The sequence below is a fragment of the Thioclava sp. F28-4 genome (assembly GCF_002020045.1).
GTDB classification, from domain to species: Bacteria; Pseudomonadota; Alphaproteobacteria; order Rhodobacterales; family Rhodobacteraceae; genus Thioclava; species Thioclava sediminum.
In genome coordinates, this window is record NZ_MPZQ01000006.1 from 57,672 (window position 1) to 277,601 (window position 219,930).

The following is a 219,930-nucleotide window of genomic DNA, read 5'->3' on the forward strand; positions in this document are numbered from 1 at the left end:
TCGTCGAGCCACGTGCACCAATCGCTCTGGAAGGGCGGAAAGCCTGCCTTCTTCGACAAGGACGCGCCCAATGGCATGTCCGAACTGATGCACCAATTCCTTGCGGGGCAACTGACCCATGCGCGCGAGATCACCTATTTCCTCGCGCCCTACACCAACAGCTACAAGCGCTTCTGCGAGGGGCTTTTCGCGCCGACGAAAGCGGTCTGGTCGCTCGACAACCGCACCGCGGGCTTCCGCATCTGCGGCGAGGGCACGAAATCCATCCGCGTCGAATGCCGCATAGGCGGGGCGGACCTGAACCCCTATCTGGCCTGCGCGTCGCTTCTCGCGGCGGGGCTGGCCGGGATCGAGGGCGAGATGGACCCGGGCCCGGAAGCCGCGGGTGACATCTACAAGGCGGGCGAAGTGACCGAGGTGCCGAAATCCCTGACCGAGGCGCTGGGCGCTCTGGAAGGTTCGGACATGCTCAAATCCGCCTTCGGTGAGGACGTGATGGCCCATTACGTGCGCGCCGCTCGCTGGGAAATCGAAGAACAGAACCGAGTTGTGACCGACTGGGAGCGGATGCGCGGTTTCGAACGCGCCTGAGTTTTGACAGACCCGCGGGGCCCTACACCCCGCAAGGAGACATGATGACCAAGACCCTGAAATGTATCTCGCCCGTCGACGGGCAGATCTATGCCGAACGCGAGGCGCTGAGCGCCTCCGACGCGCAGGCACTGGCCGCGAGCCTGCGCGCCGCGCAGCCCGCATGGGCCGAGCGCCCGCTGCCCGAGCGTATCGCGCTCGTCGAGGCGGGCATCGCCAAGCTAAACGAGATGAAGGATCTCGTGGTCGAGGAGCTTGCGTGGCAGATGGGCCGCCCGACCCGCTATGGCGGCGAATTCGGCGGCATGAACGAGCGCGCGGGCTACATGGCCTCGATCGCTGAAGAGGCGCTGGCCCCGATGGTGGTCGAGCAGAGCGACAGCTTCCTGCGCCAGATCGCGCGCGAACCGGTCGGCGTCGTCTTCATCATCGCGCCGTGGAACTACCCCTATATGACGGTGATCAACTCGCTGGTTCCGGCGCTGATCGCGGGCAACACGGTGATGCTGAAGCATGCGACGCAGACGATGCTGGTGGGCGAGCGCATCGCCGAGGCCTTCCACGCGGCGGGCGTGCCGCAGGACGTGTTCCAGAACGTCTACCTGACGCACGAGACCTCGGAAGAGCTGATGGGCGCGAAGGCGTTCGATTTCGTCAACTTCACCGGTTCGGTCGGCGGTGGCCGCGCGGTGGAGCGCGCTCTGGCGGGCACCTTCACCGGGCTGGGCCTCGAACTGGGCGGCAAGGATCCGGGCTATGTGGCCGCGGATGCCGATCTGGATGCGGCGGTCGACGGGCTGATGGACGGCGCGCTTTTCAATGCGGGCCAGTGCTGCTGCGGGATCGAGCGGATCTACGTCCATGCCAGCCTCTACGACGCCTTCGTCGAAAAGGCCGCATCCTGGGCGAGCAAGCTGACCCTCGGCAATCCGTTCGAGCCGGAAACGACCCTCGGCCCGATGGCCAACAAGCGCTTCGCCGAAGTGGTGCGCGGCCAGATCGAGGATGCGATCACCGATGGCGCCAAGCCGCTGCTCGACCCCGAGCTGTTCCCGGCCGATGACGGCGGCGCCTATCTCGCGCCGCAGATCCTCGTCGATGTGAACCACGAGATGCGCGTGATGCGCGAGGAAAGCTTCGGTCCGGTCGTCGGCATCATGCCGGTGAAGGATGACGAGGAAGCCATCGCCGCGATGAACGATTGCGATTACGGGCTGACCTGCTCGATCTGGACCGCCGATCCCGCCCGCGCCGAGGCGATGGGCAAGCGGCTGCAGACCGGCACCGTCTTCATGAACCGCTGCGACTATCTCGACCCGGCGCTGTGCTGGACCGGCTGCAAGGAAACGGGCCGTGGCGGCTCGCTTTCGGTGCTGGGCTATCACGCGCTGACGCGTCCGAAATCCTACCATCTCAAGAAGGTGACGAAATGACTGCCCCCACCGCAAACTGGTCCTATCCGACCACGATCAAATTCGGCCCCGGCCGGATTTCGGAACTGGCCGATCACTGCAAGTCCGTGGGTATCGCGAAGCCGCTTCTGGTGACCGACAAGGCGCTGGCGGCGCTGCCGATCACCGCTGGGGCGCTCGACGTGCTGGACGCGGCGGGCCTTGGCCGCGCGGTTTTCTCCGAGGTCGATCCGAACCCGAACGAGGGCAACATGGCCGCCGGGATCGAGGTCTATAAGGCGGGCGGCCATGACGGCGTGATCTGCTTCGGCGGCGGCTCCGCGCTCGATCTGGGCAAGATGATCGCGCTGATGGCCGGGCAGGACGCTTCGCTGAGCGTCTGGGATCTGGAGGATATCGGCGATTGGTGGACGCGCGCGAATGGTGATGCCATCGCGCCGATCATCGCGGTGCCGACGACGGCCGGGACCGGCTCGGAGGTCGGGCGCGCGGGCGTTCTCACCAATTCCGAGACTCACAAGAAGAAGATCATCTTCCACCCGAAACTGATGCCTGCGATCACGATCTGCGATCCGGAGCTGACGGTCGGCATGCCGCCCTTCATCACGGCGGGTACCGGGATGGACGCGCTGGCGCATTGCCTCGAGGCGTTCTGCAGCCCGCATTACCACCCGATGAGCCAGGGGATCGCGCTCGAAGGGATGCGGCTCGTCTTCGAGAACCTTCCGCGCGCCTATACGACGCCGGACGATCTGGAGGCGCGCGCCAACATGATGTCGGCAGCGGCGATGGGCGCGGTGGCGTTCCAGAAAGGCCTCGGCGCGATCCATTCGCTGAGCCACCCGGTCGGCGCGGTCTACGGCACCCATCACGGCACCACCAATGCTTGCGTGATGCCGATGGTGCTCGACTTCAACCGCGCCACCATCGAGGAGCGGATCAACCGCGCGGCGGCTTACCTGGGCATCGCGGGCGGCTTCGAGGGCTTCAAGGCCCGGATCGAGAGCCTGCGCACCGAATTGTCCATCCCGGCGAACCTGACCGAGATGGGCGTGAAGCGCGAAGATCTCGACATGCTCGTCGAGATGGCGCTGGAAGATCCGTCCTGTGGCGGCAACCCGGTCGAGATGACGGCCGAGAATACCCGCGCGCTTTACGAGGCGTGCCTTTGACATCGGCGCGAGCGGGGGCTGCGCCCTCGCTCGTTGGCGCGGCTCACGCGTCTGTAACTAGTGTTGATGAGGAATTTTGCTTCAACATCTGTACTGCCAAAAATCTGTTACAACGCCCGCATAAAGGGTCGCCGATGCCGGAGCCAACCGGACGGCACAACCGTCGAAAGACATTAGCTCGGGGGAGACAGGACCGCATGAGGCGGCACCGCCCTCCATCAACGGGGAGAGACCTGAAAATGACCTTCAAGTTCCGTTATCTTGCAGCGGCCAGCGCCATGGCCCTTGCTGCCAGCACCGGCGTCAGCTTCGCCGACAGCATGGATGACCTCTACGCTGCTGCGAAAGAAGAAGGCAGCCTGACCACGATCGCGCTGCCGCATTCGTGGTGCAACTACGCGGGCGTGATCGACGGCTTCAAGAAGAAGTATCCCGGGATCACCGTGAACGAACTGAACCCCGATGCGGGCTCGGCTGACGAACTCGAAGCGATCCGCGCCAACAAGGACAACAAGGGTCCGCAGGCGCCCGACGTGATCGATGTCGGCCTGTCCTTTGGCCCGGCGGCCAAGGACGAGGGTCTGATCCAGCCCTACAAGGTCTCGACCTGGGACACGATCCCGGACAGCGCCAAGGATTCCGAAGGCTACTGGTACGGTGACTATTACGGCGTGCTGTCGTTTGCGGTGAACAAAGACATCGTCGACAACGTGCCGCAGGACTGGTCGGACCTGCTCAAGCCGGAATACGCGAACTCGGTGGCTCTCGCGGGCGATCCGCGCGCCTCGAACCAGGCGATCCTCGGCGTTCTGGCCGCGGGCGTCGCGGCAGGCGGCGAGCCGGGCAAAGCCTCGGGCGAAGCCGGCCTGAAGTACTTCGCCGAGATGAACAAGAACGGCAACTTCGTGCCCGTCATCGGCAAGACCGGGACGCTGGCCCAAGGCGCGACCCCGATCGTCGTCGAGTGGGACTATAACGCTCTGGCCGGTCGCGACACGCTGAACGGCAACCCGCCGGTCGACGTCGTCGTGCCGAAATCGGGCGTCGTCGCCGGTGTCTACGTTCAGGCGATCTCGGCCTATGCGCCGCACCCGAACGCAGCCAAACTCTGGATGGAATACCTCTATTCGGACGAAGGTCAGCTCGGCTGGCTCGAAGGCTATTGCCACCCGATCCGCTTCAACGACCTGTCGGCCAACGGCAAGGTTCCGCAGAAGATGCTCGACGCGATGCCGCCCGCCGAGGGCTACGCCAAGGCGGTCTTCCCGTCGCTCGACGCGCAGGCTGCGAACAAGGAAGTCGTGACCGGCGGCTGGGATAGCGTCGTCGGCGCGAACGTCCAGTAACCGAACCCGCATAAGCACACGCCCCGCGCCTGATCGCGCGGGGCGACTTTATTGAAAATTCTGCAAAGCGAGGCCCGATGCAAAGCCGCAAGCTGCCGCTGACTTGGGTGGGGATGGTTCCCTTCACGCTCTTCGCGCTTTTGTTCCTGATCGCCCCGACGATGTATATCGTGGTGGGCGCGTTTAGGACGAGCGACGGGGGCTTCACGCTGTCGAACCTCGTGAACCTGTTTCAACCGACGATCCTCGCGAGCTACTGGATCTCGATCAAGATCAGCCTCGCCACCGCGCTTGTAGGCTGCCTGATCGGCTTCGCGCTGGCCGCCGCCGTGACGCTGGGCGGCCTGCCGAACTGGCTGCGCGGTCCGGTGATGACCTTCTCGGGCGTGGCCTCCAACTTCGCAGGCGTGCCGCTGGCGTTTGCCTTCCTTGCGACGCTGGGACGTCTGGGTCTCGTGACCGTGCTGCTGAAGTCGTGGTTCGGCTTCAACATCTACACGCACGGCTTCAACCTGCTCAGCTTCTTCGGTCTGACGATCACCTATCTGTTCTTCCAGATCCCGCTGATGGTGCTGATCATCACCCCCGCGCTGGACGGTCTGAAGCGCGAATGGAAAGAGGCGGCGAGCATCCTCGGTGCGACCGGCTTCCAGTATTGGCGCATCGTCGCGCTGCCGATCCTGTGGCCCTCGCTGCTGGGCACGCTGGCGCTGCTGTTCGCCAATAGCTTCGGCGCGGTGGCGACGGCTTATGCGCTCACCGGCTCGTCGATGTCGATCGTGCCGATCATGCTTTACGCGCAAATCCGCGGCGATGTGCTGCAGGACCCGCATCTGGGCTACGCGCTGGCCTTCGGGATGATCGTCATCACTGGCCTCGCCAACCTCGCCTATGTCTGGCTCCGCGTACGCTCCGAAAGGTGGATGCGATGAAATCCAAGAAACTCTGGTCCTGGCTCGCGCTGGCTTTCGGGGCGCTCTATTTCGCGCTGCCGCTGCTCGGCACGCTGGAATTCTCGCTGCGCGCGCGGCGCGGGGTCTATTCGCTCGACGCTTACCGCTCGGTGCTGGCCGATCCGCAATTCCGCGAGACCTTCAGCTACTCCGTCGTGATGGCGATCTTCACGATCCTCGTGGGCGCGCTGATCGTGGTGCCGACCGCCTATTGGGTGCGTCTGAAGCTGCCGCATTGGCGCCCGGTGGTGGAGTTCATCACGCTCCTGCCGCTGGTGATCCCGCCGATCGTGATCGTCTTCGGCTATATCCGGCTCTATAACACATCGTCGATCCTGCCGCTGACCGGCACGACGACGGGCACCAATGTCCTGCTGATGCTGGGCTATGCCACGCTCTCGTTGCCTTACATGTATCGCGCGGTCGATACCGGGCTGCGCACGATCGATGTCGGCACGCTGACCGAAGCCGCGCAAAGCCTCGGCGCCGGGTGGAGCACGATCCTCGCCCGCGTGATCCTGCCGAACGTGCTGGTCGCGGTGCTCTCGGGCGCCTTCATCACCTTCGCCATCGTCATCGGCGAGTTCGTCCTCGCCTCGCTCCTCAACCGGCCGGCATTCGGCCCCTATATGCAGCTGACCGGCGCGAACAAGGCTTACGAGCCTGCCGCGCTTGCGGTGATCGCCTTCTCGATCACCTGGATCTGCATGGGGCTGATCCAACTCGTCACCCGGTTTTCCAAACATACGAACGCAAAGCGGTAACCCATGGCCTCTCTCGAGATCGAACATCTGGAAAAATCCTTCGGCGCGAACCGCGTTGTGAAAGATTTCAACCTTTCCATCGAAGAGGGCGAATTTATCTCGCTGCTCGGTCCGTCCGGCTGCGGCAAGACGACCGTGCTGCGGATGGTGGCAGGCTTCGAGAGCCCTTCGGGCGGCGCGATCCGCATCGGTGGGCAGGACGTCACGCATCTGGGGGCGAACCAGCGCAATATCGGCATGGTGTTCCAGGCCTACGCGCTGTTTCCCAACCTGACGGTCGCGCAGAACGTGGGCTTCGGGCTGCGCGTGGCGAAACGTCCGCGCGCCGAGATCAAGGCCCGTGTGACCGAGATGCTGGAGCTGATCGGCCTGCCCGATCTGGGCAACCGCTATCCGTTCCAGCTGTCGGGCGGGCAACAGCAGCGCGTGGCGCTGGCGCGTGCGCTCGCGATCCAGCCGCGCGTTCTGCTGCTGGACGAGCCGCTTTCCGCGCTTGATGCGAAGATCCGCGTCTCCTTGCGCGAAGAAATCCGCGACATTCAGCGCCGCCTCGGCATCACCACGATCTTCGTGACGCACGATCAGGAAGAGGCGCTGTCGATCTCGGATCGGGTGGTGGTGATGAATGGCGGTGTGGCCGAGCAGATCGGCGCGCCCTTCGAGATCTACAACCAGCCGAAGACCCGTTTCGTCGCGCAATTCGTGGGCACGCTGAACGCGCTCGAGGCCGAAGTGGCCGATCCGGCGCGTGGTGCCCTGCGCGTCGGCAATACCGAGGTTATCCTCTCCGAACCCGTCACCGCGGGCCAAGGCACTCCGGTCACGCTGGCCGCGCGGCCCGAAGTTCTGGCGCTGGGCCGCCGCGAGGGCAATGACACGGTGTTCACGGGGCGGATCGTCGAGACGCATTTCCTCGGCTCGATCCTGCGGGTGAGAATGGAAGTGGAAGGGCAGCTTATCGCGCTCGACACGTTCAACCGCCCCGGCAATCCGCCGCCCAAGGTCGGCACCGAGGCCGAGGTCAGCGTGGCGAGCCGCGATCTGCTCGTTCTGGCCGACTGACGACGCGAAAACACGCCCGCACCCCACTTTTCTCCGGGTTTTCGGACCCGGAGCCCCTTCTGCCGCGTTGCCGATGAAAGCTTACACGCGACCGTTGCAGAAGGATGAAAATGGAGTGGCTCGTCGATCATAATCAGGTGGTGAGTATCGCGGTGCAGATCGTTACCGCGCTCGTCTGGATTATCTATCTGCAACTTCTGCTGCAGAATTTCCGGCGGGAGCGTCGCTCGAAACTGCTGCTCACCCGTGTCGCGGGCGGCCATGAGCGCGGGCATCTGATGCTGGGCAATATGGGCGCCGAGCCGATTTTCGTGAAAGCCCTTCTGGCCGATCTCGTGATCGACGGGAAAACCTATCACTCGATCGCCAGCGATTCCGGGGGCTTTGCCCCGTTCGCGGATTCGGGCCCCAACGAGTCGATCAAGGGCCCGCTGAAAACCGCGGATTATCGCGATCTCGGCCGTATCTCCGATCTCGTGGACGTCGCGCTGGAATTCTCCGACCTGCCCGAAGACGCGAAACAGGTGGAATCGGTGGTTTTCACCGTTCTCGCAGAAAGCAGTCGCGACAATATCCTGACTGCGGGACGGCTGTGCTTCGACGTCTATCACGCCGGTGAGCATCAGCGCTTCTTGCCGCAGACCTCTTCAACGGTGCAGCTGCGCAGCTTCCGCAAGCGTCGTGAACTGGCGTCGCGGCTGAAGGAAATGCTGGAGCAGGAAGCACGCGCTTTCCTGACCAGCGAAGACGGCCAACGCCGCGAGCGTGGCGCAGAGCTGCAACAGCTGCGACACCGCCAGCGACAAAGCGAGAAGGATCGCCAGGCCGACGCTCCGCACGAGGCTGCCGAATGATGCATCACGAGAATTGAAGCCAATTTAACTGACCATGGCGCGCCGTTCTGGCCTCAGTCGCCAAAGGAGAAAACATGTTCAACTGGATCACAGGCGTCATCGCGTCCTTCGGCTATTTCGGCATCGCGGGCTTGATGCTGCTGGAGAACGTATTTCCGCCGATCCCGTCCGAGCTGATCATGCCACTCGCAGGCTATATGGCGGCGCAGGGGAAATTCTCGCTGGTCGGGTTGATCGTCGCGGGCACCATCGGTTCGGTGCTGGGCGCGCTCCTTTGGTACTGGATCGGCCTCAAGATCGGGATCAAGCGCCTGTGCCATCTGTCGACCCGCCATGGCCGCTGGATCGGCATCACCCCGCGCGACATTACCCGCACCAAGAAATGGTTCGACAAGCACGGCTGGGTGGGCGTGTTCTTCGGGCGGATGCTTCCCGGCGTCCGCACGCTGATCTCGGTGCCGGCGGGCATGGCGCGGATGCCGTTCGTCCCGTTCCTCGCCTACACCACGCTGGGCAGCGCGCTCTGGACCGCGCTGCTGACCGTCGCGGGCTACCTGCTTGGCAAGCAATACAGCGAGGTCGCAAGCTGGGTGAACCCGGTCTCGACCGGCGTGATCGTGGTGCTCGTCCTGCTCTACATCTATCGCGTGGTCACCTGGAAGCCGCTGAGAGATAGCGACGAACCCAGTGGCGCCACGCCCTCACACGAGAGCTGATCTGCCAAGCAAAAACGACGCCTAGGCCGGGTTTTGCCATCTCGCGTTGGCAAGAACGCGGCAAAAGGCTTATATGCCCGGCAAGACGTTAAAGAAGGACACGCCGTGGCAATCCACCTGCATCAAAACGACCTTCCCGACGGGCTCGATCTCGGTCCCGTTGTGGCCATCGACTCCGAAACGATGGGCCTCGACCCGCGCCGTGACCGGCTCTGCCTCGTGCAGCTTTCGGCGGGCGACGGCGACGCGCATCTGGTGAAGATCGCCCAAGGTCAGACCGAAGCGCCGAACCTGTGCCGCATGCTGGCCGATCCGTCGGTGGAGAAGCTGTTCCACTTCGCGCGTTTCGACGTGGCCGCGCTCTACAATGCGTTCGGGGTGGAGACGAAGCCGGTCTTCTGCACCAAGATCGCCTCGAAGATGGTGCGGACCTTCACCGATCGCCACGGGCTGAAAGTGCTGGTGCAGGAGCTTGTCGGCGTCGACATCTCCAAGCAGCAGCAAAGTTCGGACTGGGGCGCGGCGGAGCTGACCGACGCACAGATGGAATATGCGGCCTCCGACGTGCTCTACCTGCACCAGATCAAAGCCGAACTCGTGGCGCGGCTCGAGCGCGAGAACCGGCTCGGACTGGCGCAGGCCTGTTTCGATTTCCTGCCGACGCGTGCGAAGCTCGATCTGCTGGGCTGGGATGAACCCAATGACATCTTCCACCACTGATTATTCCGACATCGCCCGCCGCGTGATCGGCATCGAGGTCGCCGGGCTGGAAGCCTTGGCGGCGAGCCTTGATGGCGAGTTTTCGCGCGCGGTGGCGATGATACTCAAGACCGAGGGGCGCGTGATCGTCTCCGGCATGGGGAAATCGGGCCATATCGGGCGCAAGATCGCGGCGACGCTGGCCTCGACCGGAACGCCCGCGCATTTCGTGCATCCGGCGGAGGCGAGCCACGGCGATCTGGGTATGGTCACCCGGCACGATCTGGCGCTGGTTCTGTCGAATTCCGGGGAGACGCCGGAGCTGGCCGATCTGATCGCCCATACGCGGCGCTTTCAGATCCCGCTGATCGGTGTCGCGAGCCGCCCGGACTCGACCCTGCTGCGGCAGGCCGATCTGGCGCTGGTGCTGCCCAAGGCGGAGGAAGCCTGCGGCACGGGCGTGGTGCCCACCACCTCGACGACGATGACGCTCGCGCTGGGCGATGCGTTGGCCATCGCGCTGATGGAGCATCGCGAATTCACCGCCGAGCATTTCCGCACCTTCCATCCCGGCGGCAAGCTGGGCGCGCGCCTGTCGAAAGTCTCCGACCTGATGCATCGGGATATGCCGCTGGTGGCGGAAGACACGCCGATGCCCGATGCGCTCTTGATGATGAGCCAGAAGGGGTTCGGCGTGGTCGGCGTCACCGATGAGGCGGGCCGCCTGACCGGGATCGTCACCGACGGCGATTTGCGGCGCCATATGCAGGGGCTGCTGGAGCATAAGGTCTCGGAGGTAATGACCGCCAATCCGCGCACCATCGCGCCCGGGCAACTGGCCGAGGCCGCCGTGGCGCAGATGAACGAGCGCAAGATCACCGCGCTCTTCGTGGTCGAAGATGAGAAACCCGTGGGCTTCCTGCAGATCCACGACTGCCTGAGGGCCGGGATCGTCTGATGATGTACGACAACAGCCATACGCGACTGGTGACCTGGGCGAAGATCGTCCTGCCGCTGCTCGCGCTGGCGCTGTTGTCGACGATCTTTCTCGTCTCGCGCCGGATCGATCCGAGCGCCGCGATTCCCTATGCCAAGGTCGATGTCGAAAAACTCGCGCGGGAAAATGCGGTCACCCGGCCCGAATATTCCGGCGTGACCGATACCGGCGCGACGCTCTCGGTGACCGCAGCAATGGCGCGCACCCAGCCCTCGCAGGATCAGGGTGCGAGTGCCGATCAGGTCGCGGCGAAGCTGACCGCACCCGATGGCCATGTGACCGATCTGAGCGCGAATGAGGGTCTATTCCAGCCCAATTCGAACCGGATCGACCTGACCGGCAAGGTCGCGATGCAGACCTCGGACGGCTACCGGGTGAACTCCGACAAGGTCGAGTTGCAGACCGATAGCAGTATCCTGACCTCGCCCGGCCCGATCCATGGGACGTCCCCTTTCGGAACGCTCGATGCGGGCTATATGCAGATGGTCCCGACGGCGGATGGCAGCAGTCACGATCTTGTTTTCAAACAGGGTGTGAAGCTGGTATATCAGCCGCAACAATGAGGGTGTGGATGTTTCGAGCGCGTTTCTTCACCGCCTGTGCGATGGCGGTTTCGTTCCCGGTTCTCGTGATGGCGCAAAGCGTCGATTTCGGCGGGCTCCGCGCCGACAAGACCGCCCCGGTCGAAGTCACGGCCGACTCGCTCAACGTAAAGCAGGAAAGCGGTCAGGCAGTGTTCTCCGGCAATGTGGAGGTCACGCAGGGCGACATGCACATGAAAGCCGCCGAGCTTGAGGTGTTCTACGCCAGCGACAAGCGCTCCGAGATCACCCGGCTCCATGCGACCGGCGGCGTTACGCTGGTTTCGCCCACCGAGGCGGCAGAGGCCGACGAAGCCGTCTACGACGTGAAGGCGGGCACCGTCGTAATGACCGGCAACGTGCTGCTGACCCAAGGCGACAACGTGATGTCCGGCAACAAGCTCAACGTCGATCTGAGCACCGGCGCCGGCACGATGGACGGGCGTGTGCGCACGCTTCTGAAGCCCGCCGGGAGCAAGTGATGGCCGAGGATGCCGTCAAAAGCGACGCCGGGCTGGCCCCGGTCGCGGGCCAGGGCGGTTTGCAGGTCCGGGGTCTGCGCAAGAGCTACAAGCGCCGCCCCGTGATTCGCGACGTCTCGCTGAACCTGTCGCGCGGTGAGGTGGTGGCGCTTCTGGGGCCGAACGGTTCGGGCAAAACCACCTGTTTTTATAATATCGCGGGTCTGATCCGTCCCGATGCGGGCGAGGTTCTGATCGACGGGCGCGATGTGACGGGGCTGCCGATGTATCGCCGCGCCCGGCTCGGGATCGGTTATCTGCCGCAGGAAGCCTCGATTTTCCGCGGGCTTTCGGTCGAAGACAACATCATGGCGGTTCTGGAGGTGGCGGAATCAGATCCCCATACCCGCCGCGAGCGGCTGGAAGAACTTCTGGGCGATTTCTCGATCGGCCATCTGCGTCAGGCGCCCGCGCTGGCGCTGTCCGGGGGCGAGCGTAGACGCTGCGAAATCGCGCGCTGTCTGGCCGCCGATCCGAAATATCTGCTGCTGGACGAACCCTTTGCGGGTGTCGATCCGATCGCGGTGTCGGAGATTCGCGCGCTCGTCGCGCAACTCAAGGATCGCGGTATCGGCGTTTTGATCACCGATCACAATGTGCGCGAAACGCTCGAGATCGTGGATCGCGCCTATATTCTGCACGACGGGACGGTGCTGATGTCGGGCACCGCGGAAGAGGTTGTGCAGGACGAAAACGTCCGCCGGGTCTATCTCGGACAGCATTTCCGCATCCTCTGATCGTGATCGAAGGGACGCCGACCGCGCCTCTCTCCAGCGGCAGTTTTGCACCGCAGCGAGGGAGACCCGTTGACACCCCCCGCGATCCATCCCCAAATACATAAGAGATGCGTAATGTTCGCCCCCACTCCCCGGGCGCGCTTGCGGCCCCCGAGAGGGGTCCGGCGCGCGGAAGGTCCCCGAAAGAGGGCCCGGGCGAATTCAGACTCAACGCGACTTTCCAAGAGATTAACCGGCCCGAAACACCTCAGCCCAAAGGCTGGGGTCACTGGCCCAATGCGTGAAGGAGGAAATCCATGCGTTACCAAATCACCGGCAAACAAATCGATGTCGGAGAGGCCCTGCAATCTCACGTCAAGTCGGAGTTGGGCGAGGTCGCCGAGAAATACATGCAGCGTCCCACCGATGCGCAGATCACCTTCTCGCGCGATGCGCATGAGTTTATTTGCGAGGCGACAGTGCACCTGTCGACCGGGCTCACCGCTTCGGCCAAGGGTCATGCCACGGAAATCTATGCGGCCTTCGATGCGGCGCGCGAAAAGATGGACAAGCAACTGCGGCGTCACAAGCGCAGATTGAAAGATCATCACCGCGACCGTGCTGAACCAGTTGAATTCGAAGCTGCAGGTCTATATGTGCTCGCCTCGGAAGAGGATGACGATACCGGCGAGACGCACGAAGGTGCTCCGATGATCGTAGCCGAGATGGAAACCAAGGTTCCCACTCTCTCGGTCGGTGAAGCGGTCATGCAGATGGAGCTGTCTGATGCGTCGCTACTCGTCTTCCGCAACGAGAAACATGGCGGGGTCAACGTCGTTCATCGGCGTGAAGACGGCAATGTCGGCTGGATCGACCCGCGCAACAGCAAATGAGCGGCCCGGAACGGGCGCGGAGTAGACGAGTTCATGGACCTATCTAAACTTCTCGTGCCTGGCGCGGTCAAAGTGCTGTCGAATGTCACGAGCAAGAAACGCCTGTTTCAGGATCTCGGTGACATCGCGGCGGCGTGCTACAAGATCGACGCCGCGGAGACTGTCGATGCGCTGCAGGAGCGTGAAAGCCTCGGGCCGACCGGTGTCGGCCACGGCGTTGCGCTTCCGCATGCGCGGCTCGACGGGCTGAGCGAAGTCGTGGGTGTTTTCCTGCGTCTGGAAAAGCCGCTCGATTTTGACGCGGTGGACCGGCTGCCGGTCGATCTGGTCTTCGCGCTCTTCGCGCCGAAGGATTCCGGGGTCGAGCATCTCAAGGCGCTGGCCCTCGTGTCGCGCACGATGCGCGATCCGGAAACCTGCGAGAAGCTGCGGGCGAATACCGACCCGTCGACGCTGCACGCGGTGCTGACGGAGGCGCAGAGCCGTCAGGCGGCCTGAACCGGTCTCGAATGAAAATCGAAAAAGCGCGTCGGTCCGCCCGGCGCGCTTTTTTCGTGGCGCAGGCTCAGTCGCGCCAGTTGCCGAAGCCGAACTGCATCATGTCGCGCGTATAGGTCTCGCGTGCGGCGGCTTCGAGGTCGGGCGTCCAGATATCGGCGAGCTTGATCGGCGCGGTGTCGGTCTCGCCGGGCACGAAGGCAGGGGCCTCCACCCCGGCCATGTTGGCGAGATAGGCGAAATCCTCCGCCATCCGCTCTTCGCGCACCAGAAGGTCGGGCAGGGCGAACTGGCCGATCCCCTGCAGCGCCGCGGATTGCGTCGCCCAGAGCGTATTCACCGGCAGGCTCGTCTGGTTCGCGAGATTGGATTTGAGCCAGCCCAAAAACGCGATCAGCGCCTCGGCATAGTCGCCATGCGCGATGCTTTCGCCTTCCTTCGGGATCGGCAGCTTGTAGCTTTGACGAAGGACGGCGCGGGTCTCGTCCATGTTGTCCCAGTTGAGCACCGCGTTGAACGCGAGATGCGCGCGCATCAGCGGGTGGCGCAGCACGGTGAAGCTGCGATGGCCGGGATGGCGACGTTTCCACTGACGCAGGGTCTTCTGGCTGAACCCTTCGACCAGTTCGCCGGTCGCCGCCAGCCAGTCGCGGATCGGCGCATCCATCGCGGGCCGGAGCGGCATATAAAGCAGCCCCGCCTCGCTAGCGATGAAACCGGGCACGCCGGGACCGCGCCGGGGCTCGAAATTCGGGGTCTTCGACAGGTTGAACCGGTCGAGCCGCGCCAGCGACGCCTCCATCCCTGGGAAATTCGCGACCTTCGCCTCGAGCGGCTCGGGGTTCTGCACTTTCAGGGTCTCGGGCAGCTTGTCGAGCCGCCCCGCGACGCCCAGCCAATTCGCGAGACCGTTGAGCACCTCGACCGACTGGGCATCCTCGTAATCGATATAGAAGGCCGTCTGCCCCGAGCGTTGCAGCGCGTTCAGCAAAGTCACCTGAAAATCCTGCAGCCCTTCCAGATGCGCCTCGAACTCCTCGGCGTCGAAGCGCGCCTTCGTGGCCTTGCGGTGCTTCGCATCGCCCAGCTTCCACTGGCCGGTGGCGCGTGCGATCATCAGGCTGACATAGCTCTCGATCGGATTGCGGGTCAGCACGATCTTCGCGCATTTCGGATCGTTCACGAAGACGGCGAGCATCCGCGGGTCGTGATCGTGGAAATAGCGGCAGCCGTTCAGCCCGTCCTGCGCTTTGATCGCGCCCCAAAGTGCCAGCGGATCGTCGTCGCGCTGCGCCTTGGTGACGCCCACCAGCTCCTTGCGGTTGGGATAGCCGATCAGCGCCGGATTGAACGCCTCGCCATGGCAGGTCACGCCGTCCAGATCGTTCAGCGCAGCTTCCAGCAGATTGGAGCCGGTGCGCATCTCGGCAAAGACGACGAAACTTTCAAATTTTGGCATAGGTTATTTCACCAGATAGGGGCGACCGCGGCGGGTGGCGGCATCGCGCTGCCCGCTTTGCTCGAGCGGGAAATCCCCCATCACGAGCGGCTGCATCCCCTGGTTCTTGAGATTTTGCAGGAATTGGTTGAACCCCGACAGATCGACCATCTGCGGCGCTTCGGTCAGGCGACGGGTCGCACGGGGGCTGATCTCGTCGATGATGGTCTGCAGGGGCTCCATCGGGTTCTCGATGAAATCCGCGACGGTCCAGATTCGCACGCGCGCCTTAACATACATCGAGCGCAGAATATCCAGATGCTCCAGCTCGCGCTTTTGCAGCATCGCGGCCTCGCGCCGGATCGTCGCGAAATTCTCGTTGCGGCGCGACAGAGGCAGCGCCCAGGCGCCGGTAATGACCGAGATTTGCGCATTCGGGTCGGTCGCGGTGAACCAGTTATTCGCCTGATTGTCGCGCGGCGAGAACATGTAGCACTGACGTTCGCCGCGCGAGTTCCAGATCAGGTTCGTGAGAAAAGCACGCGGGTTGTAGTCGCGCAGCGCCGCGTCGTCGGTCAGGCAGCCGTTGAACATCCGCTCATTGCCCGCGAACTCGGCGCGCTCGGGCGCGTAGAGATGACCATGCACCCGCGCGCCCACATATTTCGCGAGCCAGCCGTCGAAATTTTCGAAGAGATCCGAGAAGCCGTGGAAGATCGAATAGGGCGCCGAGGTCTTGCCGTTCTCGTGGTCTTTCCTGGGAAAACGGCTTTGCATGTAGAGGCCCGGCCGCCCGCGCGTGCGCCGCTCGATCGACTTGGAAAACAGCCGGTCGATCTTGGCGGGGTTCGGCTCTGCCATGACCGAGCGCCCGGGGCTTTTGTCGAGGAAGGTCCTGTAAAGCTTATCCGCCTTGGGCCAGATTTTCCGCGCCACGAAACAGTCCGACCGCCGCAGAAGCTGCAGGTGATCGTCGTAGAAGATATGCGGCTTGCCCTGAAAATCGAACTTAGTCAGCGTCAGCGAGCGGCTCTCGATCGAGGTGGAATAGAGCCTTGCGAGGGTCTGGAAATAGCTCTCATCCGGGATCCAGACGCGCTTGAAATAGCGGTCGTAAAGCGCGCGATCGGGGTCTTCCAGAATGGCCGACAGGGTCTGGCGCGTCAGGCACCACCATTGGCTGCCCAGATGCGGCACCAGCCCGTCGGGGATGCGCCGCTTGAAGCCTACGCGGCGCTGGAACTCGACATAGCGGTCGAACATCCGCCGCTGCTTCTTCCATGAAAACGGGAAGCGCAGGGTGAAGCGTTCGATGTCGATCCCGCCCACGGTCCAGCCGACTTCCGTGGTGGTCACGCTTTCGATGAAATCGGTATAGGGCCGCGCGTCGAGATAGTCGGTCAGCTCGTGCAGCGGGCGCAGCGGCAGGCAGGAGCCCGACGCCAGATAGACGTGGCGCACATCGTCATGCAGCGCCAGCATCTGCTCGGCCGCGGCTTGGCTCGCCGCCACCAGCGACCACGTGCCCCAATCGCATTTGTAGCGCCGCGAGAAGGAGACATTCTCCAGATCGGCGAGCATCTTCTTGAAGCCGTTATAGTCATGCGCGGTCACGCGGGCGTCGACATGGATCACCACGGGCGATCCGCCCTCCGACCAGAACCGCGCGACCTGCGCGGCCCGGTCGAGCGCGGTGTGGCACATCATGATGAATCCGACTGTCACGCGCCTTGTTTCCTCACGCCCAATTGCCCTTCGACATCAGCCCGAGGATCTCGAGCTGGCGCCAGTTGATATATTTCTCAGACCATTTGCACCACAAATCGGGCTCTTTTGAGATCGTGCGGGCATAGGCGTGATATTCGCGCGAACCCGCGTAATGCTGCTTGCGCTCCAGCTCCTCCTCGACCTTGTCGGTCAGCGGCGAGAGGAACTTCGCATGCAGCAGGCAGCCCGAGACCATCTCGCCGCCGATCGTGTCGTAGACTTGGTTCAGGCCGCGCGGCAGCAACGCATGGGTCGACGAGATATAGACGTTCCCACGCTCCCATCTGACCAGCGGGATCTTGTTGAGCGAGGGGGCCTTCTTCGGCGCGTCGGGAAAGAAGATGCGCGCACGCGGTCCGCCTTGAATCCACAGATTGTTGGTCTCGGAATTCCGCGAGATCATGTAATTGCCGGCATCGAACCAGCTGGCGATATCGAACGGGTTCTGTCCCTCGCGATAGGGCTGCGCGTCGATCGGCCCTTTCGGATACATATCCAGCAGCATCGCCGGGAAGGACCGGATGCCATAGGTGTCGAGCCAGTCGGTCAGCGCCTGAATGGGCCGCGTGTCGCAGAACGGGTAGACGAAGAACTCGTCCGGATCGAGCGTCAGCGTCCAATGCCCGGTGCCGTATTTGCGCAGCAGCCAGTTCATCCAGTCGATGCCGAAATTCGACGCCTTGTAGGAGGCGTCCGTGTGCCAGACCGAGCAGTCCTCCTGCTGGGCGAGATACTCGGCGCTGCCATCGTCGCTGCCATTGTCGACAAACAGGAAGTGCCCGACGCCCATCTCGCGGTAGTAGCGCAGGAAATAGGGCAGGCGGATGCGTTCGTTGCGGGCGGTGACGAAGACGAGGATATCCTCGGGGCGGATGTTGCCGGTGCGATCGGAATAGAGAGAGAGTTCGCGGCTTTTGCGGAAAGCCCGAATCTGCCGAATTCTGCGTTTACGGCGCAGCCTGGCGATCTCTCTCAGTCCCAATACCCGTCCCTCTCCGACGTGGCGGTCATTTCGTGCCGCACTGGTCCCTTGCTACTCGCAGCGTAGTTCTCAAATCGTTAAAGGTCGCCCTGTTCAAATCGGCAAGTTTTCAACGGCTTATCAATATCTTCCGATACTTACCCGGTTTGCGCGCAGCTGAGAAGGCCATGCCTAACGCTTGCGTCAGCAATGTTGCCTCCAAGTCAACACGTTCACATCCAGCCGCCGCGCGACATCAGCCCCTGCGCCTCCAATTGCCGCCAGTCGCCGAGCCGCGTCGAATGCGGCGTCCAAAGCTCCGGATCGGCAGCCAGCGCGTCGTAATACTGGTCGAATTCCGCGGGCTGGCCGAAATGCTCGCCGCGCGATTTCTCCTCCTTCGACTTGTCCACGATCTCGTCGAGAAACTTGGTGTGCAGCAGCAGCCCCGAAATCGCCTCGCCGCCCTGTGTGTCGTAGGTCCGGTTCAGGTGGCGCGGCAGCAGCGCATGGGTCGAGTTCAGATAGGCCCATCGCCGGTGCCAGCGCACCAGCGGGATCTTCGACAGGGTCGGCGATTGGCGCGGACTGTCGGGGAAAAACGCCCGCGCCCGTGGCCCGCCTTGGATCCACAGCGCGTCGGTCTGCGCCTGCCGGGTGATCATGTAATTCCCGGCGTCGAACCAGCTCAGGATCTTGCACGGGTCCTGCCCCGCCTCGTAGCGCTGCGCGCCCAGCGGCCCTTTCGGGTAGAGGTCGAGCATCATGGCCGGGAAGCTGCATTGCTCCGACCGGTCGAGCCAGTCGGTCAGCGCAGGCAGGGGGCGGCTGTCGTGATAGGGGTAGATCAGCAGCTCATCCGCATCGACGGTCAGGCACCAGTGATCGTGCCCGTAGCGCAGCATCAACCACGTCACCCAATCGAGCCCAAAGCGCGAGGCACGGTAACTGTCCGACGTCTGCCACAGCGAGACATCGCGCGCCTCGGCCAAGAGCGCGGCGGTCCCATCCGTGCTGCCATTGTCGACGAACAGGAAGTGATCCACGCCGAGCTTGCGGTAATGCTTGAGAAAAAACGGCAGTCGCCGCGCCTCGTTGCGCATCACCGCGAAGGCGAGGATCGCACCGGGCTTTATCTTGCCCGTGCGGTTTGTGACGCGGTCGAGCTGGTGCCGTTTACGCAGGGCGCGCCACAGGAAATGCTTGCGCTTGAGGCGCAACCTGTAGCTCTCCCAAAGCTCACGGCGCGATGGCATTCATTCTCCTGACCCCTGCTTGGGGGTCAGTATTCATACTCTTTCGCCTGATGCCAACGCCATGCATCGGAAATCATGGTGGAAAGGTCCGACCGCTTCGGCTGCCAGCCAAGCTCCTCGGTCGCCCGTTTCGAGCCCGAGACCAGCGCCGCCGCATCGCCGGGACGGCGGTCCCCTTCGACGATCGGCACGTCGCGGTTGGTCACCGCGCGCGAGGCGTCGATCACTTCGCGTACCGAGAACCCGTTGCCCGAGCCAAGGCAGAAGACCCGCGAGGGTTTACCGTCTTCGAGCCATTTCAGGCCCAGCACATGCGCATCGACCAGATCGGAGACGTGGACGTAATCGCGGATGCAGGTGCCGTCGCGCGTCGCATAATCCGAGCCGAACACGGTCAGCGCCGGGCGTTTGCCCGCGATCGCGTCGAGCATCAGCGGAATGAGATGCGTCTCGGGGATGTGCTGCTCGCCGACCTCAGCGTCGGGATCGGCGCCCGCCACGTTGAAATAGCGGAAGATCACCGAGTTCAGCCCGTGGCTCGCGCCGAAATCGCGCAGCATGTCTTCGATGGCCCGTTTCGAGCCGCCATAGGCATTGATCGGGCGCTGTTCGGTGTCCTCGTTCAGCACCACCCCATCCTGATCGCCATAGGTCGCGCAGGTCGAGGAGAAGACGAAGTTGCGGCAGCCCGCATCGACGGCCGCTTCAATCAGGTTCAGCGCGCAATTCACGTTGGTGCGCCAGTATTTCGACGGGTTCTGCATCGACTCGCCGACAAGGCTCAGCGCCGCGAAATGCATCACCGCGATCGGCTGATATTTCGCGAAGACCTCGTCGAGGCGGGCGCGATCTGCCAGATCGCCCTCCTCGGCAGGGCCGAACTTCACCGCTTCTTTCCAGCCGGTGGAGAAATTGTCGAAACAGACCGGGACGTAACCCGCCGCGGCCAGCGCTTTGCAGGCGTGCGAGCCGATATAGCCCGCACCACCCGTTACCAACACATGTTGCTGCATCGCTTACTCAGCCGCCTGCCGCATCGCGGAAAGATCGGAGAGATATTCGCCGAACTCATCCTTCAAATCCGGGCGCTGGAGACCGAAAGCCACCGTCGCCTGCAGGAAGCCCGCCTTCGAGCCGCAATCGTAACGCTGACCGTCGAAGCGATAGCCATAGACCGAGTTGCCGCCATGGATTTCCTGCGCGATCGCGTCGGTCAGCTGAATCTCACCGCCAGCACCCGCCTTGCGCGCATCGAGGTTCCACATGATGCGCGGAGTGAGGATGTAGCGCCCGATCACCGCGAGGTTCGAGGGTGCATCCTCGGGCTTGGGCTTTTCGACCATGCCGTTGACCTGCAGGCGCGGGCCGTCGCCCGGGGCGACATCCAGAACCCCGTAGGACGCGGTCTTGTCGGCGGGGACTTCCATCGCCGCGACATAGTTCCCGCCGGTCTCGTTATAGGCTTCCATCATCTGCTGCAGACAGGGCTTGTCGGCGGCAATGACGTCGTCGGTCAGGATAACGGCGAAGGCCTCGTCATGCACCAGACGACGCGCACACCAGACTGCATGGCCCAGACCCAGCGGCTGGTTTTGGCGGACATAGGCGATCGCGCCGCTGTCCATATTGGTCTGCTGCAGCTCGTCGAGGATTTCGGTCTTGCCCTTTTGCGCCAATGCGCTTTCCAGTTCGGGGGCGTTGTCGAAATAATCCTCAAGTGCCGATTTGCCGCGCGAGGTGACGAAGATGAATTCCTCGATACCGGCCGCACGCGCCTCGTCGATGGCGTATTGGATAAGCGGGCGGTCCACCAACGTGAGGATCTCTTTCGGGATCGACTTCGTCGCGGGGAGGAAGCGGGTTCCGAGGCCGGCCACCGGGAAGATCGCCTTCGTCACCTTGCTTTTCATTCGTCACCTATAGGGTTGCTACGATTAAATCGTCAGAAGTTGGTTCATTGTGTCCCCAAAGCCGTGATCCAACAAGGGACCGGTTCTGGCGTTGAGCACTCCCGTGGGAAGAAATGCTGCAAATGCGAAAATTGTTTCGTGCAATGCCGTGAAAAACCGCATTTTTAGTGCGATAGGCGATAAATTGCGTGCGTTCAGGGAAGCTGCATCTGCAGCATCATGGATTCGATCCGGGCCACATCTGACGGATTGTTGAGTTCCCAGAACTGCCGTCCGCGCGACTCGACCTCTGTGCAGAGCACCGCGCGACCGTTCTCCAGAAAGCGCAGCTGCTCCAGACCTTCGAGCGTCTCCAGGGGCCCGATCGGCCAGCCCGCATAGGCCGCCAGCGTGTCCGGCCGGTAGGCATAGACACCCACATGGTGGAACACCGGCGTGGGGGCTTCGTCCGCGTAAGTCTCGGAGGTGAAGGGAATAACCTCTTTCGAGAAATAGAGCCCGCGATTGCCGGCTCCGAACACTGCAGTGGTGCCGCCGACGCGCCCGTTCTGGCGATCTTCCAGCAGGCTGTTGAGCGTCGCGCCTTCGCAGCGCAGCACCGGAGTCGCAAGCTCGGCCCAGTCATTCGCGCGCAGGCCTGCAACGAGGTCTTCGATGAACCACGCGGGGGTCAGCGGCGCGTCGCCCTGAAGGTTCACGACGATGTCGAAACCGCCGCCAAGGGTCGCCGCCGCTTCGGCGCAGCGCTCGGTCCCGTTGCGGCAGCTCTCGGAGGTCATCACCACCTCAGCGCCGAAGGCTTCGCAGGCCTCGCGGATGCGGTCGTCATCGGTGGCCACTACGACCTTGTCGACGCCGCCGACCTGCGTCGCCGCCTCCCAGCTGCGCTGGATCAGGGTCTTTTTCTCGCCCGTGGCGCCGGTCAGTTCGACCAGCGGCTTGCCGGGATAACGGCTCGACGCGTAGCGCGCCGGGATAACGATCAGAACCGACATTACTTCACCAGAAGGACGCCGGGGGCATAAGCGATGAAGAACGGGTTCTCGAAGCCCGGCTTGCCATAGGTGAAGGGTGCGTGATCGTCGAAGCGGATCATTTCGCCGCCCGCGCCGCGCAGAACCGCGTCACCCGCCGCCGTGTCCCATTCCATCGTGCGACCGAGGCGCGGATAGAGATCGGCCTCGCCCGTCGCGACAAGGCAGAACTTCAGCGACGACCCGGCCGAAGCCATGTCCTTCACCGCGTATTTGCCGATGTAATCGTCGGTCGCCTGATCGCGGTGCGATTTCGACGCGACGACCATCAGGCCGCGATTGTCGGGCATCGAGACGGTGATCGGATGCTGCTTGCCGGGGCGTTCCTTGTCGAAGGGGCCGTCTTCTTCGACCGCGCGGCCCTCGGCCAGCGTGTAGAACAGACGTCCCTTGGCGGGGGCGTAGACCACACCGCGCACGGGCTTGCCATTCTCGACATAGGCGATGTTCACCGTGAAATCGCCGCGGCGCTTGACGAATTCCTTCGTGCCATCGAGCGGATCGACGATCAGGAAGGTCGACACCTCCTGCGAATGGCTCGCGGCCTGCTCTTCAGTGACGAGCGGCATATCGGGGAATTCCGCGCGCAGCCCTGCGGAAATCAACGCGTCGGCGGCCTCGTCGGCCTCGGTCACCGGCGAGTTGTCCGACTTCGACTTCACCTCGAAATCGGGCGAGTCGTAGATCTCCATGATCTTGTCGCCTGCTTCGAGCGCCAGCCGCCGCATCACTCGCATCAGATGTTCGAAATCCATCGTCACGCCTCTCCCGGCCTTGTTAAGGCCCAATTGCTATGCTCCAACTCCCCCCTTATGATGCGGCGATAAGGGTTGAGCAAGCAATCCGATCTAGCTTGGGCCGCAACGACGCCCGAATCGGCAGGGACATGTTCAGACCAGAGACGAAATCGACCAAGCTCGGCACGACCTTCAGCCTGCTGGAGCTGATTTATCACGCCACCGTGCGCAATCTGCGCAAGAACCACGGGAATGCGTTGATCGGCCTGCTGCTGAACATGTTTCAGACGATGCTGCTGGTCATCTCTTTCTACATCATGTTCAGCGTACTCGGGATGCGGTCGAGCTCGGTGCGGGGCGATTTCCTGCTCTACATCATGACGGGCATCTTCCTTTACATGACCCACACCAAGACCCTTGGCGCGGTCTTCGGGTCGGAAGGGCCCACATCGGCGATGATGAAACACGCGCCGATGACCACGGCGATCTCGATCGCGTCGGCGGCGCTGAGCGCGCTGTATATCCAGGTGCTGTCGATGGTGACGGTGCTCTACATCTACCACGCGGCCTTCAAACCGATCGAGATCTACGACTGGGTCGGCGCGTTCGCGATGGTGCTGCTGGCTTGGTTCACGGGGCTCGCGGTCGGTGTCGTGCTGCTTGCGGCGAAGCCCTGGGCGCCCGAAGTGGTAAGCGTGATCCAGCAGGTCTATACCCGCGCCAACATGATCGCCTCGGGCAAGATGTTCCTCGCCAACAATCTGCCGCACAAGATGCTGATCCTGTTCAACTGGAACCCGCTGTTTCACACGATCGATCAGGCGCGGGGCTACACCTTTATCAACTACAATCCGCATTTCTCGAATTGGGAATATCCGCTCTATGTCGGGCTTGCGATCCTGATGATCGGCCTTCTGGGCGAGTTCTACACGCGGCAATACGCGTCGCTTAGCTGGGGCGCACGGCGCTAAAAGGCAGGCGGTGCTTGCGCTGCCGCCTTGGGATCAACGTTTACGGATCGTATCGCCCGGATCGAGGGTCGGTTCCAGCTCGATCACTTCGCCGCCGATCATCCCGCTTTGCGAGCGCCCCGAAATGATCTGCGCCGCCTTGCGGCCGATTTCAGCGCGGCAGGCATTCATCGTGGCGAGTCGCACCGACAGCCCGTCGAGCAGTTCCAGCCCGTTGAACCCGGCCAGACCCATCTTGTTCGGCACGTCGATGCCGTTATCGAGGCACCAGAGCAGACCGCCCGCGCCGATCATGTCGTTGGAATAATAAAGGAAATCGAGATCGGGCGAGCGCTTGAGCATCGTCTCCGTCATCTCGCGCCCTTTCGCGAGCGCCGATCCGCCCGCGTAGAACTCGGTATCGGCCAGTTCGATGCCCGCCTTGGCGAGCCCTTCCTTGAACCCTTCGAGCCGTTTGCGCGCCCGGTGATCCTCGGGCATTTTCGTGCCGAGGAACCCGATCTTGCGATAGCCCGCGGCGATGATCGCCTCGGCCATATGCAGCCCGGCGCGGCGATGCGAAATACCCACGACCGAGTCGATCCCCTCGCCGTCGACATCCATGATCTCGACCACCGGAATGCCCGCGTTCTGCAGCATCGCGCGCGAGGCGGGCGTATGCTCGACCCCCGCGATAATCACCCCCGAGGGGCGCCACGAGAGCATCTCATAGAGAACCTGCTCTTCCTTCTCGGGCGAGTAATTCGTCACGCCGACGACTGGCTGCAGCCCGGTATCCTCGAGCTCGTCGGACACGCTCGACAGCACTTTCGGGAAGACGAGGTTCGACAGCGACGGGATGATCACGGCCACGAGGTTCACCCGCTGCGAAGCCAGCGCGCCCGCGATCTTGTTGGGCACATAGCCAAGCGCTTTCGCGGCCTGCAGGACCTTTTCGCGTGTCGCATCAGAGACATCGCCGCGATTGCGCAGCACGCGGCTGACGGTCATCTCCGAGACGCCAGAGGCTTCGGAGACATCGCGCAGGGTCAAAGGACGGCGGGTTTCGATAGGGCGAGACAAGGGCGGTTCCTCAAGGTTCTCCTCTTGTTAGCGCCAAACATTTCCCTTGCGCAAGCGAATGATGCCAAGTATGTTAGCGTTAACGGTTGTAGGGTCGGAAAATCTCCGCCCGATACCTGGAACGACCCGCGCCGGTGTCGGATTCGTCACGGCGAGGGATGCGAAGGGGGCGCAGTGGGCCAATTTGCGCTCCCTTTTCTCTCCTTCCCCTGAAATCCTGAGATTTCTGCACGACCCGCATGCATAGGAATATGCGCGCGGTTTTCTGTTGCAGCGCAGCGATGGACTTGCGCCACAAGCTCTTTGGCGGCATCAAAGGCGCAGCGCGGTCCCGTGGCTCAACTGGATAGAGCAGCCCCCTCCTAAGGGGCAGGTTGCAGGTTCGAATCCTGCCGGGATCGCCAATCAGACATGAAAAAGGCCCGCGCGATGCGGGCCTTTCGTGTTTCTGGTGCGACCGCTTAAAGCTCGGTCCAGGCCTTGTCCTCGCCCTTGAGGCCACCGACCATCACGCGGGTCGGAAGGCCGATGCGGTCGAGCTGGGTGAAGAAGGGCTTGGGGTCCATCTCTTCGACGTTTTTCATCGTCTTCGCATCCCAGTCGCCTTGGGCGATCAGGATCGCGGCGGCGACCGGCGGCACGCCCGCGGTGTAGGAGATGCCCTGCGAGCCGACTTCCTCATAGGCCTCTTTGTGATCGGCGACGTTATAGACGAAATACTCCACGTCCTTGCCGTCCTTCGTGCCTTTCACCAGATCGCCGATGCAGGTCTTGCCGGTGTAGTTCGGCGCAAGGCTCGACGGGTCGGGCAGCACGGCCTTCACCACTTTCAGCGGCACGACTTCCAGACCTTCCGCGGTTTTCACCGGCTGTTCGGACAGCAGGCCGAGGTTCTTCAGCACTGTGAAGACGTTGATGTAGTGATCGCCGAAGCCCATCCAGAAGCGCACATCGGCCTGCGGATAGTTGGTCGCCAGCGAATGCACCTCGTCATGGCCCGACTGATAGGCCTGGGACGGGCCGACGACGGGCAGATCCCAGTTGTGGCCCGACGCGAACATGCTCGTCTCTTTCCACTGCTGGTCTTCCCAATAGTAAACCACGCCGGTGAATTCGCGGAAGTTGATCTCGGGATCGAAATTGGTCGCGAAATACTTGCCGTGCGAGCCTGCGTTGATGTCGACGATGTCGATCGACTTCACCTCGTCCATCTGGTCGATCGCGAAGCGCGCATAGGCATTCACCACGCCCGGATCGAAACCCGCGCCGAGGATCGCGGTCACGCCATGCTCGGTGCACAGGTCGCGCTTCTTCCACTCGTAATTGGCATACCACGGCGGGGTTTCGCAGATCTTGTCAGGCTCTTCATGGATCGCGGTGTCGATATAGGCGGCACCCGTCGCGATGCAGCCGTCGAGGACGTGCATATTCACGAAAGCGGTGCCCACATTGATGACGATCTGGGATCCAGTCTCGCGGATCAGGGCTGCGACAGCCTCGGAATCGGTCGCATCCACCTCATGCGCCTCGAACGTGCCGTCCACCTTCATCGCGCCCTTTTCACGCACGCTGTCGATGATGGCATCGCATTTCGATTTGGTGCGCGAGGCGATATGCAGATCGCCAAGGATGTCGTTATTCTGCGCGCATTTATGCGCCACGACCTGGGCGACGCCGCCCGCTCCGATGATGAGCACGTTCTTTTTCACTTCGGCTGTCTCCTTTTTCTGCGGACAGGGGAAGGGGGCTCTTGTGGGCCCTCAGGACAATGAGGCGCGATAATCCTCATAGGTGAAGTCGCGAATCCGGTCGATGTTCCCATCTTCGCGGCGGATGGCGATGGCGGGCATCGCCACGCCGTTGAACCAGTTCTTCTTGACCATCGTGTAACCGGCGGCATCCGCAATCGAGATACGGTCGCCGATTTCGAGCGGTTTGTCGAACCGCGCCTCGCCGAAGATGTCGCCCGCGAGGCAGGTCTTGCCCGCGATCTGGTACTCGAATTCGCCGTGCTGCGGCAGCTTGGCGGTCTCGCGATAGATCAGCAGGTCGAGCATATGCGCCTCGATGCTGCTGTCGACGATGGCGATCTTCTTGCCGTTATCGAGAATGTCGAGAACCGTCACCTCGAGCGAGGCGGTCTGCGTGATCGAGGCCTCACCGGGCTCTAGATAGACCTGCACGTCGAAATCCTCGGAGAATTTCTTCAGCCGGTCGGCGAGCGCGTCCAGCGGGTAATCGTCGCCGGCGAAATGGATGCCGCCGCCGAGGCTCACCCATTTCAAGCGCTTCAGGATATCGCCGAACTCGGCTTCGATGCGCGAAAGCTGATGATCGAACAGAGCGAAATCGGCGTTCTCGCAATTGTAGTGGATCATCACGCCCGAGATACGCTCCATCGCCGCCTCGAGCCGCTCCGCATCCCATTCGCCCAGACGCGAGAACGGCCGCGCCGGGTCCGCGAGATCGAAGCCAGAGGTCGAAAACCGCGGGTTCAGGCGCAGGCCACGTTCGATATGCGCGGCTTTGTCGCCGAAGCGATCCAGCTGGCTCAGCGAGTTGAAGATGATCTTGTCGGCGTAACCGATGGCCTCGTCGATCTCGTGATCGGCCCAGGCGACCGAATAGGCATGGGTTTCCTTGCCGAATTTCTCACGCCCCAGATGCAGCTCGAACAGCGAACTGGAGGTCGTGCCATCCATGTAGGGCTTCATGATGTCGAAGGCCGACCAGGTCGCAAAACATTTCAGCGCCAGCAGGGCTTTCGCGCCGGAACGCTCGCGCAGACGCTCGATCTTGCGCATGTTCTCGCGCAGGCGCGCCTCGTCGATCAGGTAGAAGGGCGTGTCGGACATGGCTCTCCCTCGGGTCAACAGACCCTGCGATATAGGGCGCATGTGACAGTGGCGCAACCGGATCAGTCGACTCGGATCGCATCCTTGGCCACGCTAAGTGCATAGCCTTTGCGGGAAATGTTGCGCACGAGAAGCTCGCTGACGAGCTGATTTCCGAGACTGTCGCGCAGGCGTTTGATCCGCGTGGCGCCCGCCGCCTCGTCGCAATCGGCCTCGTCGCGGCCCGAGATCATCGCCTCGATCTGCGCGCCGGTGAGGATGTCGTCATCCATCCGCGCCTCGGCCAGAACCGACAGCGTCTCGATCGCGGCCGGGGTCAGGGTGAAGCCCATATCGTTGAGCATCACCGCGTTTTCGCCCCGCAGGATGCGTAAGGACTGCACCTCGATCCCGGCGCGGCGAATCTCGGTCATCCGCTTGTTCAGCGCGATCAGCAGAAGCAGGAAGACGATCGTCGCGATCAGAAGGGCGGCGGCGAAGATCAGCAGGATGAAGATGATCACCCGGTAATTCGCCAGCACGTCCGAGAACGCGGTGCCCGACTGCGCCAGAACCTCCAGCAGCTTGATCTCGGCTTGTGAGGTCAGATTGTCGTTCTGCACGAAGATCTGCTCGACCCGCGCGTTGAACGCATCCGCATTCGGCAGGTTCGCGAACAACAGCACCGCGGCCACGGCAAGAATCGCGACCACGGCCACGATCCCGCCCACAACCGCGCGCGAGCCGAGTCGTAAACTATCAGTAACGGAGGAAATATTGTCCGGCACTGGCCTTCCTTTGCTCCAAGCCATCGGGGCCGAATGTGGAGAGAACCGTCAGTAAGGTCCACCCATCGGCTTTCAGCTTCGGCGCCAATTCGCGCGCCGCCGCCTGTGTCGAACAGGCCGAGTCCGAGACCTGCGCTACCCCGTATTGCAGCTGCAACGGGTTGTCGCGCTTGGCCTTGTAATCGGCATAGCACTCGGCCTGCGCGGCCGAGGCAGAGGCGAGAAACGCCAATATGAGGACTACGTGTTTCATGTGGAACACGCTGCGCTCAACGCCCGTGTTATTCAATAGCCAAAGGGGTTTGGCCCACCTGTTATCCGATAGCAGGGGGCCGTTATTGCCTGACTTTCGCCCCCCGGCCCAATCTCGGTTCATCGACGTCATGCGGCCTTCGGGCTGCCGAGTGAAAGGACCGAAGCCATGAGCCTCAAGACCAAGGCCACCGCCGCCATCACCGCCCTCGCCCTCGCGCTGGGATCCGTTGCGATCAGCGCCACGCCCGCCGCCGCGCTGGGCAAGAAAGACCGTCAGGCGCTGAGCATTCTGCTTGGGGTCGGTGCCGCCGCGCTGCTCCTCGACGGGATGAACAAGAAGGATCACAAGGCGAAGAAGGCGCAGCCGCGCTACGAGAGCTGGCAGGACCGCCAGCGTCGTCTGGAACGTGAACGCCGCGAGCGCGAGCGCCGCGAAGCCGAGGCCCGCCGCCAGCGCGCGCAGGAGCGTTACGACCGCGACCACCGTCGCTATAGCCATGATCGCGACCGCATCCGTCTGCCCGCGCAATGCGTGCAGCGCGTGAAGACCGGCCGCGGCTGGGGCGAGGTGGTTTCCGCCTCCTGCCTCGATCGCCGCACCGAGCGCCGCCTGCCCGCCAATTGCGCCTTCACGATGAAGACCGGCCGTCACGGCGTCGAGAAAGTCTATGGCAGCAACTGCCTCGAGGATCGCGGGATCCGTCTCAGCCGGCGTTAAGCCATGCGGCAGACGCCATAAGAGCGTCGTCGAGCAGTGCGGGGGCCCTCGGGTCCCCGCTTTTTCATTGAACAGACCTGCCGTTCCGGGGCATTCCGAACTCATGGCACAGAACCCCGATTTCTCTTTCGAAGAAGCCGCCTTCGCGCGCGGCCTGGCAATCGTTGCAGGCGTGGACGAGGTGGGCCGCGGCCCGCTTTGCGGTCCGGTGACGGCAGCGGCGGTCATTCTCGATCCCGCCCGCATTCCTGAAGGGCTCAACGACTCGAAGAAGCTCACCGCAAAGCGCCGCGCCGATCTGGCCGCGCAGATCATGGACTGCGCCGAGTTCTGCGTGGCCCATGCCAGCGTCGAGGAAATCGACGAGCTCAATATCTACCACGCCTCGCATCTCGCGATGTGCCGCGCGGTCGAGGGGCTGGCCCGCACAGCCGATCATGTGCTTGTCGACGGCAACCGCGTACCGCGCGACCTGAAGTTGTCCAGCGAGCCGGTCGTGAAGGGCGATGCCCGTTCTTTGTCGATCGCGGCGGCCTCGATCCTCGCGAAAGAGGCCCGCGATTTGCTCATGGTGGATTTGGCGCAACAGTATCCGGGCTACGGCTGGGAGCGGAATGCGGGCTACCCGACCAAGGACCATCTGCAGGCGCTTCTAGATTTAGGGGTCACCCCCGTTCATAGACGAAGCTTCAAGCCGGTCCACAATATCTTGTGCCAAGTGAATTATATAACCCCTTGATTCAAAAAAGAAATTGACGATGAATCGCCTTTGACTCATTTTTATAGCCATAGATCGGCACAAAGCCGGCTCCCAGATATTGGGCCCTGAGGCGGGCAGTTAAGAGGCTAAAAATGGCAAAGACGAAAGCTCCGGTGGTGCGCAATGCACTGCCCCTGAACGAAATTCTTGATGGTGATTGCATCGAGATGATGAACTCGCTGCCCGAGGACAGCGTGGACCTGATCTTCGCCGATCCGCCCTACAATCTACAGTTGCGCGGTGACCTGCACCGCCCCGATAATTCCAAGGTCGACGCGGTCGATGACGCGTGGGACCAGTTCGGCTCCTTCGCGCATTACGACAATTTCACCCGTGAATGGCTGAAGGCCGCACGCCGCATTCTCAAGCCGAATGGCGCGATGTGGGTGATCGGCTCCTATCACAACGTGTTCCGCATGGGCGCAGAGCTGCAGAACCAGGGCTTCTGGATTCTCAACGATGTCGTGTGGCGTAAGTCGAATCCGATGCCGAACTTCCGCGGCAAGCGCCTGACCAACGCGCATGAGACGCTGATCTGGGCGTCGAAATCCGAAGGCGCGAAATACACCTTCAACTACGAGGCGCTGAAATCGCTCAACGAAGGGGTGCAGATGCGCTCCGACTGGGTGATCCCGATCTGCAATGGCGGTGAGCGTCTGAAGGATTCGAACGGCGAGAAAGCCCACCCGACCCAAAAGCCCGAGGCGCTGCTGCACCGTGTCCTCGTCGGCACCACCAATCCCGGCGACGTGATCCTCGACCCGTTCTTCGGCACCGGCACGACCGGCGCCGTGGCGAAGATGCTGGGCCGCGATTTCATCGGTATCGAGCGCGAAGAAGCGTATCGCGAAGTCGCGCTCAAGCGCCTCGCCAAGATCCGCAAGTTCGACAAGGAAGCGCTGGAAGTTTCCACCTCGAAACGCGCCGAGCCGCGCGTGCCCTTCGGCCAGCTGGTCGAACGCGGCATGCTGCGCCCGGGCGAAGAGCTCTATTCGCTCAACGGCCGCCACAAGGCCAAGGTCCGCGCCGACGGCACGCTGATCGGCGACGACGTGAAAGGCTCGATCCATCAGGTCGGCGCCCATCTCGAAGGCGCGCCCAGCTGCAACGGCTGGACCTACTGGACCTTCAAGCGCGATGGCAAACAGGTCCCGATCGACCTGCTGCGCCAGCAGATCCGCGCCGAGATGAACTGAGGCTCAGCCCTCTCTCAAGAATTAGAAGTTACCGCCGGTGCCGAGGGCCGCTCCTCGGCACGCGCCTTGCCCCGCCGTGCGAAACGGCGGGGTCTTTTCGTTTGCGAGGTAAAGGGGGCTCTGCCCCCGCGCGTGCCGCGCTCCCCCGGGATATTTGAACAAGAGCGAAGAGCCGGGTTTCGGCTTGGCGGAAATATCCCGGGGTGAATGGCCGCAGGCCAGAGGGGCAGCGCCCCTGCCACGTTCAGGCCTGGCCGAGACGGGCGCGCAATTCGCGCAGCACCGGCAGGGTGGCGCGGACCTTCTCGGGGCCGAGATCGCGCACGATCCCCCCGATGATCGGCATAAGAGAGGCCAGCGCCGCATCGCGCGCCCGCCTGCCGGAGGGCGAGAGCGACACCCATTTGCGCCGCGCATCGTCCCAGTCGGGCCGGATATGCACATGCCCCGCCCATTCCAGCTTGGCGAGCGTGTTGGTCATCGCACCGCGGGTCACATGCAGCGCCTCGGCCAGTTGGGCGGGCGTGCGCTCTTCGTTGATATGGGCCAGCAGGTTGAGCACCGAGAAATGCGAGATTTCCATGCCCTTCGGCAGGGCGCGGCTCACCACGTTGCGCGCCAGTTGATCGGCCATGAAGACCTCGGCGAACAGCGTCGCGGCGAGCGGATCGTTCTCGGGCGGGGTGCTCACGGTCCGTCGAAGCTCCGGTCATGGAACAGGGACCGCAGGCGCGAGCGCACCGCGTCCACCTGATCGAGATCGAGATCGACGAGGGTCACGCCGGGCTCGGTGCCGCCATCGGCCAGCACCTTGCCCCACGGATCGACCGCCAGCGAATGGCCCCAGGTCCGGCGCGGCCGACCGCCATGCGCGGCATGGGTGCCGCATTGCGCGGGCGCCAGCACGAAGCAGGTATTCTCGATCGCGCGGGCACGCACCAGAACCTCCCAATGGGCGGCCCCGGTCGTGTCGTTGAACGCCGCCGGGATCGTCAGCACCTGCGCCCCGGCCTGCGCCAGCGTCCGATAGAGATGCGGGAAGCGCAGGTCGTAGCAGACCGACAGGCCCAGCTGAGCGTATTTCGTGGCGCCCAGAACCGCCTCGCGCCCGGGGCGGTAGGCTTCGGACTCGCGGTAGCGTTCGGTCTCGGACACGTCCACGTCGAACATGTGGATCTTGTCGTAGCGGGCTTTGATATTGCCCTTGCGCCCGATCAGGAAGGAGCGATTGGCGAAGCGCGCATCGTCTCCGGATTTCAGGCAGAGCGAGCCGATCAGGATATAGACGCCGAGGCGCTCTGCCTCGTTGCAAAGCGCCTCCAGCGTCGGGTCGTGATGTTCATGCTGCAGGACCGCGTTCTGATGGGCGCGATCCGACGAGATCAGATTGGTGCATTCCGGCGTCGCGATCAGCTGCGCACCTTTCGACGCGGCATCGCGGATGAAGTCGAGCGTGACCGGCAGGTTCTGTGCCGGATCATCCGTTACCGAAAGCTGAACGAGCGCCGCCTTCATCGCGTCAGCTCGCCAGCATCTGATCGAGCTTGCCCGAATGTTCGAGCGCATGCAGCTCATCGCAGCCGCCGATCGGCTCGTCGCCGATGAAGATCTGCGGGACGGTCCGGCGGCCATTCGCGCGCTGGGTCATCGCGGCGCGCAGTTGCGGTTCGCGGCCGACGTCGGTTTCCTCGTAGGAGATGCCCTTCTTGTCCAGCAGGCGCTTGGCCATGATGCAGAAGGGGCAGGTGCTGGTGACGTAGATTTCGACGCGTTTCATTCTCAATTCCCTTTGGTCTGCGAGACTATAGGGATTTAGGGTGCCTTCGCAACGCGTGCCAGTGTCACAGTGCAGATCGGCTCTGCACCTGCGCTCAACGCCGCCTCCGTCGCGGCGGAAAGCGTCGCCCCCGAGGTCATCACGTCATCAACGATCAGGAGCGGACGCCCCTGCAGCAGTGCGGCGCGGCGCGGCGTGACGGTGATCGCGCCGTCGAGATTGGCGTGTCGTTCATCGCGAGTTTTGCCCTTCTGGCTCGACGTCGGGCGGGCGCGGGTGAAGAGATCGGCGCAATAGGCGTGGCCGGTGCGCCGGGCCAGTGCGCGGGCCAGCTCCGCCGCCTGATTGTAGCGCCGTCGCAGCAGCCGCAATCGATGCAGCGGGATCGGTGCGATCAGCGTGTCGGGCGTCAGCAGCGGTCCGGCAGCACGCGCCATCCAGTCGGCCAGCGGCGGCACCAGATCGAGCCGGTCGCCATGTTTCAGCGCCAGCACCAGATCGCGCCCGGTGCCCGAATAATGCATCACCGTACCCCCCCGTGCCCAGGGTCTCGGATGGGTGAGGCAGTCGTCGCAAAGGATGGCCGTGTCGCTTTCGCCCGGAAGGGGCGTGCCGCAGGCGTCGCAGACCGTTCCGCGCGCGAAAGTTGCCTCGGACCAGCACGCACCGCAGAGCCCGAAATCCGTGCCGACCGCGTCGCCGCAGGCGATGCAGCGCGGCGGGAAGAGCGCGCGCAATCCCAGACGTCCCGCCGCTAGCATCCGGCTGCGAACCTCGTTAAGGGTTTCTGCCATGGATACGCCGCCCCTTTTGACCGACCGCGCCGCGCTCGAGCGCCACAGACTTCGCGCCGCCCGTGCGCCCGAACTGTTTCTGCATGAGGACGCGGCGGCTGAACTTGAGGAAAGGCTGCAAGAGGTTAACAGAACCTTTACGGAGCCGGCGCTGATCGCCGCTTTTCCCGAGCCGTGGCGCGAAATTCTTCCCGAGGCGAAGATCGTGGCCGATACGGATGTGCTCGATCTGGAGGAAGGCGCGCATGATCTGGTGGTCCACGCGCTCTGTCTGCATTGGGCGAATGACCCGGTCGGGCAGCTGGTGCAGGCGTCGCGTGCGCTGAAACCCGATGGGCTGTTCATCGGCGTGATGTTCGGCGGTCAGACGCTCAATGAACTGCGCGCCGCACTGGCGCAGGCCGAGGCTGCGATCACCGGAGGCTTGAGCCCGCGGATCGTGCCGATGGGCGAAATTCGCGATCTCGGCGCGCTGATCCAGCGGGCGGGGCTGGCGCTGCCGGTGGCCGATGCGGTGACGCGCAAGGTGACCTACGAGACGCCGCTGCGGCTGTTGTCGGACCTGCGCGCGATGGGCGAGACCAATGCGCTTGCCGCCCGCGATCGTCGCTTCCTGCGCCGCGATGTGCTGACCGAGGCGCTGCGGCTGTATATCGAGACCTATCAGGAGCCCGATGGCCGGGTGCGCGCGACCTTCGACATGGTCTGGCTCACCGGCTGGAAGCCGCATCCCGATCAGCAAAAACCGTTGCGTCCCGGATCGGCTGCGCAGCGGCTCGCCGATGCGCTGGGCACCACCGAGCACCCGAGCGGCGACAAGCCCGGCTCAGCCTAGCGCGTCGAGGAAAGACTTCGACCACCAATGCACGTCATAGGTGGTCAGCCCCGTCATCAGCGACCGATAGCGTTCCCGCCGTTCGCCGCGCGACATCATCAGCGCGGTCAGCATCGAGGTGGCCACCTGTTCGGGATCGTGCGGGTTCACCATCAGCGCCGCATCCATCTGTTCGGCCGCGCCCGCGAATTGCGACAGCATCAGAACGCCGGGATCGTCGGGGTTCTGCGCCGCGATGAACTCCTTCGCCACGAGGTTCATCCCGTCCATCAGCGGCGTCACCAGCGCGACATGCGAGGCGCGATAGAGCCCCGCCAGCACTTCGCGCGGCACCGCGCGATTGATGAAGCGGATCGGAACCCACTGGATGTCGGCGAATTGCCCGTTGATGCGGCCCGAGAGATGCTCGGTTTCTTCGCGGATATCGTCATAGGCCTGCACGCCCTCGCGGGTCGGCGGCGAAATTTGCAAGAGCGAGACGTAGCGGTGCCAATCCTCGTGCCGCTCGAGGAATTCGCCGAAGGCGCGGAAGCGGTGCGGCACGCCTTTGGAATAATCCAGCCGGTCGACGCCGATCATCAGCCGGCGGTGATCCTTCACGATCCCGGCGGGCAGTTTATCGAACTCGGTCTCCGCCAGTTCCTGAAACTCTCGCGCATCGATCGAAATCGGGAACGCGGCGATCCGGCATTGACGGGGCGAGAGGTGCACGTAGCCCGCGCCCAGATTGGAGGCGTCGGCGATCTCGATCATCGAGTGGAGACAGGCGCGCACGTCGCGCTCTGCCTGAAGGCCCACGAGGTCGTAATTCGCGATCCACTGGCAGACCTCGCGCCCGTTGGGCAGGGCCTGCATCGCGGTCGGGCCGGGGAAGGGCGTGTGCAGGAAGAAGCCGATGGGATTGGTCACGCCCATCAGGCGCAGCTCGTAGGCCAGCGGCAGCAGATGGTAATCCTGCACCCAGATCCGGTCGTCGGGCTTCAGGAACGGCGCCACGAGCTTCGCGATCCGCCGGTTCACCTGTTTGTAGACGCCCAGATATTCCTGATGGATATCCATCAGATCGGCGCGACCGTGGAACAGCGGCCAGAGCACCGAATTCGAATAGCCCGCGTAATAGTTGTCCTGCTCTTCCTGAGTCAGATCGAAGCAGTAACGTCTGAACGGCCCACCCTCGATCTCGCGCAACTCTGCGGCAGGCGTGTCGGCGATCTCGCCCGAGGTGCCGATCCAGATGCCGCCGGTTTCCTCCAGCACATCGCCAAGCGCCACGACCAGCCCGCCGGAGGGATTGGCCCCGGTGGGAATGCGGTTGGAGATGCAGATCAGGCGGCCCATTCGACGTTCCTCATTCAGCGTGCTACGGCAGCGGCGAGCCAGGCGCGTACATCCATCGGCTCGTCAAGGTGATAGCGCGCGACGCTCTCTCCGTCACCGACCTTGATGCCGAAACCGCCATGCGCCTCTGCCCAAGCCAATGCGGGCTCGTCGGTCGTGTCGTCGCCCGCATAGACCGGATTGCGACCGCCGAACTGCACGAGGTCGGACAGGATCGCCAAGGCGCCATCCTTCGAGAACCCCTCGGGGCGAATTTCGACCGCCATTTTTGCGGGCTGGATCGTGAAGCCGTCATAGCGCGCGGTCAGCTCTTCGGTGAAGGCTTCCACTTTGCCTTGCTTGGCGGGGTTGGAGCGGAAGTGGATCGCGGCGCCGTGGCTCTTGTCTTCAAAAATGAGATCGTGGTCCTGCGCGAACCCGGCCAGATCCTCTTTGACCGCGCCCAGATGTTGTGGGGTCTCGGCCATCGGCGGCTCCATTCCGCGCGCTTCCGAGCCGTGGGAGCCGACCATCAAACCGTCGAACCCGTCGAGGAAACGTTCCAGCTCGTGCAGGGATCGCCCCGAGACAACCGCGAGCGCCCCGTTGAGCGCCTCCGAGAGTTGTTCGAGCAAACGCGGCAGATTTTGCGGCACGATCACCGCATCCGGGCGGGGCGCTATGTCCACCAGACATCCGTCGAAATCTAGGAACAACGCGTCTCGCGACGGGTCGAGAGCGGGCGGGGCCGGTTTTTTCCCGGTCATGTCATCCATTGCCATGTGAAGACCGTAAGTGATCCTGTCCCGGTTGAATAGGCCGCATTGGCACAGATCGGGAAACCCGTTAAGTCGGGTGGAAGTTCCGCGATAAATGACGACAGGACAGTGACACGATGACCAACGCCGCAAATCCGCGCCTTGCCCATGCCCCCGCCGATCACCCGCCCGTCAAGGAAGCGAAGATCGGTCTGCTCGTCGCCAATCTCGGAACCCCGGACAACACCGATTACTGGTCGATGCGTCGCTATCTGAACGAGTTCCTCTCGGACCGGCGCGTGATCGATTACCCGGCATGGAAATGGCAGCCGTTGCTGCAGCTCATCATCCTGTCGAAGCGGCCTTTCACCTCGGGTGCGAACTACAAGACGATCTGGAACAACGAGGCGGGCGAAAGCCCCCTGATGACGATCACCAAGCAGCAGGTCGCGAAGCTGCGCGATGCGGTCTCGGCGCGCTACGGTCAGGAGGTTGTCGTCGATTACTGCATGCGCTACGGCAATCCCTCGACCCAGTCCGTCGTCGACCGGATGGTCGAGCAGGGCTGCGAGAAGATCCTGTTCCTGCCGCTTTATCCGCAATATGCGGGCGCCACCTCGGCCACCGCGAACGATCAGTTCTTCCGCGCGCTGATGAAGCAAAAGCGCCAGCCCGCCGCGCGCGTCGCGCCGGAATATTTCGACAAGCCCTCTTATATCGATGCGCTCGCGCAATCGGTGGAGCGGGTCTATGCCACGCTCGACGAGAAGCCCGATGTGCTGGTCGCCTCCTATCACGGGATGCCAAAGCGCTATCTGATGGAAGGCGACCCCTACCACTGCCAGTGCCAGAAGACCTCGCGCCTGCTGCGCGAACGGCTCGGCTGGGACAAGGACGGGATCGACACGACTTTCCAGTCGGTCTTCGGCACCGAGGAATGGCTCAAGCCCTACACTGTCGAGCATGTCGCGGAGCTGGCGAAGCAGGGCAAGAAGAACATCGCGGTGATCTCGCCCGCCTTCAGCGCGGATTGCATCGAGACGCTCGAAGAGATCAACGGCGAAATCCGCGAGGCTTTCGAGCACGCGGGCGGTGAGAAATTCACCTACGTTCCGTGCCTCAACGACGACGATCTGCACATCAAGGCGCTGATGGAGGTGGTCGGAGAAAACCTCGCCGGTTGGATCGACTGATAAAACTGTCGCGATCTGCGACGTCCTGCCTCACAGATTCGTGAGTGTCTTTTCTTATAAGTTCTGACGCGGGGGCAAGGGATCGCCGTGAAGGCGTACCCTGCGGACCGGCAACGACCGGGACGCTCAGAGCAGAAAGGAAAGAGAATGCTCAAGACTATGGGACTGGTCGCCTTGGCGGCTCTCTATGCTGGCGCTTCCTGGGCCGGGCACGCAAATCCGTGGGCGACCGAGGATGACGTGATTTACAACCAAGAGCACGAGGATAACCTCGTGAAATCCATCGATACGCCCGGCGAGGATGAGATGCTCGGCGTCATGGTACGAAGCGCCCATGGCAAGCTCGACGGCTTGGCGGGCGGTTCGGGTTCGGGCGGCGGCACTGGCGGCGGTTCGGGTTCGGGCAGCGGCGCTGGTGGTTCGGGCGGCGGCAAGGGCGGCGGGTCCGGCCATGGCGGCGGCAAAGGTGGTAACCACTGATCGCTGTCCCATGAATTGAAAACCCCCGGGACTGCGTAGTCCCGGGGGTTTTACTTTGTCCGATGGGTGGCGTGGCTCAGATCAGCAGCACCTGCGTGCCGATCTTCGCGAAGCCGAACAGCTCCTGGATATGTTCGTTGTAAAGACCAATGCAGCCGTTCGAGCTTTTGCGGCCGATCTTGCGCGTGTCATGCGTGCCGTGGATGCGGTAATAGCGCCACGACAGATAGAGCGCATGGGTCCCCAGCGGGTTATCGGGGCCCGGCGGCACGTAATCGGGCCATTCCGGATTGCGCTTCTTCATCGAGGGGGTCGGCGCCCAGCTCGGCCCTTCGACCTTGCGGATCACCGAGGTCCGGCCGCGCCGCGTCAGCTCTTCCGAGACCGGCACCGAAGTCGGATAGAGACGGTAGATCGACTGATCCGCCGACCAGTAATGCAAAGCCCGCGAATGGGTATCCACGAGGATCGCCCCACCGCGGAGGTTCGAGAAGTAGGGTTGCCAGTCGCGGTTCTGGAAGCTCGAAATATTGCGGCGCTGGTTGGTAAAGGCATTCGTTTCGAACTGCTCCTGACCGTAATCGGGCGTTTGCGCGCGGGCGGGCAGCGCGAGCCCCGCACCAAGGCAGGCGGCGGCGCCAAGGAAGGCGCGGCGATCGAAGGGCTTGCGCGTATGGGACATCTCAGGCTCCGGGTTCGCGACGGGGTCAATTACGATAAATATAATGTGATCGCGCGGCTGCGGCAAATCAAACTGGCGGGGATGTGCCCGCAAAGCGACAGAGGGGTTTGCGCGGCTGGGGACAAGCGTGTAATGCAGATTGACGTTTTAACGAGGGACGGACCAAAGATGTTGCGCGCTTCTGTATTTGCGGTCTCCGCGATTGTGGCTCTGGCGGCTTGCCAGCCGACCGACACGCAGCCCAAGCTCGGGCCCGATGGCCTGCCGCTGCCGAAAGTCTACAACATCACCGCGAGCGATCGCTCCGTGATCCCGCAGCGCGTGCTGGAATCCGTGAACAGCCTGCGTTCGGCGCGCGGTGCCGCACCGCTGGTGCTGAACGACGCGCTCACCACGGCGGCGCTGGCCCATTCCAAGGACATGGCCGTGCAGAACCGTCCGTGGCACTGGGGCTCCGACGGCTCCTCGCCGCTGAGCCGGGCGCAGCGCGCCGGCTATCCGGGGCAGGTTCTGGGCGAGAATATCTCCGAGACCTACGAGACCGAGATGGAAACCCTCTCGGCCTGGATGAAGGTCGCCGATACGCGCGACGTGATCCTGAACCCTGCGGCGACGCAGATGGGCTTCTCGTGGTATCAGGAGCCGTCCGGCAAGATCTGGTGGACGATGGTCACCGGCAACTGAGCCGAAGACCCGCCGCAAGCAAAAAGGGCCCCACGCGGGGCCCTTTGTCATTTCCGGGGGATGCTGCGATCAGGGGAAGATGAAGATCGGCGTGCCGTCGCGGACCATCGCGTAGATGTCGCGGATTTCCTTGTCCTTCACAGCAATGCAGCCCGCGGTCCAGTCGCGACCCTTGCCTTTGTTCTTTCCGTCGCGGCCATGGATGAAGATGTCGCCGCCCGCCTTCTTGCCCTGCGATTCTGCGAAGGCCACCTGCTGCGGATTCGGATAGCTGATGCCGATCGACAAGTAATAGGCCGAGTTCGGATTGCGCCGATTGATGTAATAGAGCCCTTCCGGGGTCTTGCCGTCGCCCTCGAACCGCTTCGGCCCGACCGGATCGCCGCCAAGGCCGATCTTGTACTTCTCCAGCACCTCGTCGCCATGCAGCAGATACATCATCCGCTGCGATTTGAAGATCTGGATCTGGGTCACGGCGGGGCCGTTATAGGATTTGAATTTGCTGGAATCGCCACAGGCGGCCAGCGTTGCGAGGGCGCATCCGCCCAAGAGGAGGGTTCGACGGTTCATGTTCGGCCTGTATTCGGAGACTGCTGTTTTACAGTCTTTCTACCCGATTTTCGCCGTCGCATCTAGCGGGTGAAAAGGGCCGCAAGCTCCACATGAGCGGAAAACCGGAATTGATCCACGACCAGCAGCTTGTCGAGCGTGAAGCCCGCCGCGATCAGCGTCTCGGCGTCGCGCGCGAAGGTGACCGGGTTGCAGGAGACATGGATCAGCCGCTTGAGTTTCGATGCCGCGATCTCGGCGATCTGGGCCTGCGCGCCAGCCCGCGGCGGGTCGATCACCACCGCGTCGAACTTCGCCAGCTCGTCGGGCAGAAGCGGACGGCGGAACAGGTCGCGCGCCTCGGTGGAGACCCGGTGCAGGCCCTGCGACTGACGCCAGCCCTGATCGAGCGCCTCGGTCATCGCCGCGACCCCTTCGACCGCGTGGACCTCGGCTAGTTCGGCCAGCGGCAGCGAGAAGGTGCCGCAACCTGCGAAGAGATCCGCCACCTTTTTCGCGTTGCCAATCGCCGCTTTCGCGAAGGCGGTCAGCACCGCTTCGCCGTGATGGGTCGCTTGCAGAAACGCGCCCGGCGGCGGCACGACCTTGGCCTTGCCGAATTGCTGGATCGCCGGTCGCCGCCCCGCGACGACCTGTCCGTTCCAGCTGAGCCGGGCGAGATCGTGGCTGCGCGCCAGAGCCGACAAAGCCTCGAATTGGGCCGTATCAGGGTCTTTTCCGCCCTGTGCAGCCAGTTCCAGCCCGGCCTCCGACAGGGTCAGGGTGAAGGCGATCTCGCCTTTGCGCGAGCCTGCAATCGCGGTCGCCTCGTGCAGCATCGGGATCGCGGCCAGCAGTTCGGGCCTCAGGATCAGGCAGTTCGGAATCTCGACGACCGTGTCTGAGGCGCGGGCGTGAAATCCGACCAGAGTGCCCTTCTTCGTGCGCCGTCCTGAAAGCGTCGCCCGCCTGCGCGAATTGAGCGGCGAGGTCGCGATGGTCATCTCCGGCACGGGCAGGTTCCGCGCGGCCAGCGCCTGACGCACCACGTCCATCTTCCACTCGGCGGTGAACGCCTCGGATGCGTGCTGCATCGAACATGCGCCGCAGGAGCGGTAATGCGGGCAGGGCGCTTTGACGCGGTCGGGCGACGGCGTCACGATCTTCGGCTGCGCGATGCGGCCGTCGATCACCTCGCCCTCGACCACCTCACCGGGAAGCGCCATGGCGACATGCACGGTCCCCTCGGGGCCATGGGTCACGCCGTCGGCATGCAGGGACAGTCGCTCGATTTCGTAGGTCATGCGCCTTCTCTAGCTGCGCGGCCCGGGTCAGAAAAGACCCTATTCCGCCGCATCCTCCGCGTCGTCGCAGGTCAGGAAGCCGCCGGACTGACGTGCCCAGTAGCGTGCGTAGAGCCCGTTCATCGCCAGCAACTCGTCATGGCTGCCCTGCTCGACGATCCGGCCCTCCTCCAGCACGACGATCCGGTCCATCTCGGCAATGGTGCTGAGGCGGTGGGCAATCGCCAGCACGGTCTTGCCCGCCATCACCCGGTGCAGCGCGCTTTGAATCTGAGCCTCCACCTCGGAATCGAGCGCCGAGGTCGCCTCGTCCAGCACAAGGATCGGCGCGTTCTTCAGAAAGGCGCGGGCAAGGGCGATCCGCTGGCGCTGGCCGCCCGACAGCTTCACCCCACGCTCGCCCAGCTTGGCGTCATAGCCGCGATTGCCCTCGTGATCGGCGAGGCCGCGGATGAAGTGGTCCGCTTCGGCTTGCTTCGCGGCGGCGATCATCTCCTCCTCGGTGGCGTCGGGCTTGCCGTAGAGGATGTTCTCCCGTGCCGAACGATTGAACATCGCCGTTTCCTGCGTGACCATCGCGATGTTGCGGCGCAGGCTCTCCTGCGTGACCTCGCGAATATTCTGCCCGTCGATCAGAATAGACCCTTTTTCGGGGTCATAGAGCCTAAGAAGCAGCGCCACGAGCGTCGATTTCCCCGCGCCCGAGGCCCCGACGATCCCGATCCGCTCGCCATCCGCGATGGTCAGATTGATATCCGCGATCCCGCCGCTGCGGCGCCCATAGGCGAAATCGACATTGTCGAACTGAATCTCACCTTCCACGTGGCGCAGCGTGCGAGCATCGGGCGCGTCGGTCAGGTCGTGCATATGCGCGAGCGTCCGCATCCCGTCCTCGGCCTCGCCGATATGGGTCCACACGGACATGAGTGCTTGGCTCACCCAGCCCGACATCTGCGACAGCCGGATCGCGATGGCGCCTGAGGTCGCGATGGCCCCGGCGGTGGCCTCGCCCTGCGACCAGAGCCAGATCGCGCCGCCCACCAGCATCACCGGAACGATCCCGGCATAGGCCATCTGCACCACGCGATAGAGGCTTTGGACCATGCCGAAGGAATAGGTTTTCTGGCGGAACTTCTGCATCGCCTCCAGCGCCGCGCGATCCTCGTGCTCGGCATGGGCGAACAGCTTCACCGTCTTGATGTTGGTGACCGTGTCGACGACCTGCCCCGTCACCATCGCCCGCGCCGAAGCCCGCTCGCGCGAGCGTCCGCGGATATGGGGCAGGAAAAGGCGGATAATCAGGTAGAGCCCGAAGGTCCAGAACACGAGGCCCACGGCCCCCCAGCGGTCGATCTGCGCCAGAACGATCAGAGAGCCGACGATCGAGGCCAGCGCGAAGAGCCCGGTATTGATGATCTCGGTGACCGTGTCGGTGACGGCGCGCGCAGTCTGCATCTGCTTCTGCGCGATCCGCCCGGCGAAGTCGTTGTCGAAGAAGGTGACCGATTGGCCCATCGTCCAGCGATGCAGGCGCGAAAGCACGAGCGGCATCACATTGGGGCTGATCAGCAGGTTGTTGGTGGCGGAGCTGATGCCGAAGGTCAGGGGGCGGATCAGCAGGAAGAACGCGACGAACAGGACGAGAAGCCCGACGTTGGCCCCGATCACTGCGGCCCGTTCGCTGTTCAGCGCCGCGTCGATCACCTGTCCCAGAAGCCAGGCCGAGACGACCTCCATCACGCCGGCGATGGTCGTCCCAAAGCTGGCCACGGCAATCGCGCCCCAGCTGCCCTTGAGGCACCAGCGGAAGAAAGCGCCAAGCTGGCGCGGCGGGGCGCCTTCGGCGGGGGAGAAGGGATCGAACATGAGTCTCTCTTTCCCCTCCCGATATAGGCGATTGCGGCGCGGATCAAAGCGCGGCGAGCAGATCCTCGCGCGTCAGCGTGAATCCGGAGGCGATCCAGCGCGCCTCGAGCGTCTTCAGCGTATCTCCCAATGCCTTGCCTTCATAGCGGGGCATCAGGTCGCGCGATTGTACCGGAAATTGTTGTTTTGCGCCGAAATAGACCCTGTTTTGCCAGCCTTCCGGCATTTCCTGCCCCATCAGCGCATGCCGCAGAAGAAGCGCATCGGCCCCGACCTCTGCCCCGAGCCGATAGCCAAGGACCGTCGGGTCGTCACCGTCGGACAGCGAGGCGCGCAGAGCCTCGAGTTGTCTTGTGTCCTTTTTCGACAGGCGCAGCCGCTCGGCCACGTCTTCGCCGCCAATCGCCGCCAGCCTGCGGATCGGATCGGCGGGGCGATCTTCGAGATGGACGAGCGGCCCGAGCGCGGTCGCATCGGCGCCGGGCAGCACGGCCGTGAGAACCCCGCATTGCGCCATCGCCGCCACTGCGTGAACCGGATCGGGCGCGGCCAGCAATTTGCGCATCTCGCCGCCGAGGCGTTCGCGCGAAAGCGTCTCTATTCCGGCGATATTCTCGGCACAGGCGGCCAGCCCTTCAGGGTCGAGATCGTGGCCATACCACGCGGTAAAGCGGAAGAAGCGCAGGATACGCAGGTAGTCCTCGCGGATACGTTCCTCCGCCTCGCCGACGAAGCGGACATGATGCGCCGCCAGATCCTCCAGCCCGGTGCCGAGCGGGTCGAGAATCGTGCCGTCCGAGCGGGCATAGAGCGCGTTCATCGTGAAATCACGCCGCGCCGCGTCCTCGGCGATATCGTCGGAAAACGCGACGGTCGCATGCCGCCCATGCGTCTCCACATCGCGGCGAAAGGTGGTGACCTCATGCGGATGACCCTCCGCAACCACCGTGACCGTGCCATGATCGACGCCGGTCGGCACCGGCTTCAGCCCGGCCGCCTTCGCAAGTTCGATCACCCGCTCGGGGCGCGCATCGCTGGCGATGTCGATATCGTTGACCGGCGCGCCGAGGGCGCTGTTGCGCACGCAGCCGCCCACCAGAAGCGCCTGATGCCCGCCCTCTTCGAGCATCTTCAGCACGCGTTGGGTCGCCTCTGCCTCGATCCAGTCTCCGGTCAGTCTCATTCCGCCATCCGGTCCGCCAATGAGCGCAATATACGCGCGGTGGCGCCCCAGATGTAATAGGGCCCGTAAGGCGCCACGAAATAGCTACGCCGCGAGCCGCGCCAGCGCCGCGACTCGACGCGGAAATTCCCGGGCGTGATATGCGAGAGCGGCACGGTGAACGCCTCGGCCACTTCGCCCGCTTCGGGGATCACCTCGAACGGCGTGTGGATGCGCGCCAGCACCGGCGTCACCAGAAAGGACGTCACGGTCTCATGCGGATCGAGCGTGCCCAGCACCTCGACATGGGCATGGGGCAGGCCGATCTCTTCCTGCGCCTCGCGCAGCGCCGCGCCGACCGGACCTTCGTCATCGGGGTCGACCTTGCCGCCGGGAAAGGCGATCTGGCCGGGGTGATGGCGCAGATGCGAGCTGCGCTTCGTCAGATGCAGGCGCGGCTCCGGCCCGAACGTATCGAAGGCGACGAGAACGCCCGCGGGTCGCAGTTTGCGGTCCTCGGGCAGGATCACTTCCGGGTTCAGATCGTAATCCGAAGAGGGCCGCCCCGGTCGCGCCAAGGCGTTCAGAACCGGGGCGAGCGGATCACTCATTCGTTCCCTCGTCTCCCGCTTCGCGCAGCGACCCGTCGGGGTTCTTCTGCGCTTCGAAGCCGAGCGTCAGCGGATCGAAAATGTAATGCGCGCCGCAGAACTGGCAGTCCGCGGTGACCGTGCCCTCATCGGTGGTCATATGCGCGATGTCGCGCGCCGAGTAGATCGAGAGCGACTGACGCACGCGATCGGCCGAGCAGGTGCAGCCGAACTCCATCCGCTGCGGATCGAAGACGCGCGGCCGCTCTTCGTGGAAGAGGCGCACCAGCAGCTCGGTCGGCTGCACAGTCGGGCCGATCAGTTCCATATCCTCGACCGTGTCGAGCAGGATATTGGCGCGCGCCCAGTTCTCGCCTTCCTCGCCGTCGAGAATGTCATCGGCGGTCAGCAGCCCCTGATCGCCCGAGCCCTCCTGGGCGGCGAAGGGCGAGGCCGGCGGCATATGCTGCAGCATCACGCCGCCTGCGCGCCAGCTTTCGCCCTGACCGGGCAGGATCGAGCGCCCGAAGGACAGCGAGAACCGCGTGGGCAGCTGTTCGGACTGCGCAAAATAGGCCTCGGCGCAGGCGCGCAGCGAGCCTTCGGACAGTGGCGTGATGCCCTGATAGGGGGTCGTGCCTTTGCCCTGGTCGATCAGGATCGCAAAGTAACCCTGCCCGATCTGTTCGAATGGGTCGGCCTTGGGATCGAGCTTCTCTTCATCGAAGCTCGCCCAGGCGCGAATGCGGGCGGGCGCGCCCTCCTTCTCGGGGGCGTAGTAATCGGTGGCGATGATGCGGATCGGACCGTTGCCGCGGATTTGCAGCGACAGCTTCCAGCGCAGCTTGACGGTCTGGCCGATCAGCGCGGTCAGAAGGGCGGCTTCGGCCACCAGCATTTCGACCGCGCGGGGGTAATCATGTTGCGACAGGACGGTGTCGAGCACGCCGTCGAGGCGGGCAACCCGGCCGCGGATGTCAGAGCGGTCGAGCTGAAACGGCAGAACTGTATCGTCCCATGCGATTTGGGATAGCTTGGACATGGTGCTCCTGAGGGGCTCAGAGGGGTTTTCGGGCAGCGCGGAGCCTGCCATACAGCCCCAATATAGGCGCGGCAACCGCAGACCCAAGGGAGAGCACATGATCGCGAGGTTCGGAGAGCGGGTGAAATCCGGTCAGCAGTATCGTTTGCGCCCCGGTGCCTACGCGATTCTGATCCGCGACGGGCGGGTGCTGCTGACCCATCAGGCGCACCCCATAGCGGAGTTTCAATTGCCCGGCGGCGGGATCGATCCGGGCGAGGGGCCGATCGAGGCGCTGCACCGCGAGGTCTTCGAGGAAACCGGCTGGGCGATTACGGGGCTGCGCCGTCTCGGGGCCTATCGGCGTTTCACCTATATGCCCGAGTACGAGTTCTGGGCGGAAAAGCTCTGCTCCGTCTGGCTCGCGCGCCCGGTGTTGAAGCGCGGTCTGCCGCCAGAGCCGCATCACACGGCGCATTGGGCCGATCCCGAGGAAGCGCTCGAACTGCTCGCGAATGAAGGCGAGCGCGCGTTTTTCCAACGGTTCGTCCGTCGCTGAAAAGGCGCGGGCGTTTCGTTCGCCTCAGATGTAGCTGAGCTGGTGCGTTCTCCTCTCAAGTCTCCCCCGGGGGATGGTCTCTGCAGTCTGACACAAGCTCCGAACGTCGCTCGCTGCTGCCGGGGCCGTGAAATTCCAAAACGCCAGCCGAGACATCGTCCCCGATCTCACCCTCCGCGAATTCCTCGGTGGCCCAATAGAGCGCATCCAGAAGCCCGGGCCCCGGCATCTGGGAAAACTTGCGGAGCATCCGGGCCAGCCGGGTCTGATCGATCATCTCGCCGCTGCGGTCGCTGGCTTCGGTAATCCCGTCCGAGACCAGCACCAGCCGATCGCCCGGGGTCAGTTGAACCGTAAGCGTTTCGTATTCGGCGCCTTCGATCAGCCCGATCGGCAGCCCGCCCTCGCCGAAAAACTCGACCGTGCCGTTGCGCCGTTGCAGGACCGGGTAGGGGTGGCCGGCCTGAACCAATTCCGCCTTGCCGGTGCGCAGGTCGACATCGGCGTAGATAAGGGTGAAGTAGCTCTCGGTGCTCATTTCACTCAGCACGAGATCGTTGAGGCGCTGCGCGAGCTCCGCCGGGCGTCGTCCGCGCAATTCGCCTTTTGCGTTGCGGTAAATCGCGAGGTTCTGGCTGGGGGTGGTGCCGGAGAAGTAGCCCGCGATCCGCGCCATCATCAGGGCCGAGGTGATCCCATGCCCCGACACGTCGATGCCGTATAGGCCCACCCGGCGTTCATTGATTGGAAAGAACCCGACGAGGTCGCCGCCGACATGGCCTGCGGGCCGCAAGAGTAGCGAGACATCCGCTGCCTCGAACCGGGCGTGTCGTGTCCGCACGAGGCTTTGCTGTAGTTTGCGTGCCTCTTGCAGGTCGCGGTCGATCACCTCCTGTGCCTCGCGCAACAGGCGGTTCTTTTCGCTCAACTCCTCTTGCATGGTCAGGATGCGAGCGCCCGCGCTGAGCCGCGCCCGAAGCTCCGCTCCGTTGACCGGTTTCGACAGGAAATCATCGGCGCCGCTTTCCAATCCACGTGTAACGTCCGTCTTCTCGGCCTTGGAGGTCAGAAGAATGAAATAGCCGTAGCTTCGCCGCGGTAAGCCTCGAAAAACGCGGCAGAATTCAGGGCCGCTCATCCCCGCCATCATCCAGTCCGAGATCACGATATCGGGCTCGCATTGGGCGCAGATCGCGATCGCCTCTTCTGCGCTTTCAGCTTCGCTCACCTGGTAACCGGAGCGGGACAACTGGGCCGAGAGGATACGGCGCTGCATGCGGCTGTCGTCCACGACGAGAACGTGCCGTGCAGCGCCCGCCAACGGTCGTCGGCCCGCATCTGCGGGGACCTCTTGTCTTTGCACCATCTGCATCATCCGAAACCTCTGCCCTCACGAAACCGCAAACTCCCTAAGATTCGGTGAAAACCAGCCCGGATCAGACGTTAAGAAAATCGAAAGGGTGCGGCGCTACGGTCAGTCTCGGGTGGAGTCGGATCGAGTGGCCTGGAGGGCGTGATGATTGATTGGGAACGGGTACAGGAATTGCGTTCTGAAATTGGCGCCGATGGGTTTGCGGAGGTCGTGGAGCTTTTTCTCGACGAGGTCGAGGCCGTGGTGATGGGGCTTGGCGGACGTCCCGACCGGGTCGAAGAGGATTTGCACTTCTTGAAAGGGTCTGCCTGGAATCTCGGGTTCCGCGATTTCGGCGGCGCCTGTCAGCAGGGAGAACGAATGGCCGCCGCCGGACGCGCCGTGGAGGTCGATCTGGGCGCGATCCGCGAGACCTATCGTCTGTCCAAGACGCAGTTCATGGGGCGGCTATCGGAGTTCACGCCGGCAGCATAGTGCGAGGTGCTGAGCAGATTGAGCTGCGCCGAGCGCAGTTTGCACGCAGTCGCACCCATTGGGCACGGGTGCGGCCAAACTTTGGTTAACTCGCGTGCCTACTGCGGGCCGTGAGCGCAGGAGTTGGAAGGTGTAGAAAGGCCTCCACAGTGTAAACCGGTGAAGGGCCAGAGTGTTTCGTCCGTCAGGCGGCCGCTCTATCGAATTGAAGGCCTCAGATAAGAAACTCGGCCAAGGTTTCGTCTTCGGTGATGTCGCGCCAGACGAAGCCCTCGGCGTCGAGCTTCGCGAAGAGCTCTGTGAAGTTCTCGGCGCGTTTCGTTTCGATCCCGATCAGGACCGAGCCGAAGTTCCGCGCCGATTTCTTCAGATACTCGAAGCGTGCGATGTCGTCGTCAGGGCCAAGCATCTGGAGGAAATCCTTCAGGGCGCCGGGGCGTTGCGGTAGGCGGAGGATGAAGTACTTCTTCAGACCCGAATAGCGCTGGGCACGTTCGCGCACCTCTGGCAGACGTTCGAAGTCGAAATTGCCGCCCGAAGTCACGCAGACCACGCGCTTGCCGCGGATCGTCTCGGCCAGTTCGGGCAGGATGTCGACAGACATCGCGCCGGCGGGTTCCAGCACGACGCCCTCGACGTTCAGCATCTCAAGCATCGTGATGCAGATGCGATCTTCCGGTGCGAGATGAACTTGCTCGGGCGTGACCCAGCCCAACTCCGCGAAGGGGCGCGCGCCGATCCGGGCCACAGCGGCTCCATCGACGAAACTGTTCACCTGCGAGATCGTCACGGGCTCATGCGCCTTGACCGCAGCGGTGAGGCTCGCGCCGCCCAAAGGCTCGACGAAGCGAAATTCCGTGTCGGGGGCGGTCGCGCGCAGATAGCCGGTCACGCCCGCGGCCAAACCGCCGCCGCCCACGGGCAGGATTACCATATCCGGTGCGCCGCCCAACTGGTCGAGGATCTCCACCCCGACCGACGCCTGCCCCTCGATCACATCCGGATCGTCGAAAGGCGCGAGGAAATGCGCCCCGGCCTCACGGCAAAACTCCTGCGCCGAAGCCAGCGTGTCGTCGAAATAATCGCCCGTGAGAACGATCTCGACCGCATCTCCGCCAAAGGTCTTGGTCTTGTCGATCTTCTGCTGCGGCGTCGTCACCGGCATGAAGATCGTGCCTTTCACCCCGAAATGCCGACAGGCGAAGGCCACGCCCTGAGCGTGGTTCCCGGCGCTCGCGCAGACGAAATGTGCCGCCGACGGATCGCGCTCGCGCAATTTGCGCATCGCAGTGAAGGCGCCGCGGATTTTGTAGGAGCGCACCGGCGTCAGGTCATCGCGCTTGAGCCAGACCTCGGCGTCGAAACGTTTCGACAGATGGGCATTGAGTTGCAGCGGCGTGGGCTCGAAGAGCGCACGCAGCGCGCGGGTGGCGGCTTGGGCGGAAAGGGCGAACTCACTCATACCGCCAGATGTGACGCGCGCCGCCCGCTTTGGCAAGCTCAGACGAGGGCGCGTTGCTCGACAAAATGACCGTAGAGCGTCGTTAGGATCGACAGCAGCAGCATCACGGTGGGCACGGCGAAAAGCAACTTGAGCGCGACCACGACCATATCATCCGCGAGATCATGTGGCGCCTGTATCGAAAGCATGCTTACCGCAACGAAAGGGAGTACCACGAGAAATGCCAGCAGAGTGAGCAAAGCGAAGCCACGCCAGTGGCCGCGAGTCGCGCGCCAACTGTCGCGGATCGTGGCGCCGCCGATCGCGGCCCCGGGCAGGGATACTCCGAGACGGAGCATGAAGGCATACAGGGCAATGAAGAATGCCAGCCCCACCACGGCAAGTAGAACGGCTTCAGCGGTCTGGTTCGGAATGATTTCCTGCGCCGCGAGGGCGAAAAGAAAAACAATCGCGGCGCCCAGAACCATGATCGCCATGGCACAGAGCGTGATCACTATGCCACGCCAGAAATAGCTCACGTCGCGGCGCAGATGAATCCGCGGCAGCCAGCCGACGCGCTCGCCGAGCAGGATGAACCTGTGCCAGTTCACCGCCGCGATGATCATCGGGATCGGCAGGATGAACGTGTTGAAAACCAAAATGAACAGTGATTTTTCGAAACTCTGGTGTTGCGATGCTCCGGCCTGCATCACGCTCTCGATAAGCCACTGCTGCCCGATGATCATGATCAAGAGAAGAAGCGCCGAGATCCGAAGGGTCTGCCGCCAATTTCCAAAGACCTGCCGGAACGAGTGTCCGAAAACCCCCAATACATTCATCACTTTGCCCCCAAAGAATGTCATTTAACAATTCACCGTTGGGGCTCGATCTCACCGCAGTCAAAGCACGTTCGGCGCGCCTTGGTTGAATTCTCCGTGTGATCGAGGTGGAAAAGAGCGAGTCACCGCCGGCTCACCTTCGCTTTGAGCGAAGCCTTGCGCATTTTGCAAAGGCTGCCGCTTTTTTGCCCACTTTCGGCGCTAATCGTGCTGAAACTGTGTTGCGAGCAACAAAAGAGGAGGGCCGCATGCGCCTGAGAAAAACTTCGATTGTCGCCCTTGTCGCGGCGAGCTTCGTCGTCGCCCCGGTGGCGACCAGCCATTTCACCGGTGCGGATGCCGCCTTTGCCAAGAACGGCAACGGTGGCGGTAATGGCGGTGGCAACGGCGGTGGAAACGGTGGCGGCAACGGCGGCGGAAATAGTGGCGGCAATGGCGGAGGCAAAAGCAACGCAGGCGGTAATTCCGGCGCGACGGGCAAATCCGCATCGGCCGGGCGCGCGACGAGCCCCGGAAATTCCGGCAAGGCTGCTGCGCATGGCGGCGGCCCCGCGAAATTCCTCGACGATCTGTTCTCGGGTAAGCGGCAGGCGAAATCGCAGCATACGACCCGCTCCAGTGTGAAAACGGCGTCGCGCGGCACCACCGCGACGAAGACGCGCTCGACCACCCCAACCAAATATGCGGTCAACGAGTCGCCGCGCCCGAACGGCAAGCCGAGCCTGAGCGAGGATGAGCTGCGCAATCACGGCGCACTGGCCTCCGAGCTGAAGGGTCTGAACGCGGCCCATGCAAGCGCGACCGCGCTCGCCAACGCCTCGCCGAACAGTCAGGTGGGCCGGATCGCGACCTATCGCGACTCTGTCGTCGGGGCGGCGCAAGCAGAAGAAGATCTCGCGACCGCGCAGCAGACCCTCTCGGATCTCGAGGCGCAGGATGTTCCCGCGCCGGAAGAAGTTCAGGCTCAAATCGACGATCTCGATCCCGAGGCAGAGGACTACCAGAGCCGGCTCGACACGCTCGAAGCCCAAAAGCAGGCGGCGGAGACCTATCAGACGGATCTCGCGACGGCTCAGGATCAGGTCACCGAGCTTGAGAAACAGGTCGCGGAAGCCGATCAGATGCAGGCGGACGCGCTTCTTGCCGCATCCAACGGGCGCGATCTTTCGCCCGAGGCCAAAGCCTACCTGCACGAACTGCTCGACCTGCCGCCGCCGGAAACCGCAACGGCAGAGGCACTTGTGGATGGCGATGTGGCGACCGGCGACGGCACGACGGGCGACGGGACCACGGTCGATGGCGATCTCGCCTCGAGCGGGGACACCACGACCGATCCGCTCGTGGACCCGTCCACCGAGAGCTGATCTCGCGCAGAGCACTTGCGAAAGGGCCGTCCTTCGGGGCGGCCCTTGTTCATTGGAAAAAAAGCTTCTATTCCGTCGCGGAACAAGAAAACCGGGAGATGCCGCATGTCCGCGCCCAAGAAAGTCGTGCTTGCCTATTCGGGCGGCCTCGATACCTCGATCATCCTGAAATGGCTGCAGACCGAATATGGCTGCGAGGTCATCACCTACACCGCCGATCTCGGCCAAGGCGAGGAGCTCGAGCCGGCGCGCAAGAAGGCCGAAATGCTCGGCATCAAGCCGGAGAATATCCATATTCTCGACGCGCGCGAGGAATTCGTCCGCGATTTCGTCTTCCCGATGTTCCGCGCCAATGCGGTCTATGAGGGGCTCTATCTGCTGGGCACGTCGATCGCGCGGCCGCTGATCTCGAAGCACCTCGTCGAGATCGCGCATAAGCATGGCGCCGATGCGGTGGCGCATGGTGCGACCGGCAAGGGCAACGATCAGGTCCGCTTCGAATTGTCGGCCTATGCGCTCGACCCGTCGATCAAGGTGATCGCGCCGTGGCGGGAATGGGACCTGTCCTCGCGCACCAAGCTGCTGGAATTCGCCGAGGCGAACCAGATCCCGATCGCCAAGGACAAGCGCGGCGAAGCGCCGTTCTCGGTCGATGCGAACCTTCTGCACACCTCGTCCGAGGGCAAGGTTCTGGAAGACCCGGCCGACATGGCGCCCGATTACGTCTACCAGCGCACCGACGATCCGATCACACAGGCTCCGAACGAGCCGGAATTCATCGAGATCGGCTTCGAGAAGGGCGACGCGGTGTCGATCAACGGCGAGGCGATGAGCCCGGCGACGATCCTCACCAAGCTCAACGAATACGGCAAAAAGCACGGCATCGGCCGTCTCGACTTCGTCGAGAACCGCTTCGTGGGCATGAAGTCGCGCGGCGTCTACGAGACCCCCGGCGGCACCATCCTGCTGGAAGCGCACCGTGGCATCGAGCAGATCACGCTCGATAGCGGCGCGGGCCACCTGAAGGATTCGATCATGCCGCGCTATGCCGAGCTGATCTATAACGGCTTCTGGTTCTCGCCCGAGCGCGAGGCGCTGCAGGCGCTGATCGACAAGACGCAGGAATACGTCACCGGCACGGTGAAGCTGATGCTCTTCAAGGGCGCGGCCCGCACCGTCGCGCGCTGGTCGGAGTATTCGCTCTATTCCGAGGCCCATGTGACCTTCGAGGAAGACGCAGGCGCCTACGATCAGAAAGACGCGGCGGGCTTCATCCAGCTCAACGCGCTGCGCCTGAAGCTGATCGCAACCCGCAACGCGCGAGTGAAGAAATGAGCTTTTCGCAGCCCAAGGCCGCCATCGTCACCGTCTCCGATCGTGCGTCGCGCGGCGAATACGAGGACAAGGGCGGTCCGGGCTGCGAAGACTACCTCCGCGGCGTGGTCACCTCGCCGCTGGAGATCGAGCGCCACATCATCCCCGACGGGCGCGAGTCGGTCGCGACGAAACTCCGCGAACTGGTCGAGGCCGAGGCCGATCTGATCCTGATCACCGGTGGCACCGGCCCCGCGCCGCGCGACGAGACGCCCGAGGGCTGCTTCGACGTGATCGAAAAGGAGCTTGCGGGCTTCGGCGAAGAAATGCGCCGCGCGAGCCTGCTCGAAGTGCCCACCGCCATCCTGTCGCGCCAGTCGGCGGGCATCGCGGGCAAATCGCTGATCATCATGGTGCCGGGCAAACCGTCGGCCATCGCGACCTGCCTCGACGCGGTCTTCGCCGCCGTGCCCTATTGTCTCGACCTGATCAGCGCGGGCTATATCGAGACCGATCCGGCCCGGATCGAAGCATTCCGTCCGAAGAAAAAGTAAGAGGGGGCGCCGCCCCCGTCTCTTTCAGAGACTCCCCCGGAATATTTTACCCAAGGCGAAAATCGCCTCTCTTCGTGTTGGCTGAAATATCCCGGGGTGAATTCGCGCATGCGAAGAGGGGCAGCGCCCCTTACCGCTTCACCGCCGCGATGGCATAATTCACCGAAAGATCGCGCGCCGAGAGCGACCAGGTCCAGCTGAGCGGATTGAACACCATGCCGCGGCGGTCGACCGGGTCGAGGCCGGCCTTGCGCGACAGCTCGTAAAGCTCGTCGGGCGTGACGAATTTCGACCATTCATGCGTGCCCACGGGCAGCCAGCGCATCACCCGCTCGGCACCGATGATCGCGACCATGTAGCTTTTCGGATTGCGGTTCAGCGTCGAGCAGATCATCAGCCCGCCCGGTTTCATCAGGCTCTGGATCGTGTTCACGAAGCCCTGCGGGTCGGCGACATGTTCGATGATCTCCAGCGCGAGGACGACATCGAATTGCTCGCCGTTCGTGGCCAGATCTTCCGCCGCGCAATGGCGGTAGTCGATCTCGAGCCCCGACTGTTCGGCATGCAGCCGCGCCACGGGGATATTCCCTTCCGCCGCATCAGCGCCCACGACAGTGGCGCCGAGCCGCGCCATCGGTTCGGACAGAAGCCCGCCGCCGCAGCCGATATCCAGCAGGCGCAGCCCCTCGAACGGGCGCGGCGCTTTCAGGTCGCGGCCGAACTGCGTGGCGATCTGCGTGGTGATGTAGTCGAGCCGGCAGGGGTTGAGCATATGCAGCGGTTTGAACTTGCCGTTCGGGTCCCACCATTCGGCGGCCATCGCCTCGAATTTGGCGACTTCGGACGGGTCGATGCTGTTTACCGGATCTGCCATTGCTCTCCTCGCATTGATTTTAGGGCAGCCCATGGCGGGCGCGCCTTTTGCTCTATATAGTCCAGACATGGACAGAACTGCAGGGCAAAAGCGCGCATCGGGCGCCCATCTTTATCCGCCGATCGAGCCCTTCGATCAGCGCCGGATCGACGTGGGCGATGGCCATGTCCTTTACGTCGAACAATCGGGTCATCCCGAGGGGCAGCCGGTCGTCGTTTGTCATGGCGGGCCGGGAGGCGGCTGCTCGCCGACGATGCGGCGATTCTTCGATCCGCAGCATTACCGGGTCATCCTGTTCGATCAGCGCGGCTGCGGTCTGTCGCGCCCGCATGCCAGCGTCGCGGATAACACGACCTGGCATCTGATCGCGGATATGGAGCAGATCCGCCGGACGCTCGGTATCGATAGCTGGATGGTCTTCGGCGGTAGCTGGGGGGCGACGCTGGCGCTGCTTTACGCGCAGGCGCATCCCGACCGGGCGACGAATCTGATTCTGCGCGGCGTCTTCCTTGCGACGCAGGTCGAGCTCAACTGGTTCTACGGCGGCGGCGCGGGGAATTTCTATCCAGACCTCTGGGCGAATTTCCGGCGTCCGATTCCGGAAGACGAGCAGCACGATCTGATCGGCGCTTATCACAAGCGGCTGTTCTCGGGCGACTACATGGCCGAAGCGCGCTATGCGCGGCACTGGGCGATGTGGGAAAACGCGCTGGCTTCGGTGCGCTATGACGGCCCGCCCGGCGAAGCCTCGCCCGATTACGCGCGTGCCTTCGCGCGGCTCGAGAACCACTATTTCCAGAATGCGGCCTTCCTCGAAGAGGATGGCCAGATCCTGCGTGATCGTCACAAGATCGAGCATATCCCGACGACCATCGTGCAGGGGCGGCTCGATATGATCTGCCCGCCGACCTCGGCCTATCGGCTGGCGCAGGGCTGGGCGATGGCGAAGCTGCAACTGGTGCCGATGGCGGGGCATGCGCTTTCCGAACCGGGGATCACCGCCGGGCTTGTCCGCGCGATGGATGAGCTTAGATCCTGATCTAGCGAAAGATTTCGATCGAGGCCGCCATGACGCTTACCTATTTCCTGCTGTTTCTCGTGGCCTCCGCGGCCGCCGCTGCGACGGGCATCATCTTCAAGCCGGGCGAATGGTATGTCGGGTTGAAGAAGCCCGGTTTCACGCCGCCCAACTGGGTCTTCCCGGTCGCCTGGACCTATCTCTACGTCTCGGTCGCCTATGCTGCGTCGCGCATCGCCCCCGAGGCGGGCAGCCAGATCGCGCTCGCCCTCTTCGCGGTGCAGATCGCGCTGAACACGCTCTGGACGCCGGTCTTCTTCGGGGCGCATCGGCTGTGGCTCGGGCTGCTTGTCCTGATCTGTCTGTGGGTCGCCGTCGCGGCGATGATGCTGGCCTTCCTGCAGCTCGATATGCTGGCCGGATTGCTGGTCTTCCCCTATCTCGTTTGGCTGACATTGGCGGGCGCGCTGAACTTCCGGGTCTGGCGTGACAACCCCGGGGCGGGGGGCCAAACCTGATTCCACTTGCGGAATCTGCGATACAGGACTATATCGCCATCAACAGCGGCGCGCCGGGGTCCAAACCTGACGCCCACCGGAAACGTGTGACGGGCCGCAACGGCCCGTTTTTTGTTTTTGTAGGATCGGAAAGAGAGACATGACCGACCTGATCGCCAAGACCGCCATCGACCGGCGTCTGGCCGAGATCGTGACCCCCGTGATCGAGGGGCTGGGCTTCGAGCTCGTGCGGCTGCGGCTGCAGGGCGGCAAGACGGCCACGCTTCAGATCATGGCAGACCGCCCCAATGGCGGGATCATCGTGGACGATTGCGCCGCGATCTCGACCGCCGTGTCCGCGGCTCTCGATGTGGAAGACCCGATCGAGGACAAATATACGCTGGAAGTGTCGTCGCCCGGGATCGATCGGCCGCTGACGCGCTTCAAGGATTTCGACATCTGGGAAGGCTACGAGGCGAAGATCGAGACCTCCGAGCAGATCGACGGACGCAAGCGCTTCAAGGGTATCCTGCGCGGCACCGAAGGCTCGGAAATCCTGATCGAGCTGGACGAGAACGGCGAAGACGTCGTGATCGGCCTCCAGTTCGACTGGCTCGCGGATGCGAAGCTGGTGCTGACCGATGAGCTGATCGACGAGATGCTGCGCCAGAAGAAGGCGACCGAAAGCGTCGACGAAGCTGAATTTGACGAGATTGACGATTCCCCCGAGGAGGAGAACTGAGATGGCCATCACGGCAGCCAACCAGCTTGAGCTTCTGCAGACCGCCGAGGCGGTGGCGCGCGAAAAGATGATCGACCCGGATCTGGTGATCCAGGCGATGGAGGAGAGCCTCGCGCGTGCGGCGAAGTCGCGTTACGGCGCGGAGATGGACATCCGCGTCTCGATCGATCGCAAGACCGGCAAGGCGACCTTCACCCGCGTCCGCACCGTCGTCGAAGACGAGGAGCTGGAGAACTATCAGGCCGAGCTGACCGTCGAGCAGGCGAAGCAGTATCTCGACAACCCCTCGGTCGGCGATCAGATCGTCGACGAGGTGCCGCCGGTCGATCTGGGCCGCATCGCCGCGCAATCGGCCAAGCAGGTCATCCTGCAGAAGGTCCGCGAAGCCGAGCGTGATCGCCAGTACGAAGAGTTCAAGGACCGCGTGGGCACGATCATCAACGGCATCGTCAAGCGCGAGGAATACGGCAACATCATCGTCGATGTGGGCCGTGGCGAAGCGATCCTGCGCCGCAACGAGAAGATCGGCCGCGAGAGCTATCGCCCGAACGACCGCATCCGCGCCTACGTGAAAGACGTGCGCCGCGAGACCCGTGGTCCGCAGATCTTCCTCAGCCGCACCGCGCCGGAATTCATGGCCGAGCTGTTCAAGATGGAAGTGCCGGAAATCTACGACGGCATCATCGAGATCAAGGCCGTGGCCCGCGATCCCGGTTCGCGCGCGAAGATCGGCGTCATCTCCTATGACAACTCGATCGACCCGGTCGGCGCCTGTGTCGGTATGCGCGGTTCGCGCGTGCAGGCCGTCGTCGGCGAGCTTCAGGGCGAGAAGATCGACATCATTCCGTGGAACGAAGATCAGGCGACCTTCCTCGTGAACGCGCTGCAGCCGGCCGAAGTGTCGAAAGTGGTGATCGACGAGGAAGCGCAGAAGATCGAAGTCGTGGTCCCGGACGAGCAACTGTCGCTCGCGATCGGCCGTCGCGGTCAGAACGTGCGTCTGGCCTCGCAGCTGACCGGTCTCGACATCGACATCCTGACCGAAGCCGAGGAATCGGCGCGCCGTCAGGCCGAGTTCGCCGAGCGCACCAAGCTGTTCGTCGACGCGCTGGACCTCGACGAGTTCTTCGCGCAGCTGCTCGTGGCCGAGGGCTTTACCTCGCTCGAGGAAGTGGCCTATGTCGACATGGACGAGCTGCTGTCGATCGAAGGCGTGGACGAGGACACCGCAGGCGAACTGCAGGCCCGTGCCCGCGACGTGATCGAAGAGCAGAACCGCAAGGCGCTCGAAGCGGCGAAGGAAATGGGCGTCGAGCAGTCGCTGTTCGACTTCGAAGGCCTGACCCCGCAGATGATCGAGGCGCTCGCGAAAGACGACGTCAAGACGCTGGAAGATTTCGCGACCTGCGCCGACTGGGAACTGGCCGGTGGCTGGACCACGGTCGACGGTCAGCGAGTGAAGGATGACGGTCTGCTCGAGAAATTCGATGTGAGCCTCGAAGAGGCGCAGAACCTGATCATGACCGCGCGTATTCAGCTGGGCTGGGTCGACCCGTCCGAGCTGGAAAGCGACGCGGAAGACGAAGGCGAAGAGGAAACCGAGGAGGAGGCCGAGGCGTAAGCCTCGGTCCCGACCGGAGAGGAGCTTAGATGAGTCGCGGCGGAAAGCCGAAAACCAACGACGATCCCGAACGGCGCTGCATCGTCACCGGCGATGTTCAGCCGAAGGCGGGGCTTGTCCGCTTCGTGCTCGGACCCGATGGGATGATCTATCCGGACGTGGCAGGCAAGCTGCCCGGCCGCGGCATCTGGGTCACCTCCGAACGCAGCGTCATCGAGACGGCGATGAAAAAGGGATTGTTTGCTCGCGCAGCGAAGCAGGCGGCCAAAACCCCAGAAAATCTGGTGGAATTGGTGGAACTGGCCCTTGCCTCTCGCGTTGTGGAGCTTATTTCTCTGGAGCGGAAGGCCGGCAAAGCGGTTGTCGGCTTCGAAAAGGTCAAGGGCTGGCTGGCCGAGGGGCGCGCGAAAGTGCTGCTACAGGCAAGCGACGGCTCGGACAGGGGCAAGGGCAAGCTGTGGACGCCCGAAGGCGGGCGCTGGTTCGGCTGCCTCACCTCTCAGGAATTGGGTTTGGCATTCGGCCGCGATCGTGCGATACACGGCGCGCTTGCAGCCGGTGGCCTCACCCGGCGCGTAATTGAAGACGCATCGAGGCTTGCGGGCGTACGCAAGCAGGACGGCGGCAAGACCGCCATGAAGGATACGAAGACGGCATGAGCGATACGGACGGCAAAAAGACTCTCGGACTGGGCGGCGGGCGCTCCGGGCAGGTGAAGCAAAGCTTCTCGCACGGGCGTACCAAGAACGTCGTGGTCGAGACGAAAGGCAAGAAGCGGGTGCTGAACAAACCGGCGGCAGGCGCTGGTAAGGGAGGGGGTAACAAAACTTCCCTTGGCGATCCGTCGAAGCGCCCCGCCGGGATTTCCGACGCCGAGATGGAGCGTCGCCTGAAGGCGCTTCAGGCCGCGAAGGCGCGTGAGGTCGAAGAGGCCGCCGCCCGCGAGGCCGAGGAAAAAGCCCGCGAAGAAGAACGTGAGCGTCGTCGCGCCGAGGCTGAGGCCAAGGAGCGCGAGGAGCGTGAACGCGAAGCGGCCCTCAAGGCGAAGGCTGAAGAGGACGAGCGCAAGAAGCGCGAGGCCGAACTTCGCGACAAGAAGAAAGAAGAGATCCGCAAGGGCGGACCGAAGAAAGACACTCCGGTCGATCAGGCTGCCGTGGAGGTTGCTGCCGCCCGCGCCGAGACCAAGGGTGTTTCCGCTTCGGGTCCGCGCAAGACGGATCGTGAGCGTGACACGCGCAACGATCGCAACAACAAGGGCAATGACCGCGGCAACCGCCGTTCGGGCAAGCTCTCGCTGAGCGATGCGCTCTCGGGTGGCGAAGGTCGCCAGCGTTCGCTTGCTGCGATGAAGCGCAAGCAGGAGAAGGCCCGTCAGAAGGCGATGGGCGGCTCGCAGCGTGCTGAAAAGCAATCGCGCGAAGTGCAGCTTCCCGAGACGATCATCGTGTCGGAACTCGCCAACCGTATGGCGGAGCGCGCGGCCGACGTGGTCAAAACGCTCATGAAGATGGGCATGATGGTCACCGCGAACCAGACGCTCGACGCCGATACGGCGGAACTCGTAATCGAGGAATTCGGTCACCGGTCCGTGCGTGTTTCGGATGCGGATGTCGAACAGGTCATCGATCAGGTCGACGACAAGGCAGAAGATCTGCAGCCGCGCCCGCCGATCGTCACGATCATGGGCCACGTCGACCACGGCAAGACCTCGCTGCTCGACGCGATCCGCAAGGCGAACGTCGTCTCCGGCGAGGCTGGCGGGATCACGCAGCATATCGGCGCCTATCAGGTGCAGACCGAGAGCGGGGCGACCCTGTCGTTCCTCGACACGCCCGGCCACGCGGCCTTTACCTCGATGCGCGCACGCGGTGCCAATGTCACCGATATCGTGGTGCTCGTCGTGGCGGCCGACGACTCGGTGATGCCGCAGACCATCGAAGCGATCAATCACTCGAAGGCCGCTGGCGTTCCGATGATCGTCGCGATCAACAAGTGCGACAAGCCCGAGGCGAATGCCCAGAAGGTCCGCACCGAGCTTCTGCAGCACGAAGTCGTCGTCGAAGAGATGTCGGGTGACGTGCAGGACGTGGAAGTGTCGGCCAAGACCGGCAAGGGTCTCGATCAGCTGCTCGAAGCCATCGCGCTTCAGGCCGAACTGCTCGAACTCAAGGCGAACCCCGACCGCGCCGCGCAAGGTGCGGTGATCGAAGCCAAGCTCGACGTGGGCCGTGGCCCGGTCGCGACGGTTCTGGTGCAGAACGGCACGCTGCGCAAAGGCGACATCTTCGTCGTCGGCGAGCAGTGGGGTAAGGTCCGCGCGCTGATCAACGACAAGGGCGACCGCGTCGATGAGGCCGGTCCGTCGGTTCCGGTCGAGGTGCTTGGCATCAACGGCACGCCCGAGGCGGGCGACGTTCTCAACGTCGTCGAGACCGAGGCGCAGGCCCGCGAGATCGCCGAATACCGCGAGCAGGCCGCGAAGGACAAACGCGCCGCTGCCGGTGCCGCGACGACGCTGGAACAGCTGATGGCGAAAGCCAAGGCCGATGAAAGCGTCACCGAACTGCCCGTGCTGGTGAAGGCCGACGTGCAGGGCTCGGCGGAAGCGATCGTCCAGGCGCTCGAGAAGGTCGGCAACGACGAGGTGCGTGTGCGCGTCCTGCATTCGGGCGTGGGTGCGATCACCGAATCCGACATCACGCTGGCCGAGGCGTCCAACGCACCGGTCATCGGCTTCAACGTTCGTGCCAATGCGCCTGCGCGCAACGCTGCGAACCAGAAGGGCGTCGAGATCCGCTACTACTCGATCATCTATGATCTGGTGGACGACATCAAAGCCGCCGCTTCGGGCCTCCTGTCGGCCGAGATCCGCGAGCACTTCATCGGCTACGCCGAGATCCTCGAAGTGTTCAAGGTCACCGGCGTCGGCAAAGTTGCCGGTTGCCGGGTTACCGAGGGTGTCGCCCGTCGTTCGGCTGGCGTCCGCCTGCTGCGCGACAACGTGGTGATCCACGAAGGCACGCTGAAGACGCTCAAGCGCTTCAAGGACGAGGTCAAGGAAGTGCCCTCCGGTCAGGAATGCGGCATGGCCTTCGAGAGATACGACGATATCCGCCCCGGCGATGTCATCGAGATCTTCGAGCGCGAAGAGGTCGAGCGGACGCTCTGATCCTTCGGGACCGAGTTACGAATATAGAAACGGGGGCCTTCGGGCCCCCGTTTTGCATCTGTGGCTGTCGTCCGGCTGCGTCAGCGATTGACGGGATGCCCGGCAAATAGCGCATCGCCGACACGCACGAGAATGCGCCCGCAATCCAGCGTCCGTTCGTAAACTCCCTGAATGAAGACGCTGCTGCCGATCTGAATGGTTCTGAGCATGAGGTTCCTCCCTTGAGCGCTCATTAGAAGCGCAAGGCGTTAAGGAACGGCAAATGTAAACGGGGATCCCTCCGCGTTAGTGGCGAGAGCTGGGAGAAAAGGTCACGAAGGTTAATCGCGCGGTAACCCCCGGTCAGAGACTAACCCCAGTCAGAGCCAATCGCGCAGGATCGGGATCAGGGGGATATCCGCCGGCGGCATCTCGTAGTCGCGCAGGTCGCGCGCCCGCGCCCAGGCGAGGGTCTGCCCCTCTTGCGGGCTGACGATCCCCTCCCACTTACGGCAGGCGAACAGCGGCATCAGTAGGTGGAAGTCGTCATAGGCGTGACTGGCGAAGGTCAGAGGTGCGAGGCAGCTCTGATGGGTCTGGATGCCCAGCTCCTCGTCCAGCTCGCGGATCAGCGCGGCTTCGGGCGTCTCGCCCGCTTCGACCTTGCCGCCGGGAAACTCCCACAGACCTGCCATCGACTTGCCTTCGGGGCGCTGTGCCAGAAGCACGCGCCCGTCAGCGTCGATCAGGGCGACGGCGGATACCAGAACCATCTTCACGAACGATAATCCGCGTTAATGTCGATGTAGCGGTGGGTAAGATCGCAGGTCCAGACCGATTTCGAGGCGCGACCAAGGCCGAGATCGACGCCGATCACGAGTTCATCGTTCTTCATATAGGCGCTCGCGGCCTCTTCGGAGTAATCCGGCACGCGCCAGCCTTTCTCGGCCACGACCATGTCCCCGAAGGAAATCTTGAGCTTGTCGCGATCGGCCTCGGCTCCGGATTTACCGACAGCCGCGACCACGCGGCCCCAATTCGCGTCCTCGCCCGCAATCGCGGTCTTCACCAGCGGCGAATTCGCAATCGACATCGCGATCTTATGCGCGTCCTCGTTCGAGCGCGCCCGCGTCACGCGGATCTCAACGAATTTGGTGGCCCCTTCGCCGTCTTTGACGACCTGATGGGCCAGATCCATCATCACTTCGCGCAGCCCGGCCTCAAACGCCTTCGCAGGCTCCGAGCGCAGATCGGCGATCTCGGCGGCGTCGGATTTGCCCGTCGCCGCGACGATCAGCGCATCCGAGGTCGAGGTGTCGCTGTCCACGGTGATCGCGTTGAACGTGTCGCCGACCTGACGCGACAGCATCTTCTGCAGCCGCGCAGGCGTGATTTTCGCGTCGGTGAAGATATAGACCAGCATCGTCGCCATATTCGGCGCGATCATCCCCGAGCCCTTCGCGATCCCGGCGATCTTGATCGTGCCACCCTCACCCTGAACCTCGGCAAAGGCGCCTTTGGGATAGGTGTCGGTCGTCATGATCGCGCGCGCGGCATCCTCGATCCCGGCAGGGGAGAGGCGCTGCGTCAGGCCGTCGATCACCGCGACGATCTTGTCATGCGGAAGCGGCTCGCCAATGACACCGGTGGAGGACGAAAACACCCGGCTGATCGGCATATCGAGCGCCTGAGCCACCGCGCCGGTCACCTTGTCGACGCTCTCCTGACCGCTTTTCCCAGTGAAGGCGTTGGCGTTGCCGGAGTTGACGATGATCGCGGCGCCCGTCTCGGCAGGCGCGCGCATCGCGAGCTTTTCCTGACAGTCGAGAACGCAGGCCGCGCGGGTGGAGGAGGTCGTGAACACGCCCGCGATCGACGATCCCGGCGCGACCCGCGCCAGCATCACATCGGTGCGGCCAGCATATTTGACCCCCGCCGCGGCGGAGGCGAACTCGACCCCCGCGATTTCCGGAAGATCGGGAAATTTCGCGGGGGCGAGCGGCGAAATCGTCACCGATTTCGCCTTTGTTTGCGCCGCAGAAGCGGCAGGGGCGGGCGCGGCGGAAAGGTCGGACTTCAGCGCCTTAACCTTGGCGCGGAGCTTCTTGACCTTGGCCTTCAGCTCCTTGGTGTCCTTCGACTTTTTCTTCGCCATCGCGCCCGCCTTTTGATCGATCAGTTGCTACCCAAGATGGACTGATCTTTCAGAACGCTCGGATCAATCCCGTCGGTCATCTTGTCGATTTTGGCTTCGCCCACAACAGCCTTTACGCGTTTTTGGACAGCCTCTTGGCGAATATCGCCTTCGAGCTTCTTGCGCACATCGGCCAGTTTCGGCGCGTCGACCATCTTCGTGCCGAGCAGTTTCACGACATGCCAGCCGTACTGGGTCTGGATCGGACCGGCGACTTCGCCGTCCTTCATGCCTGCAACCTTATCCGCGAAGGGCTTGACCATCGCGTCGAGCTTGAACCAGCCCAGATCGCCGCCATTCGCCGCCGCACCATCGGTCGAGTTCTTCTTCGCCAGTTCTGCGAAGTCGCCGCCGTTATCGATCTCTTTCTTGATCTTTTCGGCCTCTTCCTTGGTTTTCACGATGATATGGGCCGCGTGATATTCCTTGGTCGGCTCGGCCTTGGCGTATTTCGCGTCATAGGCTTTCTGCACGGCGTCGTCGGTCACGGCCTTGTCAGCGGTGTAGTTCAGCATCGCACCCGAGAGATACGCGCGCTTCTGCACTTCGAGAGCGATCTTGTCGCGCTGGGTGATGCGCTTCTCCTCGAGCTGGGCGAGCGCGGTCTGCTGAATCAGTTGCTCCAGGACGCCTTGGAACAGCTTGTCATCGGGCAGTTGCTGGTATTGCGCGGGCAGGCCGTCGCGTACCGTTTGCATCATGCCCAGCGTGATATCCTGACCGTTCACGGTGGCAACCACGGTGTCGGCGCTCAGGTCGGTGCGCGGCTTGGCGGCGGTTTCCGATTTCGCGGCATCCGCAGCGGCGGCAGGCGCTTTCGCGTCATCGGCCTGTGCGATCCCGGCAGTCATTGCGCAGATCGCGACGCTCGCGAACAGTTTCGTCAGATTCGGCATCCTTGCCACTTCCTTTCTGCCGCGTCTTTAGGCGGCGTTGACAGTCTGGCAGCCGCCCCTTACATCGCCTAGGGCCTGTAAGAGCCTTTTCGGCCTTGTTTCGCTAGCTCTTCTAGGCAAGCAAACCCTATGCGACAAGGCACAGGGAATAACGATCTGGTCAGCTACCCTCGGAGATTACATGCTCGGCATCGGAACACTCGCGAAGAAGGTCTTCGGCACGTCGAATGATCGTAAGGTGAAATCGGTGCGCCCGCTGGTGGCCAAGATCAACGCGCTGGAGGAGGAGTTCGCAGCCCTCTCCGACGAACAGATCATCGAGAAGACGCGCGACTTCCAGCGCCGCGTGCAGGAAGACGGCGAAAGCCTCGACAAGATTCTGCCCGAAGCCTTCGCCAACTGTCGCGAAGCCGCGAAACGTGCACTCGGCCTGCGGGCCTTTGACGTGCAGCTCGTCGGCGGCATCTTCCTGCATCAGGGCAATATCGCCGAGATGAAGACGGGCGAAGGGAAAACCCTCGTCGCGACCTTCCCGGCCTACCTGAACGCGCTCGCCGGCAAGGGCGTGCATGTCGTGACCGTGAACGACTACCTCGCGCGGCGTGACGCGGAGTGGATGAGCAAGGTCTATGGCGCGCTGGGTCTGACCACCGGCGTCGTCGTGCCCTTCCAGGCCGAGCCCGAGAAGAAGCAGGCCTACGCCGCCGACATCACCTATTCGACGAATAACGAGCTTGGCTTCGATTATCTGCGCGACAACATGAAGACCTCGGTCGACCAGATGATGCAGCGCGGCCATTTCTACGCGATCATCGACGAGGTCGACTCGATTCTGATCGACGAGGCGCGCACGCCGCTGATCATTTCGGGCCCGTCCGACGACCGCTCGGAGCTGTATATCACGCTCGACAAGTTCATCCCGAGCCTGAGCGAAGAGCATTACACGATCGACGAGAAGGCCCGCACCGCGACCTTCACCGAAGAGGGCAACGACTTCCTCGAGAACCTCCTGCTGGAGGCCGGTGTTCTGCCCGAGGGCCAGTCGCTCTACGATCCAGAAAGCACGACCATCGTGCACCACGTGAACCAGGCCCTGCGCGCCCACAAGCTGTTCTTCAAGGATCAGAACTATGTCGTGCAGTCGGGCGAGGTCGTGCTGATCGACGAATTTACCGGCCGTATGATGAAGGGCCGCCGCCTCTCGGAAGGTCTGCATCAGGCCATCGAAGCCAAGGAAGGCGTCGAGATCCAGCCCGAGAACGTGACGCTGGCCTCTGTCACCTTCCAGAACTACTTCCGCCTCTACGACAAGCTCGGCGGCATGACCGGCACCGCGGCCACCGAGGCCGAGGAATTCGCCGAGATCTACTCGCTCGGTGTGGTCGAGATCCCGACCAACCGCCCGATCGCGCGGAAAGACGAACACGACCGCGTCTACCGCACCGCGCAGGAGAAATACGACGCCGTCGTCGAGGCGATCAAGAAGGCCAACGAGAAGGGCCAGCCGATGCTCGTCGGCACCACCTCGATCGAGAAGTCCGAGATGCTCTCGGACATGCTCAAGAAGGCCGGCATCAAGCACAACGTCCTGAACGCCCGCCAGCACGAGCAGGAAGCGACCATCGTCGCCGAGGCCGGCCGTCTGGGCGCGGTGACCATCGCGACCAACATGGCAGGCCGCGGGACCGACATTCAGCTCGGCGGCAATGTCGAGATGCGCGTGCAGGACGAACTCGCGGCGAATCCCGATGCGGATCCCGAAGAGGTCCGCAAGCGGATCGACGCGGCGACCGCCGAGGAAAAGGCGAAGGTTCTGGAGGCGGGCGGTCTGTTTGTTCTCGCGACCGAGCGCCACGAAAGCCGCCGCATCGACAACCAGCTGCGCGGTCGTTCGGGCCGTCAGGGCGACCCGGGCCGCTCGCTGTTCTTCCTCTCGCTGGAAGACGACCTGATGCGGATCTTCGGCTCCGACAAGCTCGATTCGGTGCTCTCCAAGCTGGGCATGAAAGAGGGCGAGGCGATCGTCCACCCGTGGGTGAACAAGTCGCTCGAGCGCGCGCAGGCGAAAGTCGAGGGCCGCAACTTCGACATCCGTAAGCAGCTTCTGAAATTCGATGACGTGATGAACGACCAGCGGAAAGCAGTCTTCTCGCAGCGTCGCGAAATCATGGAAACCGAAGAGGTTGGCGAGATCACCCGCGACATGCGCGTGCAGGTGATCGAGGACCTCGTGGACCGCTTCATGCCGCCGAAATCCTATGCCGATCAATGGGATGTCGAAGGCATGCACCAAGAGGTGATCGAACAGCTCAACCTCGACGTGCCGCTTGCGGAATGGGCCGAGGAAGAGGGTGTCGATCAGGAAGTCGTCGCCGAGCGTCTCGAGGAAGCGACCGATACGCTTATGGCCGAGAAGGCCGAAGCGTTCGGTGCCGACACGATGCAGATGATCGAAAAGCAGGTTCTGCTGCAGATCATCGACGCGAAATGGCGCGAGCATCTGGTCACGCTCGATCAGCTGCGCCAGACCATCGGTTTCCGCGGCTATGCGCAGCGCGATCCGCTGTCGGAATTCAAGACCGAGGGCTTCCAGCTGTTCGAGATCATGCTCGACAGCCTGCGCTCGGACGTGACGCAGCAGCTGGCCCGCATCCGTCCGCTCACCGAAGAAGAGCAGGCGCAGATGATGCAGGCGCAACAGCAGCAGCCCGCACCGACTGAAGCGTCGGCGGAAGCCCCGACCGAGGCGGTGCCCGAGGTCGAGGTGGTGGGCGAACCGCTGCCGGGATTCGACGAGACGAATCCGGCAACTTGGGGCGAGCCGTCGCGCAACGATCCTTGCCCCTGCGGGTCGGGCAAGAAGTTCAAGCATTGCCACGGGCAATTGGTTTGACACAACTCTGACGCGAATGTGGCAAAGGTGAGGCGGCTTCGGCCGCCTTTTCCATATCTTGTTGGAGTCATTGACTCTCTTGGCAGGTCCACCCCCCAGGCCAGCCGCGTGAAAGGCGCGATTTCCCAATTCGCGCCGCAGCTTCGCCGCTTTCGGTCATTAGAAAATTATTAAGCAGTTTTCTAAGACAGACCCCAGTTCGAGGCGGCGATGCGCACCATTCGCAAGATATCCATGATCGGAGCGACGTTCCTGCTCGCCGCCGCGACCGGTCATGTGATGCAAAGCGTGGGTCCGCGTCCGCAGCTTGGCGCGTCTTTGGTGGCGAGCTCGGTCGCTCGCGACAGTTGGGGAAACCGGGTCGAGCCGCGCGAAGAACCGCGGGTTCAGCTCATTTCGAAAACCGTTCTTCGCAATCCGCCGGTCTATCATTTCGCGACGGATTCCGGCGTCGGCATCGTGCCTGCGACGGTGCGCACATCCGGCGACCAGTTCACCTCTTCGCTTCCGCAACCGATGCCGTTGAAAACCGGCGCTGCCGATTGCGGGCATGCCGTCCTGTCGGTGACCCCCGCTGGTGATGGGCTGACCCAGCTGGAGCTGAGCGCGCCGTGCCACCCGGATATGAAACTGGCGATCCGCGATGCGTCGCTCTCGATCGCCGGGCAAACCGATAAGTCGGGGGCTTTCTCGGCTATCCTGCCGTTGCTTGCGCCTATGACCTCGCTGGAAGTCACCACCGATGGATCGACGATCGCGCAGGTGGAGGCCGCGGCGTCGGGGCTCGATAAGATCAACCGCGCGATCTGGGTGACCGATGCACAAAGCCCGTTGCATCTGAACGCCTATGAGAACGGTGCGCAGTTCGACGATGCGGGCCATCTCGACGTGACTAAGCCGCGCACGCCGGACACCTCGCTGGGCGGCTATATGCAAAGCTTCACCTCCGCAGATGGCAAACGCATCGAAATCTATACCGCCCCCAAGACGCTCACCGCGCTCAAGCTGCAACTCGAGGCGACGCTGTCCTCCAACGATTGCGGCAAGTCGGTCGGCGGGCGGCTGATGCGGATGCATGGCACTGGGACCGCAGCGATGCCGATCACCCTCGATCTGCCCGCCTGTCCGTCCGATGGCGGCGCGGTGGTTCTGCCGCTGGATGGGTTCGAGTCCCAGGGCCTGACCGCTCAGAAGTAACCCTCCGACCGCAGGCTGATCTCGCAGTCCTTACCGAGGATCAGGTGATCGTGCAGCACGATGCCGAAGAGCTTCGCTGCCTCGTCGATCTGCCGTGTGAGGGCGATATCCGCCTCTGACGGGGTCGGATCTCCGGAGGGGTGATTATGCACCAGAATCAGCGCCGAGGCATTGGCCTCCAGCGCGCGCTTCATCACCTCGCGCGGATAGACGGGAACATGGTCCACCGTGCCGCGGCCCTGTTCCTCATCCGCAATCAGCGCGTTCTTCCGGTCCAGTAGCAGCAGACGAAACTGCTCCGTCTCGGCGTGGGACATCGCCATGTGACAGTAATCGACGAGCGCCTGCCACGAGCTGAGCACCGGGCGATGCATCACCTTCGAGCGTGCGAGCCTTTGCGCCGAGGCCTCCACCAGCTTCAGCTCGATCACCACGGCTTCGCCCACGCCGGTCACTTGGCGCAGGCGGTGAGGCGGGGCAGAGACCACCCGCCCGAAATCGCCGAAGGTTTCGATCAGGCGACGGGCGAGGGGTTTGACGTCCTGCCGGGGGATCGCGCGAAACAGCACCAGTTCGAGCAGTTCGTAATCGGGCAGGGCCTGCGCGCCGCCTTCCATAAACCGCGTGCGCAGCCGTTGCCGATGGTCGAACAGATAGGACGGCTTGGACGCGCCCGGCGGTGGACGGATCGCGGTGCCGCCGTTGAACAACGGCAGCGGAGGCTCCTGCATATGACGGGGTATCTGGTCCATGAAACAGACCATGAACGATTCGGGTTGAAGAAAGCCTTAATCGCCCTCGGTCAGCCTAAGAAAAAAGGCGCCCGAAGGCGCCTTTTCCAAATGATCACTGGGTCATGCCATCCCAGAAGCTTTTGACTTTCTTGAAGAAACTCGCGCCTTCCGGGTTGTTCTCGGCTTCAATCCCCTGAAACTCCTTGAGGATTTCCTTCTGCCGTGCGGTCAGGTTCACCGGGGTTTCGACGGCCAGTTCGATGAACATGTCGCCGGCCCCACCGCCACGCAGCGCGGGCATCCCTTTTCCACGCAAGCGCATCTGCCGACCCGATTGGCTGCCGGCCGGGATTTTCACACGGCTGCGGCCGCCATCTATTGTCGGCACTTCGACCTCGCCACCAAGGGCTGCGGTCGCCATGCTGACGGGCACGCGGCAATGCAGATCGGTGCCTTCGCGCTCGAAGATCGCGTGCGGCTGGACCTCGATGAAGATGTAGAGATCGCCCGACGGACCACCGCGCAGCCCCGCCTCGCCTTCGCCGGCGTGACGGATGCGGGTGCCGGTCTCGACCCCCGGAGGGATGTTGACCTGAAGCTGGCGATCGACCTCCACGCGGCCTGCACCATGGCAGACCTTGCAGGGGTTCTTCACCACCTGACCCTGGCCACCACAGGTCGGGCAGGTCCGCTCGACCGTGAAGAAGCCGTTCTGCGCGCGCACCTTGCCCAGGCCCGAACAGGTCGGACAGGTCTGCGGCTCGGAGCCGCCTTCCGCACCGGAGCCGTTACACTCGGTACAGGCGGCCGAGCTTGGCACGTTGATCGTCTTGTGGGTGCCGCGATACGCCTCTTCGAGCGTGACGCGCATGTTGTAGCGCAGATCGGAGCCCCGCTGCGCGCGCGAACGCCCACCGCCGGGACCGGCTCTGCCGCCGCCCATGAAATCACCGAACAGGTCTTCGAAGACGTCGGAGAAGGCCGAGGCGAAGTCGCCCTGACCGCCCGCGCCGCCGTAGCCGCCGCCCGGACGCCCACCGCCCATGCCGCCTTCGAAGGCTGCGTGACCGAACCGGTCGTAGGCTGCCTTTTTCTCGGCGTCCTTGAGGACGTCGTAAGCCTCGTTCACTTCCTTGAACTGAGCTTCGGCCTCGGGGTTGTCGGAATTGCGATCGGGATGAAGCTCTTTCGCCTTCTTGCGATAGGCTTTCTTGATCTCTTCGGCCGAGGCGCCTTTGGCAGTTCCCAGAACGTCGTAATAGTCGCGTTTTGCCATTGGTTACCCCCTTGGCGGAACGCAGGCGGGCCCGCCCTTGGAAAAAGGCAGGCCCGCCCGACATTCCATGCGCAATTACTTGCGCTCGTCCTCGCCCAGATCTTCGAAGTCAGCGTCGACGATATCTTCATCGACATCGCGCGGGCTGTCTTCGTCGTTGGAGCTCTCGCCCTGACCGGCTTTCTCCTGCTCGGCCTTGTAGATGGCCTCGCCGAGTTTCATCGCCGCATCCGTCAGGTTCTGGATCGCGCCTTTGATCTTGCCAGCGTCTTCGGTCTTGAGGGCTTCCTCAAGCGCGTTGGCCGCCAGTTCGATCGCTTCGACGGTCGAGGCATCGACCTTGTCGCCGTGTTCTTCAAGCGACTTGCGGGTCGAGTGCAGGAGCGATTCGCCCTGGTTCTTGGTTTCGACCAGTTCCTTGCGGGACTTGTCCGCGTCGGCATTCGCCTCGGCGTCCTGAACCATTTTCTCGATCTCGTCGTCGGACAGACCGCCGGACGCCTGGATCGTGATCTTCTGCTCCTTGCCGGTGCCCTTGTCCTTCGCCGAAACGGACACGATGCCGTTGGCGTCGATGTCGAAGGTCACTTCGATCTGCGGCATGCCGCGCGGGGCCGGCGGGATGTCCTCGAGGTTGAACATGCCGAGCATCTTGTTGTCGGCAGCCATCTCGCGCTCACCCTGGAAGACCCGGATGGTCACCGCGTTCTGGTTGTCTTCCGCGGTGGAGAACACCTGGCTCTTCTTCGTCGGGATCGTCGTGTTGCGATCGATCAGGCGGGTGAACACGCCACCCAGCGTCTCGATGCCGAGCGACAGCGGGGTCACGTCGAGCAGGACGACGTCTTTCACGTCACCTTGCAGAACGCCGGCCTGAATGGCCGCACCGAGCGCCACGACCTCATCCGGGTTCACACCCTTATGCGGCTCTTTGCCGAAGAAGCCGGTCACTTCTTCCACGACTTTCGGCATACGGGTCATACCGCCGACGAGCACGACTTCGTCGATTTCGTCCTTGGAGACGCCCGCATCCTTGAGCGCAGCCTGACAGGGCTTCAGCGAGGCCTTGATGAGATCGCTCACGAGGCTTTCCAGCTTCGCACGGGTCAGTTTCATGACCATGTGCAGCGGCGTGCCGTCCTTGCCCATCGAGATGAAGGGCTGGTTGATCTCGGTCTGGCTCGAGCTCGACAGCTCGATCTTCGCTTTCTCGGCAGCTTCCTTCAGACGCTGCAGCGCCATCTTGTCCTTGGTCAGGTCGACGCCATGCTCTTTTTTGAACTCGTCAGCGAGGTAGTTGACGATGCGCATGTCGAAGTCTTCACCGCCGAGGAACGTGTCGCCGTTGGTCGATTTCACTTCGAAGAGACCGTCGTCGATCTCGAGGATGGTGATGTCGAAGGTACCGCCGCCGAGGTCATAGACCGCGATGGTTTTCGATTCTTTCTTGTCGAGGCCATAGGCTAGCGCAGCCGCGGTCGGCTCGTTGATGATGCGCAGCACCTCGAGACCGGCGATCTTGCCGGCGTCTTTCGTGGCCTGACGCTGAGCGTCGTTGAAGTAGGCGGGCACGGTAATGACGGCCTGCGTGACTTCCTCGCCCAGATAGCTTTCGGCGGTTTCCTTCATCTTCTGAAGAATCACGGCCGAAACCTGTGCGGGGGAGTACTTGTCGCCCTTCACTTCGACCCATGCGTCGCCATTGCCGCCGTCGACAATGTTGTAGGGGACGAGTTTCTTGTCCTTCTCGACTTCCGCATCGGTGGTGCGGCGACCGATCAGACGCTTAACAGCGAAAACGGTGTTCGAGGGGTTGGTGACCGCCTGACGTTTCGCCGGCTGGCCGACCAGACGTTCGTCGTCCGTATAGGCGACGATCGAGGGGGTGGTGCGCGCCCCTTCGGAGTTTTCAATCACTCGGGGCTGTGCGCCATCCATGATGGCGACGCAGGAGTTCGTGGTCCCGAGGTCGATACCAATGACTTTACCCATGATGTTACCTCTCTTGGCGATATGACGGGGAACGGGTCCATTCAGGCCCCCGGCCCCTATCCCTTGGGTTTCGGTTTCATGTTCTGCTATCTGGCGGTGTGAGCCGCCTTCGGCTTCGAAGCGTATATAAGGAGGGGAAAATCGGGCTGCAAGAAGGCTCCCCCGAGGAAGAGGGTGAGAAAATGACAGAAAATCCGAAACACGCAATATCTCGGCCCGATCCGCAGGAGATTCGCGGCTTCCGCCATTATCCCGGCTGGCTGGACCTCGACGAGCAGAAGGCGCTGATCGAGACGCTGCGCGGTGTCGTGGCGCAGGCGCCGCTATTCTCGCCGATGACACCCTACGGCAAGCCGATGTCGGTGCGCATGACGTCGGCCGGGCGGTTCGGCTGGATCTCCGACCGGCGCGGCTACCGCTATTCCGAGACCCATCCCGACGGTCAGCCCTGGCCCGCAATTCCGCAGCCGATCCTCGATATCTGGGAGGCGGTCGCGGGGACGCCGCGGGCCCCCGAATGCTGTCTCATCAACTTCTACGGCGAAGGCGCGAAGATGGGCATGCATCAGGACCGCGACGAGCAGGATTTCGATCAGCCCGTGGTCTCGGTCTCGCTGGGCGATGACGGGCTGTTCCGCATCGGGAACAAGACGCGCGGTGGCAAGACCGAAAGCATCTGGCTGCACTCGGGCGACGTGATGGTGATGGGGGGCGAGGCGCGGCTGCTTTATCATGGCATCGACCGCGTGAAGCCCGGCACCTCGCCGCTGATGCCGAAGGGCGGGCGGATCAACCTGACGATGCGCGTCGTGACCTGAGGCCTGTGCAGGCTGCGCCGGCTGGAGCCTCCGGCGGGGATATTTTTGCCAAGAGGAAGGGGCTGGTCAGAAAGAGCCGCGCGGCAGCGGCGTCGTGCCCTTGTTATAGGGCGTCCAGTCCTCGACGTCCGGGTAGTATTTCCGCCGCCACGCCCGCACGCGCGGGTTCATCCGGCGTCGCCAGAGCGGCGGGATCATCGCCAGCGCCGTCATTCCGGGATAACCGAAGGGCAGCTGCGGGGCTTCCTCGGCATCGTAGGTCTGCAGGAGCGGGAAGCGGCGGTCGGGTTTGTAATGGTGATCCGAATGGCGCTGCAAATTGATCAGCAGCCAGTTCGAGGCCATGTGATCGGCGTTCCAGCTATGGCGCGGCAGGACATGCTCATAACGCCCCTCGCCCTTGTATTGCCGGGTCAGGCCGTAATGCTCGACATAGTTGGTCAGTTCCAGCTGCCAGATCGCGAAGAGCGCCTGCAGCAGAAACAGACCGAGCCCCATCCAGCCACCCAATAGCGCCGCCACGATCAGCGCCAGCGCCTGCAATGCGGCGTAGCGCCAGAACGGGTTGGAGCGGTGCCAGACCGGACGGTCCGCGCGGCTGAGTTTCAGTTTCTCCGCCTTCCATGCGGAGCGGGGGCACTCAAAAATCACCCGCCAGAAGAAGCGGTGAAACCCCTCGTTATAGCGCGCCGAGACCGCATCGCGGGGCGTGCCGACCCAGAGGTGATGGACCAGGAGATGCTCGGTCCGGAAATGGGAGTAAAGGACGCTCGCCAACAGTAGATCGCCCAGCCAGCGCTCCAGCTGGCTTTTCTGATGCAGCAGCTCGTGGGCATAGACGATGCCGATCGTGCCCGAGATCACGCCCACGCCGAACATCAGGGCGACGATCTCGAAGCCGTTCAGATGGGTCGTATGCGTCACCCACCAGATCGTGCCGAAGATCACGGTCGCCTGAATCGGGAACCAGATCAGCGTGATCGCGCGATACCAGAACAACTCGGCCTCGGGCGTCTCGGTGTCGGGCTGATCCTCGTTGCGCCCCAGCAGTTGGTCGAGCACGGTCGTCAGCCACCACGCATAGGCGGGCAGCAGGATCAGGGTCCAACCGCCGAACCACGCCTCGATCCCCGCCAGCGGCACGGTGCCGAGCGACAACCAGAAGGGCAGGGCGTGAGAGGGGCGGCGGATTTCGTCGCGGCTGGACATCGGGGCCTCGTGAGCGATGCGGGCGCGGTCATACTAGCCGAACGCTAACCCGATACAATCACTCGGGTTGCGGCCATTCGGCGCTTTGGGCGGCATCCCAGACCTTGCGCATCAGCGTGGGCAAATCGCCGGGCCGGAAATCGGCGCGCGGGGTCATGGCATGGGCCTCCGTGCGGGTGACGTGGACCTGCAGGATCAGGTGGAAATGCGTGAAGGTGTGGCGCACCTCGACCGGGGAGGTCGTCCAGTCGGCCTGCATCGGCGGGGCGGGTGTCGGCGCCTCGGACCAGTCGGAGCCGGGAAAACCCAGCGTACCGCCCAGAAGCCCCTTGTCGGGGCGGCGCTCCAGCAGCACGTCGCCCTGGCCGTTCATCACGACATAGGCGAAGCCACGGCGGGTGGGCTTTTCCTTCTTCGGGGCCTTGCGTGGGAGCGTCTCGGCGATCCCGGCAGCGCGGGCGGTGCAGGCATCAATGAGCGGGCAAATGCCACAGGCCGGATTGCGCGGCGTGCAGATGGTCGCGCCCAGATCCATCATCGCCTGCGCGAAATCTCCGGGTCGGTCCTCGGGCGTGATCTGCGCCGTCAATTCGGTCAGCTCCGTTTTCGCGCCGGGCAGCGGCGTGTCGACCGAGAAGAGGCGCGAGACGACGCGCTCGACGTTGCCGTCGACCACGGCGACCGGCTCGTCATAGGCGATGGCGGCGATCGCGGCGGAGGTGTAGGGGCCGATGCCGGGCAGCTTTTGCAGTTCTGCTGCCGTTTCGGGGAAGCGCCCGTCCAATTCACCGGCCACGACACGCGCGCATTTCAGCAGGTTGCGGGCGCGGGCGTAATAGCCGAGCCCGGCCCATTCGGCCATCACATCGCCATCCTCGGCCGCTGCCAATGCACCGACATCGGGCCAGCGCTCGGTGAAGCGGCGGAAATAATCGCGTACGGCGGCGACCGTGGTCTGCTGCAGCATCACCTCGGACAGCCAGACGCGATAGGGATCGGGCCGTTCGCCCTCTGCACGATCCGCAGGCGATACGCGCCACGGCATGACGCGGGCATTTGCGTCATACCAGTTGAGCAGGGTTTCGCCGATTGCCCCTTTACCGTCACGCAATGTTTATGCTCCCCTCTTGCCGACCGGTTGGCCCGGCCCGATGTGCTTCCTAGAATGGGATGGATCAAGAGGAACCGCCCACGAATGAAAAAAAGCGACCCGCAAAAGACGCCTTCGCGGCGAATGCGTGGCTTTGAAGCCGCGGGCGGGCTGCTGCGCAACCGTATCCGCGCCGCGGGTGAAGCGCGCGGTTTTGCGGTCTCGCGCCTGCTGACCCATTGGGCGGAAGTGGTGGGCCCTGAGACGGCCGCGCAATGCCGCCCGGTGAAGATCGGCTACACCAAAGGCGGCTTCGGCGCGACCCTTACCCTCCTGACGACCGGTGCGGCGGCGCCGATGCTGCAGATGCAGTTGCCGCAAATCCGCGACAAGGTGAATGCCTGCTACGGCTATAACGCGATCTCGCGCATTTCGCTGACGCAGACCGCGCCGACCGGCTTTGCCGAAGGTCAGGCGCAATTTGCACCGAAACCCAAACCCGAACCCCGCAAACCGGACCCCCGCGTCGCCGAAGCGGCGAAGGCGCAGGTGGCCGATTGTGGCGATGCCGATCTCAAATCGGCGCTGGAAGAACTGGCAAGAAACGTTCTATCGAAGTCCGCAGAGCGGGCTGCACACAAGAAAGGCAGATAGATGAGCAAAACTCTTTCGATCCTCGGCGGCGCGGCTGTCATGGGGCTTCTCGCGACGGGCGGCTGGTATGCCAGCCAACACAGCGAGGCGAGCCTGATCACTGCGGCCCAAGCGCAGGAAGCCACGGCGAACAAAGATGTCGAGACTCTGCCCGACGTGGTTCTGGGTCAGGAAGACGCGCCGGTCACCGTGATCGAGTACGCCTCCTATACCTGCCCGCACTGTGCCGAATGGCACAAGGTCGAGTATCCGCAGCTGAAGAAGAACTACATCGACACCGGCAAGGTGAAGTTCATCCAGCGCGAAGTCTATTTCGACAAGTTCGGTGTCTGGGCCGGTCTGATCGCGCAATGCGGTGGCGATCCGAAATATTACGCGATCTCGGACATGATCTATAACAAGCAGAAGGACTGGATCGGCGACGGCAAGCCGCAGACCATCGCGGACAACCTGCGCAAGATCGGCCTGCAGGCCGGGCTGAGCAACGATCAGGTCACCGCCTGCATGAACGATGAGAAGCGCGCCGAGCGGATGGTCGCGACCTTCCAGAAGAACGCGGGCGACGACAAGATCGACGCGACGCCGACCTTCATCATCGACGGCGAGAAGCATTCCAACATGGCTTGGGACGACTTCAAGAAAATCCTCGACGACGAGCTGGCGAAGCAAGCCAACTGATCTCGGCGACAGATCTTACGAAGGCCGGTCCTGCGGGGCCGGCCTTTTTCATATCCCGAGCCGGTCGAGCGCTGCGTCGAGTGCTGTAGGGTCGTCGATCTCGAGCCGCACCGGCAGGGCGAGCACCTTCGGGCGGAAGCTTTCCGGCAGGCGCACCGCGTCTTTCTCGGTCGTCACCATCTGCGCGCTAAGCATGTCGGCCTCCGCCTCAATGCGCTGCAACAGGCGGGTCGTGAAAGGCTGGTGATCTTCCAGCGCCTCGCCGCGCAGTAGCTCCGCTCCGAGACCGCTCAGGGTTGCGAAGAACTTCTCGGGATGGCCGATGCCTGCGAAGGCGAGGACGGGAAGGCCCTCCCAATCCATGCCCGTCTGCAGCGGGGCGAGCTGTCCCGTCAGATGCGGTTTCGAAATTCTGGAACTCCAGAAATTAGCGAATTCACCCTGTGCAGCCTCCGGCCCGATTGACAGCAGAAAGTCTGCGCGGGCCATTCCGGCCTCGATCGGTTCGCGCAGCGGCCCGGCAGGCAGGCAGCGCCCGTTGCCGAAGCCCTTATGCGCGTCGACCACCACGATAGAGAGGTCTTTGTGCAATGCGGGGTTCTGATGGGCGTCGTCGAGCACGATCGCCTGCGCTCCGGCCGCGACCGCCGCCTGCGCCCCGGCGGCCCGGTCGCGCGCGACCCAGACCGGCGCGAAGGCCGAGAGCAGCAGCGGCTCGTCCCCGGTCTCCTCCGCGCGGTGACTGCGCTCGTCGACCTGCACCGGCCCTTCGAGCGATCCGCCATAGCCGCGCGTGACCACATGGGCAGTCACACCGCGTGCGGCCAGCCGTTGCACCAGCCAGATCACCGTCGGCGTCTTGCCGGTCCCGCCCGCGTTGATGTTCCCGACCGAGATCACCGGCACGCCCAGCCGCAGCCCCGGCTGTGCCACACGCCGCTTCGTCATCGCTGCGTAAATCGCGCCGAGCGGCGACAGAAGCCGCGCGCGAAGGCCCGGCGCGGCGGGGGCGTTGAACCAGAAGCCGGGCGCGCCCATCACGCCACCCGTGCAGGCTGTGTGCCCGAGAGAATCTCGGCCAGATCGCGGGCGATGGTCTCCACCGCGCCCGCGCCGCCGGAGGTCACCGCCCAGGCGTTATGGGCCAGCTGCGCGGAGCGTTCCGGCGCGATCAGGTCCGCGACCACTTCGGGCAGATCCTCAGGCACCACGACGCCGCGGCAGGCTTTCGCAGCCTCGAGACGCAGGTAATCTTCGCGGAACGGGACGAGCTTGGGACCATGCAGGATCGCCGAACCAAGCGCCGCCGCCTCGACCGGGGAGCGTGGCGCCCGCGCCGTTCCCGACAAGGTGCCGCCCATATAGCTCAGCGCGGCCAGCCGATACCAAAGCCCGTATTCCATCGCGTCGTCGGCGATGAAAATCTCGGTCGTCAGTTCCGGTTCGCCCTCGAGCGACCGGCGCGCGACCGACCAGCCCTCGGCGGTCAGCTGCGCGGCGAGGGCCTCGCCCTGGGATTCGTCATCCGGCGCAAGCAGAAGCAGCAGCCGATGCGCATGGCGCTGGGCGTAGCGATGCGCGGCCGTCACCGGGCCGATTTCGGCCTCGGGCACGGCGGCGGCGAGCCAGACCGGGCGCGCGCCCATCGACTCGGCCATCGAGGCGCGCTCTGCCTCGGAGCCGTAAAGCGGCCGCGGCGGCTCGCCGAGCGCACCGTCATTGACCACGATGACCGGCCCATTCAGTTTGTCGCCCACCCGTTCGAGGCTCGCCTCGTCGCGCAGGTAGATGCGGTCGATCCGGCCCAGCAGCGTCAGCGAGACGTCATCGAGTCGCAGCCCATCCTGACCGCCGAGTTTCGCATCGGCCAGAACGCTGGCAATGCCGCGTTTCTGCGTCTCCGCGATCAGGGCGGCGGGCAGCGTGTCGTCCATGATGAGCACGAGATCGGGGCGCCATGCATCCAAGACCAGACGGACGGACGCGGGACGATCCTCGGGGGTGGGCCGGAAATAGACCTCTTCGGGCAGACCGTCGGGCGGGTCTTCCGCGCCGCGCACCGTCATCGCGATGCGGATGTCGGGCATCCGCGCGGCCACCCTGCGCGCGACCAGCCCGGCGGCTTCCGCGCATTTCCCCGCAGCCCAGATCCACAGCAGCGGGGCGTCGGCGCGGTCCTCCCCCTGACCGGCCTCGACCGCGGCTTTCGCCTTGGGTCCCGCAGGACGCAAGGCAGAGAGTTGCAGCCTGAGCCAGAGAGGAAGAGAGCGCGCCATGCCAGCCTTAGTTGCCGAGCTCTTCGGTGGTCGACACTTCGAGTTCTTCGTCGCGCAGGCGATGCAGGTGCGCGATGAAGTAACGGGTATGGGCGTCGTCGACGGTGCGCTGCGCCTCGGCCTTCCACGCGGCATAGGCGGAGGCGTAGTTCGGGTACATCCCGACGATATGGATATCGTCGACATTCTTGAATTCGGTGCGGCTCGGGGTCACCAGCTCGCCGCCGAAGACGAGGTGAAGACGTTGCGGGGTCGGTTTGGCCATAAGAACTCCTGTCGGCTTTTCTGCGGCGCAGAGATTACGCTTTGCCCCCACGCTTCACAAGGAGAGGGCCGGGGCCGCACGTAGCCGTTACCGCGCCAGTCCCAGAGACTCCAGATATTCCGCGCCTTGTCGCACGCCAATCTCGTCGTTCACTTCCAAAATCAGCCGTGGCATCTTCGGCAGCTTGCCAAGCGCCTTGAACACCGAGTGCCACGCGATCGTGCCCTCGCCCGGATGCCAATGCCGGTCGCCATAGCCGTCGATATCCTGCAGGTGGACATGCTCCAGCGCCGCGCCTGCCGCATGGACGAACACATCGACCGGCGGCGCGCCGCAGCGGCGATGCATGAACTGCGCATGGCCCGTATCGAGCGAGACCTTCACCGCTTCGCTCTTCATCTTCGCCGCGAGTTCGACACGCAGGCTCGGTGTGATGTCTTCGCAGTTTTCGATCACCAGCGTCACGCCCAGCTCCTCCGCGCGTTCGATCACCGGGGTCAGGACGTAGCGCACGCGCTCGACCTGAATGAACCCGTTGGCGGGGTTCTGCTCCAGATCGGATTCCTTCCAGAGCGTGTAGGGCGAGTGGATCACCATCTGATCGCCGCCCAGTTCCGCCGTGATCTCCAGCACCCGCAGCATCCGGGCGCGGATGACCTCGATGATCTCGGAATCCGCGCAGTCGATACTGAATGAGGTGAAGGGCCCGTGCAGCCCGAGCCGCCCAGTATAGCCGTCGAGCAATTCCTTCGTCCGCGTGACCATCTTGCGCAGGTCCGCATCCGTGGCGTTCGGCCAGCAGAAGCTCTGCAATTCCAGATCGCGCTGGTCGTTCAGAATCCAGTCGCGATGATGCGCGAGCATATCGAGGCTCAGCGCAGCGCCGAGCAGCGGTAATTCCTTGGCCATGGGGTCCTCCTCCGGATCGAATGCTCGCGCAAGCCGCGGGGCTTTTCAATCCCGTGAGCGCGCTATATCGGAACGTCATGAAACGCAGTCTGCCCGAGTTTTACGAGTCCATGGTGGAGAACGGGGACCTCAACCCCGATCCCGCCCAACGCGCCATTCTGCCCGAACTGGAGCGCGTACGCCGCGCGCTGGAAGAGGCGCCTGCGCCCGAGCCGGTGAAACGCGGCTTCTTCAAGCGCAAGATCAAGCCGGTCGACGGCGTGCGCGGCCTCTATATCTGGGGCGGTGTCGGGCGCGGGAAATCCATGCTGATGGACCTGTTCTTCGGCCAGACCGACGTGCCGAAGCGCCGGGTGCATTTCCATGCCTTCATGCAGGAAGTCCAAGGCAAGCTCGACGATGCGCGCCGCGCCAACACGGTCGATGCGATGCGCCCCGTGGCCGAAGAGGTGGCGGGCTCGCTGCGGCTGCTGTGCTTCGACGAGATGCAGATCACGGACATTGCCGATGCGATGATCGTGGGTCGTCTGTTCGAGGCCCTGTTCGAGCGGGGCGTGACCATCGTCACGACCTCGAACCGGGTGCCCGAAGACCTCTACAAGAACGGGCTCAACCGCCAGCTTTTCCTGCCCTTCATCGGGCTGATCCGCGAAAAGCTCGACATCTACGAGCTGGCCTCCGAAAACGATTACCGGCAGAACCGTCTGGCAGGCCAACAGGTCTATTTCACGCCTGCGGGCCGCGAGGCGCGCGCGAAGATGGATGCGCTTTGGGATGAGCTGACCGGGGGCGATCATCACGGCAAGCTCGATATCCCGGTGAAGGGCCGTGTGGTCGAAATCCCGCATTTCCACAATGGGGTCGGCCGGGCGAGCTTCTGGGATCTATGCGCGCAGCCGCTGGGTCCGGCGGATTACCTCGCCATCGCGGATGCGGTGAAGGTGCTGCTGCTCGACGATATTCCGCTGCTCTCGGCCTCGAACTTCAACGAGGCGAAGCGCTTCGTCACGCTGATCGACTCGCTCTACGAGGGCAAGGTCCGGCTGATCTGCTCGGCTGCGGACGAGCCCGAGCGGCTTTATGTCGAAGGCGAAGGCACGTTCGAATTCGAGCGCACCGCCAGCCGCCTGCGCGAGATGCAGGCAGACGGCTGGGCGGCAGAGGCTTAAGCCAGCATCTCCGCCAGAAGCGGGCGCACCTTGGTGCCATAAAGCTCGATCGTCTTGCGCAGATGCGCGGGGTTCTGCGGCCCGCCGCTATATTTCAGCGTGAACCGCGACAGGCCCAGAGCCGTCACCGTCCGCGCGATCTTGCGCGCTACGGTTTCCGGGCTGCCGACATAGAGCGAGCCATGCTCGATCTCCGACAGGTAGGCCTCGCGCCGGAACGGCGGCCAGCCGCGCGAGCGCCCGATCATGTCATGCATCCGCGCATAGCCTTCGTAGAATTCTTCCTGCGCGATCTCGTCGGTCTCGGCGATATGGCCGGGCGAATGGACGCCGATCTTGCCAGGCTTGGTGCCCATCTGGTCATGCGCGCGGTGATAGAGGTCGACATGCGGTTTGAACCGGGTCGAATCCCCGCCGATGATCGCCAGCATCAGATCCATCTGCATCGCGGCGGTCTCGACCACCGATTGCGGCGACCCGCCGACCCCGCGCCAGATCTGCAGCGGCGCCTCGGGGCGCGGATAGACGGTGACGTTCTTCAGCGGCGGGCGCATCTGGGCGTCGAAGCTGACCTTCTCCTGCGTCGCGAGCAGATGCAGGATTTGCGACTTCTCGGTGAACAGCGCCTCGTAATCGTTCAGATCAAGCCCGAACAGCGGGAAGCTCTCGGTAAAGGAGCCGCGCCCGATGGTGATCTCGGCCCGTCCCGGCGCCAGCGCGTTCAGCGTCGCGAAACGCTGGAAAACGCGGATCGGATCGTCCGAGGACAGCACCGTGACCGAGGTGCCCGCCTTGATCTTCTCGGTGCGCGCAAGGATCGCCGAGAGGATCGGCTCGGTCGAGGAGATAGCGAAATCGGGCCGGTGATGCTCCCCCAGACCGATGTAATCGAGCCCGACCTGATCGGCGAGCTCGCCTTCGGCCAACGTGTCGCGGATCACCTCGGCATGGCTGCGCAGCAGGCCGTCCTCCCCGCGCGTCACATCGCCGAACGTGTCGATCCCAAGCTCAAGCTGCATGGTGGTCTCCTTTCCTGTTCACGCGAAGATAGGGGCGCGGGCGCAGGTCAGCCACCGGTATCCCCGCACAGAGCTCGTGCGAGACCGCAGCCTCAGCCGTTGTCGCGCAACACCCGGCCCGCGAGGTAGAGCGAGCCGCAGATCAGGATGCGGGCATGGGGATGGATCGCGACGATCCCCGCGATGGCCGAGCCGACCGAGGCCGCAGGGCGGGCCTCTATGCCGACCACGCGCGCGGCCGCGGCGGTGTCTTCGGCGGGCAGCGTGTTCGCCTCGCCGGGGATCGAGACGGCCAGCAGGCTCGCCGCGTGATCCGCCAGCGGACGCAGATAGCCGGTCACGTCCTTGGTGTTGAGCATGCCGCAGATCAGATGGGTCGGGCGTTTCGGAAGCGCGCCGAGCGTCTTGGCGATCATGTCGCCCGCCGCCGGGTTATGCCCGCCATCGAGCCAGACCTCGGCCTCGGGCGCGCCGTCCACCAGCGGGCCGTGACGCAGCCGTTGCATCCGCGCGGGCCATTCGGCTTTCGTCACCGCCGCCTCGCAGGCGGCCTCGTCAAAGGCCAGATGCCGCAACGCCGCGAGCGCCGCCCCGGCATTGGCGATCTGATGCGGGCCGGGCAGGTTCGGCAGCGGCAGATCGAGAAGTCCGTTCTCGTCCTGGAAGATCAGGCGGTCGCGCTCCTTCCAGACCTGCCAATGCTGGCCGTGCACCAGAAGCGGCGCGCCAAGCTTTTCCGCCCGCGCCTCGATCACCTCGAGCGCGGCCTCCTGCTGGGGGCCGACCACGCAGGCCACGCCGCGCTTGATGATCCCGGCCTTTTCGCCTGCGATCTCGGCCAGCGTCTCACCGAGGAATTGCTGATGGTCGATCGAGACCGGCGTGATGATGCTCAGCGCGGGCGTGTCGACCACATTGGTCGCGTCGAGCCGCCCCCCGAGCCCCACCTCGAGAAGGGTGTAATCCGCAGAGGTCCGCGCGAAGGCCAGAAGCGCCGCCGCCGTCGTCACCTCGAAGAAGGTGATCGGCTTGCCGCCATTCGCCGCCTCGACCTCATCGAGCAGCGCGGCCAGATCGCCCTCGGAAATGAGCGAACCGGCGATCCGGATACGTTCGTGGAAGCGTGCCAGGTGCGGCGAGGTATAGGCGTGGACGCGCTTGCCCGCAGCCTCCAGCCCGGCCCGGATCATCGCCTGGGTCGAGCCCTTGCCATTGGTGCCCGCGATGTGGATCACCGGCGGCAGGTCGCGCTCGGGATGGTCGAGATCCCCCAGCAGCCGCTCCATCCGGTCGAGCGACAGGTCGATGACCTTGGGATGCAGCGCCATCAGGCGGTCGAGAATATCATCGGAGCTTTGCGTCATTGGCCCCTCCGGCCTTAGATGGCGGACCGGGGAGGGGGCGCTGCCCCCGCGGCTGTTGCCGCCCCCCGGGATATTTCAGCCAATACGAAGATCAGGTCTTGGGCTTCGCCTCGGCCTCGGGAGCCGCCTCGGCGACCGCTTCCTCGGGCGCCTTCTCCGGCGCGGGCAGATCGCCCTTCACCGCCGGCGGCAGGTTCATCAGCATGCGCAGGATGGTGATCAGCTCGTCGCGCATCTTCATGCGATGCGTCACGCGGTCGAGCATCCCGTGATCGAGCAGATATTCGGCGCGCTGGAAGCCCTCGGGCAGCTTCTCGCGGATCGTCTGTTCGATCACGCGCGGGCCCGCAAAGCAGATCAGCGCGTTGGGCTCTGCGATATGCACGTCACCCAGCATCGCGTAGGAGGCGGTCACGCCGCCCGTCGTCGGATGGGTCAGCACGACGATATAGGGAAGGCCCGCTTCCTTGAGCATCTGCACGGCGACGGTGGTGCGGGGCATCTGCATCAGCGACAGGATACCTTCCTGCATCCGTGCGCCGCCAGCCGCCGAGAACAGCACGAGCGGACGCTTGAGCTTCACCGCGCGTTCGGCCGCCGCGATGATCGCGTTGCCGACATACATGCCCATCGAGCCGCCCATGAAGGTGAAGTCCTGCGCGGCCGCGACGATCGGCGTGCGCCCGATCTCGCCCTCGGCCACCAGCATCGCCTCTTTCTCGCCCGTCGATTTCTGCGCCGCCTTCATCCGGTCCGGATAGCGTTTCTGGTCCTTGAAATGCAGCGGATCGGTGATCGGTTCGGGCACTTTCACTTCGGAGAAGATGCCGCCGTCGAACAGCGCCTCGAAGCGCACGCGGGGCGTGATCGCGAGGTGGTGGTCGCAATTGGTGCAGACGTTGAGATTGTCCGACAGCTCCCGGTGGAACAGCATCGTCCCGCATTCGGGACATTTCGTCCAAAGGTTCTCGGGCACTTCGCGGCGCGAAAACAGCGAGTTAATCCGAGGACGGACGTAATTGGTGATCCAGTTCATCGTATGAGCCTCTCGCTGGGGCGGGTCGGTTTGGCTTGAAATACGCCGCCCCTGCACGAATTGCAATCAGACGCGGAGGGTGAGGCGGATCAACAACCACGCGATCAGCAGGTGCAGCATGTCCAGCAGAAGCCACGGCAAGAGGTCCCACAGGTCGCGTGTGTTGATTACGATCGTGTAGAGCGCCAGCCCGTCGAGCTGGCCGTAGAAGCCGACGAGGAAAAGCGAGCCGAAGTTATTGGCGAAATGCAGCGCAAGGGCTGCGCCGAGATTGCCGGTCCGCGCCGTCAGGTCGCTCGCGAGGCAGCCGAAGCCGAAAGCCCAGAGCGCGGGCCAGAGCGCGTTGCTGCCATACGCGCCGGGCGAATAATGCAGCGCCCCGAAGAGTGCCGAGGGCAGAACCATCCAGATCAGGGGGCTGCGCCAGCGCGCCGCGAGCTGCTGCAGGAGATAGCCGCGAAACAGCACTTCTTCGGTCGCGATCTGCACGAACAGAAGCGGCAGCGCGATCGGCGCCCAGCTCAGCACATGCAGCAGCGGGTTGGAGCGCGCCGCGGCGTCGCTGAGCTGGGTCAGCCCGAAGGCGAAAAGAGCGAAGAGCAGCAGAACCGGCAGCACCTTCGTGAAGGTGGCGAGGCTCCGCCGTCCGAACAGCGTCGCGGGCGCGCGGTGATGCAGGTGGCGGCTGACGACGAAAGTCGCGATCAGAAGCGGTGCGAAACTCGCCAGCAGAATGGCGAGGCCGCGCGGCGTCGAGCCATGGGCGATTTCCTGAAACAGCCGAAGCATCGAGAAATCGTCGAGCATCGAGGAGAAGAACAGGATCATCGCCCAGCCGCTGAGCAGGTAGAAGGCGACGATCACGCCCAGACCCAGCATCCCGCGCCAGATCTGCGCATAGGGCTTCGCAGGGACCGCGAACGCCTCGAGAGGCGCATATCGGTTCGTGCGCGCGATCACCGGGCGGGGCTCGCAAGAAGCGGGGCGGCTGCAAGGGGCGATTGGGTCATCTGGGTCTTCCGCAAGGCTGAGCTTCGGTGATAGCGGCTGCGGCCCCGGTGAGGCAACGGCTTTACTTTTCGCGGCGCGGGCAGGACAAGAGGCGGCTGTCTTCTGACCGGGGTGCAAATGTTTGAACTTCCTCTCGATCTGGTGGTGATGCTGATTGGCGCGGCCTTCGCGGCGGGCGTGGTCGATTCCATCGCGGGCGGCGGCGGGCTGATCACGGTGCCGGCGCTTTTGCTGGCGGGCGTGCCGCCGGTGCAGTCGCTCGCGACGAACAAGATTCAGGGCACGTTCGGCGCGGCGACGGCGGCGATTTCCTATGCGGCCTCGGGCCATGTGGTGCTACGAAAACAGCTACTGGCCGCCGTGATCGGGTTTCTTGGCGGGCTGGCGGGGGCGCTTCTCGTGTCGCGCATCCCGACCGACAAGATCGAGATCGCCCTGCCGTTCATCCTCGTCGCGATCGCCGCGTTTTTCGCCTTGCGGCCCGGTTTGGACGACACGGATCGGGTGCAGCGTATTCGGCCCGGCCTGTTCACCGCCGCCTTCGTGCCGGTTATCGGTTTTTACGACGGGCTGATCGGGCCGGGGACGGGGTCGTTCTTCATGATCGGTTTCGTGACGCTGGCGGGTTACGGCGTGCTCAAGGCGACGGCGCATACGAAACTGCTGAACTTCTCGTCGAATATCGGGGGGCTGACGGGGTTCCTGCTGGTCGGCTCGCCGCTCTGGGTGCTGGGCATCGCGATGGGACTGGCGCAGATCGCCGGGGCGCGGCTGGGCTCGCGGCTTGCGATGCGGGTGGGCGCACGGCTGATCAAACCGCTGCTGGTGACGACCTCGACGCTGCTGGCCGCGAAGCTGCTCTGGGATCTGATGTAGACCCTAGCCCGGCGCCTGCGACAGGATTGTGCGCAGCCGCGCGAAACTGCCCGCGATGCCGTCGGGGGCGGGTTCGGCAATGAAGGCATCCAGCTCGGGCCAGACCTTGATCGCCGCGTCGATGCGCGGGTCCGAGCCTTCCGCATAGAGCCCCGCCTGAATCATCATCTCGGCCCGGTCATAGGCGCCAAGCAGGCTGCGCGCCTTGCCAATCAGCCGGTTTTCCTCGGGATCCGCCGCGTCGGGCAGCGAGCGCGAGACCGAACGCAGCATATTGATCGCCGGGAAGCGCCCACGCTCCGCGATCTCGCGCTCCAGCACCACATGCCCGTCGAGCACGCCGCGCAGGATATCGGCGATCGGCTCGTCCATATCGGACCCGGCCACCAGAACCGAGAACACGCCGGTGATGTCGCCCTGCCCCTCGGCGCCGGGGCCCGCGCGCTCGCCCAAGGCCATGATCTGATAGGAGGTCGAGGGCGGATAGCCGCGCAGCGAGGCAGGTTCGCCCCCGGCCAAAGCGACCTCACGATGGGCTTCGGCAAAGCGCGTGATCGAGTCGGCGAGGAACAGCACATGCTGGCCCGCATCGCGGAAATGCTCGGCCACGGCCATCGCGGCCCAGGCGCAGCGACGGCGCACCAGCGGCGACTGATCCGAGGTTGCGGCGACGATCACCGCGCGGGCCATCCCCTCCGGGCCAAGCGTTTTTTCGACGAATTCCCGCAACTCCCGGCCGCGTTCGCCGATCAGCGCGATGACGACGATATCGGCAGAGACCCCGCGCGCGAAACTCGCCAATAGCGAGGATTTCCCGACGCCCGATCCCGCGAAAAGGCCGACCCTTTGGCCTTGGACCAAAGGTAGCATCGTATCGAAGGCGGCGAGTGAAGTCTCCAACCTGCCGCCCAACCGCTTGCGCTGGGCGGCAGGCGGAGGGCTTGCGCGCAATTCGCGCTCGCGCGCGCCGTGGATCAGCGGTTGCCCGTCGAGCGGTTTTCCGAACGGGTCGATGATCCGTCCGACCCAGCTGTCATGCGGGGCGATCCCGCCCTGACCGAGCAGCTCCACCTCGTCGTCGATCGCCACGCCATCGGCGGCGCCGTCGGGCAGCACCGTGACCGCCCCGCGCGTCAGCGACAGAACTTCCGCGCCGATCTCGCGCCCGCTTTGACAGCGAATCGTCGCGCGGTCGCCGAGGGCCGCCGAACGGGCCAGACCGCTGACCTCGATCATCCCGCGCCGCACCTCGCGCACGCGCCCGACCGCATGGGCGCTGGCGATACCGCGCATTTCGGCGCGCAACAGGTCGAATCCCGCAAATGCCATTCTGGCCTCCGATGTTCTCGAAACGTTTTCTAAACGATTCGCTCTTAAAGCTTGGTTGATAGCTCGGAGGAGAAGCCCCGATGTTCGAGAAGATTGAGATCATGAAAATGGCCAGTGCGATGGCCACCCACGCCGCAGCCCGCCAGAACGCGGTTGCGGAGAATATCGCCAACGCGGACACGCCCGGCTATGCGGCGCGTGACCTGCCGGCTTTCGAAGACCTCTATCGCAGCGAGGGTGGCGGTGCTCTGAGGGCGACGCGGTCCGGTCACATCGACGCCTCGGCAACGATCACCACCGCGCCCGAGGTGATCGCCTCCCCCGGTGTCACTTCGCCCGACGGCAATTCGGTCTCGCTGGAAGAAGAGATGGTCCGCTCGGTCGAGGTGAAACGCGAGCATGACCTGTCGCTCGCGATCTACCGCTCTTCGCTCAACATCCTGCGCAGTTCGCTCGGGAGGGGCTGAAGATGAGCGATTTCACCCAATCCATGGCGCTGTCCGCCTCGGGCATGAAGGCGCAGGCGATGCGGCTTCGGCAAAGCTCCGAGAACATCGCGAATGCCGATACGCCCGGATATCACCGCAAGATCGCGCCTTTCGAGAAGGTCGTCTCAGATGGCGCCCCGACCGGAGAGGTCACGGAAGCGGGCGGTTCCGGGCCGGGCTCCCTTTTCGAACAGGCGGCGAACTCATTCGTCGATGCGGTCAAGGCGGGCGAAGACACTGCCAAAGCCGCGATGGCGGGACAGGCTGATCCGCATGCGCTGGTGCAGGCGCTCGCCCAGACGGAACTCGCGATCGAGGCGGCGGTGACGGTCCGCAACAAGGTCGTCGAGGCCTATCAGGAAATTCTCAGGATGCCGGTCTGATGCAGGACGCGATTTTCTTCGACACGCTCCGGCAGGGCTTGTGGATCGCCGTGCTGATCGCGGCGCCGCTCCTGTCGGTCGCGCTGGTCGCGGGGGTCACGATCGGCCTCTTTCAGGCACTGACCTCGGTGCAGGAAATGACGCTGACCTTCGTGCCTAAAGTGGGCGCGATGCTCGTCGTGTTCTGGGTGTCGATGAGTTTCATGTCGGAAAAGCTGGTGGAGTTCTTCACCCGCACCATCCTGCCGATCGTCGCCGGGGGCTAAGATGGATAACGCGATCTATACCACCCTCACGCGGCAATCCGGCCTGATGCACGAAATGCGGACTGTCGCGAACAATATCGCGAATGTCTCGACCACCGGCTTTCGGCGCGAGGGCGTGATCTTCTCCGAATATCTCTCGGGGTTGGAGGGCAACGAACCTTCGCTTTCGATGGCGCGGGCGCATGGTCGTCTGATCGATCGAAGCCAAGGCGGGCTGACCCAGACAGGCGGCACCTTTGATTTCGCGATCGAAGGCGAGGGGTTCTTCATGATCGAGACCCCGCAGGGCAATCAGCTTACGCGGGCTGGCAGTTTTGTCCCCTCGGCTGAAGGCGAGTTGCTCACGCCCGACGGGTACCGGCTGCTCGATTCCGGTGGCACCCCGGTCGCGATCCCCTCGGGGGCGACTTCGGTCGCGCTCGCCGCCGATGGCACACTTTCGAACAACGGCCAGCCGATCGCGCAGGTCGGCGTCTACCTTCCCACCGATCCCAATGAATTGCGCCATGTCGGCGGCACCCGCTTCACCGCGGAGGCCGGGGCCGAACCGGTGGAGGGCGCGGTTCTGATGCAGGGGTTTCTCGAAGACAGTAACGTCGATCCGATCACCGAGATTGCGCGCATGATCGAGGTCCAGCGCGCCTATGAGATGGGCCAGGCCTTTCTCGAACGCGAAGACGAACGAATGCGCGGCGTCATCCAGACGCTCGCCCGCTAACAGGAGGCCCATGACATGAGAGCTCTTCAGATCGCAGCCACCGGCATGAGCGCGCAGCAGATGCGCGTCGAGGTGATTTCCAACAACCTCGCGAACATGTCGACCACTGGCTACAACGCGCGCCGCGCCGAGTTCGCCGATCTGCATTACCAGCAGATGACCCGCCCCGGCACGATCAACGCGACCGATGGCACGACCATCCCCGCCGGGGTGCAGCTTGGCCTCGGCGTGCGCCCGACTGCCGTGACGGTCAACATCGCGCAAGGCTCGCTCAGCGCGACGGGCGGCGATCTGGACCTCGCGATCGACGGCAATGGCTATCTCGAGGTGACGCTGCCCTCTGGCATCTCCGCCTACACGCGCGACGGTGGGCTCAAGCGCAATGGGACTGGCCAGATCGTGACCTCTGACGGCTACCCGGTCGTGCCCGATATGACCATTCCGAACGACGCGCGCGCCGTTGCAATCAACGCGGAGGGCGAGGTCTATGCCTATTTCGCCGATCAGGTCGCGCCGCAGCTTCTGGGGCAGTTCACCTTGGCGAATTTCTCGAACCAGAAGGGGCTGGAGGCGATCGGGTCGAACCTGTTTCTGGAAACCGGGGCATCGGGGCCGCCCAATGTGAATACGCCCGGCGCGGATGAGTTGGGCACGCTGCGGCAGGGCTATCTGGAGGAGAGCTCGGTCGATCCGGTGCGCGAGATCACCGAGCTGATCAAGGCGCAGCGCGGCTACGAGCTGAACGCGAAGGTCATTTCCGCCGCCGATCAGATGCTTGGCGCGACGACGCAGGTGCGCTGATGCTGGGACGGGCGATCCTGATTGCGGGATCCGGTCTTTTGCCGGGCCACGCCTTGGCGGACACGCTCGTCGCGCTGCACACCATGCGCGCCCGGACGATCGTCGCCCCCGCAGATGTCGGGCTGCAACCGGGCGAGATGGCCGGGGCGTTGACCGGGCCGGAGGACGCGATCGGCCTCGAGACGCGTGGGGTGATCTATGCCGGTCGCCCAATTCGAGCCCGCGATCTGGGGCAGCCCGCCATTGTCGAGCGCAATCAGATCATCCCGCTCCTGTTCAGCCGCGGCTCGTTGGAGATTCGAACCGAAGGCCGCGCGCTCGATCGCGCCGGCATCGGAGAGACGATCCGCGTGATGAACGCCGCTTCGAAAACCGTGGTCTCCGCGACGCTTGGCGCTGACGGAACTGCCCATGTTGCCCCATGAGGAATTCGCGATGAAATCTCCTGCCCTGTTGCTGTTGTCGATCACGCTCATCGCCTGCGGGCGGCTCGAGCAGGTCGGTAAGGCGCCCGGATTTACGCCGGTCGAAGGCGGCAACGAGTTCTACGCCATGGCCTCCTCGCCGCTGTCCGTCACGACAGAGGCGCGCAGCCCCGAACAAGAAGCCTCTCTTTGGTCCGGTGCGCGCAACTCGCTTTTGGGCGACCCACGCGCCGCCAAACGCGGCGATATCCTCACCGTCGTGATTGAGATTAACGATAAGGCCGAAATCTCGAATTCGACGGGTCGCTCGCGCAGCGGGTCCGACACGATGGGGGTGACCTCGATGCTCGGCATTCCGCAGCGGATCGACAAGCGCCTGCCCGCCGGGGCGAGCATGGCCGACGCTGTCTCGACCAATTCGAATTCGACCTATTCCGGCGACGGGCAGGTGTCGCGCAACGAGAAACTGACCCTGCGCGTGGCCGCAACGATCATCGAGACGCTCCCGAATGGTGTGTTGCGCATTCAGGGCAGCCAGGAGGTGCGCGTGAATTTCGAGGTGCGCGAGCTGATTGTCACCGGTTTCGTGCGCCCCGCCGATGTGAGCCGCCAGAACGAGATCACCTATGACAAGATCGCTGGCGCGCGGATTTCCTATGGCGGGCGCGGGCAGATCACCGATGTGCAGCAACCGCGCTACGGCCAGCAGATCGCCGATATTCTCCTGCCCTTCTGAGGTTCCGAAATGCTTGGTAAACTTCTCCCGCTTCTCCTCGGTCTGATCGGCCTCGCCGGTGGCGGTGCGACCGGGTATTTCCTGCGCCCAGCTCCTCCGCCCGCAGAACATCCCACCGACCCGGTCGCTGCGGAGGGGGCAGCGGAAGGAGATCACGGCGCCGCACCAGAGGCTCATGGGAACCCGGCCGCCGCCGACCATGGAGACGAGGGCGATGTCACCTCCGAATTCGTCAAGCTCAACAACCAGTTCATCGTGCCGCTGGTAACCGAGTCGCGCATCTCCGGCATGGTGATCCTGTCGCTCAGCCTCGAGGTGAAGGTCGGTGAGACCGAGGCCGTCTACCGCGCCGAGCCGAAACTGCGCGATGCGTTCCTGCAGGTGCTGTTCGATCACGCGAATACGGGGGGATTTCAGGGCCTGTTCACGGATTCCGCGAACATGTCGCGCTTGCGCCGGGCCCTGACCGAGACCGCGCGCAGCATTCTAGGTCCCGGTGTCCTTGCGGTGCTGGTCTCCGATATCGTGCGTCAGGACAGCTAGGCCCGGTCCGTGAGCTCTGCGAGAGACTAGAAGTCGCGTGCCTCAGCGCGGCGCGCCTCGTTTCGGGTGACCAAGTTTCGTGACAACGTCATGGCGGCCCACCGCGCGCGCGGTTGCGCCATGCTGCGCAGCAAGCGCGGGGTCGAGCTCCTTCCGCGCGGCGCGTAGCCGCGTGTCTTCCAGCGACAGGTAGCGCAGATAGGCGAGAGTGTGTTGCCCGGAGGCGGGGTCCTGCGCGAGCGTCTCCCGGGTCGACCGCTCCTCTGCCTGTAGGCTGGCAATTCGCGCATCGAGCGCACGCGCCCGGGCGTTCAGCCGTGCGAGCTCTGCAAGCTCCGCCTCCCGCTGCATACGGGTCAATCGGGCGAGTGCCGCCAGCCGCTTTACCTGCAATTTGCTCATTTGCGCCATGCTGCACCTCCGCGGGCCGCCTTGCGCATCTTCTCCGCAAAGCGGATTGCGGCGGCGACGGGTTTGTAATGCTCCGGTCGGATTTCCTCGCCGATCTCGATCGCCGCGAACAGCGCCCGCGCGGTCGGCGGGTCCGAATGCACGGGCACCGCATTTTCCGCCGCGATCTCGCGGATCCGCGCCGCGATCGCATCGACCCCTTTCGACAGGCAGACCGGTGCACGACCCGAGGCGCGATCCCACTTCAGCGCGACCGCGTAATGGGTCGGGTTGACGATCACGACATCGGCCTTGGCGGTGTCGGGAACCGATTGCCGCATCGCAAGCTCCATCCCCTTCTGACGTCTCTGTGCCTTCAGATGAGGATCGCCTTCGGATTGTTTCATTTCGTCGGTCAATTCCTTGCGCGTCATCCGGTTGCGGCGCAGGAATTCGGACCGCTGCCAAAGATAGTCGATCGCGCCCATCGTGGCGGCGAGGGCAGTGACGATCATCAGAAACTCGGCGATCATCCGAAACAGCAGCCCCACGATCTGCACCGTTTCGAGGCGCTGCGTGAGCAAAATCAGATCGGCGCGCGCCCTGAGGTAAATGAAAAGAATCGTCGCGATCACCGCGAGTTTCGTCGCGCTCTTGGCGAATTCGAACAGCCCGCTGCGTCCGAATTTCTGCGCAGCATTCTTCAGCGGATTGATTCGGCTGAGCTTTGGCTGGATCTTGTCGGGCGCGACCACGATCGCGCGTTGTGCCCAGTAGGCGACGAGCGCGGCGATCATCGGCACCACGAAAAACGGCGCGAGCGGCAGGAGCAGCGTGCCGATAATCCGTCCGCCCAGGGCCGTCCCGCCACCAAGAAACTGCGCGGCCATCTCATCGGCGCGATCCAGCATCGCCATCGCCCCACTGCCGAACCGCGTCACGCTGTAGATACCCAGGCCGAGCAGTGTCGCGAGAAAACTGCCATAGACGGCGGCCACGGAAATCTCGGTCGAGCGCACCAGATCGCCCTTGCGCCGTGCTTCCTCCAACTTCTGCGGGGTTGGATCGAATTCCTTTTCGCCGGCTTCGTCTTCGCTCATCGCACGGCTCCGAACGGGTTGCCGAGGAAGGCCATGACCGCCTCGCGCCAGATCGCAATGGCGGTGGGCGCACATAGTGCAAGCAGGATCAGCCCGCCTGCCGTGAGTGCCGGGGCGCCGACGAACGCCACCATCAGCTGCGGCATGGCTCGGTTAATCGCGCCAAGCGCGACGTTGTAGATCAGCCCGGTGACCGCGAAGGGGGCGGCGAGCTTGAAGGCGAGCGAAAACGCATGCGCGACACCCGAGACGCCCCAGCGCCGCAGCGCATCCGGATCGGGCCATTCGCCCACCGGTAACACCTGATAGGTGCCGATCAGAAACTCGATGAGCTGGACGTGAAACCCGAGGCTCATCAGCACCGCGATACCGGCGATCAGCAGCAGGTTCCCGATCGCGGGTTGCGGCTCTCCGCCCATTCCGCCGAGCAGCTGCGAGAGCGAACTCGACTGCGCCGCCATTGTGCCCGCGATTTGCAGAGCGAAGACAAAGGCGCGCAATCCGAAGCCAAGAAAGAGGCCGATCGCGATTTCCGAGGCGAGCCAGAGCGGCAAAGCCATCCCCTGGTCGAAACTGGAGAGCGTCGGCGCGAGTGCCGGAACCGTCACCAAGGTTATCGCGAGGGCGACCCCCGTCTTGATCCGCGCCGGCAGGCTCGTCTCGCCAAAGCCCGGGGCCATGGCGACAATCCCGCCTACCCGCAGCAAGACAATGAAGCCTAAGAACAAAAAGCTTCGTGCTTGTTGCAGGATCTCGCTGAGCAGATCGAGAAGCGACGGGCTCATGCGGGGACCTGTCCGACCATCGCGGGCCGCGCCTCGAGGCCGATTTCTTCGTAGCTCAGGACCGGCGCGTTCAGCCCTTTCGCGTTGATGACCGTACGCAAAAACCGCCGCCTGCGCCCTGAAGAGACCAGTGCCGGGAACGTCCCCGCTTGGGCCGCCCCGGCGAGTTTCTCTGCGATATTCGCCGCCAGCTTGTTGAACAGATCAGGTGGCAAGGCGACATCACTGCCCGCCTCGCCCCCGATCGTGTATTTTCCGAAGCGTTCCTCCCAATCGGGGGCCAGTTGGATCAGGGGGATCGTGCCGTCCTCGCGACGCAGATCGGCAACGAGCTGGAAGCCGAGGCGTTGCCGTACATGTTCGCAGATCTGCTCGGGGCTTTGCAGGTGGCGCGCCTCCGAGATGGCCTCGACGATCAGCAAAAGGTTGCGGATCGAGACCCGTTCATCGAGCAGTAGCCTTAACACCGAAAGCAGAAGATCGATTGGCACCTTGTCGGGAATGAGCTCGTCGAGAACGCGTCGATTGGCTTGTGCGCGCGTCGGATCGGAGAGGTTCGCGACTTCGTCGAGCAGCCGCCTCAGCGCCCGCAACGTCATCAGCCGCGAGAAATTCGCCTTGATCACTTCGAGAAGATGCGTCGCGAGCACCTCCGTCGGCCCGACCACCGTCGAGCCGGCGAGCGCCGCGTCTTCCTGCTGATGGGCGGGCACCCAAAGCGCGGGCGCGTGGAACACCGGTTCGCGCACTTCTTCGCCGTCTGGAAGGAATTCGCGATTGTCCGCGATCAGCGCAAGAACATGCTCCGGCATCAGCCGATCGCGCGCCTGCTCCACCCCCTGAACGCGGATGCGGTAATGACCGGGCGGCAAAGTGGCGTCGTCGGTCAGCCGAATTTCAGGGAGGATCAATCCGAAATTCGCCGCGACGTGATTGCGCATGTTGGATATGCGCGCGTCCAGACCCGTCGCCGGATCGAGCGCCATCTTGACCAGATTCGGGGCGAACTCGACATGGATATCGTCGATGTCGAGTACGTCACCCATCGATTTCTGCTTCGGTCCGGTCTCCGGCGCGGGCATTTTCATCGCTTCGCGCCGGGCGCGCGCCCGTTCGGCGCGCCGCAGCATATAGGCCGCCGTGCCGAGGATGGCGGCCCCTGCGGTGAAAGGCACGAAGGGGAGGCCCGGCACGAGACCGAAAAGCGCCATCAAGACCGCAACGGTGGTCAGGGCGGCCGGATATTTACCAAGCTGGCGGAAAAACTCCAGATCGGTGGAGCCTTTCGCCCCGCCGCGCGATAGCAAAATGGCCGCTGCGATCGAGATGATGACCGCCGGTATCTGGCTGACGAGGCCGTCGCCGACCGTAAGAATCGCATAGGTCTCGAGCGCGCGATCGAGCGGCATTCCATGCACGACGGTGCCGATAAGCAGACCGACCACGAGGTTGAGCATCGTGATTAACAGCCCGGCAACCGCGTCTCCTTTGACGAATTTGGATGCCCCGTCGAGCGAGCCGAAAAAGGTGGTTTCCGCCTGCTCGCGTTCGCGCCGCTCTCGCGCTTCGGCATGGTCGATCGCGCCCGCGTTCATGTCGCTGTCGATCGCAAGCTGCTTACCCGGCATCGCGTCGAGCGCGAAGCGCGCGCCGACCTCGGCCATGCGCCCCGCACCTTTGGTGATCACGATGAAATTCACGATCAGGATCACGCAGAACACGACCAGCCCGATCAGGACCGAGCCGCTCATGATGAAATTCGCGAACCCTTCGATGACGCCGCCCGCCGCACCCGTACCCGTATGCCCGTTTCCGATAATGAGTTTCGTCGAGGTGACGTTGAGCGATAGCCGCAGCATGAGCGTTGCAAGGAGAATGGTCGGAAAGGCGGAAAAATCGAGCGGACGTTCGATGAAAAGGGTGACGGTGAAGATCAGGATCGCGAGGGCGAAAGAGGTGGCGAGACCGATGTCGAGGATCCAGGAGGGCACCGGAAGGATCATCATCGCGATGACCGCCATCAGCGCGAGCGCCAGCAGGATCGTTGGCTGAAACGCGCGTTGCACGAGCGGGGTCGCCATCACATCCCTCGCGCTTTCCGCCCGGCACGCGCGAACAGGGAGGCGCCGGGGGCACCGCCCGGCCGGGGCGGCTCTGCGTCTTTCGACCTGAGCAGAAGCGGGTAGCCGTTTTCTCGGCGTTGTGCTTGGGACCCGCTTTGTGCCAGCACGATGTCGGGAATATCAGGCAATGGACTGGCCGCGGCAGCGGAAGTGGTCATCACGTCTTTCGGGCCGCTTCTGCCTTCGAGTTTCGCGTAAAATCGGGCAAAGCGTGTCGAATAGCTGTTCGCGTGCTCGAGCGTTCGCGAGTGATAGGCGCCCGCCGCCGTCTTCCAGTCACCGCTTTCCGCGTAGAGCGATTTCAGAAATTGCGCCGCATATCGGGCGTTTTCCAACGGGTCGAACATGTCTTCGATCGATGAAAAATGCTGCCCGTGCCATTTGAAATTGATCTGGAAACATCCGACGTCGAAGCTTCGCGCGCCGCGTTTGAATTCCTTGAAAACGTAAGCGAGCGCCAAGTCCCGGTTGTCGAACCAATGCCCAGCGCCTTCCATATTCACGGTCCATGGCCACGGCTCGAAGCCACCCGCGCCTTTTCGTCCGGTCTCATTTAGCGAGATCGCCATGAGCACCGCATAAGGAACGCCGCTTTCGCGCGAGGCTTGCTTCGCGGCGGCCTCGCATAGCTGGGGTTGCCCCGCCGCGGATAACGGAACGAGGGTTAGACAGAGAACATACAGAGCCCGCCGAAACCAAGGCATGGGATCTTCCCTTTGCAGTGCAATTCTTGCAAATCCAGACCTAGCGGCCAAAGATTTAGAAACCGTTTGCGCCGTTTCGGCGCGTCATTCCTGTGCGGACGGCAAGGCAAGACGGTCGAGCATTTTCGACAACGTTTCTCGCTCGGCTTGGCTTCGCTCCAAGAGGCTGCGCGCCTGAGTGATCGGGCCGCCTTGGACCTCCGTCCCAGGCGAAGGCGCCGCACCGAAGGTTTCCAAAAACTGCTTCTCCACCGCATCGGTCGAGGTCTCCAGGTATGACCAGTCGCCCTTATGCCAGGATTGTGCGCGCGCATCTTCTGGATTGCCCGCGCGAAGGTAGGCGGCGCGCGCGTCGTCGTGTCGACCAAGCCGGGATAAAACCTCCGCCCGGAGTCGCTCGACTTGCTGGCCGCCGAGGTCTTTCAGATGGGCGAGGGCAGCTGCAGGGTCCATTTCAAGAAGCGCAGCCCGAGCGAGCAGCGTTTTGTCGTGCTCCGTTAATGGCGCGGCCTTGCCGAGGAGGCGCACGGCGACGGCCGGCATTCCCAGAGAGATTGCGCGTCCGGCCAATTCTTGTCGCAGGTCCGGTATCTGCGCGACTTCCTCGGCAAGCGGTAATTCGTCATAGAGGGTTCGAAGGAAGACAGCGTCGCTGGCTTGACCAACCAACCGTGTGAATATTGCCGCGAGCGTGCCGTTTGGGTCCGCGATCGTGGTCGCATCGGCATAAATCTCAAAGGCTTTAGGGAATTCGGAATTCGCGGCGTGTCCGATCGCAGCGATGCGGCGCAGCTCCGGTGCCTCTGGCGCTTTGGCGAGTTCGAAGGCGAGCGCCTCAGCATTGGCGAGAGCTGCCGGATCGACCTCTCCTCCCGCATCGATCTGGCCGTTGAGCCACAAGATTAACGCGCGCAACCCTTGCTCTGAATTCGTCTTCGAAAGCGCCTCAAGGTTACCCAAAGCTTGTGGATCCGCTTCTTTCGCTTGGATTTCCGCCTCCACTGTATCAAGCGCAGTTCGATCCTCCGTGGTTATTCGGCTGACCGCAGGTTCGAGAGACCGCGCCACATCCGCTGCCCCAATCTGCGTGAGCCGAGCCACAAGGTTTGGTGCCAGAGACCGTCGCAGATCCGCCGGAAGTGCTTCGAAATTTCGGCGGAGCGCGGCGAATTCGACATCTCGTTTTTCGGGCGGCGGGTCTGATGCAAGGAAAGCCCATAGCGCGACCGCACCATCGCAATCTGTGAGCCGCGCGAGCGGCGATGCGGCGGCGGCAGGGTCCTGATCGAGAACCGATCCGACAAAGAGCAGAGCATCTTTGCTAGGACCATCGTTGCCCATGTCGCGCAAAAGCGCGCGGGACTCCGTCCCGAAGCCGAAGGCGATGTATAGCCTTGCCAAAGCCATCACCTTACGCGGGTTGGGGACGTCGAATTCACCCAAAAGATCACGGCGTGCATCGCTGATCTGCGCGAAGGCCGGGCGCTCGTCGATCCAGCTCGCGAGGTCGAAATATCGATCGGGAGGGCATTCGGATACCTCCAGTTGCGTCTGGGGTGGCGTGACGAGATGATCTCGATCGATCACGGTCATCGAATCGACGGCGAGATGCGGCGGCAGTGTCGGCGCGGGTGGACCCATCGGATCGTCGGCGCTCTCCGTGGGCGTCTCGCTTGCCGGAGAGTTTACTTGTTGCCCGCTCCTAGAGGGCTGGGACTTCGAAGGCTTCACCTGAGCCGAGACGAGCCCCTGCGATGCCGCCCGCGAAATCTGGCGTAAGAGGCTCTCTTCAATGCCATCAAGTCGCGGATCCGGTTTCGGCGGGATTTGCGGTTTAGGCGCGCTATCCAAAATCGTCACCGGCGCAGCGGTGGTTTCGCGCATATGCGGCGGCTGCCAGAAGAGGTCGAGATAGTCCCGTCCAATCGCGACGGGCTGAACGGTTCTAAGCCGGGGCGGGGAGGATGGCCGCGGCGCATTCGTTGGCGAAGATTTGGCCCGATCGCGCACTGCCGCAGCTGACGCCAGCGCGGCTTGAGCTGGGGGGGCATCCTTGAGGTCGATGACGAATGCACCGCTTTCGAGAGTAAAGGTTTCGGGAACGATTCCGGGTGCGAGTTTCAGAATCAGCGTGCCATCGGGCTCAGCCATGAGCGCTTTCAACCTGTCACGCGGGATCAACTCGAACACGTTCTTAAGCGCATATTGCGGATCTGGTGCGTCGGTCGCGAGGCGAAAACCTCCATCTACGGGAGCAAGAGCCCGACTGGCCGATGCGGGTAGATAGACCACGAGGCGGGAAAAGCCGTCATGCTCGCCCGATTTAACCGGAATTGGCGTGGCATAAGCCGGAGTGAAGGGCAGCAGCAAAAGAAGCGCGATCCAGAACCTCATGCCGCCTCCGATTTCACCGACTTCAAGGCCTCCTCGAGGTCGGAGAAGCTTGGGCGAATGTGGTGGGGCGTGTTCTGGCGACCGACCTCGATGCAGATATTGGTTGCGTGATTGTGCAGGTTGGCGATCAACACCTCGCGGATCAGTTTGTAGAAGTGGCTGTCTTCGTCGATCACCCCCTTCATCCGGCTCGCAAAGGGGGCGATGAACCCGTAGGCGAGGAACACGCCGAGAAAGGTCCCGACAAGCGCGCCCCCGATCATCTTGCCGAGAATTTCGGGGGGCTGGTCGATCGACCCCATGGTCTTGATGACCCCGAGCACCGCCGCGACGATCCCGAGCGCGGGCATCGCGTCGGCAACGGACTGCATCGCGTGGCTCGAATGCATGGCGTGGTGGTAATTCGCCTCGAGCTGCTTATCGAGCACCTCTTCCACTTGCATGGGGTCGTCGTAATTCATCGAGGCCGATCGCATCGTATCGCAGATGATGTCGATCGCCTCGTGATCGTGCAGGATTTTCGGATACTTCCCGAAAATCGAAGAACTCTCCGGGTCTTCGATATGCTCTTCGATCGCGACGGGGTTCTGACGGGCAAGCCGGATCAGTTCGAACAACAGGCAAAGAAGATCGCGGTAGTCGTCGGGCTTCCATTTCGGTCCTTTGAAAACCTTTCCGACATCCTTCAGCGTGTGCTTGATCGAGGCCATGTCGTTCGACAGAACGAAGGCGCCGACGGCGGCGCCGCCGATCATGATCATCTCGAAGGGTAGGGATTTCAGGATGATCCCCATCTTTCCGCCCGCCGCGACATAGCCGCCGAAAACCATCGCGAAGATGATCACGATGCCGATGATGCCGATCATGGAAAGCCCCTTCCGTTTCTCTTGGGCGACTTTGAATGATTCGGTTTAAGAAATGCCCAAGACCCTTAACGTCCCGCTCAGTCGCGGGGCGCGCCTGCGTTGCGACCCGCCATCAGGACGCTGATCGCGTAGGCCGTTTTCGGCTCGAGGCTTTCCATAACCGCGGCTGCAGCAGCGGGGCGCATCCGTGCGAGAAAACCTGCGGCGAAATTCGGGTCCATTTCGGCGAAAAGCGGGGCGGCCTGTTTCGGCTTCATGTTCTCGTAAAGGGCGACGAGCTTTCCGACATCTTTCTCGGCCGCGCCATCTGCCACGGCCACGGTCTTGGACAGTGCCTCTTCCGCCGCAACGAGATCATTCAGCCGCGCTTCCAACCGGGTTTCCGCGAGAGCGAGCGCATTGCGGCGGTCGCTGAGCAGCCCCTCCTGTTCGACGAGTTTCGCCTCTCGCACCTTGAGATCTGCAAGCATTGCCATGAACCCCGCGTCGTCGATGCAATCGTCTTCCGGTTTCGCCGCTTCGGTTTCATGCGCGGGGCCGGTCGCCTCGCGCGCCCAGGCTCCGAATTGCGCAAGCTGCAATCCACCGGACAGGACGAAAAGCGCTGCGATGATCCAGAGCGCACCGCGGCCCGGGCGGGATTTTCGACGGCCGGGTTTGCGCTTGGGCAGACGGCTCATTGCGCCGCCTCCATATCCGTTTCCCGATGCCGTCGGCGCAGCACACGGCGGCGCGGTTCGCCGTCTTCGGGCAGATCGTGCAGCGAGGCCAGAAGCAGTTCGAGCTTCTCTGCGCCTGCTTCCGCGCGTTCCGTCAGGGCGCGCAATTGCCGCTCGGATGTGCCCGCGGTCGCCTGCGCCCGCTCGAGCGCGCGTGTCATGTCATCGACCTGTGCGGACAGCACGGCGATCGCCCCGCCCATCCCGGTCTCCAGCTGATTGAACCGCTTGAGCCTGCGCGCGAGCACGAAGCAATAAATCGCGGCCGCCATGGCCGCGAGTCCGGATGTGATTTCGGCAAGGAATTGCATTGCTCTCTCCCTTAGTTCAGCACGAATTCGATGACCAGAAGGTCGCGCACGCGTCCGTCTCCGGTGACCAGTTGCACCCGCCGCAACATCTGCGCGCGCAGGCGCATCATCGCGCTTGGATCCTCCAGAAGGCTGACATCGACCGCGCGCAAATACCCGTTCAGCACGTCCATCACGCGCGGCTTCAAAAGCTCCACGTCATGTTGATAGGCGCTGGGTACCTCAAGCTCGGCCGCGAACCGGAGGTGGCGCGCGGATGCCCCGCTCAGCGTGATCGCGAGCGGTTCGAGTGCGACATAGGCGATATCGGGAAGCGCCTCGGGTGTGTGCGTCTCCGGCCCGGCGGCGCCGTGCGCCGTGTCCGGAGGCGCGAGAATCAGCCCCGAATAGACCGCATAGAAGCCCCCGCCGCCCAGAAGAAGCATGAGCACGAGACCGATCACGAGCATCAGCTTGGACTTTTTCTTGGGTGGCTCTTCGGCCTCTGCAGTGGCGTCCGTCATGGGGGCCTCGCTGTTGCGGTTCGAGACTTGGAATACCCGAGTCGGACTAACCGATTGTTAATCGCATTAAGGGAAGGTGCCTGCGACGCTCGGGTAGAACGCCCGCTCTCTGGAGGTTCGTCTTGCAGCAACTCATCGACACTTGGGCCGGCTTGGATATGCGCAGGAAACTCGCCGCAGTTTTTGGGGTGATCGCCATGATCGCCACGGTTTTCGCCATCGGGTCGATCGCGTCGAAGCCGACGTTTGCGTTGCTTTACGCGGGGCTTGGCAGTGCGGAATCGGGGGAGGTGATCTCGGCGCTCGAACAGCGCGGTGTGGCCTATGAGGTGCGTGGCGATTCGATTTTCGTCGCGGCGCCGCAGCGCGACGAATTGCGTATGACGCTTGCCTCGCAAGGTCTGCCCGCAAGCGGCGGGGCGGGCTATGAACTGCTCGATTCGCTGTCGGGTTTCGGCACGACCTCGCAGATGTTCGACGCGGCCTATTGGCGCGCGAAAGAGGGGGAATTGGCGCGAACGATCGCCGCCGTGCCGTCGATCCGATCGGCACGGGTGCATATCGCGCATCCGACGAATATGCCGTTTCGCGGGACGCCCGAGCCGACCGCGTCGGTGACGATCACGCCGACGCTCGGGGGCTTGAGTGGCGCGCAGGCGAAGGCGGTGCGCTATCTGGTGGCCTCGGCGGTGACCGGTATGACGCCCGAAGATGTCTCGGTGATCGACTCGGCGCGGGGGCTCATCCCCTTTAACGACAATCCCGCGCTGCCCGGCAGCGGGGAAGATCGCGCGCAAGCGTTGAAGCAGAATGTCGAACGGCTGCTCGAGGCGCGTGTGGGGGCCGGAAACGTCGTTGTCGAAGTGGCGCTCGACACCGCGACAGAGCGCGAGGCGATCACCGAAAGGCGCTTCGATCCGGAGGGGCGCGTGGCGATTTCCACCGATACGTCGGAGACCTCGAAGACCTCCGACTCGACCACGCCACCGGCAACGACCGTGGCCTCGAATCTGCCCGATAACGGCACCGGCGAGACCGGAAAATCGCAAAGCCGTACGAGCGAGACCCGCGCGCGCACCAATTTCGAGGTGTCGGAGACGCGCCGCGAATTGCTGCGCGCGCCCGGCGCACTCAAGCGGCTCAGCGTGGCCGTGCTCGTCGATGGGGTGCGCGGGACCAACCCGGATGGAACGCCAAGCTGGGAACCACGCAGCGATGCCGAACTGGCCGATCTGCGCGAACTCGTCGCCTCGGCGGTCGGGTTCGACGAGGCGCGTGGCGACGTGATCACCCTGCGGTCGATGCAGTTCGAGGCGCTGCCAGACGCGGGAACCGTCGCAGGGCCCGGCTTCATCGACAGCATGGCGCTCGATCTGACGCAGATCATCCAGATCGCGGTCCTTGCGATCGTCGCGCTCGTGCTTGGTCTTTTCGTCGCGCGCCCGATCCTGCTGCAGAAATCACGTGCAGGCGCGGCGGAGTTGCCCGCGCCCAGCGCCTCGGAGGAGGGCGCCACGGCGTCGACGGCGCTCACCGGTGAGATCGACGACGGAGACATGCCGGACATGAACATGCAGCTGGTGTCCGATTTCGACCTCGGTGACCTGCCGATGGCGACACAGGCGGATTTCGACCTCGACCGACCCGCCGATCCCGTCGACCGATTGAAGAAGATGATTGAGGAGCGGCAGGCGGAAACCGTCGAAATCCTGCGTAGCTGGATGGAAGAGCCGTCGGAGAAAACATGATGGGGCAAAGGCTGAAACTGGAATCCTTTGAGCCGAACTCGGCAGAGGCGGGTGAAATCGCGCTCGCGCCGGCCGAGTTGGAAGAGGCCAAGCTGGCCTCTTTCGAGACCGGATATCAGGCCGGGTGGGACGATGCCGTTGCCGCGCAAAATGCCGAAACCGCGCGGCTTCACGCCGATCTGGGGCGCAACCTGCAGGCGCTGGGCTTCACCTATCACGAAGCGCGCCAGCACATGCTCGACGCGCTCGAGCCGCTTCTGGTCGAGATCTGCGGCAAGCTGTTGCCCGAGCTTGCGCGTGCGTCGCTTGGCCCCGTCGTGGCCGAGCAATTGATACCGATCGCCGAGGATCTCTGCGCGACGCCGATCACGGTGGTCGGCAACCCGACCGCATTGCCGCAGATTCAAGAGGCGCTCGCGCAACGTGCAGACTTGCCGCTCGTTTTCGCGGCAGAGCCCAGCCTTGGCGAAGGCCAAGTCTATCTGCGCTTCGCCGATACCGAGACCCGCGTCGATCTCGACGCCGTCATCGCCGCCATTTCGCGCGCGGTCACGACCTATTTCACCGCCACCGCGAAGGACAAGCCCGATGAATGAGACCGCGCCGGACGCTTCGACCGCCAATCCCTTCACGCAGGTTCCGATCGAGATCACCATCTCGGTCGGCAAGGCCCGCCCGTTGGTGCGCGATTTGCTGCGCCTGAAGCGCGACGCCGTGCTGCCGCTCGACCGGAAAGTGGAGGATCCGGTGGAGCTGTATGTCGGGGATAAGCTGATCGCGCGCGGCGAACTGACCGAGATCGACGGCAGCGACGGACAGCTTGCGGTGCGGCTTACCGAGGTGGCCGATCTGCAAAACGGATTGTGAGATGCGCCCCCGCCCGATCTCTCCCGGCGCCGCCAAGATGTGCCTGCCAGCGCTTTGGCTCGTCCTGCTCGGGGCATTAACCTTAACGCTTGCGGCGCTGCCCGCGCAGGCTCAGGACATTACGCTCTCGGCCGGGGAGGGCGACAGCCTCGCGGGCCGCTCCTTGCTGATCATTGCGGCGATCACACTGCTCAGCCTCGCGCCCGGGCTCGCGATCATGGTCACGGCCTTTCCGTTCATCGTCACGGTGCTGTCGATTCTGCGCCAAGCCCTCGGGTTGCAGCAGTCACCGCCGAATATGCTGATCATCAGCCTCGCACTGTTCCTGACATGGTTCATCATGGAGCCGGTCTTCCTTGAGAGTTGGCGCGTCGCGGGCCAGCCCCTGATCGACGGCGCGATCGACTGGCACGAGGCTTTCGCCAAGGGGATCGAGCCTTTCCGCACCTTCATGGCCGGACGCACGAATCCCGACACGTTCGCGGCTTTGGCCGAGCTGCGCAGCGGCACGCCCGCACCGGAAAGTCTGGAAGGCGCGCCGCTCTCGACCCTCGTGCCGTCCTTCATGCTGTCCGAAGTCACCCGCGCCTTCCAGATCGGCTTCCTCGTTTACCTGCCGTTTCTGATCATCGACCTCGTCGTCTCGGCGGTCCTGATGTCGATGGGGATGATGATGGTGCCGCCCGCGGTCGTGGCGCTTCCCTTCAAGCTCGCCTTTTTCGTGGTAGCCGACGGCTGGGTGCTGCTCTCGGGGGCCTTGGTACGCAGTTATTTCTGACGCCGGAGGTTGGCCCGCATAACCGCGGGCCCAGAAACGCAAAAACCCGGGCTGAAGCCCGGGTTTCTGAGGGTGATGGTGAGCCGTGCAGGATTCGAACCTGCGACCCACTGATTAAAAGTCAGTTGCTCTACCAACTGAGCTAACGGCCCATCACAGGGCGCGTCTCTACAAACCCCCGCCGGGGGGGTCAAGGCATAAAATTCACAAAAATTGCACATCTGGAAAAAACCTTGGCGCGGGCGTATATCGCGCGCCATGAATACAAAGCGCACACAGAGCGGACTGCCCTTCATGAAGATGCATGGGCTCGGCAATGACTTCGTCATGATCGACGCCCGCGAGGGCGACGATCCGGTTACGCCTGCGCTCGCGCGTGCGCTCGGAGATCGGCACCGCGGTGTGGGATTTGACCAGCTTGCCGTGATCCGCCCGGCGCAAGGGGCTGATTTCACGCTCGAATTCTGGAATTCCGACGGTACGCGGGCCGGCGCTTGCGGGAATGCGACTCGCTGCGTGAGCGATTACATGATGCGTCAGCTCGACCGGACCGATGTCACGCTCCTGACCGAACGGGGCCAGCTTGCCGCGGTGCGGCGCGATGACGGGATGGTCTCGGTCAATATGGGCGCGCCGATTCTCGAAGCGGCGCAAATTCCGATTCTGCCCGGGATCGATCCGGCGCATCTGCCGCTTGGCGGCGACCCGATCGCGGTCGGCATGGGCAACCCGCATTGCGTCTTCTTCGTGGACGATGCCGAGGCGGTCGAGGTGGATCGCCAAGGCCCGGTGATCGAGCATGATCCCCTGTTCCCCGAGCGCACCAATGTCGAATTCGCAAGCGTGATCGGCCCCGACCATCTGCGGATGCGCGTCTGGGAGCGCGGCACCGGCATCACGCTGGCCTGCGGCTCGGGCACCTGTGCCACCGCCGTCGCCGCGCATCTGCGGGGGCTCACCGGCAAGCGCGTCCGCGTCGATGTCGATGGCGGCCAGCTGGAGATCGACTGGCGCGACGACGGCGTCTGGATGACCGGCCCCACCGCGCATGTCTTCGATGCGACCCTCACCCAAGATTTTCTGGACGCGATATGAAACCGCCCGTTTTCTCGACTCTCGGCTGCCGTCTCAATGCCTATGAGACGGAGGCGATGAAGGAATTGGCTGCAGGCGCCGGGCTCGAAGGGGCCGTGGTCGTCAATACCTGCGCCGTGACCGCCGAGGCCGTGCGCAAGGCCAAGCAGGAAATCCGCCGTCTTGCGCGCGAGAATCCGGATGTGCCGGTGATCGTGACCGGTTGCGCCGCGCAGACCGAGCCCGAGACTTTCGCGGCGATGCCCGAGGTCACCAAGATCATCGGCAATCACGAGAAGATGCAGGCCGACACCTGGGCGCAGCTCGCCCCGCAAGGCCCCGATTTCATCGGCGAGACGGAGCGCGTGATGGTCGACGACATCATGTCGGTGAAGGAGACCGCCGGTCACCTGATCGACGGGTTCGGCCGCCATCGCGCCTATGTGCAGGTGCAAAACGGCTGCGATCACCGCTGCACTTTCTGCATCATCCCCTTCGGGCGCGGCAATTCGCGCTCGGTGCCGGCGGGCGTCGTGGTCGAGCAGATCAAGCGCCTCGTGGATCGCGGCTTCAACGAGGTCGTCCTCACCGGGGTCGATCTGACCTCCTGGGGCGCGGACCTGCCGGGCGAGCCCCGTCTGGGCGATCTGGTGATGCGGATCCTGCGCCTCGTGCCGGACCTGCCGCGCCTGCGCATCTCGTCCATCGACTCGATCGAGGCCGACGAGAACCTGATGCTGGCGATCGCCACCGAGCCGCGCCTGATGCCGCATCTGCATCTCAGCCTTCAGGCGGGCGACGACATGATCCTCAAGCGGATGAAGCGCCGTCACCTGCGCGACGACGCCATCGCCTTCACCGAGGAAGCGCGCAAGCTGCGCCCCGGGATCGTCTTCGGCGCGGACATCATCGCGGGCTTCCCGACCGAGACCGAGGAGATGTTCGAGAACTCCCTGCGGCTCGTCGATGATTGCGGGCTGACCTTCCTGCATGTCTTCCCCTATTCCGCGCGCAAGGGCACGCCCGCCGCGCGGATGCCCGCCGTGAAAGGCCCGATCGTCAAGGAGCGCGCGGCCCGGCTGCGCGCGAAGGGCGAGGCCGCGCTGGCCGCCCATCTCGACGCGCAGGTCGGCACCGAACAGCTCGTGCTGACCGAAACCCCGCGCGTCGCGCGCACCGAAGGCTTTGCCGAGGTGGCATTCGAGAGCGACCAGCCCGAAGGCACGCTGATGACCGTGCGCATCACCGGCCATGACGGGTCGCGGTTGCTGGCGGGGTAAAGGGGGCGCTGCCCCCCCGTCGCCGGAGGGCGACAATCTACAGAGAAAGAGGGGGCGCCGCCCCCTCGGCGCGTTGCGCCTCACCCCCGGGGATATTTGGACCAAGCCGAAGGGGGCTTTCGTTTTTCGCAGCGTGAGCTAGCTTGTGGCCCATGCTGCGGATCAACGATCAGATAACCATCGAGGATTGGGAAATCACCGAAACCTTCACCCGGGCGCAAGGTCCGGGGGGGCAGAATGTGAACAAGGTCTCGACTGCGGTGGAACTGCGCTTCGAGGCCGAACGCTCGCCGCACCTGCCGCAACCGGTGAAGAACCGCCTGCGCCGGATCGCGGGGCGCAGATGGACCAGCGATGGCGCACTTTTGCTGCTGGTGCAGGACACGCGCAGTCAGGCGCGCAACCGCGAGATCGCGCGCGACCGCCTCGCCGAGATGATCCGCAAGGCCTGCGAAAAGCCCAAGAAACGCATCCCGACCCGGCCCACGCTCGGCTCGAAGAAGCGGCGTCTGAAGGCGAAGGCGATCCACGGCGAGAAGAAAGCGCTGCGCGGGAAGGTCTCGGATGGGGAATGATCTTTTGGCGCGGCGCGAGCGGCTTCTGGGGCCGAACGTGCCGACCTTCTACGACCGCCCGGTGGAGATCGTTCGGGGGCAGGGCAGCTCGCTTTTCGACGCCGACGGCCAGCGTTACCTCGACGCCTATAACAACGTTGCCCATTGCGGCCATTGCCATCCGCGCATCGTGAAGGCGATCTGCGAGCAGGCGGCGACGCTCAACACCCACACCCGCTATTTGCATGAGGGCATCCTCGACTATGCCGAGGCGCTGCTGGGCAAGTTCGGCTTTGACGGCCAGCTTCTGATGGCCTGCACGGGGTCCGAGGCCAACGATGTCGCGCTGCGCATGGCGCAGGCGGTGACCGGCAAGCGCGGCTTCATCGCGACCGACAACACCTATCACGGCAACACCACCGCAGTGGCGCATCTCTCGACTCGCCGCCCGCCGATCGGAGGCTGGCCGGACCATATCCGCCGGGTGCCCGCGCCCGACAGTCTTGCGCCTTTGGGCGGATCGCTTGAGGCGCAGCCCGAGGCCTTTGCGGCGAATGTGGCCCAAGCAATTGCCGAGCTGGAAGAGAGCGGCCACGGCTTCGCGGGGTTCATGCTCTGCCCGATCTTCGCCAATGAAGGGATGCCCGGCATCGCGCCCGGTTTCCTCGACCCGACGGTCGAGGTGATCCGCCGCGCGGGCGGGCTGATCCTGTGCGACGAGGTGCAGCCTGGTTTCGGCCGGATCGGTTCGCATTTCTGGGGCCACGAATGGCTGGGCTTCACGCCCGACGTGGTCACGATGGGCAAGCCGATGGGCAATGGTCATCCGGTCGCGGGCTTGGTGGCGAAGCCCGATGTGATGGCCGCCTTCCGCGAGGCCTTCGGCTATTTCAACACGTTCGGCGGCAATCCCGTCTCGGTCGCCGCAGCGATGGAGACCTTGCGGGTGATCGAAGACGAGGGCTTGCAGGAGAACGCGGCGCAGGTCGGCGACTACCTTCTGCAAGGGCTGCGCGCATTGTCCCATCCGCTGATTTCTGAGGCGCGCTGCTTGGGGTTTTTCCTCGGGATCGAACTTGCGCAAGACGGCGAACCCGCCAGCGAAGCCGCGGGCCGGATCGTCGAGGCGATGCGCGAGCGCCATGTCTTGATGGGCCGGGTGGGCCGGGCACAACACATTCTCAAGATCCGCCCGCCGATGGTCTTCAATCGGGCCGATGCCGATGAAATGCTGGAGAAACTTGCGCAAAGTTTCGAGGAGCTTCCGGCATGATTTCGGACGAGACCGCACAGGCGATGGCGGACTCCGCCCTCTATTCCTGGGGGCAGGCGAGCGCGCCGCCGCGTCTGGTGAAGAACCGCGAGAATATCGTCTTCGAGGCGCATCTGAAGGATGGCCGCCATGTCGCGCTGCGGCTGCACCGTCCCGGCTATCAGGGCCGCGAAGGGATCGAGGCCGAGTTGCGCTGGTGCGAAAGCCTCGCCGATCAGGGGATGCCGGTGCCGCGCCCGGTGCGTGCGCTGAACGGGGCGCTGACGGGCAGCGTGCGCAACCGCGTCACCTCCTGCGTGGAGTGGCTGGATGGCGCGCCGATCGGCGCGGGCGATCAGCCGCTGTCCGGCTCGCCCGAGGCGGTGCGCGCCGAGGCTCATGCGCTGGGCCGCCTTATCGCGCAACTGCACATCAGCAGCGATGCCGCCCCGCCCGACGGGTTCGACCGGAACCCGTGGGATGGCGAGGGGTTTCTGGGGGAGCGTCCGCTTTGGGGACGTTTCTGGGAACATCCTCAGCTTTCGGAAGTTGAGGCCGCAACGCTGTCTTCGGGCCGCGATCTTGCGCGTGCGCTGTTGGCGCAGGCACAGGATTACGGTCCGATCCACGCCGATTGCCTGCGTGAGAACGTGCTATCGACCCCGGACGGGCTCGCCCTGATCGACTTCGACGATTGCGGGCCGGGCTATCGGCTTTACGACCTTGCGACGGCGCTGGTGCAGGGCTGGGGCGACCCGCTTTGGGGCGAACAGGCGGCAGGGCTCGTCGAGGGCTATCGCAGCCTGCGTCCGCTTCCGCCCGATCAGGAGGCACTTCTGCCGCTTTTCGTGGCGCTGAGAGCCTTCGCGTCTGCTGGCTGGATTGTGACCCGGGCACCGGGTTCCGATCCGCGCCAAAGACTATATTTAGAGCGTGCGCTTGAACTCGCACAGCATTTGGAGAACCGTACGCCGCCATGGGGGACCAGTCGATGAAATGGGCGAAATCCGTCGCGAAGGGCTTGCTGGGGTATCGCCCCGCCTCTTTGCAGGTGGGGGCGCTCTGTCTGCGAATCCGAGACGGCAAGACCCAGGTTCTTCTGATCACCTCGCGCGACACCGGGCGCTGGGTCATCCCGAAAGGCTGGCCGATGCGGGGCCGCTCGCTGTCCGGCGCGGCCAAGCAGGAGGCATGGGAAGAGGCCGGGGCGGTCGGGAAGATCGAAAAGGAGCCCGCCGGGGCGTTCCGCTACGACAAGGTTCTCGATAGCGGCTTGGCCACGCCCACCGATGTCGTCGTCTTCCCGATGCGGGTCGAGACCCTGATGAAGTCCTTTCCCGAAGAGCATCAGCGCAAGCGCAAATGGTTCGCGCCCAAGCAGGCCGCGAAGCTGGTCAACGAAGAGGGCCTGCAGAAGCTTTTGCGCAAGCTCTGAGCCCCGAAAGCCGTCGAACGGCTTGTCACAACGGGTCAAACCCGCTAGGCCCGCGCGGACTTCTGACAATTAGATGACAGGTTCGTGACGGTGGCCAATCAAGACAACGAGTCCCGCGTCAATCAGTGGAAAACGCTCGATAAGGATCTCAAGCGGATCGGACGCGTCGAAAACGCTGCGCAATTCGTGGCGCGCGGCATGGTCGCGCCGGGGATCGCGCTGGCCTTCATCGTGCTCGTCGGTCTGGTGGCCGCGGTGTTGGTGGGCGGTCAGCCCGGCCAGCTGGTGGTGATCGCCGCCGCTGCGATCGGGGCCTATATGGCGCTCAATATCGGCGCGAATGACGTCGCCAACAACATGGGCCCCGCCGTGGGCTCGCGCGCGATGACGCTGATCGGGGCGCTGATCGTCGCCGCCATCTTCGAAAGCCTGGGCGCGCTGGTCGCGGGCGGCGATGTCGTCAAAACCGTCGCGAAAGGCATCATCGATCCGACCGCCTTGCCCGATTCCGGGCATTTCGTCTGGGCGATGATGGCGGCCCTGCTGGCCGCGGCTCTGTGGCTGAACCTCGCGACATGGCTCGGCGCGCCGGTCTCGACCACCCATTCCATCGTCGGCGGCGTCGTGGGTGCGGGCATCGTGGCCGCGGGCTTCGGGGCTGTCGATTGGGTCTCGATGGCGAAGATCGCGGCAAGCTGGGTGATCTCGCCGGTCATGGGCGGCGTGATCGCGGCGGCCTTCCTCGCGCTGATCAAGACGAAGGTGATCTATGTCGATGACAAGATCGCCGCCGCGCGCCGCTGGGTGCCGATCCTGATCGGGATCATGTCGGGGGCCTTCGCCGCCTATCTCGCGCTCAAGGGCCTCAAGCACCTGTTCAAGATCACGATTGTCGAAGCGGTCCTGATCGGCCTCGTCGTCGGTGTCATTGGCTGGCTCGTCACGATCCCGATGATCCGCCGCCAATCCGAGGGGATGGAGAACCGCAAGAAATCGCTCAAGACGCTGTTCGGCCTGCCGCTCGTCGTCTCTGCCGCGCTGCTGAGCTTCGCCCATGGTGCGAACGACGTCGCCAATGCGGTCGGCCCGCTCGCGGCCATCGTGCACACGGTCGAGCAGGGCGATATCGCGGCGCAGGTCGGCATCCCGTTCTGGGTGATGGCCGTGGGCGCGCTGGGGATTTCCGTCGGCCTGCTGCTGTTCGGACCCAAGCTGATCCGCCTCGTCGGCAACGAGATCACCAAGCTCAACCCGATGCGCGCCTATTGCGTGGCGCTCTCGGCGGCGATCACGGTGATCGTGGCGTCGTGGCTGGGCCTGCCGGTCTCCTCGACCCATATCGCGGTCGGCGGCATCTTCGGCGTCGGCTTCTACCGCGAATGGCATGCCGAGAAACGCGCCCGCGAGCTGGGCATCCGCAAGGGCAAGCCCGTCCCGCCGGAAGAGCGCAAGCGCCGCCTGCTGGTGCGCCGCTCGCATATGATGACGGTGGCCACGGCGTGGATCGTCACGGTGCCGGCCTCGGCCGCGCTCTCGGCGGTGGTCTACCTGATCCTCAACGCGATCACCTGACCGCTCAGACCATGACCTTCATCGCCTGCTGCTGGCCGACCTCGAAGACGCGCTTGTAGCGGGCGATCTCGTCCTCCGAGCCCATCGCCTTCGCGGGATTGTCCGACAGCTTCACCGTCGGGCGCCCATCGGCCTCGACCGCTTTGCACACAAGGCTGAACGGCGCGAGCGCGTCATTCGGCACCAGCCCGCGGAAGTCGTTCGTCAGCAGCGTGCCCCAGCCGAAGCTGACCTTCACCCGACCGGCGAACTGCGCGTGCAACTCGCGGATCTTGTCGACGGTCAGGCCGTCCGAGAAGATCACCAGCTTCTGGCGCGGGTCTTCGCCGCGCGCTTTCCACCAGTCGATCGCGATCTCCGCACCCGTCGCCGGGTCGCCCGAATCGATGCGGATGCCGGTCCAGCCCGCCAGCCAATCCGGCGCGTGGTCGAGGAAACCCTTCGTGCCATAGGTGTCGGGCAGGATGATGCGCAGGTTGCCGTCATGCTCTTCATGCCAATCGGCCAGCACCTTGTAAGGCGCCTTCGCCAGTTCCGCATCGCTATTGGTCAGCGCCGCATAGACCATCGGCATCTCATGCGCGTTGGTGCCCACGGCCTCGATATCGCGGCGCATCGCGATCAGGCAGTTCGAGGTCCCGGTGAACGCGCCGCCTTCGGATACATCGCCCAACCCTTCGAGCATCGCCTGCACGCACCAGTCCTGCCACAGGAAGCTGTGTCGCCGCCGGGTGCCGAAATCCGCGATCCGCAGGTTGTCCAGCTCGCGCAGCGCCTCGATCTTCTCCCAGACCTTCGTCATCGCGCGCGCATAGAGCACCTGCAGCTCAAAACGCCCCATCGTGTTCAGCACCGCACGGCCACGCAATTCCATCAGGATCGCGAGCGCCGGAATCTCCCAGAGCATGACCTCGTGCCATTTGCCCTCGAAGGTCAGCTCATATTGCCCGTCGCGCTTCTCCAAGTGATAGGGCGGCAGTTGATAGCCCTCGAACCACTCCATGAAATCCGAGCGGAACATCTGCCGCTTGCCATAGAACGTGTTGCCGCGCAGCCAGGTGCTTTCCCCGCGCGACAGTTTCAGCGAGCGCGCATAATCCAGCTGCTCGCGCAGTTCCGCCTCGTCGATCAACTCCGCCAGCCGGATCGACTTGCTGCGGTTGATCAGGCTGAACTTGACCCGCGTCTCCGGCTTGTTGCGGAAAATAGACTGACACATCAAAAGCTTGTAGAAATCCGTGTCGATCAGAGACCGCACGATCGGGTCGATCTTCCACTTGTGGTTATAGACGCGGCTCGCGATGTCGACCATGGATCAGGCCTCCAGCTTCACACCGGCAGAGCGCATCTCGCTATGCGCCTCCTGCAGCGAGCCGTCGAGATCGATCGCCCGGCAGGCGCCTTCGATCACGGTCGCGCGGAAGCCCAGCTTCGCCGCATCCAGCGCCGACCACGCCACGCAGAAATCGGTGGCGAGCCCCACGAAGGTCAGATCCTCGACGCCCCGGTCGCGCAGGTAGCCCGCAAGCCCCGTCGGCGTCTTGTGGTCATTCTCGAAGAAGGCCGAATAGCTGTCGACATCGCGCCGGAACCCCTTGCGGATGATCAGCTGCGCCCGGTCCACGGCCAGATCGGGGTGGAACTCGGACCCTTTGGAACCTTGCACGCAATGATCGGGCCAGAGCGTCTGCAGCCCATATTCCATATGCACCTGCGTGAAGGGCGCGCCGCCTTCGTGCTGGCTCGCGAAAGAGGAATGGTCCGCCGGGTGCCAATCCTGCGTCAGCACCACGGTGTCGAACTCGGTCATCAGCGTATTCACGCGCGGAAGGATCTCGTCGCCCCCCGATACCGCCAGCGCGCCGCCGGGGCAGAAATCGTTTTGCACGTCGATCACGATCAGGGCTTTGGCCATTTTGTCTCTCCCGCAGGGTCTCTCCATGGGTAGGGCGCGGGCCCCACATGGTCAACGGCTCTTGCCTAACGCCCCCGCACGGCGCTAATGCGGGGCCCATGTTCACCGTTGCCGCCCTTTACCATTTCACCCGGTTCGAGTCCCCCGAGGCCCTGAAGGCCCCGCTGGCGAAGATCGCCTGCGCGCATGGCGTGAAAGGCTCGCTCCTGATCGCGCGCGAAGGGATCAATGGCACCATCGCGGGGACCCGTGAAGGGATCGACGCGGTGCTGGCGCATATCCGCGGCTTGCCGGGCTGTGCCGATCTGGAATGGAAGGAAAGCGCGGCCGAGGAGATGCCCTTCGGCAAGATGAAGGTGCGGCTCAAGCGCGAGATCGTCACGATGGGCGAGCCCGATATCGATCCGAAAGCCCGCGTCGGCCATTACGTCGAGCCGCAGGACTGGAACGCGCTGATCTCCTCGCCCGACACGGTCGTGATCGATACGCGCAACGATTACGAGATCGAGATCGGCACTTTCGAGGGCGCCATCGACCCCGGCACGAAATCCTTCCGCGAATTTCCGCAATGGTGGCGCGACAATGCGCATCGCTTCGACAACAAGCGCGTCGCGATGTTCTGCACCGGCGGCATCCGCTGCGAGAAATCGACGAATTTCCTGCTCTCGGAAGGCGTGCCCGAGGTCTATCACCTCAAGGGCGGCATCCTGAAATATCTCGAAGACATGCCTGAAGACGGCTCGCTCTGGCAGGGCGATTGCTTCGTCTTCGATCAGCGCGTGAGCCTGCGCCACGGGCTGAAACAGGGCGATTACGACAGCTGTCACGCCTGTCGCCGCCCGGTCTCCGCGGAAGACAAGCGCCATCCCGATTACGAGGAAGGCGTCTCCTGTCACCGCTGCATCGGCGAATATTCCGATGCCGATCGCGACCGCTTCCGCGAGCGCGAACGTCAGATGCGCCTCGCCGCCGAGCGGGACGAAGCGCATCTCGGACGCGATTAATTATCCGCGCAGACCTGCGTCAGATCGTTGCAGCCTTGCGTGACGGTCGGAGCCCCGGTGGTCGGGAAGTCCAGACGCGGCAGCGAGAAATCCCCGATGCCAGCCGATGCGGCGGTCGCGCCAAACACAGACAGAACAAGGGCGTAAGCGAGACGTTTCATAGCGGTTCTCCATAACTGAACTACTTGGTTCGGAATTGAATATGAACCGTTCGGTTCGGAAATCAAGCCAAAATGAACTGATCGGTTCGAAATACTGCCTTGCGCTGGACGCAACTCTTAATATTTTAGAACCGTTCTAAAAAAGAGGGCCTCCCATGCTTCCCGGTTTCGCGTCACGCCGCCGTTTCGACGATCTCACTGAACAGGAAGTGCTTGCGCTCGCGATCTCCTCTGAGGAGGACGACGCACGCATCTATCGCCAATATGCCGAACATCTGCGCGCCGAATATCCGGCCTCCGCGAAGATCTTCGACGAGATGGCGAAAGAGGAAGACGAGCATCGCCGCCTCCTGATCGCCCGGCACACCGAACGCTTCGGCGATGTGATCCCGCTGATCCGTCGTGAACATGTCGCGGGCTTCTACAACCGCAAACCGATCTGGCTGACGAAGAACCTGTCGCTCGACACGATCCGCGGCGAGGCCGAGGCGATGGAGCGCGAGGCGGGCAAGTTCTACACGCTCGCAGCCCAGCGTAGCTCCGATGCCAGCACGCGCGAGTTGCTGGGCGATCTCGCCGCTGCCGAACTCGGTCACGAGCAAAAGGCCGAAGAGCTGACCGGCACGCATCTGCCCGAGAGCGAAAAGGAAGAGGAAGACCGTCAGGCCCACCGCCAGTTCATCCTGACCTGGGTGCAGCCGGGTCTCGCCGGGTTGATGGACGGCTCGGTCTCGACCCTCGCGCCGATCTTCGCCACCGCCTTCGCGACCCAAAACCCCTGGACCACCTTCCTCGTGGGCCTCGCGGCGTCGGTCGGCGCGGGCATCTCGATGGGCTTCACCGAAGCGGCGCATGATGACGGCGTGATCTCGGGCCGCGGCTCGCCGATCAAACGCGGCATCGCCTCGGGCGTGATGACGATGCTGGGCGGCTTGGGTCACGCGCTGCCCTACCTGATCCCCGATTTCTGGACCGCGACCACCATCGCGATCATCGTCGTGTTCATCGAGCTCTGGGCCATCGCCTGGATCCAGAACCGCTTCATGGAAACGCCCTTCCTGCGCGCGGCCTTCCAGGTCGTGCTCGGCGGCGCGCTGGTCTTCGCAGCCGGTGTCTTGATCGGCGGCGGCTGACGCAGACCTTCCTCCGACCCGCGCGCCAGCGGCACATGCGGGACGCTCCGCGGGGGATATTTGAGCCAAGGCGAAGACAGGCGCTCCGCTTTCGGCTTGGCAAAAATATCCCCGCCGGAGGCTTCCCGACCCCGCCACGGGCGCGCAGACCTCATTCCATAGCTGGCACTTGCCAAAGGCGCATGCTAGCCCTTGGCCATGCTTGAGATCTTTCTGAAGACCTTGCCGTTTTTCGCCCTGATCGGGCTTGGCTGGTTCGCCGGACAGATCCGCTTTTTCACCGCCGAGGCGACCGCGTGGCTGACGAAATTCGTCTTCTACTTCGCGCTCTCGGCGATGCTGTTCAAATTCTCGGCCAATCTCGATCTGGCCGCGCTTGTCGATCCGCAGTTCATCCTCGCCTATCTCACCGGCTCGGGCGCGGTCTGGCTGATCAGTTTCGCCGTCGCCAAGGCGCGCAAGCTGCCCACCGCGCTCTCGGCGATGGAGGCGCATACCTCGATGACCGGCAATACCGGCTTCCTCGGCGTGCCGATGCTGGTGGTGCTGCTGGGACCGGCGGCGGTTGGACCGGTGCTGATGGTGCTGAGCTGCGATCTGATCGTGTTCTCCTCGATCATCACGATCTTCATCACCGCCGCGCGGCACGGGAAGGTCTCGCTCGCGCCGATCGCGCTGGGGCTGGTGAAGAACCCGATGATCGTCTCGATGGTGGCGGGGCTCGCCTGGGCCGGGCTGAAGCTGCCGATGCCGGGCCCGCTGTCGGAGTTCATGACGATCCTCGGCGCCGCCGCGACGCCGGGCGCGCTCTTCGCCATCGGCGCCTCGCTTGCGGGCAAATCGGCCGAGAAGCCCGCGCCGGCGGTCTGGCTGTCCTTCGGCAAGCTCTTCCTGCACCCGGCCGCGATCGCGATCACCTCGCTTCTGATCTTCGATGTCGACCCCTTCGCGGCAGGCGTGATGATCGCCGCCGCCGCCCTTCCCGTCGCGGGCAATGTCTATATTCTGGCGCAGCATTTCGGGGTGGCGCCGCAGCGCGTCTCGGCCGCCATCCTCGTCTCGACCGCCGTCTCGATCCTCACGGTTCCGGCGGTCATCCATTGGGTTCACGGCTAAGGAGGCTTTGATGAAAACGATCTCGGAAAACCGCTGTTTCGGAGGCGTCCAAGGCGTCTATTCGCACGCGTCGAAGGTCAATGATTGCGAAATGACCTTCGGGCTGTTCCTGCCGCGCGAAGCCGAGGACGGTCCGGTGCCGGTGCTGTGGTATCTCTCGGGGCTGACCTGCACCCATGAGAACGCGATGACCAAGGCGGGCGCGCAGGCTTTCGCGGCCGAGCACGGGATCGCGCTCGTGTTCCCCGACACCTCACCGCGCGGCGAGGGCGTGGCCAATCACGAGGATTACGATCTGGGTCAGGGCGCGGGCTTCTATGTCAACGCGACGCAGGACCCTTGGGCGCCGCATTTCCGGATGTGGGATTACATCGCCGAGGAACTGCCGAACGCCATCGACGCCGCCTTCGAGATCGACCCCGAGCGGCAGGCGATCACCGGCCATTCGATGGGCGGGCACGGTGCGCTGACGCTGGCGATGTCGCTGCCTGATCGCTTCCGTTCCGTCTCGGCCTTCGCGCCGATCGCGAACCCGACGCAAAGCGACTGGGGGCGCAAGCAGTTCAGCGCCTATCTGGGCGACAACGAGGCCGCATGGGCGGCGCATGACGCCACGCTTCTGATGCGCGAGCGTGGGTTCGACGGCGAAGTGCTGATCGACCAGGGCGGTTCGGACCAGTTCCTGGACCTGCTGAAACCCGAGGCGCTGGCCGAAGCGATGGCCGCGCGCCGTCAGCCCGGCACCTTTCGGATTCAGGAAGGTTACGATCACAGCTACTATTTCGTCTCGACCTTCATTCCCGATCACATCGAATTCCACGCCGAGGCGCTCTGGGCGTGATCTGGGTCGACGCGGATGCCTGCCCGGTGAAAGCCGAGGCCGAGAAGGTCGCGACCCGTCTCGGCGTCAAGCTGATGCTTGTCTCCAATGGCGGGCTGCGGCCCTCGCCCAATCCGCTGGTCGAGATGGTCTATGTCGATCAGGGGCCGGACGTGGCCGATATGTATATCGCCGAGCGCGCGACAGTCGGCGATGTGGTCATCACCAATGACATCCCGCTGGCGGCGAAATGCGTCGAGGCCGGCGCGCGGGTGCTGCGTCCCGATGGCGAGGCGCTGACCCCCGCCAATATTGGTAACGTCCTGGCGACACGGGATTTGATGGCGGATCTGCGTTCTGCCGATCCGTTCCGGCAGGGCGGCGGCAAGCCGTTTTCCAAGGCCGACCGGGCGCGGTTCTCGGATGCGCTCGACCGGGTCGCGCGGGCGGCAGCAAGAGAGGTTAAGAATGGTTAAGGCAGTTATCTTCGATATCGGTAACGTGCTGATCGAATGGCAGCCGGAGCGGCATTACGACCGGATCATGCCGCGCGAGACCCGCGAGCAGATGTTCGCGGAGGTCGATCTGCACGGCATGAATGACGAGATCGACCGCGGCGCGCCGTTCCGCGAGACGATCTACGCATGGGCCGAGAAATACCCGAGCTGGCGCGATGCGATCCGGCGCTGGCACGATGACTGGATCGAGATGGCCGCGCCCGAGATCCCGCATTCGCTGCGCCTGATGAAATCCTTGCAGGCCAAGGGGATGCCGGTTTTCTCCCTGACGAATTTCGGGATTCAAAGCTACGATTTCGCGGCCACGCATTACCCGTTCCTGCGCGATTTCGACCGCGATTTCATCTCGGGCCATATGGGCGTCACGAAGCCCGACCCGGAGATCTATCAGATGGTCGAGGACGCGTCGGGACTGTCCGGCTCGGATCTGATCTTCACCGATGACCGCGCCGACAATATCGCGACGGCGCATACCTTCGGCTGGAAGACGCATCTCTTCGACGGGCCGGAGGGCTGGGCGCGGCGGCTGGTCGAGGAAGGCCTGCTGGAGGAGGCGGAGGCCGCATAAGTTCAACTTATGCAGCCGACCCGGAAATAAGAAAAATTTATCTCAGGCGCGTTTCGCGACCGCGACGCCCAGAAGCTCGAGCACCTTCGCCTCGATCTGCGGCGCATCCATGCCTGCCGAGTGATACATATCCTCGGGCGAGGCGTGGTCGATGAACGTGTGGGGCAGGACCATCGAGCGGAACTTGAACCCGTGATCGAAGACGCCCTGCTCCGACAGGTATTGCGCGACATGGCTGCCGAAGCCGCCGATTGCGCCTTCCTCGATGCAGATCAGCGCTTCGTGCTCGGCCACCAGCCGGTCGATCAGATCGGTGTCGAGCGGTTTGACGAAGCGTGCATCGGCGACGGTCGGCGCAAGGCCGCGGGCCTGCAGCGCCTCGCGCGCTTTCAGCACTTCCGCCAGACGGGTGCCATAGGACAGGATCGCGACGCGCGCGCCTTCCGCGATCATCCGGCCTTTGCCGATTTCCAGCGGAACGCCTTCTTCGGGCATGTCGACGCCCATGCCTTCACCGCGCGGATAGCGGAAGGCGATGGGGCCGTCGTCATATGCTGCGGCGGTGGCGACCATATGGACCAGTTCGGCCTCGTCGGCGGCGGCCATCACGACCATGCCGGGCAGCGAGGACATGAAGCCTACGTCGAACGAGCCCGCATGGGTCGCGCCATCCGCGCCCACCAGACCGGCGCGGTCGATGGCGAAGCGCACGGGCAGGCGTTGGATCGCGACGTCATGGACGATCTGGTCGTAGCCGCGCTGCAGGAAGGTCGAATAGATCGCGCAGAACGGTTTCATCCCCGAGGCTGCGAGCCCGGCGGAGAAGGTGACGGCGTGCTGCTCGGCGATGCCCACGTCGAAACAGCGGCGCGGATAGACGCCCGCGAATTGCTTCAGCCCCGTGCCATCGGGCATGGCGGCGGTGATACCGACGATCTTCTCGTCTTTCGCCGCTTCCTTGATCAGGCTTTCGGCGAAGACCTTGGTGTAGCTCGGCGCGTTGGAGGGCGATTTCTTCTGCTCGCCGGTGCTGAGATCGAATTTCGCGGTGGCATGGCCGCCATCGGGGCGGTTCTCGGCCGGGCCGTAGCCCTTGCCCTTTTTCGTCACCGCATGGATCAGGACCGGACCGGTCGCGCGGGCCTTGAGCGTGCGCAGGAGCGGCAGCAGTTGGTCGAGATCGTGGCCGTCGACCGGGCCGACATAGGAGAAGCCCAGCTCCTCGAACAGGGTGCCGCCCATGGCGATGCCCTTGAGCATTTCCTTCGCCCGGCGCGCGCCTTCCTGGAACGGCACGGGCAGCAGGCCGACCGCGCCCTTGGCGGCGGATTTCAGGTCCTGCAGCGGGGCCTCGGAATAAAGCCGGGTGAGGTAGGACGACAGCGCGCCGACGGGCGGGGCGATCGACATCTCGTTGTCGTTGAGCACGACGAACATGCGTTTGCCCAGATGGCCCGCGTGGTTCATCGCCTCGAACGCCATGCCGCCCGACATCGCGCCGTCACCGATCACGGCAATCGCGTCGCCCGTTTCGGCGCCCAGCTCGCGGCCCATCGTGAAGCCGGTCGCAGCCGAAATCGAGGTGGAGCTATGGCCCGCGCCGAACGGGTCGTAGGGCGACTCCGAGCGCTTGGTGAAACCCGACAGCCCGCCCTTGGTGCGCAGGGTGCGGATGCGGTCGCGGCGCCCGGTCAGGATCTTGTGCGGGTAGCACTGGTGGCCCACGTCCCAGACGATCTTGTCGCGCGGCGCGTCGAACACGGCATGCAGCGCGACGGTCAGCTCGACCACGCCCAGACCCGCGCCCAGATGCCCGCCGGTTTGCGACACGGCCGAGATGGTCTCGGCGCGCAATTCGGTGGCGAGCGTTTTCAGCTCGGGATCGGAAAGGCCTTTCAGATCGGACGGCAGTCGCACCTTGTCGAGGAGCGGCGTTGCCGTTTGGTCGTTCGGGTTATCGCTCATTGGCTGCCCCCTAGGCGCGCTACATCTCGCGGGAGATAACGAAACGCGCAGCGGCCCGCAAGTTTTCCGCTTCCTCGCCGTAAGGCGAAAGCGCGTCTATGGCTTGCTCGATCAGCTCGCCCTCCCGAAGCTGCGCACCGGCGAGGCCGAGCAGCGAGACGAAGGTGGCTTTTCCGGCCTCGGCATCCTTGCCGACCCGTTTCCCGGCGGCCTTTTCGCAACCCGTCACATCTAGGATGTCATCGTGAATTTGAAAGGCCAGACCGACCGCATCGGCGAAATCGCTCAGAGGGCCCTCGTCCTCGCCTGCGAGGATCGCGCCGGTGCGCGACGCGAACGAGATCAGCGCCCCGGTCTTGCCTGCCTGCAGTGCGGTGATCTGGCTCAGCGAGAGCGGATCGGTGGCACTTTCCGCCGCGATGTCGAGCGCCTGACCGTGGCCCATGCCAGCCGCGCCGGAGGCTTTCGCGAGCGCGAGGCTGAGCGCGATGCGCCGCTCTGCTGGGCCGAGGACGGGATCGGCGCAAAGCTCGAACGCAAGCGTCTGCAGCACATCGCCGGTCAGCACGGCGGTGGCCTCGTCCCATTTCACGTGAACTGTCGGCTGGCCGCGGCGCAGATCGTCGTCATCCATGCAGGGCAGGTCGTCATGCACGAGGCTATAGGCGTGCAGCGCCTCGACCGCGGCGGCGGCGGGCATCACCTGCGCCTCCGGGATGCCGAAGATTGCGGCGCTTTCGATCGCGAGGAAGGCGCGCAGGCGTTTGCCGCCCTGCAGCGCGTAATGCATCGGAGCGCGCAGCGGCCCCTCGGGCTGGCGCGCCACGGCGGCATCGAGCGCGACCTGAACGGTCGTCTGCACCTCTTTCAAACGGGAGGTGAACATTTATAGACCTTCGGCGGGGGTCGTGCCTTTCGGAGCGCCGTCGGCATTGAGCGTGATTTTCTCCACGCGCGCCTCGGCCTCTTTCAGAAGCTTGGCGCAATGCTCTTTCAGCTTGGCGCCGCGCTCATAGAGTTTGATCGACTCGTCCAGGGGCACGTCGCCATGTTCCAGTTTGCCCACGACTTCCTCGAGAGCCTTCATCGCCTCTTCGAAGCTCAACGCGTCAATATCGCTCATCAATCTGCATTCCCGGTGATATGTCGTCCAATAAGGCTCTGACGCCCGGGTTCCTGCAAACCATATCCGGCTCGCGGAGTCGAGATCACCCCGCGAGACCGGTGCTATCGTGAACGTCTTATCGCCTATTTCTGAAGCGACTCGAGATATGTCGCGAGTGAAAGGACGCGCCCGCGCGTGGCCAGGACGTCGGTGTAATACGGCGCACCGTGTCCGCCCTGTTCCATGAAGACATCGCCGAAGACCGGCATCGGTCCGCCATGCGCCCGCACGCCCGTGCGTCCGTCGATGATGTGGATCGCCTTGAGCATCGGAAATTCGCCGTCATTGGCGGCGGCAAGGCCGGTCAGATCGGCGGGTTTCACGTTCAGATATTCGGCCATCGGCCCGGTGCCCGTGCCATCGTCGCCATGACAACTGGCGCAATACTGGCCGTAGAGAGCTTTGCCGACATCGCCGTCCTGAGCGATGGCCGGGGTCGCGGCGAGACATGCCGCAGCGATGAGGTAAGTGAAGCGCATAGTGTCCTCCCACACAAGTTGACGCATAGGAAGGTTGGGCGCGAAATGAGGCCGAGTCGATGATCGACGTCAATGACGAAGGGCGCTCCTTTTTGCTAAGGAACGCCCCACGAAAAGGGCCATCTCTGTTCGAGATGGCCCTCCGAGATCTACGGAGATGGTCCGGTTAGGGTCCGAAGGATCCAGCCGTCCCAGTCAGGGTTCTTTGCCCCAGGGTTTGCCCTCAGGCCACGGCCCCCCTCACTGTCCCGACACCTCTCTCCACTATCACTCTAGACACTGGACCACCTCCTTTCATGCGTTGCCGTTATCCACAGCGTGCCACAGATTTTGTGTGTGGCAAGAAAAATTACGCAATCCTTGGAGAAAGTTTCGTAACAAGTGCCTTGAAAGGCAGCAGTGCGATCAAAGTCAGGGCAAGTTTGACAAGCCAGTCTGCGGTGGCCAGCGACACCCAGAGCGGCACCGTCGGCCCGAAGCCCAACAGGGGCAGGGTTTCATTGGCCCAGGACACGTCATTCGACGGCTCGAGGAAGATGAGCGCGCTCGAGAAGGCGATCGAGAAGAAGATCAGCGTATCGAGCGACGCACCGATCAGGGTCGAGATCGCGGGGGCACGCCACCACACGCCGTCGCGCAGCTTGTCGAAGACGAAGATGTCGGTCATCTGCGCCACGAGGAAGGCCGCGCCCGAGCCCAGCGCGATGCGCAGCGTGACGGCGGGATAGGTGTAGCCGTCGCCCTGCAGCATGATCTGGCTGCCGATGAGCGAGCAGATCACGCCCACGACGAAACCGGCGGCGACCACGCGGCGCGCGGCGCCCGGGCCGTAGACGCGGTTCATCACGTCATTGACGAGGAAGGCGAAGGGGTAGGTGAAGGCGCCCCAGGTCAGCCAGTCGCCGACGAGGAATTGCACCAGGATGTTCGAGGCCACGACGATGATGGCCATGGCAATGATGCCAGGAATGTAGCGGGTCATGATGTTCAACCGTTTTTACATGGTAGCGGAGACATGGCCCGGAACCCTCCGGGCAAGGGCGCGCGATACGCGCTCGAACGCGTTGCGTCAATCCTTTTTGGCGGTGCGGCGCGTCTCAGGCAGCACGTATTCCACGATCTCGGTGCGCTGCAGGAACCGGAAATTATCGTCGGAAATCATCGTCAGACGGATCGCGCCGCTGTCGTCGCGCCAGACCGCGAGGCCTTCGAGATTGTCGTGACGCCCGGCGCCGGTTTCCAGAAGAACCTCGCCACCCGAGATCGAGTCGCCGTTGATGTCGAAGACCTGAACGCGCGTCCGAAAGCCCAGTAGCCCCCAGAAGTCGCGCTCCAGCAGGTAGAAGCGGCCATCGGGGCCGAAATCCGCACCGACCGGCAGCCAGTTCTCGGAGCGCGGGATGGCGAAGGGTTGATCCCATTTCCCGTCGCGATAGCGCCAGACCGGGTAGGGCCTGTCTTTCGCGCCCGAGCGTTCGGGCATCGTGTAGAGCGTGCCCTGATCGTCGATCGCCAGCGCCTCGAGCGAGGAGTTGTTCTGCATCTTCGCAAAGGCATCCGGGCGTGGCAGCAACTCGGCCGGGCCGCCATCGGTCGGAAAATGCGACACCCGCGCCAGCCCCTCGAAGGAGATATAGACCGAACCGTCCGGCGCCAGCGCCAAGCCTTCGCTGTCACCCAGATGACGGGTCAGCGCCGCGCCTTTGGAGCTGTGAAGCCAGTTCGGCCCTTGTGTGACCCTCACGTCCTTGATCTGGCCGGCTGCGTTGCGATCGAGATGCCCGCGCCAGATGGTCGTGCGGTCCGACTGGGTGACGAAATCGCCTCCGTCCGGCCCCAGCTCAAGCCCTGAAAACCCGCCGAAGACGAACACGCCCGGCATGGTCCAGTGAAAGCTTTGCAGGAATTGCGCGCGGGGATGCGGCCCGGCGGGCGCGAGCCCTCCGAGAATGGCCAGCCCCGCACCTGCAATCAGCGCGAGGTAAGAACGGCGCGACATTGGTTGGGCAGGTCCGACATGACGTAGGTTTTCGCGTTTTTCTTCGGCGGCCCTTTCGGCTTGGGCTTGGCCGCAGTCTTCGGCGGGTTGAGATAATCGGTCACCCACCAGTTCAGCGTGACGTCACAGCCATCGCCTCCCTTCGAGAGCTGCGCCACGGTCGGTTTCTGCGTCTCGCAATAGCGCGCACCGGGCGGGCATTTCAGGCGGACGTGGAAATGGCTGTTGTGGCCATACATCGGACGGATCTTCTGCAGCCATGCGCGATCGTTGCGCGGCACCGTGTTGCACATCGCGATCTTCACGGCGGCGGCCACGAAGATACGGTCGACGCGCGGATCGGCGGCGGCGTGGCGCATCAGAGCGAGATGCTGCGGCGTCCAGTTGGAATTCGTGTGGCGCTGATCGGCGGTGCGCACCGAGATCGAGGAGATTTTCTCCCGCTGGGCGCGGCTGAGATGCAGGTTCGTCGCGGGCAGCATCCAGATATCGGCATCCAGCCCGATCTGGTGGCTCGCATGGCCTCCCGTCATCGGACCGCCGCGCGGCTGAGAAATATCGCCGATATAGAGACCGTTCCAGCCCGGCAGCGACGCGGCATAGCGCGACAGATCCTGCAGGTAGGTCAGCATCGCGGGCTGACCCCAGTTGCGGTTACGCGACAGGCGCATCGCTTGCCAGGTCGGCCCGCTCTCGGGCATGCGCTGGAGGCCTGCGGCGCAGCCGCGCGAGTAGAACCCGATGGCCGAAGGCGCCTGCGCCGAAGCGCTCGCCTTGGAGCCGAAAAGTTGGCGGGCGAGCGGTTCGGCGAATGTGGGCGCAGAAATAAGGCTGAAAGAAAGAGCGGCGACGAGAAATTTCGCGATCATGATGTGGGGGGTCCTTCGGGCGCTGGGTCTCCGTGACTTCTCACGAATCCTAGCAGGACCAGCCCCAAAAGCAAAAGAACGATGATCGGAGTGATGCCCGTCGACTGATTTCCGCTTATCTGCGTCGTGATCCCGATCGCGAGCGGGGCGATGAAGGCGGTGGCTTTGCCCGAAAGCGCGTAGAGGCCGAAATGCTCGGTGATCTTTTCCGGGTCGGCCTGCCGCACCATCATCGTGCGCGAAGCCGATTGCAGCGCGCCGCCGCAGGCCCCGATCATCCCGCCCAGCACCATGAAGGCGATGTCGGGCAGTTTGCTGTCGGGGGTGACGGCCATGCCGAAGACGCTTTCGCGCGAGATCATTACGATGCCGATCACCACCAGCGTCAGCACGACCAGCGAGGTGATGATAACCGCGCGCGGCCCCCAGCGGTCATCGGCCTTGCCGCCGAGCCATGCGAAGGTCGCCCCGGTGATCGTGCCGAGGATGCCGAACAGGCCGATCAGCGTGATCGACCAGTTCAGCACGCCCGCCGCATAGAGCCCGCCGAAGGTGTAGATGCCGTTGAGCGCGTCGCGATAGAACATCGAGCTGAGCAGGAACGAGGTCAGCGAACGTCGATGCGGCAGCGCCTTCAGCGTCGCGCGCAGCTCCGGCCAAGCGCCGCGCAGCGCCGTGCCGATGGGCAGCGCGTCGGGTTTGCGCGGCTCGCGCACCCAGAGGAAGAAGGGGATCATGAAGACCGCATACCAGATCGCGGTGAGCGGCCCGACCGCGCGGGTATCCTCGCGCGTGGCGACGTCGAGGCCGAAGAGCGGCTCGATCCCCAGCATCGTTTTGCCGGTCGTCGGGCTCGCCTGCAGCAGCAGAAGCATGATGAACAGCGTGATCATCCCGCCGATATAGCCGAACGCCCAGCCCGAGCCGGAAATGCGCCCGATTTCCTCGCGAGGCCCGAGGTCAGGCAGGATCGCATTGGTGAAGGTGGTCGCGAATTCCATGCCGATCATGCCGATGGCGAAGCTGATCATGATCGCCATCAGCTTGAAATCGCCCGGCACCGCATACCAAAGGCCCCAGGCGCCCAGCACATACATCACCGAGAAGACCCAGATGAACGGCATCCGCCGTCCCGAGCGGTCCGCGACCGCGCCGAGGAAGGGCGAGCCGAGCGCGATCAGGATCCCGGCGATGCCGACGCCGTAGCCCCAGACGGTCTGCGCCGCCGTGCCCGAGCCCATGAGGTCTTTCACGAAGGGGGCGAAGATGAAGGTGACCAGCAGCGTGTTATAGGGTTGGCTCGCCCAGTCGAAGAACCACCAGCCCCAGATACGTTTCTTCGCCGTGATCATGTCGCCCTCTCCCCGCCGCGCCAGTAATTGCGGCGATCAAGCCCGAAAAGGGACGATCTGGCAAGGGTTTCGACGGGTTAGGCAAGCCGCGCTGACGGCAGTGTTACATCTGCGGCGGCCACGGGCGCATGTGGTCGGCGTCGGCCCATGCGGCCACGAATTCGGGAAGTGGCGGCGAGGTCGCGTCCTGCCCGATCTCGGCCAAAACCTGCGCGGGCGGGATCATGCCCTTTTTCGAGGTTACAGCCCCGCGGATCAGCACATGCGAGGTGCACTTGCCGTCCTTCGTGAACATCGCATGTTCGAGCCAGATCCAGCGATCGTCCCAGCCGAGGCAACGCGAGCGCATCTCGAATTTCTGGAACGCCTGCACCCGGCGGCGATACCGCGTGGTGTTCCCGGCGACCACGATGCCCCATTTGTTGCGCTTGAGCGCGCCCCAGAGCCCGGTGCGGATCGCGAGCGGAATCCGCCCCAGATCGAAAAGCGTCAGCGTGCGCCCGTTGTTGAGCTCCATCCACAGGTCGATGTCCCACGGCCAGCAGATATGCTGGCTGACATGGGTGCCCGTGATCGGCAACGCCGGGGCGTTGCGGAACTTCACGATCTCTTTGGCCATGCGGATAACGGGATACATGCGCCCAGAGGTGCTGCGCCGCAGCGGGGCGGTCAAGAGAGACGTTACGGAAAATGCGCGCCAGCCTGCGGTTGCAATGGGGCTGCGCCTCGCTTACCTGTCTTTGCGATCCAAAGCGGAGGTTTCGATGGTCACGCTCTTTCAGGCCCTGGTGCTGATCCTGAACGTCATCTGGTTCGTCATGATCGCCCATATCATCATGAGCTGGCTGATCAATTTTCAGGTGCTGAACCTGCGCCAACCCTTGGTGGCGCAAATCTGGTTCGGCCTGAATAACCTGCTGGAGCCGATCTACGGGCGTATCCGGCGCTTCCTGCCCGACACGGGCGGGCTCGATCTGGCGCCGCTGGTGGCCTTCATCATCCTGATCATCATCCGTCAGGCGCTGTTCAACAACGCGGCCTTCTTCTACGGCAACAGCTTCTGATGCCAGCGGCTGCGGCAGCCGAAGCCCCCGCAGAGCTACTGGCGCGGGTCTGGGGGTTCGACGCCTTCCGGCCCGGTCAGGAAGAGATCGTGCGCGCGGTGATCGACGGCCGGAACGTGCTGGCGATCATGCCGACGGGTGGCGGGAAATCCCTGTGTTATCAACTGCCTGCGCTGGCGCGCGAGGGCGTGACGGTGGTGATTTCACCGTTGATCGCCCTGATGCGCGATCAGGTCCGCGCGCTGCGGCAGGCGGGCGTCGAGGCGGGCGCGCTGACCTCGGGCAATACCGAGGAGGAGACCGAAGAGGTCTTCACCGCGATCGACGAAGGGCGGCTGAAGCTTCTCTACATGGCGCCGGAGCGTCTGGCCTCGGGTGGGGCGCAGCATCTGCTGAAGCGAGCTGGCGTCAGCCTGATCGCGGTGGACGAGGCGCATTGCGTCAGCCAATGGGGCCATGATTTCCGCCCCGATTACCTGCGTATCGGCGAACTGCGCCGTAGCCTCGGCGTGCCGCTCGCGGCCTTCACCGCGACCGCGGATGAAGAAACCCGCACCGAGATCGTCACGCGCCTGTTCGACGGGCAACCTCCCGAGAGCTTCCTGCGCGGCTTCGACCGGCCGAATATTCATCTGGCGTTTTCGCCCAAGGATCAGCCGCGTCAACAGATTTTGCGCTTCGCTGCCGCGCGCAAAGGGCAATCCGGCATCGTCTATTGCGGCACGCGGGCGAAGACCGAGGCTTTGGCCAAGGCGCTGAGCGAGGCCGGGCATCTGGCCTGTTACTATCACGGTGGGATGGAGGCCGATGACCGCCGCGCCGTGGAGACCCGCTTTCAGCGCGAAGACGGGCTGATCGTGGTCGCGACGGTCGCCTTCGGGATGGGCGTCGACAAGCCCGATATCCGCTGGGTCGCCCATGCCGATCTGCCGAAATCCATCGAGGCCTACTATCAGGAGATCGGTCGCGCGGGGCGTGACGGCGCCGCCGCCGAGACGTTGACGCTTTACGGGCCCGACGACATCAAGCTGCGCCGGTCCCAGATCGACGAGGGGCTCGCCCCGCCCGAGCGCAAGGAGGCCGATCACGGACGTCTGAACGCGCTGCTGGGTCTCGCCGAGGCGACCGAATGTCGTCGGGTGAAGCTGCTGCGCTATTTCGGCGAAGAGGCCGCGCCCTGCGGGCATTGCGATCTGTGCGATACGCCGCCCGAGCTGTTCGACGGTACCGAAGCCGTGCGCAAGGCGCTGTCTGCCGCGCTGCGCTCGGAAGAGCGGTTCGGCGCGGGGCATCTGATCGAGATCCTGCTGGGGTCAAAGACCGACAAGATCAAGCAATGGGGCCATGACAAGCTGCCGACCTACGGGGTCGGGCGCGATCTGAGCCGTCCGCAATGGCAGGCGGTGTTCCGGCAGATGATGGGGCATGACCTGATCCGTCCCGACGCGGCGCGGCACGGCGCGCTGGTGATGACCCAGACCGCGCATCCGATCCTGCGCGGCGAGCAGTCGATCACGCTGCGCCGCGATCTGGTGGCGAAGGCGAAGACCAAACATGTGGTCAAGACGCTGGTGAGCGACGACGACGCGCCGCTCCTGTCGGCGCTGAAGGCGAAGCGGCGCGCGCTGGCCGAGGCGCAGGGCGTGCCCGCCTATGTCGTCTTCACCGACCGCACCCTGATCGAGATCGCCGAGAAACGCCCCGGAACGCTCGACGAGATGGCGGGGATCAGCGGTGTCGGTGCGAAGAAGCTGGAAAGCTACGGCACCGAGTTTCTGGAGGTGATAGCGGGCGCGGTCGAGGAGATGCACCCGCTGCGCCGCAAGCTGGCAGGTTCGACCGAGGGTGAGATATACGACCGTCTGGCCGATGCGCAGCGAAATCTCGAACGTGGCGCGGATGGTTATGATCGCCCGCTCTCCTGTTCGGCCTCGACGATCCGCAAGATCGCCGAGACGAAGCCGCGCTCGCGCGACGACCTCGCCCGGATTTCGAACCTGCCCGAGGCGAAGCTCGACCGATTTGCCGAGGCGTTTCTGGCGGTGTTGGCCGACTACCGCTAGGCGAGTTGGTCGATCGCGGGCGGGCGCGCATCTGCGGGGCGGTCCGACAGGATGCGTTCGGTAATCTCACGCTTTTTCAGGGGCTTGGTCAGGTAGTGATCGATCCCGGCGGCGAGAATGCCCTCGCTATCGCCCTCCATCGCATGGGCGGTCAGCGCGCAGATCGGCACATGCGCGGAGCCTTCCGCGGCCCGGATTTCGCGCGCCGCCTCGCGCCCGTCCATGCCGGGCATCGAGATGTCCATGAAGATCAGATCGGGTTGGAAGCTGCGCCAGAGCGCGACCGCCTCATGGCCGTTATTGGCGAAGCGCAGATCGATATCGAGATCCTTCACCATCTTGGAAAAGACCAGCTGGTTGGTGCGGTTATCCTCGGCGGCGAGCACGCGCATCGCGCGCCGCTCGGTCAGCTCTGGCGGCGGGCCGGGCGGCGGCGGTTCGGGCCTCGCTTCGGCCGCCCGCGACAGGTCCTGCAATGCGCGGAACAGTTCTGAGCGCAGCACCGGTTTTTGCAGGCAGCCGGTGATACCCTCACCCATCGCGGCCTTCGCAGCCTCCGGGTCGGAACTGAGCAGCAGGATCGGCACGTCACCGCCATCCGCCCGCAGTCTCTGCGCGAGCGCCACCCCGTCGAGCGCGGGCATTTGGTGATCGGTCAGGATCACGTCGAAGGCGCTGCCATCCTCGATCACCTGCAACGCCTCCTCGCCGGAGCGGCAAAGCGTCACCTCCAGCCCGTAGGTCTGCAATTGCCGCTCGAGAATGACGCGATTGACCAGAAGATCGTCGACCACCAGCGCCGCGCGCAGCGTGATCGGCGGGGAGGGGGCGTCGATCGGTTCGACCGGTTCGGCTCGGGGCAGCACCAGTTTGAGGCCGAAACACGAGCCTTCGCCAAGCGCGCTGTCCACCCAGACCTCGCCGCCCATCAGCTCCACCAGTTGGCGGGTGATCGCGAGGCCGAGCCCGGTGCCTTCGAATTTGCGATTACTCTCGGCCTCGACCTGATTGAACTCGCCGAAGACGTGATCGAGCAGCTCGGGCGCGATGCCGATGCCGGTGTCTTCGACGGTGATGTGCAGCTCGTAGTGACCGGCCTCGCGTTCGACCCCCACGACGCGGGCGAGGACGTGACCGGCATCGGTGAACTTCACCGCATTGCCCAGAAGGTTGGTCAGGATCTGTCGCATCCGCCCGGGATCGGCCTCGAAGCGCGTGGGCAGGAACAGGTCGTAATCCACCAGCAGCTTCACCTCGCGATCCTTGGCGGAGGGCTGCAGCAGCACCATTACCTCGTGCAGGCATCGCTCCAGATCGAAGGGTTCGGGGTAAAGCCGCATCCGCTCCGCCTCGATCTTCGAGTAATCCAGCACGTCGTTGATGATGGTCAGAAGCGCCTCGCCCGACGACCGGATGGTCTCGGCGAACAGGCGCTGTTCCTCGGTCAGATCGGTCTCGGCCAGCAGGTCCGCCATGCCGACGACGCCGTTCATCGGGGTGCGGATCTCGTGGCTCATATTGGCGAGGAAGGCGGATTTCGCGCGGTTCGCCGCCTCCGCCCGGTCGCGGGCCTCGCGCAGTTCGACCTCGCGCGCGACGGCGCCGGTGATGTCCTGCGCGAAGGTGACGAGATCGCCCTGCGCGCCCCATGTGTCGTTGAGCCGGAACCAGCGGCCATCCTGCGTGCGCAGCTCCATCGGGGGGATGTCGGTGCGGCGGATGCGTTCGCACATCTCGAAATGCCAATCGAGCGGGTCGCGCCCCTGCAGGTCGAAGAAACCGCTTTCTGCCGCGATGCGCGTCACCTCGTCATAGGAGACGCCGGGGCCGATCGCGATTTCCCCTTCGAAGAAGGCCAGAAACAGTTCGTTGGCAGCGACGAGGCGCAGGTCGCTGTCGAACACCGCGAAACCGTCCGAGATCGAATTGACCGCATGCCAGAGCCGCGCCTGCGCGATCTGGGCGAGCGAATTGGCCCGCTCGAGATCGTCGCGCACGCGGCTGTTCTCGCCCAGCAGGGTTTCGCGTTCGCTGAGCGCACGGGCGAGGCCCTCGCGCTGCTCCACCACCTGATCGGAGAGCATGCGCGCGTGCTGGGCCAGCTTCTGGTTGGCGGCGAACAGCTCCTGACGCTTCTGCTCCAACAGCTTTTCCGCCGCGAGTCGCCCGCGGCGTTCCTGTGCCAGTTTCTCTGCGATCGCCTTGTGCATGGACGCGGCAAAGCCCCCCGTATGGTCCGGGAGGCAGAGTTGCAGTGCTGCGTGAAAGGCGGGTTAACCGCGATGAGGGGCGGGCGGGAAAATCCTTAAATTGCTATGGATTGCCCGCCCGCTCGACCCTCAAAGACCGGGTCTCAGAGACGCTCGATCGACAGCGCGATGCCTTGGCCGCCACCGATGCACATGGTGACGAGGCCGTGCTTGCCGCCGGTGCGCTCCAGCGCGTGCAGCGCCTTCACGATCAGGATCGCGCCGGTGGCGCCGACCGGGTGGCCGAGCGCGATCGCGCCGCCATCGGGGTTCACCTTCGACGTATCCAGCCCCAGCTCGCGCGAGACGGCCAGCGCCTGCGAGGCAAAGGCTTCGTTGCTCTCGATCCAGTCGAAATCGGAGGCCTGCATGCCGGTCTTTTCCAGCAGCGCGCGCACGGCGGGGATCGGCCCGAGGCCCATCACCTCGGGGCGCACGCCCGCGATGGCGTAGCCGGTGATCTTGGCGCGCGGGGTCAGACCCGCCTCTTTCGCGGCCTCTTCGCGGGCGAGGACCAGCGCCGCGGCACCGTCATTGATGCCCGAGGCGTTGCCCGCGGTGACCGAGCCGTCCTTCTGGAAGACCGGCTTGAGCGAGCCGAGCTTCTCGAGGCTCGTCTGTTTCGGGTGCTCGTCGGTGTCGAAGACGGTCGTGCCCTTGCGCGTGGTGATCTCGACGGGGGCGATCTCTTCCTTGAAGTGACCCTCGGAGATGGCTTTCGCCGCGCGCTCCTGGCTTTCCATCGCGAAGGCGTCCTGCTCTTCGCGCGAGATCGAACACTCGGCGGCCACGTTCTCGGCGGTCACGCCCATATGGCCGGTGCCGAAGGGGCACGAGAGCGCGCCGGTCATCATGTCGAGCATCTTCGCGTCGCCCATCTTCTGACCGAAGCGGGCGGCGGGCAGGATATAGGGCGATTTGCTCATCACCTCGGCGCCGCCTGCCAGCGCGAAATCGGCATCGCCCATCATCAGCATCTGCGCCGCCGAGATAACCGCCTGCACGCCGGAGCCGCAAAGACGGTTCACGTTCATCGCGGGCGTGCCGACCGGGACGCCTGCATTCACCGCCGCCACGCGGCTGAGATACATGTCGCGCGGTTCGGTGTTGATGATATGGCCGAAGACCACCTGACCGATCTTGTCCGCCGACACGCCCGCCCGCGAGATCGCCTCTTTCGAGACATGGGTGGCGAGGTCGATCGGCGCAAAGCCGGACAGCGTGCCGCCGAACGTGCCGATAGGCGTGCGGGTGCCGGAGAGAATGACGATACCGGTCATGGGTAGCCTCCAATGTTTGGGTCGGCGCGAGGGTAGCGAATGGGCTGAGCCCGCACCAGCAGGGCCACGCGCTTATGACGAGACGTCATTTGGCCGGGCGGTGGGTTGAAACTCTCGGCCAAGGGGACACATTCTAGAAAACGAATATGACTAGGAGGCCGACATGACTGCCAACCCGATCGTCAAAGGGTTCTGGGATAAACCCACCGGAAGCTGGCAATACGTCTTTCACGACCCCGATACGATGAAGGGGGCCGTGGTCGATCCGGTCTGGGATTACGACCATCAGGCGGGTGCCACGACGCTGGGCAACGCCGAGAAAATCGTCGATTACGTCAAGGCCGAGGGGATCGATGTGGAGTGGGTGCTAGATACGCATCCCCATGCCGACCACTTTTCCTCCGCCGTCTGGCTGGCCGAGAAATTGGGCGCGAAGCGCGGCATCGGCGAGCGCGTGCGCAAGGTGCAAAGCCTCTGGGCCGAGATCTACAACACGCCCGAGCTTCCGCAGGACGGGCGGCAATGGGATCACCTGTTCGCCGAGGGCGAGACGTTCAAGATCGGCAATCTCGACGTGAAGGTGATGCTCTCGACCGGGCACACGCTGGCCTCGATCACCTATGTCGTGGGCGATGCAGCCTTCGTACATGATACGCTGATGCAGCCCGAAAGCGGCACGAGCCGGGCGGATTTCCCGGGCGGCTCTGCGGCCGAGCTGTGGGATTCGATCCGGGCGATCCTCGATCTGCCCGCCGAGACGCGGCTGTTCATCGGGCACGACTATCCCGGCGAGGGCAAGGAGCCGCAGACCGGCGCGACCGTCGCGGACCATCGCAAGGGCAACAAGCACGTCAAGGACGGCATCACCCGCGAGGAGTACATCAAGACGCGTGAAGAGCGTGATGCGACCCTGCCGCTGCCGAAACTGATGCTGGCCGCGCTGCAGGTGAATATCCGCGGCGGGCGCAAGCCCGAGACCGAGGGGGACGGGCGGTCTTACCTGAAAATCCCGCTCGACTATTTCGAGCCGCGGTAAGTTTAGCCGCGCGGCAGTTCGGCCCGACCCTCGGGCGTCAGAAGCCACGCGTCGCGGCCTTCGATGACTGCGGTCGAGAGCGGGTGACCATAGCCCGCGCCGGAATCGAGATTGAGGCGGTTACCGTAATGGGTGGCCGCCTTGATGTTTGTATGGCCGTGCACGATCAGCGCCCCGTGGTCGCGTGGATCGGTCAGGAAGGGTTTGCGGATCCACAGCAGGTCATCCTCCACCTGATCCTCCATCGCCACGCCGGGGCGGATACCCGCATGGACGAAGATCGCCTCGCCGCGAGGGAAATAGGCGGGCTGTCCAGCGAGCCAGTCGCGATGGGCCTGCGGGATCGCGGATAGTTCCTTTGCGACCTCGTCAAGCGGGCGGGAGAAAGCGTCGGAGATGCCGTAGCTTTCCAGCGTCGCCTCGCCGCCGACGCGCGGATTGAGATAGGAGACCTCCGCGCTCAGGATCGGGTCTTCGGTATAGGGATCCTCGAGAAAGCCGAGGAACATCCGGTCGTGATTGCCGCGCAGCACGATCCAGTTCTCGCCGTTTTGCTGACCTTTCATCAGGTAGTCGATCACCCCGGCAGAATCCGGTCCGCGATCCACCAGATCGCCGACATGCACGATCGGGGCCTCTGTCTCGCCGCAGGCCGCGCGATCCTCCGCGATCAGCTCATGCGCATGCTTGAGCTTGTCGAGATGTCCGTGAATGTCGCCGATCGCATAGGTGCGCATGCCTGTCCCTTCCAATGAAAAGGCCCCCCGCGCGCGGCGGAGGGCCCGGATTCAACCGTTCAGCTAGATCAGCCGAGGACGAATTCCAGCGGTTTGACCTGCTTGAAGCCGCCCGAGGTTTTCAGCGCGTCGACCACGTCCTGGCCGACAGCCTCGTCGACATAGGCAATCGCGATCGCCTCGCCGCCCTGCTTGGAGCGACCCAGGGTGAAGTTCGCGAGGTTCACGCCCTTCTCGCCGAGGATCGTGCCGAGTTTACCGATGATGCCGGGCACGTCGTCATTGGTGGTGTAGAGCATGTGCTCGCCCACTTCGGCGTCGATGTTGATGCCCTTGATCTGGATGAAGCGCGGCTTGCCATCCGAGAACACGGTGCCCGCGATCGAGCGTTCCTTGCTTTCCGAGACGACGGTGACCTTGATGTAGCCCTCGAAGATACCGGTCTGGTCCTGCGAGGTGGTCGAGATCTGGATGCCACGCTCTTTCGCGATGACCGGGGCGGAGACCATGTTCACGTCCGGCTGGCTGGCTTTCAGGATGCCCGAAACCACGGCGGCGTCGAGCGCCTTGAGGTTCATCTCGGACGCCACACCGTCGAAGGTGATGTTGATCGCCTTGATCGCATCCTCGGTCATCTGACCGATGAAGCCACCGAGGTGCTGCGCGAGTTTCACCCACGGGCCCATGACTTTCGCCTCTTCGGCGGTCATCGAGGGCATGTTGAGCGCGTTCTCGACCGCACCGTCCAGCAGGTAATTCGACATCTGCTCTGCGACTTGCAGGGCGACGTTTTCCTGCGCTTCGGTGGTCGAGGCGCCTAGGTGCGGCGTGCAGACCACGTTCGGCAGGCCGAACAGGACGTTGTCGGTCGCCGGTTCCTCGGCGAAGACGTCGAAGGCCGCGCCCGCGACATGGCCCGACTTGATGAGATCGGCCAGCGCCTGCTCGTCCACCAGACCGCCACGCGCACAGTTGATGATGCGCACACCGGGCTTGGTCTTCTGCAGGTTCTCTTTCGAGAGGATGTTGCGGGTCGAATCCGTCAGCGGCACGTGCAGCGTGATGAAATCGGCGCGACGCAGCAGCTCGTCCAGCTCGACCTTCTCGACGCCCATGTTGGCCGCCTTCTCTTCGCTCAGGAAGGGGTCATAGGCCACGACCTTCATCTTCAGGCCGCGCGCGCGGTCGCAGACGATGCCGCCGATATTGCCCGCACCGATCACGCCGAGGGTCTTGGCGGTCAGCTCGACCCCCATGAATTTCGACTTCTCCCATTTGCCAGCCTGCGTCGAGGCATCGGCTTCGGGGATCTGGCGCGCGACCGCGAACATCATCGCGATGGCGTGCTCGGCGGTGGTGATCATGTTGCCGAAGGGCGTGTTCATCACGATCACGCCTTTCTTGCTCGAGGCTTCCTTGTCGACGTTGTCGGTGCCGATACCGGCGCGGCCGACGACTTTCAGGTTGGTCGCGCTTTCGAGCAGTTTCGCCGTGACCTTGGTGGCCGAGCGGATGGCGAGACCGTCATACTTGCCGATCACTTCGGCGAGCTTTTCCTTGTCCTTGCCGAGCGAGGGTTCGAAATCGACCTCGATGCCACGGTCACGGAAGATCTGGACGGCGGTTTCCGAGAGCTTGTCGGAGACGAGAACCTTGGGGGCCATTTTCTGGGCTCCTTGAATTTTCAGAATATCGGGAAAGGACGGGCCCGGAGGCCCGCCAATCTGTCACGGATCACGCTTGCGCGGCGATCTCGGCTTCGAAGGCGTATTCGACCCAAGGCATCAGCGCCTCGACATCCGCCGTCTCGACGGTCGAGCCGCACCAGATGCGCAGACCGGCCGGGGCGTCGCGATAGGCGCCGAGATCGAGGCCGACGCCTTCATTCTCGAGCCTCTTCGCGACGGCTTTGGCGAAGGCTGCGCCATCCTTGATGCGATCGTCGGTGAACTTCACGCAGACGGAGGTGGTCGACGCGGTCGCCGGATCATTGGCGAGGTTCGCGATCCACGACTTCGCGGCGCAGAAATCCCACACGACTTTCGCGTTGGCATCGGCGCGGTCGATCAGGCCCTTAAGCCCGCCCACCGATTTCGCCCAAGTAAGCGACACGAGGTAGTCTTCGACGCAGAGCATCGAGGGGGTGTTGATCGTCTCACCTTTGAAGATGCCTTCGTTCAGCTTGCCGCCCTTGGTCATGCGGAAGATCTTCGGCAGCGGCCAGGCGGGGGTGTAGTTTTCCAGACGCTCGACAGCGCGGGGGCTGAGGATCAGCACGCCGTGACCGCCTTCGCCGCCCAGCACTTTCTGCCAGGAGAAGGTGGTGACGTCGAGCTTGTCCCAGGGCAGGTCCATCGCGAAAGCGGCCGAGGTGGCGTCGCAGATGGTCAGACCTTCACGGTCCGCCGGGATCGCATCGCCATTGGGGACGCGCACGCCCGAGGTCGTGCCGTTCCACGTGAAAACGACGTCGGTGTTGAAGTCGATGGTGGAGAAATCGACGATATCGCCATAGTCGGCGGTCTTCGTCTCGGCCTCGATCTTGAGCTGCTTGACTACGTCGGTCACCCAGCCCGCGCCGAAGCTTTCCCAAGCGACCATCGTCGCCTTGCGCTCGCCCAACAGCGACCACATCGCCATTTCGACGGCGCCGGTGTCGGAGGCGGGTACGATGCCGATGCGGTAATCGGCGGGCACGCCCAGAATTTCGCGGGTGGTGTCGATCGCCTCTTTCAGCTTCGCCTTGCCGATGGCGGCGCGGTGCGAACGGCCCAGCGGCGCGTCATTGAGCATGTCGAGGGAGAAACCAGGGATCTTCGTGCAGGGGCCCGAAGAAAAACGCGGGTTAGCCGGCCGCGTAGCCGGAGCTTGAATAGCCATTGCTGGTATCCTTCCAGATATATGCCCTTCGTTGGGGAAGGGTGTCCCACCGCCGCAGATACGCTTGCGCCCGCTCTGGCGCAAGGAGAATTTTTGGTCTAATGCGCCGCATCAGGTCACGGATACGACATTTGAACCGACATTCCCCAAGGAGCGCGCATGTTTACCGCCACGCTGATCGCTGACCCGAAAGAGGCCAATCTGGATCAAGGCACGCTGGATGCGCTTTGCGGTGCATGGGGCGGTGGCGCGGCGCGCTGGCTCAACCCGAATGTCGCGGCGGAGTTCATGGTGGACCGCGTGCCGTCGAATCGTTGGGAGGCCTGGGAGGGTCTGCAGGGGCTGGGCGTCGATCTGGTCGTGCAGCCCACCGAGGGGCGGCGCAAGCAGATGCTGCTCGCGGATATGGACTCGACGATGATCCAGCAGGAATGCATCGACGAGCTGGCAGATGTGGCGGGCGTGGGCGAGCGGGTGAAAGAGATCACCGCGCGGGCGATGAATGGCGAGCTGGATTTCGAGGGCGCGCTGACCGAGCGGGTGGGGCTGCTGAAAGGTCTGCCCGAGAGCGTGATTTCCGAGGTGATCGAGAAGCGCATCAGCTTCATGCCGGGCGGGCATGATCTGGTGGCGACGATGAAGGCCAACGGCGCCTATTGCGCGCTGGTCTCGGGCGGGTTCACCGCGTTCACCGGCTTTGTGGCGGAGACGCTTGGGTTCGACGAGAACCGCGCGAACCTGCTGCTGGTCGAGGATGGCAAGCTGACGGGCGTGCCGTCGCAGCCGATCCTTGGACGTGAAGCCAAAGTTCAGGCTTTGCTGGAAATTTCGGAAAAGCTGAAACTGGATCACGCGCAGGTCATGGCCGTGGGCGATGGGGCGAACGATCTGGGGATGCTGAAGCTCGCCGGTGCGGGCGTGGCGCTGCATGCCAAACCCTCGGTCGCCGCGGAATGCGACATCCGGATCAACTTCGGCGATCTGAGCGCGCTGCTCTACATTCAGGGCTACGCGGTGGAGGATTTCGCCTGACCGCCCCGCCAGACTTCGGTCAGGCGCCAGTCGTCATCGAAATGCACCAGATCGCCGGCGAAGCCCGGCGCGATCCGGCCCACCGGCGCGCCGATTGCCTCTGCCGGGATGCGGCTTGCCATCGCGAGCGCCTGTTCCGGTGATACGCCGACTGTCTCGATCATGAAGCGCACCGCCTGCGGCAGCGACAGATCGGCCCCGGCAAGCGTGCCATCCTCCAGCCGCAGCGCCCCGTCGCGGCGCAGGATGCGGCGGCCTGCGAGATCGAACTCGGTCAGATCGGACCCGGCGCATGCCATCGCGTCGGAGACAAGGAAGACCTCGCCCTGCCTCTTCGCCGCCAGCGCCAGCCGGATCGTCTCGGGATGCACATGGATGCCATCCGCGATCAGACCGGCGGAGACCGGCTGCGACAGCGCCGCGCCGACGAGGCCCGGCTCGCGACTGCCCAGCTGGCTCATCGCGTTGAAGAGATGCGTCACCATCCGCGCGCCCGCCGCGATGGCCTCCTGAGCCTCGGCGAAGCTGCACTCGGAATGGCCGAGGCTGACGATGATCCCGGCCTCGGACAGGCGCGCGATCTGCTCGGGCGTCGCATTGGCGGGTGAGAGCGTCATGATCAGCGCGGGCAGCCCGGTCTTCGCCTCGAGCAGCGTCTCGATGTCTTCCTCGTCCAGCGGGCGGATGCAACCGGGCGGGTGGCAGCCCGGGCGTTTGGGGTCGAGATGCGGGCCTTCCAGATGCAGCCCGCCGAATCCCGGAACGCGCGTCACGGCTGCGATGCCTGCGGCGAGTACCGTCTGAGTCGCGGCGCGCGTGTCGGTGATCAGCGTCGGCAGGATCGTGGTCGCACCGAGATGGGCATGCGCGGCGCAGATGGTGGAGATCGTCTCAAGCGTCGCGTGCCCGTCGAGCATCACGCCGCCCCCGCCATTCACCTGAAGATCGACGAGACCGGGCGCGAGCGTGCCGCCCGGGAACTCGACAACCTCGCCCTCGGGCATCTCTGCGATCGGGCACAGCGCCGAAATTCGACCCTGTTCCAGCACAATCGCATGGTTTTCATGGAAGGCGGTGCCGTCGAAAACGCGCGCGCCCGTCAGGATCAGCTTGTCCAAAACGCATCCTCCATCGCCAATGCCAAAGCGCCGTCCAGCGCGTTTCCTTTCGCGGCCCGCTGCGGCCAGTCACCCAGCGCAAGACCTTGCCCAAGCCCGCCGAGCCACGTCACCGGAAGCGGTTCCTCGGGTTGCAGTAGCGCAATCGCCGCGCGGATTTCGGCCTGCGCCGCCTCGCGCACCGCCACGGCTGCAGGGTCGGTCGATTGCAGAATGCGCGGCGCAAAGCGCGCCCAATCGGCGGGGGTCGCGTCGAGGCTGAAAGCGATCAACCCGTTTCGCCCATCCATCTCCTCGAGCAGTTCGCGCAGGAGCGGCGTCACCGGGCAGAACCCGTCGAGCGCACGCCCCGCCCGCATCCCCAGCGCCCGGCCGATCCAAGCGCCCGAGCCCTCATCGCCCAGCCGTAAGCCCCAGCCGCCGATGGCATGCTGCTGCCCGTCCAGCTGCCGCGCGAAGAACGAGCCGGTGCCGATGGCCGCGACGATCCCGTCCTCGGGCCCCAGCGCACCACGCACCGAGGTCGTCACGTCCTGCACGACGCGGGCCGGAAACGGCAGATCTGCAGCCAGCGCCTCGGCGGCGGGCGCATGGTTCGCCCCCGCCAGCCCGAGCACCGCGCGAATCTCGCGCGCGTCGATAGTGCCCATCGCGGTTTCGATGGCGGTGAAGATGTGATGGCGCGCCTCGTCATAGTCCGAGGCGATATTCGCAGGGCCGGAGTCGCCACGCCCGATGACACGGCCAGAACCGTCGGCAAACACCGCCCGGCACCCGCTGCCTCCGCCATCGACTGCAATGAAATGCATCCCCGCCTCCGTTTTGTGCGTAACAGTGCCAAATAGCGGCCCCGAGAGAAAGCGCGTAACGAAATCCGCGCGCGAAACGACTTGGGGAAAGATCGCATCGCCTCTATCACTGGGGCGTGACCCACGGGAGGACCATGCGCAAACCTCTGATATTCCTCGGCCTGATCGCTTTGGCGGTGATCGCGGCTTTTCTGGTGGCCGATCCCGACCCCGAGCGGCTGCGCGCGCTGCGCGACAGCCTCGCCGCGTGGCGCGAGGCGCATCCGTTAGCGCTGCCCATCGGGTTCTTCGTCACTTACGTCGTGGTGACGGCGCTGTCGCTGCCCTTCGCGGTCTGGCTGACACTGCTGGGTGCAGCACTTTTGGGGTTCTGGCAGGGGTTGGTTCTGATCTCGTTCGCGTCCTCCATCGGGGCGCTGCTGGCTTTTCTGGTCGCGCGCTACCTGATGCGCGACTGGGTGCGCGGGCGGCTTGGCCCGCGGCTTGCGAAGATCGAGAAAGGGGCTGCGCGTGACGGGGAATTCTACCTGTTCTCGCTGCGGCTGATCCCGGTCGTGCCGTTCTTCGTGATCAACCTCGCCTTCGGGCTGACCCAGATGAAAGCGTGGAAATTCTATGCCGTCTCGCAGCTCGGCATGCTGCCCGGCACCGCCGTCTATGTCGCGGCGGGCGCGCAACTGGGTGACCTGAACAGCCTGTCGGGGATCGTCTCGCCAGGGCTGCTGGGTGCCTTCGCGGCGCTGGCGGTGTTTCCCTGGGTGGCGCGCGCGGCGCTGCGGATCTGGGCACGCAAGCGGGCCTATCGCGGCTATGAGCGCCCGGCGAAGTTCGACCGCAACCTGATCGTGATCGGCGCTGGGGCGGCGGGGCTGGTGGCCTCCTATGTCGCCGCGCAGGCGAAGGCGAAGGTGACGCTGGTGCAGGAAGGCCCGATGGGCGGCGATTGCCTGAATTTCGGCTGCGTGCCGTCGAAGGCGTTGATTGCCTCGGCACGGGCTGCGGGCGTGGCGCGCGGCTCCGAGGCGCTGGGCGTGCGCGCGGATGTCTCGGTCGATTGGCCGGTGGTGACGCAGCGGATTTCCGAGGTGATCGCGCAGATCGCGCCGAATGATTCCGTGGAGCGCTATGAGAGCTTGGGCGTCGAAGTGATCGAGGGCCATGCGCGGCTGGAAGACCCTTGGACGGTGCGTGTGGGCGATGAGCGTCTGACCGCGCGCGGGATCGTTCTGGCGACGGGGGCGGCCCCGGTGATCCCGCCGATCGAGGGGATCGGATCAGTCGAGCCGCTGACGTCGGATACGCTGTGGGAGGCGCTCGCCGCGATGCCTGCGCCGCCTGAGAGAATGGTGATCCTTGGGGGCGGTCCGATCGGCTGCGAGATCGCGCAGGCGCTGGCCCGGCTGGGCGCGGGCGTCACCGTGGTCGAGGCGGCGGAACGGCTGTTGATTCGTGAAGATACGGAGGCCTCGGATGCCATCGCGGCGGCCTTGCGCGCCGATGGGGTCGACCTGAAGCTCGGTGCGAAGGCGATCCGTTTCGGGCGTGACGATCCCGGCGCAGAAGGCGGCAAATGGCTGGAACTGGAGGACGGCTCCAAACTCGGCTTCGACACGCTGCTGGTCGCGGTCGGGCGCAAGGCGCGGCTCGAAGGCTTCGGGCTGGAGGAGCTGGGCATTCCGGCGAACAAGGTGATCGAGACGAACGACTACCTCGAAACCCTCATGCCCAATATCTACGCCGCGGGCGACGCGGCGGGACCGTTGCAGCTGACCAATGCCGCAGGCCATCAGGGCTGGATTGCGGCGGCGAATTCGCTGGCCTCGCCGTTCTGGCGCTTCAAGGCTCATTCCGCGCCGATCCCGCATGCGGTCTTCACCTCGCCCGAACTGGCACGGGTGGGGATGACGGCTGCGGAAGCCGAGGCTGACGGCGTGCATCACGAGGTCACGACCTATCCGCTTGGCGATCTGGACCGGGCGCTCGCCGAAGGGGCGGGGCAGGGCTTCGTGCGGATCGTCACCTCGAAAGGCTCCGACAAGATCCTTGGCGCGACGGTCTGCGGGGCCCATGCGGCCGAGGTGCTGGCGGAATTCGCGCTGGCGATGCGGCACGGCTTGGGCTTGGGCAAGATCCTCTCGACGCCGCATATCTACCCGAGCTGGTCCGAGGCCGCGAAGAACGCCGCCGGGCGCTGGCGGCAGGCCCATGTGAACCCGCGCACGCTGCGGATCGCCGAGCGTTTCATGACCTGGAGGCGCGGATGATCGACGCTGCTCTCCTACCGCTGCAACGTGCCATGATGCAGCCCCCCGCCGAGGCGCTGGCCGCGCGCGGTATCCGCGCCGATCAGGTGACGGTGGCGGGCTTCGCGCTGGGCCTTCTGGCGATCCCGGCGCTGACGTTTCATGCCTATTGGCTGGCGCTGGCGCTGATCTTCATCAACCGGATCGCGGACGGGCTCGATGGGGCCATCGCGCGGATCAAGGGGCCGACCGATCGCGGGGCGTTCCTCGATATTGCGCTCGATTTTCTGTTCTACGCGCTGATCCCGGTGGGCTTCGCGCTGGCCGATCCTGCGCGCAACGCGCTGGCCGCGACCATCCTGATCGCCGCCTTCGTCGGCACCGGGTCGAGCTTTCTCGCCTTCGCCTCCATCGCCGCCAAGCGCGGGATGAGCACCGATGCCTATCCGACCAAGGGCATCTACTACCTCGGCGGGTTGACCGAAGGGGCCGAGACGATCCTGTTTTTCGCAGCGATCTGCCTGTTTCCGCAGGCCTTCCCGATCCTCGCGGGCCTCTTCGCCGCCGCCTGTTTCGTGACCACCGTGACCCGCTGGCTGATGGGCTGGCGGGCGTTTTCCTGAAATTGGAGAGAGTATGAAATCCCTGTTTGTCGCCCTCGCCGTCGCGCTGCCGCTCGCATCCCCCGCCTTTGCCGATTGGGCGCAGACGCAGGCCGAGGCGAAGGGCCAGACGGTCTATTTCAATGCCTGGGGCGGCGATCCGCGCACCAATACTTTCATCGATTGGGTGTCCGACCAGATGCAGGAGAAATACGGCGTCACGGTCGAGCAGGTGAAGCTGAGTGACACCGCGGAGGCTGTCTCGCGCGTGCAGGCCGAGAAGGCGGCAGGCAAGGATGACGGCGGCGCGGTGGACCTTATCTGGATCAACGGGCCGAACTTCCTCGCGATGAAAGAGGCGGGGTTGCTGCATGGGCCGTTCGTGTCCGATCTGCCCAATGCGAAATATCTCGACCTGTCCGAAGGCTCGGCGGCCACGACCGATTTCACCGTCCCGACGGAAGGGTACGAGAGCCCGTGGCGGCTCGCGAAATTCGCCTTCGCCTATGATGCGGAGCGAGTGAGCGATCCGCCGAAGGATATGGCGGGGCTTCTGGACTGGGCCGAGGCGCATCCGGGCCGCTTCACCCATCCCAACCCGTCGAATTTCATGGGGGCGAGCTTCCTCAAGCAGGCGCTGGTCGAGATGGCGCCCGATCCAGCGGCTTTGTCTAAACCGGTGACGGACGAGGCCTATGCCAAGGAAACCGCGCCGCTCTGGGCGTGGTACGATGCGCTGCGCCCGTTGATGTGGCGCGAAGGCAAATCCTTCCCCGAAAACGAGAGCGTGCAGGCGCAATTGCTGGCCGATGGCGAGGTCGATTTCGCGATGTTCTTCGATCCGGCGGCACCGGCCGCGATGATCGAGCAGGGTGTGCTGCCGCCTTCGGTCCGCGTCTGGGTGCCCGAAGGTGGCACGATCGGGAATATCTCCTACGTCGCGATTCCCTATAACGCCGCGCATCAGGCGGGGGCGGAACTGGTCGCGAATTTCCTGCTCGACCCGGCCACGCAGGCGCATATGCAGGACATCCGCGTGCTGGGGAGTTTCTCGGTGCTCGATCCGGCGAAGCTGGATGCCGACGCGAAACAGGCTTTCGCGGACCTGCCCACCGCGCCCGCGCTGCCGACGCTGGACGATCTCGGGCCGACGCTCCCCGAGCCGCATCCGAGCTGGATGACGAAGCTCACCGAGGACTGGGCGCAGCGCTACACGAAGTGAGGGTTTGATGCGGCTCGCCGGGGCGATCCTGACGCTGGTCATCGGCGCGCCGGTGTTGCTCGGCGCGGCGCTGACGCTGGCGACCGGTTTCGGCTGGCAACCGGAGCTGGGGCGCGTCGCGCTGGGCTGGGAGGGCTTCACCGAGGCCCTGGCCGCGCCTGGTATCCTCACCTCGCTGCGGCTGACATTGGTGACCGGCCTAGGGGCGGCGATGCTGTCGCTCGCGGCCTCGATCCCGCTGGCGCGCTGGCTCGTGACGCGGCAATCGGCGTCGCGCTGGCTGACGCCGCTGCTGGCAGTGCCCCATGCGGCGCTGGCGATCGGGCTGGCCTTTCTGATCGCGCCCTCGGGCTGGGTCGCGCGGTTGATCTCGCCCTGGGCGACTGGCTGGGATCTGCCGCCGCAGTTCGTGACGTTGGGCGATCCGTGGGGGCTGTCGCTGATCCTCGGGCTGATGCTGAAAGAGGTGCCGTTCCTGACGCTGATGACGCTGGTGTCCGCGGCGCAGCGCCCGGTTGCTGAGCAGATGGCGGCGGGGCGCGCTCTTGGCTATGCGCCGGGCCGCGTCTGGGCGCGGATCGTCTGGCCGCAGCTGTACCCGGCGCTCCGGCTGCCGGTGCTGATCGTGCTGGCCTTCTCGCTGTCGGTCGTCGACATGGCGCTGATTCTCGGGCCGTCGAACCCGCCGACGCTGGCGGTGCGCATCCTGCGGCTCTACGGCGCGCCGGACCCGGCGCAAGCGGTCCCCGCCTCGGCGCTGGCGGTGATCTTGCTGGCCGTGATAGGGGTGAGTGCGGCGCTGTGGATGGTCGGCGAGCGCGCGGTGGCACGGCTGGGCAAGACGGCGATCCGCAACGGGCATCGCGGCGCTTCGCGGCGGAACTGGAGCGGCGTTGGCCTGATCGGCGCGGGCGGTTTGCTGGCGCTCGGATCGCTGGGTGCGCTGATCCTCTGGAGCCTCGCGAGCTTCTGGCGTTTTCCCGATGCGCTGCCCGCGAACCTCACCCTCAAACGCTGGGCCAGCGCCGACTGGGCGGGGCCTGCGCTGACCAGCCTGACGCTTGCGCTGATTTCGACCGCTTTGGCGCTGATCCTTGCGATGCTCTGGCTGGAAAGTGAGGATCGCTCGGGCAAGCGCCTGCCGCTCGGCGCGCTGATCGTCCTGCCGCTTCTGCTGCCGCAGATCGGGTTTCTGCAGGGGCTGACCACCGGGTTTCTCTGGCTTGGTCTGCCGCCGGGGCTGGTCGTGGTGACATGGGCCGAACTGCTCTTCGTCTTTCCCTATGTGATGATCGCGCTGGCCGGGCCGTGGCGCGCGCTCGACCCGGCGCATCTCGCCAGTGCGGCGAGCCTCGGGGCCGGGCCGACGCGCCGGCTGCTGCGGATCAAGCTGCCGATGCTGCTGGGGCCGATCTGCGCGGCGGCGGCGATCGGGGTGGCGGTGTCGGTGGCGCAATATCTCGCCGTGCTGCTGCCCGGGGCGGGGCGCGTGCAGGCGCTCGCGACCGAAGCGGTGGCGCTGGCCTCCGGGGCGGATCGGCGGCTGGCCGCGATCCTTGCGCTTATGCAGGCGGCGCTGCCATGGGTGGGTTTCGCGCTGGCGCTCGCGGTCCCGGCATGGTGGCATCGCAACCGGCGCGGCTTGCGCGGAGGAGTGGCATGAGCCTGGAACTGATCGATCTGAGCCTGACCGCGCCCGACGCCTCCGCCCCGCTCTTCGCGCCGCTGTCGCTGGTCGTGGCGCCCGGAGAGACGGTTTGCCTGATGGGGCCCTCCGGGATCGGCAAGTCGAGCCTGCTCGCCTATATCGGCGGCCATCTGCCGCGGGGGTTCACGGCTTCGGGCGATGTGCGGCTCGATGGTGAAAGTGTCACGCATCTGCCCGCCGAAAAGCGCGGCATCGGGATGATGTTCCAGCAGGCGCAGCTTTTCCCGCATCTCTCGGTCGGCGACAATCTGGCCTTCGGGTTGTCGGCGCAGGTGAAGGGCAAGGCGGCCCGGCGCGCGGCGGTGGAGGCCGCGCTGGAACAGGCCGGGCTTGCAGGCATGGCGGATCGCGACCCGGCGACGCTATCGGGCGGGCAGCGTACCCGCGCAGCGCTGATGCGCACGCTGCTGGCGCGGCCCCGTGCGGTGCTGATCGACGAACCCTTCGCCGCGCTCGATGCGGAGCTGCGGGCCGAGATCCGCAGTTTCACGCTGCAGCATCTCCAAGCCGAGCGTATCCCCTGCCTGATGGTCAGCCACGATCCGGACGATGGCGCGGCTGCGGCGCGCCGGATCGCGTTGGGCTGAACCCCGCGCAGCCGCATTGCGGCGAAACCCGGCAGACTTGCGCGATGAGGTCGCTGAGGCTATCTCCAAGCGCATGATTTTTGCTGTCGGACACCGCTCGTCACGTCTTTTGAAGCCCCTCGCCCTCGCGCTGGGGATGATCGGTTTGCTGGCCGCCTGCCAGCCGACGGCCTTCGGCACGGCGCAGGTCGCGAAGGCCCGCACCACGCTGGCCAATGGCGCGTTGACGGTGGCGGCGCCGAAAGGCTGGTGCATCGATCCGAAAAGCCTGCGCAATTCCGGCGCGGGGGGCTTCGCGCTCTTCGGCAATTGCGCGGCGATCTCGGGCAATGCCGAGGATGCCCATGCGCCCGAGCCCGCGCTGCTGAGCGTCACTGTCGGGCCGCCCGCCTTGGAGGACGGCTCCGGCAAGCTGTCGCAGGACCGGCTCAAGAAGATCGGCGATTTCTTCCATTCCGAGATCGGGCGCGCGGCGCTGTCGCGCTCGGGCGAAGCCGCTGACGTCACGATCAAGGGCACCGATATCTCGAATGGTACGTTGCTGTTGCGGGTCGAAGATCGCTCCGGCACGGGCGGACCGCCGATCGCGAAGACCTATCTGCGGGGCGTCACGGCGCTTGGCGGGCGGATCACGGCGCTGTCGGTGATGCCGCTGAAGGAAGGCGAAATGAGCTATGCCCAGCAGCGGCAATTGCTGGAGACATTCATCGCCGCGATCCGCGCCGCGAATTGACCGCCCAAGCCGACGCGCGGTTACCTTCCCGGTCAAAACCCGGAACGTGATGAGTTCGTGCGGAAATTCCCCCTTTCTCGCAACCCGATGATAAGGAATAACTGCTGTGATGCCGTAGGTGGCACCGGCAGGCGGGAAAGAAGGGCAGCACATGGCAGGACGGAACGGCGGGTCGCTGTTGCAACGGATTGCCGAGCGACGCAGCTTGCGGCGCTGGCGCGACGCGGCGTCCAAGGTCCCTGCATTGGATCCGGAGGGGCTGCGCGGTCTGCGCGCACGTGCCCGCGCCCTGCGCAACGAAGTCGACACGGTGCTGCGCGCAACTGAACAGCGGCTGACGGCCCTTCCCGGCGATAGCTCTGTGCGCAAACCGTCGGGCAGCGATTGGGCGTGGCGACCGCCGCTGTGGCGCGTGAAGGCGCATCCGCATGGCATCGCGGGGGCGCAAAGCCGCGACAAGCTTGGCGATGACCTCACCCTGTTTCACGACTGCCCCCGGTCCGAGATCACGCTGCGCCAGATCCGCAATACGACGGGCGAGACGCTCGCGCCGTTCGGGCTGCGGCTCGATGTGCTGCGGTTCGAAGGGTCGTTCCTGTCGCTGGTGCTCGATCTGCCCGACGCGGCGCTGGGCGGGCTGCAACTCAACCATCTCATCCGTCTGGAAATGCAGCTGGACTGCGAGCGGGAGCTGGAAGTGTTCTGCCGCCTCAACATCAAGCACGGCCCCAATTCGGAGCAGTTGGTGCGCGAACTGCCTCATGGCGACGGCGCGCGCTCTGTCGAATTCGATCTGGCCTATACGCGGATGAACGAACGGCGTCTGGAAAAGGCGTGGGTCGATCTGATTTTTGAAAACCCACGGATGAACGAGGTGGTGATCCGCGATCTCACCTTCGCGCGCTACCCGCGCGCCGAACTGTGACGGAGGCGAGGATGCTGGACAGCACGCGGATCAAGGCAGGGCGCTGGGAAGCGGTGAGCCATGAGAAAGAAGCGCCCGATCTGGAAGTGCGTCATCAGGGCGAGGTGCTGGAGGGGCTGTCGATCAGCGGCGCGCCCGGCGACTGGCGCCTCGCGCAGCCGATCCCGACGGAGTTGCTGAGCGAGGGGGTGCTGACCTTCCTCGTCTGCCGCAAGGCGGATGGCGAGGTGATCGACCGCTTCTCGCTGGTCGCAGGCGCGCCGCTGGCGGGTGATCTGCGCGCCGAGATCGACCTGCTGCGCGCCGAGCTGGACATGCTGTCGCGCGCCTTCCGCCAGCACTGCGCCGAGAGCGAAAGCTGAGCATTTCACGCGCGCCCCTCGCGCGCGGGCGCGGGCGCGTAGTAAATAGGCCTACGCGTCGAGCAGTTTGGCGACCGCCCGAAGCTCGAATTTCTGGATCTTGCCGGTCGAGGTTTTCGGCAGCTCCGAGAAGATCACGCGCTTGGGCGTCTTGAAGCCCGCGAGCCGCGCGCGACAGAACTTGATCAGTTCCTCCTCGGTCGCCTCCTTGCCCTCCTTCAGCTCGACAAAGGCGCAGGGCACCTCGCCCCAGGTCTCGTCCGGTTTGGCCACGACCGAGGCGAGCGACACCGCCGGATGGGCGCAGATCACGCCCTCAACCTCGACCGAGGAGACGTTCTCGCCGCCCGAAATGATGATGTCCTTCGCGCGGTCGGTGATCTTGATGTAGCCGTCGGGATGCATGAAGGCGATGTCGCCCGAATGGAACACGCCGCCCTCGAAGGCCTCGCGCGTGGCTTGCGGGTTCTTGAAATAGCCCTTCATCACCATGTTGCCGCGGAAGACGATCTCGCCCAGATGCTGCGCGTCGCGCGCGACCTCGCGGCCCTGATCGTAGACGGTGACCTTCTCGAGCATCGGCATCGAGACCCCGGTGCGCGCCTTCAGATCGGCGCGCGCCTCGCCCTCGGTCCCCTCCCAGGAGGGTTTCCAGGTGCATTCCACCGCAGGGCCATAGGTTTCGGTCAACCCGTAGACCTGCGTGACGTTGAAGCCCAGCGGCTCGATCGCGGCCAGCGTCGAGGCGGGCGGGGGCGCACCGGCGGTGAAGACCTCGACGACGTGATCGAAGGCGCGGCGATGCTCTTCCTTGGCGTTGATGATGGTGTTCAGCACGATCGGCGCGCCGCCGAAATGCGTCACGCCATGATCCGCTATCGCGTCATAGATCGCCTTCGCAGTCACGTCCCGGCAGCCGACGACCGTGCCGCCCATCATCGGCACCATCCAGCTATGGGTCCACGAGTTACAATGGAACAGCGGCACGATGGTCAGCAGAACCGGATAGAGCTGCATCCGCCAGGAGATCGCGTTGGCCTGAGTCGAGAGATAGGCGCCACGGTGATGATAGACGACGCCCTTGGGCTTGCCGGTCGTGCCGGAGGTGTAGTTGAGCGCGATGCTCTCCCATTCGTCCTCGGGCATGATCCAGTCGAACATCGGATCGCCCTCGGCCACCAGCGCCTCGTATTCGAGGTAATGCCCGGTCGGCTCGAAGCCGTGCTCGGGGTCGGCCACTTCGATGATCTGCGGCGCGGGGCCCTTCATCTTCTTCACGGCTTCTTCGGCCACCGGCAGGAAGGCCACGTCGCAAAGCACGATCTTCGCGCCGCCATGTTCGAAGATATAGGCGACGGTATCGACATCGAGCCGGGTGTTGATCGCGTTGAGGACCGCGCCACAGGCGGGCACGCCGAAATGCGCCTCGATCTGGGGCAGGGTGTTGGGCAGAAGCGTCGCTACCACGTCGCCGGGCTGCACACCGCGCGCCTTGAGGGCGGAGGCCAGCTGACTCACGCGCGCGTGGTAATCAACGTAATTATAAGAGCGGCTGCCGTAGATCACCGCAGGTCGCTCGGGGAAGACCTCCAGCGCGCGGTTGAGATGCGATAAAGGTGTAAGCGGTGCGTAATTCGCCGCGCATTTCTCCAGACCCGTCTCGTCGGCAAGCCAGCCCATGAAATCCTCCACGTAAATTGTCCGGGCATCTTCAGGCGGCATCGCGCGAAAGGAAAGAGGGTTTGCGTCATCTTTCGTCACAGCTAGTGTCGCGCGCATGATCGTTTCGCATGGCCGCCGCTACATCTTCGTTCATATCCCGAAGACGGGTGGCACGGCGCTGACGCTCGCGCTGGAGAACCGCGCGATGGCGGATGACCTGCTGATCGGCGATACGCCCAAGGCGCGGCGGCGCAAACGCAGGCTGGAGGGACGCGAGACTCGGGGGCGGCTTTGGAAGCACTCCACGCTGAGCGACGGGCTGGGTCTCTATAGCGAAGATGAGGCGCGCGCCTATTTCACCTTCACACTGGTGCGGAACCCGTGGGACCGGGTGGTCAGCTACTACCATTGGTTGCGCGAGCAGCGGATGGCGCATCCCGCCGTGGCGTTAGCAAAGTCGCTCAGCTTTTCGGACTTCCTTAACCATCCGCACACGCAGGCCTCGCTCGCGGCGGCCTCCTATGGCAGCTACATGCGGTTGCCGGACGGGGAGGAAATTTGTGACCTCTATATTCGCCTCGAAGATGTAGAGGCCGATGCCGCCCCCCTCGCGTCACATCTCGGGTTTCCCGTGACGCCCTTCGCGCGCTCCAACATTTCCACGCGGAAGCGCAACTGGCGCGGGTATTTTTCGAATACCGACGCTGAAATGGTTTCGAAACTCTGTGCCGAGGACATCGCGCGGTTCGGTTACCGATTCTAAATTTTCGCGCAATTGCAATTTGCGACGCAATTTGGGCGATTCTCACGGGTCTGTGAGCGCACCCCTATCCAAAAAGATAGGTCAAACGCGCGAACCCCTATCCAAAAAGATAGGTCAATCACGGGTCCGTGAGCAACTTACTGTCCGAAAGTATAGGTTTGCCACATTTCGGTCACCTTTCGGCCCCGGAAACTCCCCAGGAATCAATTGATCTAGGTAGGACGAAGAAATGGCCTCGCCGACTTTCAGAAGGAAGACCGACATGACCCGCAGTGCAACGACGACTTGGAACGACGATTGCGCCTTTGATTCCGCTCTGGCGGGCGCAACCTCCGGGCGAGTGCTCGATAACGGGGCTGCTTCGGGGATCGTTGCCGGAACGCGAATCGCGACCGCTATGGGCTGGCGCCCGGTGGAAGCAATTGCGGTTGGCGACATGGTCATGACCTTCGACAGTGGCCTGCGTCCCGTCGTGGACGTCAAGCGAACTCAACTCTGGCTCGGTCACGGGCGTTGCCCGGACCATCGCAAGCCGCTCGCCGTGCCGGTCGGCGCGTTGGGCAACAAAACCCCGATGCTGCTTTTGCCTGAACAGAACATGATGGTGGAAAGCGACATGGCTGAGGCAATTTACGGTGACCCCTTCGCCGTAATCCCTGCCTCTGCTCTTGAAGGCTATCGTGGGATCGATCGGATTACACCCCACCGTCCGATCGACGTGATCGTGCTGGAGTTTGAGGAGGAGGAGATCGTCTACGCAAATGGTTCTGGCATGGTCCATTGCGGTTCGATCAACAGCCACCGGCTCGAAGCACTCTTCGACGATGATGCAGGCCCGAACTATGAGACGCTGTCGCTTGAAATGGCACGCTCGATCGTTGCGGGGCTGATCGACGAAGATCTGACCGCGCACGCTTACGCGGCAGAGTGATAGCCCGGCCTGATTCCCTCCTGATCAACTGACAGGCCGAACGCCGCACCCATGACCAGGGTGCGGCGTTTTCCTTTGTCTTGGAGGCAGGTGGGAGGCGGGCGTTGAAGTGCCTCCCGGCCATAGAAAAACGCCGGGGCCTTTCGGTCCCGGCGTTCTGGTTTCTCTGGCGCTGTCGGATCAGGCGGCTTTCGCGGCCTGACCGTCGCCGTAGCGGCCGTAGAAGGTGTCACCCTTGGCTGCGATGTCGCGCAGCAGGGCCGGGGCCTCGAAGCGCGGACCGTATTGCGCGGTGAGCGCCTCGCAGATCGTGACGGCCTTGCCGGCGCCGAGAATGTCGAGCCAGCTGAACGGACCACCCGACCAGGGGGCGAAGCCCCAGCCGAGGATCGCGCCCACGTCACCCTCACGGATGTCTTCCAGCACGCCCTGCTCGAAGGCACGGACCGCTTCCAGCACCTGCGCCATCAGCAGGCGATGCTGGACGTGATGCACGTCAGGCTGCTCGTCGGCGCGCGGGAACTTGGCGTCGAGGCCTTCCCAGAGGCCCTGACGCTTGCCCTTCTCGTCATAGTCGTAGAAGCCCGCGTTCGACTTGCGGCCCATCCGGCCCTCGTCGGCCATCCAGAACAGCACGTCATCGACCGCCTCATCGGGATAGGCATCGCCCATCGCCGCCTTGGTGGCCTTGGCGATCTTCACGCCGAGGTCGATCGAGGTTTCGTCCACCAGCTGCAGTGGGCCAAGCGGCATACCGACCATCGTCGCGGCATGTTCCACCAGCGTCGGGTTCCCCCCCTCTGCCACCATGCGAATCCCCTCGTTGATGTAAGGAATGATGCAGCGGTTGGCGTAGAAGAAGCGCGCGTCGTTGACCACGATCGGCGTCTTGCGGATCTGGCGCACGAAATCGAGCGCTTTCGCCACGGCGACCGGGCCGGTCCCGGCACCCTTGATGATCTCCACCAGCATCATCTTGTCGACGGGCGAGAAGAAGTGGATGCCGATGAACTGCTCGGGGCGCGCGCTGGCCTTGGCCAGTTCGGTGATCGGCAGGGTCGAGGTGTTGGTCGCGAAGATCGCGTCCTGCGGGATCACGGCTTCGGCCTTCTTGGTGACCTCGGCTTTGACGCCCGGATCCTCGAACACCGCTTCCACGATCAGGTCGCAACCCTCAAGGGCGGCGTAATCCGTGGTCGCGTTGATCAGGCCGAGCGTCTTCGCCTTGCCTTCCTCGGTGACCTTCTTGCGCGAAATACCCTTGTCGAGGATGCCCTCGGAATAGGATTTCCCGCGATCGGCGGCCTCCTGGCTGTTGTCGATCAGCACGACCTCGATACCGGCCTTGGCCGAGACATAGGCAATACCTGCGCCCATCATGCCCGCGCCGAGGATGCCGACCTTCTTCACCTTCTGGTCCGGCACGTCGGGACGGTTCGCGCCTTTCTCCAGCGCGCCCTTGTTGATGAAGAGCGAGCGGATCATCGAGGTCGACGACGGGTTCAGCAGCACGTTGGTGAACCAGCGCGCCTCGATCTTGATCGCCTGATCGAAGGGCACGAGCGCGCCTTCATAGACCGCCGACAGAAGCGCCTTGGCCGCCGGATAGACGCCTGCGGTCTTGCCATGCACCATCGCGGAGGCACCGACGAAGGTCATGAAGCCCGCCGGGTGATAGGGCGCGCCGCCGGGCATCTTGAAGCCCTTCGCGTCCCACGGTTTCACCAGATCGGCGTCTTTCGCGTTCAGCACCCATTCCTTCGCGGCGGCCAGCGGATCCTCGACGACCTCGTCGATCAGGCCCGCCGCTTTTGCCTTCTTGGGGTCCGAGAGCTTGCCTTCCAGCAGGAAGGGCGCCGCCGCCATCGCGCCGAGCTTTCGCGAGACACGGGTGGTGCCGCCGCCGCCGGGGAAGATGCCGACCATGATCTCGGGCAGGCCGATCTTGGCCTTCGGATTGTCCGCGACGAAGGTGCGGTGCGTCGACAGCGGCAGCTCCAGACCGATGCCGAGCGCGGTGCCGGGGATCGCGGTTGCGATCGGCTTGCCGCCCTTGTTGGTCTTCGGGTCCATGCCCGCGCGCTCGATCTTGCGCAGGACATGGTGCATCTGCATCACGCCGTCGAAGATCGCCTGAGCGCCGCCTTCGCGCATCTGCGCGATGACGTTGAGGTCCATGCCGCCCGCGAAATCGGGCTTGCCGGAAGTGATGACCACGCCTTTGCATTTGTCATCCGCCAGCGCCTTGTCGATGAAGCTGTCGAGGAGCGCGAAGCCCTCCATGCTCATCACGTTCATCGACTTCTCGGGCACGTCCCAAGTGATGACGGCAACGCCGTCGCTTCCATGTTCGTATTTGAAATCAGCCATTTGTTCCTCCCTCACACGCGCTCGATGATGGTCGCGGCGCCCATGCCGGACGCAACGCAAAGCGTGGCCAGACCGGTGTTCAGGTCGCGGCGTTCCAGCTCGTCCAGCAGCGTGCCGATGATGATCGCGCCGGTGGCGCCGAGCGGGTGGCCAAGCGCGATCGCGCCGCCATTGACGTTGACCTTGTCGGCATCGACCTGGAAGGCTTGCATGAAGCGCAGCACGACCGCGGCAAACGCCTCGTTCACTTCGAACAGGTCGATATCCGAGATCGACATGCCCGAATCGGCGAGGATCTTCTCGGTCACCGGAACCGGGCCAGTCAGCATGATCGTCGGATCGGTGCCGATCTTCGCGGTGGCACGGATGCGCGCGCGGGGCTTGAGGCCATGCGCCTCACCGAATTCCTTGTTGCCGATCAGCACGGCGGCGGCACCGTCCACGATACCCGAGGAGTTGCCCGCGTGGTGAACGTGGTTGATGTGATCGAGATGCGGGTATTTCAGCATCGCGACCTTGTCGAAGCCGGGCATCACCTCGCCCATCTCCTTGAAGGAGGGCTTGAGGCCGCCGAGGCTTTCCATCGTGGTGCCCGCCCGCGGGAATTCGTCGTGGTCGAGGATGGTCAGACCGTTCTGGTCCTTCACCGGCACGATGGATTTCGCGAAACGGTTTTCCTTGATCGCCTCGGCTGCGCGGCGCTGCGATTCCACGCCGAGCGCGTCGACGTCTTCGCGGCTAAAGCCGTATTCGGTGGCGATGATATCGGCCGAGATGCCCTGCGGGACGAAGTAGGTCTTCATCGCGAGCGACGGGTCCACGGCGATTGCCGCGCCGTCCGAGCCCATCGCGACGCGGCCCATCATCTCGACGCCGCCTGCGATATAGCCCATGCCCGCGCCGCCGCGCACCTGGTTGGCGGCGAGGTTCACGGCTTCCATGCCCGATGCGCAGAAGCGGTTGATCGACAGGCCGGGGATGCGCTCGTCGAGATCCGACAGAAGCACCGCCGAGCGTGCGAGGCAGCCGCCCTGCTCCATCACCTGGGTCGCGTTGCCCCAGATCACGTCCTCGACCGCGTGGCCTTCGAGGTTGTTACGCTCCGCCACCGCGTTCAGCAGCCGCGCCGACAGCGCGACAGAGCTGACCTCGTGCAACGAGCCGTCTTTGCGACCCTTGCCCCGCGGGGTGCGGGCTGCGTCATAGATATAGGCTTCCGTCATGGTTCCTCCTCACGCCCGGTCGGAAGGATTGCCGGGCATCAAATCATAGGGGTGTTTCCAACCGGGCAGGGCGGCGATGCCATCCAGCCAACGGTCGATATTGGGGAATTCCTTGCGGTCGAACCCGAAGGGCTCGGGGTAGTAGAGGTAGCCGCAGCAGGCGAAATCGGCCAAGCTGGGTTGGTCGCCGACGACCCAGTCGCGGCCGTCCATATGCTTTTCCAGCGTCTTGATCGCGGTCAGCACGCGGCCCTTGAGCCAGCCGATCGCCTCTTGCGGACGCTTCTCTTCGGGCAGGAAGTTCATCAGGAAACGCAGGCCGCCTTGCTGGCCCGAGCCCTTTTGTGCGTCCCAGAACATCCAGCGCAGCATCTCGTTACGATCCTCGGCGAGGAATTTGCCGGTCTGCTCCGCGATATGAAGCTGGATTACGCAGGATTGCGACAGCGTCAGGTCACCCTCTTTGAAGACGGGTGCTTCGGCCATTTCGTTCAGCGACTGATACTCGGCGCTGCGCGCCTCGCCGTTGAAGAAATCGACATAGACAGGCTCCCAGTCGTAGCCCGCCAGTTCCATCGTCAGCGCCGCCTTGTAAGCGTTGCCTGACTCTCCGAAGCAATAAAGTTGTGCCGCCATTCGCTGCGGTCCTCCCTGATCACGGGGCCAATCTGACCCCTAAGTGACGCGAACGTAAGCCCCTCATGGGCGTTTCGCCGCAACGTCATTCCAGCACGACGTTGCGTTCAACGCGAGGGAGAGGGCGGCGTTCCGTCGCGAGAGGTGAACGGACGTGAACGGAAAGCGCGGAAAAAGCGAGCGGCGCGGTGCGGTTAGCGCACCGCTTCCATCGTGCCTTTGGGGAACTCGATGCCTTCGAAATCGGGATAGACCTTGCGCAAAACCGCGATCTGCGCCGGGCTGTCGATGCGCACGAGATACCATTCCTCGCCGTCTTGCAGCGCCAGAGTGGTATTGGTCGAGCGCACCTTGCCCATATCAGGCACCTCCATCACCGTCGAAGTCGGGATCTGCGCATAGGCCCGGCCCGAAGACGTCTCTCCGGTCTTCATCGCGGCGATGTTCATCTCAAAATCGTCGATCGTCACCGAGGCCATCGCGTCGTTGATCTGCTTGCGCATGATGTCTTCGAGCTGCTCTTTCGGAACACCCGTCTGATCCGCGATCGCCTGCATCATCTTCGGCGGCACCGTGTCGAAGAAGACGGAGTAGTCTTTATCGTTCACCGCCTTGGTGAAGCCCGCGACTTCCTGCGTCACCGCGTTGCGGTCGGCGGAGTCGAACGCGAGCGCAGGCAGGGTCGAGAGGGCAAGGGACGCGACAGCGAAAGCGAGAGACAGGCGGGTCATGGATGTCCTTTCGAAATCAGGCTTTGCGCTCGCCAAGCTCGGCCTTGAACAGCCGCAGGCGGTGGTTGAGATTTTCCTCGTGGGTGACGGAGTTGAAATGCTCGAACAGGAAGGTCAGTGCCTCGTCGGGCGTGATTTCCGCCTCCTGCGCGAAGCGATTGAGTCTGCGATAGGCGTCATTGGTCATGGCGACGGGAAAGCGACGGGTCAGGCGCAGGCGTTTGGGCATTCAGGCTCCGGGGCAATGTAGCGCGGGAAGGCGCGTCAGGTTGCGCGCAGCTTAGGAAGAAACCTGCGCGCTGGCCAGACCGCCGGTGCTTTGGCTCCGAGCCTCAAAGCCGCCCCTAGAGGTCGTCCCAATCGCTCAGCCCGAGCTTGTTCTTGCGGTGGATCTGCCACAGCGCCATCAGCGCACCGAAGGCGAGCGCCGAGATCACCAGCGTCACTAGATGCGGCGCGAAGGACATGCCCTCGGTCGCGCTCAGCAGGTGGTCCACCAGAAGCTGCGCGACCGCGAACCCGGCTGCGAAGATCAGCAGGTTCTGCTTCCAGTCGAGATAGGGAATCGGGCGCGGCTCGAAGCCCAGCCAATGCAGCACCCGCGCGCCCATTGGCGGTCGGGTCGAGCGGAACACACCCCGCGCCCGCAGCTCTGCGAGAGCGGCGTCGTAACGGCGGTTGGTTTCTGCATTATCGAGATACATGACGGCGGGACTCGGTGGGAATCGTCTCTGGTTGGAGACTCCGAGGGTAGACCCGCACGGGCGCAAAACAATTGCCCGGCCCTACACTTCGCCTGACATGGCGGTGATTGAAAATTGAAACGGCGGGCCGAGGCCCGCCGTTCATTTTTTCGTTGGATCCGGTCGCCTTAGAACTGGTCGTCGGCGAGCGCCATGACCGGGTCCGCGCCGGTCTCGATCCGCGCGAGGTGCATCGCGCAGGCCGGAAGCTGACGCGCCATGTAGTAGCGGCCCGTGGCGATCTTGCCTTCGTAGAACGCCGTATCCGACGCGCCGTTGTCGAGCGCGGTGAAGGCGGCTTTCGCCATCCGCGTCCACATCAGGCCAAGGCAGACATGCCCCATCAGGTGCATGAAGTCATAGCTGCCCGAGAGCGCCGCGTTCGGGTTCTTCATGCCGTTTTGCATGAAGAACATGCCCGCCGTCTGAAGCTGCTTGGAGGCATTTTTCAGCGCGTCGGTGAAGGGCTTCATCCGCTCGTCATCGTCATGCGATTTGCACTCGGCTTTGACCATCTCGAAGAAGGCCATGACGTGCTTGCCACCGTCGGCTGCCAGCTTGCGGCCCACCAGGTCGAGCGCCTGAATGCCGTTCGCACCCTCGTAGATCATCGCGATGCGCGCGTCGCGCACATGCTGCGACATCGGCCAGTCCTCGGTATAGCCGTGGCCACCGAATACCTGCTGCGCGGAGACGGCGGTCTCGAAGCCCTTGTCGGTCAGGAAGCCCTTGATGACCGGGGTCATCAGCGAGATCAGACCTTCGGCCTCGGCGTCGTTGAGCGCATGGGAGCGGTCGATCAGATGCGCACCCCAGAAGGTGAAGGCGCGCGCGCCCTCGACGAAGCTCTTCTGATCCATCAGCATCCGGCGCACGTCCGGGTGCACGATGATCGGATCGGCGGCTTTCTCGGGTGCTTTGACGCCGGTCACGTCGCGACCCTGCGTGCGGTCCTTGGCGTAAGCCACGGCTTCCTGATAGGCGGCTTCGGCCACGGCGTAGCCCTGAAGGCCCACGCCGAGACGCGCTTCGTTCATCATCGTGAACATCGCGCGCATCCCCTTGTGGAGATCGCCCAGCAGCCAGCCCTTCGCGCCGTCATAGTTCATGACGCAGGTCGCGTTGCCGTGGATGCCCATCTTCTCTTCGAGCTTGCCGACCGAGAGCGAGTTGCGCTCGCCGAGCGAGCCGTCCTCGTTGACGAGGAATTTCGGCACGATGAAGAGCGACACGCCCTTGGTGCCTTCGCCACCGCCCGGCGCTTTCGCCAGCACGAGGTGAATCACGTTATCCGACAGGTCGTGATCGCCCGCCGAGATGAAGATTTTCGTGCCGGTGATCGCGTAGGAGCCATCGTCCTGCGGCTCGGCCTTGGTGCGCATAAGACCCAGATCGGTGCCGCAATGGGGCTCCGTCAGGTTCATCGTGCCGGTCCAGTCGCAGGTGACCATCTTCGGCAGATAGGTCTGCTTCTGCTCGTCCGTGCCGTGCGTGTGGATCGCCGAATAGGCGCCGTGGGTCAGGCCCTGATACATGTTGAAGGCCATGTTTGCCGAGACGAACATCTCGCCCACCGCGCAGTTGAGCAGATAGGGCATGCCCTGACCGCCGAACTCGGGGTCGCAATCGAGCGCGGTCCAGCCGCCCTCTTTCATCGCTTCGAACGCCTTGTCGAACCCTTTGGGCGTGCGGACCACGCCGTTTTCGAGCACGCAGCCTTCCTTGTCGCCCACCTCGTTCAGAGGGGCCAGCACCTCGGACGAGACCTTCCCGGCCGCATCCAGAACGGCCTCAGTGAAGTCGCGGTCCATTTCCTCGTAACCCGGCACATCCGAATTCGAGACTTTGAGCAGCTCATGCAGCACAAACTGCATGTCCTTGGTGTTGGCGATAAAGCTCGACATGGTTCGCTCCCTTTAGTCGTCTTCGCGGATCAGGCCGCGTCGTCGTGGCGCGCCTTCTCCAGTTCCTTCTCCGCCCACTCGATCTGACCGGCCAGTTCGTCGATCGCCTGACCCAGTTCCTCGCGTTGGCGCGTCATTTCCTCCAGACGTTGCTGTGCGAGCTTGATCGTCTCGTTCAGCTGCGTCTTCTGCTTGTCGCCCATCTCGTAGAGGTCCAGCAGCTGGCGGATATCCTCCAGCGAAAACCCGAAACGTTTGCCGCGCAGGATCAGTTTCAGCCGGGCGCGATCGCGTCGCGTAAACAGCCGCTTCTGTCCCTCGCGAATGGGAAACAGCAACTCCTTGCTTTCGTAGAACCGCAGGGTGCGCGGGGTCACCTCGAAGGCGTCGCACATCTCGCGGATCGTCATTACTGTGTCGGTCATACTCTCTGCCTCGCGTTTCCTTTGCGTAATGCGACGCGGCAAATCGTCTGCCTGCGGCCACATTACAAGACTTCTTTACGTTCGCGTCACCGTAACGTGGCGTCACGAATCCAATGACGTAATGTCAGGGAATTTTTACCGTACGGTAAAGCAAGTTTCTTTCCTCGAAACTCGCCATAATCGTCAAGCTCACAAGGCGCTCTCACGACCTCGCTGACGTTAAGGAATGCATTTCAGGGTCAAGAATCAAGTGTGTCCCGAACCTGATCACGCAATTGTCGGAGGTCGTCGATAGCCGCGTCCAATTCTTCACGCTGCTGCGTCAATACGTCAAGCTGCCGATCGGCAAGTTCGACCCAGACGCGGTTCTGCTCTTCCGTGCCTTGCTGATCGTAGATCATGAGCCACTGGCGCAGTTCCTCGAGCGAGAAGCCAAATCGGCGACCGCGCAGGATCAACGTCATCCGCGCGACCTCGCGCGGACCGTAATAGCGCGAACGTCCTTCCTTCTGGGGATTGAGAAGCTCGATATACTCGTAATAGCGCAGCGTGCGCGGGGTCACGTCGAACCGCTCGCACATCTCCTTGAAGGACAATAAGTCTGACATCTATTCGGCCTCCCGATCCGGGCGAGAAGCTAGCGCGCCGGGCTGCAAGCTGCAAGCAATGCCGCCCGCGGCCCGGCGCGCTTCAGCTTAGATCTCGATAGCTTTGAGCATCTCGGGTTCGATCACATCCACGCCGGGCAAGCCGTCGATGAGCGGCTGGGCCGATTGCTCCAGCGCATCGAAGGTCTTGTAGTGGCAGGGAATGACGGTCTTGAAGTTGAAATACTTCTTCGACGCCCAGGCCGCGCGCTTCATGTCCATCGTGAAATGGCCGCCCGCTGCGAGGATGCCGATATCGGGATTATGCAGTTCGCCCATCCATTCCATGTCGGCCATGATGTCGGTGTCGCCGGTGACATAGATCGTGTGACCTTCGGCTTCGATCATGAAGCCCGCGGGCTGGCCTGCATAGACCGGATCGCCGCCCTTGTAGTCGATCGAGGCCGAATGGGTCGCGTTCACCATCGTGACCTTCGCGCCGCCTAGATCGACCGTGCCGCCCTTGCCGAAGCCGACGGTTTCGGCCCCCTCGGCGCCAAGGATGATCGACAATTCGTGAATGCAGTAGATCGGAATGCCCAGTTCCTTCGCGATCGGCACCGCATCGGAGGCGTGATCGCCATGGCCATGGGTCAACAGCAGATGCGTCGCGCCTTTGATAGCTTCGCTGCGCTTATCGTCCGGAAAGACCGGCGAGCCGGTCAGGAACGGGTCGAGCAGGATCACGGCATCGCCGGTTTCGATGCGGAAGCCGGAATGGCCGAGCCAAATGACTTTCATATGGGTTTCCTCCGTTAGGCACTTCGATTGTGACAGGGTGACGTATCAGCACTGTGCAGGTTCCAAGATTAGCGCGCAAATTCGCGTGTGACAGGGCAGGGGCCCGCTGATGCGGGGCGCGGCGCTTGAAAGCCCCAGTGGCTCGGGCTAAACCGCCTTCCAAGACAAGCGGAGAAGCACATGTCCATTGATATCGACACCGCCCGCAAAGTGGCGCATCTGGCCCGGATCCGGGTGCCCGAAGACCATCTGCCCGAGCTCGCGCAGGAGCTGTCCAGCATCCTGACCTTCATGGAGCAGCTCAACGAGGTCGACGTTGAGGGCGTCGAGCCGATGACCTCCGTGACGCCGATGCGCCTCAAGCGCCGCGTCGACGAGGTGACCGATGGCGGTTATCCCGAGAAAATCCTCAAGAACGCCCCCGATGCCCGTGAGGGCTTCTTTGCCGTGCCGAAGGTGGTCGAATGAGCCTGAACAAACTGACGATTGCCGACGCGCGCGATGCGCTGAAGAAGGGCGACGTGACCGCGGTCGAACTGACCGAGTCCTGCCTGAGCGAGATCGAGGGCGCTGGCGCGCTGAACGCTTACGTGCACAAGACCCCCGAGATCGCGCTGGAGCAGGCCAAGGCCGCCGATGCCCGCATCAAGTCGGGCAACGCGCCCGCGATGTGCGGTATCCCGCTGGGCATCAAGGATCTTTTCGCGACCAAGGGCGTGGCGACGCAGGCCGCGTCGAACATCCTCGACGGGTTCAAACCGGAATACGAATCCACCGTCACGCAGAACCTGTGGGACGCGGGCGCGGTCATGCTCGGCAAGCTGTCCATGGACGAATTCGCGATGGGCTCGTCGAACGAGACCGCCTGCTACGGTCCCGCCGTGAACCCGTGGAAGATCGACGACCGGCAACTGACGCCGGGTGGCTCCTCGGGCGGTTCGGCTGCCGCTGTCGCCGCCGACCTGTGCCTTGCCGCGACCGGCACCGATACCGGCGGCTCGATCCGCCAGCCCGCCGCCTTCACCGGCATCGTCGGCATCAAGCCGACCTATGGCCGGGTCTCGCGCTGGGGCGTGGTGGCGTTCGCCTCTTCGCTCGATCAGGCGGGCCCGATGACCAAATCGGTGCGCGACGCGGCGATCATGCTGGGCACGATGTGCTCGCACGACCCGAAGGATTCGACCTCCGCCGATATTCCGGTCCCGGATTTCGAGGCGGCGCTGACCGGCGACATTCGCGGCAAGAAGATCGGTATCCCGAAGGAATACCGCATCGAGGGCATGCCCGCCGAAATCCAGAAGCTCTGGGACGACGGCATCGCGATGATGAAAGATGCGGGCGCCGAGATCGTCGATATCTCGCTTCCGCATACGAAATACGCGCTGCCCGCCTATTACGTCGTGGCCCCGGCGGAAGCCTCGTCGAACCTCGCACGCTATGATGGCGTGCGCTACGGTCACCGCGCCAAGCTCGCGGCGGGCGAGGGCATCGTCGACATGTACGAGAAGACCCGCGCCGAGGGCTTCGGCCCCGAGGTGCAGCGTCGCGTGATGATCGGCACCTATGTGCTGTCGGCAGGCTTCTACGACGCCTATTACAACCGCGCCCGCAAGGTCCGCGCGTTGATCAAGCGCGACTTCGAGCAGGTCTTCGCACAGGGCATCGACTCGATCCTGACGCCCGCCACCCCGTCGGCCGCTTTCGGGCTGGGCGAGATGGACGGCGCCGATCCGGTCGAGATGTATATGCAGGACGTGTTCACCGTGACGGTGAACCTTGCGGGCCTTCCCGGCGTTTCGGTGCCGTGCGGGCTGGACAGCAAGGGTCTTCCGCTGGGGCTGCAACTCATCGGGCGGCCCTGGGAAGAGGGCGATCTGCTGAATCACGCCCATGTCCTCGAACAGGCGGCGGGCTTCGCGGCCAAACCGGAAAAATGGTGGTAACATGAAACAGGCACTCGCGATCCTCGGCGGCGTTCTGGCCCTCTCGGGCTGTATCTCTTCGATCCCCGACAGTGGCCCCGAGGCCCGTCGCGAGGCCGAACTGCGCGGCCAGCCCATCGTGCCGCCTTCGGCGCAGAGCGTTCTGCCGACCGACAACGGTTCGACGAACCCCGACGCGCCCGGCGCACCGCTGAATGCGACCGGCACCGCGATGCCCGGCACGACCAATGCGCTCTCCGCGCCGACGATCGATGCAGGCGGCACCATTGGCGACGACCCGTCGACCTCGGCCTCCAGCTCGAATGGTGGCGACAATAGCGGTGCCGCGATCGGGGCCGATGCGATGGCTGCGCTGCAGGAAACCGACGCGTCGAACAGCACCGCCGGGTCGAGCACCACGGCCAGCTCGCCGGGTTTCGACACCACCGCGTCGAGCAGCCTCGCCACCGCGCCGGTCGCGCAGAACACGATCAGCAATCAGGACAGCTCGGGTCCGAACCTCGCCGCCTATGCGCTGTCGGTGTCGAACCGGCCGGGTGATTCCGTCTACAAGCGGTCGGGCATCAAGCTGACCTCCGCGAGCAAGGCCTGCGCGAAATACGTCTCCGCCGATCAGGCGCAGCGCGCCTTCCTCTCGGCAGGCGGCCCGCAGAAAGACCGGCTGAACCTCGATCCCGATGGCGACGGTTTCGCCTGCGGTTGGGATCCGACACCGTTCCAGACCGCGCGTCAGTGAGCGCCGACTGGCCCTCACCCAATTACGGCCCGCGCCGCGATGGGGCGGTGCCGGAGCTTATCATCATCCACTACACCGCGATGCGGTCCTGCGAGGCCGCGCGCACCCGCCTCTGCCTGCCCGAGGCGGAGGTCTCCGCGCATTGGCTGATCGGGCGTGACGGCTCGGTCGAGCAACTCGTGCCCGAAGAGAAGCGCGCTTGGCATGCGGGTTTGGGGAGCTGGCAGGGTCTGGGCGATGTGAATTCGCGCTCCATCGGGATCGAGTTGGACAATGAAGGCGACCGTCCGTTCCCCGAGCCGCTGATGGCGTCACTGGAAGAGCTGCTGCCGCAGATCATGCGCCGCTGGGCAATCGCGCCGGAAAATGTCATCGGCCATTCGGATTTCGCGCCCGAGCGCAAGATCGACCCGGGGCCACGTTTCGACTGGCACCGCCTCGCGCGGCAGGGCCTGGCGATCTGGCCTGAGCGGAGTGCAGCTGCGCCCGCGGTGGACGCTGAGAGCTTCCTCGCGCTGGCCTCCAACCTCGGCTACCCCGAGGCGCCGCTCGCGACGATCCTGCCCGCCTTCCGCCTGCGTTTTCGTCCGCGCCATGAGGGACCGCTGGATGCGGTCGACATGGCGCTGGTCGCCGATCTGGCGATGCGTTTCGGCGCAGATGGCGGGGCGTGGCGATCAAGCTGAAAGCGAGGAGGGGGCTCTGCCCCCGCTCGCGATGCGAGTCCCCCGGGATATTTCTTCCAAGCCGAAGAGGTGATCAGAGCGCTGCGGCGAGCCGGGTGCCCTGATCGATGGCGCGTTTCGCGTCGAGTTCCGCCGCCACATCCGCGCCGCCGATCACATGCGGGCTACGGCCCGCCGCGATCAGCGCATCGGCCAGCGAGCGGTCCGAGAGTTGGCCTGCGCAGAGCACGACCGTATCGGCCTCGATCAGCGTCGGGTTTTCGCGCGCCTCTCCGAAAGTGACATGCAGCCCCTCGGCGGTGATCTTCTCGTAATTCACGCCGCCGATCATCTTCACGTCCTTCATATGCAGCGCCGCGCGGTGAACCCAGCCCGTGGTCTTGCCGAGGCGGCGGCCGAGTTTTTCCTTCTTGCGCTGCAACAGCGTCACTTCGCGGGCAGGGGCTTCGGGCTCGGGCTTGGTCAGCCCGCCAGGCGTCTGCGCCGGATCGCCGACGCCCCATTCGCGCTTCCATTCTTCCAGATCGAGGGTCGGGCTTTCGGTCACCGTCAGGAATTCGGCCACGTCGAAACCGATGCCGCCCGCGCCGATCACTGCGACGCGTTTGCCGGCGGTGACGCGGCCTTTGAGGATGTCGATATAAGTCACGACCTGCCCGCCCTCGGTCGGGATTTCCGGGTCGCGCGGCTGCACGCCGGTCGCGATGATGATCTCGTCGAAGGGCGCGAGCAATTCGGGCGTGGCGTCGGTTTCCAGCTTCACCGTCACGCCGGTCTTCTCGACCATGGTCTTGAACCAGTCGGTGAGCCCGTGGAATTCCTCCTTGCCGGGGATCGCACGCGCCATCGTCAGCTGCCCGCCGAGTTCAGAGGCGCGGTCGAACAGGGTCACCGCGTGGCCGCGCTCTGCCGCGGTGATCGCGGCAGACAGGCCCGCCGGGCCCGCGCCGACGACGGCGACGGATTTCGGCGCCTCGGTCTTGGTGATGACGATCTCGGTCTCATGGGCGGCGCGCGGATTCACGAGGCAGCTCGAGACCTTGCCCTGGAAGGTGTGGTCCAGGCAGGCCTGGTTGCAGGCGATGCAGGGCGCGATCTCGGCAGCGCGGCCCTCTTTCGCCTTCACTACGAAATCCGCATCGGCGAGGAAGGGACGCGCCATCGACACCATGTCGGCGCAGCCTTCGCCCAGCACCTCTTCTGCGACTTCAGGCGTGTTGATGCGATTGGACGTGATGACCGGGATAGAGACCTCGGGCTTGAGCCGCCCGGTCAGCCAGGTGAAAGCCGCCCGCGGCACCGACGTCACGATGGTCGGCACCCGCGCCTCGTGCCAGCCGATGCCGGTGTTGAGCATCGTGGCGCCCGCCGCCTCGACGGCTTTGGCGAGCGTGACGACCTCTTCCCAGGTCGAGCCGTCGGGGATCAGGTCGATCAGCGAGATACGGAAGATCACAATGAAATCGGGGCCGACCGCTTCGCGCACGCGCTTGACCACTTCGACGGGCAGGCGCATCCGGTTCTCGAACGAGCCGCCCCAACCGTCTTCGCGCTTGTTGGTGTGGCGCACGAGGAACTGGTTGAGGAAATAGCCCTCGGAGCCCATCACCTCGACGCCGTCATAGCCCGCCTCGCGGGCGCGCGCGGCGGCGGTGGCAATGTCGGCGATCTGCTTCTCTATCCCGGCTTCATCGAGCTCTTTCGGTGGGAAGGGGGAGATCGGAGATCTGATGGCCGACGGGGCCACGCAATCGGGGCCATAGGCGTAGCGCCCCGCGTGGAGAATTTGCATCGCGATCCGGCCACCGGCCTCATGCACGCGGTCGGTGATGATGCGGTGATGCGCGATATCCTCGGGGGTGAACAGCCCCGCCGCGCCGGAGAAGACGCCACCTTCATTATTAGGGGCCATGCCGCCCGTCACCATCAGCGCGACACCGCCGCGCGCGCGCTCGGCATAGAACTCGGCCACCGCATTCCAGTCGCCGCGCTCTTCTAGATTGGTGTGCATCGAGCCCATCAGCACGCGGTTCGGCAGCGTCACATGGCCCAGATCGAGCGGCGTGAAGATATGCGGATATTGGCTCATGTAACCCTCCCTGATTTGGCCCGCACTCTGCGGCGCGAGGCCAAGCTTGTCACGTCAAACGCGGCGTCAGAGCGAAAGCGCCACCGTTTCGCAGGGATCACCAACCTGCGGGATTCTCTCCGATTGTTACCCTCGTATTGTCGCCGCGAAGTCTAAATTGCGCCCGATTTCGTGCCGATAAGCGGGAAATAAGAAACAGAAATTACAAGCCGAAGGGTGTTTGGGATGGATCGCCTGACTGAAATGGAAGCCTTTGCCACCGTTGTGGACCAAGGGGGCTTCACCGATGCGGCCAAGAAGATGGGCATCTCCAAATCGGCTGTGTCGAAACATGTCTCGGCGTTGGAGGCGCGCCTCGGCGCACGTCTTCTGAATCGCACCACCCGTCGCGTTTCGCCGACGGAAATCGGGCTGGCCTATTACGACCGCGCGCGTCGTGTTCTCAACGATGCGGGCGAGGCCGATGCGCTGGTCACGTCGATGCAGACGGCGCCGTCTGGGCTGCTGCGCATCTCGGTCGCCACCGATTTCGGTGTGAATCTTCTCTCGCCCGTTCTGGGCGAATTCCTGCAGGAATTTCCCGAAATCACCGTGAATATGGTGCTGAACAACCGCTATGTCGAACTCATCTCCGAAGGGTTCGACATGGCGATCCGCGTCGGCGAACTGGAGGATTCGAGCCTGCGTGCGCGCAAGCTGACCGAGACCTCGCGCCGGATGATCGCCTCGCCGGATTACTTCGAGAAATTCGGTCGCCCCGAGCGGATCGACGATCTCAACGACCACAAGCTGCTGCATTATTCCAACCAGTCGGCGGGCAATGTCTGGAAGCTGACCGCGCCTTCGGGCGAGCGGCGTCAGGTCCGCTCGGCGGGCTGGCTGACGGTCAATGACGGTCAGTCGCTGCTGCATGCTGCAACTGCGGGTCTTGGGATCGCTTACCTGCCGTCCTTCCTTTACGCCGATGCGATGCGCGAAGGGTTGGTGGAAGAGGCGATGCCCGATCTGCCGATGGAGACGCTGGGCATCTATGCGATCTATCCGCCGGGCCGTTTCACGCAGCCGAAAGTGCGCGCCTTCATCGATTTCCTCGCCAAGACCTTCGCCGAGAAGGGCCCCGACAACTGGTGAGAGCGAACTCCCTCCCGCGCCGAGCCATTCAGCCGGCTGGCGCTAACTCCGGGTCGAGGTGAGAACCGCTTCGACCCGTCTGTTTTTCTCGCGTCCCTCTTTGGTCAGGTTGCTTGCGCGCGGGGCGAGGAAACCCGCCCCCTCGGCGCTGACCTGCGACGCCGCCACCCCGTAATCGCCGACCAGCTTCTGCCGTGCCGATTGCGCGCGTTTCTTCGACAGCGCGATATTGGCCGCGAGCGAGCCCACAGCATCGGTATGGCCCACCAGCATCACCTGAAAATCGGGATTGGCCTTGAGGAACTCGGCCAGCGCCTGCAGCGAAGCGAAATCGCCAGAACCGAGCGCAGAGGCGCCGGAGGGAAAGTCGAGATCGTCGAGCGCGACCGAGCCCTGCGCCTCCAGCGTCTGCGCAAGCGCGGAGGGGGCGACGGCCGGCGCATCGGCGCGCGGCAGAATCGGTGCGGTTTGCGGCGGGGCGAGCGGATCATCGGGCTGAGCAGGCGTGACGTCTTGCACCCGCATCTCGGTTACCTGAATGAAGCCCGACTCGGACGAGCGCGACACGGTAATTCCGAAATAATCGGTCCCCTTGCGCGCCGCGATATAGCGGAAGTCGCCCAGATCGACATGCATCGCGGGCTCTGACAGCAGGTCGAGCGCGTAGCGGAAATCGAACCCGCCGCAGGCCTGCGTGTCGCATTCATAGAGGATGTCGTAGCCCGCCTGTTCGAGCTGATCGCGCAGGGGCGCGAGGATTTGCAGCGTCGTGTTCTGATTGGCGCGCAGCTGATAGGCGGTGTCGGAGCGCGCGCCTTCCAGATCGCGGGTCTCGAGCTGACCCTCCTGCCACGGCCCGACCGCCAACTGGTAGCTGGTGGCGGGGCTTGTCTCCTGCGCGGATTGGGTGGCGCCTGCGGGCAGTTGCAGATCAGACGCGGCCTGCACCGCGTGGGACAGGGTGACGGCCAGCAGACCGGCCAGCAGGAGGATCGCCCGGCGGGTCATGCCACCTCCGGCGCGCGGCGATAGTGATATTGCGCGCGCACTTCCATACCGAAGCTTTCGGCGAGCGTGTTCGAGGCGTCATTGGCGAGCGTCGTGATCATCTCGAACCGCTCGGCCCCGGTCTCGGCGGCCCAGCGAGCGCCCTCATAGATCATCTCGCGCGCGAGGCTCATCCGGCGGTATTTTGGGGCGACGGCGAGCGCATGGAGCATCGCCGCCCCCTCGTAGAGACCGATATAGGCAACGCCTGCGGCCCGGTCGTCTTTGCGGCCCAGCACGCAGGTTTTCGGCACCTCGGCGCGATCCATGATCGCCTGACGCTCGGGGCCGACATCGAGCTCGGTCCACAGGTCGCGGGCGATCTGAAGCGGCGGCCAATGGGCGAAAGCGGTCACGGGCGGCACCTCGCCCTGCATCGCGGCGATCGGAGCCGACCAGATCCGCACCGGGTCATAGGATTCGTAGCCGCGCGCCTCCAGAACCGCATCCAAGGCCTCGTCGCCTGCGCGTATCATGAAGCGCGGGCGCTGGCCCAAGGCGCGATGCGCAGCTTCGGCGGCCGGAATGTCGGCCTGCTCGAGCGGCACTTCCAACGTCGCGCAGCTGACGCGCGAGCCGCCGCCTTGTCCGTCACGGATCAGAAATCCGCCCGCACGGCGATATTCGGCTGCGGGCCAGGTCGCGTCGATGATCGCGTAGGCGTCGATCATGTGCCCTCCGGGAAGGCGGTTTTCAGCTCGGCGAAGCCCGCGTCGACCTGAACGGGATCGGTGCCGCGCAGCACGAGATTGGTGCCGTAACGGCCCTCCTGCACGAAGGGATAGGAGCCGATCGAGAGGTCCGGGTAGCGACCCGCCAGCGCGCGCAGATCGTCGGCCACCGAGGCTTCCGCGCGCAGCACCTGCAGGCTGCGCGAGATCATCGGCGCGCCGCCGGTGAGTTTCGGCAAGAGCCCCTCGACCATCGCCTGAAAGATGTTCGGCACGCCCGCCATCACATGGACATTGCCCAGCGAGAAGCCCGGCGCGGCAGAGACCGGGTTCTCGATCAAAACCGCCCCGTCGGGGATACGCGCCATGCGCAGCCGCGCGGCGGTGAACTCGGTGTCGCGGGCTGCATAATGCGCGGCAAGGATCGCCTTGGCATCCTCGCGCACGTCGAGCTTGGCGCCCATCGCCTCGGCCACCGCATCGGCGGTGATGTCGTCATGGGTCGGGCCAATTCCGCCGCTCGTAAAAAGGTGATCATGGGCTGCCGAGAGCTCTCGCACCGCGGCCACGATCACTTCGTTATCGTCAGGCACCACGCGGATTTCGCGGCAGGTGATTCCGCGCTCGACCAGCTGTCCGGCCAGATAATGCGCGTTTCCCTCGCGGGTGCGCCCCGAGAGGATTTCATCGCCGATGATCAGGATCGCTGCGGTGGGATTTGGCATGTTTCTGGCTCCTTTCGACTTGGTATAGGGCGCGGAACGGGGCGCGAAAAGCCCGGGCACTGGCCAAGCCCCGCTTTTGTGACTATCTAAAGGCCGAAACCCTTAAGGAGCAGACCGTTGGACGATACTCAGGGCCGCACCACGAAGGACGGAATCCGGATCTACGATCAGAGCGATTTTGCGGGAATGCGCGCCTCCTCGCAGGTGACGGCGCAGATCCTCGACGAAGTCGCCGATCTGGTGGAACCGGGGGTCACGACCGCAGTACTCGACGCCTTCATCGAACGCCGTGTGGGCGAGCTGGGCGCCACCTCGGCGACCATCGGCTATCGCGGCTATCAGCACGCGAGCTGCATCTCGGTGAACCATGTCGTCTGCCACGGCATCCCGGGCGACAAGAAGCTGAAGGACGGCGATATCATCAATATCGACGTGACCGTGATCCTCGACGGCTGGTTCGGGGACAGCTCGCGCATGTATGTCGCGGGCAATCTGAGCCGCAAGGCCGAGCGTCTGATTCAGGTCACCCATGACTCGCTCATGGTCGGCATCGAGCAGGTGAAGCCCGGCAACACCTTTGGCGATATCGGTCATGCGATCCAGAAATTCGTCGAAAGCAACCGCATGTCGGTGGTGCGCGATTTCTGCGGCCACGGCGTGGGCAAGGTCTTCCACGCGCCGCCGAACGTGCTGCATTACGGGCGCGCGGGCACCGGCGCGATGCTCGAAGAGGGTATGATCTTCACGATCGAGCCGATGGTGAATCTGGGCCGCCCCGAGACCAAGGTTCTGGCCGACGACTGGACCGCCGTGACGCGGGACAAGTCGCTGTCGGCGCAGTTCGAGCATTCGGTGGGCGTGACCGCCGATGGTTGCGAGATCTTCACCACTTCGCCGGCGGGACGCTTCCACCCGACCTGGCGCTAAGGTTCAGTCGTTAGTGGGGGCGCTGCCCCCGCTGGCTGCGTCACAGCCCTACGCTTGCGCTTCGGGCGTTCGCCGGGGCGTCCTTCCACTGGAAGGCCGCTGATCCCGGCTCACCCCGGGATATTTCCGCCAAGCCGAAGATCAGGGATCGAGGCCGATGAGCCGCGGCACCTGAGCCATGTCGGTGAACAGTTCCGCCCCTTCCGCCGCAAGCCGCGGGTTATCGCCTTTCGGGGAATAGCCGAGGCAGCGCATGCCCGCGTTTTTCGCCGCCCGCGCGCCTGTGGCGCTATCTTCGATCACCACGCAGGCGCTCGGGTCAGCGCCCAGATGGCGCGCGGCATGGATGTAGAGATCGGGCTTCGGCTTGGGCAGTCCCATGTCCTGCCCCGAGAACAGCAGCCCTTCGAGCCGCGTGCGGATATCCGGGTGCTGCCCGAGCGTCGCCTCCATCTTCGCCTGCCGTCCGTTCGAGCCGACCGCGAAGGGAATTCCCTCAGCATCGAGCCGCGCGAGAAGGCGCGGGATGCCGGGCATCAGATCGGTCCCCTCGCGCAGCCGGGCGTAGAGCCCCTCGTAATAGCTATCGACCCAGCCCTCGGGCAGATCGGCCCCATGCGCGCGGCCCCATTGATAGACATTCTCGATGGTGGAACCGATGAAGGCGTCTTCCAGTTCGGAGATCGTCTTATGCACGCCGTAGCGGGCGAATTCTTCCTGGATCAGGTCGAAGGTCGCGGGCTCGCTGTCGACGAGCACACCGTCGCAATCGAACAGGACGGCATGGGGGATCTTCGGGTGGTGCGTCATTCAGACATCCTGGCAAGGGTTACGAGCGTGTCGCCATAACGGCGCTGGTCGAGCTGTTCGAGGGCGGCGGGCAGGATCGGCTGGGTGTTCTCTTCCCAAACGATCATCGCGCTCGGAGCGATCCATCCATTCTCGAGACAGGAGGCGAGGGCGCGTTCGCCCAGCCCCATCCCGTAGGGCGGATCGAGGAAGATCAGATCGTAGCCTGGGCCGCGATTGGGGCCCATATTGGTTGCATCGCGCCGCCAGACATCGGTGACGCCCATCGCGCGCATCGCCTCGATATTGCGGCGCAGAAGTGCGCGGGCGGCTGTGCCGTCATCGACGAAAGCCACGCGGGCCGCGCCGCGCGACAGAGCTTCCAGCCCCAGCGCGCCGGTGCCTGCGAAGAGATCGAGCACCCGCGCCTCGGGTACCGGATTGCCATGCCCGCCATTGGTCAGCAGGTTGAAGATCGACTCGCGCACGCGGTCGGTCGTGGGGCGCAGATGCGCATCCATGTCGCCCGCACCCACATCCGCCAGTTTCAGCCCGCGTTTCGCCCCTCCGATAATTCTCATTTCATCAGGGCTTTCAGCTCTGCCGTGGTCTCGACCGCCTCGGGCGTCACGGGTTTGCCCGCTTCGATCAGGCGTTTGCCGACCATATAGGCGCGCGCATCGTTGATTGCGTCTACCGCGATCAGGCGGCCTGCGCGGAAATACCAGAAGCTGCTGCCTTCGTCGCTGCGGCTGACGACCTGATCGTAGCCCGCATTGAGCCCGGCGATCTGCAGCTTCGCGTCGAACTGATCCGACCAGAACCACGGTTTTGGGGCATAGGCGCGGCCTGCGCCCAGCATGTTCTCGGCGACCAGCTCGCCCATGTCGATCGCGTTGCCGACGGATTCGAGGCGGATACGTCCCTCGGCCCCGGGGAAGGAGGCGCAATCGCCCGCCGCCCAGATATGGGGCGCGGAGGTGCGGCCCTGCGCGTCGGCGGCGATGCCGTTTTCGCAATGGATACCGGCTTCGCGGGCGACCTCTTCGTCGGGGGTGATGCCGATGCCGACGATCACGAAATCGGCAGGCAACTCGCGCCCGTCCTCGAGGATCGCGCCGGTGACGGCCTCCTCGCCGGTCAGTCGCGTCAGACCGACCCCTTCGAGGATTTCGACGCCACGCTCGCGATGCAATGCGCGGATCGCGTCTGCAGTTTCTTCGCAGGCGACGCGGCCGAGAATGCGCGGGGCGGCCTCGACCAGCGTGACCTCGAGGCCGAGCTTGCGCGCGACTGCCGCTGCTTCCAGCCCGATATAGCCGCCGCCGACCACTACGAGCCGTTTGCCTTCTGTGAAATGAGGCTGCATCCGGTCGACATCGGCGAGGTTGCGCACGGTGAAGACATTGCCCAGATCGCCACCGATCGCAGCGGGCAGACGGCGCGGCGTGGCCCCGGTGCAGAGCGCGAGTTCGGCATAATCCAGCGTCTCGCCATCTAACAGGGTGACCGTCTGCGCCTCGGCGTCGATCGCGGTGACGGAGGTGCCGAGCCGCAGCGTGATGTCGTTCTCCTGCCACCAGTCGGGGGCGCGCAGCGTCAGGCGCTCCAGCTCCATATCGCCCAGCAGATAGGCTTTCGACAGGGGTGGGCGCTGGTAGGGCTGAATGGGCTCCGAGCCGATCACGGTGATCGCCCCGTCAAATTTCAGCGCCCGCAGTTTCGCGGCCATAGAGGCTGCGGCCTGTCCCGCGCCGACGATCACTATTCCGCTCATAACTTTCTCCACTGGCCCGGCTCGCGCCTGACCCTATATCGACGGGCGGAACAAGTGCAACGCGAACAAATCGGAGCTTTCTATGACCTTAACGACCGGCGACGTACTTCCCGGCGCGACTTTCCTCGCCGTGGGCGATGAAGGGCCGCAACCCGTGAGCCTTGGCGACAAGATGAAGGGCCGCAAGATCGTGATCTTCGCCGTGCCGGGCGCCTATACCGGCGTCTGCACCACCGCCCATGTGCCCAGCTTCATCCGCACCAAGGACCAATTCGCCGAAAAGGGCGTGGACGAGATCATCTGCGTCTCGGTCAACGATCCCTTCGTCATGCAGGCCTGGGGCGAGGCAACGGGCGCGACCGATGCAGGGCTGACCATGCTGGCCGACCCGGAAGCCGCCTTCACGCAGGCGATCGAGATGGACTTCACCGCGCCGCCCGCGGGTCTCATCAACCGCTCGAAACGCTACGCGATGCTCGTCGAGGATGGTGTGGTCAAGCACCTGAATGTCGAGGAAAGCCCCGGCACCTGCGAGGCCTCGGCAGGCGAGGGCCTTCTCGCGGAACTCTGATCCGCCGCCCTGACAAAATGAAAACGCCCGGCCAAGGAGCCGGGCGTTTTTCGATTAGTCGTCGTCTTTTTCGACCGGTTCGGTCAGTCGCATCACCGGGCGTCCGATATCGCGGTCGACCTCGGCCACGCCCTCGGCCAGCGAATCCAGCGCGCCTGCCAGTTCGATATCGAGGACGCTGACGCCGCCGCAATCATGGGTGGTCAGCGTGATCTCGAGCTTGTTGTAGACATTGCGCCAGTCGGGATGGTGATCCATCTTCTCGGCGCAGAGCGCGGCTTGGCTCATGAACCCCCAAGCGGCGGAGAAATCCTTGAACAGAAGCCGCTTGATCAGGGCATCCTGCCCGTCGGCCGCGCGCCATCCGGTGTCTTCAAGCGCGCTGAGCAGCGCCTTGCGTTCCTCGGGTTCGAGCTTCGATGTCATCGCTTACTCCCTGATGCGTTAAGCTGGCCCGCAGCCTTGCAGCCCCGGGCCGCCAGTTCAAGCGGCACCGCTTTCGCGGGTCACGCTGCGGGTCTCGATTTTCGGCACCTGCACCACTTCAAGCGTACGCGTGGGGAAGGGGATGCCGATATCGTTCGCGTCGAACTCCACCTTGATCTTGCGGGTATATTCCGCCTGAAGTCCCCAGAAATCTTCCGTCTTGGCCCAGACGCGGAAGGTGAAATCGACCGAGCTGTCGCCCAGTTGCTTCACCCGGATCACGGGCGCGGGCTCCGGCAGGGCGCGCGGATCGGAGAGCGAGATATTCTCCAGCACTTCCTGCGTTTTCTTCAGGTCCGCGTCATAGGCGACGCCGATGGTGAGATCCATCATCCGTGTCGGGTTGGCGGAGAAATTGGTGATCGCGCTCGACCAGATATCGCTGTTGGGCACGATGATCTGGATGCCGTCATAGGTCGTCAGCACCGTGTAGAAGAGCTGGATCTCGGTCACCGTGCCGCTTTCCGAGCCCGCCGCGATGAAATCGCCTTGGCGGAACGGGCGGAACAGAATGATCATCACGCCCGCGGCAAGGTTCGACAGCGTGCCTTGCAGCGCGAGACCGATAGCCAGACCGGCGGCACCGACAAGGGCGGCCAGCGAGGTGGTCTGAATACCGAAGCGGTTGAGGATGAAGATCACCCCGATCGCGAGGATCAGGTATTTCACCATATTGCCGAGGAAGCCGAAGAGCGTGTCGTCCAGCCGTTTGTAGCGCTGCGACAGCGCCACGATGCGCCGTTTGGCCCAAGCCGAGATCGCCATCGCGACCAGCAGGATCACCAGCGCAGCCACCACATTCACCGCAACCATGATGGCCGCATCGATCCGATCCTGCGTCAGCCACGCGCTGACATCGGTCAGGTCATTCAAATTCATTCATCGCTCCCGCTCAAACGTCTTTGACATCGTTACTTATCACGCCTGCTCGTCGCTTCCACCCGAGGGGGCTCGGAACGGGCCCATTTCGGTGAGAACCTCGATATCTTCGTCCACGGCGGCGCGTTCGGCCTCCAGATACTCCGCGACCGCCCCGCGCAGACCTTCATGGCCGATCCAATGCGCGGAATAGGTCGGAACGGGCAGGTAGCCGCGCGCCAGCTTATGTTCGCCCTGCGCCCCGGCCTCGACCCGGCTCAGCTTGTGCGCGATCGCGTAATCGACCGCCTGATGGTAGCAAAGCTCGAAGTGCAGGAAGGGGTGATCCTCGATACAGCCCCAATAGCGCCCGAACAGCGCATCGCGCCCGATCAGGTTCAGCGCGCCCGCAATCGGGCGGTCTCCGTTCATCGCAAGCACCAGAAGCACGTCGTCGCGCATCTCGTGCAGAAGATCGAAGAAGGCGCGGCTCAGGTACGGGCGGCCCCATTTCCGCGCGCCAGTGTCCTGATAGAACTGCCAGAACGCATCCCAATGCTCGGGCCGGATATCGTCGCCGGTCAGCTGCACGATCTCACCGCCGAAGGCCTGCGCCCGCTGGCGTTCCTTGCGCAGCGTCTTGCGCTTGCGCGAGCTGAGTTCGCCAAGGAACTGGTCGAAGCTCTCGTAGCCCTCGTTGAACCAGTGAAATTGTTGCCCGATCCGCGGCAGCCAACCCGCCTCGGCGGCAAGCTCCGCCTCGTACTCGGTGCAGAAAGTCATATGAACCGACGAGACCCCGGCTCCTTCGGCGATCTGAGCCATCCCGGCCAGCAGCGCGCGGCCCCCGGCCTCTTCCAGCCCCGGCAGAACCAGCAGCCGCCGCCCGGCCACGGGGGTGAAGGGCACCGCGCATTGCAGCTTGGGGTAATAGCGCCCGCCCGCGCGCTCATACGCATCGGCCCAGCCGTGATCGAAGACATATTCGCCCTGACTGTGCGATTTCACGTAGAGCGGCGCCACGCCGATGATCCGGTCGCCCATCCGCGCCACGAGATGCCGTGCGTCCCAGCCCGTGCCCGGCCCGACCGAGCCGGAGGCCTCGAGGGCGGCAAGAAACCGATGCGTGGTAAACGGGTCGAACGCCCGCTCCCCATCCCCGATTTCGGGGCAGGCGCAGGCGTTCCAGTCTTCTTCACTTATTTCGGAAATATCCGAATAAAGCGTGATTTCAACGCTTTGATCCATTTTATCCTGGGTGGTTAGGCCATCCTTTGCCTGAATCTGTACCCTGAGCGCGCGGCGTCAAGCCGGAAGCGCCGAGAGGTAGCCCTCGAAGGTCACGTTATCGGCCACCCGACGCGCCAGCGCCTCCTCGTCGACCGAGCGGATCGTCCAGCACAGAACAGGCACGCCGAGCGATTTCAGCTCGGTCACCCGCAGCGCGTTCAGGTCCTTCGCCTCATGCGAGATGAAGGCCGCGCCGACACGCTCGAAATCGGGAATATGGCGCAGTTCGTCGCCGCGGGCCGCAGGCAGAAGCGCCCAGTCATTGGGCTGATAGGCCGAGGTCGTCAGCCCGACCGGAACACCGGGGGCCAGGTCGCCGAATGCCGCCACCGCATGGGGGTTGAAAGACATCACCGCGACCGGACCTTCATAGTCGCGCAGCAACAGCGCCGTCGCCTCTTCCAGCGGGCCGATCTGCTGGCCGAGCGCGCCGTCCTGATCCTTGATCTCGACCAGAAGCGGTACCTGACCGTCCACGATCTTCAGCACTTCGGCGAGGGTCGGAATGCCTTCCTGCGTGCCGCTCAGATGGATCGCGCCAAGCTCTGCCGACGTGCGCTGGCGCACCGGGCCGCGCTCTGCGGTCAGCCGGTCCAGCGCGTAGTCGTGAAACACCATCGGCACGCCATCGGCCGAAAGTTGCACGTCGATCTCGATCCCGTAGCCCGCCGCGATAGCCGCGCGGATTGCGCCACGGCTGTTTTCGGGGCGGCCGAGCGTGTAGTCGTGCAGCGCCCGATGCGCGATCGGAAGCCGGAGAAAATCAGGATGCAATGCCATCACGCGACCTCGAAAATCGCCTCGATTTCGACCGCGACGCCCATCGGCAGCGAGGCCGCCGAGACCGCCGAACGCGCGTGACGCCCGGCGTCGCCGAAGACCTCTACCATCAGGTCCGAACAGCCGTTCACGACCTTGGGCTGATCGGTGAAATCGGCGGTGGAGTTCACGAAACCGACCAGCTTCACCACGCGGAGCTTGTCGAGATCGCCAATCGCCGCTTTCGCCTGCGCGATCAGCGCCAGCCCGCAGAACCGCGCCGCCATCGCGCCCTCTTCGACATCCATCCCGTCGCCGAGCTTGCCGCGGATCAGCCCCTCGGGCCCGTTCGAGATCTGTCCCGAGACGAACAGTTGATTGCCGGTGCGCACGAAGGGCACGTAATTCGCCGCCGGTGCCGGGGCGTCGGGAAGGTGAATTCCCAGCTCTTCGAGACGTGCTTCGATCTTGGCCATTGCGCCCTCCATGAAATTTCGCGGCGAGGCTAGGCGCGCGCCTGTTTCCCCGCAAGCGGATTCGCGTCTCTTCTTCTTGATCGAAATATCCCGGGGGCGCGATAGCGCAGGGCAGCGCCCCTCACCATTACGCCACCAGCGCTTCGGCCTTTTTCAGATCGACCGAAACGAGCTGGCTCACGCCCTGCTCCTGCATCGTCACCCCGAACAGCCGGTCCATCCGCGCCATCGTCACCGCGTGGTGGGTGATGATCAGGAAGCGCGTATCGGTGCGACGCGTCATCTCGTCGAGCAGGTCGCAGAAGCGCGTCACGTTCGCATCATCGAGCGGTGCGTCGACCTCGTCGAGCACGCAGATCGGGGCGGGGTTGGCCATGAAGACCGCGAAGATCAGCGCCATCGCGGTCAGAGTCTGCTCACCGCCTGACAGCAGCGACAGCGTGGACAGCTTCTTGCCCGGCGGTTGGCACATGATCTCGAGACCGGCTTCCAGCGGGTCGTCGCTTTCGACCAGCTGCAGGTTCGCCGAGCCGCCGCCGAAGAGGTGGGTGAACAGCGTGCGGAAGTTCTCGTTCACCTGCTCGAACGCGGTCAGAAGACGCTCGCGCCCTTCGCGGTTGAGCCCCGAAATCCCGGCGCGCAGCTTGCGGATCGCCTCTTCGAGATCGGATTTCTCCTGCACCAGCGTGTCATGTTCTTCCTGCACCTCGCGGGCATCTTCCTCAGCGCGCAGGTTCACCGCACCAAGGCTCTCGCGCAGCCGCTTGAGCCGGTTCACTTCCGCGTCGAGCTTTTCCGCGTCGGGCATCTTCTCGGGATCGGCGTCGAGGCTCTCCAGCAGATCCTGCGGCGACTTCTCGGTCTCCTCCAGAATACGTTCGGCGGCATAGGCGACGGTTTCACGGGCCGCATCGACGCGGGCCTCGGCACGGGCGCGGGCTTCGCGCGCCTCACCAGCCAGACGCTCGGCCTCGCGCTCGGCCAGCTGCGCCTCGCGCAGGGCGCTTTCCGCACCCGACAGCTTGTCCGATGCCTCGGCCTGACGCGCTTCGGCGGTGGCGATGGCCTCCGACAGCTCGGCGCGTTTCGCGGCCAGTTCCTCGGGCGCGGCGGAGGCGTCCTTCAGCTCCGCTTCGCTCTCGATCTTGCGGGTTTCCAGCTCGGCAGAGCGTTTCTCAGCGGTCTCCAGCCGGTGCCGCCAGCCAGAGATTTCCTTGGTGATCTCCTGCCGACGCTTCAGCCGGGCCTCGCCCTCCCGACGGATTTCGTCATGGGCGGAGCGCTTGGTCATCATCGTCATTCGCGCCGCTTCGACGGTCATCTTCACCGCCTCGACGTCGCCGCGCGCGGCGTCCAGATCGGGCAGGGAGGATTGCGCATTCTCCGCTTCGCGTAGCGCCATCCGCGCGCTGCCAGCCTCTTCCTCGTGGCGGGCGACGGCGAGCTGGGCGCTTTCCAGCTTGGAACTGGCGATCGAGCGATCGGCCTCGGCCCGGCTGAGCGCGCGGCCCGCTTCGGCCAGACGGCGATCCGCGTCACGGCGCGCCTCGCGCGCGGCGGCATCGGCGCGGGTGGCCTCGGCCAGCGCGGCGGTCAACGCCTCATGGGCGGATTTTGCGCCCGAAGCGCGCGCCTCGGCCTCTTCCAGATCGCGCTTCAACTCCACCAGACGGTTGAGCTGTTGCAGGCGTAAGGCTGCGGCGGTCGGCGCATCCTCGGCGCCTGCGCGGTAGCCGTCCCAGCGCCACAGATCGCCCTCGGTCGAGACGAGGCGCTGGCCGGGGGCCAGTTGATCCTGCAGCCGCACGCCCTCGTCGTAATCCTCGACCAGACCGATCTGCGAAATCCGGCGGACCAGCACATCGGGCACATCGACATAGGCCGAGAGCGGCTCGACGCCGACGGGCAGGGGCTGCGGCGCGGGATAGTCGGGCAGGGCTTGCCAGCCGGTCGCGTCATCCTCGCCCACTTCCGGCGCGCGCAGGTCATCGGCGAGAGCGGCACCGAGCGCCGCCTCGTAGCCGCGATCCACCCGGACGCGGTCGAGAATCTGCTGGCCGTTGGAGGCTTCGCGCTCGACCAGACGCGCGAGCGCCGACACCTCGGCCCGCAAGGCCCCCGCTTCGCCCTCGGCCTCCGAGCGCGCCGCCCGGGCCGCGCTTTCGCGGCCCTGCGCCTCGGCGCGCGCGTCATCGGCTTGGCCGAGCGCTTCCTCGGCGGCTTCGGCGGCGGCCTGCGCCTGTGTCTGAGCGCCTTCGGCCGCCTCGAATTCGGTGTTCGCCTTCGCAAGCGCGGCGGCAGCGGCCTCAGCGGATTGCTTCGCCTGCGCCGCGGCGGCTTCGGATTTCTCGGCCGTTGCGCGGTTGTCGGTGACGAGGCGCTGGGACGACTGGTGGCGGGCCGCAAGCCGCGCGACATCCTCGGTCAGTTCCGAAAGTTGCGCCTCGCGCTCCTGCAAAATCTGCGCTGCCTCATGGGCTGCATCGACCGCCGCCGCCAGCTTGTCTTCATGCCCTTCGGAGGCTTTCGCGATCTGCGCCTGCTCCCATTCGAGCCGTCCGATCGTCTCGCCCGCATCGCGGTTGAGACCCGCTTCGCGCTCCATGTCGCGCACGAGCTGCTCGATCCGCGCCTTCAGCGTCTCGATCCGCGCGATCGCCTGATCTTCCTGATCCGAGAGCGCGTCGCGCTGCACGGTGAGGCGTTGTAAGATCGCGCCTGCAATGGCTTCTTCCTCGCGCAGCGGCGGCAATGCGTCTTCCTTGCCCTGCCGGGCCTTGGCGGATTCGCGGGAGGCTTTCTCGGCCTGCGCGGCCCCGGCGACCTTCTCGCGATGCGCCTCTTCGGCGGTGGTGCGGGCCAGGTCGGCCTCGCGCCAGCGGCGATACAGCAGCATCCCCTCGGCGCGGCGCAGCTCTTCGCCGATGGTGCGGTAGCGCGCGGCCTGGCGCGCCTGCCGGGCGAGGGTGGCCAGTTGCGAGGCGAGTTGCTCGATCACGTCATCGACGCGGGTCAAGTTCTGTTCGGCGCCGTTCAGCTTCAACTCCGCTTCGTGGCGGCGCTGATAGAGGCCCGAGATCCCGGCGGCTTCCTCGAGGATACGGCGGCGGTTCTTCGGTTTGGCGTTGATCAGTTCGGAAATCTGGCCCTGCCGCACGAGCGCGGGCGAATGCGCGCCGGTCGAGGCGTCGGCGAACAGCATCTGCACGTCGCGGGCGCGCACGTCCTTGGAGTTCACCTTATACGCGGAGCCCGCATCGCGGGTGATCCGGCGCACAATCTCCAGCCCGTCGCTGTCGTTGAACCCCGAGGGCGCGAGGCGCTCGGTATTGTCGATCTGCAACGCGACTTCCGCGAAATTGCGCGCGCCGCGCGACGAGGCGCCTGCGAAGATCACGTCTTCCATCCCGCCGCCGCGCATCGCCGAGGGGCGGTTCTCGCCCATCACCCAGCGCAGCGCTTCCAGGAGGTTCGACTTGCCGCAACCATTGGGCCCGACGACGCCGGTCAGCCCGTCATGGATCACGAGATCCGTGGGGTCCACGAAGCTCTTGAAACCGTTGAGACGTAGCCGAGAGAAGCGCAATTGCCGAACTTTCCGAATCTGACCGAGTTCTGAGAAGTGTCCGTAGAGCAGGCCTGCGAGTCAATGGGAAGACACCGCATCTGGCTATGATGGGGCTGTTATCCACAATATATTGGCGCATTCTTGCGCAGGTATCGGGGGTGCGAGATACCCGTCGACGCAGTCGGGTATGCACCTCCGCTGTCTTTTCCTTTTGATCGCGGAGGCTTAGCATCAGGTGCGTCCCAAGGAGCCGTCCGATGATCCCAGCCCTGTCCCTGATCCTCGCCTGCCAACTCGCTGGCGAGATCCTGTCCCGCGCCTTGCAGCTGCCGCTTCCCGGACCGGTTCTGGGGATGATCTTCCTGCTGATCGCAATGAGCGTCTCGGGCAAGGTGCAGCAGATCGTGCGCCCCACGGGCCAATTCGTGTTGCAACACCTGTCGCTTCTCTTCGTGCCTGCGGGCGTGGGGATCGTCGCGCATCTTGGTGCGTTGCGCGAGCATGGGATGGGGCTGGCGGTGGCGCTGGTGGTGTCGACGATGTTGGCGATCGTGGTGGGCGCGGCGGCCTTCGTCGCGGTGGCGAAGCTGACCCGGAGCGATGTCGATGACTGATCCGTTCAAGCTCTGGTCCTATCTTTCCTCCGAACCGCTCTTGTGGCTGTGGGCGACGCTGATCGCCTATTGGATCGGGGATACGATCTTCAGGCGCGTGAACCGCAGCCCCTTCGCCAATCCGGTGATGATCGCCGTGGTGATCCTCGGCGCGGTGCTCCTGATGACCGGCACGCCCTATCAGCGTTATTTCGACGGGGCGCAATTCGTTCACTTCATGCTGGGCCCGGCGACGGTCTGTCTTGCGGTGCCGCTGCATGCGAACCTGCCCAAGGTGAAACGCGCGCTTCTGCCGATCGCGGCGGGTCTGGCGGCGGGGTCGGTCACGGCCATCGTCTCGGTTCTGGCGATTGCAAAGGCGATGGGCGCGGGGCCTGAACTGCTCGCCTCGCTCGCGCCGAAATCGGTGACGGCCCCGGTGGCTATCGGGATTTCGCAATCGCTTGGTGGCGAGCCGTCGCTGACGGCGGCGCTGGTGATCCTCACTGGGATGATCGGGGCGATCACGGTGACGCCAATGCTCAACCTGCTGGGCTTTCGCGACTGGCGGGCGCGGGGCTTCGCGGTGGGCGTCGCGGCGCATGGGATCGGCACGGCGCGCGCCTTTCAGGTGCATGAGACTGCGGGCGCGTTTGCGTCCATCGGCATGGGGCTGAACGCGGTGCTGACCGCCTTCCTCGCGCCGGTGGTGCTGAGCTACTTCGGTTAATCGACTTCCGTCAGTATTGGCGCGGCGGGCGCGCCTTGTAGACCGGAAGCTTCCAGCCGAAACGCAGCGATCCGGCCCGCAGCGCAAAGGTCACCCCGCCGCAGATCAACAGCGCGATCAGCGTATCCGCCCCGAGGGCCGTCGCGATCACCGCGCTCATGGCCCCCGCAAACGCGCAGGAGAGATAAAGCTCGCCCTGTTTGAGCACCAGCGGCACCTCGTTGCAGACCACGTCGCGCATCAGGCCGCCGAACGTGCCGGTGGCGATGCCCATGATCAGGACGATCACCGGGCCATGCTCCAGCCGCATCGTGATCGCCACGCCCGCAGGCACCGCGACCGCCAAGGCGCAGGCGTCGAGCCACAGCAGCGCGCGGTAGCGGCTTTCCAAAAGATGCGCGGTGAAGAAGACAACCACCGCCGCACCTGCCGCGATCAGCACATAGGTCGGGTCGCCGACCCAGAAGACCGGGTCGCGGCCCAGAAGCAGATCGCGCAGGGTGCCGCCGCCGATAGCGGTCAGCGCGGCAATGAAGATGAAGCCAACGAGATCGAGTTGCTGGCGCGAGGCGACCAGCGCCCCGGTCAGCGCGAAGACCAGCACCGAGGCGTAATCCAGCGCCGCGCCCAAGGGAAACTCCCCGAGCCAGTCGGGCAGGGCGGTCATTTTTGCTTGGCCGGTTTGAAGGGCTCCATCCCGGCGCGAGCCAGCTCGTCGGCGCGCTCGTTCTCGGGGTGGCCCGCATGGCCCTTGATCCATTCCCACGTCACGTGGTGGCGGCGCTGCGCCTCGTCGAGCCGCTGCCAGAGATCGACATTCTTCACCGGCTTCTTCGCCGCGGTTTTCCAGCCGTTGCGCTTCCAGCCGTGGATCCAGCCGGTGACGCCGTTCTTCACGTAAGCGGAGTCGGTGGTGATCGTGATCGCGGTGTCGCGGGTCAGGGTCTCCAGCGCGTTGATCGCGGCCAGAAGCTCCATCCGGTTATTCGTGGTCTCGGCCTCGCCGCCCTTCAGCTCGCGCTCCTTGACGACGCTTTCACCGTCCATCGCGCGCATCAAGACACCCCAGCCGCCGGGGCCGGGATTGCCGCTGCAGGCGCCATCCGTCCATGCGTAAAGCTCAGGCATCGAGACCCACGTAGCCGTCGAGCGCTGCGATCCGGTCGAGCCAGCGGCGCAGCGCCGGGAAGGGCTCGAGATCATAACCGCCGCGGGTCTCGGCGGTATGGGTGTAGGCGTAAAGACAGATATCGGCGAGGCTCATCGTGTCGCCGGCCAGCCAATCGGCCTGCTCCAGCCGCTGCTCCATGATGCCCAGCAGGACGTGGCCGCGCACTTCCAGCGCGTCCAGCGTCTCCTGCGTGCGCTCATGGGCGCGATGCGGATAGCACAGGATCGCGGCGCGCACGGCGATGACGCCCTCGTGCTGGTTCTGCTCCCAGAACATCCACGACAGCATCTGCGCCCGGACGAAACGATCCTCAGGGATAAAGCGCGAGCCCTCGCCGAGATAGGTCAGGATCGCGTTGGACTCCGCGAGCACCCGCCCGTCGTCGAGATGCAGCGCCGGCGCCCGGCCGAAGGGCAGCGCGCCGCTTTCATGAGCTTCGGCCAAGGCGTCGGTGTCATACTCGACATCGATCTTGTCGTAGCTCTGGCCCAGCAGCGCCATCAGCAGACGCACCTTGTAGCTGTTGCCCGAGGAGGGCATCGAATAAAGCTTCATCTCGTTACGTCCTTACAAGCGCGATCAGGCAGGCGACGACGACGACGGTCAGGCCGATGCGCAGTTTGAGCCACCAGCGCGGCGTATGGCCGAATTTCTGGAACAGCCAGTCGAGCGGCAAGAGCGCGAGGAAGCCCAGGATCAGCACGAAATTCACCGGCATCCCGAGCGCCATGAAGGCGATGAAGAAGATGACCGGAGCGACGGCGAGGAAATAGCCGGTCTCCCATTCCGCGCTCGCGGCGAAGCCCCAGAGGCTGCCCGCCATGAAGCAGAAGATCATAAGGCCATAGGCGAGCACCGCCACACGCGGGTCCGCGATGAAGGCGAATTGGCCGGTCTGCACGACCAGCACGCCCCAAAGGAACGGGATCAGCCCGGCAAGGCCAAGAATCAGCGCGCCGCCGGGGATTTTCGGGCCGATTTCGCGCATCACGACGCCTTTCTCAGCACGCGGGGCACCTTGAATTCGATGTCCTCGCGGGCGGTTTCGATCTGGTCGACGGTCAGGTCGTAGCGCTGGCGGAAGGCGTCGATCACCTCGTCGATCAGCACTTCCGGCGCGCTCGCGCCCGCGGTCACGCCGACCGTCTGCACACCCTCCAGCGCACGCCAGTCGATATCCGCGGCGCGCTGCACCAGCTGCGAATAGGCGCAGCCCGAGGCTTTGCCGACCTCGACCAGACGGCGCGAGTTGGACGAGTTCGGCGCGCCGATCACCAGCAGCGCGTCGATCTGATCGGCCATCGCCTTCACCGATGCCTGACGGTTCGTGGTGGCGTAGCAGATGTCTTCTTTCGCGGGGCCGACGATCTTCGGAAAACGGTCCTGCAGCGCGGCCACTATCGCCGCCGTGTCATCGACCGACAGCGTCGTCTGGGTGATGAAGGCCAGCCGATCGGGATCGCGCGGCGTGATCTTGGCCACGTCCTCGACCGTCTCGACCAGCAGAACCTCGCCATCGGGCAGCTGCCCCATCGTGCCCAGCACTTCGGGGTGCCCCGCATGGCCGATCATGACCATCTGCAGCCCCTCGTTCGAGTGCCGCTCGGCTTCCTTGTGGACCTTGCTCACCAGCGGGCAGGTCGCGTCGACATAGATCATCTCGCGGCGCGACGCCTCGGCGGGCACCGATTTCGGCACGCCGTGGGCCGAGAAGATCACCGGTCGGTCGTCGGGGCATTCGTCGAGCTCTTCCACGAAGACCGCGCCTTGGTCGCGCAGGCTGTCGACGACGTATTTGTTATGCACGATCTCGTGGCGCACATAGACCGGTGCGCCCCATTTCTCGATCGCCATCTCGACGATCTTGATCGCCCGGTCGACGCCCGCGCAAAAGCCGCGCGGGGCTGCCAGATAAAGGGTCAGGGAGGGTTTCATCGCGCGCTCCTTTGTTCGGGTTCAGACCTAAAGCCCCGTCCGCCTCGCGTCCAGAGGCGATCAGCTTGCGAGTTTGATCGCTTCCGCCGTCAGCCAGGCCAGCACCGCGTAGCGCCCGGCTTTCGCAATGAACACCAGCGGAATGAAGAGCCAGAGCGACATGCGCAGGATGCCGGAGATCAGGCAGATCAGATCGCCGCCGGGCGCCCAGCTCAGCAACAGCAGCCCGATCCCCCAGCGCTCGAACCAGCGATGGCCGCGCGCGAGCTGTGCCTCAGTGGCGGGGAACCATTTGCGGTCTTTCCAGTGGGTGACGCCCAGTCCGATCACGTAGGTGACGAGCGAGCCGATCGTGTTTCCCACGGCGGCGATGAGGATCATCAGCCAGATATTTTGGGTGCCAAGCGTCTGCAGCGCGACGAATACGAGCTCCGACTGGAACGGGATCGGCGTCGCCGCCAGAAGCGCCGAGACGAAGAGGCCAAAGAGGGAAACGTTTTCGAGCATCAGGCCTTCCGCAATGACAAAGGGCGCGCAGGTGATCTGCACGCCCCTTCAAGCACGAATTACGGGTCGCGTCAGGCCCCGGATCAGCTGTCGTCGCCGTTCTCGTCCTCGCGCGGCTCACGCGGCGGGCGACCGATCACTTCGCGCAGCGCGTCGAGTTCGATGAAATTGTCGGCCTGACGGCGCAGCTCGTCGGCGATCATCGGCGGCTGCGAGCGGATCGTCGAGACGACCGAGACGCGGCAGCCCTGACGCTGAAGGCTTTCGATCAGCGGGCGGAAATCACCATCGCCGGAGAACAGCACGATATGATCGAGGCGCGGTGCGAGTTCCATCGCATCGACGGCCAGCTCGATATCCATGTTGCCCTTCACCTTCCGGCGACCCATGGAATCCGTGTATTCCTTGGCCGGTTTGGTGACCATCGCGAAGCCGTTGTAATTCAGCCAATCCACGAGCGGGCGGATCGGTGAATATTCTTCACTCTCCAGAAGAGCGGTGTAATAGAACGCGCGGACGAGTTTGCCGCGGCGTTCGAATTCTTGTCTCAACAGCTTGTAATCAATATCAAAACCGAGCGCCTTGGCGGCCGCATAGAGATTAGATCCGTCAATGAACAGGGCGAGCCGTTCGTCCTTGTAGAACATACAGTCCTCTTGCACAGGTAGGGTGGACCAGTTCGCGCAGGTGCCGATACGGAAAGTATAGCCGCATCTATTGTCTTGCACCGGCGGGGAGGGCCGACCAGATTTATCTACGACATATCGCATTTCGCGAGGGAAACGGAATCTGTCTTTATGGACACTAACTATTTGGTCGCTTTCGGGGCGAATTTACCAAGCCAATTCGGGTCTCCTCGCACTACGCTCTGCGCCGCGATCGAGCGGCTCGAGCAATTGGGGTTTTCCTTGGTTGCCGCCAGTCGGTTCTGGTCGACGCCTGCCGTTCCCGAAGGGTCCGGTCCCGATTTCGTGAATGCTTGTTGCAAAATGCGAAGCAGTTTGCAACCGCGCGATGCGCTCGCGCAACTTCATGGAGTCGAAGAAGAATTTGGCCGCGTGCGGGAAGGTCGTTGGAGCGCGCGTGTTGTCGATATCGACCTGATCGCCTCGGAGGATCGGGTTCTGCCGGATCGCGAGAGCTTTCTGCGCTGGAAGAACCTTCCGCCGGAGGCGCAGCAGCGCGACGCCCCGACCGACCTGATCCTGCCGCATCCGCGCTTGCAGGACAGGGCTTTCGTGCTGATTCCCTTGGCCGAAATCGCGCCGCTCTGGCGCCACCCGATCACGGGCGACAGCGTGATGGAAATGCTCGCCGCCCTTCCCGAGGCGGAAAAAAACCCGATTTCCCCTCTGTAACGTGGTCAAAACCCTGCGGACGGGCCGGATGGGCGCTTGTGTTTCTGCACTGCAAAGCCTAAGTAGGGCCCTCAATCCGAGTTCTTCTGGAGAGATTCATGGCCCGCGTGACGGTTGAAGATTGCGTTGACAAGGTTCCGAACCGCTTCGAGCTGGTAATGCTCGCTTCGCATCGTGCCCGCGAAATCGCTGCTGGCGCTCCCCTCACGGTCGAGCGTGACAACGATAAAAACCCTGTCGTCGCTCTGCGCGAAATCGCCGAGGAGACCCAATCGGCCGAGGATCTGCGTGAGCGTCTCATCGAGAGCAACCAGACCCAGATCGAGGTCGACGAGCCCGAAGAGGACTCGATGGCGATGCTCATGGGTGGCGAGAGCCCCGATCGTGCCGTTGAAGACGACATGAGCGAAGAGCGTATGCTGCGCGCGCTGATGGACGCGCAGGGGCGCGAGTAATCCACTGATTGGCTGGAACGAGCGCGAATGATCGACGTCGAAGACCTGATCGCGCTCGTCCGCAATTATAATCCCAAGACCGATGCGGATCTGATCCGGAAGGCGTATGCCTATGGAAAAGACATGCATGAAGGGCAGTTCCGGCATTCGGGCGAGCCCTATTTTTCGCATCCCGTCGCGGTGGCGGCGATCCTGACCGAGCAGCGTCTGGACGATGCGACGATCGTCACCGCCCTTCTGCACGACACGATCGAAGACACGCGCTCGACCTATGGCGAAGTGTCCGAGATGTTCGGCGAGCAGATCGCCGAGCTGGTCGATGGCGTCACCAAGCTGACAAATCTGCAACTTTCGAACGCGGCCTCGAAGCAGGCGGAGAACTTCCGCAAGCTGTTCATGGCGATGTCGAAAGACCTGCGGGTGATCCTCGTGAAGCTCGCCGACCGCCTGCACAACATGCGCACGATCCGCTCGATGCGGGCCGAGAAGCAGGCGCAAAAAGCGCGCGAGACGATGGAGATCTACGCGCCGCTGGCTGGCCGGATGGGTATGCAGTGGATGCGCGAGGAGCTTGAAGACCTCGCCTTCAAGGTGCTCAACCCCGAGGCGCGTACCTCGATCATCCGCCGCTTCGTCAGCCTGCAAAAGGAAACCGGCGATGTGATCCCGAAGATCACCGCCGACATCCGCGCGCTGCTCGAAGACGAGGATATCGACGCCGACGTCTTCGGTCGCGCGAAGCGGCCCTATTCGATCTGGCGCAAGATGGAGGAGAAGCAGCTCACCTTCTCGCGCCTGTCGGATATCTACGGTTTCCGCGTCATTACCCGCACCGAGATGGATTGCTACCGGGTGCTGGGCCTGATCCACCACCGCTGGCGCGCGGTGCCGACCCGGTTCAAGGATTACATCAGTCAGCCGAAGACCAACGGCTACCGCTCGATTCACACCACCGTTTCGGGGCGTGACGGCAAGCGCGTCGAGGTGCAGATCCGCACCCGGCAGATGCACGAAGTGGCCGAGGCCGGCGTCGCTGCGCACTGGTCCTATCGCGATGGCGAGCGGGCGCAGAACCCCTTCGCGGTCGATCCGGCGAAATGGCTCGCCTCGCTCAGCGAGCGGTTCTCGGACCCCGATGGCGATGGCGATCACGACGAGTTTCTCGAGAACGTCAAACTCGAGATGTATTCCGATCAGGTCTTCTGCTTCACCCCGAAAGGCGATGTGGTGAAGCTGCCCAAGGGCGCGACCCCGATCGATTTCGCCTATGCGATCCACACGCGGATCGGCAATAGCTGCGTCGGCGCCAAGGTCGATGGTATCCGCGTGCCGCTCTGGACGCGGCTGAAGAACGGCCAGTCGGTCGAGGTGATCACCGCCTCGGGCCAGCGTCCGCAGCTGACCTGGCTCGATATAGTGGCGACCGGGCGCGCCAAGGCCGCGATCCGCAAATCGCTGCGCGAGGAAGATCGCGACCGCTTCATCAAGCTGGGGCAGGAACTGGCGCGGGTGGCCTTCGAACATGTCGGCCGCCGCGTGACCGACAAGGCGCTGCGCACCGCCGGCAAGGCGCTGGGGATCGGCGATCAGGACGAGGTCCTCGCCCGGCTCGGCTCCGCCGAGCTCGCGGCCTCGGATGTGCTCGACGCGCTTTACCCGGAGCTCGCCCAACGCCGCGAGGGCGCCGAGATCGAGCCGACCCGCGCCGTTCTGGGCCTCGGCGCCGATCAAAGCTTCCGCCGCGCCGATTGCTGCCAGCCGCTGCCGGGCGAGCGGATCGTCGGCATCACCTATCGCGGCAAGGGTGTGGTGATCCACGCGATCGACTGCCCCGCGCTCGAAGAGTTCGAGGATCAGCCCGAACGCTGGGTCGATCTGCATTGGAAGACCGGGCAACACCCGCCCGCCTATACCGCGACCCTAAAGGTCACGATCTCGAACGATGCGGGCGTGCTGGGACATATCTGCACATTGATCGGCCAGCAGAAGGCAAATATCTCGGACCTCGACTTTGTGGAGCGCAAGCCGGACTTCTATTCGGTTCTCGTCGAGGTCGAACTGTGCGATGCAGAACATATGCATCGCCTGCTTACCGCCTTGGAGGCGGAGAGCGACGTGGCGCAGGTGGAGCGGATCAGAAACCTGTCGCGCAAACCCTGACGCACACGGCGCAGGGGGGAGAAAGGACGGCAGCGTGGTCTTCAGACGGCGCGAAAAACGGGGGGTTTGGGCCAACCTGCGCGAGGCGATCTGGCCGCGTTCGGGCTGGTCCCGGGCTTTTCAATACGTCAAGCACCGGGTCAACCGGCTTCCCGACCGCCCGCACCGGATCGCGCGTGGCGTTTGGGCCGGGGTCCTGGTCTCTTTCACGCCTCTGTTCGGGTTTCACTTCGTCAGCGCCGCGGCCGTGGCCTGGATCATGCGCGGGAATATCCTCGCCGCGATCCTCGCGACGTTCTTCGGCAACCCGGTCACCTTCCCGATCATCGCGGTCTTCTCGACGAAGCTGGGGCACAAGATCCTCGGTGACCGGCTCGATCATGGCGGGGAACCGGAAAGCCTGCTGCAGACCTTTCAGGCGGCGAGCCACGATCTGCTGCATAACTTCTGGGCGATGTTCACCCCCGAGCATGCGGAATGGAGCGGGCTGGAGCGGTTCTTCACCGATGTCTGGTTGCCCTATCTGATCGGCGGGATCGGTCCCGGCGTGATCGCGGCGACGATCTGCTACTACGTGTCGCTGCCGATCATCACCGCCTATCAGAACCGCCGCCGCAGCAAGCTGAAGGCGCGGCTGGAGAAGATGCGGGCGAAGATCAAGCGCGAGGAACGCGCGGCGGCGGGGAAAGCAGAGAACTCCGACGAGTGAGCCGAACCGGCTGGGTGGGTCAGCTTTGCGCCTCGCCTGCGCCCGCTTCGCTCAGCGCATAACCGCGTCGCTGCGCCCGGCGGCGAAACCTCTCGGCCGCATGGACGGCTTCGCGCAGGTTGGAAAACCACCGCAGACAGGACGAGCCGGTCTGGCCCTGCAGGCCTCATTCGCGCAGCACGGTATATTCTCCGAACAGGTTGTCGGAGACTTCCACGCGATAGAACCGTCGCGACGTCGGCGTGTGAAGAAGGAGATTGAGCATGGCAGTGCCCCTGTATCCCGATTTCGTGAAGTGAATCAGAGCGGGGCGGTTTTGGCCAGCGAAAAGCGGTTAACGCTTTGATGTCCGCGCTAAAGGCGGTGTCGTCAGCTCCAGCGGACCTCGCCCAGAAAGATATAGCCTGCGCCGTAGATCGTCTTGATAAGGCGCGGGTTTTTCGGATCTTCGCCCAGCTTCGTACGCAGCCGCGAGATCCGCACATCCATCGCCCGGTCGAAGCTTTCGCCTGCCGCGCCGCCCAAGGATTCCTGCATCTGCGCGCGGGTGATCAGCCGGTTCGGGCTTTCTAGAAACAGTCGCAGCACTTCGCCTTCGGCATGAGAGAACGACGTCTCGGCCCCGTCCTCCGCCACCAGCAGGTAGCGGTCGAAATGTGCGGTCCAGCCTGCGAAATGGGCGGTCTGCGCCTGCGCCGGGCCTTCGTTGCGTCCCTTGCGCAGGCGCGCGCGGATGCGGGCCACGACCTCGGCCGGATCGAAGGGTTTGATGATGTAGTCATCCGCGCCAAGCTCCAGCCCCGTCACCCGGTCCTGCACCTGCGCGCGGCCCGAGATGATGATGATCGCAGCGCCCGATTCCAGCGCCAGCCGATGCACCAGCGCCAGCCCGTCGCGATCGGGCAAGCCCAGATCGACGAGGCAGACATCGGGGGAGGAGCGCTTCAATCCGGCTTCGAACTCGGTCGCGCGGCCGTAGCAGGTTGTGCGGAACCCGGCCTCTTCGAGCGCGTCGGAAAGCATCCGGCGGATTTCGGGCTCGTCGTCTAGGATCGCGACAAGGGGATGGTCGGCACTCATCGAGGCACTCCCGCAAGCAGCGCCGCAAGCTGCGCGGCGGTAAAGGGTTTCTGAAGGACCGGGCAGGGGGCCTGCGCGCGCAGCGCATCGCCCGGCGGCAGAGAGGTCATCAGGATCATGGGAACCTGATTGCGGATTTTGCGGGCAAGATCCACCCCGCTGCGCGGTCCGGGCAGCTGGATATCCGAGAGGACCAGCGCGATATCGGGCAGGTTCAGAAGGGCCTCGGCCTCGGCGATCGTGCCCGCCTCGACCACCGTGTGATCCATCGCGCGCAGCGTGTCTCGGGTGCTGGCGCGAATGTCCTCGTCATCCTCGACCAAGAGCACCATCATCGGCTCGGCTTGCCGGGCGGCGGGTTTCAGCGGCAGGCGCATCGTGACGCGCGCGCCGTCCTCGGTATTGGTCAGCCGCAGCGTGCCGCCCGCGAGCTTGGTCTGGTCATAGACCATCGACAGGCCGAGCCCGGAGCCCTCATTGCCCTTGGTCGTGAAGAACGGATCGAGCGCATGTTCGAGCGCCTCATCCGAGAACCCGCCGCCCTGATCGGTCACTGCGATTTCGACCCATGTATCGCGCACCGCGCGGGCCTCGATCCGGATCGTGCCGCCTTCGGCGCGCATCGCGTGATTTGCGTTCAGGATCAGGTTCAGCAGGCTGTCCTGCAACGGGCCGGGATCGAGCAGGATCAGGTCTTTCAGGTCGCGATTGTCGAAATCGAGCGTCACCGGATCATGCAGGGTCGGCCCTGCCATCGCGGCGAGATCGTCGAAGAGGTCGTCCAGCACGACGGCCTGCGGGCGCAGCTCGCGCGGGCCCGAGATCGCGGCGATCCGGTCGAGAAGCGTGCCGCCGCGCCGGGCCGCGCCAAGGGTCGCCCGGATCGCGTCCTGCGCGTCGGCGGGCAGCCCCTCCATCCGTTCGAGCCGCCCCTGCAGACCGAGGATGATCGTCAGAAGATTGGCGAAGTCATGCGCGAGCCCCGAGGAAAGCTGTGCGGCCAATTCCCGCTTCGCGGATTGCGCCAGCGCGGCGCGTGCCTGCGCTTCATGCGTGACGTCGGTGGAGAGGATATAGACCCCGCTCACCTCGTTCTTGCTGGCAAGATCGGGGGTCAGTGCGACGCGGATGCGCCGGCCCGACGGGTCATGGGTGATCTCGACGACGCTCGCCTCGCCCACCAGCGCGCGCCGAAAGCCGGGTGTGATCTTGCGATAAGTCTCGGGGCCGAGCGCCTCGCTCGCGTGGTGGCCGACCGCATTGGCGAGCGATCCGGGCATCACGGTCGACAGGCGCCGGTTGGAAAAGGTGTAGATCAGGTTGCGATCGACGCGCGCGATATGAGCGGGCATCATCTCGGTCACCTGCCGCGTGCGGGCCTCGGTGATAGCCAGTTGGCGCGAGGTCTCCTCCAGCGCCATATTGGTCGCCGCAAGTTCGCGGTTCGCCGCCGTCAGCGCCTCGGCATGGTCGAGGAGCTGGTCCGACAATTCCTCTGACCGCGCGCGCAACAGCGCCTCTTGCCGCTTCACCGGCGTGATATCGGTATAAACCGTGACCCAGCCGCCTTCGGGCAGCGGCGCGCCTTCGACCGAGATCGTGCGCCCGTTCGCCCGCTGGCGCTCCATGTAATGGGCCTCGAAGGCGCGGGCGGTTTCGACCCGCTCGCGGACGGCGGCTTCGATATCGTCGACCTCGCCATATTCGCCCCGCGTGACGAGGAAGCGAATCGTATCCTCGAAGGTGGTGCCGGGCTGGGTCAGCGTGTCGGGCAGGTCGAACATCAGCTGATATTGCCGGTTCGACACGGCCAGCCGCAGATCGCTGTCGAAGATCGACAGCGCCTGTCCGATCAAGTTCAGCCCCGCCTGTGTCAGCCGCTCGCGGCTTGTTTCGCTCACCTCGCCCCTCCCGCTCCTTGGCTTTTGCTACCACCGGCGGGCGGCGCGGCAAAGCGTGTTTCGCTGCGCAGCGAAGCGGTAAGAATTCGTTACAATCACGAAAAGATCACGAAAACTTTGACATGGACTGTCGAGCCATGCCGAACTGTGCGCGGAGGAGCGCCCGGTGCGGTCGAGGGACGCCGGACATACCGGCGCGAGGGAGGAAAATTTGGCTGACGCAGTCGCGAAGGGGCAGGAGTCTGCCCAATCGATTCCTGCGCTTTTGGCGCGGAACGTGGCCCGATATGGTGGCTACCCCGCCTATCGCGAAAAGGAATTCGGGATCTGGCAGAGCTGGAGCTGGGCCGAAGCGGCCGAGGAAATCCGCGCGATGGCGCTGGGCTTCCTGAGCCTCGGCGTGGAACGGGGCGATTATATCGCCATCATCGGGCGCAACCGCCCCATGCATTACTGGTCGATGGTCGCGGCGCAGATGTGCGGCGCGATTCCGGTGCCGCTCTATCAGGACGCGGCGGCCGACGAGATGGCCTATGTGATGGAGCATTGCGGCGCGCGCTTCGTCGTCTGCGGCGACCAGGAGCAGGTCGACAAGATCGTCGAGATCGAGGACCGCATCCACGCGATCACCCATGTCACCTACACCGACAAGCGCGGCATGCGGAAATACGACCACTCGCGCATGAACGCGCTGGAGGACGTGCAGGCCGAGGGCCGAGCGGGCCATTCGCGCTACGAGGCCGAGCTGGACAAGCGCATCGCCGAGCTGACCTATGACAGCACCTGCGTGATGCTCTACACCTCGGGCACGACGGGCAAGCCGAAGGGCGTGGTCCTGTCGAACCGCAACATCATCGAGACCGCCAAGGCGTCCTCGGAATTCGATCACCTGAACCATAACGACGAGGTTCTGGCCTACCTGCCGATGGCATGGGTGGGCGATTTCATCTTCTCGATCGGGCAGGCCTATTGGTCGGGCTTCACCGTGAACTGCCCCGAAAGCCCCGAGACGATGATGATCGACCTGCGCGAGATCGGTCCGACTTATTTCTTCGCGCCGCCGCGGGTCTTCGAGAACCAGCTGACCTCGGTGATGATCCGCATGGAAGATGCGGGCAAGCTGAAGAAGAAGCTGTTTGACCACTACATGAAGGTCGCGCGCGACGTCGGTCCCGACATTCTCGACGGCAAGCCCGTCAGCTTCGGCAAGCGGATGTCCTATGCGCTGGGCAATTTCTTCGTCTATGGCCCGCTCAAGAACACGCTGGGCTTCTCGCGCATCCGCGTGGGCTACACGGCGGGCGAGGCGATCGGGCCGGAGATCTTCTCCTTCTACCGTTCGCTCGGGATCAACCTGAAGCAGCTCTACGGTCAGACCGAGGCGTCGGTCTTCATCACCCAGCAGCCCGATGGCGAAGTGCGCGCCGATACGGTGGGTGTGCCGTCCCCGGGCGTCGAGGTGAAGATCGCCGACAATGGCGAGGTTTTCTATCGCAGCCCCGGCACGTTCGTGGAGTATTACAAGAACCCCGAGAGCACCGCCTCGACCAAGGATCCGGAAGGTTGGGTCGCCACCGGCGATGCGGGCTTCTTCGAGGAAGACACCGGGCATCTGCGGATCATCGACCGCGCGAAGGACGTGGGCAAGATGGCCGACGGTCGCCTGTTCGCGCCGAAATATGTCGAGAACAAGCTGAAATTCTATCCCTCGATCCTCGAGGCGGTGGTGTTCGGTGCGGGCAAGGACCGGTGCACGGCCTTCGTCAATATCGACCTCACTGCGGTCGGCAACTGGGCCGAGCGCAACAACATCTCCTACGCCTCCTATCAGGAGCTTGCGGGCCATCCGCGCGTCTATGAGATGATCCGCGAGCATGTCGAAGAGGTGAATGAGAGCATCGCCGAAGACCCGATGCTCTCGGGCTGCCAAGTCCATCGCTTCCTGATCCTGCACAAGGAACTCGACGCCGATGACGGCGAGATGACCCGCACGCGCAAAGTGCGTCGCAACGTGATCGCCGAGAAGTTCAACGACCTGATCGAGGCGCTCTATGACGGGCGTGACGAGATCTACACCGAAACGGAAGTGACCTACGAGGACGGGCGCAAAGGCTCGATCAAGGCGACGCTGAAGATCGCCGACGCGAAGGTCGTGGCCCCGAAACAGATGGCGGAGGCGGCGGAATGAAAGACATGAACGAAGGTTACGTCACCGCCGACGGCCGCCAGATCGGCGGGGTCATCATGGAGATGAAGAACATCACGCTGCGCTTTGGCGGGGTGGTGGCGATCAAGGATATCTCCTTCGACATCCGCGAGGGCGAGATCCGCGCGATCATCGGGCCGAACGGCGCGGGGAAATCCTCGATGCTGAACGTCATCTCGGGCTTCTACATCCCGACCGAAGGCGAGGTGTTCTACAAAGGCATCAAGCGCGGGCCGATGAAACCCTATCAGGTCGCGCGCCTCGGTATCGCGCGCACCTTCCAGAACATCGCGTTGTTCGACGGCATGTCGGTGCTCGACAACATCATGACCGGCCGGCTGACCCATATGAAGAAGGGCCTCATGTCGCAGGCGGGCTGGTGGTGGACGGGTGCCGCCGCCGAGGAGCACGAGAACCGCGAGAAGGTCGAGAAGATCATCGACTTTCTCGAGATTCAGAATATCCGGAAAACGCCGGTGGGGCGTCTGCCTTACGGCCTGAAGAAGCGGGTCGAGCTGGCGCGCGCATTGGCCGCCGAGCCGAAGATCCTGCTGCTCGACGAACCGATGGCCGGGATGAACGTCGAAGAGAAAGAGGACATGAGCCGCTTCATCCTCGACGTGAACGACGAATTCGGCACCACCATCGTCCTGATCGAACACGATATGGGCGTCGTGATGGACCTCTCCGACCGGGTCGTCGTGATGGATTACGGCAAGAAGATCGGTGACGGCACGCCCGACGAGGTGCGCAGCAACCAAGACGTGATCGACGCCTATCTGGGGGTGGCCCATGACTGAGACCATCCGCATCGCAATTCAGACATCGGAGGCGCGTCATGCCTGATATCGTTCTCTATGCCGCCGAGGTGACGCTGAACGGCCTGATGGCAGGGGTGCTCTATGCGCTCGTGGCGCTGGGCTTCGTGCTGATCTTCAAAGCCTCTGGCATCTTCAACTACGCGCAGGGCGTGCTCGCGCTCTTCGCGGCGCTGACGCTGGTCGGCATCCAGAAGGGGCAAGTGCCCTTCGCCCATCTCATCAACGCGATGACGGGCAATCACTATACGAATTTCCCGTGGGAGGTTCCGGCAATCGTCGCGATCGTGCTGGCGGGGGCCGTGATGGTCGTGCTCGCGATCATCATCGAGAAAGTGGTGCTCAAGCATCTGGTCAATCAGGCGCCGATCATCCTCTTCATGGCGACAATCGGGATGGCCTATTTCCTCGAAGGTTTCGGGGACGTGATGTGGGGCTCTGACATCAAGACGCTCGATGTGGGGCTGCCGCAGGGCATCAACGAGACCATCGACACCGTCACCTACAACATGTTCGGCTACGGCTTCTTCATCGACAATCTCGATATCGTGGCCGCGATCGTCGCGGTGCTGCTAGTGTCGGCGCTCACCGTGTTCTCGCAATACTCCAAGCAGGGCCGGGCGCTGCGCGCCGTGGCCGACGATCACCAGGCCGCGCTGTCGGTCGGGATCTCGCTGCGCTTCATCTGGATCCTCGTCTGGTCCATCGCGGGCTTCGTGGCGCTGGTCGCCGGCATCATGTGGGGCTCGAAATCGGGCGTGCAGTTCTCGCTGTCGCTGATCGCGCTCAAGGCGCTGCCGGTGCTGATGCTGGGCGGCTTCACCTCGATCCCGGGCGCCATCGTCGGCGGTCTGATCATCGGTGTGGGCGAGAAGCTGTTCGAACTGCTGATCGGGGCCCCCTTCCTTGGCGGCGCGACCGAGAACTGGTTCGCCTATGTCCTCGCGCTCGTCTTCCTCGTCTTCCGGCCGCAGGGCCTGTTCGGCGAGAAGATCATCGAGAGGGTCTGACCGATGATCACGACGCTTTCACGCCACGGTGAAAAATTCCTTGATCGAGCCGCAGGGGTGCGACAAGCTGCCACATGTCGCGGCGTCAAGGGGAGGGGAGCCCAGTGTCGTCGCGCTGATGTGACGATCATTGGGAGGACCGTTACCGATGAAGACCTGCGCAACCGTGTTCACGATTGGCTGGGGAGCCGCGCTCGCATTCGGATGGATCGCGCTGGCCGCGCCGCCGGAAGAACCGACAACCTTGCAAACACTGAATATCGTGCTGGCCGCCTTGGGGGCGGGAGCCGGGCTCTGGGCCTGGCTGAGGATCCGGCGCGGCTGCTGACGGGGGACGATGCGCTCTCCCCGACGAAAGGGAGAGGCTGATGTTTTACCGCGAAGCAGGTGATTTCAAGACATCCTACCGGGAGGACAGCCAGACCTTCCCGATCAAGTTCGACCGGCTGCGCTACTACGCGGTGCTGGCGGTCGCTTTCGGGATCGTGCCACTGTTCATCAACGACTACTGGGCGAACGCGGTCGCGGTGCCCTTCCTGATCTACGCCATCGCGGCGATCGGGCTGAACATCCTCGTGGGCTACGCGGGGCAGGTCAGCCTTGGTACCGGGGGCTTCATGGCTGTGGGCGCCTATGCCGTCTACAAGCTGATGACGGCCTTCCCCGACATCAACATCTTCTTCCACGTCATCATCGCGGGGTTCATCACCGCCGCTGTGGGCGTGATCTTCGGCCTGCCGAGCCTGCGCATCAAAGGTTTCTACCTCGCGGTGGCGACGCTGGCGGCGCAGTTCTTCCTCGTCTGGCTCTTCAACAAGGTGCCGTGGTTCTACAACTACTCGGCCTCGGGTCAGATCAACGCGCCCGAGCGTACCGTGTTCGGCGTCTTCGTGACCGGCGCGCAGACCTCGGCGATGGCGAAATATATGTTCTGCCTCGTGATGCTGACGCTGGTGGCGCTGGTCGCGCGCAATCTGACGCGCGGCACGGTGGGACGCAAATGGATGGCGATCCGCGACATGGATATCGCCGCCGAGATCATCGGGGTGAACCCGCTGACGACGAAACTGTCGGCCTTCGCGGTCAGCTCCTTCTTCATCGGCATCGCCGGCGCGCTGTTCTTCGCGGTCTATCTGGGCGCGGCAGAAGTGGGCGAAGCCTTCGGCATCCAGAAATCGTTCCTGATCCTCTTCATGGTGATCATCGGCGGTCTGGGCTCGATCTTCGGATCCTTCGCGGGCGCTGCCTTCCTCGTGCTGCTGCCGGTCTTCCTGAAGAACGTGCTCGTCGGCACGCTCGGTTGGCCCACGGACCTCGCCGCGCATATCGAACTGATGATCGTCGGCGGGCTGATCGTGGCCTTCCTGATCGCGGAACCGCATGGCCTCGCGCAGCTCTGGCGCGTCGCGAAAGAGAAACTCCGGCTTTGGCCCTTCCCGCACTGAGGGCCGGGCCGCCCAACACAAAGAACCGGGACACGCCCGGCGCAACACTCGAACATTCTGGGAGGAGAACCGAATGAAGAAGACCCTAACCGCACTGGTCGCGGCGGCGATGACGCTGACCACGGCCCCGGCTTTCGCCGAACTGGTGGTGCCGAACCTCAGCTATCGCACCGGGCCCTATGCCGCAAACGGCATTCCCTATGCCGATGGCTTCAACGACTATTTCACCCTGCTCAACGAGCGTGACGGCGGCATCGGCGGCGAGATGGTTGCCACTCCCGAATGCGAAACCGCCTACAACACCGAGAAGGGCGTGGAATGCTACGAGTCGACCAAGGGCGAAGGCGCGCTGGCCTATAACCCGCTCTCGACCGGCATCACCTATCAGCTGATCCCGAAGGTCACCGCTGACGGAATCACGCTCTACACCCCGGGCTACGGCCGCACCTCGGCTGCGAACGGCAAGGTGTTCAAGTGGGTCTTCAACTTCCCGGCCAACTACTGGGACGGCGCCTCGGTCGCGATCAAACATATCATTGATCAGGAAGGCGGCGACATCAGCGGTAAGAAAATCGCACTGGTCTATCACAACTCCGCCTATGGCAAGGAGCCGATCCGCACGCTCGAAGAGCTGGCCAAGAAGCACGGTTTCGAGCTTTCGACCCTGCCCGTCGACCACCCCGGTCAGGAGCAGAAGTCGCAATGGCTGCAGATCCGTCGTGACAAGCCCGACTATGTCCTGATGTGGGGCTGGGGCGTCATGAACCAGGTCGCTATCCAGGAAGCCGTGAACATCCGCTTCCCGATGGATCACTTCATCGGCGTCTGGTGGTCGGGTTCGGAGAACGATGTGGCTCCGGCAGGCGACAAGGCCTCGGGCTACAAGGCGCTCTCGTTCCACGGCACCGGTATGGACTACCCGGTCTATGCGGACCTCAAGCAATATGTCGTCGACGCCGGCAAAGCGTCGGGCGCAGGCGATCAGGTCGGCACGATGCTCTATTCGCGCGGCATGTACGCGGCGATGATCATCTCCGAAGCGATCCGCAAGGCGCAGGAGATGGCCGGCAAGTCGAACGTCAACGCCGCTGAAGTGCGCGACGGTTTCGAGAACCTCGATCTCACCGAAGCCCGTCTGGAAGAGCTCGGCCTGCCGAACTTCGCCCAGCCGATCAAGGCGAGCTGCGAGAACCACGGGGGCCCCGGCTCCGCCAAGGTCTTCCAGTGGGATGCCGGTGCGAAGAAGTGGAACGAAGCCTCTGACTGGATCGAATCCGACAAGGACGTGCTGAACCCGCTGATCGAAGAAGATTCCGCAGCCTTCGCTTCGGAAAACAACATCACCGACCAGTGTAACTGATCGAAAACGGCCTCCGGCGCGCGCCGCCGGGGGCCACCCCAACGTCCCGGAGAGAACCATGCTCGACGCTTCGAAAACCGATAACACCCTTCTCGAGGTCAACAATATCGAGGTGATCTACAATCACGTCATCCTCGTGCTGAAAGGGGTGAGCCTGAGCGTGCCCAAGGGCGGGATCACCGCGCTTCTGGGCGGCAACGGCGCGGGCAAGACGACGACGCTCAAGGCGATCTCCAACCTGCTCAAATCCGAGCGCGGCGAGGTGACGAAAGGCTCGATCACCTATCGCGGCGAACGGGTGCAGGACGGCTCCCCCGCCGATCTGGTCCGCAAGGGCGTGATCCAGGTGATGGAGGGGCGCCATTGCTTTGAACACCTGACCGTCGAGGAAAACCTGCTGACCGGCGCCTATACCCGCAAAGATGGGCGCGCCGCGATCCAGGCCGATCTGGAGATGGTCTACGACTATTTCCCGCGCCTCAAGGAGCGCCGCAAATCGCAGGCGGGCTATACCTCGGGCGGGGAGCAGCAGATGGTCGCCATGGGTCGCGCGCTGATGAGCCGCCCCGAGACGATCCTGCTGGACGAACCCTCGATGGGTCTCGCGCCGCAGCTGGTGGAGCAGATCTTCGAGATCGTGAAATCGGTCAACGAGAACGAGGGCGTGACCTTCCTTCTGGCCGAGCAGAACACCAACGTCGCGCTGCGCTACGCCCATTACGGCTACATTCTGGAGAGCGGGCGCATCGTGATGGACGGTCCCGCCAAGGAATTGCGCGAGAACCCGGACGTGAAGGAATTCTACCTCGGCATGTCCGACGAGGGCCGCAAGAGCTTCCGCGACGTGCGCAGCTACCGCCGCCGCAAGCGCTGGCTGGCGTAACGTTAACTTACTGTTTCAATTGAATTGCTGCGCAGCGTTTTGGGCGCGGAATAGGAGCGGTTTGTCCGCTGAACGGAAAGGGTCGAGAGATGCGCGAACATTTCGACGAATTGGAAACCCGCAGCGCCGACGCGCGTGACGCCTCTCTGGCGGAGTGCCTGCCGGCTCTGATCGGCGCGGCGATGAAGGCTCCGGGGATCGCGGCGCATCTGCAAGGCGTCGACCCGAGCGCGATCACCTCGCGCGAGGCGCTCGCGAAGCTGCCGGTGCTGCGCAAGTCCGACCTCGGGGCTGCGCAGAAAGGCGCGCCGCCCTTCGGGGGGCTGGTCACGAAACCCGCCCATGCCTTCGCGCATATCTTCCAGTCGCCCGGCCCGATCTACGAGCCCGGCGATACCAGCCACAACTGGTGGCGGTTGGGGCGTTTCGTCCATGCCGCAGGCGTCGGTCCCGGCGATATCGTGCAGAACTGCTTCGGCTATCACCTTACCCCGGCGGGCATGATGTTCGAGAATGCCGCGCGCACGGTCGGCGCCGCCGTTCTGCCTGCGGGCACCGGCCAGACCGAATTGCAGGTGCGCGCCGCCGTCGATATCGGCACCACCACTTACGCGGGCACGCCTGATTACCTGCGCATCATCCTTGAGAAGGCCGAGGAGATGGGCGAGGCGCTGAAAATCACCAAGGCCACCGTATCGGGCGGCGCGCTCTTCCCGTCTCTGCGTCAGGATTATGCGGATCGCGGGATCTCCTGCCTGCAATGCTACGCCACCGCCGATCTGGGCAATATCGCCTATGAGAGTTCCGCGATGGAGGGGATGATCGTCGACGAGGGCGTGATCGTCGAGATCGTCCGCCCCGGCACCGGCGATCCGGTGGCCCCCGGCGAGGTTGGCGAAGTCGTCGTGACCACGCTCAATCCCGACTACCCGCTGATCCGCTTCGCGACCGGTGATCTCTCGGCGGTGATGGAAGGCGTCAGCCCCTGCGGGCGCACCAATATGCGCATCAAGGGCTGGATGGGGCGCGCCGATCAGACGACCAAGATCAAGGGCATGTTCGTGCGCCCGGAGCAGGTCGCCAGCTTCGTCTCGGCCCATGCAGAGGTGCAAAAAGCTCGCGTCATCGCCACGCGCGATGGCGAGATGGACGTGATGACCGTGCAGATCGAGACCGAGGCCGACGATCCCGCCCGCTTCGACGGTGGTATCCGCGAGGCGCTGAAGATGAAGGGCGTGATCGAACTGGTGTCGCCCGGCTCTTTGCCCAATGATGGGAAGGTCATCGACGACCAGCGGAAATACGACTGAGGAACCGCGCGCGCACTCAAGGGGTTTCTCCGGAAAGAGAGTGGAGGACCCCATGCGTAAACTTCTTCTGACAGGTGCCGCGATCGCGGCGCTTGGCCTTCCCGCCCATGCCGCCGATCTGGCGCTGGTGCTGGGCAATTCTGATTATCAGCGGATCGACGATCTTCGCTCGGGCACTGCCCTGACCGATAGCGAAGCAAAGCTGCAGACGGCGGGCTTCTCGGTGCTGATCGAGGATGATGCCGACGCGGCCGAGATCCGTTCCCGCTTCCGTGATTTCGTGACCCGCGCACCCGAGGCCGAGCGGCTGGTCGTGGCGCTCTCGGGCCGTTTTGTCCATTCTGACGGCGAGACATGGTATCTGCCGGTCGACGCCCGCGACACCTCGCTGCCCGAAGCGGTGAGCGAGGCGCTGCCGCTGTCGGCCGTTATGACCGTGCTCGCCGCCCATCCGGGGCGCGCATTGCTGCTGCTTGGGTCGGCGGATGATGAGGGCAACGGCCAAGGCCTGACCCAGCCGGGGATCGGGACGCTCGACATTCCGCAGGGCGTGACCGTGCTGCGCGGCAGCCCTAAGGATGTGGCCAGCCTCATGTCGGGCAACCTGACCGAGCCCGGCGCTTCGCTGATGCAATCGGCGCAGTCCGAAGACCTGCGCGCGAGCGGCTACATGCCGAGTGATTTCGTACTGGTCACCGAGCCGACGGGCAAGAAACCCGCCCCGGTGAAAACCCCCGCGGCTGACCCGTCAGCCCCCTATTGGGACATGGCGCGTTCCGAGGACACGATCACCGCCTATCAGCTCTATCTCGACCGCTATCCGAATGGCACGAATGCCGCTCAGGCGAAGCAGCGTATCCAGCAACTGCGTGACGAGCCTCAGCGGCAAGCGAAGGCTGCAGAAGAGGCGCTGAACCTCAGCCGCGATCAGCGTCGCGAGGTGCAGCAGAACCTGACGATCCTGAAATTCGATCCGAAAGGCGTCGACGGTATCTTCGGGCCGGGCTCGCGTGGGGCAATCGCGCGCTGGCAGAAAGCCAACGGCTTCGACGACACCAGCTATCTGACCCGCGCGCAGCTCACCGCGCTGTCGGCGCAGGGCGAGAAGCGCGCCGCCGAGCTGAAGGCCGAGGCCGAGGCCCGTCAGGCCAAGATCGACCAGCAGGACCGCGCCTATTGGGAGCAGACCGGCAAGGCGGGTGATGAGGCCGGGCTGCGCGCCTACCTCAAGAAATATCCCGACGGGCTGTTTGCGGAACTCGCGCAGGAGCGCCTCGACAAGATCGAAGCGGACCGCCGCGATGAAGCGCAGTCGGCCGATCGCGCCGATTGGGACGTCGCACGTAAAGCCGACACCATCGCCAGCTACCGTGACTATCTGGCAAGCCGCTCCGACCCGGCCTTCAAAGCTGAGGCCGAGGCGCGCATCGCCGAGCTGCAGCAACAGAATCAGCAAAGCGACGCGATGGACGCGGCCGCCGCGAAAGAGGCCGCCCTCAACCTGCCCGGCGTCGCGAAATCGCTGGTGGAGCAACGCCTCGCCCAAATGGGCCTGAAGCCCGGCAAGGTCGACGGCGTCTTCGACAAAGATACGCGCCGCGCGATTCGCCGCTATCAGACCGCAGGCGGGCTGGAAGCGACCGGCTATCTCGATCAGGCCACCGTTGCGCAGCTTCTGGCCGGGGCGATCGGCGCGCGTTAAGCGCCGATCCCTATCAGCCTCAGATCGCTGAACAAAGGAAAAGGCCGCGCCGGGAAATCCCTGGCGCGGCCTTTATTCGTTTCGGCTCGGCTGCCTCAGCCCTGGCGGGCTTTGAAGCGCTTCTGCGTCTTGTTGATCACGTAGACGCGGCCTTTGCGGCGCACGACCTGGCAATCGCGATGACGCTGCTTGAGCGAGCGGAGCGAGTTGCGGACCTTCATCGGCCTTCTCCTGTATCGCGGCGCGCGGTGCGCCTTGAAAAACGAATGCCCCGGGCTTGCAAGCCGGGGGCGGTGAATAGATGGTGGGCGGTACTGGGATCGAACCAGTGGCCACTACGATGTCAACGTAGTGCTCTACCGCTGAGCTAACCGCCCACACCCGTGCGATCCCGTTTGATGCCTTTGATTCGCGCTTGCGGCTAGGCCGCGAAGGGAACCGAAAGGCGCGGTGTCGCGTCGGTCTGGGGGTCTATATAAAGAGTCGAAACGGCTTTCAAGAGGGTTTTGGCGTGAAAGCGTTCCAGTGTAAGATATTAGGCGATCATAAGAGGTTTCATGTCCGACAGCCCAGCCCTTTTGCCGCCGTTCCGGCTGGTTCGCCCCAAGGCGTTGCGGACGGCTGCGGTCTTCGCCTCGCCCCATTCCGGTGCGCAATACCCGCATAGCCTGCAGGAACGGGCCGTTCTGGACATGCTGCGCCTGCGGTCTTCCGAAGATGCTTTCGTCGATGAGCTGCTGGCGGATGTGCCGCGATTCGGCGCGCCGCTTCTCTGCGCGCAGTATCCGAGGGCCTGGGTCGATCTCAACCGGGCAGAGGACGAACTTGATTCGGCGCTGATCGCCGGGCTGGACCGGGCGCATCCGGGGCCGCGTGTCGCTGCCGGGCTCGGGGTGATTCCACGTGTGGTGTCCGGTGCGCGGGCGATCTATCGCGGCAAGATCCCGATGATCGAGGCCGAGGCGCGGATCAACCATGTCTGGCGGCCCTATCACGCGCAGCTCGAGGCGCTGATGGCCGAGGCGCATGGCGCTTTCGGGCAGGCAATTCTTCTCGATATGCATTCGATGCCCTCCGAGGCGCTGGCCACGACCGGCCCGCGCCGTGCGGAGATCGTGCTTGGCGATCGCTACGGCACCAGCGCCGACCGGGAGATCGTGCGCGAGATCGAACTGATCTTCGAAGGCGAAGGGCTGAACGTGGCGCGCAACAGCCCCTTTGCCGGGGCCTATATCACCCAGCGCTACGGGCATCCGCGCGAGGGATATCACGCGATCCAGATCGAGATCGACCGCGCCCTCTACATGGATCAGCACCGCATCGCGCCGAACGAGAATTTCAATGCGTTCGCGGCGCTGATGAGCCGGGTGGCGCGTCAGATCGCCGATCTCGGGGCACATCCGCTGCGTCACGCGGCGGAGTAAGTCACTCCCCGTCCCAGCCGCGCCCGTTGCGGATCGCATCCGCCCCGAATCGGGCCCGGATCGCATCTTTCGCCCGCTCCGCTGTTGCGCGCTTGCCCGCGTAAGGGTCGAGCAGGTCGCCCGCCGGATCGCGCCCATCGGCCGCCGAGAGGTCCGAAAACCCGATCCCGATCAGACGGTAGGCTTGGCCCTTCGGCAGCTTGTCGAACAGCGTCTCGCCCGCGCGATAGAGCGTGTCGGCCAATTGGCTCGGCTCCTCCAGCCGGGTCTGCCGTGTCACGGTCGCGAAATCAGCCTTCTTGAGCTTCAGCGTCACCGTCCGCCCCGCCAGATCGCGCGCCTTCATCCGGGCCGAGACCTTCTCGGCTAGATGCCAAAGCTTGCCCATCAGCGCCTCGCGATCGGCGATGTCGGTGTTGAAGGTGGTCTCGTTCGACACCGATTTCATCGGCGAGTCTGGAGAGACCCGCCGCGCATCTTGGCCGCTGGCCAACTCAAACAGCCGCCGCCCCGACGCGCCGAAACGGTCCTCCATCCGCGACAGCCCCGCGCGGCGGATATCGGCGAGCGTGCGAATGCCCGCGCGCCCCAGGGCCGAGCGCGTCGCTGCCCCCACGCCCCAGAGGATCGACACCGGCTTGTCGCGCAGAAACTCTTCCGTATCGCCGCGCCCGATCACCGAAAACCCGCGCGGCTTGTCGAGATCCGAGGCGATCTTGGCGAGAAACTTGTTATGCGAAAGACCCACCGAGGCTGTGACCCCGATCTCCGTCTCGATCTCGCGCGCAAGCCGCGCCATCAGGAGCGCGGGCGGCGCATGATGTAGCCGCTCCGTTCCGCCCAGATCGAGAAACGCTTCGTCGAGCGAGAGCGGCTCGATCAGCGGCGTCAGCTCGACCATCTTCGCCCGGATCTCGCGCGAGACGCTGGCGTAATGCTCCATCCGCGGTTTGATGATCACCGCGTCCGGGCACAGCTTGCGGGCCTGAAACATCGGCATGGCCGAGCGCACGCCCGAGATTCGCGCGATGTAACAGCAGGTCGTCACCACCCCGCGCGTGCCGCCGCCCACGATGACCGCCTGCGAAGACAGTTCGGGATTGTCGCGCTTCTCGACCGAGGCATAGAAACTGTCGCAATCGATATGTGCGATGGGCAGGTCGAACAGCTCCGGATGCGCCACGATCCGCGCCTTGCCGCAGGCGGGGCAACGCTTCGGCGCCTCGTCAAAACTCTTCAGGCAATCGCGGCAAAGGGCAGGCATGGGGACTCGATCCGGGAAACACCCCTTAGATACCCTCTCTTCCTCTTGGCGGAAATATCCCGGGGTGAATTGGCGTAGCCAAGAGGGGCAGCGCCCCTGACGCTGACGAAAAAGGGGCGGATCGCTCCGCCCCTCTCAATCGGTTTTCAGCTAGGTTTAGTGCAGCGGCACGCCATCGGCAGGCTTCGTGCCCCCCAAAGGCGCGCTGTGGCCGCCGACGATCAGGCCGTTCGGGCCCGCGGTGACTTCGACCGTCGCACCGTCCATGATCTCGCCGCCAAGGATCGCCTCGGCCAGCGGATCCTGCAGCGAACGCTGGATCACGCGTTTCAGGGGGCGTGCGCCATAGACCGGGTCGTAGCCCGCATCGGCGAGCCACTTGTGGGCCGACTCGTCCAGCTCCAGCGTGATCTTGCGCTGTGCCAGACGTTTCTCCAGCCGCTTGAGCTGGATCTCCACGATCCCGTCCATGTTCTCGCGGTTCAGGCGATCGAAGATCACCATCTCGTCGAGACGGTTCAGGAATTCGGGGCGGAAATGCGCCCGCACCGCATCCATCACCTGACGCTTGGCTTCGCCCGCATCCGCGCCTTCCGGCAGCTGGCTGAGCGCCTGCGAGCCGAGGTTCGAGGTCAGCACGATCAACGTCTGCTTGAAGTCGACCGTGCGGCCCTGACCATCGGTCAGCACACCATCGTCGAGCACCTGCAGCAGCACGTTGAACACGTCCGGGTGCGCCTTCTCGACCTCGTCGAACAGCACGACCTGATAGGGACGCCGCCGGACCGCTTCGGTCAGAACGCCACCCTCGTCATAGCCGACATAGCCAGGAGGGGCACCGATCAGCCGCGCCACGGAGTGTTTCTCCATGAACTCGGACATGTCGATCCGCACCATCGCCTGATCGTCGTCGAACAGGTAATTCGCGACGGCCTTGGTCAGCTCGGTCTTGCCCACCCCGGTCGGGCCGAGGAAGAGGAACGAGCCCAGCGGGCGGTTCTCATCGTTCAGCCCCGCACGCGCACGGCGCACGGCGTTCGACACGGCGGTGATCGCCGCATCCTGACCGACGACGCGCTTGTGCAGCTCGTCTTCCATCTTCAGCAGCTTCTCGCGCTCGCCTTCCAGCATCTTCGAGGTCGGGATGCCGGTCCAGCGTTCGACCACTTCGGCGATCTGCTCGGGACGCACCGATTCCTCGACCATCAGCTCTTCGCCTTCGGCCTCGTCGGCTGCGGCGAGTTGCTTCTCGAGGCTCGGGATGATGCCGTAGCTCAGCTCACCGGCGCGGGCGAGATTGCCTTCGCGCTTGGCTTGGTCGAGCTCGGCCCGGGCCTTGTCGAGTTGCTCTTTGAGGTTGCGACCCGATTCCAGCTTGTCCCGCTCGGCCTGCCACTTGGCAGTCATTTCCGAAGCGCGATCCTGCAGATCGGCCAGTTCCTTCTCGAGCTTCTCGAGACGGTCCTTCGACGCGGTGTCGTCCTCTTTCTTCAGCGCTTCCGCTTCGATCTGCATCTGCAGGATCTGACGGTCGAGCGCATCGAGCTCCTCGGGCTTGCTGTCCACTTCCATGCGCAGACGCGAGGCGGCCTCGTCCACTAGGTCGATCGCCTTGTCGGGCAGGAAGCGGTCGGTGATGTAGCGATGCGAGAGCGTCGCAGCCGAGACCAGAGCCGAGTCGGAGATTTTCACCCCGTGGTGGAGTTCGTATTTCTCCTTGATACCGCGCAGGATCGAGATCGTGTCCTCGACCGTCGGCTCTTCCACCATCACGGGCTGGAAACGCCGGGCCAAAGCCGCGTCCTTCTCGACATATTTGCGGTATTCATCGAGCGTCGTGGCGCCCACGCAGTGCAGCTCACCGCGGGCCAGCGCCGGCTTGATCAGGTTGGCCGCATCCATCGCGCCATCGGATTTCCCAGCACCCACGAGCGTGTGCATCTCGTCGATGAAGAGGATGATCTCGCCAGCCGCGGCCTCGATTTCCTTGAGGATCGCCTTCAGACGCTCTTCGAATTCACCGCGATATTTCGCACCCGCGATCAGAGCGCCCATGTCGAGCGCGAGGAGCCGCTTGTCGCGCAGGCTCTCCGGCACGTCCCCGTCGATGATGCGCAGCGCGAGACCTTCCGCGATCGCGGTCTTACCCACGCCGGGTTCACCGATCAGAACCGGGTTGTTCTTGGTCCGGCGCGACAGCACCTGCATCGCGCGGCGAATTTCCTCGTCGCGGCCGATGATCGGGTCGATCTTGCCCTGCTCGGCGGCCTCGGTCAGATCGCGCGCGTATTTCTTGAGCGCCTCATAGCCCTCTTCGGCCGAGGCCGAATCCGCCGTGCGGCCCTTGCGCAGATCGTTGATCGCGGCGTTGAGCTTCTGCGCCGTCACTGCGCCCGCATCGAGCGCATCCTTGGCGCGCGTGTTCACCATGGCCAGCGCCATCAGCACACGTTCGACCGGCACGAAACTGTCGCCCGCCTTCTTGGCAAGCTTCTCGGCCTCGTCGAGCACCCGCACGAGGCTCTGCTCGACATAGACCTGCCCGTCGCCGCCCGACACTTTCGGCAGCTTGCCGACCGCCAGATCGACGGCTTCGAGCACGCGGGCAGGCTCGCCGCCGGCGCGTTTGATCAGATTGGCCGACAGCCCCTGATCGTCATCCATCAAAGCCTTCAGAAGATGCTCGGGCACCACACGTTGATGACCCTCGCGCATCGCGATCGTCTGCGCGGCCTGAAGGAAACCGCGAGACCGCTCCGTGAACTTCTCCATGTTCATCGGCATTCTCCTTTTTTAAAGCCCCCGGGATGTGTCTGGCCCTATATTAGGCGCCGTCCTGACCGGGTCTCGATATGAAAAATGGGATGTGGCGCATCCCGCTTCAAGAGCTTTATGGCGACCATTTCGCCGCAGGTGGAAACCAAAACGCAAGGTTTAGCGTTTACGCAAGGACACCCATGCAGGAGGCTCCGAGGATGCATCATGCCAGCGCCACGCATATCGCGCGCCTGATTTACAACGCCGCGCAGCGCCGTTTCGAGGCGGTCGTCGAATTCTTCACCCCCGGGATCGCGCAGCCGCTGCGGGTGCCCGTTCGGGTCGAAGCCAGCCCCAACATTTCGCATCGCCAGCTCGCCCGCGCGCTGACCCGCGAAGCGCAACGTCGTGGCATCGGCGGGCTGTGATCCCGCGAACGGCTTGACGTAGCGGCGATTGATCCGCATCAGGGGGCGATCTTGAAAAGGAGCGCCCCAGCGATGACCGACATGACCCTGCCCGCCGACGACCGTCTCATCGTCGCCCTCGACGTGCCGAGCGCCTATGAAGGCCTCGTGCTGGCGAACCAGCTGGGCGACTCGGTGTCCTTCTACAAGATCGGTCTGGGGATGCTCACCGGCGGCGGCCTCGCGCTGGCCAGCGAGTTGAAGCAGGATCAGGGCAAGCGCATCTTCCTCGACATGAAGCTGTTCGATATCGGCGCGACGGTCGAGAACGCCGTGCGCGGGCTGGCGCAGTTCGATCTCGACTTCCTGACCGTGCATGGCGACCCCTATGTGGTGAAGGCCGCCAAGGAAGGCGCGGCGGGTACCGATCTGAAAATCCTCGCCGTGACGATCCTGACCTCGCTCGACCGCGAGGACCTGAACGGGGCGCTGATCAAGGACGGCGCGATCAGCGACCTGGTGGCGGAGCGTGCAGGGCGAGCCTTCGAGGCCGGTGCGGATGGCGTGATCGCCTCGCCGCAGGAGGCCGCGATGATCCGCGCGCTGCCCGAGGCGGAGGGCCGTCTGATCGTGACGCCGGGCGTGCGTCCCACCGGGGCCGATCTCGGCGATCAGAAGCGGATCGCGACTCCGGCAGCGGCGGTGGGCGCAGGTGCTGACCATATCGTCGTCGGTCGCCCGATCCACCGCGCGCCCGATCCGCGGGCTGCGGCGGAAGCGATCCTCAAAGAATTGCAGGGCTGATTAGCATTTCTTACTGACCGTCGCCGCCTGTCGCCGGGCCGCTCGTCTTCGAGTCGGGCGCCACGTCGACCTTCGCGGCATTCGGGTCGGACATCTGCTGCTCGCTCGGCGGGTCGGTGGCGGCGTCGTCACCCCCGTCGATTGGCGTATCGGCAACGAGCCAGACCACGACACCCAGTGCCGCGACCAGCGCAACCAGGGTGAGTATCAGGCCGCCGATACTGCTCTGTCGGTTCGAATCCTTGGCCATTCTTGCTCGCCTCTTCGCTTTGATCCCTCGGTAAAGGAAACGCGAGGCTCTGACCTGCGTTCCTCCTCCCGTCATCAGATAGGCGGAGCATGGCGCAAAATGAAACGGCGCCCCGCAGGACGCCGCTTCACTTGCACGTGATCTGCGAAAGCGGGATCAGTTCGAACCGCCGCTTTGCGTGGTGGCCTCAGCCGAGGCGCCGCTCGTGTCGGTGCTGCCGCTGTCGCTGGCTGCGGCATCGCCCGAGGCGTCGGCGCTCGACGAGTCCGCCGGGGCTGCGTTGTCGTTGTTCTCGATCGTGACCGAGGTGGCGCTCGCATCGCTCTCGGTGGGCGCAGTGCTGGCGCTTTCGTCCCCGGGCGACATCATGAGCCAAAGAACGATGCCGAGGGCGACGACGACCGCGCCCAGAACGAAATAGATGCCGCCCAGACCCGAGCGTTCGTGATTATGCGTGTCAGACATGATGATCTCCTGTCGATGTTCATCTCTCTGTATTGGCGAGAGAACATCGACAGGCTGCTTCCGGTTCCCGCGATGCGCGGGAAGTCGCCGGCAGCGGTTTCGTCACAGGTCTTCAGTTCTCGTTGATATCGTCATGCCATTGCTTCACCTGACCGCGCCGCACGCCCATCAGTTTGCGCAGCGCGAGCCATGCGATGATCGACAGAACCGCGAAGGTGATCAGCGTGATCGGCACCGACTTTCCGACGATGCCGATCCAGATCAGCCCGCCGGTGATCACCGCCCCGATCGAGAAGCCGAGGAAGATGAAACCGGGGATGATCATCTCGGCCCCGCCCAGCACCAGACCGGCCAGAACCCAGACCCACGGAAGTTGCCAGAGGTCCATCACGCTTTCCTCAAAAGCTGGAAGGCGTCGGTAAAGGCCTCGAGGGCGGCGGCAGGCAGGATCACGGTCTGCTTGCCTTCGCCCTTGGCCACCTGAGTCAGCGCGTCGACCTGTTTCAGCGCGACCTGATATTGCGCGGCCTCCAAGCCGTTCTTCGCAATCGCCAGCGCGACGACTTCCGTGGCATAGGCTTCTGCATCGGCAGAGATGCGGCGCGCTTCGGCCTCTTTCTGTGCCTGGAATAGCTGCGCTTCGGCGGCGAGTTCGACCGCGCGCTTCTTGCCCTCGGCCTCGGTCACCTGCGCCCGGCGTGCGCGCTCGGCATTGAGCTGTTGCAGCATCGCGGCGCGGGTCGCCTCGTCGAGATTGACGTCGAGAATCTCGGCGCGCGTTACCTCGATCCCCCAATCGTCGACCATCACGGCGACCTGTTCGCGGACCTTCTCGATCAGGCGGGCACGGTTCGATTGCACCTCGTCGAGCTCGATCACCCCGATCTCGGAGCGCACGATCCCGGCCACCGTTGTCGCGATCGCGGCGTCGACATCGCGGATGCGGTAGACGGTCTTTTCCGGTTCGGTGATCCGGTAGAAGACCGAGGTCTCGACCTTCACGAGCACGTTGTCGGCGGTGATCGCGTCCTGCATCGCGTTGGGCAGCTGGCGCTCGAGGATCGAGATCTTGTGTGGCACCCGGTCGAGGAATGGCACGATGAAGTTGATGCCGGGGCCAAGCACCGCGCGCAGCCGCCCGAAGCGCTCCACGACGTGCTTCTCGGATTGCGGCACGATCCGCACGCCGAGGAAGACCGACAGGATCAGCAGAACCGCGACGGCGATCATCACGATATCGCTGCCGGTTAGGGAATTAGGGAAATACATCTGGGCCTCGACCTTCTGAACTCACACTTGATTACCGGGAAAGACGCGCAAGGCGAGCAGCGTCAGCACCACGAGCACGGCCCAGCCACCGGGCCGTGAGATGAGCCAGACCGCGAGCGCGAAGCCTATCCCGACGATACGACTGCTCGCCGTCGCGAGAAAGCCGAACAGCACGCCCATCAGGCGAATTCCATCAAATAGGGGGTCATCGACTGCTCCTTGTGGTTTTTCCACAAGTTTGCCGCAACTTCCGCGATTTGGGAAGGCTGTTGCGCTCAGCCTAGGCGTGCAGGCAGGCGCAGGCCACGCAACACGTCGGCGCCGGACATCGGGCGCTTGCCCGGGCGTTGCGCGGTCAGAATCTCCAGTGCGCTCGTGCCGCAGGCGATGGTAAACCCGTCGAGGATCTCGCCCGGTGCGCCGCTTCCCTCTGCCGGGGCGGCGCGCAGCAGCTTGATCCGTTCACCTGCGATCTCGGTCCAAGCGCCGGGGAAGGGCGAGAGACCGTTGATATGCCGGATCACCTCGTCGGCCGGGCGCGTCCAGTCGACCTGCGCTTCGGCCTTGTCGATCTTCGCGGCATAGGTGACGCCATCCTCGGGCTGCGGCTGCAGGATCAGCGAGTCGATCTCCGACAGCGCGTCGAGGATCAGCCGCGCGCCCATCGCGCTCAGCCGATCATGCAGCTCGCCGGTGGTCTCGGTTGCGCCGATCTCGGTCGCTTCGCGCAGCAGGACCGGCCCGGTATCGAGCCCGGCCTCCATCTGCATGATGCAGATGCCGGTCTGGCTGTCGCCCGCCATGATCGCCCGGTGGATCGGGGCCGCCCCGCGCCAGCGCGGCAAAAGTGAGGCGTGGATATTCAGGCATCCCTTCGCGGGCGCATCCAGAATGGCCTGCGGCAGGATCAGCCCGTAGGCTACCACGACCGCGATATCGGCATTCAGCGCGGCGAAGGCCTCGCGGTCCTCGGGGGCTTTGAAGTTCCGCGGGGTGCGCACCTCGATCCCCAGTTCCTCAGCCTTGGCATGGACCGGCGAGGGGCGCTCTTTCTTGCCGCGACCGGCGGGGCGGGGCGGCTGGCTATAGACGGCGACAACCTCATGCGCGCCGGCCAGCGCCTCCAGAACGGGGACGGAGAACTCCGGCGTTCCCATGAAGATGACGCGCATCGCTTAGCCTTTCGCGAGTTTCTTCGACTTCTGCACCAGCATCTTGCGGCGCAAGGGCGAGAGATGATCGACATACATCTTGCCGTTGAGGTGGTCGATCTGGTGCTGGACGCTCGTCGCCCAGAGGCCCACGAAATCGCGGTCCTCCATCTCGCCGTCTTCATTGAGGAAGCGCACCGTCACCGCGCGGGGCCGTTCTATCGGGGCGGAAATACCTGGCAGGTTCGGCGAGGCCTCTTCATGCTTGCGCATCTGCACCGACGCATGAAGCACTTCCGGGTTCGCCATCCGCACAGCCTGACCGCGCTTGTCGGATGCGTCGACCACGGCGAGGCGCATCATGATGCCGATCTGGGGGGCGGCAAGCCCAACGCCCGGCATCGCATCCATCGTCTCGACCATGTCGTCCCAGATCATCCGAACGGTCTCGGTGATCGTCTCGACCGGCTCGGCCGGGCGATGCAGGCGGCGGTCGTCATAGGGGATGAAGGCGCGCGAAGCCATCAGAGGATCGGATCCTTGGCGGCGCCCGCACGGGCGCGCTCGCGCTTGAGCTTCTCCATCTTGCGGGTGATCATCTTGCGCTTCATCGGACCGAGATAGTCGATGAACAGCTTGCCGTTGAGGTGATCGAACTCGTGCTGCGCGCAGGTCGCCCAGAGCGCGTCGAACTGCTCCTCATGGCTTTGCCCGTCGAGGCCGAGCCACTTCATCCGCACCTCGGAGGGGCGCGTCACCTCGGCATATTGATCCGGGATCGACAGGCAGCCTTCCTCGTAGACATTGGTCTCTTCCGAAGTCCAGCTGATCTCGGGATTGATCAGGACCATCGGCTCGGGGGCCGCTTCCTTGTCCTTCACGCAATCCATCACGAAGATCCGCTTCATCACGCCGACCTGCGGCCCGGCCAAGCCGATGCCGGGCGCGTCATACATGGTCGCGAGCATGTCATCGGCGAGCTTGCGGATCTCGTCGTTAACTTCGGGCACCGGCTCGCAAACCTTTTTCAGGCGCGGATCGGGATGGATCAGGATCGGTCGTAGCGTCATGGGCAGGGATTTAGGCGAAGCAATGCGTCTGTGCAATGGCAGCGGTGATTGTGCCAGTGACAAAACGCCGTTTGTAACCCGGCTTTGCTTTTGCTCAGATGCGCCCGATCCGACCAATGAGAGGCCCAGATGAGCAAACCCGACTTCGACGAAATCATCGACCGCGTAGGCACCCATTCGCAGAAATGGGACGGGATGGAAAAGTATTACGGGGTTTCGCCGGAAGACGGGATCGCGATGTGGGTCGCGGATATGGATTTCCGCCCGCCTACCTGCGTGCAGCGCGCGCTCGAGGATATGGTCGCGCAGGGTATCTACGGGTACTGGGGCGGCGAGGACGAGTATCGCGCCGCGATCCAGTGGTGGATGCGCGAGCGCCACGGCTGGGAGATCGAGCCGGACTGGATCTTCACGACCCACGGTCTGGTCAACGGCACGGCGCTCTGCGTCGATGCCTATACCGACCCGGGTGATGCGGTGGTTCTGATGACGCCGGTCTACCATGCCTTTGCGCGGGTCATCCGTGCGGCCGGGCGCGAGGTGCGCGAATGCCCGTTGAAACTGGTCGATGGCCGCTACGAGATGGATTTCGACGCTTGGGACGGGCTGATGACGGGGGCCGAGAAGATGCTCGTCCTCTGTTCGCCGCATAATCCCGGCGGCCGCGTCTGGACCCGCGCGGAGCTGGAAGCCACGGCGGCGTTCGCGAAGCGCCACGGGCTG

228 protein-coding genes, 3 tRNA genes and 1 pseudogene (2 of these 232 running past the window's edge) are annotated in these 219,930 nt (G+C 64.2%); 109 read left to right on the forward strand and 123 right to left on the reverse strand.

What is annotated here, in order from left to right; genetic code table 11:
• The 16 genes from BMI87_RS13660 to BMI87_RS13735 form a co-directional block, all read left to right on the forward strand.
• Window positions 1–591, forward strand: partial view of a glutamine synthetase family protein gene (locus BMI87_RS13660; protein WP_078522178.1) — the 3' end only. The gene continues 774 nt to the left of window position 1, outside the view; 591 of the gene's 1,365 nt are visible here — the last part of the coding sequence; the start codon falls outside the window, past its left edge; its stop codon occupies window positions 589–591.
• Window positions 592–635: 44 nt separating this feature from the next.
• Window positions 636–2,024, forward strand: a complete 1,389-nt coding sequence (locus BMI87_RS13665) for an aldehyde dehydrogenase family protein (protein ID WP_078522401.1) — start codon at window positions 636–638, stop codon at window positions 2,022–2,024.
• Entirely contained in the window at window positions 2,021–3,175 is a 1,155-nt protein-coding gene (locus BMI87_RS13670; protein ID WP_078522179.1) for an iron-containing alcohol dehydrogenase, read from the forward strand. Before BMI87_RS13665 ends, BMI87_RS13670 begins: the two co-directional genes overlap by 4 nt.
• Before the next feature lie 239 nt (window positions 3,176–3,414).
• Window positions 3,415–4,521 (forward strand): ABC transporter substrate-binding protein, encoded by a 1,107-nt coding sequence (locus BMI87_RS13675; protein WP_078522180.1) that lies wholly within the window; start codon window positions 3,415–3,417, stop codon window positions 4,519–4,521.
• Window positions 4,522–4,598: 77 nt separating this feature from the next.
• Entirely contained in the window at window positions 4,599–5,453 is an 855-nt protein-coding gene (locus BMI87_RS13680) for an ABC transporter permease subunit (RefSeq protein ID WP_078522181.1), read from the forward strand.
• Window positions 5,450–6,238, forward strand: coding sequence for an ABC transporter permease (locus BMI87_RS13685; RefSeq protein WP_078522182.1), 789 nt, complete (start codon window positions 5,450–5,452; stop codon window positions 6,236–6,238). Before BMI87_RS13680 ends, BMI87_RS13685 begins: the two co-directional genes overlap by 4 nt.
• Window positions 6,239–6,241: 3 nt before the next feature.
• Complete coding sequence (locus BMI87_RS13690; RefSeq protein WP_078522183.1) at window positions 6,242–7,300, forward strand: ABC transporter ATP-binding protein; 1,059 nt, start codon at window positions 6,242–6,244, stop codon at window positions 7,298–7,300.
• Between the two features lie 110 nt (window positions 7,301–7,410).
• On the forward strand, window positions 7,411–8,154 hold the full coding sequence (locus BMI87_RS13695) for a hypothetical protein (protein WP_146681615.1): 744 nt from the start codon (window positions 7,411–7,413) through the stop codon (window positions 8,152–8,154).
• Window positions 8,155–8,228: 74 nt separating this feature from the next.
• Complete coding sequence (locus tag BMI87_RS13700) at window positions 8,229–8,870, forward strand: DedA family protein (RefSeq protein ID WP_078522185.1); 642 nt, start codon at window positions 8,229–8,231, stop codon at window positions 8,868–8,870.
• A gap of 105 nt (window positions 8,871–8,975) precedes the next feature.
• Window positions 8,976–9,590: a ribonuclease D gene (locus BMI87_RS13705; RefSeq protein ID WP_078522186.1), complete on the forward strand. Its 615-nt coding sequence runs from the start codon at window positions 8,976–8,978 to the stop codon at window positions 9,588–9,590.
• Window positions 9,571–10,527, forward strand: a complete 957-nt coding sequence (locus BMI87_RS13710; RefSeq protein ID WP_078522187.1) for an SIS domain-containing protein — start codon at window positions 9,571–9,573, stop codon at window positions 10,525–10,527. The genes BMI87_RS13705 and BMI87_RS13710 overlap by 20 nt, the downstream gene beginning before the upstream one ends.
• Window positions 10,527–11,129, forward strand: a complete 603-nt coding sequence (gene lptC, locus BMI87_RS13715; protein ID WP_143594779.1) for an LPS export ABC transporter periplasmic protein LptC — start codon at window positions 10,527–10,529, stop codon at window positions 11,127–11,129. The genes BMI87_RS13710 and lptC overlap by 1 nt, the downstream gene beginning before the upstream one ends.
• Window positions 11,130–11,137: 8 nt before the next feature.
• Window positions 11,138–11,629 carry a lipopolysaccharide transport periplasmic protein LptA gene (gene lptA, locus BMI87_RS13720; protein WP_078522189.1) on the forward strand — a complete coding sequence of 164 codons (492 nt, stop codon included), beginning with the start codon at window positions 11,138–11,140 and terminating at the stop codon, window positions 11,627–11,629.
• Window positions 11,629–12,405, forward strand: a complete 777-nt coding sequence (lptB, locus tag BMI87_RS13725) for an LPS export ABC transporter ATP-binding protein (protein WP_078522190.1) — start codon at window positions 11,629–11,631, stop codon at window positions 12,403–12,405. The genes lptA and lptB overlap by 1 nt, the downstream gene beginning before the upstream one ends.
• A gap of 296 nt (window positions 12,406–12,701) precedes the next feature.
• Window positions 12,702–13,277 carry a ribosome hibernation-promoting factor, HPF/YfiA family gene (hpf, locus tag BMI87_RS13730; protein WP_078522191.1) on the forward strand — a complete coding sequence of 192 codons (576 nt, stop codon included), beginning with the start codon at window positions 12,702–12,704 and terminating at the stop codon, window positions 13,275–13,277.
• A 33-nt stretch (window positions 13,278–13,310) separates the two neighbouring features.
• Window positions 13,311–13,775 carry a PTS sugar transporter subunit IIA gene (locus BMI87_RS13735; RefSeq protein WP_078522192.1) on the forward strand — a complete coding sequence of 155 codons (465 nt, stop codon included), beginning with the start codon at window positions 13,311–13,313 and terminating at the stop codon, window positions 13,773–13,775.
• Window positions 13,776–13,842: 67 nt separating this feature from the next.
• Here BMI87_RS13735 and BMI87_RS13740 read toward each other — a convergent pair whose 3' ends face one another.
• The 8 genes from BMI87_RS13740 to cysQ form a co-directional block, all read right to left on the reverse strand.
• A complete protein-coding gene (locus tag BMI87_RS13740) occupies window positions 13,843–15,234 on the reverse strand; it encodes a nodulation protein NodH (RefSeq protein WP_078522193.1) in 1,392 nt (463 codons plus the stop codon).
• Between the two features lie 3 nt (window positions 15,235–15,237).
• Entirely contained in the window at window positions 15,238–16,938 is a 1,701-nt protein-coding gene (locus BMI87_RS13745; protein ID WP_078522194.1) for a beta-1,6-N-acetylglucosaminyltransferase, read from the reverse strand.
• 13 nt (window positions 16,939–16,951) lie between these two features.
• Window positions 16,952–17,962 (reverse strand): glycosyltransferase family 2 protein, encoded by a 1,011-nt coding sequence (locus tag BMI87_RS13750; protein WP_078522195.1) that lies wholly within the window; start codon window positions 17,960–17,962, stop codon window positions 16,952–16,954.
• 212 nt (window positions 17,963–18,174) lie between these two features.
• Window positions 18,175–19,197 (reverse strand): glycosyltransferase family 2 protein, encoded by a 1,023-nt coding sequence (locus BMI87_RS13755; protein WP_078522196.1) that lies wholly within the window; start codon window positions 19,195–19,197, stop codon window positions 18,175–18,177.
• 26 nt (window positions 19,198–19,223) lie between these two features.
• Window positions 19,224–20,210 (reverse strand): UDP-glucose 4-epimerase GalE, encoded by a 987-nt coding sequence (gene galE / locus BMI87_RS13760; RefSeq protein ID WP_078522197.1) that lies wholly within the window; start codon window positions 20,208–20,210, stop codon window positions 19,224–19,226.
• Window positions 20,211–20,213: 3 nt separating this feature from the next.
• Window positions 20,214–21,107, reverse strand: a complete 894-nt coding sequence (galU, locus tag BMI87_RS13765) for a UTP--glucose-1-phosphate uridylyltransferase GalU (protein ID WP_078522198.1) — start codon at window positions 21,105–21,107, stop codon at window positions 20,214–20,216.
• A gap of 194 nt (window positions 21,108–21,301) precedes the next feature.
• Window positions 21,302–22,102 carry a 3-deoxy-manno-octulosonate cytidylyltransferase gene (locus BMI87_RS13770; protein ID WP_078522199.1) on the reverse strand — a complete coding sequence of 267 codons (801 nt, stop codon included), beginning with the start codon at window positions 22,100–22,102 and terminating at the stop codon, window positions 21,302–21,304.
• Window positions 22,102–22,896 carry a 3'(2'),5'-bisphosphate nucleotidase CysQ gene (gene cysQ / locus BMI87_RS13775; RefSeq protein WP_078522200.1) on the reverse strand — a complete coding sequence of 265 codons (795 nt, stop codon included), beginning with the start codon at window positions 22,894–22,896 and terminating at the stop codon, window positions 22,102–22,104. Before cysQ ends, BMI87_RS13770 begins: the two co-directional genes overlap by 1 nt.
• 131 nt (window positions 22,897–23,027) lie before the next feature.
• Between cysQ and BMI87_RS13780 the strand changes: the two genes are divergently transcribed.
• Entirely contained in the window at window positions 23,028–23,849 is an 822-nt protein-coding gene (locus tag BMI87_RS13780; RefSeq protein WP_078522201.1) for an ABC transporter permease, read from the forward strand.
• A 33-nt stretch (window positions 23,850–23,882) separates the two neighbouring features.
• On the opposite strand, the gene BMI87_RS13785 is transcribed toward BMI87_RS13780, so the two are convergent.
• The gene (locus BMI87_RS13785) at window positions 23,883–24,911 is read right to left on the reverse strand and encodes a LacI family DNA-binding transcriptional regulator (RefSeq protein WP_256376242.1); all 1,029 of its coding nucleotides are present in this window, start codon (window positions 24,909–24,911) and stop codon (window positions 23,883–23,885) included.
• A 327-nt stretch (window positions 24,912–25,238) separates the two neighbouring features.
• Between BMI87_RS13785 and BMI87_RS13790 the strand changes: the two genes are divergently transcribed.
• Window positions 25,239–25,315 (forward strand) — tRNA-Arg (locus BMI87_RS13790).
• A 57-nt stretch (window positions 25,316–25,372) separates the two neighbouring features.
• Here the strand turns inward: BMI87_RS13790 and BMI87_RS13795 are convergent.
• From BMI87_RS13795 to BMI87_RS13810, 4 genes are all read right to left on the reverse strand, one after another.
• On the reverse strand, window positions 25,373–26,620 hold the full coding sequence (locus tag BMI87_RS13795; RefSeq protein WP_078522202.1) for a saccharopine dehydrogenase family protein: 1,248 nt from the start codon (window positions 26,618–26,620) through the stop codon (window positions 25,373–25,375).
• A gap of 51 nt (window positions 26,621–26,671) precedes the next feature.
• Complete coding sequence (gene nspC / locus BMI87_RS13800) at window positions 26,672–27,766, reverse strand: carboxynorspermidine decarboxylase (RefSeq protein WP_078522203.1); 1,095 nt, start codon at window positions 27,764–27,766, stop codon at window positions 26,672–26,674.
• Window positions 27,767–27,828: 62 nt separating this feature from the next.
• Window positions 27,829–28,533, reverse strand: coding sequence for a helix-turn-helix domain-containing protein (locus tag BMI87_RS13805; RefSeq protein WP_098409595.1), 705 nt, complete (start codon window positions 28,531–28,533; stop codon window positions 27,829–27,831).
• Window positions 28,505–28,786 (reverse strand): hypothetical protein, encoded by a 282-nt coding sequence (locus BMI87_RS13810; protein WP_078522403.1) that lies wholly within the window; start codon window positions 28,784–28,786, stop codon window positions 28,505–28,507. Before BMI87_RS13810 ends, BMI87_RS13805 begins: the two co-directional genes overlap by 29 nt.
• Before the next feature lie 168 nt (window positions 28,787–28,954).
• Here BMI87_RS13810 and BMI87_RS13815 point away from each other — a divergent pair, with 168 nt between their 5' ends.
• The 3 genes from BMI87_RS13815 (at window position 28,955) to BMI87_RS13825 (ending at window position 31,462) form a co-directional block, all read left to right on the forward strand.
• Window positions 28,955–29,506: a hypothetical protein gene (locus BMI87_RS13815; protein WP_078522204.1), complete on the forward strand. Its 552-nt coding sequence runs from the start codon at window positions 28,955–28,957 to the stop codon at window positions 29,504–29,506.
• Window positions 29,507–29,609: 103 nt separating this feature from the next.
• A complete protein-coding gene (locus tag BMI87_RS13820; protein WP_078522205.1) occupies window positions 29,610–30,245 on the forward strand; it encodes a ribonuclease HII in 636 nt (211 codons plus the stop codon).
• 113 nt (window positions 30,246–30,358) lie between these two features.
• Window positions 30,359–31,462, forward strand: coding sequence for a site-specific DNA-methyltransferase (locus tag BMI87_RS13825; protein ID WP_078522206.1), 1,104 nt, complete (start codon window positions 30,359–30,361; stop codon window positions 31,460–31,462).
• Between the two features lie 244 nt (window positions 31,463–31,706).
• Here the strand turns inward: BMI87_RS13825 and BMI87_RS13830 are convergent, their stop codons facing one another.
• Genes BMI87_RS13830 through BMI87_RS13845 form a run of 4 tightly spaced genes read right to left on the reverse strand, consistent with a single transcriptional unit; the run spans window position 31,707 to window position 34,033 of the window.
• Window positions 31,707–32,096: a MarR family winged helix-turn-helix transcriptional regulator gene (locus BMI87_RS13830; protein ID WP_075775454.1), complete on the reverse strand. Its 390-nt coding sequence runs from the start codon at window positions 32,094–32,096 to the stop codon at window positions 31,707–31,709.
• A 53-nt stretch (window positions 32,097–32,149) separates the two neighbouring features.
• Entirely contained in the window at window positions 32,150–32,977 is an 828-nt protein-coding gene (locus BMI87_RS13835; RefSeq protein ID WP_078522207.1) for a carbon-nitrogen hydrolase family protein, read from the reverse strand.
• A 4-nt stretch (window positions 32,978–32,981) separates the two neighbouring features.
• Window positions 32,982–33,239, reverse strand: a complete 258-nt coding sequence (gene grxC / locus BMI87_RS13840; protein ID WP_078522208.1) for a glutaredoxin 3 — start codon at window positions 33,237–33,239, stop codon at window positions 32,982–32,984.
• Between the two features lie 35 nt (window positions 33,240–33,274).
• Complete coding sequence (locus tag BMI87_RS13845; RefSeq protein WP_246832703.1) at window positions 33,275–34,033, reverse strand: ComF family protein; 759 nt, start codon at window positions 34,031–34,033, stop codon at window positions 33,275–33,277.
• On the opposite strand from BMI87_RS13845, the gene BMI87_RS13850 reads away from it, so the two are divergent.
• A complete protein-coding gene (locus BMI87_RS13850) occupies window positions 34,032–34,868 on the forward strand; it encodes a methyltransferase domain-containing protein (protein ID WP_078522210.1) in 837 nt (278 codons plus the stop codon). The genes BMI87_RS13845 and BMI87_RS13850 overlap by 2 nt on opposite strands.
• Here BMI87_RS13850 and BMI87_RS13855 read toward each other — a convergent pair.
• Both BMI87_RS13855 and otsB read right to left on the reverse strand, forming a co-directional pair.
• Window positions 34,860–36,206, reverse strand: a complete 1,347-nt coding sequence (locus BMI87_RS13855) for a trehalose-6-phosphate synthase (protein ID WP_078522211.1) — start codon at window positions 36,204–36,206, stop codon at window positions 34,860–34,862. The genes BMI87_RS13850 and BMI87_RS13855 overlap by 9 nt on opposite strands.
• A gap of 14 nt (window positions 36,207–36,220) precedes the next feature.
• Window positions 36,221–36,967, reverse strand: a complete 747-nt coding sequence (gene otsB / locus BMI87_RS13860) for a trehalose-phosphatase (protein ID WP_078522212.1) — start codon at window positions 36,965–36,967, stop codon at window positions 36,221–36,223.
• A 113-nt stretch (window positions 36,968–37,080) separates the two neighbouring features.
• Between otsB and hemH the strand changes: the two genes are divergently transcribed.
• Together hemH and BMI87_RS22560 are read left to right on the forward strand one after the other, a co-directional pair.
• A complete protein-coding gene (hemH, locus tag BMI87_RS13865; protein WP_078522213.1) occupies window positions 37,081–38,136 on the forward strand; it encodes a ferrochelatase in 1,056 nt (351 codons plus the stop codon).
• A gap of 147 nt (window positions 38,137–38,283) precedes the next feature.
• Window positions 38,284–38,616, forward strand: a complete 333-nt coding sequence (locus BMI87_RS22560; RefSeq protein ID WP_078522214.1) for a hypothetical protein — start codon at window positions 38,284–38,286, stop codon at window positions 38,614–38,616.
• A gap of 76 nt (window positions 38,617–38,692) precedes the next feature.
• Here BMI87_RS22560 and BMI87_RS13875 read toward each other — a convergent pair whose 3' ends face one another.
• Window positions 38,693–39,298, reverse strand: coding sequence for a L,D-transpeptidase (locus tag BMI87_RS13875; protein ID WP_078522215.1), 606 nt, complete (start codon window positions 39,296–39,298; stop codon window positions 38,693–38,695).
• Between the two features lie 168 nt (window positions 39,299–39,466).
• Here BMI87_RS13875 and BMI87_RS13880 point away from each other — a divergent pair, with 168 nt between their 5' ends.
• A complete protein-coding gene (locus tag BMI87_RS13880) occupies window positions 39,467–39,982 on the forward strand; it encodes a CAP domain-containing protein (protein WP_078522216.1) in 516 nt (171 codons plus the stop codon).
• Between the two features lie 69 nt (window positions 39,983–40,051).
• Here the strand turns inward: BMI87_RS13880 and BMI87_RS13885 are convergent, their stop codons facing one another.
• The 6 genes from BMI87_RS13885 to BMI87_RS13910 form a co-directional block, all read right to left on the reverse strand.
• A complete protein-coding gene (locus BMI87_RS13885) occupies window positions 40,052–40,552 on the reverse strand; it encodes a murein L,D-transpeptidase family protein (RefSeq protein WP_078522217.1) in 501 nt (166 codons plus the stop codon).
• 62 nt (window positions 40,553–40,614) lie between these two features.
• Window positions 40,615–41,835 (reverse strand): class I SAM-dependent RNA methyltransferase, encoded by a 1,221-nt coding sequence (locus BMI87_RS13890; RefSeq protein WP_078522218.1) that lies wholly within the window; start codon window positions 41,833–41,835, stop codon window positions 40,615–40,617.
• Between the two features lie 39 nt (window positions 41,836–41,874).
• Window positions 41,875–43,701, reverse strand: a complete 1,827-nt coding sequence (locus tag BMI87_RS13895) for an ABC transporter ATP-binding protein (RefSeq protein ID WP_078522219.1) — start codon at window positions 43,699–43,701, stop codon at window positions 41,875–41,877.
• Window positions 43,702–43,744: 43 nt separating this feature from the next.
• Window positions 43,745–44,884 carry a CCA tRNA nucleotidyltransferase gene (locus tag BMI87_RS13900; RefSeq protein WP_078522220.1) on the reverse strand — a complete coding sequence of 380 codons (1,140 nt, stop codon included), beginning with the start codon at window positions 44,882–44,884 and terminating at the stop codon, window positions 43,745–43,747.
• Complete coding sequence (locus tag BMI87_RS13905; protein ID WP_078522221.1) at window positions 44,881–45,474, reverse strand: CoA pyrophosphatase; 594 nt, start codon at window positions 45,472–45,474, stop codon at window positions 44,881–44,883. The genes BMI87_RS13900 and BMI87_RS13905 overlap by 4 nt, the downstream gene beginning before the upstream one ends.
• Window positions 45,467–46,495 (reverse strand): Hsp33 family molecular chaperone HslO, encoded by a 1,029-nt coding sequence (locus tag BMI87_RS13910; protein WP_078522222.1) that lies wholly within the window; start codon window positions 46,493–46,495, stop codon window positions 45,467–45,469. Before BMI87_RS13910 ends, BMI87_RS13905 begins: the two co-directional genes overlap by 8 nt.
• Before the next feature lie 97 nt (window positions 46,496–46,592).
• On the opposite strand from BMI87_RS13910, the gene BMI87_RS13915 reads away from it, so the two are divergent.
• Entirely contained in the window at window positions 46,593–47,033 is a 441-nt protein-coding gene (locus BMI87_RS13915) for an NUDIX domain-containing protein (RefSeq protein WP_078522223.1), read from the forward strand.
• 55 nt (window positions 47,034–47,088) lie between these two features.
• Here the strand turns inward: BMI87_RS13915 and BMI87_RS13920 are convergent, their stop codons facing one another.
• Complete coding sequence (locus BMI87_RS13920) at window positions 47,089–48,399, reverse strand: PP2C family protein-serine/threonine phosphatase (RefSeq protein ID WP_078522404.1); 1,311 nt, start codon at window positions 48,397–48,399, stop codon at window positions 47,089–47,091.
• A gap of 150 nt (window positions 48,400–48,549) precedes the next feature.
• Here BMI87_RS13920 and BMI87_RS13925 point away from each other — a divergent pair, with 150 nt between their 5' ends.
• Window positions 48,550–48,879: a histidine kinase gene (locus tag BMI87_RS13925; RefSeq protein WP_078522224.1), complete on the forward strand. Its 330-nt coding sequence runs from the start codon at window positions 48,550–48,552 to the stop codon at window positions 48,877–48,879.
• A gap of 214 nt (window positions 48,880–49,093) precedes the next feature.
• Here BMI87_RS13925 and ilvA read toward each other — a convergent pair whose 3' ends face one another.
• Together ilvA and BMI87_RS13935 are read right to left on the reverse strand one after the other, a co-directional pair.
• A complete protein-coding gene (ilvA, locus tag BMI87_RS13930; protein ID WP_078522225.1) occupies window positions 49,094–50,341 on the reverse strand; it encodes a threonine ammonia-lyase IlvA in 1,248 nt (415 codons plus the stop codon).
• 38 nt (window positions 50,342–50,379) lie between these two features.
• Window positions 50,380–51,183 carry a hypothetical protein gene (locus tag BMI87_RS13935; RefSeq protein ID WP_078522226.1) on the reverse strand — a complete coding sequence of 268 codons (804 nt, stop codon included), beginning with the start codon at window positions 51,181–51,183 and terminating at the stop codon, window positions 50,380–50,382.
• 224 nt (window positions 51,184–51,407) lie between these two features.
• Here BMI87_RS13935 and BMI87_RS13945 point away from each other — a divergent pair, with 224 nt between their 5' ends.
• From BMI87_RS13945 to mog, 3 genes are all read left to right on the forward strand, one after another.
• Window positions 51,408–52,523 carry a DUF3450 domain-containing protein gene (locus tag BMI87_RS13945; protein WP_168175217.1) on the forward strand — a complete coding sequence of 372 codons (1,116 nt, stop codon included), beginning with the start codon at window positions 51,408–51,410 and terminating at the stop codon, window positions 52,521–52,523.
• A 105-nt stretch (window positions 52,524–52,628) separates the two neighbouring features.
• Window positions 52,629–53,858 carry an argininosuccinate synthase gene (locus tag BMI87_RS13950; RefSeq protein ID WP_078522229.1) on the forward strand — a complete coding sequence of 410 codons (1,230 nt, stop codon included), beginning with the start codon at window positions 52,629–52,631 and terminating at the stop codon, window positions 53,856–53,858.
• Window positions 53,855–54,391, forward strand: a complete 537-nt coding sequence (gene mog, locus BMI87_RS13955) for a molybdopterin adenylyltransferase (RefSeq protein WP_078522230.1) — start codon at window positions 53,855–53,857, stop codon at window positions 54,389–54,391. Before BMI87_RS13950 ends, mog begins: the two co-directional genes overlap by 4 nt.
• 130 nt (window positions 54,392–54,521) lie before the next feature.
• Here mog and ubiG read toward each other — a convergent pair whose 3' ends face one another.
• Window positions 54,522–55,265, reverse strand: coding sequence for a bifunctional 2-polyprenyl-6-hydroxyphenol methylase/3-demethylubiquinol 3-O-methyltransferase UbiG (ubiG, locus tag BMI87_RS13960; RefSeq protein WP_078522231.1), 744 nt, complete (start codon window positions 55,263–55,265; stop codon window positions 54,522–54,524).
• 67 nt (window positions 55,266–55,332) lie between these two features.
• On the opposite strand from ubiG, the gene pip reads away from it, so the two are divergent.
• The 6 genes from pip (at window position 55,333) to infB (ending at window position 62,315) form a co-directional block, all read left to right on the forward strand.
• Complete coding sequence (pip, locus tag BMI87_RS13965; protein WP_078522232.1) at window positions 55,333–56,304, forward strand: prolyl aminopeptidase; 972 nt, start codon at window positions 55,333–55,335, stop codon at window positions 56,302–56,304.
• Window positions 56,305–56,333: 29 nt separating this feature from the next.
• Window positions 56,334–56,801, forward strand: coding sequence for a TspO/MBR family protein (locus BMI87_RS13970; RefSeq protein WP_078522233.1), 468 nt, complete (start codon window positions 56,334–56,336; stop codon window positions 56,799–56,801).
• 139 nt (window positions 56,802–56,940) lie between these two features.
• Window positions 56,941–57,522 carry a ribosome maturation factor RimP gene (gene rimP, locus BMI87_RS13975; protein WP_078522234.1) on the forward strand — a complete coding sequence of 194 codons (582 nt, stop codon included), beginning with the start codon at window positions 56,941–56,943 and terminating at the stop codon, window positions 57,520–57,522.
• 1 nt (window position 57,523) lies between these two features.
• Entirely contained in the window at window positions 57,524–59,143 is a 1,620-nt protein-coding gene (nusA, locus tag BMI87_RS13980; RefSeq protein WP_078522235.1) for a transcription termination factor NusA, read from the forward strand.
• A gap of 29 nt (window positions 59,144–59,172) precedes the next feature.
• Window positions 59,173–59,802 carry an RNA-binding protein gene (locus tag BMI87_RS13985; RefSeq protein WP_078522236.1) on the forward strand — a complete coding sequence of 210 codons (630 nt, stop codon included), beginning with the start codon at window positions 59,173–59,175 and terminating at the stop codon, window positions 59,800–59,802.
• Window positions 59,799–62,315, forward strand: coding sequence for a translation initiation factor IF-2 (gene infB, locus BMI87_RS13990; protein ID WP_078522237.1), 2,517 nt, complete (start codon window positions 59,799–59,801; stop codon window positions 62,313–62,315). The genes BMI87_RS13985 and infB overlap by 4 nt, the downstream gene beginning before the upstream one ends.
• Before the next feature lie 80 nt (window positions 62,316–62,395).
• Here infB and BMI87_RS22945 read toward each other — a convergent pair whose 3' ends face one another.
• The 4 genes from BMI87_RS22945 to BMI87_RS14005 all read right to left on the reverse strand — a co-directional run bounded on the left by BMI87_RS22945 (window position 62,396) and on the right by BMI87_RS14005 (window position 65,384).
• Window positions 62,396–62,524: a hypothetical protein gene (locus BMI87_RS22945; RefSeq protein ID WP_256376243.1), complete on the reverse strand. Its 129-nt coding sequence runs from the start codon at window positions 62,522–62,524 to the stop codon at window positions 62,396–62,398.
• Window positions 62,525–62,674: 150 nt separating this feature from the next.
• The gene (mutT, locus tag BMI87_RS13995) at window positions 62,675–63,073 is read right to left on the reverse strand and encodes an 8-oxo-dGTP diphosphatase MutT (protein ID WP_078522238.1); all 399 of its coding nucleotides are present in this window, start codon (window positions 63,071–63,073) and stop codon (window positions 62,675–62,677) included.
• Window positions 63,070–64,449: a bifunctional glutamate N-acetyltransferase/amino-acid acetyltransferase ArgJ gene (argJ, locus tag BMI87_RS14000; RefSeq protein WP_078522239.1), complete on the reverse strand. Its 1,380-nt coding sequence runs from the start codon at window positions 64,447–64,449 to the stop codon at window positions 63,070–63,072. The genes mutT and argJ overlap by 4 nt, the downstream gene beginning before the upstream one ends.
• Before the next feature lie 20 nt (window positions 64,450–64,469).
• Entirely contained in the window at window positions 64,470–65,384 is a 915-nt protein-coding gene (locus tag BMI87_RS14005) for a peptidylprolyl isomerase (protein WP_078522240.1), read from the reverse strand.
• Window positions 65,385–65,565: 181 nt separating this feature from the next.
• On the opposite strand from BMI87_RS14005, the gene secA reads away from it, so the two are divergent.
• Complete coding sequence (gene secA / locus BMI87_RS14010) at window positions 65,566–68,277, forward strand: preprotein translocase subunit SecA (RefSeq protein ID WP_078522241.1); 2,712 nt, start codon at window positions 65,566–65,568, stop codon at window positions 68,275–68,277.
• Between the two features lie 234 nt (window positions 68,278–68,511).
• Window positions 68,512–69,474, forward strand: a complete 963-nt coding sequence (locus BMI87_RS14015; protein ID WP_146681616.1) for a hypothetical protein — start codon at window positions 68,512–68,514, stop codon at window positions 69,472–69,474.
• On the opposite strand, the gene radC is transcribed toward BMI87_RS14015, so the two are convergent.
• From radC to dnaK, 3 genes are all read right to left on the reverse strand, one after another.
• Window positions 69,465–70,226 carry a DNA repair protein RadC gene (gene radC / locus BMI87_RS14020; protein ID WP_078522405.1) on the reverse strand — a complete coding sequence of 254 codons (762 nt, stop codon included), beginning with the start codon at window positions 70,224–70,226 and terminating at the stop codon, window positions 69,465–69,467. The genes BMI87_RS14015 and radC overlap by 10 nt on opposite strands.
• Window positions 70,227–70,320: 94 nt before the next feature.
• Complete coding sequence (dnaJ, locus tag BMI87_RS14025) at window positions 70,321–71,484, reverse strand: molecular chaperone DnaJ (protein WP_078522243.1); 1,164 nt, start codon at window positions 71,482–71,484, stop codon at window positions 70,321–70,323.
• 75 nt (window positions 71,485–71,559) lie between these two features.
• On the reverse strand, window positions 71,560–73,476 hold the full coding sequence (dnaK, locus tag BMI87_RS14030) for a molecular chaperone DnaK (protein ID WP_078522244.1): 1,917 nt from the start codon (window positions 73,474–73,476) through the stop codon (window positions 71,560–71,562).
• 182 nt (window positions 73,477–73,658) lie between these two features.
• Here dnaK and BMI87_RS14035 point away from each other — a divergent pair, with 182 nt between their 5' ends.
• The gene (locus BMI87_RS14035; protein WP_078522245.1) at window positions 73,659–74,294 is read left to right on the forward strand and encodes an alpha-ketoglutarate-dependent dioxygenase AlkB; all 636 of its coding nucleotides are present in this window, start codon (window positions 73,659–73,661) and stop codon (window positions 74,292–74,294) included.
• Window positions 74,295–74,360: 66 nt separating this feature from the next.
• On the opposite strand, the gene BMI87_RS14040 is transcribed toward BMI87_RS14035, so the two are convergent.
• Both BMI87_RS14040 and mutY read right to left on the reverse strand, forming a co-directional pair.
• A complete protein-coding gene (locus BMI87_RS14040; protein WP_078522246.1) occupies window positions 74,361–75,503 on the reverse strand; it encodes an alkane 1-monooxygenase in 1,143 nt (380 codons plus the stop codon).
• Window positions 75,504–75,561: 58 nt separating this feature from the next.
• Window positions 75,562–76,614, reverse strand: a complete 1,053-nt coding sequence (gene mutY / locus BMI87_RS14045) for an A/G-specific adenine glycosylase (protein ID WP_078522247.1) — start codon at window positions 76,612–76,614, stop codon at window positions 75,562–75,564.
• A gap of 84 nt (window positions 76,615–76,698) precedes the next feature.
• On the opposite strand from mutY, the gene BMI87_RS14050 reads away from it, so the two are divergent.
• A complete protein-coding gene (locus BMI87_RS14050) occupies window positions 76,699–77,247 on the forward strand; it encodes a DUF721 domain-containing protein (protein WP_143595172.1) in 549 nt (182 codons plus the stop codon).
• Window positions 77,248–77,925 carry a DsbA family protein gene (locus BMI87_RS14055; protein WP_078522249.1) on the forward strand — a complete coding sequence of 226 codons (678 nt, stop codon included), beginning with the start codon at window positions 77,248–77,250 and terminating at the stop codon, window positions 77,923–77,925.
• Window positions 77,926–77,973: 48 nt separating this feature from the next.
• On the opposite strand, the gene lpxK is transcribed toward BMI87_RS14055, so the two are convergent.
• The 4 genes from lpxK to BMI87_RS14075 all read right to left on the reverse strand — a co-directional run bounded on the left by lpxK (window position 77,974) and on the right by BMI87_RS14075 (window position 81,375).
• Window positions 77,974–78,963 carry a tetraacyldisaccharide 4'-kinase gene (gene lpxK, locus BMI87_RS14060; RefSeq protein ID WP_078522250.1) on the reverse strand — a complete coding sequence of 330 codons (990 nt, stop codon included), beginning with the start codon at window positions 78,961–78,963 and terminating at the stop codon, window positions 77,974–77,976.
• Complete coding sequence (locus BMI87_RS14065; protein WP_078522251.1) at window positions 78,963–80,201, reverse strand: 3-deoxy-D-manno-octulosonic acid transferase; 1,239 nt, start codon at window positions 80,199–80,201, stop codon at window positions 78,963–78,965. The genes lpxK and BMI87_RS14065 overlap by 1 nt, the downstream gene beginning before the upstream one ends.
• A 7-nt stretch (window positions 80,202–80,208) precedes the next feature.
• Window positions 80,209–80,466 (reverse strand): DUF4170 domain-containing protein, encoded by a 258-nt coding sequence (locus BMI87_RS14070; protein WP_078522252.1) that lies wholly within the window; start codon window positions 80,464–80,466, stop codon window positions 80,209–80,211.
• Between the two features lie 87 nt (window positions 80,467–80,553).
• A complete protein-coding gene (locus BMI87_RS14075) occupies window positions 80,554–81,375 on the reverse strand; it encodes a sugar phosphate isomerase/epimerase (RefSeq protein WP_078522253.1) in 822 nt (273 codons plus the stop codon).
• A 77-nt stretch (window positions 81,376–81,452) separates the two neighbouring features.
• Here BMI87_RS14075 and zapE point away from each other — a divergent pair, with 77 nt between their 5' ends.
• Window positions 81,453–82,544: a cell division protein ZapE gene (zapE, locus tag BMI87_RS14080; RefSeq protein ID WP_078522406.1), complete on the forward strand. Its 1,092-nt coding sequence runs from the start codon at window positions 81,453–81,455 to the stop codon at window positions 82,542–82,544.
• Here the strand turns inward: zapE and BMI87_RS14085 are convergent.
• From BMI87_RS14085 to BMI87_RS14100, 4 genes are all read right to left on the reverse strand, one after another.
• A complete protein-coding gene (locus tag BMI87_RS14085) occupies window positions 82,541–83,563 on the reverse strand; it encodes an LLM class flavin-dependent oxidoreductase (protein ID WP_078522254.1) in 1,023 nt (340 codons plus the stop codon). The genes zapE and BMI87_RS14085 overlap by 4 nt on opposite strands.
• Before the next feature lie 92 nt (window positions 83,564–83,655).
• The gene (locus tag BMI87_RS14090; protein ID WP_078522255.1) at window positions 83,656–84,927 is read right to left on the reverse strand and encodes a folylpolyglutamate synthase/dihydrofolate synthase family protein; all 1,272 of its coding nucleotides are present in this window, start codon (window positions 84,925–84,927) and stop codon (window positions 83,656–83,658) included.
• 91 nt (window positions 84,928–85,018) lie between these two features.
• On the reverse strand, window positions 85,019–85,963 hold the full coding sequence (gene accD, locus BMI87_RS14095) for an acetyl-CoA carboxylase, carboxyltransferase subunit beta (protein ID WP_078522256.1): 945 nt from the start codon (window positions 85,961–85,963) through the stop codon (window positions 85,019–85,021).
• Between the two features lie 66 nt (window positions 85,964–86,029).
• The gene (locus BMI87_RS14100) at window positions 86,030–86,923 is read right to left on the reverse strand and encodes a CPBP family intramembrane glutamic endopeptidase (protein ID WP_078522257.1); all 894 of its coding nucleotides are present in this window, start codon (window positions 86,921–86,923) and stop codon (window positions 86,030–86,032) included.
• Between the two features lie 168 nt (window positions 86,924–87,091).
• On the opposite strand from BMI87_RS14100, the gene BMI87_RS14105 reads away from it, so the two are divergent.
• The gene (locus tag BMI87_RS14105; RefSeq protein WP_075775250.1) at window positions 87,092–87,850 is read left to right on the forward strand and encodes a TSUP family transporter; all 759 of its coding nucleotides are present in this window, start codon (window positions 87,092–87,094) and stop codon (window positions 87,848–87,850) included.
• 3 nt (window positions 87,851–87,853) lie between these two features.
• Here the strand turns inward: BMI87_RS14105 and BMI87_RS14110 are convergent, their stop codons facing one another.
• Complete coding sequence (locus BMI87_RS14110) at window positions 87,854–89,179, reverse strand: FliI/YscN family ATPase (protein WP_078522258.1); 1,326 nt, start codon at window positions 89,177–89,179, stop codon at window positions 87,854–87,856.
• 80 nt (window positions 89,180–89,259) lie between these two features.
• On the opposite strand from BMI87_RS14110, the gene BMI87_RS14115 reads away from it, so the two are divergent.
• From BMI87_RS14115 to BMI87_RS14150, 9 genes and pseudogenes are all read left to right on the forward strand, one after another.
• The gene (locus tag BMI87_RS14115) at window positions 89,260–89,646 is read left to right on the forward strand and encodes a FlgB family protein (protein WP_078522259.1); all 387 of its coding nucleotides are present in this window, start codon (window positions 89,260–89,262) and stop codon (window positions 89,644–89,646) included.
• A 44-nt stretch (window positions 89,647–89,690) separates the two neighbouring features.
• A pseudogene (locus BMI87_RS23030) lies at window positions 89,691–89,747 on the forward strand (hypothetical protein); the annotation flags it as partial.
• Window positions 89,748–89,768: 21 nt separating this feature from the next.
• Window positions 89,769–90,050 (forward strand): flagellar hook-basal body complex protein FliE, encoded by a 282-nt coding sequence (gene fliE / locus BMI87_RS14120; RefSeq protein WP_371326889.1) that lies wholly within the window; start codon window positions 89,769–89,771, stop codon window positions 90,048–90,050.
• Window positions 90,050–90,316 (forward strand): flagellar biosynthetic protein FliQ, encoded by a 267-nt coding sequence (locus BMI87_RS14125; protein WP_078522260.1) that lies wholly within the window; start codon window positions 90,050–90,052, stop codon window positions 90,314–90,316. The genes fliE and BMI87_RS14125 overlap by 1 nt, the downstream gene beginning before the upstream one ends.
• 1 nt (window position 90,317) lies before the next feature.
• Window positions 90,318–91,034, forward strand: coding sequence for a flagellar hook-basal body complex protein (locus tag BMI87_RS14130; RefSeq protein WP_078522261.1), 717 nt, complete (start codon window positions 90,318–90,320; stop codon window positions 91,032–91,034).
• A 15-nt stretch (window positions 91,035–91,049) separates the two neighbouring features.
• On the forward strand, window positions 91,050–91,835 hold the full coding sequence (gene flgG, locus BMI87_RS14135) for a flagellar basal-body rod protein FlgG (RefSeq protein WP_078522262.1): 786 nt from the start codon (window positions 91,050–91,052) through the stop codon (window positions 91,833–91,835).
• Window positions 91,835–92,260: a flagellar basal body P-ring formation chaperone FlgA gene (gene flgA, locus BMI87_RS14140; RefSeq protein ID WP_078522263.1), complete on the forward strand. Its 426-nt coding sequence runs from the start codon at window positions 91,835–91,837 to the stop codon at window positions 92,258–92,260. The genes flgG and flgA overlap by 1 nt, the downstream gene beginning before the upstream one ends.
• Before the next feature lie 10 nt (window positions 92,261–92,270).
• Window positions 92,271–92,996, forward strand: coding sequence for a flagellar basal body L-ring protein FlgH (gene flgH / locus BMI87_RS14145; protein WP_078522408.1), 726 nt, complete (start codon window positions 92,271–92,273; stop codon window positions 92,994–92,996).
• 9 nt (window positions 92,997–93,005) lie between these two features.
• Window positions 93,006–93,539 carry a flagellar basal body-associated FliL family protein gene (locus BMI87_RS14150; RefSeq protein WP_078522264.1) on the forward strand — a complete coding sequence of 178 codons (534 nt, stop codon included), beginning with the start codon at window positions 93,006–93,008 and terminating at the stop codon, window positions 93,537–93,539.
• Between the two features lie 42 nt (window positions 93,540–93,581).
• On the opposite strand, the gene BMI87_RS14155 is transcribed toward BMI87_RS14150, so the two are convergent.
• From BMI87_RS14155 to fliL, 10 genes are all read right to left on the reverse strand, one after another.
• The gene (locus BMI87_RS14155) at window positions 93,582–93,950 is read right to left on the reverse strand and encodes a hypothetical protein (RefSeq protein WP_078522265.1); all 369 of its coding nucleotides are present in this window, start codon (window positions 93,948–93,950) and stop codon (window positions 93,582–93,584) included.
• Entirely contained in the window at window positions 93,938–95,029 is a 1,092-nt protein-coding gene (locus BMI87_RS14160) for a flagellar biosynthesis protein FlhB (RefSeq protein WP_078522266.1), read from the reverse strand. The genes BMI87_RS14155 and BMI87_RS14160 overlap by 13 nt, the downstream gene beginning before the upstream one ends.
• Window positions 95,026–95,814 (reverse strand): flagellar biosynthetic protein FliR, encoded by a 789-nt coding sequence (locus BMI87_RS14165; protein WP_078522267.1) that lies wholly within the window; start codon window positions 95,812–95,814, stop codon window positions 95,026–95,028. The genes BMI87_RS14160 and BMI87_RS14165 overlap by 4 nt, the downstream gene beginning before the upstream one ends.
• On the reverse strand, window positions 95,811–97,895 hold the full coding sequence (flhA, locus tag BMI87_RS14170) for a flagellar biosynthesis protein FlhA (RefSeq protein WP_078522268.1): 2,085 nt from the start codon (window positions 97,893–97,895) through the stop codon (window positions 95,811–95,813). The genes BMI87_RS14165 and flhA overlap by 4 nt, the downstream gene beginning before the upstream one ends.
• Complete coding sequence (locus tag BMI87_RS14175) at window positions 97,895–98,641, reverse strand: transglycosylase SLT domain-containing protein (RefSeq protein WP_078522269.1); 747 nt, start codon at window positions 98,639–98,641, stop codon at window positions 97,895–97,897. The genes flhA and BMI87_RS14175 overlap by 1 nt, the downstream gene beginning before the upstream one ends.
• Window positions 98,642–98,725: 84 nt before the next feature.
• Window positions 98,726–101,035: a hypothetical protein gene (locus BMI87_RS14180; protein ID WP_078522270.1), complete on the reverse strand. Its 2,310-nt coding sequence runs from the start codon at window positions 101,033–101,035 to the stop codon at window positions 98,726–98,728.
• On the reverse strand, window positions 101,032–101,901 hold the full coding sequence (gene motA / locus BMI87_RS14185) for a flagellar motor stator protein MotA (protein ID WP_078522271.1): 870 nt from the start codon (window positions 101,899–101,901) through the stop codon (window positions 101,032–101,034). The genes BMI87_RS14180 and motA overlap by 4 nt, the downstream gene beginning before the upstream one ends.
• 77 nt (window positions 101,902–101,978) lie before the next feature.
• Window positions 101,979–102,581, reverse strand: a complete 603-nt coding sequence (locus BMI87_RS14190) for a MotE family protein (RefSeq protein ID WP_078522272.1) — start codon at window positions 102,579–102,581, stop codon at window positions 101,979–101,981.
• A complete protein-coding gene (locus BMI87_RS14195; protein ID WP_078522273.1) occupies window positions 102,578–102,931 on the reverse strand; it encodes a hypothetical protein in 354 nt (117 codons plus the stop codon). Before BMI87_RS14195 ends, BMI87_RS14190 begins: the two co-directional genes overlap by 4 nt.
• An 11-nt stretch (window positions 102,932–102,942) precedes the next feature.
• On the reverse strand, window positions 102,943–103,434 hold the full coding sequence (gene fliL / locus BMI87_RS14200) for a flagellar basal body-associated protein FliL (protein WP_078522274.1): 492 nt from the start codon (window positions 103,432–103,434) through the stop codon (window positions 102,943–102,945).
• Between the two features lie 122 nt (window positions 103,435–103,556).
• On the opposite strand from fliL, the gene fliF reads away from it, so the two are divergent.
• From fliF to fliP, 4 genes are read left to right on the forward strand one after another with little or no spacing between them, the layout of a single operon-like run.
• Entirely contained in the window at window positions 103,557–105,182 is a 1,626-nt protein-coding gene (gene fliF, locus BMI87_RS14205) for a flagellar basal-body MS-ring/collar protein FliF (RefSeq protein ID WP_078522275.1), read from the forward strand.
• On the forward strand, window positions 105,182–105,778 hold the full coding sequence (locus tag BMI87_RS14210; RefSeq protein WP_078522276.1) for a hypothetical protein: 597 nt from the start codon (window positions 105,182–105,184) through the stop codon (window positions 105,776–105,778). Before fliF ends, BMI87_RS14210 begins: the two co-directional genes overlap by 1 nt.
• Window positions 105,771–106,049, forward strand: coding sequence for a FliM/FliN family flagellar motor C-terminal domain-containing protein (locus tag BMI87_RS14215; RefSeq protein ID WP_078522277.1), 279 nt, complete (start codon window positions 105,771–105,773; stop codon window positions 106,047–106,049). The genes BMI87_RS14210 and BMI87_RS14215 overlap by 8 nt, the downstream gene beginning before the upstream one ends.
• A gap of 1 nt (window position 106,050) precedes the next feature.
• Complete coding sequence (gene fliP / locus BMI87_RS14220; protein WP_168175218.1) at window positions 106,051–106,827, forward strand: flagellar type III secretion system pore protein FliP; 777 nt, start codon at window positions 106,051–106,053, stop codon at window positions 106,825–106,827.
• 76 nt (window positions 106,828–106,903) lie between these two features.
• Here fliP and BMI87_RS14225 read toward each other — a convergent pair.
• Window positions 106,904–106,979: transfer RNA gene (locus BMI87_RS14225), tRNA-Lys, on the reverse strand.
• Between the two features lie 106 nt (window positions 106,980–107,085).
• Here BMI87_RS14225 and dapF point away from each other — a divergent pair.
• The 7 genes from dapF to BMI87_RS14260 all read left to right on the forward strand — a co-directional run bounded on the left by dapF (window position 107,086) and on the right by BMI87_RS14260 (window position 113,994).
• The gene (gene dapF, locus BMI87_RS14230) at window positions 107,086–107,922 is read left to right on the forward strand and encodes a diaminopimelate epimerase (protein ID WP_078522278.1); all 837 of its coding nucleotides are present in this window, start codon (window positions 107,086–107,088) and stop codon (window positions 107,920–107,922) included.
• The gene (mtaB, locus tag BMI87_RS14235) at window positions 107,919–109,181 is read left to right on the forward strand and encodes a tRNA (N(6)-L-threonylcarbamoyladenosine(37)-C(2))-methylthiotransferase MtaB (RefSeq protein WP_078522279.1); all 1,263 of its coding nucleotides are present in this window, start codon (window positions 107,919–107,921) and stop codon (window positions 109,179–109,181) included. Before dapF ends, mtaB begins: the two co-directional genes overlap by 4 nt.
• Window positions 109,182–109,333: 152 nt before the next feature.
• Window positions 109,334–109,756, forward strand: a complete 423-nt coding sequence (gene arfB, locus BMI87_RS14240; RefSeq protein WP_075775325.1) for an alternative ribosome rescue aminoacyl-tRNA hydrolase ArfB — start codon at window positions 109,334–109,336, stop codon at window positions 109,754–109,756.
• Window positions 109,746–111,008: an aspartate aminotransferase family protein gene (locus BMI87_RS14245; protein WP_078522280.1), complete on the forward strand. Its 1,263-nt coding sequence runs from the start codon at window positions 109,746–109,748 to the stop codon at window positions 111,006–111,008. The genes arfB and BMI87_RS14245 overlap by 11 nt, the downstream gene beginning before the upstream one ends.
• Entirely contained in the window at window positions 111,005–111,982 is a 978-nt protein-coding gene (locus BMI87_RS14250; protein WP_078522281.1) for a phosphotransferase enzyme family protein, read from the forward strand. The genes BMI87_RS14245 and BMI87_RS14250 overlap by 4 nt, the downstream gene beginning before the upstream one ends.
• On the forward strand, window positions 111,979–112,422 hold the full coding sequence (locus BMI87_RS14255) for an NUDIX hydrolase (RefSeq protein ID WP_146681617.1): 444 nt from the start codon (window positions 111,979–111,981) through the stop codon (window positions 112,420–112,422). The genes BMI87_RS14250 and BMI87_RS14255 overlap by 4 nt, the downstream gene beginning before the upstream one ends.
• Window positions 112,423–112,512: 90 nt before the next feature.
• Window positions 112,513–113,994: an inorganic phosphate transporter gene (locus BMI87_RS14260; RefSeq protein ID WP_246832707.1), complete on the forward strand. Its 1,482-nt coding sequence runs from the start codon at window positions 112,513–112,515 to the stop codon at window positions 113,992–113,994.
• A gap of 4 nt (window positions 113,995–113,998) precedes the next feature.
• Here the strand turns inward: BMI87_RS14260 and pncB are convergent, their stop codons facing one another.
• Window positions 113,999–115,306 (reverse strand): nicotinate phosphoribosyltransferase, encoded by a 1,308-nt coding sequence (pncB, locus tag BMI87_RS14265; RefSeq protein WP_078522283.1) that lies wholly within the window; start codon window positions 115,304–115,306, stop codon window positions 113,999–114,001.
• 3 nt (window positions 115,307–115,309) lie between these two features.
• Window positions 115,310–115,909 carry a bifunctional nicotinamidase/pyrazinamidase gene (pncA, locus tag BMI87_RS14270; RefSeq protein ID WP_078522284.1) on the reverse strand — a complete coding sequence of 200 codons (600 nt, stop codon included), beginning with the start codon at window positions 115,907–115,909 and terminating at the stop codon, window positions 115,310–115,312.
• Between the two features lie 98 nt (window positions 115,910–116,007).
• Between pncA and BMI87_RS14275 the strand changes: the two genes are divergently transcribed.
• On the forward strand, window positions 116,008–116,913 hold the full coding sequence (locus BMI87_RS14275) for a rhodanese-related sulfurtransferase (RefSeq protein ID WP_078522285.1): 906 nt from the start codon (window positions 116,008–116,010) through the stop codon (window positions 116,911–116,913).
• Here BMI87_RS14275 and BMI87_RS22565 read toward each other — a convergent pair.
• The gene (locus tag BMI87_RS22565) at window positions 116,910–117,074 is read right to left on the reverse strand and encodes a hypothetical protein (RefSeq protein WP_158522192.1); all 165 of its coding nucleotides are present in this window, start codon (window positions 117,072–117,074) and stop codon (window positions 116,910–116,912) included. The genes BMI87_RS14275 and BMI87_RS22565 overlap by 4 nt on opposite strands.
• A gap of 155 nt (window positions 117,075–117,229) precedes the next feature.
• Between BMI87_RS22565 and mbfA the strand changes: the two genes are divergently transcribed.
• The 5 genes from mbfA to BMI87_RS14300 all read left to right on the forward strand — a co-directional run bounded on the left by mbfA (window position 117,230) and on the right by BMI87_RS14300 (window position 121,229).
• Window positions 117,230–118,207, forward strand: coding sequence for an iron exporter MbfA (mbfA, locus tag BMI87_RS14280; protein ID WP_078522286.1), 978 nt, complete (start codon window positions 117,230–117,232; stop codon window positions 118,205–118,207).
• 198 nt (window positions 118,208–118,405) lie between these two features.
• Complete coding sequence (locus tag BMI87_RS14285; RefSeq protein WP_078522287.1) at window positions 118,406–119,323, forward strand: AEC family transporter; 918 nt, start codon at window positions 118,406–118,408, stop codon at window positions 119,321–119,323.
• Between the two features lie 10 nt (window positions 119,324–119,333).
• Window positions 119,334–120,164, forward strand: a complete 831-nt coding sequence (gene fghA / locus BMI87_RS14290) for an S-formylglutathione hydrolase (RefSeq protein WP_078522288.1) — start codon at window positions 119,334–119,336, stop codon at window positions 120,162–120,164.
• Complete coding sequence (locus BMI87_RS14295; protein ID WP_078522289.1) at window positions 120,161–120,619, forward strand: YaiI/YqxD family protein; 459 nt, start codon at window positions 120,161–120,163, stop codon at window positions 120,617–120,619. Before fghA ends, BMI87_RS14295 begins: the two co-directional genes overlap by 4 nt.
• Window positions 120,612–121,229, forward strand: coding sequence for an HAD family phosphatase (locus BMI87_RS14300; RefSeq protein ID WP_078522290.1), 618 nt, complete (start codon window positions 120,612–120,614; stop codon window positions 121,227–121,229). Before BMI87_RS14295 ends, BMI87_RS14300 begins: the two co-directional genes overlap by 8 nt.
• Before the next feature lie 42 nt (window positions 121,230–121,271).
• Here BMI87_RS14300 and dxs read toward each other — a convergent pair whose 3' ends face one another.
• The 9 genes from dxs to BMI87_RS14345 form a co-directional block, all read right to left on the reverse strand.
• Window positions 121,272–123,194: a 1-deoxy-D-xylulose-5-phosphate synthase gene (gene dxs, locus BMI87_RS14305; RefSeq protein ID WP_078522291.1), complete on the reverse strand. Its 1,923-nt coding sequence runs from the start codon at window positions 123,192–123,194 to the stop codon at window positions 121,272–121,274.
• 19 nt (window positions 123,195–123,213) lie between these two features.
• Entirely contained in the window at window positions 123,214–124,080 is an 867-nt protein-coding gene (locus BMI87_RS14310; RefSeq protein WP_078522292.1) for a polyprenyl synthetase family protein, read from the reverse strand.
• Window positions 124,081–124,317 (reverse strand): exodeoxyribonuclease VII small subunit, encoded by a 237-nt coding sequence (locus BMI87_RS14315; protein ID WP_078522293.1) that lies wholly within the window; start codon window positions 124,315–124,317, stop codon window positions 124,081–124,083.
• A gap of 125 nt (window positions 124,318–124,442) precedes the next feature.
• Window positions 124,443–124,838, reverse strand: a complete 396-nt coding sequence (locus BMI87_RS14320) for a c-type cytochrome (RefSeq protein WP_078522294.1) — start codon at window positions 124,836–124,838, stop codon at window positions 124,443–124,445.
• Window positions 124,839–125,187: 349 nt separating this feature from the next.
• Complete coding sequence (locus BMI87_RS14325) at window positions 125,188–125,820, reverse strand: queuosine precursor transporter (protein WP_078522295.1); 633 nt, start codon at window positions 125,818–125,820, stop codon at window positions 125,188–125,190.
• 87 nt (window positions 125,821–125,907) lie between these two features.
• Entirely contained in the window at window positions 125,908–126,837 is a 930-nt protein-coding gene (locus BMI87_RS14330) for an esterase-like activity of phytase family protein (RefSeq protein WP_078522296.1), read from the reverse strand.
• Window positions 126,810–127,706 (reverse strand): penicillin-insensitive murein endopeptidase, encoded by an 897-nt coding sequence (gene mepA / locus BMI87_RS14335; protein WP_078522297.1) that lies wholly within the window; start codon window positions 127,704–127,706, stop codon window positions 126,810–126,812. Before mepA ends, BMI87_RS14330 begins: the two co-directional genes overlap by 28 nt.
• Window positions 127,703–129,058, reverse strand: a complete 1,356-nt coding sequence (locus BMI87_RS14340) for an MFS transporter (protein WP_078522298.1) — start codon at window positions 129,056–129,058, stop codon at window positions 127,703–127,705. The genes mepA and BMI87_RS14340 overlap by 4 nt, the downstream gene beginning before the upstream one ends.
• A 103-nt stretch (window positions 129,059–129,161) precedes the next feature.
• Window positions 129,162–129,695, reverse strand: a complete 534-nt coding sequence (locus BMI87_RS14345) for a thioesterase family protein (RefSeq protein WP_078522299.1) — start codon at window positions 129,693–129,695, stop codon at window positions 129,162–129,164.
• Between the two features lie 127 nt (window positions 129,696–129,822).
• Between BMI87_RS14345 and BMI87_RS14350 the strand changes: the two genes are divergently transcribed.
• Together BMI87_RS14350 and recQ are read left to right on the forward strand one after the other, a co-directional pair.
• The gene (locus BMI87_RS14350; RefSeq protein ID WP_075775346.1) at window positions 129,823–130,122 is read left to right on the forward strand and encodes a YggT family protein; all 300 of its coding nucleotides are present in this window, start codon (window positions 129,823–129,825) and stop codon (window positions 130,120–130,122) included.
• On the forward strand, window positions 130,122–132,185 hold the full coding sequence (gene recQ / locus BMI87_RS14355; protein WP_078522300.1) for a DNA helicase RecQ: 2,064 nt from the start codon (window positions 130,122–130,124) through the stop codon (window positions 132,183–132,185). Before BMI87_RS14350 ends, recQ begins: the two co-directional genes overlap by 1 nt.
• Here recQ and BMI87_RS14360 read toward each other — a convergent pair.
• Window positions 132,182–134,395, reverse strand: a complete 2,214-nt coding sequence (locus tag BMI87_RS14360; protein WP_078522301.1) for a response regulator — start codon at window positions 134,393–134,395, stop codon at window positions 132,182–132,184. The two genes, recQ and BMI87_RS14360, sit on opposite strands and share 4 nt — an antisense overlap.
• A gap of 143 nt (window positions 134,396–134,538) precedes the next feature.
• Entirely contained in the window at window positions 134,539–135,714 is a 1,176-nt protein-coding gene (locus BMI87_RS14365; protein ID WP_078522302.1) for an acetyl-CoA C-acyltransferase family protein, read from the reverse strand.
• 163 nt (window positions 135,715–135,877) lie between these two features.
• Here BMI87_RS14365 and BMI87_RS14370 point away from each other — a divergent pair, with 163 nt between their 5' ends.
• Window positions 135,878–136,750, forward strand: a complete 873-nt coding sequence (locus BMI87_RS14370) for an MBL fold metallo-hydrolase (RefSeq protein ID WP_078522303.1) — start codon at window positions 135,878–135,880, stop codon at window positions 136,748–136,750.
• Window positions 136,751–136,752: 2 nt separating this feature from the next.
• On the opposite strand, the gene BMI87_RS14375 is transcribed toward BMI87_RS14370, so the two are convergent.
• The 3 genes from BMI87_RS14375 to BMI87_RS14385 all read right to left on the reverse strand — a co-directional run bounded on the left by BMI87_RS14375 (window position 136,753) and on the right by BMI87_RS14385 (window position 140,367).
• Window positions 136,753–137,487 (reverse strand): metallophosphoesterase family protein, encoded by a 735-nt coding sequence (locus BMI87_RS14375; RefSeq protein ID WP_078522304.1) that lies wholly within the window; start codon window positions 137,485–137,487, stop codon window positions 136,753–136,755.
• A gap of 68 nt (window positions 137,488–137,555) precedes the next feature.
• Window positions 137,556–139,151 (reverse strand): phosphoglycerate dehydrogenase, encoded by a 1,596-nt coding sequence (gene serA, locus BMI87_RS14380; protein WP_078522305.1) that lies wholly within the window; start codon window positions 139,149–139,151, stop codon window positions 137,556–137,558.
• A 70-nt stretch (window positions 139,152–139,221) separates the two neighbouring features.
• Window positions 139,222–140,367, reverse strand: a complete 1,146-nt coding sequence (locus BMI87_RS14385) for a phosphoserine transaminase (RefSeq protein ID WP_078522306.1) — start codon at window positions 140,365–140,367, stop codon at window positions 139,222–139,224.
• 159 nt (window positions 140,368–140,526) lie between these two features.
• Here BMI87_RS14385 and serB point away from each other — a divergent pair, with 159 nt between their 5' ends.
• Window positions 140,527–141,399, forward strand: coding sequence for a phosphoserine phosphatase SerB (gene serB, locus BMI87_RS14390; RefSeq protein ID WP_078522307.1), 873 nt, complete (start codon window positions 140,527–140,529; stop codon window positions 141,397–141,399).
• Here serB and nagA read toward each other — a convergent pair.
• Both nagA and BMI87_RS14400 read right to left on the reverse strand, forming a co-directional pair.
• On the reverse strand, window positions 141,375–142,517 hold the full coding sequence (nagA, locus tag BMI87_RS14395; RefSeq protein ID WP_078522308.1) for an N-acetylglucosamine-6-phosphate deacetylase: 1,143 nt from the start codon (window positions 142,515–142,517) through the stop codon (window positions 141,375–141,377). The genes serB and nagA overlap by 25 nt on opposite strands.
• Window positions 142,505–143,326 carry a BadF/BadG/BcrA/BcrD ATPase family protein gene (locus BMI87_RS14400; RefSeq protein WP_078522309.1) on the reverse strand — a complete coding sequence of 274 codons (822 nt, stop codon included), beginning with the start codon at window positions 143,324–143,326 and terminating at the stop codon, window positions 142,505–142,507. The genes nagA and BMI87_RS14400 overlap by 13 nt, the downstream gene beginning before the upstream one ends.
• Before the next feature lie 134 nt (window positions 143,327–143,460).
• On the opposite strand from BMI87_RS14400, the gene BMI87_RS14405 reads away from it, so the two are divergent.
• The 8 genes from BMI87_RS14405 (at window position 143,461) to BMI87_RS14440 (ending at window position 151,708) form a co-directional block, all read left to right on the forward strand.
• Complete coding sequence (locus BMI87_RS14405) at window positions 143,461–145,590, forward strand: FAD-dependent oxidoreductase (RefSeq protein WP_078522310.1); 2,130 nt, start codon at window positions 143,461–143,463, stop codon at window positions 145,588–145,590.
• Window positions 145,587–146,192, forward strand: coding sequence for a CDP-alcohol phosphatidyltransferase family protein (locus BMI87_RS14410; protein WP_078522311.1), 606 nt, complete (start codon window positions 145,587–145,589; stop codon window positions 146,190–146,192). The genes BMI87_RS14405 and BMI87_RS14410 overlap by 4 nt, the downstream gene beginning before the upstream one ends.
• Before the next feature lie 13 nt (window positions 146,193–146,205).
• Window positions 146,206–147,393 carry an ABC transporter substrate-binding protein gene (locus tag BMI87_RS14415; RefSeq protein WP_078522312.1) on the forward strand — a complete coding sequence of 396 codons (1,188 nt, stop codon included), beginning with the start codon at window positions 146,206–146,208 and terminating at the stop codon, window positions 147,391–147,393.
• A gap of 7 nt (window positions 147,394–147,400) precedes the next feature.
• Window positions 147,401–149,056, forward strand: coding sequence for an ABC transporter permease (locus BMI87_RS14420; RefSeq protein WP_078522313.1), 1,656 nt, complete (start codon window positions 147,401–147,403; stop codon window positions 149,054–149,056).
• Window positions 149,053–149,688: an ATP-binding cassette domain-containing protein gene (locus BMI87_RS14425; RefSeq protein ID WP_078522314.1), complete on the forward strand. Its 636-nt coding sequence runs from the start codon at window positions 149,053–149,055 to the stop codon at window positions 149,686–149,688. Before BMI87_RS14420 ends, BMI87_RS14425 begins: the two co-directional genes overlap by 4 nt.
• Window positions 149,689–149,824: 136 nt before the next feature.
• Window positions 149,825–150,421: a hypothetical protein gene (locus tag BMI87_RS14430; RefSeq protein WP_146681618.1), complete on the forward strand. Its 597-nt coding sequence runs from the start codon at window positions 149,825–149,827 to the stop codon at window positions 150,419–150,421.
• A gap of 151 nt (window positions 150,422–150,572) precedes the next feature.
• Window positions 150,573–151,346, forward strand: coding sequence for a DUF6478 family protein (locus BMI87_RS14435; RefSeq protein WP_078522316.1), 774 nt, complete (start codon window positions 150,573–150,575; stop codon window positions 151,344–151,346).
• Between the two features lie 11 nt (window positions 151,347–151,357).
• Window positions 151,358–151,708: a hypothetical protein gene (locus BMI87_RS14440; protein ID WP_078522317.1), complete on the forward strand. Its 351-nt coding sequence runs from the start codon at window positions 151,358–151,360 to the stop codon at window positions 151,706–151,708.
• A 51-nt stretch (window positions 151,709–151,759) separates the two neighbouring features.
• On the opposite strand, the gene BMI87_RS14445 is transcribed toward BMI87_RS14440, so the two are convergent.
• Entirely contained in the window at window positions 151,760–153,388 is a 1,629-nt protein-coding gene (locus BMI87_RS14445; RefSeq protein ID WP_078522318.1) for an AMP-binding protein, read from the reverse strand.
• 97 nt (window positions 153,389–153,485) lie between these two features.
• Here BMI87_RS14445 and BMI87_RS14450 point away from each other — a divergent pair, with 97 nt between their 5' ends.
• Complete coding sequence (locus BMI87_RS14450; protein WP_078522319.1) at window positions 153,486–154,133, forward strand: sulfotransferase family 2 domain-containing protein; 648 nt, start codon at window positions 153,486–153,488, stop codon at window positions 154,131–154,133.
• Window positions 154,134–154,395: 262 nt separating this feature from the next.
• Entirely contained in the window at window positions 154,396–155,064 is a 669-nt protein-coding gene (locus BMI87_RS14455) for a Hint domain-containing protein (RefSeq protein ID WP_168174816.1), read from the forward strand.
• A gap of 180 nt (window positions 155,065–155,244) precedes the next feature.
• Here BMI87_RS14455 and BMI87_RS14460 read toward each other — a convergent pair whose 3' ends face one another.
• The 10 genes from BMI87_RS14460 to BMI87_RS14505 form a co-directional block, all read right to left on the reverse strand.
• Complete coding sequence (locus BMI87_RS14460; protein ID WP_078522321.1) at window positions 155,245–157,434, reverse strand: 3-hydroxyacyl-CoA dehydrogenase NAD-binding domain-containing protein; 2,190 nt, start codon at window positions 157,432–157,434, stop codon at window positions 155,245–155,247.
• 11 nt (window positions 157,435–157,445) lie between these two features.
• Window positions 157,446–158,657 (reverse strand): acetyl-CoA C-acetyltransferase, encoded by a 1,212-nt coding sequence (locus tag BMI87_RS14465; RefSeq protein WP_078522322.1) that lies wholly within the window; start codon window positions 158,655–158,657, stop codon window positions 157,446–157,448.
• Between the two features lie 9 nt (window positions 158,658–158,666).
• Window positions 158,667–159,293 (reverse strand): glutathione S-transferase family protein, encoded by a 627-nt coding sequence (locus BMI87_RS14470; protein ID WP_078522323.1) that lies wholly within the window; start codon window positions 159,291–159,293, stop codon window positions 158,667–158,669.
• Between the two features lie 194 nt (window positions 159,294–159,487).
• The gene (locus tag BMI87_RS14475) at window positions 159,488–160,024 is read right to left on the reverse strand and encodes a hypothetical protein (RefSeq protein WP_078522324.1); all 537 of its coding nucleotides are present in this window, start codon (window positions 160,022–160,024) and stop codon (window positions 159,488–159,490) included.
• A 16-nt stretch (window positions 160,025–160,040) separates the two neighbouring features.
• The gene (locus BMI87_RS14480; RefSeq protein WP_078522325.1) at window positions 160,041–160,253 is read right to left on the reverse strand and encodes a hypothetical protein; all 213 of its coding nucleotides are present in this window, start codon (window positions 160,251–160,253) and stop codon (window positions 160,041–160,043) included.
• A gap of 115 nt (window positions 160,254–160,368) precedes the next feature.
• Window positions 160,369–160,728 carry a DUF6404 family protein gene (locus BMI87_RS14485; RefSeq protein WP_078522326.1) on the reverse strand — a complete coding sequence of 120 codons (360 nt, stop codon included), beginning with the start codon at window positions 160,726–160,728 and terminating at the stop codon, window positions 160,369–160,371.
• A 167-nt stretch (window positions 160,729–160,895) separates the two neighbouring features.
• Complete coding sequence (locus BMI87_RS14490; RefSeq protein ID WP_078522327.1) at window positions 160,896–162,671, reverse strand: acyl-CoA dehydrogenase C-terminal domain-containing protein; 1,776 nt, start codon at window positions 162,669–162,671, stop codon at window positions 160,896–160,898.
• Window positions 162,672–162,700: 29 nt separating this feature from the next.
• Window positions 162,701–163,096, reverse strand: coding sequence for a MerR family DNA-binding transcriptional regulator (locus tag BMI87_RS14495; protein ID WP_078522328.1), 396 nt, complete (start codon window positions 163,094–163,096; stop codon window positions 162,701–162,703).
• Between the two features lie 239 nt (window positions 163,097–163,335).
• The gene (locus tag BMI87_RS14500; protein ID WP_078522329.1) at window positions 163,336–163,704 is read right to left on the reverse strand and encodes a MerR family DNA-binding transcriptional regulator; all 369 of its coding nucleotides are present in this window, start codon (window positions 163,702–163,704) and stop codon (window positions 163,336–163,338) included.
• A gap of 87 nt (window positions 163,705–163,791) precedes the next feature.
• Window positions 163,792–164,484, reverse strand: a complete 693-nt coding sequence (locus BMI87_RS14505) for a metal-dependent hydrolase (protein ID WP_078522330.1) — start codon at window positions 164,482–164,484, stop codon at window positions 163,792–163,794.
• Between the two features lie 180 nt (window positions 164,485–164,664).
• On the opposite strand from BMI87_RS14505, the gene gatC reads away from it, so the two are divergent.
• The 4 genes from gatC to BMI87_RS14525 are packed head-to-tail and all read left to right on the forward strand — an operon-like array spanning window position 164,665 to window position 167,849.
• Window positions 164,665–164,952 carry an Asp-tRNA(Asn)/Glu-tRNA(Gln) amidotransferase subunit GatC gene (gene gatC, locus BMI87_RS14510; RefSeq protein WP_075775378.1) on the forward strand — a complete coding sequence of 96 codons (288 nt, stop codon included), beginning with the start codon at window positions 164,665–164,667 and terminating at the stop codon, window positions 164,950–164,952.
• Complete coding sequence (gatA, locus tag BMI87_RS14515; protein ID WP_078522331.1) at window positions 164,949–166,427, forward strand: Asp-tRNA(Asn)/Glu-tRNA(Gln) amidotransferase subunit GatA; 1,479 nt, start codon at window positions 164,949–164,951, stop codon at window positions 166,425–166,427. The genes gatC and gatA overlap by 4 nt, the downstream gene beginning before the upstream one ends.
• Before the next feature lies 1 nt (window position 166,428).
• Complete coding sequence (locus BMI87_RS14520) at window positions 166,429–167,163, forward strand: hypothetical protein (protein ID WP_078522332.1); 735 nt, start codon at window positions 166,429–166,431, stop codon at window positions 167,161–167,163.
• 47 nt (window positions 167,164–167,210) lie between these two features.
• A complete protein-coding gene (locus BMI87_RS14525; RefSeq protein ID WP_246832708.1) occupies window positions 167,211–167,849 on the forward strand; it encodes an N-acetylmuramoyl-L-alanine amidase in 639 nt (212 codons plus the stop codon).
• Between the two features lie 73 nt (window positions 167,850–167,922).
• Here BMI87_RS14525 and BMI87_RS14530 read toward each other — a convergent pair whose 3' ends face one another.
• On the reverse strand, window positions 167,923–169,938 hold the full coding sequence (locus tag BMI87_RS14530; protein WP_078522333.1) for an NADPH-dependent 2,4-dienoyl-CoA reductase: 2,016 nt from the start codon (window positions 169,936–169,938) through the stop codon (window positions 167,923–167,925).
• A 225-nt stretch (window positions 169,939–170,163) separates the two neighbouring features.
• On the opposite strand from BMI87_RS14530, the gene BMI87_RS14535 reads away from it, so the two are divergent.
• Window positions 170,164–171,069 carry a LysR family transcriptional regulator gene (locus BMI87_RS14535; protein ID WP_078522334.1) on the forward strand — a complete coding sequence of 302 codons (906 nt, stop codon included), beginning with the start codon at window positions 170,164–170,166 and terminating at the stop codon, window positions 171,067–171,069.
• Window positions 171,070–171,111: 42 nt separating this feature from the next.
• Here BMI87_RS14535 and BMI87_RS14540 read toward each other — a convergent pair whose 3' ends face one another.
• Genes BMI87_RS14540 through BMI87_RS14550 form a run of 3 tightly spaced genes read right to left on the reverse strand, consistent with a single transcriptional unit; the run spans window position 171,112 to window position 173,512 of the window.
• The gene (locus tag BMI87_RS14540) at window positions 171,112–172,077 is read right to left on the reverse strand and encodes an OmpA family protein (RefSeq protein WP_146681620.1); all 966 of its coding nucleotides are present in this window, start codon (window positions 172,075–172,077) and stop codon (window positions 171,112–171,114) included.
• Window positions 172,074–172,787, reverse strand: coding sequence for a GNAT family N-acetyltransferase (locus BMI87_RS14545; RefSeq protein ID WP_078522335.1), 714 nt, complete (start codon window positions 172,785–172,787; stop codon window positions 172,074–172,076). The genes BMI87_RS14540 and BMI87_RS14545 overlap by 4 nt, the downstream gene beginning before the upstream one ends.
• On the reverse strand, window positions 172,784–173,512 hold the full coding sequence (locus BMI87_RS14550) for a molybdopterin-binding protein (protein ID WP_078522336.1): 729 nt from the start codon (window positions 173,510–173,512) through the stop codon (window positions 172,784–172,786). The genes BMI87_RS14545 and BMI87_RS14550 overlap by 4 nt, the downstream gene beginning before the upstream one ends.
• A 117-nt stretch (window positions 173,513–173,629) precedes the next feature.
• Between BMI87_RS14550 and map the strand changes: the two genes are divergently transcribed.
• Window positions 173,630–174,439 (forward strand): type I methionyl aminopeptidase, encoded by an 810-nt coding sequence (gene map, locus BMI87_RS14555; protein ID WP_078522337.1) that lies wholly within the window; start codon window positions 173,630–173,632, stop codon window positions 174,437–174,439.
• A 141-nt stretch (window positions 174,440–174,580) separates the two neighbouring features.
• Here the strand turns inward: map and BMI87_RS14560 are convergent, their stop codons facing one another.
• The 3 genes from BMI87_RS14560 to BMI87_RS14570 are packed head-to-tail and all read right to left on the reverse strand — an operon-like array spanning window position 174,581 to window position 177,005.
• Window positions 174,581–175,249, reverse strand: a complete 669-nt coding sequence (locus BMI87_RS14560) for an HAD family phosphatase (protein WP_078522338.1) — start codon at window positions 175,247–175,249, stop codon at window positions 174,581–174,583.
• Window positions 175,246–175,809 carry a 16S rRNA (guanine(966)-N(2))-methyltransferase RsmD gene (rsmD, locus tag BMI87_RS14565; RefSeq protein WP_078522339.1) on the reverse strand — a complete coding sequence of 188 codons (564 nt, stop codon included), beginning with the start codon at window positions 175,807–175,809 and terminating at the stop codon, window positions 175,246–175,248. Before rsmD ends, BMI87_RS14560 begins: the two co-directional genes overlap by 4 nt.
• A complete protein-coding gene (locus tag BMI87_RS14570) occupies window positions 175,806–177,005 on the reverse strand; it encodes an NAD(P)/FAD-dependent oxidoreductase (RefSeq protein WP_078522340.1) in 1,200 nt (399 codons plus the stop codon). Before BMI87_RS14570 ends, rsmD begins: the two co-directional genes overlap by 4 nt.
• Window positions 177,006–177,087: 82 nt before the next feature.
• Here BMI87_RS14570 and BMI87_RS14575 point away from each other — a divergent pair, with 82 nt between their 5' ends.
• Complete coding sequence (locus BMI87_RS14575) at window positions 177,088–177,576, forward strand: peroxiredoxin (protein ID WP_078522341.1); 489 nt, start codon at window positions 177,088–177,090, stop codon at window positions 177,574–177,576.
• 54 nt (window positions 177,577–177,630) lie between these two features.
• Here the strand turns inward: BMI87_RS14575 and BMI87_RS14580 are convergent, their stop codons facing one another.
• The 6 genes from BMI87_RS14580 to smc all read right to left on the reverse strand — a co-directional run bounded on the left by BMI87_RS14580 (window position 177,631) and on the right by smc (window position 185,031).
• Window positions 177,631–178,002: a 4a-hydroxytetrahydrobiopterin dehydratase gene (locus tag BMI87_RS14580; RefSeq protein ID WP_078522342.1), complete on the reverse strand. Its 372-nt coding sequence runs from the start codon at window positions 178,000–178,002 to the stop codon at window positions 177,631–177,633.
• A 57-nt stretch (window positions 178,003–178,059) separates the two neighbouring features.
• The gene (locus BMI87_RS14585; RefSeq protein WP_078522343.1) at window positions 178,060–178,941 is read right to left on the reverse strand and encodes a mechanosensitive ion channel family protein; all 882 of its coding nucleotides are present in this window, start codon (window positions 178,939–178,941) and stop codon (window positions 178,060–178,062) included.
• Between the two features lie 39 nt (window positions 178,942–178,980).
• Complete coding sequence (locus BMI87_RS14590; RefSeq protein WP_078522344.1) at window positions 178,981–180,168, reverse strand: GNAT family N-acetyltransferase; 1,188 nt, start codon at window positions 180,166–180,168, stop codon at window positions 178,981–178,983.
• A 57-nt stretch (window positions 180,169–180,225) separates the two neighbouring features.
• Window positions 180,226–180,990 (reverse strand): glycerophosphodiester phosphodiesterase family protein, encoded by a 765-nt coding sequence (locus BMI87_RS14595; protein WP_146681621.1) that lies wholly within the window; start codon window positions 180,988–180,990, stop codon window positions 180,226–180,228.
• Entirely contained in the window at window positions 180,990–181,445 is a 456-nt protein-coding gene (locus BMI87_RS14600) for a RidA family protein (protein ID WP_078522346.1), read from the reverse strand. The genes BMI87_RS14595 and BMI87_RS14600 overlap by 1 nt, the downstream gene beginning before the upstream one ends.
• Window positions 181,446–181,572: 127 nt before the next feature.
• Window positions 181,573–185,031, reverse strand: a complete 3,459-nt coding sequence (gene smc, locus BMI87_RS14605) for a chromosome segregation protein SMC (protein WP_078522347.1) — start codon at window positions 185,029–185,031, stop codon at window positions 181,573–181,575.
• Between the two features lie 239 nt (window positions 185,032–185,270).
• On the opposite strand from smc, the gene BMI87_RS14610 reads away from it, so the two are divergent.
• Window positions 185,271–185,627, forward strand: a complete 357-nt coding sequence (locus tag BMI87_RS14610) for a CidA/LrgA family protein (RefSeq protein ID WP_078522348.1) — start codon at window positions 185,271–185,273, stop codon at window positions 185,625–185,627.
• Window positions 185,620–186,336, forward strand: coding sequence for an LrgB family protein (locus tag BMI87_RS14615; protein ID WP_078522349.1), 717 nt, complete (start codon window positions 185,620–185,622; stop codon window positions 186,334–186,336). The genes BMI87_RS14610 and BMI87_RS14615 overlap by 8 nt, the downstream gene beginning before the upstream one ends.
• Before the next feature lie 10 nt (window positions 186,337–186,346).
• Here BMI87_RS14615 and BMI87_RS14620 read toward each other — a convergent pair whose 3' ends face one another.
• From BMI87_RS14620 to BMI87_RS14650, 7 genes are all read right to left on the reverse strand, one after another.
• Window positions 186,347–187,003 (reverse strand): trimeric intracellular cation channel family protein, encoded by a 657-nt coding sequence (locus BMI87_RS14620; protein WP_078522350.1) that lies wholly within the window; start codon window positions 187,001–187,003, stop codon window positions 186,347–186,349.
• Complete coding sequence (gene rnhA / locus BMI87_RS14625; RefSeq protein WP_078522351.1) at window positions 187,000–187,464, reverse strand: ribonuclease HI; 465 nt, start codon at window positions 187,462–187,464, stop codon at window positions 187,000–187,002. Before rnhA ends, BMI87_RS14620 begins: the two co-directional genes overlap by 4 nt.
• Entirely contained in the window at window positions 187,457–188,062 is a 606-nt protein-coding gene (locus BMI87_RS14630) for a glutathione S-transferase family protein (protein WP_078522352.1), read from the reverse strand. The genes rnhA and BMI87_RS14630 overlap by 8 nt, the downstream gene beginning before the upstream one ends.
• A 4-nt stretch (window positions 188,063–188,066) precedes the next feature.
• Window positions 188,067–188,495: a DUF3429 domain-containing protein gene (locus BMI87_RS14635; protein ID WP_078522353.1), complete on the reverse strand. Its 429-nt coding sequence runs from the start codon at window positions 188,493–188,495 to the stop codon at window positions 188,067–188,069.
• Window positions 188,495–189,442 carry a 4-hydroxy-3-methylbut-2-enyl diphosphate reductase gene (gene ispH / locus BMI87_RS14640; RefSeq protein WP_078522354.1) on the reverse strand — a complete coding sequence of 316 codons (948 nt, stop codon included), beginning with the start codon at window positions 189,440–189,442 and terminating at the stop codon, window positions 188,495–188,497. The genes BMI87_RS14635 and ispH overlap by 1 nt, the downstream gene beginning before the upstream one ends.
• A 60-nt stretch (window positions 189,443–189,502) precedes the next feature.
• Window positions 189,503–189,949 (reverse strand): YqaA family protein, encoded by a 447-nt coding sequence (locus BMI87_RS14645; protein ID WP_078522413.1) that lies wholly within the window; start codon window positions 189,947–189,949, stop codon window positions 189,503–189,505.
• An 83-nt stretch (window positions 189,950–190,032) separates the two neighbouring features.
• Entirely contained in the window at window positions 190,033–190,596 is a 564-nt protein-coding gene (locus BMI87_RS14650) for an NYN domain-containing protein (protein WP_078522355.1), read from the reverse strand.
• A 75-nt stretch (window positions 190,597–190,671) separates the two neighbouring features.
• On the opposite strand from BMI87_RS14650, the gene folK reads away from it, so the two are divergent.
• The 4 genes from folK (at window position 190,672) to BMI87_RS14670 (ending at window position 194,631) form a co-directional block, all read left to right on the forward strand.
• Window positions 190,672–191,307: a 2-amino-4-hydroxy-6-hydroxymethyldihydropteridine diphosphokinase gene (gene folK / locus BMI87_RS14655; RefSeq protein ID WP_246832709.1), complete on the forward strand. Its 636-nt coding sequence runs from the start codon at window positions 190,672–190,674 to the stop codon at window positions 191,305–191,307.
• 98 nt (window positions 191,308–191,405) lie between these two features.
• Complete coding sequence (rpoZ, locus tag BMI87_RS14660; protein ID WP_078522357.1) at window positions 191,406–191,762, forward strand: DNA-directed RNA polymerase subunit omega; 357 nt, start codon at window positions 191,406–191,408, stop codon at window positions 191,760–191,762.
• Between the two features lie 27 nt (window positions 191,763–191,789).
• Window positions 191,790–193,922: a bifunctional (p)ppGpp synthetase/guanosine-3',5'-bis(diphosphate) 3'-pyrophosphohydrolase gene (locus BMI87_RS14665; protein WP_078522358.1), complete on the forward strand. Its 2,133-nt coding sequence runs from the start codon at window positions 191,790–191,792 to the stop codon at window positions 193,920–193,922.
• Between the two features lie 34 nt (window positions 193,923–193,956).
• Complete coding sequence (locus BMI87_RS14670; protein ID WP_078522359.1) at window positions 193,957–194,631, forward strand: DUF2062 domain-containing protein; 675 nt, start codon at window positions 193,957–193,959, stop codon at window positions 194,629–194,631.
• A gap of 369 nt (window positions 194,632–195,000) precedes the next feature.
• Here the strand turns inward: BMI87_RS14670 and BMI87_RS14680 are convergent, their stop codons facing one another.
• The gene (locus tag BMI87_RS14680) at window positions 195,001–195,711 is read right to left on the reverse strand and encodes a response regulator transcription factor (RefSeq protein ID WP_078522360.1); all 711 of its coding nucleotides are present in this window, start codon (window positions 195,709–195,711) and stop codon (window positions 195,001–195,003) included.
• Window positions 195,708–197,612: a PAS-domain containing protein gene (locus BMI87_RS14685; protein WP_078522361.1), complete on the reverse strand. Its 1,905-nt coding sequence runs from the start codon at window positions 197,610–197,612 to the stop codon at window positions 195,708–195,710. Before BMI87_RS14685 ends, BMI87_RS14680 begins: the two co-directional genes overlap by 4 nt.
• 211 nt (window positions 197,613–197,823) lie before the next feature.
• Between BMI87_RS14685 and BMI87_RS14690 the strand changes: the two genes are divergently transcribed.
• From BMI87_RS14690 to BMI87_RS14730, 9 genes are all read left to right on the forward strand, one after another.
• The gene (locus tag BMI87_RS14690; RefSeq protein WP_078522362.1) at window positions 197,824–199,800 is read left to right on the forward strand and encodes a long-chain fatty acid--CoA ligase; all 1,977 of its coding nucleotides are present in this window, start codon (window positions 197,824–197,826) and stop codon (window positions 199,798–199,800) included.
• Window positions 199,797–200,618, forward strand: coding sequence for an ABC transporter ATP-binding protein (locus tag BMI87_RS14695; RefSeq protein WP_078522363.1), 822 nt, complete (start codon window positions 199,797–199,799; stop codon window positions 200,616–200,618). Before BMI87_RS14690 ends, BMI87_RS14695 begins: the two co-directional genes overlap by 4 nt.
• Window positions 200,619–200,656: 38 nt before the next feature.
• Entirely contained in the window at window positions 200,657–201,646 is a 990-nt protein-coding gene (locus tag BMI87_RS14700; RefSeq protein ID WP_078522364.1) for a branched-chain amino acid ABC transporter permease, read from the forward strand.
• A gap of 148 nt (window positions 201,647–201,794) precedes the next feature.
• Window positions 201,795–201,974: a hypothetical protein gene (locus BMI87_RS14705; protein ID WP_078522365.1), complete on the forward strand. Its 180-nt coding sequence runs from the start codon at window positions 201,795–201,797 to the stop codon at window positions 201,972–201,974.
• A gap of 40 nt (window positions 201,975–202,014) precedes the next feature.
• Complete coding sequence (locus BMI87_RS14710) at window positions 202,015–203,091, forward strand: branched-chain amino acid ABC transporter permease (protein WP_078522366.1); 1,077 nt, start codon at window positions 202,015–202,017, stop codon at window positions 203,089–203,091.
• A gap of 73 nt (window positions 203,092–203,164) precedes the next feature.
• Entirely contained in the window at window positions 203,165–204,451 is a 1,287-nt protein-coding gene (locus BMI87_RS14715; protein WP_078522367.1) for an ABC transporter substrate-binding protein, read from the forward strand.
• A 58-nt stretch (window positions 204,452–204,509) separates the two neighbouring features.
• On the forward strand, window positions 204,510–205,334 hold the full coding sequence (locus BMI87_RS14720) for an ABC transporter ATP-binding protein (protein WP_078522368.1): 825 nt from the start codon (window positions 204,510–204,512) through the stop codon (window positions 205,332–205,334).
• 89 nt (window positions 205,335–205,423) lie between these two features.
• Window positions 205,424–206,644 carry a phenylacetate--CoA ligase family protein gene (locus BMI87_RS14725; RefSeq protein WP_078522369.1) on the forward strand — a complete coding sequence of 407 codons (1,221 nt, stop codon included), beginning with the start codon at window positions 205,424–205,426 and terminating at the stop codon, window positions 206,642–206,644.
• 52 nt (window positions 206,645–206,696) lie between these two features.
• On the forward strand, window positions 206,697–208,346 hold the full coding sequence (locus BMI87_RS14730; RefSeq protein WP_168175219.1) for a peptidoglycan-binding protein: 1,650 nt from the start codon (window positions 206,697–206,699) through the stop codon (window positions 208,344–208,346).
• 95 nt (window positions 208,347–208,441) lie between these two features.
• On the opposite strand, the gene ykgO is transcribed toward BMI87_RS14730, so the two are convergent.
• Window positions 208,442–208,567: a type B 50S ribosomal protein L36 gene (gene ykgO / locus BMI87_RS14735; protein WP_038074920.1), complete on the reverse strand. Its 126-nt coding sequence runs from the start codon at window positions 208,565–208,567 to the stop codon at window positions 208,442–208,444.
• Between the two features lie 81 nt (window positions 208,568–208,648).
• Window positions 208,649–208,723: transfer RNA gene (locus BMI87_RS14740), tRNA-Val, on the reverse strand.
• A gap of 180 nt (window positions 208,724–208,903) precedes the next feature.
• Between BMI87_RS14740 and BMI87_RS14745 the strand changes: the two genes are divergently transcribed.
• Window positions 208,904–209,770 carry an N-formylglutamate amidohydrolase gene (locus BMI87_RS14745; protein WP_108722330.1) on the forward strand — a complete coding sequence of 289 codons (867 nt, stop codon included), beginning with the start codon at window positions 208,904–208,906 and terminating at the stop codon, window positions 209,768–209,770.
• Between the two features lies 1 nt (window position 209,771).
• On the opposite strand, the gene BMI87_RS14750 is transcribed toward BMI87_RS14745, so the two are convergent.
• Together BMI87_RS14750 and clpB are read right to left on the reverse strand one after the other, a co-directional pair.
• The gene (locus BMI87_RS14750) at window positions 209,772–211,034 is read right to left on the reverse strand and encodes a DNA polymerase IV (protein ID WP_078522371.1); all 1,263 of its coding nucleotides are present in this window, start codon (window positions 211,032–211,034) and stop codon (window positions 209,772–209,774) included.
• Between the two features lie 156 nt (window positions 211,035–211,190).
• Window positions 211,191–213,812, reverse strand: coding sequence for an ATP-dependent chaperone ClpB (gene clpB / locus BMI87_RS14755; RefSeq protein ID WP_078522372.1), 2,622 nt, complete (start codon window positions 213,810–213,812; stop codon window positions 211,191–211,193).
• A 197-nt stretch (window positions 213,813–214,009) separates the two neighbouring features.
• Between clpB and BMI87_RS14760 the strand changes: the two genes are divergently transcribed.
• Both BMI87_RS14760 and pyrF read left to right on the forward strand, forming a co-directional pair.
• Window positions 214,010–214,219, forward strand: coding sequence for a hypothetical protein (locus BMI87_RS14760; RefSeq protein WP_078522373.1), 210 nt, complete (start codon window positions 214,010–214,012; stop codon window positions 214,217–214,219).
• A gap of 81 nt (window positions 214,220–214,300) precedes the next feature.
• Window positions 214,301–215,002 (forward strand): orotidine-5'-phosphate decarboxylase, encoded by a 702-nt coding sequence (pyrF, locus tag BMI87_RS14765; RefSeq protein ID WP_078522415.1) that lies wholly within the window; start codon window positions 214,301–214,303, stop codon window positions 215,000–215,002.
• 10 nt (window positions 215,003–215,012) lie between these two features.
• Here pyrF and BMI87_RS14770 read toward each other — a convergent pair whose 3' ends face one another.
• From BMI87_RS14770 to def (BMI87_RS14800), 8 genes are all read right to left on the reverse strand, one after another.
• Window positions 215,013–215,252, reverse strand: a complete 240-nt coding sequence (locus tag BMI87_RS14770; protein WP_078522374.1) for a hypothetical protein — start codon at window positions 215,250–215,252, stop codon at window positions 215,013–215,015.
• Between the two features lie 156 nt (window positions 215,253–215,408).
• Complete coding sequence (locus BMI87_RS14775; RefSeq protein ID WP_078522375.1) at window positions 215,409–215,717, reverse strand: hypothetical protein; 309 nt, start codon at window positions 215,715–215,717, stop codon at window positions 215,409–215,411.
• Window positions 215,718–215,829: 112 nt separating this feature from the next.
• On the reverse strand, window positions 215,830–216,105 hold the full coding sequence (locus BMI87_RS14780; RefSeq protein WP_078522376.1) for an NfeD family protein: 276 nt from the start codon (window positions 216,103–216,105) through the stop codon (window positions 215,830–215,832).
• Entirely contained in the window at window positions 216,105–216,947 is an 843-nt protein-coding gene (locus tag BMI87_RS14785) for an SPFH domain-containing protein (RefSeq protein ID WP_371326890.1), read from the reverse strand. Before BMI87_RS14785 ends, BMI87_RS14780 begins: the two co-directional genes overlap by 1 nt.
• A gap of 60 nt (window positions 216,948–217,007) precedes the next feature.
• A complete protein-coding gene (locus BMI87_RS22570; RefSeq protein ID WP_168175220.1) occupies window positions 217,008–217,166 on the reverse strand; it encodes a hypothetical protein in 159 nt (52 codons plus the stop codon).
• A gap of 95 nt (window positions 217,167–217,261) precedes the next feature.
• Window positions 217,262–218,158 (reverse strand): methionyl-tRNA formyltransferase, encoded by an 897-nt coding sequence (gene fmt / locus BMI87_RS14790; RefSeq protein ID WP_078522378.1) that lies wholly within the window; start codon window positions 218,156–218,158, stop codon window positions 217,262–217,264.
• Between the two features lie 3 nt (window positions 218,159–218,161).
• On the reverse strand, window positions 218,162–218,662 hold the full coding sequence (gene def, locus BMI87_RS14795) for a peptide deformylase (protein WP_078522379.1): 501 nt from the start codon (window positions 218,660–218,662) through the stop codon (window positions 218,162–218,164).
• Window positions 218,662–219,207, reverse strand: coding sequence for a peptide deformylase (def, locus tag BMI87_RS14800; protein WP_075775430.1), 546 nt, complete (start codon window positions 219,205–219,207; stop codon window positions 218,662–218,664). The genes def (BMI87_RS14795) and def (BMI87_RS14800) overlap by 1 nt, the downstream gene beginning before the upstream one ends.
• Before the next feature lie 129 nt (window positions 219,208–219,336).
• On the opposite strand from def (BMI87_RS14800), the gene BMI87_RS14805 reads away from it, so the two are divergent.
• Window positions 219,337–219,930, forward strand: the 5' portion of a protein-coding gene (locus tag BMI87_RS14805; protein WP_078522380.1) for a MalY/PatB family protein. It continues 582 nt past the right edge of the window; only the first 594 of its 1,176 coding nucleotides appear in the window; it begins with the start codon at window positions 219,337–219,339; its stop codon lies off the right edge, out of view.

Excerpts from the sequence above, each read along its gene's own strand:
- BMI87_RS13665 (WP_078522401.1), top strand. The coding sequence starts at position 636 with ATGACCAAGACCCTGAAATGTATCTCGCCCGTCGACGGGCAGATCTAT.
- BMI87_RS13670 (WP_078522179.1), top strand. The coding sequence starts at position 2,021 with ATGACTGCCCCCACCGCAAACTGGTCCTATCCGACCACGATCAAATTC.
- BMI87_RS13675 (WP_078522180.1), top strand. The coding sequence starts at position 3,415 with ATGACCTTCAAGTTCCGTTATCTTGCAGCGGCCAGCGCCATGGCCCTT.
- BMI87_RS13680 (WP_078522181.1), top strand. The coding sequence starts at position 4,599 with ATGCAAAGCCGCAAGCTGCCGCTGACTTGGGTGGGGATGGTTCCCTTC.
- BMI87_RS13685 (WP_078522182.1), top strand. The coding sequence starts at position 5,450 with ATGAAATCCAAGAAACTCTGGTCCTGGCTCGCGCTGGCTTTCGGGGCG.
- BMI87_RS13690 (WP_078522183.1), top strand. The coding sequence starts at position 6,242 with ATGGCCTCTCTCGAGATCGAACATCTGGAAAAATCCTTCGGCGCGAAC.
- BMI87_RS13695 (WP_146681615.1), top strand. The coding sequence starts at position 7,411 with ATGGAGTGGCTCGTCGATCATAATCAGGTGGTGAGTATCGCGGTGCAG.
- BMI87_RS13700 (WP_078522185.1), top strand. The coding sequence starts at position 8,229 with ATGTTCAACTGGATCACAGGCGTCATCGCGTCCTTCGGCTATTTCGGC.
- BMI87_RS13710 (WP_078522187.1), top strand. The coding sequence starts at position 9,571 with ATGACATCTTCCACCACTGATTATTCCGACATCGCCCGCCGCGTGATC.
- lptC (WP_143594779.1), top strand. The coding sequence starts at position 10,527 with ATGATGTACGACAACAGCCATACGCGACTGGTGACCTGGGCGAAGATC.
- lptA (WP_078522189.1), top strand. The coding sequence starts at position 11,138 with ATGTTTCGAGCGCGTTTCTTCACCGCCTGTGCGATGGCGGTTTCGTTC.
- lptB (WP_078522190.1), top strand. The coding sequence starts at position 11,629 with ATGGCCGAGGATGCCGTCAAAAGCGACGCCGGGCTGGCCCCGGTCGCG.
- hpf (WP_078522191.1), top strand. The coding sequence starts at position 12,702 with ATGCGTTACCAAATCACCGGCAAACAAATCGATGTCGGAGAGGCCCTG.
- BMI87_RS13735 (WP_078522192.1), top strand. The coding sequence starts at position 13,311 with ATGGACCTATCTAAACTTCTCGTGCCTGGCGCGGTCAAAGTGCTGTCG.
- BMI87_RS13740 (WP_078522193.1), bottom strand. The coding sequence starts at position 15,234 with ATGCCAAAATTTGAAAGTTTCGTCGTCTTTGCCGAGATGCGCACCGGC.
- BMI87_RS13755 (WP_078522196.1), bottom strand. The coding sequence starts at position 19,197 with ATGCCATCGCGCCGTGAGCTTTGGGAGAGCTACAGGTTGCGCCTCAAG.
- galE (WP_078522197.1), bottom strand. The coding sequence starts at position 20,210 with ATGCAGCAACATGTGTTGGTAACGGGTGGTGCGGGCTATATCGGCTCG.
- galU (WP_078522198.1), bottom strand. The coding sequence starts at position 21,107 with ATGAAAAGCAAGGTGACGAAGGCGATCTTCCCGGTGGCCGGCCTCGGA.
- BMI87_RS13770 (WP_078522199.1), bottom strand. The coding sequence starts at position 22,102 with ATGTCGGTTCTGATCGTTATCCCGGCGCGCTACGCGTCGAGCCGTTAT.
- cysQ (WP_078522200.1), bottom strand. The coding sequence starts at position 22,896 with ATGGATTTCGAACATCTGATGCGAGTGATGCGGCGGCTGGCGCTCGAA.
- BMI87_RS13780 (WP_078522201.1), top strand. The coding sequence starts at position 23,028 with ATGTTCAGACCAGAGACGAAATCGACCAAGCTCGGCACGACCTTCAGC.
- nspC (WP_078522203.1), bottom strand. The coding sequence starts at position 27,766 with ATGTCCGACACGCCCTTCTACCTGATCGACGAGGCGCGCCTGCGCGAG.
- BMI87_RS13810 (WP_078522403.1), bottom strand. The coding sequence starts at position 28,786 with ATGAAACACGTAGTCCTCATATTGGCGTTTCTCGCCTCTGCCTCGGCC.
- BMI87_RS13815 (WP_078522204.1), top strand. The coding sequence starts at position 28,955 with ATGAGCCTCAAGACCAAGGCCACCGCCGCCATCACCGCCCTCGCCCTC.
- BMI87_RS13820 (WP_078522205.1), top strand. The coding sequence starts at position 29,610 with ATGGCACAGAACCCCGATTTCTCTTTCGAAGAAGCCGCCTTCGCGCGC.
- BMI87_RS13825 (WP_078522206.1), top strand. The coding sequence starts at position 30,359 with ATGGCAAAGACGAAAGCTCCGGTGGTGCGCAATGCACTGCCCCTGAAC.
- BMI87_RS13830 (WP_075775454.1), bottom strand. The coding sequence starts at position 32,096 with ATGGCCGATCAACTGGCGCGCAACGTGGTGAGCCGCGCCCTGCCGAAG.
- BMI87_RS13835 (WP_078522207.1), bottom strand. The coding sequence starts at position 32,977 with ATGAAGGCGGCGCTCGTTCAGCTTTCGGTAACGGATGATCCGGCACAG.
- grxC (WP_078522208.1), bottom strand. The coding sequence starts at position 33,239 with ATGAAACGCGTCGAAATCTACGTCACCAGCACCTGCCCCTTCTGCATC.
- BMI87_RS13850 (WP_078522210.1), top strand. The coding sequence starts at position 34,032 with ATGGATACGCCGCCCCTTTTGACCGACCGCGCCGCGCTCGAGCGCCAC.
- BMI87_RS13845 (WP_246832703.1), bottom strand. The coding sequence starts at position 34,033 with ATGGCAGAAACCCTTAACGAGGTTCGCAGCCGGATGCTAGCGGCGGGA.
- BMI87_RS13855 (WP_078522211.1), bottom strand. The coding sequence starts at position 36,206 with ATGGGCCGCCTGATCTGCATCTCCAACCGCATTCCCACCGGGGCCAAT.
- otsB (WP_078522212.1), bottom strand. The coding sequence starts at position 36,967 with ATGGCAATGGATGACATGACCGGGAAAAAACCGGCCCCGCCCGCTCTC.
- hemH (WP_078522213.1), top strand. The coding sequence starts at position 37,081 with ATGACCAACGCCGCAAATCCGCGCCTTGCCCATGCCCCCGCCGATCAC.
- BMI87_RS22560 (WP_078522214.1), top strand. The coding sequence starts at position 38,284 with ATGCTCAAGACTATGGGACTGGTCGCCTTGGCGGCTCTCTATGCTGGC.
- BMI87_RS13875 (WP_078522215.1), bottom strand. The coding sequence starts at position 39,298 with ATGTCCCATACGCGCAAGCCCTTCGATCGCCGCGCCTTCCTTGGCGCC.
- BMI87_RS13880 (WP_078522216.1), top strand. The coding sequence starts at position 39,467 with ATGTTGCGCGCTTCTGTATTTGCGGTCTCCGCGATTGTGGCTCTGGCG.
- BMI87_RS13885 (WP_078522217.1), bottom strand. The coding sequence starts at position 40,552 with ATGAACCGTCGAACCCTCCTCTTGGGCGGATGCGCCCTCGCAACGCTG.
- BMI87_RS13890 (WP_078522218.1), bottom strand. The coding sequence starts at position 41,835 with ATGACCTACGAAATCGAGCGACTGTCCCTGCATGCCGACGGCGTGACC.
- BMI87_RS13895 (WP_078522219.1), bottom strand. The coding sequence starts at position 43,701 with ATGTTCGATCCCTTCTCCCCCGCCGAAGGCGCCCCGCCGCGCCAGCTT.
- BMI87_RS13900 (WP_078522220.1), bottom strand. The coding sequence starts at position 44,884 with ATGAGACTGACCGGAGACTGGATCGAGGCAGAGGCGACCCAACGCGTG.
- BMI87_RS13905 (WP_078522221.1), bottom strand. The coding sequence starts at position 45,474 with ATGAGTGATCCGCTCGCCCCGGTTCTGAACGCCTTGGCGCGACCGGGG.
- BMI87_RS13910 (WP_078522222.1), bottom strand. The coding sequence starts at position 46,495 with ATGTCCAAGCTATCCCAAATCGCATGGGACGATACAGTTCTGCCGTTT.
- BMI87_RS13915 (WP_078522223.1), top strand. The coding sequence starts at position 46,593 with ATGATCGCGAGGTTCGGAGAGCGGGTGAAATCCGGTCAGCAGTATCGT.
- BMI87_RS13920 (WP_078522404.1), bottom strand. The coding sequence starts at position 48,399 with ATGGTGCAAAGACAAGAGGTCCCCGCAGATGCGGGCCGACGACCGTTG.
- BMI87_RS13925 (WP_078522224.1), top strand. The coding sequence starts at position 48,550 with ATGATTGATTGGGAACGGGTACAGGAATTGCGTTCTGAAATTGGCGCC.
- ilvA (WP_078522225.1), bottom strand. The coding sequence starts at position 50,341 with ATGAGTGAGTTCGCCCTTTCCGCCCAAGCCGCCACCCGCGCGCTGCGT.
- BMI87_RS13935 (WP_078522226.1), bottom strand. The coding sequence starts at position 51,183 with ATGACATTCTTTGGGGGCAAAGTGATGAATGTATTGGGGGTTTTCGGA.
- BMI87_RS13945 (WP_168175217.1), top strand. The coding sequence starts at position 51,408 with ATGCGCCTGAGAAAAACTTCGATTGTCGCCCTTGTCGCGGCGAGCTTC.
- BMI87_RS13950 (WP_078522229.1), top strand. The coding sequence starts at position 52,629 with ATGTCCGCGCCCAAGAAAGTCGTGCTTGCCTATTCGGGCGGCCTCGAT.
- mog (WP_078522230.1), top strand. The coding sequence starts at position 53,855 with ATGAGCTTTTCGCAGCCCAAGGCCGCCATCGTCACCGTCTCCGATCGT.
- ubiG (WP_078522231.1), bottom strand. The coding sequence starts at position 55,265 with ATGGCAGATCCGGTAAACAGCATCGACCCGTCCGAAGTCGCCAAATTC.
- pip (WP_078522232.1), top strand. The coding sequence starts at position 55,333 with ATGGACAGAACTGCAGGGCAAAAGCGCGCATCGGGCGCCCATCTTTAT.
- BMI87_RS13970 (WP_078522233.1), top strand. The coding sequence starts at position 56,334 with ATGACGCTTACCTATTTCCTGCTGTTTCTCGTGGCCTCCGCGGCCGCC.
- rimP (WP_078522234.1), top strand. The coding sequence starts at position 56,941 with ATGACCGACCTGATCGCCAAGACCGCCATCGACCGGCGTCTGGCCGAG.
- nusA (WP_078522235.1), top strand. The coding sequence starts at position 57,524 with ATGGCCATCACGGCAGCCAACCAGCTTGAGCTTCTGCAGACCGCCGAG.
- BMI87_RS13985 (WP_078522236.1), top strand. The coding sequence starts at position 59,173 with ATGAGTCGCGGCGGAAAGCCGAAAACCAACGACGATCCCGAACGGCGC.
- infB (WP_078522237.1), top strand. The coding sequence starts at position 59,799 with ATGAGCGATACGGACGGCAAAAAGACTCTCGGACTGGGCGGCGGGCGC.
- BMI87_RS22945 (WP_256376243.1), bottom strand. The coding sequence starts at position 62,524 with ATGCTCAGAACCATTCAGATCGGCAGCAGCGTCTTCATTCAGGGAGTT.
- argJ (WP_078522239.1), bottom strand. The coding sequence starts at position 64,449 with ATGGCGAAGAAAAAGTCGAAGGACACCAAGGAGCTGAAGGCCAAGGTC.
- BMI87_RS14005 (WP_078522240.1), bottom strand. The coding sequence starts at position 65,384 with ATGCCGAATCTGACGAAACTGTTCGCGAGCGTCGCGATCTGCGCAATG.
- secA (WP_078522241.1), top strand. The coding sequence starts at position 65,566 with ATGCTCGGCATCGGAACACTCGCGAAGAAGGTCTTCGGCACGTCGAAT.
- BMI87_RS14015 (WP_146681616.1), top strand. The coding sequence starts at position 68,512 with ATGATCGGAGCGACGTTCCTGCTCGCCGCCGCGACCGGTCATGTGATG.
- radC (WP_078522405.1), bottom strand. The coding sequence starts at position 70,226 with ATGGACCAGATACCCCGTCATATGCAGGAGCCTCCGCTGCCGTTGTTC.
- dnaJ (WP_078522243.1), bottom strand. The coding sequence starts at position 71,484 with ATGGCAAAACGCGACTATTACGACGTTCTGGGAACTGCCAAAGGCGCC.
- dnaK (WP_078522244.1), bottom strand. The coding sequence starts at position 73,476 with ATGGGTAAAGTCATTGGTATCGACCTCGGGACCACGAACTCCTGCGTC.
- BMI87_RS14035 (WP_078522245.1), top strand. The coding sequence starts at position 73,659 with ATGACAGAAAATCCGAAACACGCAATATCTCGGCCCGATCCGCAGGAG.
- BMI87_RS14040 (WP_078522246.1), bottom strand. The coding sequence starts at position 75,503 with ATGTCCAGCCGCGACGAAATCCGCCGCCCCTCTCACGCCCTGCCCTTC.
- BMI87_RS14050 (WP_143595172.1), top strand. The coding sequence starts at position 76,699 with ATGAAAAAAAGCGACCCGCAAAAGACGCCTTCGCGGCGAATGCGTGGC.
- BMI87_RS14055 (WP_078522249.1), top strand. The coding sequence starts at position 77,248 with ATGAGCAAAACTCTTTCGATCCTCGGCGGCGCGGCTGTCATGGGGCTT.
- lpxK (WP_078522250.1), bottom strand. The coding sequence starts at position 78,963 with ATGGGCGCGCCCGGCTTCTGGTTCAACGCCCCCGCCGCGCCGGGCCTT.
- BMI87_RS14065 (WP_078522251.1), bottom strand. The coding sequence starts at position 80,201 with ATGGCGCGCTCTCTTCCTCTCTGGCTCAGGCTGCAACTCTCTGCCTTG.
- BMI87_RS14070 (WP_078522252.1), bottom strand. The coding sequence starts at position 80,466 with ATGGCCAAACCGACCCCGCAACGTCTTCACCTCGTCTTCGGCGGCGAG.
- BMI87_RS14075 (WP_078522253.1), bottom strand. The coding sequence starts at position 81,375 with ATGGCCAAGGAATTACCGCTGCTCGGCGCTGCGCTGAGCCTCGATATG.
- zapE (WP_078522406.1), top strand. The coding sequence starts at position 81,453 with ATGAAACGCAGTCTGCCCGAGTTTTACGAGTCCATGGTGGAGAACGGG.
- BMI87_RS14085 (WP_078522254.1), bottom strand. The coding sequence starts at position 83,563 with ATGCAGCTTGAGCTTGGGATCGACACGTTCGGCGATGTGACGCGCGGG.
- BMI87_RS14090 (WP_078522255.1), bottom strand. The coding sequence starts at position 84,927 with ATGACGCAAAGCTCCGATGATATTCTCGACCGCCTGATGGCGCTGCAT.
- accD (WP_078522256.1), bottom strand. The coding sequence starts at position 85,963 with ATGAACTGGATCACCAATTACGTCCGTCCTCGGATTAACTCGCTGTTT.
- BMI87_RS14105 (WP_075775250.1), top strand. The coding sequence starts at position 87,092 with ATGTTTGAACTTCCTCTCGATCTGGTGGTGATGCTGATTGGCGCGGCC.
- BMI87_RS14110 (WP_078522258.1), bottom strand. The coding sequence starts at position 89,179 with ATGGCATTTGCGGGATTCGACCTGTTGCGCGCCGAAATGCGCGGTATC.
- BMI87_RS14115 (WP_078522259.1), top strand. The coding sequence starts at position 89,260 with ATGTTCGAGAAGATTGAGATCATGAAAATGGCCAGTGCGATGGCCACC.
- BMI87_RS14125 (WP_078522260.1), top strand. The coding sequence starts at position 90,050 with ATGCAGGACGCGATTTTCTTCGACACGCTCCGGCAGGGCTTGTGGATC.
- BMI87_RS14130 (WP_078522261.1), top strand. The coding sequence starts at position 90,318 with ATGGATAACGCGATCTATACCACCCTCACGCGGCAATCCGGCCTGATG.
- flgG (WP_078522262.1), top strand. The coding sequence starts at position 91,050 with ATGAGAGCTCTTCAGATCGCAGCCACCGGCATGAGCGCGCAGCAGATG.
- flgA (WP_078522263.1), top strand. The coding sequence starts at position 91,835 with ATGCTGGGACGGGCGATCCTGATTGCGGGATCCGGTCTTTTGCCGGGC.
- flgH (WP_078522408.1), top strand. The coding sequence starts at position 92,271 with ATGAAATCTCCTGCCCTGTTGCTGTTGTCGATCACGCTCATCGCCTGC.
- BMI87_RS14150 (WP_078522264.1), top strand. The coding sequence starts at position 93,006 with ATGCTTGGTAAACTTCTCCCGCTTCTCCTCGGTCTGATCGGCCTCGCC.
- BMI87_RS14155 (WP_078522265.1), bottom strand. The coding sequence starts at position 93,950 with ATGGCGCAAATGAGCAAATTGCAGGTAAAGCGGCTGGCGGCACTCGCC.
- BMI87_RS14160 (WP_078522266.1), bottom strand. The coding sequence starts at position 95,029 with ATGAGCGAAGACGAAGCCGGCGAAAAGGAATTCGATCCAACCCCGCAG.
- BMI87_RS14165 (WP_078522267.1), bottom strand. The coding sequence starts at position 95,814 with ATGAGCCCGTCGCTTCTCGATCTGCTCAGCGAGATCCTGCAACAAGCA.
- flhA (WP_078522268.1), bottom strand. The coding sequence starts at position 97,895 with ATGGCGACCCCGCTCGTGCAACGCGCGTTTCAGCCAACGATCCTGCTG.
- BMI87_RS14175 (WP_078522269.1), bottom strand. The coding sequence starts at position 98,641 with ATGCCTTGGTTTCGGCGGGCTCTGTATGTTCTCTGTCTAACCCTCGTT.
- BMI87_RS14180 (WP_078522270.1), bottom strand. The coding sequence starts at position 101,035 with ATGAGGTTCTGGATCGCGCTTCTTTTGCTGCTGCCCTTCACTCCGGCT.
- motA (WP_078522271.1), bottom strand. The coding sequence starts at position 101,901 with ATGATCGGCATCATCGGCATCGTGATCATCTTCGCGATGGTTTTCGGC.
- BMI87_RS14190 (WP_078522272.1), bottom strand. The coding sequence starts at position 102,581 with ATGAGCCGTCTGCCCAAGCGCAAACCCGGCCGTCGAAAATCCCGCCCG.
- BMI87_RS14195 (WP_078522273.1), bottom strand. The coding sequence starts at position 102,931 with ATGCAATTCCTTGCCGAAATCACATCCGGACTCGCGGCCATGGCGGCC.
- fliL (WP_078522274.1), bottom strand. The coding sequence starts at position 103,434 with ATGACGGACGCCACTGCAGAGGCCGAAGAGCCACCCAAGAAAAAGTCC.
- BMI87_RS14210 (WP_078522276.1), top strand. The coding sequence starts at position 105,182 with ATGGGGCAAAGGCTGAAACTGGAATCCTTTGAGCCGAACTCGGCAGAG.
- BMI87_RS14215 (WP_078522277.1), top strand. The coding sequence starts at position 105,771 with ATGAATGAGACCGCGCCGGACGCTTCGACCGCCAATCCCTTCACGCAG.
- fliP (WP_168175218.1), top strand. The coding sequence starts at position 106,051 with ATGCGCCCCCGCCCGATCTCTCCCGGCGCCGCCAAGATGTGCCTGCCA.
- dapF (WP_078522278.1), top strand. The coding sequence starts at position 107,086 with ATGAATACAAAGCGCACACAGAGCGGACTGCCCTTCATGAAGATGCAT.
- mtaB (WP_078522279.1), top strand. The coding sequence starts at position 107,919 with ATGAAACCGCCCGTTTTCTCGACTCTCGGCTGCCGTCTCAATGCCTAT.
- arfB (WP_075775325.1), top strand. The coding sequence starts at position 109,334 with ATGCTGCGGATCAACGATCAGATAACCATCGAGGATTGGGAAATCACC.
- BMI87_RS14245 (WP_078522280.1), top strand. The coding sequence starts at position 109,746 with ATGGGGAATGATCTTTTGGCGCGGCGCGAGCGGCTTCTGGGGCCGAAC.
- BMI87_RS14250 (WP_078522281.1), top strand. The coding sequence starts at position 111,005 with ATGATTTCGGACGAGACCGCACAGGCGATGGCGGACTCCGCCCTCTAT.
- BMI87_RS14255 (WP_146681617.1), top strand. The coding sequence starts at position 111,979 with ATGAAATGGGCGAAATCCGTCGCGAAGGGCTTGCTGGGGTATCGCCCC.
- pncB (WP_078522283.1), bottom strand. The coding sequence starts at position 115,306 with ATGGTCGACATCGCGAGCCGCGTCTATAACCACAAGTGGAAGATCGAC.
- pncA (WP_078522284.1), bottom strand. The coding sequence starts at position 115,909 with ATGGCCAAAGCCCTGATCGTGATCGACGTGCAAAACGATTTCTGCCCC.
- BMI87_RS14275 (WP_078522285.1), top strand. The coding sequence starts at position 116,008 with ATGTTCACCGTTGCCGCCCTTTACCATTTCACCCGGTTCGAGTCCCCC.
- BMI87_RS22565 (WP_158522192.1), bottom strand. The coding sequence starts at position 117,074 with ATGAAACGTCTCGCTTACGCCCTTGTTCTGTCTGTGTTTGGCGCGACC.
- mbfA (WP_078522286.1), top strand. The coding sequence starts at position 117,230 with ATGCTTCCCGGTTTCGCGTCACGCCGCCGTTTCGACGATCTCACTGAA.
- BMI87_RS14285 (WP_078522287.1), top strand. The coding sequence starts at position 118,406 with ATGCTTGAGATCTTTCTGAAGACCTTGCCGTTTTTCGCCCTGATCGGG.
- fghA (WP_078522288.1), top strand. The coding sequence starts at position 119,334 with ATGAAAACGATCTCGGAAAACCGCTGTTTCGGAGGCGTCCAAGGCGTC.
- BMI87_RS14300 (WP_078522290.1), top strand. The coding sequence starts at position 120,612 with ATGGTTAAGGCAGTTATCTTCGATATCGGTAACGTGCTGATCGAATGG.
- dxs (WP_078522291.1), bottom strand. The coding sequence starts at position 123,194 with ATGAGCGATAACCCGAACGACCAAACGGCAACGCCGCTCCTCGACAAG.
- BMI87_RS14310 (WP_078522292.1), bottom strand. The coding sequence starts at position 124,080 with ATGTTCACCTCCCGTTTGAAAGAGGTGCAGACGACCGTTCAGGTCGCG.
- BMI87_RS14315 (WP_078522293.1), bottom strand. The coding sequence starts at position 124,317 with ATGAGCGATATTGACGCGTTGAGCTTCGAAGAGGCGATGAAGGCTCTC.
- BMI87_RS14320 (WP_078522294.1), bottom strand. The coding sequence starts at position 124,838 with ATGCGCTTCACTTACCTCATCGCTGCGGCATGTCTCGCCGCGACCCCG.
- BMI87_RS14325 (WP_078522295.1), bottom strand. The coding sequence starts at position 125,820 with ATGACCCGCTACATTCCTGGCATCATTGCCATGGCCATCATCGTCGTG.
- BMI87_RS14330 (WP_078522296.1), bottom strand. The coding sequence starts at position 126,837 with ATGTCGCGCCGTTCTTACCTCGCGCTGATTGCAGGTGCGGGGCTGGCC.
- mepA (WP_078522297.1), bottom strand. The coding sequence starts at position 127,706 with ATGATCGCGAAATTTCTCGTCGCCGCTCTTTCTTTCAGCCTTATTTCT.
- BMI87_RS14340 (WP_078522298.1), bottom strand. The coding sequence starts at position 129,058 with ATGATCACGGCGAAGAAACGTATCTGGGGCTGGTGGTTCTTCGACTGG.
- BMI87_RS14345 (WP_078522299.1), bottom strand. The coding sequence starts at position 129,695 with ATGTATCCCGTTATCCGCATGGCCAAAGAGATCGTGAAGTTCCGCAAC.
- BMI87_RS14350 (WP_075775346.1), top strand. The coding sequence starts at position 129,823 with ATGGTCACGCTCTTTCAGGCCCTGGTGCTGATCCTGAACGTCATCTGG.
- recQ (WP_078522300.1), top strand. The coding sequence starts at position 130,122 with ATGCCAGCGGCTGCGGCAGCCGAAGCCCCCGCAGAGCTACTGGCGCGG.
- BMI87_RS14360 (WP_078522301.1), bottom strand. The coding sequence starts at position 134,395 with ATGCACAAGGCGATCGCAGAGAAACTGGCACAGGAACGCCGCGGGCGA.
- BMI87_RS14365 (WP_078522302.1), bottom strand. The coding sequence starts at position 135,714 with ATGACCGGTATCGTCATTCTCTCCGGCACCCGCACGCCTATCGGCACG.
- BMI87_RS14370 (WP_078522303.1), top strand. The coding sequence starts at position 135,878 with ATGACTGCCAACCCGATCGTCAAAGGGTTCTGGGATAAACCCACCGGA.
- BMI87_RS14375 (WP_078522304.1), bottom strand. The coding sequence starts at position 137,487 with ATGCGCACCTATGCGATCGGCGACATTCACGGACATCTCGACAAGCTC.
- serA (WP_078522305.1), bottom strand. The coding sequence starts at position 139,151 with ATGGCCCCCAAGGTTCTCGTCTCCGACAAGCTCTCGGAAACCGCCGTC.
- BMI87_RS14385 (WP_078522306.1), bottom strand. The coding sequence starts at position 140,367 with ATGGCTATTCAAGCTCCGGCTACGCGGCCGGCTAACCCGCGTTTTTCT.
- serB (WP_078522307.1), top strand. The coding sequence starts at position 140,527 with ATGTTTACCGCCACGCTGATCGCTGACCCGAAAGAGGCCAATCTGGAT.
- BMI87_RS14400 (WP_078522309.1), bottom strand. The coding sequence starts at position 143,326 with ATGCATTTCATTGCAGTCGATGGCGGAGGCAGCGGGTGCCGGGCGGTG.
- BMI87_RS14405 (WP_078522310.1), top strand. The coding sequence starts at position 143,461 with ATGCGCAAACCTCTGATATTCCTCGGCCTGATCGCTTTGGCGGTGATC.
- BMI87_RS14410 (WP_078522311.1), top strand. The coding sequence starts at position 145,587 with ATGATCGACGCTGCTCTCCTACCGCTGCAACGTGCCATGATGCAGCCC.
- BMI87_RS14415 (WP_078522312.1), top strand. The coding sequence starts at position 146,206 with ATGAAATCCCTGTTTGTCGCCCTCGCCGTCGCGCTGCCGCTCGCATCC.
- BMI87_RS14420 (WP_078522313.1), top strand. The coding sequence starts at position 147,401 with ATGCGGCTCGCCGGGGCGATCCTGACGCTGGTCATCGGCGCGCCGGTG.
- BMI87_RS14425 (WP_078522314.1), top strand. The coding sequence starts at position 149,053 with ATGAGCCTGGAACTGATCGATCTGAGCCTGACCGCGCCCGACGCCTCC.
- BMI87_RS14430 (WP_146681618.1), top strand. The coding sequence starts at position 149,825 with ATGATCGGTTTGCTGGCCGCCTGCCAGCCGACGGCCTTCGGCACGGCG.
- BMI87_RS14435 (WP_078522316.1), top strand. The coding sequence starts at position 150,573 with ATGGCAGGACGGAACGGCGGGTCGCTGTTGCAACGGATTGCCGAGCGA.
- BMI87_RS14440 (WP_078522317.1), top strand. The coding sequence starts at position 151,358 with ATGCTGGACAGCACGCGGATCAAGGCAGGGCGCTGGGAAGCGGTGAGC.
- BMI87_RS14445 (WP_078522318.1), bottom strand. The coding sequence starts at position 153,388 with ATGGGCTGGCTTGCCGACGAGACGGGTCTGGAGAAATGCGCGGCGAAT.
- BMI87_RS14450 (WP_078522319.1), top strand. The coding sequence starts at position 153,486 with ATGATCGTTTCGCATGGCCGCCGCTACATCTTCGTTCATATCCCGAAG.
- BMI87_RS14455 (WP_168174816.1), top strand. The coding sequence starts at position 154,396 with ATGACCCGCAGTGCAACGACGACTTGGAACGACGATTGCGCCTTTGAT.
- BMI87_RS14460 (WP_078522321.1), bottom strand. The coding sequence starts at position 157,434 with ATGGCTGATTTCAAATACGAACATGGAAGCGACGGCGTTGCCGTCATC.
- BMI87_RS14465 (WP_078522322.1), bottom strand. The coding sequence starts at position 158,657 with ATGACGGAAGCCTATATCTATGACGCAGCCCGCACCCCGCGGGGCAAG.
- BMI87_RS14470 (WP_078522323.1), bottom strand. The coding sequence starts at position 159,293 with ATGGCGGCACAACTTTATTGCTTCGGAGAGTCAGGCAACGCTTACAAG.
- BMI87_RS14475 (WP_078522324.1), bottom strand. The coding sequence starts at position 160,024 with ATGACCCGCCTGTCTCTCGCTTTCGCTGTCGCGTCCCTTGCCCTCTCG.
- BMI87_RS14480 (WP_078522325.1), bottom strand. The coding sequence starts at position 160,253 with ATGCCCAAACGCCTGCGCCTGACCCGTCGCTTTCCCGTCGCCATGACC.
- BMI87_RS14485 (WP_078522326.1), bottom strand. The coding sequence starts at position 160,728 with ATGTATCTCGATAATGCAGAAACCAACCGCCGTTACGACGCCGCTCTC.
- BMI87_RS14490 (WP_078522327.1), bottom strand. The coding sequence starts at position 162,671 with ATGTCGAGCTTTATCGCCAACACCAAGGACATGCAGTTTGTGCTGCAT.
- BMI87_RS14495 (WP_078522328.1), bottom strand. The coding sequence starts at position 163,096 with ATGACCGACACAGTAATGACGATCCGCGAGATGTGCGACGCCTTCGAG.
- BMI87_RS14500 (WP_078522329.1), bottom strand. The coding sequence starts at position 163,704 with ATGTCAGACTTATTGTCCTTCAAGGAGATGTGCGAGCGGTTCGACGTG.
- BMI87_RS14505 (WP_078522330.1), bottom strand. The coding sequence starts at position 164,484 with ATGAAAGTCATTTGGCTCGGCCATTCCGGCTTCCGCATCGAAACCGGC.
- gatC (WP_075775378.1), top strand. The coding sequence starts at position 164,665 with ATGTCCATTGATATCGACACCGCCCGCAAAGTGGCGCATCTGGCCCGG.
- gatA (WP_078522331.1), top strand. The coding sequence starts at position 164,949 with ATGAGCCTGAACAAACTGACGATTGCCGACGCGCGCGATGCGCTGAAG.
- BMI87_RS14520 (WP_078522332.1), top strand. The coding sequence starts at position 166,429 with ATGAAACAGGCACTCGCGATCCTCGGCGGCGTTCTGGCCCTCTCGGGC.
- BMI87_RS14530 (WP_078522333.1), bottom strand. The coding sequence starts at position 169,938 with ATGAGCCAATATCCGCATATCTTCACGCCGCTCGATCTGGGCCATGTG.
- BMI87_RS14535 (WP_078522334.1), top strand. The coding sequence starts at position 170,164 with ATGGATCGCCTGACTGAAATGGAAGCCTTTGCCACCGTTGTGGACCAA.
- BMI87_RS14540 (WP_146681620.1), bottom strand. The coding sequence starts at position 172,077 with ATGACCCGCCGGGCGATCCTCCTGCTGGCCGGTCTGCTGGCCGTCACC.
- BMI87_RS14545 (WP_078522335.1), bottom strand. The coding sequence starts at position 172,787 with ATGATCGACGCCTACGCGATCATCGACGCGACCTGGCCCGCAGCCGAA.
- BMI87_RS14550 (WP_078522336.1), bottom strand. The coding sequence starts at position 173,512 with ATGCCAAATCCCACCGCAGCGATCCTGATCATCGGCGATGAAATCCTC.
- BMI87_RS14560 (WP_078522338.1), bottom strand. The coding sequence starts at position 175,249 with ATGACGCACCACCCGAAGATCCCCCATGCCGTCCTGTTCGATTGCGAC.
- rsmD (WP_078522339.1), bottom strand. The coding sequence starts at position 175,809 with ATGAGAATTATCGGAGGGGCGAAACGCGGGCTGAAACTGGCGGATGTG.
- BMI87_RS14570 (WP_078522340.1), bottom strand. The coding sequence starts at position 177,005 with ATGAGCGGAATAGTGATCGTCGGCGCGGGACAGGCCGCAGCCTCTATG.
- BMI87_RS14575 (WP_078522341.1), top strand. The coding sequence starts at position 177,088 with ATGACCTTAACGACCGGCGACGTACTTCCCGGCGCGACTTTCCTCGCC.
- BMI87_RS14580 (WP_078522342.1), bottom strand. The coding sequence starts at position 178,002 with ATGACATCGAAGCTCGAACCCGAGGAACGCAAGGCGCTGCTCAGCGCG.
- BMI87_RS14585 (WP_078522343.1), bottom strand. The coding sequence starts at position 178,941 with ATGAATTTGAATGACCTGACCGATGTCAGCGCGTGGCTGACGCAGGAT.
- BMI87_RS14590 (WP_078522344.1), bottom strand. The coding sequence starts at position 180,168 with ATGGATCAAAGCGTTGAAATCACGCTTTATTCGGATATTTCCGAAATA.
- BMI87_RS14595 (WP_146681621.1), bottom strand. The coding sequence starts at position 180,990 with ATGGCATTGCATCCTGATTTTCTCCGGCTTCCGATCGCGCATCGGGCG.
- BMI87_RS14600 (WP_078522346.1), bottom strand. The coding sequence starts at position 181,445 with ATGGCCAAGATCGAAGCACGTCTCGAAGAGCTGGGAATTCACCTTCCC.
- BMI87_RS14610 (WP_078522348.1), top strand. The coding sequence starts at position 185,271 with ATGATCCCAGCCCTGTCCCTGATCCTCGCCTGCCAACTCGCTGGCGAG.
- BMI87_RS14615 (WP_078522349.1), top strand. The coding sequence starts at position 185,620 with ATGACTGATCCGTTCAAGCTCTGGTCCTATCTTTCCTCCGAACCGCTC.
- BMI87_RS14620 (WP_078522350.1), bottom strand. The coding sequence starts at position 187,003 with ATGACCGCCCTGCCCGACTGGCTCGGGGAGTTTCCCTTGGGCGCGGCG.
- rnhA (WP_078522351.1), bottom strand. The coding sequence starts at position 187,464 with ATGCCTGAGCTTTACGCATGGACGGATGGCGCCTGCAGCGGCAATCCC.
- BMI87_RS14630 (WP_078522352.1), bottom strand. The coding sequence starts at position 188,062 with ATGAAGCTTTATTCGATGCCCTCCTCGGGCAACAGCTACAAGGTGCGT.
- BMI87_RS14635 (WP_078522353.1), bottom strand. The coding sequence starts at position 188,495 with ATGCGCGAAATCGGCCCGAAAATCCCCGGCGGCGCGCTGATTCTTGGC.
- ispH (WP_078522354.1), bottom strand. The coding sequence starts at position 189,442 with ATGAAACCCTCCCTGACCCTTTATCTGGCAGCCCCGCGCGGCTTTTGC.
- BMI87_RS14645 (WP_078522413.1), bottom strand. The coding sequence starts at position 189,949 with ATGCTCGAAAACGTTTCCCTCTTTGGCCTCTTCGTCTCGGCGCTTCTG.
- BMI87_RS14650 (WP_078522355.1), bottom strand. The coding sequence starts at position 190,596 with ATGTTCTACAAGGACGAACGGCTCGCCCTGTTCATTGACGGATCTAAT.
- rpoZ (WP_078522357.1), top strand. The coding sequence starts at position 191,406 with ATGGCCCGCGTGACGGTTGAAGATTGCGTTGACAAGGTTCCGAACCGC.
- BMI87_RS14665 (WP_078522358.1), top strand. The coding sequence starts at position 191,790 with ATGATCGACGTCGAAGACCTGATCGCGCTCGTCCGCAATTATAATCCC.
- BMI87_RS14680 (WP_078522360.1), bottom strand. The coding sequence starts at position 195,711 with ATGAGTGCCGACCATCCCCTTGTCGCGATCCTAGACGACGAGCCCGAA.
- BMI87_RS14695 (WP_078522363.1), top strand. The coding sequence starts at position 199,797 with ATGAAAGACATGAACGAAGGTTACGTCACCGCCGACGGCCGCCAGATC.
- BMI87_RS14700 (WP_078522364.1), top strand. The coding sequence starts at position 200,657 with ATGCCTGATATCGTTCTCTATGCCGCCGAGGTGACGCTGAACGGCCTG.
- BMI87_RS14705 (WP_078522365.1), top strand. The coding sequence starts at position 201,795 with ATGAAGACCTGCGCAACCGTGTTCACGATTGGCTGGGGAGCCGCGCTC.
- BMI87_RS14710 (WP_078522366.1), top strand. The coding sequence starts at position 202,015 with ATGTTTTACCGCGAAGCAGGTGATTTCAAGACATCCTACCGGGAGGAC.
- BMI87_RS14715 (WP_078522367.1), top strand. The coding sequence starts at position 203,165 with ATGAAGAAGACCCTAACCGCACTGGTCGCGGCGGCGATGACGCTGACC.
- BMI87_RS14720 (WP_078522368.1), top strand. The coding sequence starts at position 204,510 with ATGCTCGACGCTTCGAAAACCGATAACACCCTTCTCGAGGTCAACAAT.
- BMI87_RS14725 (WP_078522369.1), top strand. The coding sequence starts at position 205,424 with ATGCGCGAACATTTCGACGAATTGGAAACCCGCAGCGCCGACGCGCGT.
- BMI87_RS14730 (WP_168175219.1), top strand. The coding sequence starts at position 206,697 with ATGCGTAAACTTCTTCTGACAGGTGCCGCGATCGCGGCGCTTGGCCTT.
- ykgO (WP_038074920.1), bottom strand. The coding sequence starts at position 208,567 with ATGAAGGTCCGCAACTCGCTCCGCTCGCTCAAGCAGCGTCATCGCGAT.
- BMI87_RS14745 (WP_108722330.1), top strand. The coding sequence starts at position 208,904 with ATGTCCGACAGCCCAGCCCTTTTGCCGCCGTTCCGGCTGGTTCGCCCC.
- BMI87_RS14750 (WP_078522371.1), bottom strand. The coding sequence starts at position 211,034 with ATGCCTGCCCTTTGCCGCGATTGCCTGAAGAGTTTTGACGAGGCGCCG.
- clpB (WP_078522372.1), bottom strand. The coding sequence starts at position 213,812 with ATGAACATGGAGAAGTTCACGGAGCGGTCTCGCGGTTTCCTTCAGGCC.
- BMI87_RS14760 (WP_078522373.1), top strand. The coding sequence starts at position 214,010 with ATGCATCATGCCAGCGCCACGCATATCGCGCGCCTGATTTACAACGCC.
- pyrF (WP_078522415.1), top strand. The coding sequence starts at position 214,301 with ATGACCCTGCCCGCCGACGACCGTCTCATCGTCGCCCTCGACGTGCCG.
- BMI87_RS14770 (WP_078522374.1), bottom strand. The coding sequence starts at position 215,252 with ATGGCCAAGGATTCGAACCGACAGAGCAGTATCGGCGGCCTGATACTC.
- BMI87_RS14775 (WP_078522375.1), bottom strand. The coding sequence starts at position 215,717 with ATGTCTGACACGCATAATCACGAACGCTCGGGTCTGGGCGGCATCTAT.
- BMI87_RS14780 (WP_078522376.1), bottom strand. The coding sequence starts at position 216,105 with ATGGACCTCTGGCAACTTCCGTGGGTCTGGGTTCTGGCCGGTCTGGTG.
- BMI87_RS14785 (WP_371326890.1), bottom strand. The coding sequence starts at position 216,947 with ATGATCGCCGTCGCGGTTCTGCTGATCCTGTCGGTCTTCCTCGGCGTG.
- BMI87_RS22570 (WP_168175220.1), bottom strand. The coding sequence starts at position 217,166 with ATGGGCGTGCTGTTCGGCTTTCTCGCGACGGCGAGCAGTCGTATCGTC.
- fmt (WP_078522378.1), bottom strand. The coding sequence starts at position 218,158 with ATGCGCGTCATCTTCATGGGAACGCCGGAGTTCTCCGTCCCCGTTCTG.
- def (WP_078522379.1), bottom strand. The coding sequence starts at position 218,662 with ATGGCTTCGCGCGCCTTCATCCCCTATGACGACCGCCGCCTGCATCGC.
- def (WP_075775430.1), bottom strand. The coding sequence starts at position 219,207 with ATGACGCTACGACCGATCCTGATCCATCCCGATCCGCGCCTGAAAAAG.